The organism is Streptomyces odontomachicola (genome assembly GCF_039605595.1).
Lineage (GTDB): Bacteria > Actinomycetota > Actinomycetes > Streptomycetales > Streptomycetaceae > Streptomyces.
The window spans coordinates 113608-338658 of sequence record NZ_JBCFOK010000006.1 but is presented as its reverse complement, the minus strand read 5'-3'; the positions used below and the strand labels follow the sequence as shown (position 1 = coordinate 338658).

At 73.4% G+C, this 225051-nt stretch carries 201 protein-coding genes (2 of these 201 cut by a window edge); 116 read left to right on the top strand and 85 right to left on the bottom strand.

All coding sequences use genetic code 11. The annotated features are described in order from the left end of the window. A protein-coding gene (locus ABEE00_RS13910; protein ID WP_345745731.1) for an 8-amino-7-oxononanoate synthase crosses the window boundary here: on the bottom strand, nt 1-48 show its beginning. It extends 1134 nt beyond the left edge of the window; only the first 48 of its 1182 coding nucleotides appear in the window; it begins with the start codon at nt 46-48; its stop codon lies beyond the left edge, outside the window. Nucleotides 49-199: 151 nt separating this feature from the next. Here ABEE00_RS13910 and bioB point away from each other — a divergent pair, with 151 nt between their 5' ends. The 5 genes from bioB (at nt 200) to ABEE00_RS13885 (ending at nt 5165) form a co-directional block, all read left to right on the top strand. Further along, the gene (gene bioB, locus ABEE00_RS13905) at nt 200-1264 is read left to right on the top strand and encodes a biotin synthase BioB (protein ID WP_345745730.1); all 1065 of its coding nucleotides are present in this window, start codon (nt 200-202) and stop codon (nt 1262-1264) included. Beyond that, nucleotides 1257-2696 (top strand): adenosylmethionine--8-amino-7-oxononanoate transaminase, encoded by a 1440-nt coding sequence (locus ABEE00_RS13900; RefSeq protein ID WP_345745729.1) that lies wholly within the window; start codon nt 1257-1259, stop codon nt 2694-2696. The genes bioB and ABEE00_RS13900 overlap by 8 nt, the downstream gene beginning before the upstream one ends. 80 nt (nt 2697-2776) lie before the next feature. Then, complete coding sequence (gene bioD / locus ABEE00_RS13895; protein WP_345745728.1) at nt 2777-3505, top strand: dethiobiotin synthase; 729 nt, start codon at nt 2777-2779, stop codon at nt 3503-3505. A gap of 84 nt (nt 3506-3589) precedes the next feature. After that, nucleotides 3590-4276, top strand: a complete 687-nt coding sequence (locus ABEE00_RS13890; RefSeq protein WP_345745727.1) for a hypothetical protein — start codon at nt 3590-3592, stop codon at nt 4274-4276. Between the two features lie 211 nt (nt 4277-4487). After that, entirely contained in the window at nt 4488-5165 is a 678-nt protein-coding gene (locus tag ABEE00_RS13885) for a class I SAM-dependent methyltransferase (RefSeq protein WP_345745726.1), read from the top strand. A gap of 82 nt (nt 5166-5247) precedes the next feature. On the opposite strand, the gene ABEE00_RS13880 is transcribed toward ABEE00_RS13885, so the two are convergent. Both ABEE00_RS13880 and ABEE00_RS13875 read right to left on the bottom strand, forming a co-directional pair. Continuing rightward, nucleotides 5248-5619: a fic family toxin-antitoxin system, toxin component gene (locus ABEE00_RS13880; protein ID WP_345745725.1), complete on the bottom strand. Its 372-nt coding sequence runs from the start codon at nt 5617-5619 to the stop codon at nt 5248-5250. Then, nucleotides 5616-5870: a toxin-antitoxin system HicB family antitoxin gene (locus tag ABEE00_RS13875; RefSeq protein ID WP_345745724.1), complete on the bottom strand. Its 255-nt coding sequence runs from the start codon at nt 5868-5870 to the stop codon at nt 5616-5618. The genes ABEE00_RS13880 and ABEE00_RS13875 overlap by 4 nt, the downstream gene beginning before the upstream one ends. A gap of 167 nt (nt 5871-6037) precedes the next feature. Here ABEE00_RS13875 and ABEE00_RS13870 point away from each other — a divergent pair, with 167 nt between their 5' ends. Beyond that, complete coding sequence (locus ABEE00_RS13870) at nt 6038-6820, top strand: ABC transporter ATP-binding protein (protein ID WP_451918569.1); 783 nt, start codon at nt 6038-6040, stop codon at nt 6818-6820. Nucleotides 6821-6841: 21 nt separating this feature from the next. After that, complete coding sequence (locus ABEE00_RS13865; RefSeq protein WP_345745723.1) at nt 6842-9415, top strand: ABC transporter permease; 2574 nt, start codon at nt 6842-6844, stop codon at nt 9413-9415. Nucleotides 9416-9491: 76 nt separating this feature from the next. Here ABEE00_RS13865 and ABEE00_RS13860 read toward each other — a convergent pair whose 3' ends face one another. After that, complete coding sequence (locus tag ABEE00_RS13860; RefSeq protein WP_345745722.1) at nt 9492-10784, bottom strand: MFS transporter; 1293 nt, start codon at nt 10782-10784, stop codon at nt 9492-9494. A gap of 370 nt (nt 10785-11154) precedes the next feature. On the opposite strand from ABEE00_RS13860, the gene ABEE00_RS13855 reads away from it, so the two are divergent. The 10 genes from ABEE00_RS13855 to ABEE00_RS13810 all read left to right on the top strand — a co-directional run bounded on the left by ABEE00_RS13855 (nt 11155) and on the right by ABEE00_RS13810 (nt 18403). Further along, entirely contained in the window at nt 11155-12057 is a 903-nt protein-coding gene (locus ABEE00_RS13855; RefSeq protein WP_345745721.1) for a TIGR03621 family F420-dependent LLM class oxidoreductase, read from the top strand. A 179-nt stretch (nt 12058-12236) separates the two neighbouring features. Beyond that, nucleotides 12237-12428 carry a hypothetical protein gene (locus ABEE00_RS13850; RefSeq protein WP_345745720.1) on the top strand — a complete coding sequence of 64 codons (192 nt, stop codon included), beginning with the start codon at nt 12237-12239 and terminating at the stop codon, nt 12426-12428. After that, nucleotides 12412-12933, top strand: coding sequence for a DUF6879 family protein (locus ABEE00_RS13845; protein ID WP_345745719.1), 522 nt, complete (start codon nt 12412-12414; stop codon nt 12931-12933). The genes ABEE00_RS13850 and ABEE00_RS13845 overlap by 17 nt, the downstream gene beginning before the upstream one ends. Continuing rightward, nucleotides 12933-13784 (top strand): helix-turn-helix domain-containing protein, encoded by an 852-nt coding sequence (locus ABEE00_RS13840; RefSeq protein ID WP_451918575.1) that lies wholly within the window; start codon nt 12933-12935, stop codon nt 13782-13784. Before ABEE00_RS13845 ends, ABEE00_RS13840 begins: the two co-directional genes overlap by 1 nt. Nucleotides 13785-13796: 12 nt before the next feature. After that, complete coding sequence (locus tag ABEE00_RS13835) at nt 13797-13958, top strand: hypothetical protein (protein ID WP_345745717.1); 162 nt, start codon at nt 13797-13799, stop codon at nt 13956-13958. Continuing rightward, the gene (locus tag ABEE00_RS13830; RefSeq protein WP_345745716.1) at nt 13955-14233 is read left to right on the top strand and encodes a hypothetical protein; all 279 of its coding nucleotides are present in this window, start codon (nt 13955-13957) and stop codon (nt 14231-14233) included. Before ABEE00_RS13835 ends, ABEE00_RS13830 begins: the two co-directional genes overlap by 4 nt. A 73-nt stretch (nt 14234-14306) precedes the next feature. Next, nucleotides 14307-14741 (top strand): GNAT family N-acetyltransferase, encoded by a 435-nt coding sequence (locus ABEE00_RS13825; protein WP_345745715.1) that lies wholly within the window; start codon nt 14307-14309, stop codon nt 14739-14741. Nucleotides 14742-15026: 285 nt separating this feature from the next. Continuing rightward, the gene (locus tag ABEE00_RS13820) at nt 15027-16373 is read left to right on the top strand and encodes a hemolysin family protein (protein WP_345745714.1); all 1347 of its coding nucleotides are present in this window, start codon (nt 15027-15029) and stop codon (nt 16371-16373) included. Next, nucleotides 16370-17383: a hemolysin family protein gene (locus tag ABEE00_RS13815; RefSeq protein WP_345745713.1), complete on the top strand. Its 1014-nt coding sequence runs from the start codon at nt 16370-16372 to the stop codon at nt 17381-17383. The genes ABEE00_RS13820 and ABEE00_RS13815 overlap by 4 nt, the downstream gene beginning before the upstream one ends. Nucleotides 17384-17497: 114 nt before the next feature. Continuing rightward, nucleotides 17498-18403 (top strand): SGNH/GDSL hydrolase family protein, encoded by a 906-nt coding sequence (locus ABEE00_RS13810; RefSeq protein ID WP_345745712.1) that lies wholly within the window; start codon nt 17498-17500, stop codon nt 18401-18403. 4 nt (nt 18404-18407) lie between these two features. Here ABEE00_RS13810 and ABEE00_RS13805 read toward each other — a convergent pair whose 3' ends face one another. Both ABEE00_RS13805 and ABEE00_RS13800 read right to left on the bottom strand, forming a co-directional pair. Continuing rightward, a complete protein-coding gene (locus tag ABEE00_RS13805) occupies nt 18408-19622 on the bottom strand; it encodes a hypothetical protein (protein ID WP_345745711.1) in 1215 nt (404 codons plus the stop codon). Nucleotides 19623-19680: 58 nt separating this feature from the next. Further along, nucleotides 19681-20346, bottom strand: a complete 666-nt coding sequence (locus ABEE00_RS13800) for a peroxiredoxin-like family protein (protein ID WP_451918568.1) — start codon at nt 20344-20346, stop codon at nt 19681-19683. A 184-nt stretch (nt 20347-20530) separates the two neighbouring features. Between ABEE00_RS13800 and ABEE00_RS13795 the strand changes: the two genes are divergently transcribed. The 4 genes from ABEE00_RS13795 to mug all read left to right on the top strand — a co-directional run bounded on the left by ABEE00_RS13795 (nt 20531) and on the right by mug (nt 23580). Further along, nucleotides 20531-21118, top strand: coding sequence for a TetR/AcrR family transcriptional regulator (locus tag ABEE00_RS13795; protein ID WP_345745710.1), 588 nt, complete (start codon nt 20531-20533; stop codon nt 21116-21118). 137 nt (nt 21119-21255) lie between these two features. Continuing rightward, on the top strand, nt 21256-21420 hold the full coding sequence (locus ABEE00_RS13790; protein ID WP_345745709.1) for a hypothetical protein: 165 nt from the start codon (nt 21256-21258) through the stop codon (nt 21418-21420). A 157-nt stretch (nt 21421-21577) separates the two neighbouring features. Further along, the gene (gene purB, locus ABEE00_RS13785; protein WP_345745708.1) at nt 21578-23008 is read left to right on the top strand and encodes an adenylosuccinate lyase; all 1431 of its coding nucleotides are present in this window, start codon (nt 21578-21580) and stop codon (nt 23006-23008) included. 80 nt (nt 23009-23088) lie between these two features. Beyond that, complete coding sequence (mug, locus tag ABEE00_RS13780) at nt 23089-23580, top strand: G/U mismatch-specific DNA glycosylase (protein ID WP_345745707.1); 492 nt, start codon at nt 23089-23091, stop codon at nt 23578-23580. Between the two features lie 80 nt (nt 23581-23660). Here the strand turns inward: mug and ABEE00_RS13775 are convergent, their stop codons facing one another. Further along, nucleotides 23661-24485 carry an ABC-2 transporter permease gene (locus tag ABEE00_RS13775; protein WP_345745706.1) on the bottom strand — a complete coding sequence of 275 codons (825 nt, stop codon included), beginning with the start codon at nt 24483-24485 and terminating at the stop codon, nt 23661-23663. Further along, nucleotides 24482-25624 (bottom strand): ABC transporter ATP-binding protein, encoded by a 1143-nt coding sequence (locus ABEE00_RS13770; protein ID WP_345745705.1) that lies wholly within the window; start codon nt 25622-25624, stop codon nt 24482-24484. Before ABEE00_RS13770 ends, ABEE00_RS13775 begins: the two co-directional genes overlap by 4 nt. Nucleotides 25625-25724: 100 nt before the next feature. Here ABEE00_RS13770 and ABEE00_RS13765 point away from each other — a divergent pair, with 100 nt between their 5' ends. The 3 genes from ABEE00_RS13765 to ABEE00_RS13755 all read left to right on the top strand — a co-directional run bounded on the left by ABEE00_RS13765 (nt 25725) and on the right by ABEE00_RS13755 (nt 29135). Beyond that, entirely contained in the window at nt 25725-27215 is a 1491-nt protein-coding gene (locus ABEE00_RS13765; protein ID WP_451918567.1) for a sensor histidine kinase, read from the top strand. A gap of 9 nt (nt 27216-27224) precedes the next feature. After that, a complete protein-coding gene (locus ABEE00_RS13760) occupies nt 27225-27875 on the top strand; it encodes a response regulator transcription factor (protein WP_345745703.1) in 651 nt (216 codons plus the stop codon). An 81-nt stretch (nt 27876-27956) separates the two neighbouring features. Next, nucleotides 27957-29135 carry an ROK family protein gene (locus ABEE00_RS13755; RefSeq protein WP_345745702.1) on the top strand — a complete coding sequence of 393 codons (1179 nt, stop codon included), beginning with the start codon at nt 27957-27959 and terminating at the stop codon, nt 29133-29135. Between the two features lie 120 nt (nt 29136-29255). Here ABEE00_RS13755 and ABEE00_RS13750 read toward each other — a convergent pair whose 3' ends face one another. After that, nucleotides 29256-30026 carry a GntR family transcriptional regulator gene (locus ABEE00_RS13750; RefSeq protein ID WP_345745701.1) on the bottom strand — a complete coding sequence of 257 codons (771 nt, stop codon included), beginning with the start codon at nt 30024-30026 and terminating at the stop codon, nt 29256-29258. 303 nt (nt 30027-30329) lie between these two features. On the opposite strand from ABEE00_RS13750, the gene ABEE00_RS13745 reads away from it, so the two are divergent. Continuing rightward, on the top strand, nt 30330-31085 hold the full coding sequence (locus tag ABEE00_RS13745) for an SDR family NAD(P)-dependent oxidoreductase (protein ID WP_345745700.1): 756 nt from the start codon (nt 30330-30332) through the stop codon (nt 31083-31085). A 48-nt stretch (nt 31086-31133) separates the two neighbouring features. Here ABEE00_RS13745 and ABEE00_RS13740 read toward each other — a convergent pair whose 3' ends face one another. The 4 genes from ABEE00_RS13740 to sigJ all read right to left on the bottom strand — a co-directional run bounded on the left by ABEE00_RS13740 (nt 31134) and on the right by sigJ (nt 36137). Then, complete coding sequence (locus tag ABEE00_RS13740) at nt 31134-31598, bottom strand: phospholipase A2 (protein ID WP_345745699.1); 465 nt, start codon at nt 31596-31598, stop codon at nt 31134-31136. Between the two features lie 64 nt (nt 31599-31662). Then, nucleotides 31663-33324 (bottom strand): ABC-F family ATP-binding cassette domain-containing protein, encoded by a 1662-nt coding sequence (locus ABEE00_RS13735; RefSeq protein WP_345745698.1) that lies wholly within the window; start codon nt 33322-33324, stop codon nt 31663-31665. A 599-nt stretch (nt 33325-33923) separates the two neighbouring features. After that, entirely contained in the window at nt 33924-35006 is a 1083-nt protein-coding gene (locus tag ABEE00_RS13730) for a saccharopine dehydrogenase NADP-binding domain-containing protein (RefSeq protein WP_345745697.1), read from the bottom strand. A gap of 222 nt (nt 35007-35228) precedes the next feature. Further along, the gene (gene sigJ, locus ABEE00_RS13725) at nt 35229-36137 is read right to left on the bottom strand and encodes an RNA polymerase sigma factor SigJ (protein ID WP_345745696.1); all 909 of its coding nucleotides are present in this window, start codon (nt 36135-36137) and stop codon (nt 35229-35231) included. 194 nt (nt 36138-36331) lie between these two features. Between sigJ and ABEE00_RS13720 the strand changes: the two genes are divergently transcribed. From ABEE00_RS13720 to ABEE00_RS13700, 5 genes are all read left to right on the top strand, one after another. Further along, on the top strand, nt 36332-37213 hold the full coding sequence (locus ABEE00_RS13720) for an alpha/beta fold hydrolase (RefSeq protein WP_345745695.1): 882 nt from the start codon (nt 36332-36334) through the stop codon (nt 37211-37213). Nucleotides 37214-37359: 146 nt separating this feature from the next. Continuing rightward, entirely contained in the window at nt 37360-38973 is a 1614-nt protein-coding gene (locus ABEE00_RS13715; protein ID WP_345745694.1) for an alkaline phosphatase D family protein, read from the top strand. 91 nt (nt 38974-39064) lie between these two features. Continuing rightward, complete coding sequence (locus ABEE00_RS13710) at nt 39065-39622, top strand: DUF1990 family protein (protein WP_345745693.1); 558 nt, start codon at nt 39065-39067, stop codon at nt 39620-39622. 172 nt (nt 39623-39794) lie between these two features. Further along, nucleotides 39795-41132, top strand: a complete 1338-nt coding sequence (locus tag ABEE00_RS13705) for a GNAT family N-acetyltransferase (RefSeq protein WP_451918574.1) — start codon at nt 39795-39797, stop codon at nt 41130-41132. Nucleotides 41133-41392: 260 nt separating this feature from the next. Continuing rightward, on the top strand, nt 41393-41518 hold the full coding sequence (locus ABEE00_RS13700; protein ID WP_345745691.1) for a hypothetical protein: 126 nt from the start codon (nt 41393-41395) through the stop codon (nt 41516-41518). Nucleotides 41519-41900: 382 nt separating this feature from the next. Here ABEE00_RS13700 and ABEE00_RS13695 read toward each other — a convergent pair whose 3' ends face one another. Further along, nucleotides 41901-43259 (bottom strand): MFS transporter, encoded by a 1359-nt coding sequence (locus tag ABEE00_RS13695; RefSeq protein WP_345745690.1) that lies wholly within the window; start codon nt 43257-43259, stop codon nt 41901-41903. A gap of 521 nt (nt 43260-43780) precedes the next feature. Here ABEE00_RS13695 and ABEE00_RS13690 point away from each other — a divergent pair. Continuing rightward, nucleotides 43781-45505, top strand: a complete 1725-nt coding sequence (locus tag ABEE00_RS13690; protein ID WP_345745689.1) for a DUF885 domain-containing protein — start codon at nt 43781-43783, stop codon at nt 45503-45505. A 115-nt stretch (nt 45506-45620) separates the two neighbouring features. Here ABEE00_RS13690 and ABEE00_RS13685 read toward each other — a convergent pair whose 3' ends face one another. From ABEE00_RS13685 to ABEE00_RS13640, 10 genes are all read right to left on the bottom strand, one after another. After that, nucleotides 45621-46481, bottom strand: coding sequence for an SDR family oxidoreductase (locus ABEE00_RS13685; protein ID WP_345745688.1), 861 nt, complete (start codon nt 46479-46481; stop codon nt 45621-45623). A gap of 227 nt (nt 46482-46708) precedes the next feature. Next, nucleotides 46709-48427, bottom strand: a complete 1719-nt coding sequence (locus tag ABEE00_RS13680) for a GMC oxidoreductase (protein WP_345745687.1) — start codon at nt 48425-48427, stop codon at nt 46709-46711. Nucleotides 48428-48532: 105 nt separating this feature from the next. Continuing rightward, nucleotides 48533-49525, bottom strand: coding sequence for an NAD-dependent epimerase/dehydratase family protein (locus ABEE00_RS13675; protein ID WP_345745686.1), 993 nt, complete (start codon nt 49523-49525; stop codon nt 48533-48535). A gap of 111 nt (nt 49526-49636) precedes the next feature. Continuing rightward, complete coding sequence (locus tag ABEE00_RS13670; protein WP_345745685.1) at nt 49637-50623, bottom strand: patatin-like phospholipase family protein; 987 nt, start codon at nt 50621-50623, stop codon at nt 49637-49639. Next, a complete protein-coding gene (locus tag ABEE00_RS13665; RefSeq protein WP_345745684.1) occupies nt 50620-51357 on the bottom strand; it encodes a hypothetical protein in 738 nt (245 codons plus the stop codon). The genes ABEE00_RS13670 and ABEE00_RS13665 overlap by 4 nt, the downstream gene beginning before the upstream one ends. Before the next feature lie 34 nt (nt 51358-51391). Beyond that, entirely contained in the window at nt 51392-52867 is a 1476-nt protein-coding gene (locus ABEE00_RS13660; protein WP_345745861.1) for an FAD-binding oxidoreductase, read from the bottom strand. 7 nt (nt 52868-52874) lie between these two features. Next, a complete protein-coding gene (locus tag ABEE00_RS13655; RefSeq protein ID WP_345745683.1) occupies nt 52875-53981 on the bottom strand; it encodes an alpha/beta hydrolase in 1107 nt (368 codons plus the stop codon). Between the two features lie 280 nt (nt 53982-54261). After that, nucleotides 54262-57516 (bottom strand): SMC family ATPase, encoded by a 3255-nt coding sequence (locus tag ABEE00_RS13650; RefSeq protein ID WP_345745682.1) that lies wholly within the window; start codon nt 57514-57516, stop codon nt 54262-54264. Continuing rightward, on the bottom strand, nt 57513-58694 hold the full coding sequence (locus ABEE00_RS13645) for an exonuclease SbcCD subunit D (protein ID WP_345745681.1): 1182 nt from the start codon (nt 58692-58694) through the stop codon (nt 57513-57515). Before ABEE00_RS13645 ends, ABEE00_RS13650 begins: the two co-directional genes overlap by 4 nt. Nucleotides 58695-58822: 128 nt before the next feature. Next, complete coding sequence (locus ABEE00_RS13640; RefSeq protein ID WP_345745680.1) at nt 58823-59452, bottom strand: YigZ family protein; 630 nt, start codon at nt 59450-59452, stop codon at nt 58823-58825. 92 nt (nt 59453-59544) lie between these two features. Here ABEE00_RS13640 and ABEE00_RS13635 point away from each other — a divergent pair, with 92 nt between their 5' ends. Further along, a complete protein-coding gene (locus tag ABEE00_RS13635; RefSeq protein WP_345745679.1) occupies nt 59545-59952 on the top strand; it encodes a CoA-binding protein in 408 nt (135 codons plus the stop codon). Between the two features lie 144 nt (nt 59953-60096). Here the strand turns inward: ABEE00_RS13635 and ABEE00_RS13630 are convergent, their stop codons facing one another. From ABEE00_RS13630 to ABEE00_RS13615, 4 genes are all read right to left on the bottom strand, one after another. Further along, entirely contained in the window at nt 60097-60375 is a 279-nt protein-coding gene (locus ABEE00_RS13630; RefSeq protein WP_345745678.1) for a hypothetical protein, read from the bottom strand. 10 nt (nt 60376-60385) lie between these two features. Further along, nucleotides 60386-60886, bottom strand: a complete 501-nt coding sequence (locus ABEE00_RS13625) for a DUF5949 family protein (RefSeq protein ID WP_345745677.1) — start codon at nt 60884-60886, stop codon at nt 60386-60388. A gap of 106 nt (nt 60887-60992) precedes the next feature. Beyond that, nucleotides 60993-61559 carry a YbaK/EbsC family protein gene (locus ABEE00_RS13620; RefSeq protein ID WP_345745676.1) on the bottom strand — a complete coding sequence of 189 codons (567 nt, stop codon included), beginning with the start codon at nt 61557-61559 and terminating at the stop codon, nt 60993-60995. A 74-nt stretch (nt 61560-61633) separates the two neighbouring features. After that, nucleotides 61634-62206 carry a helix-turn-helix domain-containing protein gene (locus tag ABEE00_RS13615; protein WP_345745675.1) on the bottom strand — a complete coding sequence of 191 codons (573 nt, stop codon included), beginning with the start codon at nt 62204-62206 and terminating at the stop codon, nt 61634-61636. 153 nt (nt 62207-62359) lie between these two features. On the opposite strand from ABEE00_RS13615, the gene ABEE00_RS13610 reads away from it, so the two are divergent. Beyond that, nucleotides 62360-63226: an EamA family transporter gene (locus ABEE00_RS13610; RefSeq protein WP_345745674.1), complete on the top strand. Its 867-nt coding sequence runs from the start codon at nt 62360-62362 to the stop codon at nt 63224-63226. Between the two features lie 193 nt (nt 63227-63419). On the opposite strand, the gene ABEE00_RS13605 is transcribed toward ABEE00_RS13610, so the two are convergent. Further along, nucleotides 63420-64205 carry an acyltransferase gene (locus ABEE00_RS13605; RefSeq protein WP_345745673.1) on the bottom strand — a complete coding sequence of 262 codons (786 nt, stop codon included), beginning with the start codon at nt 64203-64205 and terminating at the stop codon, nt 63420-63422. An 81-nt stretch (nt 64206-64286) separates the two neighbouring features. On the opposite strand from ABEE00_RS13605, the gene ABEE00_RS13600 reads away from it, so the two are divergent. Next, nucleotides 64287-64919 (top strand): gamma carbonic anhydrase family protein, encoded by a 633-nt coding sequence (locus ABEE00_RS13600; protein ID WP_345745672.1) that lies wholly within the window; start codon nt 64287-64289, stop codon nt 64917-64919. Nucleotides 64920-64985: 66 nt separating this feature from the next. Here ABEE00_RS13600 and ABEE00_RS13595 read toward each other — a convergent pair whose 3' ends face one another. From ABEE00_RS13595 to ABEE00_RS13585, 3 genes are all read right to left on the bottom strand, one after another. Continuing rightward, nucleotides 64986-65690 (bottom strand): DedA family protein, encoded by a 705-nt coding sequence (locus ABEE00_RS13595; protein WP_345745671.1) that lies wholly within the window; start codon nt 65688-65690, stop codon nt 64986-64988. A 119-nt stretch (nt 65691-65809) separates the two neighbouring features. Next, a complete protein-coding gene (locus tag ABEE00_RS13590; RefSeq protein ID WP_345745670.1) occupies nt 65810-67474 on the bottom strand; it encodes a carboxylesterase/lipase family protein in 1665 nt (554 codons plus the stop codon). After that, entirely contained in the window at nt 67471-70023 is a 2553-nt protein-coding gene (locus ABEE00_RS13585) for a glycoside hydrolase family 3 protein (protein ID WP_345745669.1), read from the bottom strand. The genes ABEE00_RS13590 and ABEE00_RS13585 overlap by 4 nt, the downstream gene beginning before the upstream one ends. A gap of 251 nt (nt 70024-70274) precedes the next feature. On the opposite strand from ABEE00_RS13585, the gene ABEE00_RS13580 reads away from it, so the two are divergent. Further along, nucleotides 70275-70682: an NUDIX hydrolase gene (locus tag ABEE00_RS13580; protein WP_345745668.1), complete on the top strand. Its 408-nt coding sequence runs from the start codon at nt 70275-70277 to the stop codon at nt 70680-70682. A gap of 19 nt (nt 70683-70701) precedes the next feature. Here the strand turns inward: ABEE00_RS13580 and ABEE00_RS13575 are convergent, their stop codons facing one another. Further along, nucleotides 70702-70998, bottom strand: coding sequence for a hypothetical protein (locus ABEE00_RS13575; protein WP_345745667.1), 297 nt, complete (start codon nt 70996-70998; stop codon nt 70702-70704). An 86-nt stretch (nt 70999-71084) separates the two neighbouring features. Here ABEE00_RS13575 and ABEE00_RS13570 point away from each other — a divergent pair, with 86 nt between their 5' ends. After that, nucleotides 71085-71483: an NUDIX hydrolase gene (locus ABEE00_RS13570; protein ID WP_345745666.1), complete on the top strand. Its 399-nt coding sequence runs from the start codon at nt 71085-71087 to the stop codon at nt 71481-71483. A 6-nt stretch (nt 71484-71489) separates the two neighbouring features. Here the strand turns inward: ABEE00_RS13570 and ABEE00_RS13565 are convergent, their stop codons facing one another. After that, on the bottom strand, nt 71490-71945 hold the full coding sequence (locus ABEE00_RS13565) for a DUF4442 domain-containing protein (protein ID WP_345745665.1): 456 nt from the start codon (nt 71943-71945) through the stop codon (nt 71490-71492). Nucleotides 71946-72094: 149 nt separating this feature from the next. Between ABEE00_RS13565 and ABEE00_RS13560 the strand changes: the two genes are divergently transcribed. Together ABEE00_RS13560 and ABEE00_RS13555 are read left to right on the top strand one after the other, a co-directional pair. After that, nucleotides 72095-73156, top strand: coding sequence for a DUF8017 domain-containing protein (locus ABEE00_RS13560; protein ID WP_345745664.1), 1062 nt, complete (start codon nt 72095-72097; stop codon nt 73154-73156). 60 nt (nt 73157-73216) lie between these two features. Further along, nucleotides 73217-74638, top strand: coding sequence for an MFS transporter (locus ABEE00_RS13555; protein ID WP_345745663.1), 1422 nt, complete (start codon nt 73217-73219; stop codon nt 74636-74638). Nucleotides 74639-74662: 24 nt separating this feature from the next. Here the strand turns inward: ABEE00_RS13555 and ABEE00_RS13550 are convergent, their stop codons facing one another. After that, complete coding sequence (locus ABEE00_RS13550; RefSeq protein WP_345745662.1) at nt 74663-75547, bottom strand: spermidine synthase; 885 nt, start codon at nt 75545-75547, stop codon at nt 74663-74665. A 297-nt stretch (nt 75548-75844) separates the two neighbouring features. Between ABEE00_RS13550 and ABEE00_RS13545 the strand changes: the two genes are divergently transcribed. The 3 genes from ABEE00_RS13545 to ABEE00_RS13535 all read left to right on the top strand — a co-directional run bounded on the left by ABEE00_RS13545 (nt 75845) and on the right by ABEE00_RS13535 (nt 78623). Further along, the gene (locus ABEE00_RS13545; protein WP_345745661.1) at nt 75845-76555 is read left to right on the top strand and encodes a TVP38/TMEM64 family protein; all 711 of its coding nucleotides are present in this window, start codon (nt 75845-75847) and stop codon (nt 76553-76555) included. 270 nt (nt 76556-76825) lie between these two features. Further along, the gene (locus tag ABEE00_RS13540; protein WP_345745660.1) at nt 76826-77704 is read left to right on the top strand and encodes an undecaprenyl-diphosphate phosphatase; all 879 of its coding nucleotides are present in this window, start codon (nt 76826-76828) and stop codon (nt 77702-77704) included. Nucleotides 77705-78002: 298 nt separating this feature from the next. Beyond that, nucleotides 78003-78623, top strand: coding sequence for a dihydrofolate reductase family protein (locus tag ABEE00_RS13535; protein WP_345745659.1), 621 nt, complete (start codon nt 78003-78005; stop codon nt 78621-78623). Nucleotides 78624-78771: 148 nt separating this feature from the next. On the opposite strand, the gene ABEE00_RS13530 is transcribed toward ABEE00_RS13535, so the two are convergent. Continuing rightward, nucleotides 78772-78981: a hypothetical protein gene (locus ABEE00_RS13530; protein WP_345745658.1), complete on the bottom strand. Its 210-nt coding sequence runs from the start codon at nt 78979-78981 to the stop codon at nt 78772-78774. Between the two features lie 1163 nt (nt 78982-80144). Between ABEE00_RS13530 and ABEE00_RS13525 the strand changes: the two genes are divergently transcribed. From ABEE00_RS13525 to ABEE00_RS13490, 8 genes are all read left to right on the top strand, one after another. Then, nucleotides 80145-81464, top strand: a complete 1320-nt coding sequence (locus tag ABEE00_RS13525; protein ID WP_345745657.1) for an SGNH/GDSL hydrolase family protein — start codon at nt 80145-80147, stop codon at nt 81462-81464. Between the two features lie 515 nt (nt 81465-81979). Further along, the gene (locus ABEE00_RS13520) at nt 81980-82795 is read left to right on the top strand and encodes a TylF/MycF/NovP-related O-methyltransferase (RefSeq protein ID WP_345745656.1); all 816 of its coding nucleotides are present in this window, start codon (nt 81980-81982) and stop codon (nt 82793-82795) included. Nucleotides 82796-82872: 77 nt separating this feature from the next. After that, nucleotides 82873-83583: a methyltransferase domain-containing protein gene (locus tag ABEE00_RS13515; protein WP_345745655.1), complete on the top strand. Its 711-nt coding sequence runs from the start codon at nt 82873-82875 to the stop codon at nt 83581-83583. Between the two features lie 65 nt (nt 83584-83648). Next, nucleotides 83649-87296 carry a bifunctional glycosyltransferase/CDP-glycerol:glycerophosphate glycerophosphotransferase gene (locus tag ABEE00_RS13510; protein WP_345745654.1) on the top strand — a complete coding sequence of 1216 codons (3648 nt, stop codon included), beginning with the start codon at nt 83649-83651 and terminating at the stop codon, nt 87294-87296. Continuing rightward, nucleotides 87293-89593, top strand: a complete 2301-nt coding sequence (locus ABEE00_RS13505) for a CDP-glycerol glycerophosphotransferase family protein (protein ID WP_345745653.1) — start codon at nt 87293-87295, stop codon at nt 89591-89593. Before ABEE00_RS13510 ends, ABEE00_RS13505 begins: the two co-directional genes overlap by 4 nt. Then, nucleotides 89590-90741 carry a glycosyltransferase gene (locus tag ABEE00_RS13500; RefSeq protein WP_345745652.1) on the top strand — a complete coding sequence of 384 codons (1152 nt, stop codon included), beginning with the start codon at nt 89590-89592 and terminating at the stop codon, nt 90739-90741. Before ABEE00_RS13505 ends, ABEE00_RS13500 begins: the two co-directional genes overlap by 4 nt. Before the next feature lie 94 nt (nt 90742-90835). Next, nucleotides 90836-91027 (top strand): hypothetical protein, encoded by a 192-nt coding sequence (locus ABEE00_RS13495; RefSeq protein WP_345745651.1) that lies wholly within the window; start codon nt 90836-90838, stop codon nt 91025-91027. A gap of 76 nt (nt 91028-91103) precedes the next feature. Next, the gene (locus tag ABEE00_RS13490; RefSeq protein WP_345745650.1) at nt 91104-91745 is read left to right on the top strand and encodes a maleylpyruvate isomerase family mycothiol-dependent enzyme; all 642 of its coding nucleotides are present in this window, start codon (nt 91104-91106) and stop codon (nt 91743-91745) included. 6 nt (nt 91746-91751) lie between these two features. On the opposite strand, the gene ABEE00_RS13485 is transcribed toward ABEE00_RS13490, so the two are convergent. Beyond that, nucleotides 91752-92417 carry a TetR/AcrR family transcriptional regulator gene (locus tag ABEE00_RS13485; RefSeq protein WP_345745649.1) on the bottom strand — a complete coding sequence of 222 codons (666 nt, stop codon included), beginning with the start codon at nt 92415-92417 and terminating at the stop codon, nt 91752-91754. Nucleotides 92418-92533: 116 nt separating this feature from the next. Between ABEE00_RS13485 and ABEE00_RS13480 the strand changes: the two genes are divergently transcribed. The 3 genes from ABEE00_RS13480 (at nt 92534) to ABEE00_RS13470 (ending at nt 96855) form a co-directional block, all read left to right on the top strand. Further along, nucleotides 92534-94009, top strand: coding sequence for a purine-cytosine permease family protein (locus tag ABEE00_RS13480; protein ID WP_345745648.1), 1476 nt, complete (start codon nt 92534-92536; stop codon nt 94007-94009). Between the two features lie 78 nt (nt 94010-94087). After that, nucleotides 94088-95737 (top strand): amidohydrolase, encoded by a 1650-nt coding sequence (locus ABEE00_RS13475; RefSeq protein ID WP_345745647.1) that lies wholly within the window; start codon nt 94088-94090, stop codon nt 95735-95737. Further along, nucleotides 95734-96855, top strand: a complete 1122-nt coding sequence (locus ABEE00_RS13470; protein ID WP_345745646.1) for a C45 family peptidase — start codon at nt 95734-95736, stop codon at nt 96853-96855. The genes ABEE00_RS13475 and ABEE00_RS13470 overlap by 4 nt, the downstream gene beginning before the upstream one ends. A 134-nt stretch (nt 96856-96989) precedes the next feature. Here the strand turns inward: ABEE00_RS13470 and ABEE00_RS13465 are convergent, their stop codons facing one another. From ABEE00_RS13465 to ABEE00_RS13450, 4 genes are all read right to left on the bottom strand, one after another. Continuing rightward, nucleotides 96990-97784, bottom strand: a complete 795-nt coding sequence (locus ABEE00_RS13465) for a VOC family protein (RefSeq protein WP_345745645.1) — start codon at nt 97782-97784, stop codon at nt 96990-96992. A gap of 179 nt (nt 97785-97963) precedes the next feature. Continuing rightward, on the bottom strand, nt 97964-98674 hold the full coding sequence (locus ABEE00_RS13460) for a GAF and ANTAR domain-containing protein (RefSeq protein WP_345745644.1): 711 nt from the start codon (nt 98672-98674) through the stop codon (nt 97964-97966). Between the two features lie 292 nt (nt 98675-98966). Continuing rightward, complete coding sequence (locus tag ABEE00_RS13455; protein ID WP_345745643.1) at nt 98967-99701, bottom strand: ANTAR domain-containing protein; 735 nt, start codon at nt 99699-99701, stop codon at nt 98967-98969. Between the two features lie 189 nt (nt 99702-99890). Continuing rightward, nucleotides 99891-100811, bottom strand: coding sequence for an alpha/beta fold hydrolase (locus tag ABEE00_RS13450; RefSeq protein WP_345745642.1), 921 nt, complete (start codon nt 100809-100811; stop codon nt 99891-99893). 183 nt (nt 100812-100994) lie between these two features. Here ABEE00_RS13450 and ABEE00_RS13445 point away from each other — a divergent pair, with 183 nt between their 5' ends. After that, on the top strand, nt 100995-101918 hold the full coding sequence (locus ABEE00_RS13445) for an aminoglycoside phosphotransferase family protein (RefSeq protein WP_345745641.1): 924 nt from the start codon (nt 100995-100997) through the stop codon (nt 101916-101918). 508 nt (nt 101919-102426) lie between these two features. Further along, nucleotides 102427-103323 carry a glycoside hydrolase family 16 protein gene (locus tag ABEE00_RS13440; RefSeq protein ID WP_345745640.1) on the top strand — a complete coding sequence of 299 codons (897 nt, stop codon included), beginning with the start codon at nt 102427-102429 and terminating at the stop codon, nt 103321-103323. A 424-nt stretch (nt 103324-103747) separates the two neighbouring features. Here ABEE00_RS13440 and ABEE00_RS13435 read toward each other — a convergent pair whose 3' ends face one another. Continuing rightward, the gene (locus ABEE00_RS13435; protein WP_345745639.1) at nt 103748-105064 is read right to left on the bottom strand and encodes an MFS transporter; all 1317 of its coding nucleotides are present in this window, start codon (nt 105062-105064) and stop codon (nt 103748-103750) included. Between the two features lie 320 nt (nt 105065-105384). On the opposite strand from ABEE00_RS13435, the gene ABEE00_RS13430 reads away from it, so the two are divergent. Beyond that, nucleotides 105385-105843 carry a hypothetical protein gene (locus ABEE00_RS13430; protein ID WP_345745638.1) on the top strand — a complete coding sequence of 153 codons (459 nt, stop codon included), beginning with the start codon at nt 105385-105387 and terminating at the stop codon, nt 105841-105843. A 240-nt stretch (nt 105844-106083) separates the two neighbouring features. On the opposite strand, the gene ABEE00_RS13425 is transcribed toward ABEE00_RS13430, so the two are convergent. Continuing rightward, the gene (locus ABEE00_RS13425) at nt 106084-107397 is read right to left on the bottom strand and encodes an NAD(P)/FAD-dependent oxidoreductase (RefSeq protein WP_345745637.1); all 1314 of its coding nucleotides are present in this window, start codon (nt 107395-107397) and stop codon (nt 106084-106086) included. A gap of 222 nt (nt 107398-107619) precedes the next feature. Here ABEE00_RS13425 and ABEE00_RS13420 point away from each other — a divergent pair, with 222 nt between their 5' ends. Beyond that, nucleotides 107620-108444, top strand: a complete 825-nt coding sequence (locus ABEE00_RS13420; protein ID WP_451918566.1) for an SDR family oxidoreductase — start codon at nt 107620-107622, stop codon at nt 108442-108444. Nucleotides 108445-108537: 93 nt separating this feature from the next. Here ABEE00_RS13420 and ABEE00_RS13415 read toward each other — a convergent pair whose 3' ends face one another. From ABEE00_RS13415 to ABEE00_RS13405, 3 genes are all read right to left on the bottom strand, one after another. Continuing rightward, nucleotides 108538-109833: a cytochrome P450 family protein gene (locus ABEE00_RS13415; RefSeq protein WP_345745636.1), complete on the bottom strand. Its 1296-nt coding sequence runs from the start codon at nt 109831-109833 to the stop codon at nt 108538-108540. 180 nt (nt 109834-110013) lie between these two features. Continuing rightward, a complete protein-coding gene (locus tag ABEE00_RS13410) occupies nt 110014-110724 on the bottom strand; it encodes a TetR/AcrR family transcriptional regulator (protein ID WP_345745635.1) in 711 nt (236 codons plus the stop codon). A gap of 300 nt (nt 110725-111024) precedes the next feature. Further along, entirely contained in the window at nt 111025-112308 is a 1284-nt protein-coding gene (locus ABEE00_RS13405; protein ID WP_345745859.1) for an MFS transporter, read from the bottom strand. Nucleotides 112309-112552: 244 nt separating this feature from the next. Between ABEE00_RS13405 and ABEE00_RS13400 the strand changes: the two genes are divergently transcribed. Then, entirely contained in the window at nt 112553-113209 is a 657-nt protein-coding gene (locus tag ABEE00_RS13400; protein ID WP_345745634.1) for an HD domain-containing protein, read from the top strand. Between the two features lie 94 nt (nt 113210-113303). Here ABEE00_RS13400 and ABEE00_RS13395 read toward each other — a convergent pair whose 3' ends face one another. Continuing rightward, nucleotides 113304-114683: a cytochrome P450 gene (locus ABEE00_RS13395; RefSeq protein WP_345745633.1), complete on the bottom strand. Its 1380-nt coding sequence runs from the start codon at nt 114681-114683 to the stop codon at nt 113304-113306. Between the two features lie 111 nt (nt 114684-114794). Then, a complete protein-coding gene (locus ABEE00_RS13390; RefSeq protein ID WP_345745632.1) occupies nt 114795-115463 on the bottom strand; it encodes a response regulator transcription factor in 669 nt (222 codons plus the stop codon). A 476-nt stretch (nt 115464-115939) separates the two neighbouring features. Here ABEE00_RS13390 and ABEE00_RS13385 point away from each other — a divergent pair, with 476 nt between their 5' ends. The 3 genes from ABEE00_RS13385 to ABEE00_RS13375 are packed head-to-tail and all read left to right on the top strand — an operon-like array spanning nt 115940 to nt 120047. After that, nucleotides 115940-116476, top strand: coding sequence for a hypothetical protein (locus ABEE00_RS13385; protein ID WP_345745631.1), 537 nt, complete (start codon nt 115940-115942; stop codon nt 116474-116476). After that, nucleotides 116473-118581, top strand: coding sequence for a bifunctional polysaccharide deacetylase/glycosyltransferase family 2 protein (locus ABEE00_RS13380; protein ID WP_345745630.1), 2109 nt, complete (start codon nt 116473-116475; stop codon nt 118579-118581). The genes ABEE00_RS13385 and ABEE00_RS13380 overlap by 4 nt, the downstream gene beginning before the upstream one ends. 47 nt (nt 118582-118628) lie before the next feature. Beyond that, entirely contained in the window at nt 118629-120047 is a 1419-nt protein-coding gene (locus ABEE00_RS13375) for an LCP family protein (protein WP_345745629.1), read from the top strand. A 94-nt stretch (nt 120048-120141) separates the two neighbouring features. Here ABEE00_RS13375 and ABEE00_RS13370 read toward each other — a convergent pair whose 3' ends face one another. Both ABEE00_RS13370 and ABEE00_RS13365 read right to left on the bottom strand, forming a co-directional pair. Further along, entirely contained in the window at nt 120142-121437 is a 1296-nt protein-coding gene (locus ABEE00_RS13370) for a sensor histidine kinase (RefSeq protein WP_345745628.1), read from the bottom strand. Then, nucleotides 121437-122402, bottom strand: a complete 966-nt coding sequence (locus tag ABEE00_RS13365; protein WP_345745627.1) for a response regulator transcription factor — start codon at nt 122400-122402, stop codon at nt 121437-121439. Before ABEE00_RS13365 ends, ABEE00_RS13370 begins: the two co-directional genes overlap by 1 nt. 279 nt (nt 122403-122681) lie before the next feature. Here ABEE00_RS13365 and ABEE00_RS13360 point away from each other — a divergent pair, with 279 nt between their 5' ends. From ABEE00_RS13360 to rocD, 5 genes are all read left to right on the top strand, one after another. Continuing rightward, nucleotides 122682-123188, top strand: coding sequence for a methylated-DNA--[protein]-cysteine S-methyltransferase (locus ABEE00_RS13360; RefSeq protein WP_345745626.1), 507 nt, complete (start codon nt 122682-122684; stop codon nt 123186-123188). Between the two features lie 103 nt (nt 123189-123291). Then, nucleotides 123292-123969, top strand: a complete 678-nt coding sequence (locus tag ABEE00_RS13355; RefSeq protein ID WP_451918565.1) for an alpha-ketoglutarate-dependent dioxygenase AlkB family protein — start codon at nt 123292-123294, stop codon at nt 123967-123969. A gap of 146 nt (nt 123970-124115) precedes the next feature. Further along, on the top strand, nt 124116-124664 hold the full coding sequence (locus tag ABEE00_RS13350; RefSeq protein WP_345745625.1) for an Lrp/AsnC family transcriptional regulator: 549 nt from the start codon (nt 124116-124118) through the stop codon (nt 124662-124664). Nucleotides 124665-124785: 121 nt separating this feature from the next. Beyond that, the gene (ddaH, locus tag ABEE00_RS13345; protein ID WP_345745624.1) at nt 124786-125598 is read left to right on the top strand and encodes a dimethylargininase; all 813 of its coding nucleotides are present in this window, start codon (nt 124786-124788) and stop codon (nt 125596-125598) included. Beyond that, on the top strand, nt 125595-126857 hold the full coding sequence (rocD, locus tag ABEE00_RS13340; RefSeq protein WP_345745623.1) for an ornithine--oxo-acid transaminase: 1263 nt from the start codon (nt 125595-125597) through the stop codon (nt 126855-126857). The genes ddaH and rocD overlap by 4 nt, the downstream gene beginning before the upstream one ends. Before the next feature lie 145 nt (nt 126858-127002). On the opposite strand, the gene ABEE00_RS13335 is transcribed toward rocD, so the two are convergent. Further along, nucleotides 127003-128277, bottom strand: coding sequence for a hypothetical protein (locus tag ABEE00_RS13335; protein ID WP_345745622.1), 1275 nt, complete (start codon nt 128275-128277; stop codon nt 127003-127005). A gap of 248 nt (nt 128278-128525) precedes the next feature. Continuing rightward, complete coding sequence (locus ABEE00_RS13330) at nt 128526-129122, bottom strand: HAD family acid phosphatase (protein WP_345745621.1); 597 nt, start codon at nt 129120-129122, stop codon at nt 128526-128528. Between the two features lie 220 nt (nt 129123-129342). On the opposite strand from ABEE00_RS13330, the gene ABEE00_RS13325 reads away from it, so the two are divergent. The 3 genes from ABEE00_RS13325 (at nt 129343) to ABEE00_RS13315 (ending at nt 131464) form a co-directional block, all read left to right on the top strand. Next, nucleotides 129343-129702 carry an ArsR/SmtB family transcription factor gene (locus ABEE00_RS13325; protein ID WP_345745620.1) on the top strand — a complete coding sequence of 120 codons (360 nt, stop codon included), beginning with the start codon at nt 129343-129345 and terminating at the stop codon, nt 129700-129702. Between the two features lie 174 nt (nt 129703-129876). Beyond that, nucleotides 129877-130107 (top strand): hypothetical protein, encoded by a 231-nt coding sequence (locus ABEE00_RS13320; protein ID WP_345745619.1) that lies wholly within the window; start codon nt 129877-129879, stop codon nt 130105-130107. 286 nt (nt 130108-130393) lie between these two features. Further along, the gene (locus tag ABEE00_RS13315; RefSeq protein ID WP_345745618.1) at nt 130394-131464 is read left to right on the top strand and encodes a hypothetical protein; all 1071 of its coding nucleotides are present in this window, start codon (nt 130394-130396) and stop codon (nt 131462-131464) included. 82 nt (nt 131465-131546) lie between these two features. On the opposite strand, the gene ABEE00_RS13310 is transcribed toward ABEE00_RS13315, so the two are convergent. Beyond that, nucleotides 131547-132341 carry a carbon-nitrogen hydrolase family protein gene (locus ABEE00_RS13310; RefSeq protein ID WP_345745857.1) on the bottom strand — a complete coding sequence of 265 codons (795 nt, stop codon included), beginning with the start codon at nt 132339-132341 and terminating at the stop codon, nt 131547-131549. Between the two features lie 134 nt (nt 132342-132475). Further along, complete coding sequence (locus ABEE00_RS13305; RefSeq protein WP_345745617.1) at nt 132476-133129, bottom strand: phosphoribosyltransferase; 654 nt, start codon at nt 133127-133129, stop codon at nt 132476-132478. Nucleotides 133130-133399: 270 nt separating this feature from the next. Between ABEE00_RS13305 and ABEE00_RS13300 the strand changes: the two genes are divergently transcribed. The 5 genes from ABEE00_RS13300 (at nt 133400) to ABEE00_RS13280 (ending at nt 137407) form a co-directional block, all read left to right on the top strand. Continuing rightward, nucleotides 133400-134041, top strand: a complete 642-nt coding sequence (locus ABEE00_RS13300; protein WP_345745616.1) for a TetR/AcrR family transcriptional regulator — start codon at nt 133400-133402, stop codon at nt 134039-134041. 122 nt (nt 134042-134163) lie between these two features. Next, nucleotides 134164-134649, top strand: coding sequence for an antibiotic biosynthesis monooxygenase family protein (locus ABEE00_RS13295; RefSeq protein WP_345745615.1), 486 nt, complete (start codon nt 134164-134166; stop codon nt 134647-134649). Nucleotides 134650-134726: 77 nt separating this feature from the next. Beyond that, on the top strand, nt 134727-134939 hold the full coding sequence (locus ABEE00_RS13290; RefSeq protein ID WP_345745614.1) for a hypothetical protein: 213 nt from the start codon (nt 134727-134729) through the stop codon (nt 134937-134939). A gap of 297 nt (nt 134940-135236) precedes the next feature. Continuing rightward, nucleotides 135237-136124 (top strand): alpha/beta fold hydrolase, encoded by an 888-nt coding sequence (locus tag ABEE00_RS13285; protein ID WP_345745613.1) that lies wholly within the window; start codon nt 135237-135239, stop codon nt 136122-136124. Beyond that, nucleotides 136121-137407, top strand: coding sequence for a cytochrome P450 (locus tag ABEE00_RS13280; protein WP_345745612.1), 1287 nt, complete (start codon nt 136121-136123; stop codon nt 137405-137407). Before ABEE00_RS13285 ends, ABEE00_RS13280 begins: the two co-directional genes overlap by 4 nt. Before the next feature lie 123 nt (nt 137408-137530). Here ABEE00_RS13280 and ABEE00_RS13275 read toward each other — a convergent pair whose 3' ends face one another. After that, nucleotides 137531-138793 carry a DUF4185 domain-containing protein gene (locus ABEE00_RS13275; RefSeq protein WP_345745611.1) on the bottom strand — a complete coding sequence of 421 codons (1263 nt, stop codon included), beginning with the start codon at nt 138791-138793 and terminating at the stop codon, nt 137531-137533. Nucleotides 138794-139027: 234 nt separating this feature from the next. On the opposite strand from ABEE00_RS13275, the gene ABEE00_RS13270 reads away from it, so the two are divergent. Further along, the gene (locus ABEE00_RS13270) at nt 139028-139483 is read left to right on the top strand and encodes a tellurite resistance TerB family protein (protein WP_345745856.1); all 456 of its coding nucleotides are present in this window, start codon (nt 139028-139030) and stop codon (nt 139481-139483) included. 170 nt (nt 139484-139653) lie between these two features. Here ABEE00_RS13270 and ABEE00_RS13265 read toward each other — a convergent pair whose 3' ends face one another. Both ABEE00_RS13265 and ABEE00_RS13260 read right to left on the bottom strand, forming a co-directional pair. Further along, nucleotides 139654-141303: an amidohydrolase gene (locus ABEE00_RS13265; protein WP_345745610.1), complete on the bottom strand. Its 1650-nt coding sequence runs from the start codon at nt 141301-141303 to the stop codon at nt 139654-139656. A 100-nt stretch (nt 141304-141403) separates the two neighbouring features. Beyond that, nucleotides 141404-142906, bottom strand: coding sequence for an APC family permease (locus tag ABEE00_RS13260; RefSeq protein ID WP_345745609.1), 1503 nt, complete (start codon nt 142904-142906; stop codon nt 141404-141406). 278 nt (nt 142907-143184) lie between these two features. Here ABEE00_RS13260 and ABEE00_RS13255 point away from each other — a divergent pair, with 278 nt between their 5' ends. Beyond that, the gene (locus ABEE00_RS13255; protein WP_345745608.1) at nt 143185-143907 is read left to right on the top strand and encodes a TetR/AcrR family transcriptional regulator; all 723 of its coding nucleotides are present in this window, start codon (nt 143185-143187) and stop codon (nt 143905-143907) included. Between the two features lie 419 nt (nt 143908-144326). Here the strand turns inward: ABEE00_RS13255 and ABEE00_RS13250 are convergent, their stop codons facing one another. Then, on the bottom strand, nt 144327-144914 hold the full coding sequence (locus ABEE00_RS13250) for a GNAT family N-acetyltransferase (RefSeq protein WP_345745607.1): 588 nt from the start codon (nt 144912-144914) through the stop codon (nt 144327-144329). Between the two features lie 189 nt (nt 144915-145103). On the opposite strand from ABEE00_RS13250, the gene ABEE00_RS13245 reads away from it, so the two are divergent. Beyond that, nucleotides 145104-145958 (top strand): NmrA/HSCARG family protein, encoded by an 855-nt coding sequence (locus ABEE00_RS13245; protein WP_345745606.1) that lies wholly within the window; start codon nt 145104-145106, stop codon nt 145956-145958. A gap of 28 nt (nt 145959-145986) precedes the next feature. Here ABEE00_RS13245 and ABEE00_RS13240 read toward each other — a convergent pair whose 3' ends face one another. The 4 genes from ABEE00_RS13240 to ABEE00_RS13225 form a co-directional block, all read right to left on the bottom strand. Then, the gene (locus ABEE00_RS13240) at nt 145987-146991 is read right to left on the bottom strand and encodes a hypothetical protein (protein ID WP_345745605.1); all 1005 of its coding nucleotides are present in this window, start codon (nt 146989-146991) and stop codon (nt 145987-145989) included. 117 nt (nt 146992-147108) lie between these two features. Beyond that, nucleotides 147109-148650, bottom strand: a complete 1542-nt coding sequence (locus tag ABEE00_RS13235) for a DHA2 family efflux MFS transporter permease subunit (protein ID WP_345745604.1) — start codon at nt 148648-148650, stop codon at nt 147109-147111. Between the two features lie 123 nt (nt 148651-148773). After that, a complete protein-coding gene (locus tag ABEE00_RS13230; RefSeq protein ID WP_345745603.1) occupies nt 148774-149943 on the bottom strand; it encodes a Gfo/Idh/MocA family protein in 1170 nt (389 codons plus the stop codon). Nucleotides 149944-150133: 190 nt separating this feature from the next. Next, nucleotides 150134-151453: an ROK family transcriptional regulator gene (locus tag ABEE00_RS13225; protein WP_345745602.1), complete on the bottom strand. Its 1320-nt coding sequence runs from the start codon at nt 151451-151453 to the stop codon at nt 150134-150136. Nucleotides 151454-151630: 177 nt separating this feature from the next. On the opposite strand from ABEE00_RS13225, the gene ABEE00_RS13220 reads away from it, so the two are divergent. The 6 genes from ABEE00_RS13220 to ABEE00_RS13195 all read left to right on the top strand — a co-directional run bounded on the left by ABEE00_RS13220 (nt 151631) and on the right by ABEE00_RS13195 (nt 157695). Further along, nucleotides 151631-152803 carry a Gfo/Idh/MocA family protein gene (locus ABEE00_RS13220; RefSeq protein WP_345745601.1) on the top strand — a complete coding sequence of 391 codons (1173 nt, stop codon included), beginning with the start codon at nt 151631-151633 and terminating at the stop codon, nt 152801-152803. Next, on the top strand, nt 152803-153726 hold the full coding sequence (locus tag ABEE00_RS13215) for a sugar phosphate isomerase/epimerase family protein (RefSeq protein WP_345745600.1): 924 nt from the start codon (nt 152803-152805) through the stop codon (nt 153724-153726). The genes ABEE00_RS13220 and ABEE00_RS13215 overlap by 1 nt, the downstream gene beginning before the upstream one ends. A gap of 80 nt (nt 153727-153806) precedes the next feature. After that, complete coding sequence (locus tag ABEE00_RS13210) at nt 153807-154616, top strand: sugar phosphate isomerase/epimerase family protein (RefSeq protein ID WP_345745599.1); 810 nt, start codon at nt 153807-153809, stop codon at nt 154614-154616. A gap of 86 nt (nt 154617-154702) precedes the next feature. After that, nucleotides 154703-155980 carry an MFS transporter gene (locus tag ABEE00_RS13205; RefSeq protein ID WP_345745598.1) on the top strand — a complete coding sequence of 426 codons (1278 nt, stop codon included), beginning with the start codon at nt 154703-154705 and terminating at the stop codon, nt 155978-155980. A gap of 267 nt (nt 155981-156247) precedes the next feature. Next, a complete protein-coding gene (locus ABEE00_RS13200; protein ID WP_345745597.1) occupies nt 156248-157249 on the top strand; it encodes an adenosine kinase in 1002 nt (333 codons plus the stop codon). Nucleotides 157250-157485: 236 nt separating this feature from the next. Then, a complete protein-coding gene (locus tag ABEE00_RS13195) occupies nt 157486-157695 on the top strand; it encodes an SH3 domain-containing protein (RefSeq protein ID WP_345745596.1) in 210 nt (69 codons plus the stop codon). Nucleotides 157696-157778: 83 nt separating this feature from the next. Here the strand turns inward: ABEE00_RS13195 and ABEE00_RS13190 are convergent, their stop codons facing one another. Together ABEE00_RS13190 and ABEE00_RS13185 are read right to left on the bottom strand one after the other, a co-directional pair. Further along, nucleotides 157779-158243 carry an SRPBCC family protein gene (locus ABEE00_RS13190; RefSeq protein WP_345745595.1) on the bottom strand — a complete coding sequence of 155 codons (465 nt, stop codon included), beginning with the start codon at nt 158241-158243 and terminating at the stop codon, nt 157779-157781. Continuing rightward, nucleotides 158236-158622: an ArsR/SmtB family transcription factor gene (locus ABEE00_RS13185; protein WP_345745594.1), complete on the bottom strand. Its 387-nt coding sequence runs from the start codon at nt 158620-158622 to the stop codon at nt 158236-158238. The genes ABEE00_RS13190 and ABEE00_RS13185 overlap by 8 nt, the downstream gene beginning before the upstream one ends. Before the next feature lie 154 nt (nt 158623-158776). Between ABEE00_RS13185 and ABEE00_RS13180 the strand changes: the two genes are divergently transcribed. Next, nucleotides 158777-159148: a hypothetical protein gene (locus ABEE00_RS13180; RefSeq protein ID WP_345745593.1), complete on the top strand. Its 372-nt coding sequence runs from the start codon at nt 158777-158779 to the stop codon at nt 159146-159148. Nucleotides 159149-159178: 30 nt separating this feature from the next. Here the strand turns inward: ABEE00_RS13180 and ABEE00_RS13175 are convergent, their stop codons facing one another. Then, a complete protein-coding gene (locus ABEE00_RS13175; RefSeq protein WP_345745592.1) occupies nt 159179-159934 on the bottom strand; it encodes a PIG-L family deacetylase in 756 nt (251 codons plus the stop codon). A gap of 241 nt (nt 159935-160175) precedes the next feature. On the opposite strand from ABEE00_RS13175, the gene ABEE00_RS13170 reads away from it, so the two are divergent. The 5 genes from ABEE00_RS13170 (at nt 160176) to ABEE00_RS13150 (ending at nt 167485) form a co-directional block, all read left to right on the top strand. Next, entirely contained in the window at nt 160176-160814 is a 639-nt protein-coding gene (locus ABEE00_RS13170) for a TetR/AcrR family transcriptional regulator (RefSeq protein WP_345745591.1), read from the top strand. 169 nt (nt 160815-160983) lie between these two features. Further along, complete coding sequence (locus ABEE00_RS13165; protein ID WP_345745590.1) at nt 160984-163368, top strand: DHA2 family efflux MFS transporter permease subunit; 2385 nt, start codon at nt 160984-160986, stop codon at nt 163366-163368. 261 nt (nt 163369-163629) lie between these two features. Beyond that, a complete protein-coding gene (locus ABEE00_RS13160) occupies nt 163630-164601 on the top strand; it encodes an FAD binding domain-containing protein (protein ID WP_345745589.1) in 972 nt (323 codons plus the stop codon). Beyond that, complete coding sequence (locus ABEE00_RS13155; RefSeq protein ID WP_345745588.1) at nt 164598-165119, top strand: (2Fe-2S)-binding protein; 522 nt, start codon at nt 164598-164600, stop codon at nt 165117-165119. The genes ABEE00_RS13160 and ABEE00_RS13155 overlap by 4 nt, the downstream gene beginning before the upstream one ends. Then, on the top strand, nt 165116-167485 hold the full coding sequence (locus tag ABEE00_RS13150; protein ID WP_345745587.1) for a xanthine dehydrogenase family protein molybdopterin-binding subunit: 2370 nt from the start codon (nt 165116-165118) through the stop codon (nt 167483-167485). Before ABEE00_RS13155 ends, ABEE00_RS13150 begins: the two co-directional genes overlap by 4 nt. A 148-nt stretch (nt 167486-167633) precedes the next feature. On the opposite strand, the gene ABEE00_RS13145 is transcribed toward ABEE00_RS13150, so the two are convergent. Both ABEE00_RS13145 and ABEE00_RS13140 read right to left on the bottom strand, forming a co-directional pair. Beyond that, nucleotides 167634-168299: a DUF305 domain-containing protein gene (locus ABEE00_RS13145; protein ID WP_345745586.1), complete on the bottom strand. Its 666-nt coding sequence runs from the start codon at nt 168297-168299 to the stop codon at nt 167634-167636. A 73-nt stretch (nt 168300-168372) separates the two neighbouring features. Continuing rightward, a complete protein-coding gene (locus ABEE00_RS13140) occupies nt 168373-168888 on the bottom strand; it encodes a hypothetical protein (RefSeq protein ID WP_345745585.1) in 516 nt (171 codons plus the stop codon). A gap of 189 nt (nt 168889-169077) precedes the next feature. Here ABEE00_RS13140 and ABEE00_RS13135 point away from each other — a divergent pair, with 189 nt between their 5' ends. Beyond that, on the top strand, nt 169078-169788 hold the full coding sequence (locus ABEE00_RS13135; RefSeq protein WP_345745584.1) for an SH3 domain-containing protein: 711 nt from the start codon (nt 169078-169080) through the stop codon (nt 169786-169788). A 197-nt stretch (nt 169789-169985) separates the two neighbouring features. Beyond that, entirely contained in the window at nt 169986-170972 is a 987-nt protein-coding gene (locus tag ABEE00_RS13130) for an ornithine cyclodeaminase family protein (protein ID WP_345745583.1), read from the top strand. Here ABEE00_RS13130 and ABEE00_RS13125 read toward each other — a convergent pair. Beyond that, nucleotides 170950-171771 carry a pentapeptide repeat-containing protein gene (locus ABEE00_RS13125; RefSeq protein WP_345745582.1) on the bottom strand — a complete coding sequence of 274 codons (822 nt, stop codon included), beginning with the start codon at nt 171769-171771 and terminating at the stop codon, nt 170950-170952. The genes ABEE00_RS13130 and ABEE00_RS13125 overlap by 23 nt on opposite strands. A 105-nt stretch (nt 171772-171876) precedes the next feature. Between ABEE00_RS13125 and ABEE00_RS13120 the strand changes: the two genes are divergently transcribed. The 3 genes from ABEE00_RS13120 to ABEE00_RS13110 all read left to right on the top strand — a co-directional run bounded on the left by ABEE00_RS13120 (nt 171877) and on the right by ABEE00_RS13110 (nt 175128). Then, complete coding sequence (locus ABEE00_RS13120) at nt 171877-172404, top strand: DUF6314 family protein (protein WP_345745581.1); 528 nt, start codon at nt 171877-171879, stop codon at nt 172402-172404. A 430-nt stretch (nt 172405-172834) separates the two neighbouring features. Next, nucleotides 172835-173410: a TerD family protein gene (locus ABEE00_RS13115; protein WP_345745580.1), complete on the top strand. Its 576-nt coding sequence runs from the start codon at nt 172835-172837 to the stop codon at nt 173408-173410. A 332-nt stretch (nt 173411-173742) separates the two neighbouring features. Beyond that, nucleotides 173743-175128 carry an FAD-binding oxidoreductase gene (locus ABEE00_RS13110; protein ID WP_345745855.1) on the top strand — a complete coding sequence of 462 codons (1386 nt, stop codon included), beginning with the start codon at nt 173743-173745 and terminating at the stop codon, nt 175126-175128. Nucleotides 175129-175152: 24 nt separating this feature from the next. Here ABEE00_RS13110 and ABEE00_RS13105 read toward each other — a convergent pair whose 3' ends face one another. Next, nucleotides 175153-175611 (bottom strand): nuclear transport factor 2 family protein, encoded by a 459-nt coding sequence (locus ABEE00_RS13105; RefSeq protein ID WP_345745579.1) that lies wholly within the window; start codon nt 175609-175611, stop codon nt 175153-175155. Nucleotides 175612-175717: 106 nt separating this feature from the next. Here ABEE00_RS13105 and ABEE00_RS13100 point away from each other — a divergent pair, with 106 nt between their 5' ends. Further along, on the top strand, nt 175718-176383 hold the full coding sequence (locus ABEE00_RS13100) for a TetR/AcrR family transcriptional regulator (protein WP_345745578.1): 666 nt from the start codon (nt 175718-175720) through the stop codon (nt 176381-176383). A gap of 119 nt (nt 176384-176502) precedes the next feature. Here the strand turns inward: ABEE00_RS13100 and ABEE00_RS13095 are convergent, their stop codons facing one another. Then, nucleotides 176503-177852 carry an MFS transporter gene (locus tag ABEE00_RS13095; RefSeq protein ID WP_345745577.1) on the bottom strand — a complete coding sequence of 450 codons (1350 nt, stop codon included), beginning with the start codon at nt 177850-177852 and terminating at the stop codon, nt 176503-176505. A gap of 176 nt (nt 177853-178028) precedes the next feature. Between ABEE00_RS13095 and ABEE00_RS13090 the strand changes: the two genes are divergently transcribed. The 5 genes from ABEE00_RS13090 (at nt 178029) to ABEE00_RS13070 (ending at nt 182134) form a co-directional block, all read left to right on the top strand. Beyond that, nucleotides 178029-179114, top strand: coding sequence for an S-(hydroxymethyl)mycothiol dehydrogenase (locus ABEE00_RS13090; protein ID WP_345745576.1), 1086 nt, complete (start codon nt 178029-178031; stop codon nt 179112-179114). Continuing rightward, nucleotides 179114-179746 (top strand): MBL fold metallo-hydrolase, encoded by a 633-nt coding sequence (locus ABEE00_RS13085; RefSeq protein WP_345745575.1) that lies wholly within the window; start codon nt 179114-179116, stop codon nt 179744-179746. Before ABEE00_RS13090 ends, ABEE00_RS13085 begins: the two co-directional genes overlap by 1 nt. A gap of 316 nt (nt 179747-180062) precedes the next feature. After that, nucleotides 180063-181103 (top strand): questin oxidase family protein, encoded by a 1041-nt coding sequence (locus ABEE00_RS13080; protein ID WP_345745574.1) that lies wholly within the window; start codon nt 180063-180065, stop codon nt 181101-181103. A gap of 114 nt (nt 181104-181217) precedes the next feature. Then, a complete protein-coding gene (locus tag ABEE00_RS13075) occupies nt 181218-181679 on the top strand; it encodes a hypothetical protein (RefSeq protein ID WP_345745573.1) in 462 nt (153 codons plus the stop codon). After that, entirely contained in the window at nt 181676-182134 is a 459-nt protein-coding gene (locus tag ABEE00_RS13070) for a MerR family transcriptional regulator (protein ID WP_345745572.1), read from the top strand. The genes ABEE00_RS13075 and ABEE00_RS13070 overlap by 4 nt, the downstream gene beginning before the upstream one ends. Before the next feature lie 62 nt (nt 182135-182196). On the opposite strand, the gene ABEE00_RS13065 is transcribed toward ABEE00_RS13070, so the two are convergent. Together ABEE00_RS13065 and ABEE00_RS13060 are read right to left on the bottom strand one after the other, a co-directional pair. After that, the gene (locus ABEE00_RS13065) at nt 182197-184728 is read right to left on the bottom strand and encodes an ABC transporter permease (protein ID WP_345745571.1); all 2532 of its coding nucleotides are present in this window, start codon (nt 184726-184728) and stop codon (nt 182197-182199) included. After that, complete coding sequence (locus tag ABEE00_RS13060) at nt 184728-185597, bottom strand: ABC transporter ATP-binding protein (RefSeq protein WP_345745570.1); 870 nt, start codon at nt 185595-185597, stop codon at nt 184728-184730. The genes ABEE00_RS13065 and ABEE00_RS13060 overlap by 1 nt, the downstream gene beginning before the upstream one ends. 153 nt (nt 185598-185750) lie before the next feature. Between ABEE00_RS13060 and ABEE00_RS13055 the strand changes: the two genes are divergently transcribed. Then, nucleotides 185751-186944 carry a sensor histidine kinase gene (locus ABEE00_RS13055; RefSeq protein WP_345745854.1) on the top strand — a complete coding sequence of 398 codons (1194 nt, stop codon included), beginning with the start codon at nt 185751-185753 and terminating at the stop codon, nt 186942-186944. Next, on the top strand, nt 186929-187576 hold the full coding sequence (locus tag ABEE00_RS13050) for a response regulator transcription factor (protein ID WP_345745569.1): 648 nt from the start codon (nt 186929-186931) through the stop codon (nt 187574-187576). The genes ABEE00_RS13055 and ABEE00_RS13050 overlap by 16 nt, the downstream gene beginning before the upstream one ends. 30 nt (nt 187577-187606) lie before the next feature. Here ABEE00_RS13050 and ABEE00_RS13045 read toward each other — a convergent pair whose 3' ends face one another. Further along, on the bottom strand, nt 187607-188137 hold the full coding sequence (locus ABEE00_RS13045; protein WP_345745568.1) for an O-acetyl-ADP-ribose deacetylase: 531 nt from the start codon (nt 188135-188137) through the stop codon (nt 187607-187609). Nucleotides 188138-188278: 141 nt separating this feature from the next. Here ABEE00_RS13045 and ABEE00_RS13040 point away from each other — a divergent pair, with 141 nt between their 5' ends. Then, nucleotides 188279-189613: an exo-beta-N-acetylmuramidase NamZ family protein gene (locus ABEE00_RS13040; RefSeq protein ID WP_345745567.1), complete on the top strand. Its 1335-nt coding sequence runs from the start codon at nt 188279-188281 to the stop codon at nt 189611-189613. Between the two features lie 19 nt (nt 189614-189632). Here ABEE00_RS13040 and ABEE00_RS13035 read toward each other — a convergent pair whose 3' ends face one another. The 3 genes from ABEE00_RS13035 to ABEE00_RS13025 form a co-directional block, all read right to left on the bottom strand. Beyond that, nucleotides 189633-190475: a nuclease-related domain-containing protein gene (locus tag ABEE00_RS13035; RefSeq protein ID WP_345745566.1), complete on the bottom strand. Its 843-nt coding sequence runs from the start codon at nt 190473-190475 to the stop codon at nt 189633-189635. A 185-nt stretch (nt 190476-190660) separates the two neighbouring features. After that, nucleotides 190661-192001: an MFS transporter gene (locus ABEE00_RS13030; protein ID WP_345745565.1), complete on the bottom strand. Its 1341-nt coding sequence runs from the start codon at nt 191999-192001 to the stop codon at nt 190661-190663. 168 nt (nt 192002-192169) lie between these two features. Beyond that, entirely contained in the window at nt 192170-194047 is a 1878-nt protein-coding gene (locus ABEE00_RS13025) for an ABC transporter ATP-binding protein (RefSeq protein WP_345745853.1), read from the bottom strand. A 204-nt stretch (nt 194048-194251) separates the two neighbouring features. Between ABEE00_RS13025 and ABEE00_RS13020 the strand changes: the two genes are divergently transcribed. Further along, entirely contained in the window at nt 194252-194716 is a 465-nt protein-coding gene (locus ABEE00_RS13020) for a MarR family winged helix-turn-helix transcriptional regulator (RefSeq protein WP_345745564.1), read from the top strand. Nucleotides 194717-194903: 187 nt separating this feature from the next. After that, entirely contained in the window at nt 194904-197903 is a 3000-nt protein-coding gene (locus ABEE00_RS13015) for an FAD-binding and (Fe-S)-binding domain-containing protein (protein ID WP_345745563.1), read from the top strand. Between the two features lie 50 nt (nt 197904-197953). Here the strand turns inward: ABEE00_RS13015 and ABEE00_RS13010 are convergent, their stop codons facing one another. Further along, nucleotides 197954-199366 (bottom strand): alpha-amylase, encoded by a 1413-nt coding sequence (locus tag ABEE00_RS13010; protein WP_345745562.1) that lies wholly within the window; start codon nt 199364-199366, stop codon nt 197954-197956. A gap of 281 nt (nt 199367-199647) precedes the next feature. On the opposite strand from ABEE00_RS13010, the gene ABEE00_RS13005 reads away from it, so the two are divergent. Beyond that, a complete protein-coding gene (locus ABEE00_RS13005; RefSeq protein WP_345745561.1) occupies nt 199648-201090 on the top strand; it encodes a Gfo/Idh/MocA family protein in 1443 nt (480 codons plus the stop codon). 263 nt (nt 201091-201353) lie between these two features. On the opposite strand, the gene ABEE00_RS13000 is transcribed toward ABEE00_RS13005, so the two are convergent. Next, a complete protein-coding gene (locus ABEE00_RS13000; RefSeq protein ID WP_451918564.1) occupies nt 201354-202757 on the bottom strand; it encodes a cation:dicarboxylate symporter family transporter in 1404 nt (467 codons plus the stop codon). A 202-nt stretch (nt 202758-202959) separates the two neighbouring features. Further along, nucleotides 202960-203730, bottom strand: coding sequence for a L,D-transpeptidase family protein (locus tag ABEE00_RS12995; protein ID WP_345745560.1), 771 nt, complete (start codon nt 203728-203730; stop codon nt 202960-202962). Nucleotides 203731-203869: 139 nt separating this feature from the next. On the opposite strand from ABEE00_RS12995, the gene ABEE00_RS12990 reads away from it, so the two are divergent. Then, nucleotides 203870-205804 carry an ABC transporter ATP-binding protein gene (locus ABEE00_RS12990; protein WP_345745559.1) on the top strand — a complete coding sequence of 645 codons (1935 nt, stop codon included), beginning with the start codon at nt 203870-203872 and terminating at the stop codon, nt 205802-205804. Then, complete coding sequence (locus ABEE00_RS12985) at nt 205801-207594, top strand: ABC transporter ATP-binding protein (protein ID WP_345745558.1); 1794 nt, start codon at nt 205801-205803, stop codon at nt 207592-207594. Before ABEE00_RS12990 ends, ABEE00_RS12985 begins: the two co-directional genes overlap by 4 nt. A 111-nt stretch (nt 207595-207705) precedes the next feature. Here the strand turns inward: ABEE00_RS12985 and ABEE00_RS12980 are convergent, their stop codons facing one another. Then, on the bottom strand, nt 207706-208509 hold the full coding sequence (locus tag ABEE00_RS12980; RefSeq protein WP_345745557.1) for a metal-dependent hydrolase: 804 nt from the start codon (nt 208507-208509) through the stop codon (nt 207706-207708). 154 nt (nt 208510-208663) lie between these two features. Between ABEE00_RS12980 and ABEE00_RS12975 the strand changes: the two genes are divergently transcribed. Both ABEE00_RS12975 and ABEE00_RS12970 read left to right on the top strand, forming a co-directional pair. Further along, on the top strand, nt 208664-211192 hold the full coding sequence (locus ABEE00_RS12975; RefSeq protein WP_345745556.1) for a DEAD/DEAH box helicase: 2529 nt from the start codon (nt 208664-208666) through the stop codon (nt 211190-211192). A gap of 55 nt (nt 211193-211247) precedes the next feature. Continuing rightward, on the top strand, nt 211248-212138 hold the full coding sequence (locus ABEE00_RS12970) for an acyl-CoA thioesterase (RefSeq protein WP_345745555.1): 891 nt from the start codon (nt 211248-211250) through the stop codon (nt 212136-212138). A 60-nt stretch (nt 212139-212198) separates the two neighbouring features. Here the strand turns inward: ABEE00_RS12970 and ABEE00_RS12965 are convergent, their stop codons facing one another. After that, nucleotides 212199-212588: a roadblock/LC7 domain-containing protein gene (locus ABEE00_RS12965; RefSeq protein ID WP_345745554.1), complete on the bottom strand. Its 390-nt coding sequence runs from the start codon at nt 212586-212588 to the stop codon at nt 212199-212201. A gap of 131 nt (nt 212589-212719) precedes the next feature. On the opposite strand from ABEE00_RS12965, the gene ABEE00_RS12960 reads away from it, so the two are divergent. Beyond that, complete coding sequence (locus ABEE00_RS12960) at nt 212720-213148, top strand: PPOX class F420-dependent oxidoreductase (protein WP_345745553.1); 429 nt, start codon at nt 212720-212722, stop codon at nt 213146-213148. Nucleotides 213149-213229: 81 nt separating this feature from the next. On the opposite strand, the gene ABEE00_RS12955 is transcribed toward ABEE00_RS12960, so the two are convergent. Further along, nucleotides 213230-213631 carry a roadblock/LC7 domain-containing protein gene (locus ABEE00_RS12955; RefSeq protein ID WP_345745552.1) on the bottom strand — a complete coding sequence of 134 codons (402 nt, stop codon included), beginning with the start codon at nt 213629-213631 and terminating at the stop codon, nt 213230-213232. A 152-nt stretch (nt 213632-213783) separates the two neighbouring features. Between ABEE00_RS12955 and ABEE00_RS12950 the strand changes: the two genes are divergently transcribed. Beyond that, entirely contained in the window at nt 213784-214392 is a 609-nt protein-coding gene (locus ABEE00_RS12950) for a class I SAM-dependent methyltransferase (protein WP_345745551.1), read from the top strand. 19 nt (nt 214393-214411) lie between these two features. Here the strand turns inward: ABEE00_RS12950 and ABEE00_RS12945 are convergent, their stop codons facing one another. Next, on the bottom strand, nt 214412-215308 hold the full coding sequence (locus ABEE00_RS12945; RefSeq protein ID WP_345745550.1) for an oxygenase MpaB family protein: 897 nt from the start codon (nt 215306-215308) through the stop codon (nt 214412-214414). A 101-nt stretch (nt 215309-215409) separates the two neighbouring features. Here ABEE00_RS12945 and ABEE00_RS12940 point away from each other — a divergent pair, with 101 nt between their 5' ends. Further along, nucleotides 215410-216315, top strand: coding sequence for a hypothetical protein (locus ABEE00_RS12940; RefSeq protein WP_345745549.1), 906 nt, complete (start codon nt 215410-215412; stop codon nt 216313-216315). A gap of 129 nt (nt 216316-216444) precedes the next feature. Here ABEE00_RS12940 and ABEE00_RS12935 read toward each other — a convergent pair whose 3' ends face one another. Continuing rightward, on the bottom strand, nt 216445-216627 hold the full coding sequence (locus tag ABEE00_RS12935; RefSeq protein WP_345745548.1) for a hypothetical protein: 183 nt from the start codon (nt 216625-216627) through the stop codon (nt 216445-216447). Nucleotides 216628-216876: 249 nt separating this feature from the next. Between ABEE00_RS12935 and ABEE00_RS12930 the strand changes: the two genes are divergently transcribed. Then, nucleotides 216877-219828: a DEAD/DEAH box helicase gene (locus tag ABEE00_RS12930; protein ID WP_345745547.1), complete on the top strand. Its 2952-nt coding sequence runs from the start codon at nt 216877-216879 to the stop codon at nt 219826-219828. Then, entirely contained in the window at nt 219825-220751 is a 927-nt protein-coding gene (locus tag ABEE00_RS12925; protein WP_451918563.1) for an SWIM zinc finger family protein, read from the top strand. Before ABEE00_RS12930 ends, ABEE00_RS12925 begins: the two co-directional genes overlap by 4 nt. 139 nt (nt 220752-220890) lie before the next feature. Here the strand turns inward: ABEE00_RS12925 and ABEE00_RS12920 are convergent, their stop codons facing one another. Beyond that, nucleotides 220891-221703: an SGNH/GDSL hydrolase family protein gene (locus ABEE00_RS12920; protein WP_345745546.1), complete on the bottom strand. Its 813-nt coding sequence runs from the start codon at nt 221701-221703 to the stop codon at nt 220891-220893. A gap of 268 nt (nt 221704-221971) precedes the next feature. Here ABEE00_RS12920 and ABEE00_RS12915 point away from each other — a divergent pair, with 268 nt between their 5' ends. Together ABEE00_RS12915 and ABEE00_RS12910 are read left to right on the top strand one after the other, a co-directional pair. Then, on the top strand, nt 221972-223204 hold the full coding sequence (locus ABEE00_RS12915) for an ROK family protein (RefSeq protein WP_345745545.1): 1233 nt from the start codon (nt 221972-221974) through the stop codon (nt 223202-223204). A 16-nt stretch (nt 223205-223220) separates the two neighbouring features. Then, nucleotides 223221-225051, top strand: partial view of a glycoside hydrolase family 2 TIM barrel-domain containing protein gene (locus tag ABEE00_RS12910; protein WP_345745544.1) — the 5' portion only. It continues 1148 nt past the right edge of the window; 1831 of the gene's 2979 nt are visible here — the first part of the coding sequence; it begins with the start codon at nt 223221-223223; its stop codon lies off the right edge, out of view.

Sequence of the window (225051 nt, the reverse complement as noted above, 5' to 3'; positions counted from 1 at the left end):
CGGGGCGTTCCGCGGGGGCGCCGCGGGGCGGCGAGGGGATTCGGGCATGGGTGGGCGGCTCCCGTTGATCTGTAGGGTTTGCATGAACGTTAGCGGCTGATAACCGAGCTCAGGGTGTGGCAATACCCACAGCTGTCTCCGGACGTGTTGTGGGGATCCTCCTTTTGCAAGACCACTGTCATGGGCAAGGATCGGCGCCATGGAGCTGATGGACACCCTGGTGGACAAGGGACTGCGCGCTGAGCCTCCGACCCGCGCCGAGGCGCTCGCGGTGCTGGAGACGTCCGACGAAGAACTGCTCGATGTGGTGGCCGCTGCCGGGAAGGTGCGCAGGCACTGGTTCGGCCGCCGGGTCAAGCTCAACTATCTGGTGAACCTCAAGTCCGGGCTGTGCCCCGAGGACTGCTCGTACTGCTCGCAGGCGCTCGGCGCCGACGCGGGGGTGCTCAAGTACACGTGGCTGAAGAAGGACGAGGCCGTCGCGGCCGCCGAGGCCGGGCTCAAGGGCGGCGCCAAGCGCGTGTGCCTGGTGGCCAGCGGGCGCGGGCCCACGGACCGCGACGTGCAGCGGGTCTCGGAGACGATCGAGGCGATCAAGGAGCAGGAGCAGGGCGTCGAAATCTGCGCCTGCCTGGGGCTGTTGTCCGAGGGCCAGGCGGAGAAGCTGCGCGCAGCCGGCGCCGACGCGTACAACCACAACCTGAACACCTCGGAGTCCACGTACGCCGAGATCTGCTCGACGCACACCTACCAGGACCGCAAGGACACGGTGGAACACGCCAAGGGCGCGGGTCTCTCGCCCTGTTCCGGGCTGATCGCGGGCATGGGCGAGAGCCACGAGGACCTGGTGGACGTGGTGTTCGGGCTGCGGGAGCTGAACCCGGACTCGGTGCCGGTCAACTTCCTCATCCCGATCGACGGCACGCCCTTCGAGGACAAGTGGCTGCTCACGCCGCGGCACGCGCTGCGGATCCTGGCGATGGTGCGGTTCGTGTGCCCGGACGCGGAGGTGCGTCTCGCGGGCGGGCGCGAGGTGCAGCTTCGCTCGCTCCAGCCGCTCGCGCTGCAGATCGCCAACTCCATCTTCCTGGGCGACTACCTGACCACCGAGGGTCAGGCCGGGCAGGCCGACCTCGACATGATCGCGGACGCGGGCTTCGAGGTGGAGGGCACCGACACCACCACGCTGCCCGAGCACAGGGTCGAGGACCTGGTCGCGGTGCGCCGCCGCGGAGCGGGCACGGAGCTGCCGCCCAATGCCTGAGCAGGGCATGACCGGGCACGACACGGGGATCGGCGCCGGTCACAGGGGGACCGGCGCCGCCCTCGGCACGGAGCGATTTGGCACGGAACGACTCGGCACGGAACGACTCCTCGCGCTGGACCGGCAGCACGTCTGGCATCCGTACGCGCCGATGCCGGGCCGCACCGACCCGCTGGTGGTCGAGTCGGCCTCCGGCGTACGGCTGCGGCTGGCCGAACCCGCGTACGGGCAGCGCGAGGTGGTGGACGGCATGGCCTCGTGGTGGTCGGCGGTGCACGGCTACCGGCACCCGGTGCTGGACGAGGCGGCGCACGCGCAGCTGGACCGGATGAGCCATGTGATGTTCGGCGGGCTCACGCACGAGCCCGCGGTGCGGCTGGCGACGCGGCTGGCGGACATGGCGCCCGAGGGTCTGGAACACGTCTTCCTCGCGGACTCCGGCTCGGTGTCGGTGGAGGTCGCGGTCAAGATGTGCCTCCAGCACTGGAGTTCGCTGGGCAGGCCGGAGAAGCGGCGGCTGATGACCTGGCGCGGCGGCTACCACGGTGACACCTGGCACCCCATGTCGGTGTGCGACCCGGAGGGCGGCATGCACCGGCTGTGGTCGGGGGCACTGCCCGTGCAGGTCTTCGCCGACGCGCCGCCGGCCGGTCACGGCTCCGGCTCTGGCTCCGGCTCCGGTTCCGTTTCCGCCGCCGGCTTCGACGCGGAGCCGGATCCGGCGTACGTGGCGCACCTGCGGGACACCGTGGCCCGGCACGCGCACGAGCTGGCCGCTGTCGTGGTCGAGCCCGTGGTGCAGGGCGCGGGCGGCATGCGCTTCCACTCCCCCGCGTATCTGCGGGTGCTGCGGGAGGCGTGCGACGCGTACGACGTGCTGCTCGTGTTCGACGAGATCGCCACCGGATTCGGGCGCACCGGGGCCCTGTTCGCCGCCGACCACGCGGGGGTCTCCCCCGATGTGATGTGCGTGGGCAAGGCGCTGACCGGCGGTTACATGACCATGGCCGCGACGTTGTGCACCCCGCGGGTGGCCGAGGGGATTTCCCACGGCGAGCTGCCTGTACTGGCACACGGGCCCACGTTCATGGGCAACCCGCTGGCCGCCGCCGTCGCCGACGCCTCGCTCGGGCTCCTCCTGGACCAGGACTGGCAGGCCGAGGTCAAGCGCATCGGGGCGGGGCTGCGCGAAGGGCTCGCGGGCGCGGCGGAGGTGCCGGGCGTGCGCGAGGCGCGGGTGCTCGGCGCTATCGGCGTCTTGGAGCTGGACCGCGAGGTGGACATGGCCGCGGCCACCCGCGCCGCGGTGCGCCGCGGAGTGTGGCTGCGGCCCTTCCGGAACCTGGTGTACGCGATGCCTCCGTATGTGACGGGGGACGCGGACGTGGCGCTGATCTGCGAGGCGATGCGCGGCGTCGCGGAGGAGGGATGAACGTGAAAGGGCAAGCGGAACACGGGGGTTGGGGCCCGCGTGACGAAGGGCCGGGCATGTGCGTGGAGTCCGGCGCGCCCGTGGAACCCCACACTCCCGTACGGCCCGGCGTGCTCGTGGTGACCGGCACCGGTACCGAGGTCGGCAAGACCGTGGCGACCGCCGCGCTCGCCGCCGCCGCGCTGCGCGGCGGCCGTTCCGTCGCGGTGCTGAAACCCGCGCAGACCGGGGTCGCCGAGGGCGAGCCAGGCGATGTGGCGGAGGTGCGGCGGCTGGCGGGCGAGGAGGTCACGGGCGCCGAACTGGCGCGTTTCCCCGAGCCGTTGGCGCCCGCCACGGCAGCGCGGCGGGCCGGTATGGAGCCGGTGCGCCCCGCCGAGGTGGCCGAGGCGGCGGAGAAGCTGGCGGCCTCGCACGATCTGGTGCTGGTCGAGGGCGCGGGCGGGCTGCTGGTGCGGTACGACGCCGAGGGCGGGACCCTCGCGGACGCGGCCCGGCTGCTCGCGGCGCCGGTGCTGACGGTGGCCGCGGCGGGGCTCGGCACCCTCAACTCCACGGCGCTGACGGCCGAGGCGCTGGCCTCGCGGGGCCTGGAGCACGCGGGTGTGCTGGTCGGAAGCCTGCCGCCGGAGCCCGACCTGGCGTCCCGGTGCAACCTCGCCGAGCTGCACGAGGCCGCGGGCGCGCCCCTGCTGGGCGTGCTGCCGGAGGGCGCGGGGGCGATGGAGCCCGCCGCGTTCCGTGCCGCGGCACCGGAATGGCTGGCGCCGGAACTGGGCGGCACCCGGGGACGTCCGGCCCCGGGCTGACCCGCAGAACGCGCGCTAGCCTGGCGGTTCGGTGCCCGCTCCGCGCGCACGGCCCGGGGCGGGAAGCGCGGGAGGGGGCGGGCGATGAGGACCGTGGGGCGCTGGATCGCCGGAGTGCTCGGGGTGCTGCTGCTGGTGTGCGGCGCGGGGGCCGCCTGGGCCACCGCGGAACAGCGGGGCTCGGGCGGCTGGTTCACCAGCGAGGCGCACGGCTTCCGCACCACCACCCGTGCGCTGGTCGCCGACGAGGTCGACGTGACCGGCGGGCGCCCGGGCGACCCCGTGCTGGACGTGGGCGAGCTGGGCAACGTACGGGTGCACGCCACGCGGACCGACCGGCGCGATGTGCCGCTGTTCCTCGGCATCGGCCGGCGCGACGCCGTGGACCGCTATCTGCGCGGGGTGGCGAACGAGCGGCTGGACCGGGTGCGCCTGGATCCCTTCCGCACCGAGTCCACCCGCGTCGCCGGGACACGGACGCCGGCGCCGCCCGCGCGGGCCGGCGTCTGGGTCGCCACCGGGTCCGACACCCGCGACCTGACCTGGAACAAGACCTCGGGCGCCTGGTCCCTGGTCGCCATGAACGCGGACGGCTCGCGCGCCGTCGCCGTACGCGCCGACGTGGGCCTCCGCTTCGCCTTCCTGCCCTGGCTGGCGCTGGGCCTGCTCGTGGTGGGTGTGCTGGTGCTGCTCCTCCTCGCCCTGACCGGCGGCCGCGCGCGGGCCGAGCGCCGCGCACGCCGCGAGCCGCCTGCCGCTTACGGGCCCTGAGCCGCGTACGGATTCCGAACCACGTACGGATCCTGGGCCCCGTACGGCCCCTGAGTCTCGTACGGCCCCGGCGGCGCGGCCCCCGAAGGCGCGGGACTTCTCCGGGGCTCATCGGGGGAGAATCCGGAGGACCCGGGCGTACATATCAGGCCGTGCGTACGTATCAGGTAGGTACCAGCAGGACGCCGCAGTCCACGGGAGGAGCCGCCCCATGACCGCAACCGGCAGCAGGACGCGCCGCGACGCCGTGCGCCATCCGCTCTTCGCCCGCTTCTACGCGCGCTTCAGCGTGGCCGCCGACGAACGCGCCGGAGTGGCGGCGCACCGCGCCGAGCTCACCGCCGGGCTGTCCGGGCGGGTGATCGAGATCGGGTCCGGCAACGGGCTCAACTTCGCGCGCTACCCGGACTCCGTCTCCGAGGTCGTGGCCATCGAACCGGAGCGCCACATGCGCCGGTTGGCCGCGAAGGCGGCGCTGCGCGCCGAGGTCCCGGTGGACGTGGTGCCGGGCACGGCGCAGGCCCTGCCGGTCAAGAGCGAGTCCTTCGACGCGGCGGTGTTCTGCCTGGTCCTGTGCTCGCTGACCGGCGAACAGGCGGTGCGCCGCGCGCTGGCCGAGGCGTTCCGGGTGCTGCGCCCCGGCGGCGAGCTGCGCTTCTACGAGCACGGCAAGGCGCCGGGGCGGCGCGGCATGTACCTGGTGCAGCGCGCGCTGGACCGCACGGTCTGGCCGCTCGCCTTCGGTGGCTGCCACACGGCGCGGGAGCCGCTGGGCCCGGTGCGCGAGGCCGGCTTCGAGGGGCTGGACTTCCGCCGGGTGCTGGTCCCGGAGAAGGGTCCCGCGCTGCCGCACTCCTTCCATGTGCTGGGCAGCGCACGGCGCCCGTGACGGTCACTGAGGGGGCTCGGCCCGGGAGCCTCAGCCGGCCGCCCGCGTACGAGCGCTCAGCCCGTCGTCCACGTACGGAGCACTAGCCGGTCGTCCACGTACGGAGCTCGTCCGCTATGGCGCGCACGTCGGAGCCGTCCTTCACCATGCGCGCGAGATCGCGTACCCGCTCGGGCGAGGTGACCACCTTCAGGCCGCTGGCGACGAGATAGGCGTAGGCGACGGCTGAGGCGAACAGCGCGTTGGAGCGCTCCAGCGCGGGCACGTGCAGCAGGAGCTGGAGCAGTGCGGCCGCGCGGTCGCAGGGCTCGGCGTACACGGGGCGGTCGAAGACCTCGGCCTGGTGCCTGCTGACGGCGGCGACCAGCGCGCCGTAGTCGGTGACCCGCGGGTCTCCCGGGGTGTTCTCCTCGGCGACGATGAGCAGCCAGGCGAGGTCGATGCGCAGGCTCAACGGGGCTGCCGGCTCCCGCTCTCGCGGACGGGCCGCCCGGAGGGGTCGGCGGACTCCTCGGCGAACAGCGCCTCGTAGTTCTTCATGAAGTCGGCCGCCGCCTCGACGAAGGTGTGCCCCACCTCGCCCGCGTCGCGCTGGACGAGCTCCTCGATATAGCGGTTCACACTCACACCCCGCTCCATGGCCCGTTCCCGGGCCGTCTCCGCCGTCTCCTCGTCCACCCGGACGTTCAACTGGGTCTTCGCCACACCCTCACGCTAGCACCGGACCGCTAGCACCGGCACCCCGTCCGCCGCCCCGTACTCCCCGAGGACGAGGCCGCCCCGCGCGGAAGAGCCCTCGCGGGGGATGTCACGGCGGCGCGCTGCCCCTACTCTCGGGCGCTCCAAGGGGAGTTGAGGCCCGGGGAGGCGCGGTGTCCACACCAGCGGCGGCAATGCGGCACGGGGCGGCGGGCGGCGAGCAGGCGGCGGCCCGCGCGGCGGCGCTCAGCAAGGCGTACGGCTCGGGCGAGACGGCCGTGCTGGCGCTGGACCAGATCGACGTGGAGATCGTCCGCGGCCGGTTCACCGCGGTGATGGGGCCCTCGGGGTCCGGCAAGTCGACGCTGATGCACTGCCTGGCGGGGCTGGACTCGGTCACCTCGGGGCGGGTGTGGCTGGGCGACACGGAGATCACCGGGCTGAACGAGCGGCAGCTCACGCGGCTGCGCCGGGACCGGGTCGGGTTCGTCTTCCAGGCGTTCAACCTGCTGCCCACCCTGACGGCGGCGGAGAACATCACGCTGCCCATGGACATCGCGGGCCGCAAACCCGACCGCGAGTGGGTGGACCGGGTCATCGACACGCTCGGGCTGCGGGACCGGCTCGGGCACCGCCCGGGGCAGCTCTCCGGCGGACAGCTCCAGCGGGTCGCGTGCGCGCGTGCCCTGGCGTCCCGGCCCGAGCTGGTCTTCACGGACGAGCCGACGGGCAACCTGGATTCGCGGTCGGGGGCCGAGGTGCTGGGCTTCCTGCGGGAGGCCGTGGACGCGCTGGGCCAGACCGTCGTGATGGTCACCCACGACCCGGGCGCCGCCGCCTACTCCGACCTGGTGCTCTTCCTCGGCGACGGGCAGATCGTGGACCGCCTGGAGAAGCCCACGGCGGAGGGCGTGCTGGAGCGGATGAAGCAGTTCGACGTGATACGGCACGGCTGAGGCACGGGACAGGTCGCCGCCATGCTGCGGGCCACGTTACGGAGCTTCCTCGCGCACAAGGGCCGCCTGCTGCTGTCAGCGCTCGCCGTGCTGCTGTCGGTGGCGTTCGTGGCCGGGAGCCTGATCTTCTCGGACACCGTCAACCGCACCTTCGACCAGCTCTTCAAGTCCACGGCCGCCGACGTACAGGTGACGCCGAGGTCGTCGGGCGGCAACGACCAGTTCCCCAGCGGGCGCACCCCCACGCTGCCCGCGCGGCTGAGCGACCGGCTCGCGCGCGTGCCCGGGGTCGCCCAGGCGCACATCGAGGCCGCCCTGCAGAACGTGACCGTGGTCGGGCCGGACGACAAGGTCATCGGCAGCGAGAGCGGCGCGCCGACCATCGCCACCGACTGGTATCCGACCAAGCGCAGCCCCGTCGAGCTGACCAGCGGTCACGCGCCGCGCGGCGCCGGGCAGGCGCTGCTGGACGCGGACACGGCCAAGCGCAAGAAGCTGGGCGTCGGCGACAGCCTGCGGGTCCTCGCGCCGCCCGGCGGCTTCTCCGTACGGATCACCGGCATCGCCACCTTCACGACGACCAACCCCGGCGCCGCGCTGGTGTTCCTGGAGCCCCGCACCGCCCAGCGCGAACTGCTCGGCTCCCCGCGGCTGGCCACCGCCGTGTCGCTGGACGCCGCGCCGGGGGTGAGCGACGCGCAGCTCAAGGAGAGGGTCAGCGCAGCACTGGGGCCCCATCGCTACGACGTGCGCACCGCAGGTCAGCAGGCCAAGTCAGCCGCGGCCGACCTGGGCGGATTCCTGGACGTGCTGCGCTACGTGATGCTCGGCTTCGCCGGGGTCGCGGTGCTGGTCGGCATCTTCCTGATCGTGAACACCTTCTCCATGCTGATCGCCCAACGCACCCGCGAGCTGGGCCTGATGCGCGCGCTGGGCGCCGACCGGCGGCAGGTGCGGCGCTCGGTGCTGGCCGAGGCCGCGCTGCTGGGCGTCGTGGGCGCCACCCTCGGCCTCGGCGCCGGAATCGGGCTCGCGCTGGGGCTGATGAGCCTGATGCGCGCCTTCGGCATGAACCTGGACGCCGCCGAGACCGTGGTCCGCTGGCCGACCCCGGTCGCCGCGTACGTCGTCGGGGTCGGGGTGACCCTGGTGGCCGCCTATCTGCCGGCGCGCCGCGCCTCGCGGATCACGCCCATGGCCGCGCTCTCCGACCTCGAACTGGCCGGTACGGGGCGGCCGTTGAAGGTACGCGCCGTGGCCGGTCTGCTCGTCGCGCTGGCCGGCGCCGGGGCGCTCGTCGGCTGCGCTGCGGCCGAGGACGGGGGCACGGCCGGCAGCCTGCTGGGCCTGGGCGTGGCGCTCACCCTGATCGCCACGGTGGTGGCGGGGCCGCTCCTGGTGCGCCCCGTGATCCGGGTGCTGGGCGGCGCCTTCCCGCGGGTGTTCAAGGCGGCGGGGCTGCTGAGCCAGCGCAACGCGCTGCGCAACCCGCGCCGTACGGGGGCCACGGCATCGGCGCTCATGGTGGGCATCGCGCTGGTGGTGGGCATGTCGGTGGCCGCGGCATCGATCACCGCCTCCTTCGACGAGCAGATCGACAAGCAGCTCGGCGCCGACTTCGTGGTGGGCGGCAGCCCGCCGCTGCCGTTCCCCGCCGAGGTGACCGCGAAGATCCGCGGAACGGAGGGCGTGGGCACGCTGGTGCGGCAGCGCTTCGCGCCGCTGGAGGACATGCGGCTGCCGGACGGCACGAAGCAGAACACCACGGGCGCCGCCTTCGACCCGGGCCTGGAGAAGGTCACCGACATCGCGTACGCCTACGGGAGCACGGCGGCGGCGCTGAGGCCCGGCAGGATCGCCGTGCAGCAGAAGTGGGCCGACAAGCACGGGATCTCACCCGGTACCCGCATTCCGGCCCGCTTCAAGGGCGGCGCCCCCGTGGTGCTGACCGTGGCCGCGCTGAGCAAGGAGGGCTCGGGCGGCGCGCTCGGCCCGCAGGGCGGGGTGGTGATGGGCATGTCCACCCTGGCCAGGGGCCTGCCGGGCGGCCAGGACTCGGCGGTGTACCTGACCGCGGCCAAGGGCACCGACACCGCGAAGCTGCGTACGGCACTGGAGCACAGCCTCAAGCCGTACCCGCAGGTCAAGGTGCGGGACCGGGCCGACTACAAGAAGCTCGTCCGCGACCAGATCTCGGTGCTGCTCTACCTGCTCTTCGGGCTCGTGGGCCTGGCGATCGTCATCGCGGTGCTGGGCGTGGTCAACACCCTCGCGCTCGCGGTCGTCGAACGCACCCGGGAGATCGGCCTGTTGCGCGCCATCGGGCTCTCGCGGCGGCAGCTGCGCCGCATGATCCGGCTGGAGTCGGTGGTGATCGCCGTGTTCGGCGCGGTGCTGGGCCTCGGCCTGGGGCTGGTGTGGGGCCTGGCGATGCGCGAGGTCCTGGCGCTCCAGGGCCTGCGCGCGCTCTCGGTCCCGTGGTGGACGGTGGCGGCCGTGGTGCTCGGCTCGGTGCTGGTGGGCCTGGTCGCCGCCCTGCTGCCCGCGCTGCGCGCGTCCCGGATGAACGTGCTGGCGGCCATCGCGCACGAGTGAGGGGGCGCCTGCCGTACGGGGGTGGCACGAGGGCGGCGCGGGGCACCGGAGGGTCGACGGGTGCCCCGTACGTGGCTCAACGCGTGCCCCGTACCCGGTAGATGACGATCGCGCCCATCAGGCCGAAGCACGCGCCCACCAGGAACAGCAGCGGGTAGTTGCCCCCTCCCCCGATGGCGAGGATCAGGGGCGCGAAGAGGGGCGCCAGGGACTGCGGGAGGGTGTTGGCGATGTTGAAGACGCCCATGTCCTTGGCGTTGTCGTCCGGGTTCGGCAGCACGTCGCTGACCAGCGCCAGGTCGACGGAGAGGAACAGCCCCTGGCCCAGTCCCACCAGCGTGGCCATGGCCCAGAACTCGGGGAAGGACCCGGCCATTCCGATGCCGACGAGGCCCACGGCCATCACGGAAGCCGAGACGAACACGAAGGGCTTGCGGCGCCCCGCGAGGTCCGACAGCTTCCCGCCCGCGACCGCGCTGAGGATGCTGGCGACGGTCATGGTGAGGGTGACCAGGAAGACCAGGTGGGTCACCTCGTTCTGCGGCACCTTCAAGTGGTCGGTGAGGAAGTACACCTGATAGGCCATCAGCACCGCGTACCCGAGGTAGACCAGGAAGCGGCTGGCGAAGGCCCAGGCGAAGTCGGGATGGCGGCGCGGGTCCACCCAGAAGCTGCGCGCGAACTCCCGCGGCCCGTACTTCGGCAGGTCCTCGCGCGGCGGCTCGGTGTCCCGTACGAAGACCACGTACACGGCGCCCAGCAGCACCCCCAGCAGCCCTGGCCCCGCGAAGATCATGACGCTGGAGGGGTCGAAGAGCTGCACCACGTAGACGCCGAAGAGGGTGCCGACCGGCAGCATCATCCCGATCACGCCGGAGACCGTGCCGCGCTGCGCGCTGGGCACCTTGTCGGGGATGGTCGCGGTCAGCGCCGCGTACGCCGCCGCCCCCGAGAGCTGGCACAGGCACCACGCGCCGAGCAGCATCGGCACCGAGTCCGAGGTGGCGATGACCAGCGAGAACACGCAGATCGACAGCAGCCCGCCCAGGATCCACGGCCTGCGCCGCCCCAGCGGGGTCGCGGTGCGGTCCGAGAGCCGGCCGAAGAGCGGGCTCCCCACCAGCGAGAAGAGCACCCCGACCCCGAGGATCATGCCGAGCGTCTCCTCCTTGGAGCCGGGCGCCACCTGGCCGACCCGCACGGCCACGGTGGTCTGCGCCGGCGTCAGGATCGCCACCCAGATCCCGAGCTGGCACAGCGCCAGGAGCGTGATGAAGCCGCGCCCCGCTCTCCGCTCCGTCGCCTCGGCGACGGGACGCATGTCCTCCGTCAGGTTCACGTCTACCTCGCTCGCTCGGCGGTCCACCATTCCCTCCCCTCCCTCTCCTCTTCTCTCTTCCTCCGAGAGCCCCCGCGGGGACGCGGTGACCGGCCCCGTTCCCCCGGTCGCGTCGCGGGTTTGTGCCACACGGACCACTGCCGTGGCGGGTGAGCCGTCGCGGGTGACGGGACACCGCGCGAGAGGCTTCGGTCAACCCTCCGGTACGGGGTTTCCCCGCCGTTCCCTCCCGTTCGCCCCCGGTTCTCAGCGGGGTCCGGCTGCTGCTAGTCCGGCTGCCGCTCCGTTACGCCGCCCGCGTACGAGGGGTGGCGGAGGTACGCAACGGGCTTACCGTTTGCAGGAGTTGGGCCGCAGCGGGGCCATGGGGCGGGATGGGAACAGTTTTCAGGAGGGGCTCATGCGGGAAGCACACGGCACTCGTCCATTCCGTTTCAGCGTGATCATGCTCGGGCTCAGCACGGGAGAGGCGTGGCGGCGGAGCTGCCGCAGGGCCGAGGAACTGGGCTACGACACCCTGCACATCGCCGACCACCTGGGCATGCCGGCCCCCTTCTCGGCGCTCGCCACGGCGGCCGAGGTCACCGAGCGGATGCGGCTGGGCACGCTGGTGCTGAACGCCGCGTTCTGGAACCCGGCGCTGCTGGCCCGCGAGGTGGCCACCTGCGACCAGCTCACCGGAGGCCGGCTGGAACTGGGCCTGGGCACCGGTTACATCGCCGCCGAGCACGAGGCGGCCGGGCTGCCCTTCGGGTCGCCCGGGGCCCGGGTGGACCATCTCGCACACACCGTGCGGGAGTTGCGGCGCCACCTCGCCGACCCGGAGCACGCGCCGCGGCCCGTGCAGGAGCCCGTTCCCCTGCTGCTCGGCGGCAACGGCGACCGGGTGCTGCGGCTGGCGGCCGAGTACGCGGAGGTGGCGGCGTTCACGGGGGCGCGGCAGGTGCGGGGGGCTCCTTACGGTGCGCTGGAGCTGATCAGCCCCGACGCGCTGGAGGAACGGGTGTCCCACTTCCGCGCCTGCGCCTCCTCGCGCTCGGCGCCGGCCGAGCTGAACATGCTGGTCCAGCGCGTGGCCATCACCGAGGACCGCGCCTCCGCAGCCGCCTCCTGGCGCGCCCACGCCCCGGCCCTCACCGAGCCCGAGCTCTTGTCCCACCCCGCACTCCTGGCAGGCACCGCGTCGGAGATCGCCGCCCAACTGCACGAGCACCGGGAGAGGTTCGGATTCACCTATTACTCCGTGCTGGAGGGGGAGATGGAGGGGATGGGGGCGGTGATGCGGGAGCTGAGGGGGGCGTGAGGGGCGGAGTGATCCCCGCGTACGCCGACGCCGTGCTGCCCCGATGGTTCCGGGCGGCCCCGTCCGAGCCGGTTTCCCGTTCCGGCAAGCCGTGAGCCTTGACCCTGCGCACACGGGCTCGACAGCATCGGACACCCAGCGGGGAGCACCGGGGACAAGGGCGAGAGGAACCTATGGCCATGAAGGTGACCAAGTTGGTCAGCACCTGCGACCTCAAGGACTGCCCGACGCTGTACGCGACAGACCGGGGGACGCTGCTCGTACAGGGAGAGACGCCGACCGACCACGGGCTGGAGATTCCCGCCCACGAAACCCTCGTGGAAATCCCGCTGGAGCTCATCCGGAAGGCAATCCGTGACCGGCTCGTCTAAGAACCTCGGGGACCTCTTCGACTCCTTTCAGCGCGAAGCATTCCGACTGGAGACGCTGGACGACTACAGCAATTCCGGAAACGTGGAGGCGTACCAGCGCTTCCTGGCCGGAGAGCCTCAGCCAGAGGATTACAACGACTCGTGGGTCGCTGAACTCCGCTCCCTCACCGCGAAGGGGCAGCGCATCTACCGCGTGCACATCCTGTCGCGCCCGCTCACCCCGTACCTCCGCTTCGAGCTCGGATGGGGCTACCACAAGAATCAGACCGGAGGCGAGGAGTTCTTCATCCTCGACACCACGGACCGCGCCAACCCCTTGGCAGGGGTTCCCGACTTCTGGCTGTTCGACTCCGAGACGGTGGGCGCCCTGGAATACGACGCTTCCGGCGCTTTCCTCGGCCCTGAGGTGCTGGGCCCCGAAAGGACTCAGGAGTTCGTCGAGTACAGAGATCGCGCTCTGGCTCATGCCGAACCCTTCGACACGTGGTGGGCGAAGCACGGCTAGTGGACAGGGCACAGCTCGGTGAGGCGCTGCGGGAGCTGCGGAAGGCGTCCGGCAAGGAGGCCAAGGCAGTGGCCCGCGGCGCCCTGATGTCCGCCTCCAAGCTGTCCAGGATCGAGAACGCCAGGCTCATGGCCGGCGCCGGGGATGTGGAACGCATCCTGACTGCCATCGGCGTGTCCGACGAGGTCAAGGCCGAATACGCCGAGGCGGCAAGGGAAGCGGCCACCGAGGCGACCGCGTGGCGGCTTCTCAAGCGGGCCGGCGTGCACAAAGGCCAGCAGGCGGCCAAGGCTCTCGAGGCCCAGATGTCCGTGCTGCGGCTCTTCCAGCCCGCTCTGGTGCCGGGGCTGCTCCAGACCCCCGAATACATCCGCGCCGTTCTCCGTCGCCACGACCTCACGGAAACGTCGCTGGAGCGGACCATCGCGGGGCGACTGGAGCGGCAAGCGGTCCTCTACGAATCCAGCAAGGAGCTGCGATTCGTGATCACGGAACCGGTGCTGCGGTGGCGCATTGTTCCCCCGGCGATGCTTGCCGCCCAACTCGACCGCATCGTTTCCATGTCACGCCTGACGAACGTCCACGTAAGCGTCGTACCACTTCTCGCCGAGCAAAGAGACATAGCGAACCACGCATTCGTCATTCGGGACGACCGCATGGTGACGGTGGAGACGGTCCACGCCGAGATGGTCGTCACCGACCCTCGGGATGTGGCCCTCTATTCCGACAAATTCCGGAGGTTCGAGCACACAGCTCTAGCGGGTGACGAGATGCGCTGCTTCCTCGAAGGCATCCGGGATGAGTTCTTGCGGGAACAGGACTCACGCTGGATTCCACCGAGTATCGGCTGAAGCATGCTTCCCATGACGACAAGACCCGAACAGTGCTCTGTGTGCGACGAGCATCAGCATGAGGCGGAAAAGGCCCGCTCCCAAGGCGACTACAGCGCCGAGACCGATTCCCGCGTGCGGCTCAGGAAGCACGCCGAGCAGGCGCACCCGGCGCCGGAGACCGAGGCGTCGTGAGTACCGAAGCGGAGCGGGCCGCCGCTCATCTCGCCGGGCGGCGCAAGGCGCAGGTGGCCGTCGATCTGCTGGTCAGCGTGCTCAAGGAGGCGGGGCTTGAGGCCGGCGGGGAGCAGTGGCCCGGCTTGCAGGCCCGCGCCTCCCTCGCGGGCGAGCCGGCCGTCTACCTCGGGACGGTCCCGTTGGCCACAGCGGAACGTCTCGCGGACGTGCTGATCGCCGGCGGGCTGGCAGAGCGGCGCAGGGCCCAACGAGCCCTGGAGGGCGCCGAGTAGGCTCAAACCAACCCCCATGCCCCGCGCAGAACCCAGTGGCGCACCCCCACTCCCCCATGCTTGGCTCCCCACCATGATCCACATACGCACCGCCGAACCCGCCGACGCCGCGGCCGTCCTGAAGTTCTGGGAAGAGGCCGCGGAAGGCACCAGCATCAGCGACGACCCGGACGGCGTGCGGCGGCTCATCGCGCGCGACCCCGGCGCGCTGCTCCTGGCCGAGGAGGCCGACGGGGATGAGGCCGACGGGGATCTCGTCGGAACGGTGATCGCCGGGTTCGACGGCTGGCGGTGTCATCTCTACCGCCTCGCCGTACGCCCCGACCGTCGCCGCCGCGGCGTGGCCACCGCCCTGCTCTCCGCCGCCGAGGAACGCTTCACGGCGCTCGGCGGACGTCGCGCCGACGCCATGGTGCTGGACGACAACGAGCGCGGGCGCCAGGCGTGGGCCGCGGCCCGTTACGCTCCGGAGGCGCAGTGGACGCGCTGGGTGAAACCCCTGGTGTGAGGGCCGCGCTCCGGGTGTGCCGGGCCCCGGCGGGGGAACTCATGACGAATCCTTTGCGTTTACGATGAGCAGCCCCCGAAATCGCCTCCGGCCACCCCCGGAGCGCCCCGTCGAAAGGTGTGAGCGTCCGCCCATGGGCGAGCCTCCCAGTTGTCGCACATCTAGCTTCTGCCACACCTCCGGCCGATGCGCCGGACCAGCCGGAGTCACCGGCCCGGCCCCCCGAGGTCACCACCGGGCGCGGATACGCCCGCTGCCCGACCATGGCACCGAGGTGACCCCCCGATGACCGAAGTGCTGCTGCTGATCGTCGCGCTGCTGCTGGCGCTGGCCTGCGGCGCGTTCGTGGCCGCCGAGTTCTCGCTCACCACCGTGGAGCGGGCCGATCTGGAGCGCGCCGAGCAGCGCGGCGAGCGGGGCGCGGCGAGCGCCCTCAAGGCCGTGCGCTCGCTGACCTTCCAGCTCTCCGGCGCGCAGCTGGGCATCACCGTCACCAACCTTGTGGTCGGCATGCTCGCCGAGCCCTCCATCGCGAAGCTCATCGCGGGCCCGCTGCGCTCCCTCGGCGTGCCGGCCTCCACCTCGTCCTCGCTGGCGCTGGTGCTGGGCACGGCGCTGTCCACGGTGGTGCTGATGGTCATCGGCGAGCTGGTCCCGAAGAACTGGGCCATCTCCAAGCCGATGCCCATCGCGAAGAAGGTGGCCACGCCGCAGCGCGCGTTCTCGGCCGTCTTCCGCCCGCTGATCCGGCACCTCAACAACACCGCGAACCGCTTCGTGCGCCGCATGGGCCTGGAGCCCACCGAGGAGCTGGCCTCGGCCCGTTCCCCGCGCGAGCTGATCGCGCTGGCGCGGCACTCGGCGAAGGAGGGCGCGCTGGAGGCGGACACCGCCGACCTGTTCGTGCGCACCCTGCACCTCGCCGAGCTCTCCGCACAGAACGTCATGACCCCCCGCGTCCAGGTCACCGCGCTCGACGTGCAGGCCACCGCCGAGGACGTCGCCAACGCCACCCGCGCGACCGGACTGTCCCGCTTCCCCGTCTACCGGGGCAGCCTGGACACCGTCGTGGGCATCGTGCGGCTCAAGGACGTGCTCGCCGTTCCCGCAGCTCAGCGCCCCCGTACACCGGTCACGGAGCTGACCCGCGAGGCCCTGCTGGTGCCCGAGTCGCTGACCGTGGACCGGCTGCTGGACCGCATGCCGGGCGGCGACCGCAGCATCGCGGTGGTGATCGACGAGTACGGCGGCACCGCGGGCGTGGTGACGCTGGAGGACATCATCGAGGAGGTCGTCGGCGAGGTCAGGGACGAGCACGACCCGCTGGAGACCCCCGACCTGGCGCACGCGGGCGAGGACCCGGAGGGCCGCCGCATATACGACGCGGACGGCGCAGCGCGCATCGACCAGCTCGCCGCGATCGGCATGCACGCGCCCGAGGGGCCGTACGAGACGCTGGCCGGACTGGTCGCCACCGAGCTCGGCCGCATCCCGGCCGAGGGCGACGCGGTGGAGGTCGCCGGCTGGCGGGTCGAGGTCGTGGACGCGGCCGGACGGCGCGCGGCCCAGGTTCGGCTGCTCTCGCCGGTGCCCGACGCGCACGCGGCGACGGAAGAGGAGGACGCGCGATGACCGCGGTCCAGTTGATCATCGGTCTGCTCACCCTGGTCGTGAACGCGTTCTTCGTGGGCGCCGAGTTCGCGCTGATCTCGGTCAGGCGCAGCCAGATCGAGCCGCGCGCCGAGGCCGGCGACCGCAAGGCGCGCCGGGTCCTGTGGGGCATGGAGCACGTCTCCGCGCTGATGGCCGCGGCGCAGATGGGCATCACGCTGTGCACGCTGGTGCTCGGCGTGGTCGCCGAGCCGGCCATCGCGCACCTGCTGGAGCCGGTGTTCCACGCGGTGGGCATGCCCGACGGCCTGACCCACCCGGTGTCCTTCGTGATCGCCCTGTCCGTGGCGACCTATCTGCACATGCTCCTGGGCGAGATGGTGCCGAAGAACGTGGCGCTGGCCGAGCCGGTGAAGTCCGCGCTGTGGCTGGGCCCGCCGCTGGTGGCGCTGGCCCGCGCGCTGCGCCCGGTGATCTTCGCGGTGAACGCCTTCGCCAACAGCATCCTCAAGCTCATGCGCGTCGAGCCCAAGGACGAGGTCGAATCGGCCTTCTCCGACGACGAGCTGGCCCAGATGGTCGCCGACTCCAAGGAGGCAGGGCTGCTGGACGACCGCTCGACCGAGCGGCTGCGGGACGCGCTGGAGCTGGGCCGCCGCCCGGTGGGCGATGTGGCGCAGCCGACCGAGAAGGTCGTGACCGCGCGGCTCGGCGTGACGCCCGAGGAGCTGGAGGAGCTGTCGGCCAGCTCCGGGTTCTCGCGCTTCCCCGTGGTGGACGGTTCCGGGCGCGCGCTGGGCTATCTCCATGTGAAGGACGCGCTGGACGCCTCGCCGCGCAACGCGTCCTTCCCGGTCACCGCGATGCGCCCGATCGCCCTGGTACGGGCTTCGATGCCGCTGGACGACGTGCTCGGCGCGATGCGCTCCAGCGGCACCCACCTGGGCGCCGTGATCGGCGAGGACGGCCGGGCGGCCGGCGTGGTCACGATGGAGGACGTGCTGCGGGAGCTGGTGGGCCAGCCCGCGTAAGCGCGTGTACGGGGTTGCCGCGGGCCGGTCGTTCCGGCCCGCGGCGCTCGCGTTCCAGGGCCCCGCTCCCCCGCGCAGATCATTGACCCGGGCAACCGATTACCATGGCGAACCGTGCCGAACACTCCCGCCGCCGCGCCCCGCGAGCCCGCCGCCCCTTCCCCCATCAGCAGCTTCGTGGCCGTCGGTGACTCCTTCACCGAGGGCATGTCGGACCTGCTCCCGGACGGGAACTACCGCGGCTGGGCCGACGTGCTGGCCGCGCGCCTGGCCGCCCGGGCCGCTGCCGATCGCGATGCCGATGCCGATGCCGATGGCGGGGATTTCCGGTACGCGAATCTCGCCGTACGCGGCAAGCTCATCGGCCAGATCGCCGACGGTCAGGCCGACGCGGCGGCCGGCATGGGCGCCGACCTGGTGACCCTGGTCGGCGGCCTCAACGACACGCTGCGCCCCAAGTGCGACATGGGGCGGGTGCGCGGGCTGCTGGAGGAGGCGGTGGAGAAGATCGCGCCCTCCTGCGGGCAGCTCGTGCTGATGCGCAGCCCCGGCAGGCAGGGCCCGGTGCTGGAGCGTTACCGGCCGCGCATGGAGGCGCTGTTCGGCTTCGTCGACGAGCTCGCGGAGCGGCACGGCGCGCTGGTGGTGGACCTGTACGGGTCCCGTTCGCTCGCCGACCAGCGGCTGTGGGACGACGACCGGCTGCACCTGACGGCCGAGGGTCACCGCAGGGTGGCCGAGGCGGTGTGGCAGCGCCTCGGCCTGCCCGCCGAGGACGACTGGGACGCGCCGCTGCCCGCGCCGGTGCCGCCGTCCTGGGCTGCCCGCCGCGCCGCGGACGCCCGCTTCGCCCGCGTACACCTGCTGCCGTGGATCGGCCGCCGCCTGACCGGCCGCTCCTCGGGCGACGGCCGGTACGGGGCCCAGGTGGACCCCGCGACCGGCACACCGTTCTGGATCACCCCGGCCGATCCGTACGAGCCGGGCCCGGTGACGGGCTGGAAGCGGTACGAGGGCTGAGCGCTCAGCCGGTGGCCGCGGGCATCTCGAGCTCGACGTCCCCGCAGCCGGCCTTCTCCGCCTCGGCGGCGACGTAGCGGGGAAACATCCGGCGGACCGCCTCGCGGCCGTCCTCGCCCTTTCGCCTGATGTCTTCGCGTGGCTTCGCGGCGAAGACCACGTCCCGGCCCTGGCACTGCGTCCGGAAGGCGGTCAGCGTGGTGCCCAGCGCGCCGTAGCCCTTCTCCGAACCGACCTGCCGGATCTTCGGTCCGCCGTACAGCACGACGCGGTGGTAGATCTGGGCGAGGCGCGGGTCGGTGACAGTGGTGAAGCTGGTCGCGCCGTGCACCTCGTCGATGCCGATGCCGGAAGCGTCGTCGAGCAGGTCGCAGGTCCGCGCGGGCCCTCGGGAGTCACCGGCGCTGCTGAGCTCGGCGAACGGCGGGGCGCTGAGCCCACGCGGCCAGCCGAGCCCTTCGACACCGCAGAGGTCTCGTGTGTCCGTCGTCTTCGGCGGCGCGGCGATCTTGTCCGGCACGGTGAGCGCGGCCTTGCAGCCGAACTTCCGCAGCACGGCATTGGCCGCCCGGGTGACCCCCCGCGCCATGTCCCGCTGCGCCGGTCCGTCGTCCTGCCCCAGGTGGGTGCCGTTGGCCCGGGTCAGCGTCACCACGTACGGAGTCCGGCCGCCCTCGGCGTCGTCCCGCAGGCAGCTCCCCGGGATCTCGCGCCAGGCACGGTTGGGTGAGGTCATCCCCAGGCCGGCGTCTTCTCCGTGGCCGGAGGCGAACGAGGTCATCAGGGAGGACAGGTTCGCCTCGGCCCAAGACGGTCCGTCCTCACCGGACCCGCCGATCTCCCCGAGCTCCTCGATCTGAAGCGTGACGGACCCGGACGTCCTCTTGCCCGCGCCGATGTGGCACTCCCCGAGCGGCGTGTCCGCCGTCAGCTTCTCCTTCTCCCCCTCCCCGGGCGCCTGCTCCGACCACGGTTCCCCGTCCAAGTCCGGCATCAGCGCCGCCTGCTCCTTCTTCGAGAAGGCTCCCCAGCACGCGCCCTCGTCCTCCCCGAAGGGCAGCGTGTCCGTGTGCCAGGCCACCGCGCCCGCGCCGATCAGCGCGCCGACGACGAGGCCCGTCACGGCGGTCACCGCGATCCCCCGGTACGGGCGCCGCCGCTTCCCCGGTCCCTGCGGCTCGACGACCGCCTCGCCCAACTCCGTACCCTCGTCCGCCACTTCACGCTCCCCCTCGCTCCGTACAAGATCGGCTCGGGGGAGCGTACCGGCGGGGGTGCTACGCGAGCGCGTCGAGGGCGTCGAGCACGTCCGAGGGCTCGGCGCGCCTGCTGTAGTCGGTGTCGACGAAGGCCCAGCGCACGGTGCCGTCGCCGTCGATGACGTACGTGGCGGGCAGGGGCAGCGTGCGGGCGTGGCCCCCGTTCACGCGGTGCAGGTCGAAGCCGAACTCCTCGTAGATCTCGGCGAGATAGCCGGGCAGGTCGAAGGCGAGGCCGTACGCACGCGCCGTCTCCGAGCCCACGTCGCTGAGCACGTCGAAGTCCAGGCCCTCCTTCTCCACCAGGCTCAAGGACTCGTCCGGCACCTGCGGCGAGACCGCCACCAGCCGGGCGCCGCGCTCGGCGATCTCCGCACGGCGCTCCTGGAGCGCGCGCAGCGCGAGGTTGCAGAAGGGGCACCAGGCGCCGCGGTAGAAGGTGAGCACGACGGGGCCCTCGGCGAGCAGCGCGGCCAGCTCGGTGCGACCGCCGGTCGCGGAGGGCAGCGCGAAGCCGGGCGCCGTGTCGCCGACGGTCACCGCGCACTCGGCCAGCCCGGAGGCGGCGAGCTCGCGGCCCGCCTGCTCCATGAGCGCCCACTTCTCGGGCGGGGCCATCTGCGTGGCCTGACCGAGTACGGCGCGGAGCTGCGGGGCGAGCGGCTGGATCTCGGTCTCGGACATGGGGGTCACGCTCCTCGTGGCATGGCGAAGGCAGGTCGTTCGTCGTCGCAACTTGAAACGCCCGTTCCAAGTTGACTGCACACTACCCCGTGTCCGAGCTATCTTGGAACCGTCGTTTCAAGAAACCGCCGAGGCCGCCGCCGACGCGACCGCCGGAGCCACCGAGGAGAGGAGGCGCGCGAGCGTGCCGGACATCAAGCACTTCGACCCGCAGGACGCGCTGGAGCGGGCCGGACGCGCCTTCTGGCAGCACGGGGGCGGCGCCTCCGTGCAGACGCTGACCGCCGCCACCGGGCTCAACCGCTCCAGCCTCTACGCCACCTTCGGCAGCAAGCAGCAGCTCTACCTCGCCGCCCTGCGCCACTACATCCGCACCAACTCCCACCCGGCGTTCACGGCGCTGAGCGAGGACGGCCGCGGGCTGCCCGCGCTGCGCGACTTCTTCGAGGGGCTGATCGCCGTGCGCTGCACGGGACCCCGCGCCGGCTGGGGCTGCATGGTCGTGAACGCCCAGGCGGGCGCCGAGAACGAGGACCCCGAGGTACGCGGCGTGCTCGACGAGCACCACGAGGAGATGTGCGCCGCGCTGCGCACCGCACTCCAAGCCGCCCGCGAGAAGGGCCAGTTGAGCAGCGGGACGGACGTGCGGGACACGGCCGAGTCGCTGGCGCTGCTGGCGTACGGGGTCAACGTGCGCTCCCGCTCCGGCGCCTCGCGCGACCGGCTCCGGCGCACGGTCGCCCACGCGCTGGACGCGCTCGCCGCCGCGTGATCCGGTAGGCGCACACACGGCCCCGTGTGGACCACTCCAGCGCGCCGCCGCGGGCACGAGCCCTGCTCAATGGACTTTCCCGATCACTGAAGCACTGATCGCTGAAGCACTGATCACTACAGCGCAGGAGGAAGTCCATGCGTACGCGAAAACTGCTGACCACCCTGTCGATCGCCTGGGCCGGCGTGCTGACCAGCGCGGGCATGGCGGCAGCGGCCGAGGGCGGAGCGGCCGGAGGCGGTGGCAGCGGCCTCGAGAAGGTGCTGCAGCCTCTCGTCGACCTCCTCAAGCCGCTGCTCTGAGCAAGGGAAGCGCGCACAGCGCCCCGCACCGTCCCGTACGGCGCGGGGCGCCGCCGTGTCCAGGCGTGGCCATGTCAGGGGGCGGCCGCACCGTACGGCTTCACCTGCGCCGACGCCCCGGCCGTGCGCCCCGGGCCACCCCGTAGAATCCGGTGGCGTGACTGAGAAGCCGCGCATCCCGAACGTCCTGGCCGCCCGCTACGCCTCCCCCGAGCTGGCCCGGCTGTGGTCCCCCGAGCACAAGGTCGTCCTGGAGCGGCAGCTCTGGCTCGCCGTCCTCAAGGCGCAGCGCGACCTGGGCATCGAGGTGCCCGAGCAGGCCCTCGCCGACTACGAGCGGGTGCTGGAGCAGGTGGACCTGGCGTCCATCGCGGAGCGCGAGAAGGTCACCCGGCACGATGTGAAGGCCCGCATCGAGGAGTTCAACGCGCTGGCCGGTCACGAGCAGGTCCACAAGGGCATGACCTCGCGCGACCTCACGGAGAACGTCGAGCAGCTCCAGATCCGCCGCTCCCTGGAACTGATGCGGGACCGCACCGTCGCCCTGCTCGCGCGGCTGGGGCAGCTCGCGGGCGAGCACGCCGAGCTGGTCATGGCCGGGCGCTCGCACAACGTGGCGGCGCAGGCGACCACCCTGGGCAAGCGCTTCGCGACAGGCGCCGACGAACTCCTCGTCGCGTACGGACGGCTTGAGGAGCTGCTCGGCCGCTACCCGCTGCGCGGCATCAAGGGCCCGGTCGGCACCGCGCAGGACATGCTCGACCTGCTGGGCGGCGACGAGCGCAAGCTCGCCGAGCTGGAGCAGCGCATCGCGCACCACCTGGGCTTCTCGCAGGTGTTCAGCTCGGTGGGCCAGGTCTACCCGCGCTCCCTGGACTACGAGGCGGTCAGCGCCCTGGTCCAGCTCGCGGGCGCGCCGTCCTCGCTGGCCAAGACGATCCGGCTGATGGCGGGCCAGGAGCTGGTGACCGAGGGCTTCAAGGAGGGCCAGGTCGGCTCCTCCGCGATGCCGCACAAGATGAACACCCGCTCCTGCGAGCGCGTCAACGGCCTCATGGTGATCCTGCGCGGGTACGCCTCGATGGCGGGCGAACTCGCCGGCGACCAGTGGAACGAGGGCGACGTGTCCTGCTCGGTGGTGCGCCGCGTCGCGCTCCCCGACGCGTTCTTCGCCTTCGACGGGCTGCTGGAGACCTTCCTGACCGTGCTCGACGAGTTCGGCGCCTTCCCCGCGGTGGTCGCGCGCGAGCTCGACCGCTACCTCCCCTTCCTCGCCACCACCAAGGTCCTGATGGCCGCGGTGCGCGGCGGCGTCGGGCGGGAGACCGCGCACGAGACGATCAAGGAGCACGCGGTGGCCTCGGCGCTGGCACTGCGCGAGGGCGCGGAGAAGAACGAGCTGCTGGACCGCCTCGCGGCCGACGAGCGCATCCCGCTGGGCCGCGCGGAGCTCGACGCCCTCATGGCCGACCGCCTCTCCTTCACCGGCGCGGCCGCCGACCAGGTCAAGGAGCTGATCGGCCGCGTGGAGGCGGTCACCACCAAGTACCCGGAGGCCGCCGCCTACCGGCCGGGGGCGATCCTCTGACACCCGCGGCGAGCGATGCCAGGGGGCGCCGCTTCACCCAGGAGGAGCTGGAGTCCTACCGCGACCACACCGTTCCGGACGTGGTCGCGGAGGGCCTCGATGTGCTCTTCTGCGGGATCAATCCGGGCCTGATGTCGGCCGCCACCGGTCACCATTTCGCCCGGCCCGGCAACCGCTTCTGGCCGGTTCTGCACCGCTCCGGTTTCACCCCGCGGCAGTTGCGCCCCGACGAGGAGCGGGAGTTGCTCTCGTACGGGCTCGGCATCACCAACGTGGTGCGCCGGGCCACGGCGCGCGGCGACGAGCTGGCGGACGAGGAGTTCCGCGAGGGCGGGCGCGAACTGACCGCGAAGGTCGAGCGCCTGGGCCCGCGCTGGCTCGCGGTCGTCGGCGTCACCGCGTACCGCACGGCCTTCGGCGACCGCCACGCCCGCATCGGCCCGCAGGAGGACACCCTCGGCGGCGCCCGCGTGTGGGTGCTCCCCAACCCCAGCGGCCTGAACGCGCACTGGTCGCCCGCGCGGATGGCGGAGGAGTTCGGGCGGCTGCGGGAGGCGGCGCGAGGGGAGTGAGGGGCCGGTCGAGGGGCCGGCGTGAGTGAGGCGGCGGCCGGTCGCCGCCGCCCCTCAAGTGCAGTGCTCAATCCCCTCGTTCAGGCGTCCCGCCTGCGCAGCGCCGCCCATCCCGCGCCCGTCGCCAGCGCGGTCCAGCCCGCGAGGACGGCCGTTCCGCTCCACGGGCCGAGGGTTCCCGCGGGGTGCTGGAGCAGGATCTGCCGCCCGGCGTGGTCCGGCAGGAACTCCACCACTCCGCCCCCGCCCTCCGCCACGTTCCCCAGCACGAACGACATCAGCAGCACGAACGGGACGAGCAGCCCCATCGCGGCGGCCCCGCTGCGCAGGACGGTGGTCAGCCCGGCGGCACACAGGCCGATCAGCGCCAGATAGAGCGCGCATCCCACCACGGCCCGCACCGCGACCGGTTCGGAGGCCGCGCCGCCCGCGCCGTGGCCCACGCCGTACGCACCGAGCAGCGCCTGCCCTCCCCCGTACGAGACGAGCGCGGTGATCAGGCCGACGGCCAGGCACAGTGCGCCCACGACCACGAGCTTGGCCGCGTACAGGCGGCCGCGGTGCGGCACTGCCGTCAGGGACAGGCGGATGCCTCCGTCGCGGTATTCGGCCGCCACCGCCATGGCGCCGAAGGAGATCGCCGCCGCCTGGCCGAAGTTGAGCCCGAAGAAGGACTGGAACACCGGGTCGAAGCCGGGGCCCCGCGCCTCCGAGTCCGCGAGCGTCGCGCAGGACAGCAGCGAGAAACCGACCGTGACCAGCGCGATGACCGCCAGCGCCGCGAGCAGGGCCCGCACGGAACGCACCTTCAGCCACTCGGAGCGGAGCAGCGCGGTGAACGGGGCCGCGCTGAGCGGTGCTTGGGCGGGCACCGCTTCGGGCCGGGTCGCGGAAACGGTGCTCATCGCTCGGACCTCCTCTTGTCGGTGCTCTCGCCCTCGGCGGCACGCAGTGCGGCGACGTACTCCGCCTCGCCCGCGGTCAGCGCCAGGTAGGCGTCCTCCAACGTGGCCTGCTCGTCGGCGAGTTCGTACAGCACGACGCCCTCGCGCGCGGCGAGCGCGCCGATCTCCTCGGCCCGCGCGCCCTCCGCCGCCCACCGGTCGCCGCCGGGCTCCTCCCGTACGAGCTCGATGCCCTGTCCGGCGAGCGCGGCGCGCAGCCCCTCGCCGTCCGCCGTGCGCAGCCGGACGCGGCGGCCCGCGTGTGCGTCGAGGAAGCCGCGCAGCGGGGTGTCGGCCAGCAGCCGTCCCCTGCCCAGCACGACGAGGTGATCGGCGAAGGAGGCGGTCTCGTTCATGAGGTGGCTGGAGACGAGCACGGTGCGGCCCTCCCGGGCCAGCTCGGTGACCAGTTCGCGGATCCAGACGATCCCCTCGGGGTCCAGGCCGTTGGACGGTTCGTCCAGCATCAGCACGGGCGGGTCGCCCAGCAGCGCCGCCGCGATGCCCAGCCGCTGCCGCATGCCCAGCGACAGCGCCCGCACCCTGCGGCCAGCGGCGCCGGCCAGCCCGGTGCGCTCCAGCACCCGGCTGACCCGCGCCTCCGGCAGTCCGTTGCTGCGGGCGAGGATGCGCAGGTGGTCACGGGCCGTGCGGGCCGGGTGCGCCTGCCCCGCGTCCAGCAGCGCGCCCACGTGCCGCAGGGGCGCGCCGAGTTCGCGGTAGCGGCGGCCCCCGATGAGGGCGCTGCCCGAGGTGGGCCGGTCCAGGCCCAGGAGCAGGCGCATGGTGGTGCTCTTGCCCGCGCCGTTCGGCCCGAGGAAGCCGGTCACGCGGCCGGGCAGCACCGAGAAGGTGAGCCCGTCGACAGCGCGGACGCGGCCGTACTCCTTGGTGAGTCGGTGTACGTCGAGGGTGACGCCGGGGTTGGCGGTGGCGCCGGGTTCGGTGCCGGCGCCGGGTTCGGTGCCGGCGCCGGGCTTGGTACCGGCGCCGGATTCGGTGTTCGCGCCGGAGTCGGCGGAGTCGTCGTACGGGGTCGCGGCCGGGGCTCCGGTTCCTGGCGGCCGGGCCGGGTTCGGTGAGGTTCCGGTGGTCGTCATGCCGGAAGCGTCCCGCGGCGCCGCCCCCGCGCACCTCCCCCGCCTGCGGGTTTCCGCTCCCTCTCGCGGGGGAGGCCGGTTGTCGGTGGCGGCTGGCAGCATGAATCACGTGAACCGAATCCACGCGCTGCTGGACCCGTTACGTCGCACGGTGACGTATACGCGGTGGCTGCACATGATGATCGGCTCGGTGGTGGCACTCGTCTTCGCCATGGTCTGGCCGGGCCTCGCGCCGAGCAGTCCCGTGCTGTTCCTGTGGCTGCTGGTGATGCCCGTCCCGCTGCTGGTGGCGCTGGCGATGCTGCCGGGGATGCGGCTGGCCGAAGGGCTCCAGGCACGCCTGATGCTGCTGCCGGGCAAGCACGCGCGCAGACCGGGACCGAGCGCGCGCGGGCTCCCCGCCGACGGGCTCCGCGACGGGCGGGAGGGAGAGCAGGGCCCCGGACGCCCCGCGGGAGGGCTCCCCGAGCGGGAGATAGCCGCCGCGCCCTCCGCCTCCTGGGCCGACCGCCGGCGCACCGCGGTGTGGATGGTGCTCCGCCTCCAAGTGGGCTGCCTGGTCACGGCGGTGAGCATCCAGCCGCCCACCCTCACCTTCGCCCTCGTCTCCGCCGGCCTCACGGGCAGATCGCGGGTGGACAGCCTGATCCCCGTGCCCGGCGGCGGCTGGTGGTATCTGCTGCTCGCGCCGCTGCCCACGGCGGCGATGCTGGCGGTCGCCGTCCTCGCGGGCAACGGCATGACCGCGGCGGCGCACCGGCTGCTGGGCCCCTCGCCCGCCGAGCGGCTGGCCGCGCTGGAGGAGCACACCGAGCGGATGGCGGAGCGCAGCAGGCTGGCCGGCGAGATGCACGACTCCATCGGGCACGCGCTCACGCTCTCCGTGGTGCAGGCGGGCGCGGCGCGGGCCGCAGGATCGCCGGAGTTCACCGAGCGCGCCCTCGCGGCCATCGAGGAGTCGGGGCGCCATGCACTGGAGGACCTGGAGCGGGTGCTGCGGCTGCTGCGCGACGACGCGCCCCGACCCTCCCGCAGGCCCGGACTCGACGAGGTGGAGCGGCTGTTGGAGTCGGCCCGTGCGGCGGGAGCACCGGTCACCGCCGAGCTGGAGGGGCTGAGCGCGCACCGCGAGCGGATACCCCCGCCGGTCTCCCGCGAGGGATACCGCATCGTGCAGGAGGCGTTGACCAACGTGCTGCGGCACGCGGGTCCCGTACGGGTCACGGTGCGCATCGCCTGCGAGGAGAGGGACCTCGCCCTGGAGATACGCAACGCGCTGCCGTGGGAGCGGCAGGACGGCACGCCCACGCCGCACACCACGAGCGCCGGCCCCGGACCCAGCCCTGGCCCCGACCCCGACCTCAACTCCGACCTCAACTCCGGCCCCGGCCCCCGCGGCACCGGAAGCGGCAGCGGCAGCGGCACCGGCAGCGGCCTGCGCGGCATACGGGAGCGGGCCGCGCTGCTCGGCGGGCACGCCGAAGCGGGGCCGTGCGACGGCGAGTGGCGGGTCAGCGCCCGGCTGCCGTGCGGCGCCCGCCCTCGGGCTCCACGGCGTCCGCGCCGCCCGCGGCTCACCGGCGCCGCGTAAGGTGTGCCCGTGCCGGTCTCCGTAGTGCTAGCCGACGACGAACCGCTCGTGCGCACCGGGCTGCGCGCGATCCTCGAGGCCCAGTCCGACATCGAGGTCACGGGCGAGGCGGGAGACGGCGCCGCCGTGCTGCCGCTGGTGCGCCAACTGCGCCCCGACGTGGTCGCCATGGACGTCCGCATGCCGCTGATGGACGGCATCGAGGCCACCCGCACGGTGCTGCGCGCGCTGGCCGAGCCGCCCAGGATCCTGGTGGTGACGACCTTCGAGCAGGACGAGTACGTGTATCAGGCGCTGCGCGCCGGGGCCGACGGCTTCCTGCTCAAGCGGGCCGCACCGGCGGAGATCGTGCACGCGGTGCGGCTGGTTGCGGAGGGCGGCTCGCTGCTGTTCCCCTCCGCGATGCGGGAGTTGGCGGCCGCGCACGGCAACCCCGCGGCGCGCGAGGCCCTGAAGCGCGCGCGGCTCACCGAGCGGGAGAGCGAAGTGCTGCGCCTGGTCGCGCGCGGGCTCAGCAACGCCGAGATCGCGGAGGAGCTCGTGCTCGGCACGGAGACGGTCAAGACCCATGTGAGTTCGCTGCTCGGCAAATTGGGGGCGAGGGACCGCATCCAGGCCGTGATCGTGGCGTACGAGTCCGGCTTCGTCTCCCCCGGCTGACCCGGGCTGCTCCCTCGTCCCCGCCGTACGCAGCGGATACGATCCGCCCCGTACGCACCGGCTGGAGGGAGGCGGTGGGCTTTGGCGAGTCTCACCGGCAGGGATCCGGCGCTGCTCCGGCGCATCAACTCGGCCGTCGTGCTGCGCGAGTTGCGCTCCCGCGTGGGCGGGGCCGCGGTGACGCTGACCGATCTGGCACAGGCCACGGGGCTGTCCAGGCCCACCCTGGAGGGCGTCGTCGAGGGCCTGGGCGAAGCGGGCCTGGTGGCCGTGGCCGAGGAGGAGGCGGAGGCGTCGGGCGCCGCGCGGCGCGGGCGGCCCGCGCGGCGGTTCAGGTTCAGGGCCGAGGCCGGGCATCTGCTGGGCGTGGAGATCGGCACCCGGCGCATCGCCGCCGTGCTGTCCGACCTCACGGGGCGTTCGCTGGGCACCGTCACCCGCGCGGTGGGCGAACAGGACGCGGCCGAGGACCGGTTGGAGCACGCCCTCGCCACCGTCGACGACCTGCTGGACCGCACCGGCGTGGAGCGCGGGGCGCTGCGCGCCGTGGGCGTGTGCACCCCGGGCATCGTGGAGGCGGACGGCACGGTACGGCTCGGCACCGCGCTGCCCGGCTGGACCGGGTTGCCGCTGGGCGAGCGCCTGGGCCGGTCCTTCCCCTGCCCCGTACTGGTGGAGAACGACGCCAACGCTGCCGTCCTGGCCGAGCACTGGCAGGGCGCGGCCCGCGGCGTCGAGGACGTGGTGATGGTGCTGGCCGGGCTGAGTCCCGGCGCGGGCTCGCTCATCGGCGGGCGGCTGCACCGGGGCTCGGGGGGCGCCGCAGGGGAGATAGGGGCGCTGCATCTGCTGGGCACCGAGGCGTACCCCGAGCATCTGCTGTCGGTGACGGGGGAACCGCTGCATCCGCTCGACGAGGCCGCCGTGGCGCGGGTGTTCGCGCACGCCAGGGAGGGCGACGAGCGCGCGATGCTGGCCGTCGACCGCTTCGTACGACGCCTCGTGCACGATGTCGCGGCGCTGGTGCTGGCGCTCGACCCGGAGCTCGTGGTGATCGGCGGCTGGGCCTCCGGCCTGGACGGCGTGCTGGAGCCGCTGCGCGGCGAGCTGTCCCGCTACTGCCTGCGCCCGCCGCGGGTCGCGCTGTCCGCGCTCGGCGACGCCGCGGTGACGCGGGGCGCGCTGCGGCTGGCCCTGGACCACGTGGAGGCCGAACTCTTCGCGCTGGAGGGCCCACCGGGCCCGGCCGCCACACGGTGAACCCGGACCCGGACGGGAAGCCCCGGCCGCGCGGCCGACTTCAACCGCACGGCCGACTGCAACCCCGCGACCGGGCCCAACCGCCGGACAGGCCTCAACCGCCGGACAGGCCGCGCGTCCTCAGCCCGCCAGCGCCGGTGCGCCGCTCTCCGCGAAGGTGAGGCGGCAGGTGTCGGCGCGGTACGTGGCGACGGCCACCGCCGCGGTGCGCCCGCGGGACACATAGCGGGTCGTGACCACCAGCACGGGCGCACCGGGAAGCCGGTCGAGCTGGCGCGCGTCGTCGGCGCGGGCAGAGCCGAGCTCCACCGTGCGCTCCTGGCCGTCGAGTTCGAGCCGCTGGAGCTCGCGCAGCACGGCCCGCGCGGCGGAACCGGCGGGAGCCCCGGGCTCCGTCTCGGAGTCGGGCAGCGCGGGCACCGAGGCGGCCGGTACATAGAGCAGTTCGGCGGCGACGGGCTGACCGTGCGTCACACGGGTGCGGCGCACGATGTGCACGGGGGTGCCGTCGCCCTCGTACCGCTCGCCGAGCATTCCGGCCACCGCCGCGGGCGGCGCGGTCTGCTCGTACGCCTCGGCGTGCCAGTCCTCGCCGGGCTGTCCCGGCCAGCCGTGCCCCTCGGGTCCTGACTCGGCGCCGACCTCGACGCCGAAGCGGGGCGGCGCGACGGTGGTGCCGACGCCGCGGCGGCGCTGCAGCCGCCCCTCCAGTTCGAGCTGCTCCAGCGCCTGCCTGAGGGTGGCGCGCGCGACGCCGAAACGGGCCGCCAGCTCCCGCTCGTTGGGCAGGATCTCGCCCACGGAGAACTCCGAGTCGAGCGCGTCGGAGAGGACGGTCTTCAGGTGCCAGTACTTCGGCTCCGGCACCGTCTCGAGCTGCGTGGTCCCCACCCTTGCCTCCGCACCTGTGGACTTCTGGTGTGTTCTGCGGCTGCGTGGCGCTGCCGCGTCCGCTGCAGTGCGCTGATATCGCGCGCTGCTTCTGTGTAGTTCTTTATTAAAGGTTGTTGCTTATGGCAGCGACCATAAGGCTCCCTTAACCCTTGGTCAATACCAATCCACCCCGTCCCGGCGGCCGTTCGCGACCCCGCATTGAGCCCCCTTCCGCTCCGCCCCTTCCGCTCCCCCGGGGCCGGTGCTTGAATGCGGATGATCGATCATTCGGGATCGGCGCAGGTCGTGGAGGCGAAGAGCATGGCAGAGCGGCGGAGGGTCACCCTCGTCACCGGCGGCGGGCGCGGCATCGGGGCGGCCACGGCGCTGCGCCTCGCACGCGACGGCCACCACCTCGGCGTCGGCTACACGCGCTCGCCCGGGCCGGCCGAGGAGGTCGCGGGGGCGGCGCGCGCACTGGGCGTGCGGGCCGTCCCCGTACGGCTCGACGTGAGCGTGCAGGAGGAGGTCGACGCGGCCTTCGACCTCGTACGCGACGAGCTGGGACCCGTCACCGGGCTGGTCAACAGCGCGGGGGTGACCGGCCCGTTGGGCGGCTTCACCGACACCTCGCCGGAGGTGATCCGGCGCGTGGTCGACGTGAACGTGACGGGCGCCCTGCTGTGCGCGCGGCGGGCGCTTCGGGAGATGTCCACGGCGCACGGGGGTGCGGGCGGGAGCATCGTAGCGATCGGCTCCAACGCGGCGACGACGGGCTCCCCCGGCGAGTACGTGCACTACGCCGCGAGCAAGGCCGCCGTCGACACGATGGTGATGGGGCTGGCCAAGGAGTTCGGGGCCGAGGGCGTGCGGGTCAACTGCGTGGCGCCCGGTGCCGTACTGACCGATATCCACGCGGAGATGGGCGATCCGGACCGCGCCTGGAAGAAGGCCGAGAGCATCCCGGTGCGCAGGCCCGGGGAGCCGGAGGAGATCGCCGACGCGGTGGGGTGGCTGATGTCGGACGAGGCGTCGTTCACGACGGGGGCAGTGCTGCGGGTGGCGGGCGGGGTGTGACCCCCGCCCACTCCGCCCGCGGGCCGGGGAGGCGGTGAGGGCCGCCGCTCAGTAGAACGCCTTGCCGCCGCCCGCCCGCACCGCGAGGTGGTACGCGTCGGCCGCCGCCAGACAGCCGTGCAGGCGCAGCGGCGTGGTGTAGGTGTCCTCGCAGATGTGCCGCATCTCGGTGCGGAAGCGCCCGTCGATCCAGCGCCGGGTCTCGCGGGTGGGGCTCAGCCTGAGCTCGTGGAGCGCGCCGTAGTTGCGGTACCCGAAGTCGTGCTGCACGCAGGCCGGCTCGAACACCTTGCGGTACGGCGTGTAGCCGGTGGGCACGGAGCAGCCGTCGTTGGTCCAGTTGAACGGGGCGACGTGCGGGGTGCGGGCGAACTCCGCATAACCGAGATTCATGATCCGGTCCGCCTGTTCCCGCACGGAGGGCGCGGCCGGGGCCGCGGGGGCGAGCGCCCCCAGGGCCCCGGTGGCGGCCAGGGTCAGTGAGGCAAGGGTGACGGGCAGTCGTGTGCGCATCGTCTCTCCAGGTCATCGGCTCGGGTGCATACCGGACCTGAGAACGAGGCGCGCCCACGGACGGTCACCACTCCTCACTCTCCGTCTCACCCACCTCCTCCCGCGTGGTCTCGCGCAGCACGCCGCCGTCCAGCAGCAGCCAGCGCGTGATGCCGAGCGCGTCCAGGAACGGCAGGTCGTGCGCCGCCACCAGCAGCGCGCCGCGGTAGGACTCCAGCGCGGTGCCGAGCCGGTGCACTCCGGCCAGGTCGAGGCCGTTGGTCGGCTCGTCCAGCATCAGGAGCTGGGGCGCGGGCTCGGCCAGCATCAGCGCGGCCAGCGTCGCGCGGAACCGTTCGCCGCCGGACAGCGTGCCGACGGGGCGGTCGGCCCCCTCCCCCTTGAACAGGAAGCGTGCCAGCCGCGCCCTGACCCGGTTGACCGGCACGCCGGGGGCGAAGCGCGCCACGTTGGCGGCGACGCTCTCCTCCTCGTCCAGCAGGTCGAGGCGCTGCGGCAGCAGGCGCAACGGCACCTCGGGGGTCACCTCGCCCGCTGCCGGGGCGAGTTCGCCCGCGATGGTGCGCAGCAGCGTCGTCTTGCCCGAGCCGTTGCGCCCGAGCAGCGCGACCCGCTCGGGCCCGCGCAGGGTGAACTCGCCCGGTACGCGCGCGCCGTGGGCGAGCGTGAGCCCGCGCAGCGTGAGGACGGTGCGGCCCGCCGGCACGGCCGTGTGCGGGAGGTCCACGCGGATCGCCTCGTCCTCGCGCAGCGCCCCGGCCGCCTCCTCCAGCCGCTCCCTGGCCTCCGACAGCCGCTCCTCGTGCAGGATGCGGTGCTTGCCGGCGGCGACCTGGGCCTCGCGTCTGCGCTGGGCCATGATGACCTTCGGCTCGCGCTTGGTGTCCCACTTCTTCTGGCCGAACCGCCTGCGGCGGGCCAGCCTCACGTGCGCCTCGGTGAGTTCGCGCCGCTGCCTGCGCAGATCGGACTCGGCGACCCGCACCCTGCGCGCGGCCGCCTCCTGCTCGACGGCCAGCGCCTCCTCGTACGCCGTGAAGCCGCCGCCGTGGAAGGTGAGGGCGCCGCCGCGCAGTTCGGCGATGCGGTCGGCGCGGTCCAGCAGGCGCCGGTCGTGTCCCGCCATGATCAGTACGCCCTGCCAGCCGTCGACCGCCGCGTACAGGCGCTCGCGTGCGTGCAGATCGAGGTTGTCGGTGGGCTCGTCCAGCAGCAGGACGCGGGGGTGCCGCAGCAGCAGGGCGGCCAGCCTGAGCAGCACGGTCTCCCCTCCCGACAGCTCGCCGAGCGTGCGGTCCAGGCCGATGTGGCCGAGGCCGAGCCCGGCGAGCGCGGCGCGGGCGCGCTCCTCCACGTCCCAGTCGTCGCCGACCGCGGCGAAGTGCTCGGCGCTCGCGTCGCCCGCCTCGATGGCGTGCAGCGCGGCGCGCGCCCCGGCGATGCCCAGCGCCCGGTCGACGCGGAGCGCGGTGTCGAGCGTGACGTTCTGCGGCAGGTGTTCGACCTCGCCGGAGACCCGTACGCCGCCCGCCGTGGGGCGCAGCAGGCCCGCGACGATCCGGAGCAGGGTGGACTTGCCCGAGCCGTTCGCGCCGATCAGCCCGGTGCGTCCAGGGCCGAAGACGGCGTCCAGGCCCTCGAACACGACCGTGCCGTCCGGCCATCGGCAGGTGAGGCCGTCGCAGACGACCGAGGCGGCGGGGATCGGGGACCGGGTGGAAGACATGGGCGCCTCGCGGATGCTCGGTGGGATGAGGGGATCGCGTACGGAACCTCGCGTGCGAGACCCGCGTACGGGACACCGAGCGGCACACCGGCGTGGCGGCATACGGCGGGGCGGGGTGGACGGCGAGCACGCCGCGCCCTCAACTGCCCGCAGGCACGGGCCTGTTGGAGCGAAGGCGAAGGGGCGGCTCAGGAGGCCGAGGCCGTGCACGCCCGGCTGCCGGAGAGGCGCGCGGCCTCCCGGCGGGGTGCGGTGTCCCGTGACCTCAGTGGAGCAACGTCCCTCTCCGATCGGCGGCGGCAGAAGCGTTCCCCAGCGTAGGCACCGCCGCGCACCCCGTCGAAGCCTTTTCCGCCGCGCACCCCGCGCCCCTTCCGCCGCCCGCCCCGCGCCCTTTCTCAGACTTCCCTCATGTACGTGTCAGGCGCACCTCATCCGCGCGGCGTGTACTGCCAATGCTCCCTCAGCGACGGGGGAACGGAGGGACACGTGGGCGCCGGTGCCGTGGGGGGCCGGCGCCCGCGGGGGTCACGCGCCGGGAGGGCGGGCGGCGGCACGGTGGTCGGCGGCCCGAGCGCACCCCGCGGCCGCCCATCCGCTCAGCGCCCCAGCACCGCGTCCCGCTCCGGGGTCACCTGCCATTCGGTGAGGCCGCGGGGCGCGAGGGTCTCCGGTACGTCGGCCAGGGTGGAGAGCTGCTCGATGTGGTGCACCCCGGGCGGCACGGCGCCCTCGTACATCCGGGCCGCCACCTGCGCGGCGACCAGGCCCGTGATGCGCGCCTGGGAGCGCGCGGTCAGGATGCGCACCGCCCTCCTGCCCTGGCGGTGCGCGTCGGCCCGTACCGCGAAGTCCTCGCCGCCCGCCGCCATCCGCGCGAGCGCCGCGCTCAGCACGCCGTCCAGGCGGGCCAGCCGCGCGGCGCGGAACACCCCCGCCCTGCGCAGCCCGAAGAGCAGGGCGGTCAGCGGTCCCGAGCCGATGCTGAGCCGCGTGGTCACGGCCGGGGTCCCCAGCGTGCGGCGCAGCGTGAACTGGTCGGAGAGCGGAAACGGGTGGTGGGTCCGCGTGCCGTGCGGCGGCGGCACGGTGACCCGCAACGGGCGCGCCCCGGCGGCACGTTCGGCCGCGGGCTCGGTGACGGTGCGGCACACCGCCTCCCTGCCGTGCTTCTCCCCCGCGCCGAGCAGCACCGAGAGGTCGATGCGCTCGGCGCCGCCGACCTCCTCGTGCACCCGCCGGGCCAGCAGGTTGGTGAGCCCGGGCGCGACGCCGACGCTGAGCACGGCCGAGGCCCCGTACGCGCGGGCGACGCCGTCGTACTGCTCGACCGCCCCGATCACGCGGCGGTCGGCCGTGACGTCGACCAGGCCGGTGCCGCGCTCGAAGAGCAGCGGCGCCGGGTGCTCCCGCGCGCTGCGCGGGGTGACGGCGAGGACCACCAAGCGGACGCCGCGCAGGGCGCGTTCGAGCGCGGCGCGGTCGGCGAGGTCGGCACGCGCGGCCAGCAGCCTGCCGTCGGAACCCGCGGCGAAGGCCGCAGCCTGCTCACCGTCGCGGCCCGCCACCACCACCCGGCCCGGCAGCAGTTCGCCCAGCGCGCGGGCGGCGGGCCTGCCCACCGCGCCATAGCCGCCGAGGACGAGCACACGGTCCCCGCGCGGTTCCGACAACTCCGTCATGGCGGCATCGCAGCAGTGCGGAAAAGCGCGGGCCACGCGGAGACGTGAATTCCCGATGGCCGGTGGAACAACGCCGCATTCCGGGGCACATCAGCATATCCGCGCGGCACGTGGACGCGCCGGAGCGCCCGCCTCCGCGCGTACGGCGCGCTGCCTCAGCACAGACCGAGCGCAGGCCGTACGCCGTGTCGGCGCACACACCCGGCGCTCCCCCGCCCCGCCCTACACGCTCAAGTGCGCCAGCTTGTCCGGGTTGGTGATCACGTACACGCACTGCACCCGGCCCTCCGCCACGTCCAGGACGAACGCGGCGACGGCGCGGCCCTGCCCGTGGGCGACGACCGCGGGGGCGCCGTTGAGCTCGGCGAAGCCGAAGCCCTCGGCGTACCGCTCGCCCTGCGTGCCGATCGCGGCGAGGAAGCGGCCCACCTTGTCGGCCGAGGTGATGACCCGCGGCGGCGCCTTGGCCTTGCCGCCGCTGTCGCCGATGAGGCGCGCGTCGGGCGCGAGCACCGAGAGCAGCCCCTCCAGATCGCCGCCGGTCGCCGCGGTCAGGAAGCGCTCGGTCAGGTCCCGTTGCTGCTCCGCGTCCACCTCGAAGCGGGGGCGGCGCTCGGCGACGTGCTTGCGCGCCCGCCCGGCGAGCTGCCGCACAGCGGGCTCCTCACGGTCCAGGGCCTCGGCGATCTCCGCGTACGGGAAGCCGAAGGCCTCGCGCAGCACGAACACCGCGCGCTCCAGCGGCGAGAGCGACTCAAGGACCACCAGCACGGCCAGCGAGACGGACTCGGTCAGCACGACGCGGTCGGCGCCCTCCGGCGGCGCCGTCCCGGCCATGTCGGTGGGCAGCGGCTCGGGCAGCCACTGGCCGACGTAGGTCTCACGGCGCGTCTGCGCCTGGCGCAGCCGGTCGATCGCCAGCCGCGTGGTGACCCGTACGAGGAAGGCGCGGGGATCGCGCACCGCCTCGCGCTCGGCGCCCGCCCAGCGCAGCCAGGCCTCCTGCACGGTGTCCTCGGCGTCGGCGACCCGGCCGAGCATCCGGTAGGCCACGCCCTCCAGTACGGGGCGGTGCTCCTCGAAGACGTCCGTTGCGGTCCCGCCGGGGGCCGCGCCCTCCTCGTCCGTCACGCGCTCATCCTCGTCACCCGCTCATCATGGCATCGGCACGCTGCGCCGACGGCAACCGCCTTCCCCGCAGGGGTCGTTGCTGACATCGTGTCCAAGAGAGGTGCCGCCGCCGGTCACCGCCGTACCGGCCCTGCGCCACCGCCCGCCCTACGGCCTCCGCCGTACGGTCCGATCCGCCCGAGGAGTGGTGTCCCATGCCCGCGATCGCCTCACCGCATCCGCCCGTCCGCGTCTCCGACTCCGTGGTCCGCGTCTCGGCCCCGGGCCTGCCGCCGTTCGAGGTGGTCTACGAACGGCGCGGCGACGGCGAGCCCGTGGTGCTGCTGCACGGCATCGGCCACCACTGGCAGGCCTGGGAGCCGGTCCTGAACGTCCTCTCCGCCTCGCACGACGTCATCGCGCCCGACCTCCCGGGCTTCGGCGTCTCGCCGCCGCTGCCCGACGGACTCTCGTACGAGATCGACAGCGTGGTCCCCGCGCTGGCCGCCGCCTTCGAGGCCCTGGGCGTGCGGCGCCCGCACGTGGTGGGCAACTCGCTGGGCGGGCTGCTGGCCCTGGAGCTCGGGCTGCACGGCCACGCGCGCTCGGTGACGGCCCTCTCCCCCGCGGGCTTCTGGGTGGACTGGGAACGGCGCTGGGCGTACGGGGTGCTGCTCGGCATGCGGGCCGGCGCCAAGTCGCTGCCCGAGCCCGCTGTGCGGCTGCTCGCCCGCAGCGCCGCCGGGCGCGCGGCGCTGACCAGCTCCATCTACGCGCGGCCCGGGCGGCGTTCGCCCGAGGCCGTGGTCGCGGAGACCCGCGCGCTGCGGGAGGCCACCGGCTTCGCGCCGACGCTGGCCGCGGGCCGCAGGCCCGACGCGCTCTTCGACGGCGACCTCGCGCACATCCCGGTCACGGTGGCCTGGGGCGACCGCGACATGCTGCTGCTCAAGCGCCAGGGCATCCGCGCCAAGAAGCTGCTCCCGCACGCCCGGCTGGTCCGGCTGCGCGGCTGCGGCCACGTCCCGATGAACGACGACCCGGCGACGGTGGCCAGGGTCATCGGCGACACGGTGCGGAGCGCCGCGGCGCGGTGACCTGCGGGCCGGGGTGCGGTGAGTGAGCGCTCTCGGCGTGGGGCTTATGCCGGATGCGGCGAGAGTGTTCACTGGGGCTTCTGTTCTGCGGCACGCGGAGCGGCTATATGTCGGCTTCGCGTACGACACAGAGGAGGCCCCCACCCATGACGCACCCGAAACACGAGGTCCACGACGACCGCGCGGCACGCCTGAATTCCTCGGCGCCCGCGCGGCGTTCCGTGCTGCGCGGCTCGCTCGCCGCCTCGGCGGCGCTGGCTGCCCCGGCGATCACCGGGGCAGCCCCGGCGCAGGCGCTCGGCGGGCGCCCGGCCGCCAAGTGGGGCGTGCAGGTGGGGGACGTGACCTCGTCCTCGGGGCTGGTGTGGGCGCGCGCCGACAGGCCCGCGCGAATGGTGGTGGAGACGGCGGCGACCGAGAGCTTCCGCGGCGCGCGGCGCTGGCACGGGCCGCTCATCGGGCCCGGCACGGACTTCACCGGGCGCACCCCGCTGCACGGCCTGCCCGCGGGTGAACAGGTCCACTACCGCGTGCTGCTGGCCGACCCCGATGACCCGCGGCGCACCGGCGAACCGGTCACCGGCACCTTCCGCACCGCGCCGGAGGGACGGCGCGCGGGGGTGCGCTTCGTGTGGTCGGGCGACCTGGCGGGCCAGGGCTGGGGCATCAACCCGGACCGCGGCGGCTACCGGATCTTCTCGGAGATGCGCGGCCTGGACCCGGACTTCTACCTCAACAGCGGCGACACCATCTACGCCGACAACCCCATCGAGGCGAAGGTGAAGCTCCCCGACGGCCGGGTCTGGCGGAACATCACCACCGAGGAGAAGTCCAAGGTCGCCGAGACGCTCAAGGAGTTCCGCGGGAACTTCCGCTACAACCTGCTGGACCACAATCTCCGCGACTTCAACGCGCAGGTGCCCACCCTGGTCCAGTGGGACGACCACGAGGTCACCAACAACTGGTATCCGGGCGAGATCCTGGACGACCCCAAGTACAAGGTGAAGGACGTGGACACGCTCGCCGCACGCGCGCGCCGCGCCTTCAGCGAGTACCACCCGGTGAGCACGCTGCCGCCGGAGGACGAGGACGGCCGCGTGTACCGCGTGGTGCACCGGGGGCCGCTGCTCGATGTGTTCCTGCTCGACATGCGCACGTACCGGAACGCCAACTCGCCCGGCAAGCAGGCACACGACCGGCAGGGCATCCTCGGCGAGCGGCAGCTTCGCTGGCTCAAGCGGGAGCTGTCCCGGTCCCGCGCGGTGTGGAAGGTGATCGCCTCCGACATGCCGCTGGGCCTGGTGATTCCGGACGGCGAGAGCGACTTCGAAGCGGTGGCGCAGGGCGACCCCGGCGCGCCGCTGGGCCGCGAGCTCCAGATCGCCGAGCTGCTGCGGCACATCAAGCACCGGCGGATCACCGGCACGGTGTGGCTGACCGCCGACGTGCACTACACCAGCGCGCAGCACTACCAGCCCTCGCGCGCGGGCTTCCAGGACTTCGCGCCGTTCTGGGAGTTCGTCTCGGGCCCCGTGCACGCGGGCGCCTTCCCCTCGGTGAAGCTGGACGGCACCTTCGGGCCCGAGCAGAAGTTCCTCAGCGCCCCGAAGCGCGCGAACGTCTCCCCCGCCGAGGGCGGCCAGCACTACGGCGGCGTCGAGATCGACGGCGGCAGCGGGGAGCTGACCGTCCGGCTGTACGAGGAGGGCCGGCGCGAGCTCTTCGTGAAGACCTTGCAGCCGGGGCTCGTGGGGCAGTGAGCCCCGTGGGCGAGTGAGCCCCGCTGGTGGGTGAGCGGGCCGGTGACCGCGCTGGGCGTCCTGTCAGTGGGCTGCGCGATACTCGGGCGGTGTGACGTACCAGCACCTCTCCGAACCGGCCGGCTTCACCTACCGCGACATAGGCGCGACCCGGGAGGGGCGCACCCCGGCGGGCTTCGGCGCGCTGGCGGTGCGCACCCGACTGGGCACGGGGGACGCGGTGTTCGCCGCGGCCGAGCGCGCGCTCATGGAGTGGCGGATGCACCGCGCCATGGGCGTGCGGATCGACGCGAGCGCGGAGCGCGCCGCACCGGGCGTGCGGGTCACGGTCGGGCTCGGCGTCGGGCCGCTGCGGGTGCACGGACCCTGCGAGGTGGTCTGGACGGTCTCCGGAGAGGACCGCGCGGGCTGGGCGTACGGCACGCTGCCCGGGCATCCGGAGTGCGGCGAGGAGGCGTTCCTGCTCACCCGCGAACGGCGGCGCGGCGCGCGCGGGCCCGGTACGGTGTGGCTCACGGTGTCCGCGTTCTCCCGGCCCGCGGTGTGGTGGGCGAGGGCGGCGGGTCCGCTGGTCCCGGTCTTCCAGCGGGCCTACGCGCACCGCTGCGGCACGGTCCTGCGGAGGCTCGCGACCGAGGCGGCCGCATAAAAAGGGCGTCAAGGCACATATGCATCCTTAACTCATCGGTCACAGAGCATTCTTGATCACGCAATACCTCTGCGTGAGGCTTGATGCCATGACAGAGAACCCGAGCTCCAGGAAATCCCCGCGCCCCCGCACGCCCCGCCAAGGGGGCCTGCTCGCCGCCCTGTTCGGCGCCATGGGCCGGACGCGGCACGCACACGGGCACACCGATTCGCCACCCGGGAACGACGGCCCCGGGCTCGATACCGGCGCCGCAGCGACCGGAGAGTCCTCCCCCGTACCGGGCGGAGAGACGTCGCTGTGGCGGATGCGCACGACCGTACGGGACGAGCCGGGCTCCCTCGCCGCGCTGTGCACCGCGCTGGCCCGGCACGCCACCGACATCCTCTCCCTCCAGACGCACCCGCTGGGCCTGCGCCCCGAGGAGCCGCGGGCCGGCGAGGAGCCGCCGACGGCCGCCGGAGAGCCGCTGACGGCCGGGTCGGCCGGGCGGTCGCGGGGCGCCGGTGAGCGCACCGTGGACGAGTTCCTGCTGCGCGCGCCGCGTGCGCTGGACGGCGACGCGCTGCGGCGGCTCGTGGCGGAGGCGGGCGGCGAGGACACCTGGCTGGAGCGCGCCGACGCGCACGACCTGGTGGACGCGCCCGCGCGGATGCTGTCCCTGGCCACCCGCACCGCGCTGGACGCCGCCGAACTGCCGCTGGCGCTGCGCGAGTTGCTGGGCCGCTGCACGCTCAAGTCGATCCCCGCGGTCTCCCCTTCGGGGCAGCCGCTTTCCGGGGAGATCCCGCCCGAGGGCGTGTGGGAGGACCACGTGCTGCGGCTGCCCGACCCCTCCGGCGGGCAGATCGTGATCGAGCGGCCGCACCTGCCGTTCACGCCCACGGAGTTCGCCCGCGCCCGCGCGCTGGTCGAGCTGGACGCGCGGCTGGGCCAGCGGCTGCCGCGCCGGAGGGACGCGCTGACCCTGCCGGAGGGCCAGGAGATCACCGTGCGCCGGGCCGACACCCGGGACCTGGAGGCGGCCCGCGCGATGCACGAGCGCTGCTCGCGGCGCACCCTCTCGCTGCGCTACCACGGCCCGGTCGGGGACGCCGACCGCTACCTCAACCACCTGCTCTCGCCCCGCTTCGGGCGCACCCTGGCCGTGGAGACCGCCTCGGGACGGCTGGTCGCGCTGGGGCATCTGCTGTGGGACGGCGAGGAGTCGGAGGCGGCGCTGCTGGTCGAGGATGACTGGCAGCAGCGCGGCATCGGCGCCGAACTCCTGCGCCGGCTGGTCGCGCTGGCCGCCGAGGCCCGCTCGGAGTGCGTGTACGCGGTGACCCAGGCGTCCAACACCGGCATGGTCGCGGCCATGCGGGGGCTGGGACTTCCGCTGGACTACCAGGTGGAGGAGGGCACCCTGGTGATCACCGCGCGGCTGGCGAGGAGCGGCGCGGTCGAGGGCGGCCCGGCGGGGAGCGTCGGCGGCGGAGCGGAGGAGAACGCGGCGCCGGCCGAACGCGGCTGACGCGGCATCAGGCGGCTCGTGGGCCCGCGGTCCGTGGATCGCGGGCCCCCTCTGCTACCCGGCCCACACCCCACAAACCTGATTTCTTTCGAATGTGACGCGCTACACACCCGTTCGATGCTGCGTTACCAGAGGTTTCGGTGCACTCTGGTGGTGTGCCGGAAGAAAGGCACCCGCGCCGCGCGCGCGGGGTGGCCTTCATGACCCGGCCGCATTCCGGGTAACAACCGTCTCCAGTCTCTTATCCCTTGGAGTCCGCTATGACCTCGATGTGGGCTGCTCTCTCCCTCGAAGCGCTCGTGCTGTTCGGCGCGACCAGTGCCGTCGTCAGCGTGCTGCGCAACCGTCTCCGCGGTGCCGCCGCCGCGCAAACGCCGCAGGGATAAGACCAGGGGCCCGGCGGTCAACTCGCCGGTGGCGCACCGCAGTCGGGGTGCTTTCACCCTCCACGCACTCGGTGCCGCACACCCCACCGGTCCGCCGGGCCGGCTCCCCGTGCTCCCGTACGAGCCTTTTCCACCGCGATCCGTATCCGCGTCGATTCGCCGTCGCACCGATCCGTAACCGCTTCGACAAACGCTTCGACAACTGCGGTGTGCGGCAACGGCGTTCCGTCATGACGTCGTCGCGCCGTTCCGCGATCCCCCGCGCAGCAGAAGTCGCCTCCGCGCAGCAGAATGGGCGTGGCGGCCGCCGATACCGGCCGTCACGCCCATTCCACGCGGGCTTCTCCCCTGTCGGGCTCCGCCCGCCGTGAGGCTGTGCGGATCAGGCCGCGCTCGCCGCCGCCATCTCCCGTGCCTCCTCGCGGGTCGACGCGGCCGGGGGCGACCCGGGCAGCGGCTTGCGCGCGGACTCGGCGGCGAACCAGCAGGCGATGGCGCCGATGATCCCCGCGCCCATCAGGTAGTAGCCGGGCACGTTGATGTCCCCGGTGCTCTCCACCAGCAGGGCGTTCACGACCGCCGTCGTACCGCCGAACAGCGAGACCGACAGGTTGAAGGCGATCGACAGACCGCCGTAGCGGATCTCCGTCGGGAAGAGCGCGGGCAGCGTGGACGGCATGGTGCTGTTGAAGCAGAGCAGCATCAGCGACATCAGCGCGAGGCCCGCACCGACCGTGACCATGGTGTTCTGCTGGATCAGCAGCACCGAGGGCAGGCCGAGCACGACCAGCATGGCGCAGCCGAAGTAGATGACCGGCTTCCGTCCGATGCGGTCGGACAGCCGGCCCACGAAGGTGATGAGCACCATGCCCAGCGCCAGCACGCCGATCTCCAGGATCTGTGCCCAGGTGGTGCTGATCGAGGGCGCGTACTTGCCGATGTACTCCAGCATGTACGTGGTGAGCATGTAGTTGGTGACGTTGAAGACGAGCACCAGGCCCATGCACACCAGCATCGGCCGCCAGTACTTGGCGAAGATCTTCTTGATCTCCTTGAGGGTCTGGTTGCCCTCGCGGCCCTCCGACTCGGCGGCCACGGCCTGGAACGCCGGGGTGTCCTCCAGCTTCAGCCGGAGGTAGAGGCCGATGATGCCGATCGGGCCCGAGATCAGGAACGGAATGCGCCAGCCCCAGCTCAGCAGCGCCTCGTGCGACATGACGCCGGGGAGCTGGATGACCAGCGCGACGACGCCGCCGAAGAGGTAGCCGGTCAGCGTGCCGAACTCCAGCCAGCTCCCGAGGAAGCCGCGCTTCTTGTCGGGCGCGTACTCCGAGATGAAGGTCATCGCGCCGCCGTACTCGCCGCCGGTGGAGAAGCCCTGCACGAGGCGGGCCAGCAGCATGAGCATCGGGGCGACGGGGCCCCAGGTCGAATAGCCGGGGATGAAGGCGATGGCGAAGGTTCCGATCGCCATCAGGATGACGGTGATGGACAGCACCTTGGTGCGCCCGATCCGGTCACCGAGCGGGCCGAAGAACATGCCGCCGAGCGGGCGCACCAGGAAGGCGACGGCAAAGAGTCCGAGCGTCCCGATCATGCCGACCGTTTCGCTTGCCCCCGTGAAGAACACCGCGGTGATAACCGGCGTCAGATTGGCGAAGACCCCGAAGTCGAACCACTCGGTAATGTTGCCGATGGCGGCAGCACCGATGGCCCGTTTGATGATTCCCGGGTCGGTCACCGTTATCTCTTCGTCCCGCAGCGGCTTCCCGCCCGTAGGCTCTGATAGTTCAGCCACCACAAGAAACTCCTGTCCTACATCACCCCCGGCACTGCCTGCCGGAGGCGCACTTCGGCACGGCCCGGGCCGATACCACCGGGCCGTCGAGCCGTGCTCCGTACGGACCCCAACCCTAGGGGGTTGGATTTCGCCACTGGCCAAACTCCCGGGCGGAATAAGAACGATGTCCGAATACGCACGATGTATCGAGCAACTGGTTTTGGGTTCGCCTTGGCTCTGGCTGACTCCCCGTTGACCTTTTTTGACTTTCCCTTTACGCACCATGGGCCGACGACCGGCTCTCGGTAATTTCCCGGTGCTGACTTCCCCGTGACTCATTGCACAGGCGATGTACGCCCGTTGGCCGCCGTTTGCTCCCAACTCCGCTTCCCCGTAAGGCCGTTGACGTCCCGGGCACCTCTGCCGACCCATGGAGTGAAGGGCGGGTGACGCGGCGTCGCGCGTGGGCGAGGATGGGCCGCATGTCCGATGCATCGAAGGCCCCCACAGCCGCGGCCCCGCTGCCGCGCCAAGTCGCCGACGCGTACGTGGACGCGCTGGTCGAACTCGACCCCATCACCGGCACCTTTCTCGGGATCTCCGAGAGCCACGGGAAGCTGCCCGACTTCTCGCCCGAGGGGCAGGAGGCGATGGCCGAGCTGAGCCGCGAGACGCTGCGCAGCCTTGCCGACGCCGAGCGCAGGCCCGGCGGCGACTCCGACGCCGAGCGCCGCTGCGCCCGCCTGCTCCGCGAGCGGCTGCACGCGGAGCTCGCCGTGCACGAGGCCGAGGAGGGGCTGCGCGCGGTCAGCAACCTCAATTCGCCCGCGCACTCCATCCGCAGCGTCCTCACCATCACGCCCTCCGAGACCGAGGACGACTGGGCGGCGGTGGCCCGGCGGCTGCGGGCGGTCCCGGCCGCGCTGGAGGGGTACCGCGCCTCCCTCGGCCTGGGCCTGGAGCGCAAGCTGCCCGCGGGTCCGCGCCAGGTGTCCACCGTGATCGGCCAGCTCAGCGAGTGGATCGGCGAGTCCGAGCAGGGCGAGCCGCAGGAGGACGGGAGCTGGTTCGTCTCGTTCGCCGCGCAGGGCCCCGAGGCGCTGCGCGCCGAGCTGGCGGAGGCCGCGACCGAGGCCACCGGCGCGTTCCGCGCGCTGCGCGACTGGATGCGCGATGTGTACGCGCCGGGCGTCGAGGGCGCCCCCGAGACCGTCGGCCGCGAGCGGTACGCGCGCTGGGCCCGCTACTGGAACGGCGCCGACCTGGACCTGGACGAGGCCTACGCGTACGGCTGGTCCGAGTACCACCGGCTGCTCGCGGAGATGCGCACCGAGGCGGAGAAGATCCTGCCCGGCGCGAAGACCCCGTGGGAGGCGCTGCGCCACCTGGACACGCACGGCGAGGCCGTGGAGGGCGTGGACGAGGTGCAGCGCTGGCTCCAGTCGCTGATGGACGAGGCGATCGAGGAGCTGGACGGCACCCACTTCGAGCTGGCCGACCGGGTCAAGCGGGTGGAGTCCTGCATCGCGCCGCCCGGCAGCGCGGCCGCGCCGTACTACACGCAGCCCTCGCTGGACTTCTCACGGCCCGGCCGCACCTGGCTGCCGACCATGGGCGAGACCCGCTTCCCGGTCTACGACCTGGTGTCCACCTGGTATCACGAGGGAGTTCCCGGCCACCATCTGCAGCTCGCGCAGTGGCTGCACGTCGCCGACCAGCTCTCCAACTACCAGACCTCGGTGGGCATGGTCAGCGCCAACGCCGAGGGCTGGGCGCTGTACGCGGAGCGGCTGATGGACGAGCTGGGCTTCCTGCGCACCGCCGAGCGCCGGCTCGGGTATCTGGACGCCCAGATGATGCGGGCCGCGCGCGTGATCGTGGACATCGGCATGCACCTGGAGCTGGAGATCCCCGGCGACTCCCCGTACCACCCCGGTGAGCGGTGGACGCCGGAGCTGGCGCAGGAGTTCTTCGGCATGCACAGCGGGCGTCCCGCCGACTTCGTGGAGAGCGAGCTGGTGCGCTATCTGGGCATGCCGGGCCAGGCCATCGGCTACAAGCTCGGCGAGCGCGCGTGGCTGACCGGGCGTGCCGCGGCGCAGAAGGCGCACGGCGACGCGTTCGACGCGAAGAAGTGGCACATGGCGGCGCTGTCCCAGGGGTCGCTCGGACTCGACGACCTGGTGGCGGAGCTCTCCGCGCTGTAGCAGTGCGCACGGCGTGTGGGGCGCCGTGCGTCGGGCGTACGAGGGCCGGGTGCCCCTCCCTCGGCGGAGGGGCGCCCGGCCCTCACGCATGCTGCGGGGCGCGGGCGCGCCGGGGTCAACGGGCGAAGCCGCCCTCGGAGTTGATCACCTCGCCGGTGATCCAGGACGCCTCGTCGGTGGCCAGCCAGCACAGCAGCCGCGCCGGGGTGTCAGGATCGGCCCAGCGCCCGCCGGGGAACATCGCCGCGACCGCCGCGTGCTGCGCGCCCTCCAGGTAGCCGGTGTCCACCGGGCCCGGATTGACCGCGTTCACGGTGATCCGCAGCGGCCCGAGCGCGGTGGCGAGGGTGCGTACGGAGGAGGCGAGCGCGCCCTTGGCCAGCCCGTACGCGATCTCCTCCGGCATGCCGCCGCGCACGTCCTGGCCCGAGGTCATGAACAGCAGGCTCCCGTGCGGGGCCCCGGCCGGCCGCGGCTGACGCGCGAGGGCCTGCGCGAGCAGCACGGCGGAGCGGGCGTCGGTCGCCCAGTGCGCGTCGAGCATCCCCGCGTCCACGGCGCCCTCGCCGACCAGCGGCCCGTCGCCGCCGCTCAGCGCGTGATTGGCGACGAGCACGTCCAGCCGCTCGGCACCGAGCGCCTCGGTGGCCTCGGTCACGAGCCGCGCCGGGGTGTCGGGGTGGGAGAGGTCGCCGGGTCCGTGCGCGATCACGGCGCCCTCGGCCGCGAGCGCGCGCACGTCGCGGGCCAGCGCCTCGGGCCCGTCCGGGTCGGCGCCCCAGGGCCGCGCGCTGTCGTGCGGCGTGTGGTGGTGCAGATAGACGTGCGCCCCGTACGCGGCGAGCCGGCGGGCGACGGCGTACCCGATCCCCGCCCGCCGGCTGGCCCCCGTGACCAGCGCGGCCCGCCCCCGCAACGGCAGCGGGTCACGGTACGGGGGCTCGGGCGCGGCCCCGGGTGTGGAAGTCCCATGCATGGGGCCGACTTTGCGTGGTGCGGTGCGGGGTGTCACGCGAATTTCCCGGTGTCGCGTGCTTCCCGGCCTCGCGTGTCGGCGCAAGGTCCGCTCCGACCGCCGGCCGCCACCGCTGTGGTCGTACGCCGCTGCGGCGGATGCCTCTTTTGCGGGGTCCAAGTCGTTGCTCCGCCGCAGCGGAAAGCAGTCCCTCGCGGACCGGTCGGCGGTGACGGCGGGGCGTCGGCTCAGGTGTCGGACTCCAGGATCCGGTCGCTCATGCGGTCCGACCACGCCGCGATCGTCAGTGACGGGTTGGTGCCCACGGAGCCCGGCATCGCCGCGCCGTCGGACACGTACAGGCCGGGGTGGCCGTACACCTCTCCGTACGGGTCGCAGACGCCCTCCGCGATGTGGCGGCCCATCGGGGCGCCGCCCAAGGGGTGCACCGTCACGATGCGGCGCAGGAACCACAGCGGGTTGTCCATGTAGTGCGCGTCCAACTGCTGTGCCAGGTCCCGCATGGTGGCGCGCACCCGCTCGAAGTACGCGGTGCTGGTGCGGGTGGTCCACAGCACGTCCAGGTAGCCGTCCTTCAACCGGCCCTTGCCGTCCGGCACATCGCGCCCCATGCCCAGCAGCGGCAGCGCGCCGGCGGACAGCGCGCCGTTGCCGATCAGCCGGGAGATCTCGTCGCCGATGCGCCGGTCGGAGCGCCCCTGCCACAGGCCCAGCAGCCAGCGGGTGGCGAACTCGGCGGTGCGGAACAGGTTCCCGTACACATCGGCCGAGCCCGCGAGCCAGTCGGTGAAGCCGGGGTAGCCGCCGTCCTCGACGTAGTAGCCGCGCCCGCCCGCGCCGTCGCCGTCGGCCTCGTCGCCGATCCGCACCGCGCTGGTGATCACGGGCCCGCGGGTGGCGTCGTACCCGGTGCCCGGAATGCTCCCCGCCTCGGGGTCGCGGGGCAGCAGGAAGGTCAGCAGGTCGCCGTTGCCGGACATGCGGGTGCCCAGCGCCGGGCTCAGCCCGGGCAGCCGCACCCGGTTCTTGAGCAGCAGATACGTGGTGCCGTACGTACCAGCACCCAGGATCAGCCGGTCGCAGGTGACGGTGCGCTCGGGCAGCGCGCGGGTGTCGGTGCGGCTCCCCTCGGACTCCGGCGCGTGCTCCACGTACCGCACCTGGTAGCCGCGTCCCGCGTCCCGCACGCCGAAGGTGCGCACCTCGCAGCGGGTGCGGATCTGCGCGGGGCAGGGGCGCGCCGCGGCGGCAGCGGAGAGATAGGTGTGGTCGAGGGTGTTCTTGGACCCGTCGTTGCAGCCGATGTCGCACTCCCCGCACAGCCGGCAGGTGCGCCGCGGCACGCCGTGCAGATTGGCGTAGCCGGGGTCGGCGAGCGGCACGCCGATGGCGGGCTCGTCGCCCGGGCGGGCCGCGAAGCTGACGGCCAGCGGCGGGAGCTGCCAGTCGAGCCCCAGCTTCTCCGCCGCCTCGCGCATCGCGTGGGTCTTCGCGGTGCTCGCGTACGCGGGCCGGCGCAGCGGGTACGGGGTGGCGCCGAGCATCCGCTCCACCCGCTCGTAGTGCGGGTCGAGGTCGGCGCGGGTGACGGGCCAGTTCTCATACCCTCCGCCGGGCAGCGGCTGCTGCCGCACGAACCACTTCTCGTCCTTGCGCAGCAGCACGTTGGCGTAGAGCAGGGAGCCGCCGCCCAGGCCGCTGGAGACGACCGAGCCGAAGCCGCGGAAGGACCACACGTCGAACATGCCGTGCAGTCCCTCGCTCGGATCCCAGAAGGCCCGGCTCATCGCCCGCGGCGTGCGCGGGAAGCTGCCCGGCGGGTACGGGCGCCCGCGCTCCAGCACCAGCACCCGCTTCCCGGCCTCGGCGAGCCGGTACGCGGCGACCGAGGCGCCGAAGCCCGAGCCGACGACGACGGCGTCCATGTGCTCGGGGGTGGACGTCATGGGCGGTTCCCCCATTCGCTTTCGCTATGACGTTGTGTGGTCTGAGCGGTGCGGGCGCCGTTGTGATGCGCGCGCAGGGTTGCCGGCCGTGCCAGTCGGCGGGTGCTAGTCGGCGGGCTCCGCACCGGTCTCCGCCGCGAGGCGGCGCAGGCCCTCGTCGCGGCTGATGACGGGGCGGTAGCCCAGCTCGCGCCGGGCCGCGCCGTCGTCGACGGTCATCTCCTGGCCCGAGAGCACCAGGAAGGTGCGGGTCACGGGCGGTTCGCCGCGCAGCGGCAGCAGCCGCCAGGCGGTCTCGCCCGCGCGTGCCACCGCCGCCAGCACCCAGCGCGGGAGCGAGCGGTCGGGCAGCCGCGTACCGGCGGTGGCGGCGAGCGCGGTCAAAAAGGCGCGGAACTCGACGGGTTCGCCGTCGGTGAGGAAGTACGCGCGCCCGCCCGACCCCCGTTCCAGCGCGGCGAGGATGCCCGCGCAGGCGTTGTCCACGTGGCAGGTGGAGGTGCGGTAGCGGCCGCCGTCCACCCACGCGTACCGGCCCCTGCGCACCGCCTCCAGCAGCGCGGGCAGCACCGTGGCGTCGCCCGGGCCCCACACTAGGCGGGGCCGCACCGCCAGGGTGGTCAGGCCCGCCGTGCCGTCGGCGCCCAGCACCATGTCCTCGGCGATGCCCTTGGTCCGCGCGTACTCCCCCACCGGGCGCGACGGGCGCGTCCTGCTCTCGTCCGCGTCGCGCAGCGGGCGGCCGTCGGCGAGCACCGCCTCGGTGCTCACCTGCACCAGGCGGCGCACCCCGGACTCCCGCGCCGCCTCCAGCACGGCGCGGGTGCCGTTGATGTTCACCTCCGCGAACTCCTGTGCCGGGCCCCACTGTCCGGTGAGCGCCGCGGCGTGCACCACCGCGTCGCAGCCCGCCATGCCCTGGCGCAGCGCGGCGCGGTCGCCGAGCGCGCCGCGCACCGGCTCGGCGCCGCGCGCCGCGACCGCGCGCTCCGCGGTGCCGGAGCGCGCGAGCGCCGTCGCGGTGTGCCCGGCCTCCGCGAGCGCGGCCAGCAGATGGCCGCCGAGGAAGCCGGAGCCCCCGGTCACGAACACCTTCACCGTTCTCTCCTCAACTCGCTGCTCGACTCGCTGTGCGGCTCGCTGCTCGCCTCGCGCCCGACGCGCTGCTCGACGGCTCGGCGCCGGGCGGCTCCCCGCCCGGCGCCGCCCTCAACTCCCCGTGCCGCGGGCGCCGGCCAGCGGCGCCCAGGAGGCCAGCGCCTTCGCCGCGACCTCCTGCCCGTGCTCCATGACGCGGCGCGCCACATCGGGCCGGAACCGCAGGAACCCGGACGCCGTGAAGGGCATCCCGGACGGCTCGATCAGCAGCATGTCCACCTGTTTCCTGTCGGTGGTGCCCGGCGCCTCCACGGCCAGCCTGTTCACCGTCTCCGCGTGCCGGTAGTCCGCCATCAGCGCCGCGTACGCGACGTTCTCGGCGAGCAGACCGACCGCCTCCGACAGGGTCTTCGGCGTGGGTGCCGGGCGCTGCGCCCCTCCGGCCGACACCACGATCACCGCGTCCGGCTCGTACGCCAGCGCGGGCTTCAGCGGCGTGTTGGCCACCAGGCCCGCGTCCACGTACTCCGAGGTGCCCACCCGGCCGTTGGCGAACAGCAGCGGTGCTGCCGTCGTCGCCATCAGATGCTCGACGCCCAGGTCGGCGCGCACGAACTCGGGGCCGCGCCGGTGCGCCGGCGGCAGCGCGCTCACGAAGCGGGTCACCCCGGCGCCCGCCTGGTCGACCGCCGAGACGATCACCGTCCGCCCCTCCTCCACCGGCAGCGGCCCCGAGCCGAAGTGCCGGGTGAAGGTACGCCGCGAGCGCGCGGTGTCCAGCAGCCACATCCAGCGCGTGGCGTCCATGACGTACTCCACGAGCCCGTTGCGCGGCCAGCGGAGCAGCTTCCGCACATCGATCAGGTTCCACACATCGAGGCGCGGCCTGAACAGGTCGTCGCAGACGGTGGTCGTCCACAGCTCGGCGAGTTCCTCGGCCTCGGTGCCGGTGCCCAGCGCGTACGCGGTGAGCGCGCCGGCCGACACCCCGGACAGCACCTCGGGGCGCACCCGGGCCTCGGCCAGGGCGCGGGCCACCCCCGCGCTGAAGTACGCGGCGGGGGCGCCCCCTCCGGAGAAGACGACGGCGAGTTTCACGGGGCGCCGCCCTCACCGGGGCCGCGTGCGGGTCCGGTGTCCCCGCCCGGTTCGGCGGCCCGGCCGAGATAGGTGCGGGCCAGCCCCTGCGCGAACAGCAGCGCGTAGGAGCCGAGGGCCTGCCCGGTGTCCAGCAGCCCGCCCGACCAGGGCGTGCGCACCGAGGCGAGCAGCCGCGCGACCTGCGCGGGGGTGAGCCGCAGCACGCCGGCGCCGACCACTTCGCCGTCAGGGCCCGTGCCCCGGTGCAGGCGCACCGCCAGCGTGGTGGTGTCCTCCCACACCCACAGCGGCGCGATCGCGGCCGGGCGGGTGGAGGCGGTCTTGCGCCCGGTGAGGTGGTACGGCGACCCCCGGTGGTGGAAGGTCAGCTCGTACACCATCAGCGGACTGCCGCCGTCCCCGTCTGCCGCGTCCAGACCGCCGTTCCCCGCCACCCGCTGTCCGGGGAAGAGCTGGAACACCCCGTCGGTGAACGGGACGCGGTGTCGCACCCCGGGCAGTTCGACCTCGCCGCTGAGCCGCGCGGGGCGGCGCGGCGGCGTGGTGAAGGCGTGCGTGTCGTCCACCGTGACCAGGGCGTGCAGCACCAGCTCCCAGCCGGTCGACCGCCCTTCGCTCGCGCCCTCCTCCGGTGTGGTCGCGCCCATCGCGAACGGGCCCGCCATCCGCTCGCGGAAGGTCAGCGCCGTGTGGCCGCCCGAGCGGGCGGCGTCCTGTGTCGCCGTTGCCATCGAAGTGCCCCTCCCCGTGCCCAGCCGTCGGTGCCTAGCCCTCGGTGGATTCGCCGGAGCCGCTCCCCGGCTCCCCTGCCCCCTGCTGCTGCGGCTCCGCGCCCTCGCCGTTCTTCCTGGCGGCGGTGGCGGCGTAGTCGGGGTCCCAGCGCGCGTTGGGGTCCACCTTGGCGCGGATGTCCGGGTCGCTGCCGGTCAGCGAGTGCATGTAGCGGAACGCCTGGTTGCGCACGGCGAGTTCGTCGATCCGCGCCACGAACTGCTGGAGCACGCTTCCGGTCAGCTTCTCCGGGTCGACGCCGAGGTAGAGCATCAGCTCGCAGTACCGCTTGGAGCCGCCCTCGGGCCCGGCGAGGTAGTCGGAGCGGATCGCCTTGACGTAGACCGACACGAAGGTCACGCCGCCGCTGGACTGCCGCTCGCGCAGGGCCAGTTGGGTCAGTTCGCGCAGCAGCGTCTCGAAGTGCTCGACGGGTGCGAGGACGATGAACATCCGGGTCGGGTCACCGACCGTGGAGTCCAGCACCTGGTCGGTGAACCGCTCGATGTTCTTGGCGGTGCCGAAGCCCGGCGGCAGCAGGACGGTGCCGAAGCCGAGGTACTTCACCAAGTCGTCGACGGCGGTGGGCAGCCGCCCGGCCCAGTAGCCGAGGAACTGCTGATAGCCGTAGGCGACCCGGTCGTAGAGCGTCTTGAACGGGTTCTGCGGCGTCTCGTGGTACGAGGAGAACTGGCCGAGCCGTACGCTGCCGCCCACCGGCAGCGGCATGTCAGCCCACGCGCCGCGCTCCATCAGCGCGTCGCCCGGGTCCCTGACCAGCCGCGCCGAGTGCTCGATGAACTTCTCGAAGTCGGTGGTCACGAAGCGGTCGTTGGACAGGATCGTGCGCCACTTGTCGATCCGCACGATCCGCACGGTCAGGCTGGTGATCACCCCGTGCCTGCCGGTGCCGGCGAGCACCTGGAAGAAGCGCTCGCGCTGCTGCTCCCGGCTGCACCGGTGCACATCGCCGTCCCAGTCGACGTACTCCAGCTCGCTCACGGTGTCCAGGAACAGCCCGTACCTGTGCGAGGCCGGGCTGATCCCTCCGACCGAGGCGAAGCCGGCCGCGGTGATGTGGTTGTGGTCGCCGACCACGGACAGGCCCAGGCCGCGCTCGCCGAGCGCCACGTCGACGTCGAAGAGCAGCGCCCCGGCCTGCATGGTGCAGGTCAGGTTGTCCTCGTCCACCTCCACGACCCGGTTCATCAGGGTGGTCAGCAGCAGGGTGCCGCCCTCGGCGGTGACCAGGTGGTTGCTGGAGTGCCCGCTGCCGCGCACCACCAGGTGCTCGCCGAGCGTGCGGGCCTCGCGCACCGCGCGCACCACGTCGGCGGTGCCGCGGGGCAGCAGCACCTTGCCCGGCCAGTGCGCCGCGATGTGGGGGTCGCCCACCCGCTCCCAGTCGTACGCCAGGCTCGACAGGGAGTCGTGGGTGAACGTTTCATGACTGCTGGGCTGGTACGCCATCGCCACGTCAGGCTCCGTGTTGTTTGAGGAAGTCGAGCATCCGCGGGAACACGTCGCGATCGGCGCGCTCTCCCATGAAGACGTCCTGGTGGCCGTAGCCGGGGAAGACCGCCAGCTCGTGCCGTCCGGGCGCGACAGCCTCCAGCCGCCTGTGGCACACCACGTTGGCGTCGGTGAAGACCCGGTTGCTGTCGCCGGTGGTCAGCAGCACGGGGGTCTCGTTCTCTGCGGCCCCCGCCAGGTAGTCGTCGGGCAGCGTGTCGTACCGCGGGTCGTTCCTGTCGTACTTGACGGCCCGCCCCGCGACGACCATGGCGCGCACGTGCCGGTAGTAGTGCACACCGGTCGCGCCGTAGAGGTCGCCGCTGCGGCGGTGGGTGATCTCGTGCAGCTTGTTGTGGCTGTAGAGCGCCGGCCATCCCGTGCCCCACATCATGCTGAGCATGTGGCAGGAGCTCTCCTCGCACTCCGGGTGCGCGAGGTCCACGAGCTTCGCGAACGCCCAGGCGGGCGTGAAGCGCGGCTCGTAGGCCCAGCGCGGGTCGAGGTACGGGAAGCCCAGCACGTACTCGGTCAGGCCCGGCGCGACGAACAGCTTGATCCGGGACCAGTCGGGCACGCGCGGGGTGAGCGCCGCGCTGTTGAGGATGACGCTGGTGATGCCGTCCACCGCGCCGCCGAAGAGGCTCATGGCGAAGGACACCGAGCCCAGGCAGTGCGCGATGACATGGATGCGCCGGTCGTGCCCGACCGCCTCGCGCAGCTTCGCGAGCGCCGCCGGATAGTCGTAGAGCGCGATGTCGTCCATGGAGAAGCGGTGCCGCCCGCGGTTGTACGGGTGGCGGTTGCTCATCCGGTAGTCCAGCGTCCACACGTCGCCATAGCCGTTGTCCAGCAGGAAGCGGACCAGGTTCTGGTGCTCGGGCATGATGAACATGTCGCTCGACGTGGTCAGTCCGTGGATCACCAGCACCACGTCGTCGCCCCCGCCGCGCTGGAAGCGCAGCATGCTCAGGCCGAGGCCGTCGTCCGTGGTGAACGGGTGCGTGCTGATGTCGGCGTCCGGGACGCCCTCGAGCGTGTAGAGCGGTATGCGCGGGATGGTGCGAGACACGTCAGCCCCCCTGACGTACGGCCCCTGACGGGCCCTCCACCGATCGTTTACATGCGTTCGTTTACATGCGTGCACGCGCTGTGGGATCCAGGACGGTACGGAGGGCCCCAAGCGGCGTCAAGCGCCGTATCCCGCCCGGGAATTGGCCGGAAATCCGACTGTTTTCCCGGCCTTCCCGGCTGAGCGGGGTGCGCTACCGCGAACGCCGTACACACTCCGGACGCGCGTCATGGAGTGGTTGCGCACCAACGTCCCCGCACCCAACGGGGACCGGAGCCCCCTACCCGCTCACCACCGCGTGGTGCCTCAGCCGCGACCCCCGCCGGGACTTGAGCACCTCCAACTGCGCCCCCACCCGCTGCCGCAGATCAGCGACGTGGCTGACGATCCCCACGCAACGGTCCCTCTCCCGCAGCGAGTCCAACACGTCCAGCACCTCATCCAACGTCTCCGCGTCCAGGCTCCCGAAGCCCTCGTCGATGAAGAGCGTGTCGAGCCGCGTCCCCCCGGACTCCTCGGTGACCACGTCGGCGAGCCCGAGCGCGAGCGCGAGCGAGGCCGAGAAGGTCTCGCCGCCGGAGAGCGTCGCGGTGTCCCGCTCGACACCGGTCCACGCGTCGATGACGTGCAGCCCCAGCCCGGACCGCCCGCGCCCTGACATCTCGTCGCTGTGCACCAGCGTGTAGCGCCCGCCCGACATCCGCGCCAGCCGCACGCTCGCCGCGGCCGCGACCTGCTCCAGGCGCGCGGCCAGCACATAGGTCTCCAGCCGCATCTTGAGCGCGTTCTCCGCCGCGGTGCCGGCGGCCAACTGCGCGAGCCGCGCGGTGCGTTCGTACCGCGTGCGCAGCGGCGCCAGCCGTCGTACGTCCTCCGCCGCGCGCCCCGACAGCCGGTCGAGCTCGGCGCAGCGCTTGCCCGCCGCGGTCTCGCCGCTCGCCGCGTCCTGCAACCGCGCCGCCGCCGCGGCGAGCGAGCGCTCGGCGCCCTCGACGTCCGCCGCCGGACGCGAAGCAGCCGCGGCCAGCACCACATCGTCCAACTCGGCGGCCACGGCGGCCCGTTCGGCCTGCCACTGCTCCAGCCCGCGCCGCAGCGCCTGCTGCTCCGCCTCGCCGAGCACGGCCTCGGCGGCGGCCTGCGGCGTACCGAATCCCGCGCGGTACGCCGCGTCCGCGAGCCTGTCGTCGGCGTCCTTGAGCCGCTGCGCCGTGGACCGCGCGGACCGCGCCGCCTCCGCCGCCTCGGCCAGCGCCGCCGCACGCGACTCCAGCGCCGCGGCGCGCTCGGCGACGCTGGACGCCGCGCCCCGCACCTGCCGCACCTCCTCGACCAGGGACTCCCGCTCGCGCAGCAGGGCCTCGCGCTGCGACGTACGGGAGGCGACGCGCTGCCCGGCCTCCTGCTGCTGGGCGAGGCGGCGCGCGTGCTCGCGCTCGGCGGCGTCCAGCGCCTCGCGGGCCGCGTGCGCGTCGGCGGCCGCCGCGTGCGCCGACGCGTGCTCGCGCTCCAGCCGCGCCGCCTCCTGGGCCAGCAGCTCCGCGCTCTCCTCGCCCGACTCGGCGCGGGCGGCCGCCAGGTGCTCGCGCACGGCCGAGGCCCGCTGCTCGGCGCGCTCGCGCTCCGCCTCGGCCTCCCGGTGCGCGGCGAGCGCGGCGTCCTCCGCCGCGCGGTCCACATGCCCCTCCCCGGGCCGCGCCGGATCGGGGTGCTCGGGCGAACCGCACACCTTGCACGGCTCCCCGTCCCGCAGCCCCTCGGCGAGCTCGGCGGCGAAACCGCGCAGCCGCCGGTCCTTGAGGTCCAGCCAGTGCTCGTACGCCGCGGCCGCGCGCTCCCTCGCGCTCAGCAGCCCCTCGTCGGCCCGGCGCCGCTCCTCCTCGTGCCGGTCCCTGCGCCCGGCGGCCTCGGCGCGGCGCCGCGCGGAGTCGAGCTGCGCGCCGAGCTGTTCGGCGCGGGTGGCGGCCTCGTGGGCCGCGTCGATGCGGCGGGTGTGCGCCTCGCGCGCGGACTCCCAGCCCGAGAGCCACTCCTCGGCCTCGCGCAGCGCCTCGTCGTCGGCGCGGGAATCGCGCTCCAGCACGGCGAGTTCGTCCCCGATGCGGGAGGCGCGCTGCTCGGAGCGGCGCGCGGAGTCCAGCGCCCCCAGCTCCTGGCGTGCGGCCCGCTCCAGCTCGGTCAGCCGCTCGGGCGGCGCCTCGGCCACCGACTCCACCGTGTCCGCCGGGGCCATCGGGTCCGCCGGATCGCCGCCTTTACGGGACTCCGGCTGCTCCAACAACCGCGCCCGGCACCGGCGTTCGGCCTCGGCGGCCTGCGCGTGCTCGGCCTGCGCCGACTCGCGCAGCCCGAGCGCCGGTGCCACGGCATCCGCGGAACGGGCGCGCTCCAGCCGCTCCCGCACGCGCTCCTGCTCCGGCGCCCGCTCCTCCAGCTCGGCGGCGCGGCGCTGCGCCTCGGCATAACGCCGCTGGTCACGCGCGATCTCCCGTACGTCGTCCAGGCGCGCGGCCGCCGCTGCGTGCTCCTCCTCCGCGGCGCGCGCGGCGAGCGCGGCGATGTCCCGCTGCTCCCTCGCACGGGCGCGGGCCAGCGCCGCCCACTCCAGCACGGCTCCGGCCAGCCCCGGGTCCCCGGGCGTGAGCGCGCCGGGGCTGAGCGCGCCGGCGCCCGCGTCCTCGGAGCGGGCGTCGGTGCGGGCATCGGCACGGGTATCGCTGCGGGCATCGGCACGGTTCGCGGTACGGGCCGACGCGCGGCGCCCGCGCTGCCCCGGAACCGGCCGCCCCGCCTCGCCCTCGGATTCCCCGGACTCCCCCGGTGTCCCCGAGCGCACCAGCACATCGGCGGATGACGCGGGCCCCGCCTCCTGCTGCATGCGCTGGGCGAGGGCGAGCAACTCCTCGTCGCCCGCCCGCACTTCGTCCTCCGCCGCGCGGCGCATCGCGGCGAGCTCGTCCTCGACGGCGCGGAATCTGCCGGTGTCGAAGAGCGTGGACAGCAGCTTCCTGCGGTCGTCCACGCTCGCCCGCAGGAAGCGCGCGAAGTCGCCCTGCGGCAGCAGCACCACCTGGCAGAACTGGTCCCTGCTCATCCCGAGCAGCCGGGTGATCTCCTCGCCGATCTCCTGGTGCGAACGGCTGAGCGCGCGCCAGTCGCCGGTCGCCGCCTCGTGCTCGCGCAGCCAGGACTGGGCCTTCTCCACCGTGAAGCCGCTGCCCCGCCGCTTCGGCCGCCGCTGCTCGGGGCGCCGGGTGACCTCCAGGCGCCGCCCGGCGACGGTGAGTTCGAGGGTCACCTCGGTGAGGGTGCCGGGCGCCGCGTGGTCGCTGCGCAGGGTGCCGCCGGGCTGCTGGCGGGCGCCGGGAACCCCTCCGTACAACGCATAGCAGACCGCGTCCAGCACGGATGTCTTGCCCGCTCCGGTGGCTCCGTGCAGCAGGAAGAGACCCGCGGCCGAGAGCTCGTCGAAGTCGGCCTCGTGGGTGCCGCCGAACGGTCCGAAGGCCGTCATGCTCAGCCGGTGCAGCCTCATCGGCCCACCTCGCTGCGGCTCGTCCCGCTGCGCGCCTCCTCGGCGCGCGCCGCGTCCAGCGCCGCGCCGAGCATGGCCCGCTCCTCGTCGTCGGCCCCGCGTCCGGCGCGCACATGGCCGACGAAGTCCTCCGCGACCTCCTGGTCGCTGCGGCCCTTCAGCCGCCGTGCGTACGAGATCTCCGGCGCCCCGTCCTCGCGCTCGGGCTCGAAGGACAGGGCGAGGATGTGCGGGAAGCGCTCGGCGAGCCGTGCCATGGGCTCGCTCGGTCTGGCCCGGTCCGTCAACGTGGCCTCGACCCACGCCCCTTCGTGCCGCTCCAGCGCGGGATCGGCGAGCAGGTCGTCCAGGGCGCCGCGGATCCTGGCCAGCGGGCGCGGCACGGGGCAGTCCAGGCGCTCGGCCTCCACACCGCCGTCCGGGCCGAGGTCGATCAGCCACATGGACTTGCGGTGGCCGGACTCGGAGAAGGAATAGGCCAGCGGCGAACCGGAATAGCGCACCCGCTCGGTGATCGTCTGGCAGCCGTGCAGATGGCCCAGCGCCGCGTAGTCCACGCCCTCGAAGACGGAGGCGGGGACCGAGGCCACCCCGCCGACGGTGATGTCCCGCTCGCTGTCGGAGGACTCGCCGCCGGTGACGAAGGCGTGCGCCAGCACCACGGAGCGGGTGCCCTCCTCCCGCGCGGCCAGGTCCTCGCGCACCCGGGCCATGGCGGCCTCCAGCACCGCCGTGTGCCCGCCGCGCTCGGCGCCCAACTGGGCCCTGACCAGCGCCGGTTCGAGATAGGGCAGGCCATAGAACGCGACCTCGCCGTGCGCGTCGGCGAGCACCACGGGGGTGCCGATCCCCGCAGGGTCGGTGCGCAGGTGTATCCCGGCCTTCTCCATGAGCCCCGAGCCGACGCCCAGTCTGCGGGCCGAGTCGTGATTGCCGGAGATCATGATGGTGGGGACGCCGATCCTGGCGAGCCGGTGCAGCGCGTGGTCGAACAGCTCCACGGCCGGCAGCGGGGGCACGGCGCGGTCGTAGAGGTCACCGGCCACCAGGACGGCGTCGACCTCCCGCTCCTCGGCCGTGGCGACGAGGTGGTCGAGGAAATCCCGCTGGGCATCGAGCAGGCTCACGCGGTGGAAGCCGCGGCCCAGATGCCAGTCCGACGTGTGCAGCAGACGCATGGTCACCGACCTTAAGCCCCGCCACTGACAACGCGTCCCGTCCCCCGTACACCGGCACCTCGCCCGGGCCACACCGGGGCATCACCCAAGCTCCACCGGCACCGGCACGCCGCGGCGCCGCGGAACGGCTACAGCGTCCCGTACGCCTCTCCGCCCAGCTCCAGCCGCGCGGTGCCCGCGGTCGCGTCGGCGAGCCAGGCGCGGAAGTCCTCGACGTCGGCCTCGGGGAGCCCGAGTTCGATGCTGACCTCGGCGCCGTAGCGGACCTCGCGCACGGAGCGTCCCGTCGCGCGCAGGTCGTTCTCCAGCTTGCCCGCGCGCTGGTGGTCCGCGGTGACCGTGACTAGCCGGAAGCGCTGGCGCACCACGGTGCCGATCGCGTCCAGCGCCTCGCCGACCACCCCGCCGTACGCGCGGATCAGGCCGCCCGCGCCCAGCTTGACGCCGCCGAAGTAGCGGGTGACCACGGCGACCGTGTAGCGCACCTCGCGGCGGGTGAGCATCTGCAGCATCGGCACCCCGGCCGTGCCGCCGGGCTCGCCGTCGTCGCTGGCCTTCTGCACGGAGCCGTCGGCGCCGATGACGTACGCCCAGCAGTTGTGGTTCGCGGTGGGGTGCTCCCTCTTGATCCGCGCGACGAACCGCTGCGCCTCCTCCTCGGTGGCGGCCGGCGCCAGGGCGCACAGAAAGCGCGAGCGGCTGATCTCCGACTCGTGCACGCCCTCGCCGGCGACGGTCACGTACTGCTCCTGCTGCATCGGACCAGCCTAAGGCCCCGCCGGAAATCCCAGGTCACCGGGAACGCGGGCCGGCCGGGAATGCTTGGAGGGCGGCGCGGGTTGGCGCCGTCATGTACGGAGACCAGGAGACGGTGCGCAGGATTCTCAACGAGGCCGGCGACACGTGGGCGGTGGTCGGCCTCTCCACCAACCGCTCGCGCGCGGCGTACGGCGTGGCCGAGGTGCTGCAGCGCTTCGGCAAGCGCGTGGTGCCGGTGCACCCGAAGGCGGAGACGGTGCACGGGGAGCAGGGGTACGCGAGCATCGCCCACATCCCCTTCGACGTCGACGTGGTGGACGTCTTCGTGAACTCGGACCAGGCAGGCGAGGTCGCCGACGAGGCGGTGCGGAAGGGCGCGGGCGCGGTCTGGTTCCAGCTCGGAGTGATCGACGAGGCGGCGTACGGGCGCACCCGCGCGGCGGGCCTCGACATGGTGATGGACCGCTGCCCGGCGATCGAGATCCCGAAGCTGGGCTGAGGCAGGCGAGGCGTACGCGGAAGGCGCCGGCACCCCGCAGGCGCGCCCACAAGCACGCCCCATAAGCACGCCACCAGGCATGACGAGGGGCCCCGCTCCCCTTCGAGCGGGGCCCCTCGTCGTGCGGCCGGCGAACCGTTCCGCTCAGCCCTCCCCGTCCGGCGGGAGGATGAAGCCGCGCACGGACCGGCTGCCCGGAGGCATCGCGGGCCGGTCCCGGGCCACCTGCGCGGGAGCGTCGCGGAAGGCGGCGACGGCCGAGGTCAGCGCCGCGGCCGTGGTGTCGGTGCGCGCTGCGGGGTCGGCGCTGTCGTACACCCGCCACTCCCCCTCGGGGTCGCGGGGGTCGACGGGCGCGACGACCCCCGGCACACCGGCGGCCCGCAGCACCGCCTCGGCGCTCCGGGCCTGCCCTGCGTCCACGCCGTACCCCTCAGGACTGGATGGTGCGGACGGGCAGCATCAAGTGGGCCGCGCCTGCCAGCACTTCCTCGTCGCCGACGAAGGCGCGCAGCGCCTCCTCGGTGACCTCGCTGCCCGTGGCGGCCGCCGTCCAGGGGCGGGTGGCGAAGAGGAAGTACACCTGGCCCCGCGCACGCGCCGCGTCCAGCCACTCCTGGCGCGCCTGGTACTTCACGCTCAGCCGCGGCATGGTGAGCGCGAGCTGGTCGCCCTCGATGATCAGGCTGACGATGTTGCGCACGGCGGCGGTCTCCGGCTCCGCGCCACCGAGCGGCAGTCCGATCTCCTCCAGCAGCGCTCGCGCGGCGGCCTCGCCGGCCTCGGGTCCCTCCGCGCCGTCGCCGGTGGAGAACGCCAGCAGGAAGGCCAGGTCCTTCCCGTCCTCGGGATTTTCGCCGGACCAGCCGAGCACCCTGAGGGTGCCCACTGCTCCGGGCTGGAAGGTGCCCTTGTCGGGCTGCGTGGTGGTCATGCGGGGGACCCTAGTGGCGGCATGGGCCGACAGGGCGGAGATATCACCCGGCCAGGGGGCATGGGCGGCGCCGAATGACCCGAACGTGGCCGCCTCGTACAGGAGTTCACGCGGGGTGCGGGCGCACTCCGAGGTCCTCCACGACCTGTGCTCCGGGCAGTTGGGCCACGTACTTGCCCGGCACGATCAGCTTCCCGCGGCGGCGTCCGCTGCCCAGCAGCACCCACGGCATCCCGGCGACTGCGGCGTCGACCAGTACGGGCCAGCCCTCGGGCAGTCCCACGGGGGTGATGCCGCCGTACTCCATGCCGCTCTCCTCGACGGCCGTGTCCGTCGGCGCGAACGAGGCCTTGCGGGCGCCGAGTTGGCGGCGCACCGCGCCGTTCACGTCCACCTTCGCGCCGGAGGGCACCACGCACGCCGCGAGGGTGCGCTCGCCCGCGCGCTTGGCGGCGACGACCACGCAGTTCGCCGAGGTCTCCAGCAGGTCGGCGCCGTAGTGCTCGACGAAGACGGCCGTGTCGGCGCGCTCCGGGTCGGTGTCCACGTAGAGCACGTCCTCGGGGGCCGTCCCGCCGGTGCCGCGCCGCACCGCCTCGGCCGCGGGGCCGGTGAACTCCTGCGCCTCGGCCGCCGTTTGCGCGTTGTCGAAGTGTCCGATGGGTGCACGCATGCGCCGCACGCTAGCAGCGGAGCCCGGGGTACGAGCCCGGGGCTCAGCACTGAGGGGCCCAGCGCAGCGGGACCTCAGCGCGGCGGGGGCACCGAGATGGCCATGGTCATCCGGACCGTCGCCGAGCCGTCGTTGCGGTAGCCGTGCGGCACGTTGGCCTCGAAGGTGGCCGAAGTGCCCGCGGGGACCGGGTGGTCCGTGCCGTCCACGGTCAGCACGAGCTCGCCCTCCTCCACGTGCACCAGCTCCGTCGTGCCCGCCGGGTGCGGGTCGGAGGTGCTGCCCTCACCCGGCATCAGCCGCCAGGCCCACAGCTCCAGCGGCCCCGGCGACTCGGCTCCGGCCAGCAGCACGCTGCGGCTGCCCGCCTCGGTGGACCACAGGGTCACGGCCTGCTCCTCGGGTACGAGGCGCACCCGCGGCTCCTGGTCGAAGTCGAGCAGCGTCGTGATGCTGACGCCGAGCGCGTCGCCGACCTTCACCACGGTGCCCACGCTCGGGTTCGTACGGGCCTGCTCGATCTGGATCAGCATGCCGCGGCTGACCCCGGCGCGTGCGGCGAGCGCGTCCAGGGTGAAGCCGCGCTCCTGGCGCCAGCGCTTGAGATTGCGGGCCAGGGACTGGCTGAGGCGGTCGAGATCCGTCACGTGTTCCGTAACCCTCCGGTGTTCCGCGGGGCCCACATTCTGCATGCTGCAATATTTTGAATGACATGGTTCAGCATCCTGCACTACGGTGTGCTGCACCCCGGCGTACAGGAAACTGTACTGCGCCCCGAGCGAGCACTTCGAGGAGCACCCATGACCGCGGCCTTCGCCCTGGCCACCAGCCTGATGTGGGGACTTGCCGACTTCGGCGGAGGCCTGCTGACCCGACGCATGTCCGCGCTCACGGTCGTCGTGGTCTCGCAGGCGCTGGCCGCCGTCGTGCTGGGCGCGATCGTCGTGGCCACCGGCGGCTGGAGCGAGTGGGGACCGCAGCTCTGGTACGCGGTGGCGGCCGGAGTCGTGGGCCCCGTCGGGATGTTCGCGTTCTACCGCGCGCTGTCCCAGGGCACGATGGGCGTGGTCTCGCCGCTCGCGTCACTGGCCGTCGTCGTCCCCGTGGCCGCGGGCCTGGCGCTCGGCGAACGCCCCGGCTGGATGCAGGGCCTGGGCATCGTGGTCGCCGTCGCCGGAGTGGTGCTGGCGGGAGGGCCCGAGCTGCGCGGCGCCCCCGTACAGCGGCAGACCATCGCGCTCACGCTGCTCTCCGCGCTCGGCTTCGGCGCGGTGATGGCGCTGATCGAGCACGCCTCCTCGACCCTCACGGGGCTGTTCCTCGCGCTGTTCGTGCAGCGGGTCACCAATGTCGTGGCGGGCGGCGCGGTGCTGCTCGCGCAGGTCGGACGGGGTACGGCGAGGATGCTGCCGGAGGGCGGCGCGCCCGTGCTGACCAGGGCGCTGCCCGCGCTCGCCTTCGTGGGCCTGGCCGATGTGGCCGCCAACGGCACCTACATGCTGGCGGCGCAGGGCGGCCCGGTGACCATGGCCGCCGTGCTGGCCTCGCTGTATCCGGTGGTCACCGCGCTCGCCGCGCGCGCCGTGCTCAAGGAGCGGCTGCGTCTTGTGCAGGCGGCGGGCGCGGGGCTCGCGCTGGCGGGGACGGTGCTGCTCGCGACGTCCTGAGCGCGGGCGTGCCCCCGGGTCACAGGAGCTTGACCATGTACGCCAGCATCGCGATCCCCATCACCGAGACGGCGATCACCAGCAGGATGCGGAGCATGCGGTCATTCACGGCGGCCTCCCCGCGGTGCGTGTCAGGGGACGCCTGCCCCCGTGCCCCGCACCGTAACGCGCGGTCCGGCCGCTGCCGCGGCTCTCACTCGTCCCGCTCGGCCAACTCCGCGAGCGCGCTGAGCTGCTGAGGCGTCACGTCCTCGGGCACGGGCACCGGCGGCGGCGTGCGCAGCGGCGGGTCCCAGCCGCGCTCCGCGTCCCAGCGGCGCACGACGCGGGCCGGCGCCCCGGCCACCACCGCGTGATCGGGCACCTCGCCCCGTACGACCGAGCCGGCGGCGACCACCACGTTGCGGCCGAGCCGCGCGCCGGGCAGCACCACGGCGCCCGCGCCGATCCACGCGCCGTCGCCGATCTCCACGGGAGCGGCGCGCGGCCACTGCTTGCCGACGGGCTGCGCGGGGTCGTCGTACGAGTGGTTCGTGGAGGTCACATACGTATAGGGGCCGAAGAACACGTCGTTCCCTATCGTCACCGTCGTGTCGGCGACGACGTGGCTGCCGCGGCCCAGCACCACGCCGTCGCCCAGCCGCAGCACGGTGTCGGGGCCCAGGTCCAGGTCGGGCAGCATGCCGGCGGTCAGCGTGACGTCCTGCCCGACGATGCAGTGCGCACCCAGTTCGATCCACGGCTCGCCGAACACCGTTCCCTGCGGGAAGGCGAGCCGGGTTCCGTCGCCGATGCTGCGGAAGCGGTACGGGCCCGGGCGGTCGGCCGTCACCGCGCCCGCGCGCTGCGCCCCGCGCCAGACGCCGTGCACCGCGCGGGAGACGAGCGGCGCGAGGGCCTTGCTGATGGATGGCACGCGGTCACCGTAGCCGCCGCGCGGCACGCGGCACCGGGGCCCGTCCTGTGATCTTCGACCCATCGCTGGTTTACGGTGCTGAGTGGTTCCGGTGCGGGGCGTGGGAACCGGCCAGTACGACGACGAGAGCGAGCGGGCGGGACGATGACATCGGAGACGGGGACAGCGCAGACGGGCGGCGGGCAGGCGGCAACCGGGCCGCAGCAGGCGGTCGTTGCGGCCATCGGCGGCAAGCAGCCCAAGGCCGACCAGGACGCCTTCGTGGCGCCCACCTCCGTGGTGGTGGGCGACGTGACGCTGGGCGCGGGCGCGAGCGTCTGGTACGGGGCGGTGCTGCGCGGCGACTGCGACAGCATCGCGCTGGGCGCGCGCTCCAACATCCAGGACAACTGCACCGTGCACGCCGACCCGGGCTTCCCCGCGCACGTGGGCGAGGGCGTCTCGGTGGGCCACAACGCGGTGCTGCACGGCTGCACGGTGGAGGACGAGGTGCTGGTCGGCATGAGCGCCACGGTCCTCAACGGCGCGCGGATCGGCGCGGGTTCGCTGGTCGCCGCGCACGCTCTGGTGCCGCAGGGCATGCAGGTGCCGCCCGGCTCGCTGGTCGCGGGGGTCCCCGCGAAGGTCAAGCGGGAGCTGACCGAGGAGGAGCGCGAGGGCATCAAGGCCAACGCCGCGATGTACGCGGAACTGGCGCGCACGCACCGCGAGTCCCTGGCCGGTTCCGGTTCCGGCTCGGAGGCCGGCTCCGGTTCCGGCTCCGATTCCGGGGAGTGAGCCGGACGACCGCCGCCCCGCGCCCGTGGAGTACGGGGCGGGGCGGCGGCTTCGTACGCTCGGGGCTCAGTCGCGCGCGGTGACCTGCTCGCCGGAGGACTGCTCGGGCACCTCAGCCGCGGCCTCCTCGGCGCCGTGCTCCGCCTCGTACTCCGCCTCGCGGCGCGCCTCGGCGGCCTTCGCGCGCCTGCGGATCACCAGCATCGAGGTCAGGCCCACCAGGACGGCGGCCACCAGGCCCAGCCAGGAGAAGCGCTTGAGCCACGCCTCGGCCACGATGCCCACGTAGTAGATGACGGCCGTGGTGCCGCCGGCCCAGACGACGCCGCCGAGGACGTTGGCGATCAGGAACTTCCAGTACGGCATGCGCAGCACGCCCGCCAGGGGGCCGGCGAAGATCCGCAACAGCGCGATGAAGCGGCCGAAGAAGACCGCCCACATGCCCCACTTCTCGAACGAGCGCTCAGCCGTGGCCACTTGGGCCGCGCCGAAGTGCTTGGGGAACTTGCCGCCGAGCCAGCCCAGCAGCGGTCTGCCGCCCTTGCGGCCGATCGCGTAGCCGATGGAGTCGCCGATGATCGCTCCGGCCGTGGCGCTGGCGCCCAGCACGACCGGGTCGATGTGGCCGTGCTGCGAGGCCAGCAGCGCCGAACTGACCAGGACGATCTCGCCGGGCAGCGGAATGCCCAGGCTCTCCACGCCGATGACCAGCCCGACGAGCAGATAGACGCTCACCGCCGGGACGGTCTCCAGCCACTCCTGGACGTGCAAAATCCGGCTCCTCCCGCACTGGTCCCCTGCTCCGGCTCCGCGCCGCACCCTGCAGGGGCGGCCCGCGAACGGCCCGGAAGGCGCCGCCGACCTGCGGCGCGTCCGGGCAGCCTACTGGATCAGACGCCGTTGCCCTCGGGGATGGTTGCGCCCGGACTGTCCCAAAGGTCACACCGGTGATCCGCGCCGAGGGACCGCACCGTCGCGGGACCGCCGTACGCCGCGGTCCGCAGCGAGAGCGCCGTGCCGGGCCTCGCATGCTGCTCGGGCATCACCGGCACGCCCGCGGCGCGGGGCACGCCGTCCCGCACGAAGGACGCCCAGTACTGGCGCATCCGCCGCGCCAGCAGGCGCTGCTCCGCGTTCAGCGGCGCCGGGTGCCCGAAGTGGTCGAAGAGGTACGGGACCTCGTTGACGTGCGTGGCGCCGAAGTCGAAGTCGGTGCCGAGCCTGCGCAGCGACTCGAAGGGCGGCGAGGTCCGGTCGGCGAACTCGTACGCGTAGACAGGCGCGCCCGCCCGGACCGTCCCGGAACTCCCCTGCACCAGGCTCCGGTTCAGCCGCAGCGCCGGACAGGACATCATCTGGTCGCCCAGTGCCGCGGCGAAGGCGTGGGTGGGCGTGGAGTAGGCGCGCAGCGGATACCGGCGCAGCGCCTCGCGCCCGGCGCGCTCGCCGAAGGCCGAGGTCAGCGCCGCGGGGTAGTCCGCGGCCCGCAGCGGTTTGCCCGCACCGTCGTACTGCTGGAAGGCGAACAGCGTGCCCTCGTCCTTGTTCGACCCGTTCATCACCGGCACCCGCGCCGAGCGGCCCGCCGCGATCGCCCGCGCGGGCTGTTCGGGCAGGAAACGGGTGCCCGCGGCCGGGCCCCAGTCCATGCCGCGCTGCGCCGCGATGATCCGCGCGGGGCTCTGCCGCCGCAGGCAGTCGGCGACGTTCTCCCGGGCGCCCCGCTCCGGCTCCGCGCAGCCGAGCCGCCGCGCGAAGGCCGCGCCCTGCTCGTCGGCCTGCTCACGGGTGTGGGCCGCGCAGTCCCCGTACGCGCCGCTCTGCACGATCGCGGAGCGGAACAGGCCGCGGGAACCGGGCGCGGCGAGCTGGGTGCACACCGAGCGGCCCCCGGCCGACTCCCCCGCGACGGTGACCCGCGCCGGATCGCCGCCGAAACGCGCGATGTTCGCGCGCACCCAGCGCAGCGCGGACTGCTGGTCCTGCATGCCGAAGTCGCCCGACTGCCCGCCCAGCGCGCGGGAGCCGAGGAAACCGAGCGCGCCCAGGCGGTAGTTGACGGTCACGGTCACGATGCCGTTCTCGGCGGCGAACCTGTCGGGCACCACGTCCTCGCCCGCGCCCGCCGTGAGCCCGCCGCCGTGCAGCCACACCAGCACGGGGCGCGGCCGCTCCGCCGGCGTGCGGGCGGGTGTGTGCACATTGAGGTTCAGGCAGTCCTCGGTGTGGGTCGGCTGCTCATAGCCGGGGTCCCAGCTCTTGTCCTGTACGCAGCGATGACCGAACCGGGTCGCATCGCGCACCCCCGTCCAGCGCGCGTGCGCGCGCGGCGGCGCCCAGCGCAGATCGCCGACGGGCGGGGCGGCGTACGGGATGCCGCGGAACTGACGCCCGTTCGCGTCGGCCGTGCCCCGCACGACCCCCTGGCCGGTGCGCACGAGGGGGTCCTCGTGCGTGGCGCCGCTGGCCGGCGCCGCGCCGGGAGTCACCGCGCCGCACAACAGGCCCAGCGCGGCGACCGCGATCCCCAGTCCGCGCGAGCGCATCCCCCTCATCGCCCGCCCACCTCCCCCTTCGCGCTCAGCCTGAGGTCGCGGGAGGAGGAGCCGATGTGGAAGGTGCGGACTCCCGTGCCCAGCACCCGGCGGTGCGCCGCCGGGTCCCAGGAGGAGAGGGCGGCGGGGCCGATGCGGAGGACCACCTGCCGCTCCTCGCCGGGCGCGAGCTCGACCCGCCGGTATCCGGCCAGCACGCGTACGGGCTGGTCGAGCGCCAGATCGGGCGAAGGGCCCGCGTACACCTGCGCCACCTCGGCACCCGCCCGGCGCCCGGTGTTGCGGAGGGCGAAACGCACCTCGACGCCGCCCTCGGGGAGTGACCGCACCCGGGGCCGCGCGTAGCCGAAGGAGGTGTACGAGAGCCCGTGCCCGAACGGGAACAGCGGCTCCACTCCCCCGCTCTGCTCGCTGTCGTACCACCGGTACCCCAGGTGGATGCCCTCACTGTAGGTCTGCTTGCCGTGCACGCCCGGGTAGCGGCGCGGGTCCCCTGCCACCGGGTGCGCGTCGTCGGACGCCGGGAAGGACTGGGTGAGCTTTCCGCCCGGGTTGGCGTCGCCGAACAGCAGCGCCGCCGTGGCCTCGGCGCCCTCCTGGCCCGGGTAGTACATCTGGAGCACCGCGCCGGTGCGCTCCAGCCACGGCATCGAGGTGGCGGAGGAGGTGTTGAGCACCACGGCCGTACGGGGGTTGGCGCCGGTGACGGCCTCGATCAGCCGCTCCTGGCCGCCGGGCAGCGCGAGGGTGGCGCGGTCCTCGCCCTCGGTGGCGTCCTCGTACGCGAAGAGCACCACGCTCTCCGCAGCGCGCGCGGCGCGCACCGCTTCCTCGACGTCCGCCTTGCGGGTCGCGCCGGTCGTCCTGCGCAGCCGGAAGGACTGCCCGTCCTCGCCGCCCGCCGCGGTGATCGTCACCGTGTGCCGCCCAGCCCGCAGTTGGCGGGTGCCGCGGCGTACGGACTTCCCGTCGGGCGCCTGGGAGACCAGGCCGCCGGTGAAGAGCTCGCCGAGCCCGGGCTTGGGCGGGAACAGCTCCTGACCGTCGAGCAGCACCTTGGGCCGCCCGGCGGCCGAGGGCGCCGAATAGTGCAGCACGAAGGTCCACTCGTCGTCCTCCCCGACGGTGAGCGTCCCGGTGTACGTCCATGTGCGCCCGGCGGGCACGTGCTGCTCCTCCAGGTCGGCGCGCGGGCTCAACGCGCCCTCGGGCAGCGGCTTCCCGTACAGGTCCTCGCCCACCGCGTAGCGCACCCGCGCGCCGCGCCCGGCCCGTTCGGTGATCGCCTTCAGCGGGCTCTCCGCGTGCTCGGGGGTCACATGGGCGCTGCCGCCGCCGCTCACGAACGGCACCTCGCCGGTCGGGCCGATCACCGCGATGTCGCGCGCCGCGCGGCCGGTCAGCGGGAGAGTGCCGCGCTCGTTGCGGAGCAGCGTGCCGCCCGCCGTGGCGACCCGCAGCGCGGTACGGGCGCCGGCCGCCGGATCGCGTTCCGGCCTCGGCGGCGCGCTGCCGTCCAGCAGCCCGAACCGGTCCATCACCGTCAGGATCCTGGTCACCGCGCGGTCCAGAAGGCGCCCGTCCACCGCGCCGCTCAGCACCGCGGCCTTCAGCGGGGCGCCGTAGAAGATCCCGCCGGGCATCTCCATGTCGAGTCCCGCCTTCAGGGACTTCACCGTGCTGTGCGCGGCGAGCCAGTCCGTCATCACCCAGCCGCTGAAGCCCCACCGCCCGCGCAGCACGCCGGTGAGCAGCTCCTCGTTCTCGCAGGCGAAGTCCCCGTTGACGCTGTTGTACGCGCCCATCACGGAGCCCACACCCGCGCGTACGGCGGGCTCGAAGGCGCGCAGCTCCAGCTCCTGCATGGTGCGCTCGTCAGCGGTGACGTCGACCGTGTTGCGGTCCTTCTCCTGGTTGTTGAGCGCGAAGTGCTTGACCGTGGCGATCAGTCCCTCGCCCTGGATGCCGCGGATCTCCTCGGCGACCAGGTCGCCGGAGAGCAGCGGGTCCTCGCCGAAGGTCTCGAAGTTCCGGCCCGCGTACGGCACCCGGATCAGGTTCACCATCGGCGAGAGCAGCACGTCCTGTCCGAGCGCCCGCCCCTCGCGCCCGATGACCTTCCCGTACGCGCGGGCCAGCTCCGGGTCGAACGCGGAGGCCAGCAGCACGGGTGCGGGCAGCGCCGTGGCGTGCGCGGTCACCCGCACCCCCGCGGGGCCGTCGGCGAGCCGCAGTGGCGGGATGCCGAGGCGCGGAACTCCCGGCGTGTAGCCCGCCTGCCCGAGCTTCTCGGGGTCGGTGGCGCCGTGCACGAGGCTCAGCTTCTCGTCCAGGGTCATCCGCGCGACCAGCCGCCGGGCGCGCGAACTCCCCTTCTGCGCCCCCGAGTTCCCGTACGGGGCCGAGTTCCCGTACGGGGCGGCCCAGGCGGCCGGTGCCGCGGCCACTCCTCCGCCGGTCGCCGCTGCGGCCACCGCCACCGCGCCGCCGAGGAGGCGCAGCGCGCCGCGTCTGTCCAGTGCGCCGGAAGGTCTGCCGGAAGATCTCACGTCTGCCACCGCTCCCTCTGCGCGCGGGCACGTCCGTGTGCACCGCAGCGCGGCTTCGGGTCAACACTTGAACGCGGAGGGGCACTCCTGGCCACCTCTGTGCCGCTTAGCTGGCAAGCGGGTACGACCAATTGCCCCGGCAAGCTAGGTCTGCCCGATTGAAGAGTCAATGACTTGAACGTAGATCATGTTTGGCCCCAAACGCTGGAGCCGCGCAGCGCCCCGCGGCCGCCGCCTGAAAGACTCTCCGCATGTCTCTGTTGGTCTCAGCCGCCGCCGTCGTCGAGGGCGGCCGCCTCCTGCTGGTGAGCAAGCAGGCCGCGCCCGAGGTCTTCTACCTGCCCGGCGGCAAGCCGGATCCGGGCGAGGGCCCCCTGGACGCGCTCACCCGCGAGCTGCGCGAGGAACTCGGCGCCGAGCCCGTCGGCCCCCGCCTGCTCGCCGAGGTCGAGGCCCCGGCAGCACTGGAGGGCGTGCCGATGCGCATGACGGTGTACGAGGCGGGGCTGAGCCGCGCGCCGCGGCCGGCGGCGGAACTGGCCGAGCTGCGCTGGTACTCCGGCGCGGAGGAGGACGCCGCGGAGGGCGGGCTGCGCCTGGCGCCCGCCGTGCGCGATCACGTACTGCCGCTGCTGCGCGACACGGGCAGGCTCGCGTAAGCGCTTTGCGGCCTCAGCCTCAGCCCTCCGTCGGCTCGCCGGCCGAGGTCAGCTCCTGCTCGATCTCCTCGGCGCGGGCGCGCAGCCGGGCGAGCTCGGAGCGGAGTGCCGCGGGGTTGTGCGGCACGACTCTCGTACGCGGCCAGCCGGTGCGGCGGCACAGCTCGGTGAGGGTGATCAGCCCGCCCTCCCACGCGCAGGCGTCCCCGTAGTGCCGCGCGACCTCTTCCACGGATTCCGCCACGCCCGCCCGCCGGAGCTCGTCCACGATGACGCGGGCCCTCTTCTGCTGGCCGCGGCTGAGTTCCTCCCACATCGGAGCCCCCTAGTCCGTCGTGCAGGCACCCTGAGGGGGCAACGAACACGACACGGCGGCCGGTTCCACCGCGGGAGGGCTCTCCGATGCACCCGGTGAGCGCGGCCGTCGTCACGCAGGGAGGCCGCGTCCTGCTGGTGCGGCGCGCGACCCCGGAGGCCGGGCTGACCTGGCAGTTCCCGGCGGGCAAGCAGGAGCAGGGCGAGAGCCCCGAACAGGCCGCCGCCCGCGAGGCCCTCGAGGAGACGGGCGTGCCGGTCACCCCCGTACGCCGCCTCGGCCACCGCGTACACCCGCGCACAGCACGCCTCGTGCATTACGTGGCCTGCGCGCCGGTACGCGGTGCGGCCGAAGCGCGCCCGGCGTCCCCGCGCGAGATCGCGGAGGTGGCATGGGTACGCCCCGAAGACCTGACCGCGTACATCCCGGACGGCGTCTTCTCGCCGGTCCAGGCGTACTTGGCGGCCCGGTCCGGGCGTGCCTGACGGACCTCAGCCGTTGGGCCGGAGTGTCCAGATGATGCTCATCTCGCCCGTCACCGCGCCGTCCTCGCGTGTGATGGAGATGTTGACCGGGAACTCGGGGCGTTCGCCCGCGTCCAGGTCGGCCACCACGTCGGCGATGGGGCGGCCCAGTTCGGCGGTGGCGGTGACCGGGCCCATGGCGAGCTTCTTGTAGCCGATCTCCGCGCGCACGGCGAGCGGCACCGCGCGCGAGAGCTGGTCGCCGAAGGCGGCCATCACGATCGCGCCGCTCGCCGACTCGGCGAGGGTGAACATCGCGCCGGCGTGCGGGCCGCCGACGTGGTTGTGGAACTCGCCCTGGTCGGGCAGCCGGACGACGGCGCGCTCCGCCGTGGTCTCGGTGAACTCCAGGTTGAGGGTGCGGGCCATCGGGACCGAGGCCGCCATCATCTCGCCGATCGACGGCAGGGGCTCTGCAGACATGCGCGCACATTACCACTCAGTAACAAGGCCCGGAACCCTCGCCGGAAGGCGTCCGCGCGGTGACCGGTTCGTGGTGCCGTGTAGCGGATCGGTATCCATGCGGAACCTGCCGTGGTACGCGCGCGGGGTGTTGCATAGTGTTGCCCGCCATGTGGCCAGGACAGCAGCCCAACGGGGACCAGAACGCGCCGAACCCCTACCAGCAGGGGCAGGGGCAGAACGCGCAGCAGCAGCCCAACCCGTACCAGCAGCCGGGGCCGGGTTATCCGCAGCAGGGGCAGCAGGGCTACCCGCAGCCCAACCCCTACCAGCAGGGCCAGCCCCCGCAGGGCCGGCCCCCGCAGCCGAATCCGTACGCCCAGCAGCCCGGGCAGCAGATGCCCGGGCAGCCGTGGCCCCCGCAGGGCGCGCCCGGCGGTCCGCAGGGTCCCGGCGGCGGTGGCGGGGGCGGCATGTCCAAGGCCGCTGTCATCGCCGTCAGCGCGGCCGCCGCGGTGATCGCGATCGCCGTCGGCGGCTTCTTCCTGTTCCAGAGCGGCGACGACTCCGAGGACACCGCGGCGGACAAGAAGCCGGCCCAGTCGTCGAAGAAGCAGACGGCCGGCCAGGAGAAGTCGAAGGACGGCTCGGACCCGGTGCACCCGGGCTGGCAGGCCGTGCTCAGCGACAAGTACTACACCGCCTTCGACGTGCCCAAGAGCGCGGGCTGGAAGGTCAATCCGCAGGCCGTGCAGTACGTCATCGAGAACGACAAGACCAAGAAGCCGGTGCTGGTCATGTCCGGCACCGCCGGCTTCAAGGACAAGTTCTGCGAGGACTCCCCGCTCGCGGTCGTCGGCACCAAGGGCGCGAAGGGCTCCAAGAGCGACAAGGAGGCCGCCGAGGTCGCGGCGGCCAACTTCGCGATCGGCGGCTTCGACCAGAAGCAGAAGGGCAAGCTCACCAAGTCCGGCGGCAAGCCCTTCACCAACGAGCACGGGGTGCACGGGTACGCCGCCTCGGCCGTGGTGACCGGCGCCCCCAAGAAGCACGGCTGCTCGCCGACCGCGGGCAAGGTCGTCACCGCCGCCTTCGCCAACGAGCACGGCGAGCGCGTCGTGTGGGTGCACTCGACCGCGGCGGGCGTCGACGGCGAGGTCCCGGACGCCACGATCAAGCAGATGATCGCGAGCCTGCGCCCGTACGAAGAGCCCTCGGGCACCCGCGGCTGAGGCACGCGCCCGCCCCGACACCCCTGACCACACCCCCGCGCGAAGGACGACAGGCCCCCGGTGAACCGCAACTTCTCCCTGCTCACGGCAGCCGCCGTGGTCACAGGGCTGGGCAACTCCGGTGCGCTGGTCGCCGCTTCCTTCGCCGTGCTGGAGTCCGGCGGCAGCGGTACGGACGTCGGCATGGTCGCCACGGCGCGCACGGTGCCGCTGGTGGTGTTCCTGCTCATCGGCGGCGCCGTCGCCGACCGGCTGCCGCGGCACCGGGTGATGGTGGCGGCCAACCTCCTCAACTGCGCCTCGCAGGCCGTCTTCGGGCTGCTGGTGGTGACGGGGCAGGCGCAGTTGTGGCAGATGGTGCTGCTGTCGGCGCTGGGCGGCATGGGGCAGGCGTTCTTCGCGCCGGCCTCCGAGGGCATGGTCCTGGCCAGCGCCGAAGGGCCGGGCGCGAGCAAGGCGTTCGCGTTCTTCCGCGTGGGCGTGAACGGCGCCAACATCGGCGGCGCCGCGCTGGGCGGCGCCCTGGTGGCGGCCTCGGGACCCGGCTGGGTGCTGCTGGTGGACGCCCTCGCGTTCGGCGCCGCCGCGGTGCTGCGCGGCTTCCTCGACCTGAGCGGGGTGCCCGAACGGGCTGCGGGCGGGGGCGTGTTGGCCGACCTCAGGGACGGCTGGCGGGAGGTGACGGGGCGGCCGTGGCTGTGGGCCGTGGTGCTCCAGTTCGCTGTGGTGAACGCCGTGGTCGCGGCCGCCGAGTCGGTGTACGGGCCGCAGGTCGCGCAGGACCAGCTCGGCGGCGCGCGCCCGTGGGGCATGGCGCTCGCCGCCTTCGGCGTCGGCACCGTGGGCGGCGCGCTGCTCATGGCCCGCTGGAAGCCGCGCCGGATCCTGCGGGTCGGCGCGCTGAGCATCTTCCCGCTGGCACTGCCCTCGGCCGCGCTGGCCGTACCGGTCCCGGTGCCCGCGCTCATCGGGGTGATGCTGCTCGCCGGGCTGCTGGTGGAGATGTTCGCGGTGCTGTGGATGACGGCGCTGCACCAGGAGATACCCGAGGAGAAGTTCTCCCGCGTCTCCTCGTACGACTGGCTGGGCTCGCTGGCGATGGTCCCGGTGGCCACCGCGCTGGCCGGCCCCGTGGAGGAGGCCGTGGGGCGCTCCGCCTCGCTGTGGGGGTGCGCCGCGCTGGTGGTGCTGCTGACGGGGGCGGTGCTGTGCGTCCCCGACGTACGTAACCTCACCCGGCGTACGCAGGAGCCGGGGCACGGCGCGGCCGCTCAGGGGTCCGGCGCTCCGGGGCCCGGCGCACCGGCTTCCGGGGCGGCGACGGAGGCGGCGGCCGCCGCGGAGATCACGACCACGGACTTCGCCGTGGCGAAGGCGGCGTCGGCCGAGGCGGCGGCGGAGACGTCCGCGGCTGCGGCTTCCGACGAGGAGACCCCGGGCCGGGGCGAGCCCGGCGGCCCCGGCGCCCAGGTCCGCGACTGACGCCCGCGCCGGGAGAGCAGCCCCTCACCCCACGCTGAACGCGCCCTCCGGCGGCTCGGGCGAGGAGGCCGCGCCCTCGTCCCGTACCGGGGCCGCGTCCCCCGTGATCCTCCGCAGCTCCGCCGGGTCCGAGACCACCCGGGCCGGGAAGGCGTCGGCGGCGCAGCGCCGCGCCAGCCCGTCGAGCGGCAGCGGGGCGCGGGAGGCCAGCAGCACGGCGTTGCCGAAGCGGCGGCCGCGCAGCACGGCGGGCTCGGCGATCAGGCACACCTCGGGGAAGACCGCGCCGACGGTGGCGAGCTGCGGGCCGAGGAAGGAGAAGGGCGCCGCGTCGGCGAGGTTGGCCGCGTACACCCCGCCGGGCCGCAGCGCGCGGGCCGCGGCGTGCACGCAGGTCAGCGTGGTCAGATGCGCGGGCACCCGCGACCCGGCGAACACATCGGCGACGATCACGTCGGCCGACCCCGCGTCGGCCGACTCCAGCACGGCCCGCGCGTCCCTGGCCTCCAGCGCGACCTCGGCGCCGTGCGGCAGCGGCAGGTGCTCGGCGACCATGTCCAGCAGCTCGCCGTCGTACTCCGCTACCCGCTGCCGCGATCCCGGCCGGGTGGCCGCCACGTAGCGCGGCAGGGTCAGCGCGCCGCCGCCCAGGTGCAGCGCGTCGACCGGCTCGCCCTCCCCCGCCACGGTGTCCAGCGCGTGCGCGATGCGCCGCACGTACTCGAACTCCAGATACGTGGGCTCGTCCAGGTCCACGTACGACTGCGGCGCCCCGTCGACGGTCAGCAGCCAGGCGCGGGCCCTGTCGGTGTCGGGCAGCAGCTTCGCCGTGCCGGCCCGTACGGGGCGGGTGACGGGCAGCGGCTCCGGCGGGAGCGCGGACGCGGCGGCGGAAGAGGTCTCGGTCACGCCCCCATTGTGCCGAGGACTGTACTGCCTCGTACCTGTCGCGCACCTGCCGCGCGGGGAGGGGCTCCGGCAGCCGCTGTTCGACAGTTCTGTCACAGCTCCCGGGGGCCGGCGAACGGACCGCGCCAACTTCCGCGCCGCGTACGGCATTCCCCGCCGGCCCTCCGCGAGCCCAGCTCAACGGGTTTCCCCGCGGGGGCACTCCGGTGACGGGCGGGCGTACAAGGGGCGAAAGCACGACAGATCATCCCGCTCGGGCCGGGCCACCCGGCGCCGCCGTCGGTTACGCTCCCCCACGTGCCCGTCCCCGCAACGCAGTCCGACGGACGCCCCACTCGTCTCGCTCAGGTGCTGCTCTCCCCGAGGTCCCGGCTCGCGCTGCTGCTGACTCTGCTCTGCGCCGCGGCCACGTCGATGCTGCTCTACGAGCCGCAGCGGTTCCTGGCGCACGGCTGGCCCGAGCAGCTCTCGGGCGGCGTCGCCGTGGTGCTGTTCGCCGTCGCGTACGGCCTGTGCACCGCCGCCTTCGTACCCCGGCCGGTGCTCAACCTGGCGGCCGGCGCCCTCTTCGGCGCCCAGCTCGGCACGGTCTCCGCGGTCGCCGGCACGGTCATCGGCTCCGGCATCTCCTTCGGGCTCGGCCGCATCCTGGGCCAGGACGCGCTGCGGCCGCTGCTGCGCGCCAAGGTCCTCAAGGCCACCGACCGGCAGCTCAGCGAGCACGGCTTCCGCTCGATGCTGGTGATCAGACTGCTGCCGGGGCTGCCCTTCGCGGGCTGCAACTACGCGGCCGCCGTCTCCCGCATGGGCTGGACGGCCTTCCTCGCAGCGACCGCGATCGGCACCATCCCGAACACCGCCGCCTACGCCCTCGCCGGAAGCCGCGCCGAGGCGCCGACCTCGCCCGCCTTCCTCGCCGCCTTCGGCTTCATCGCGGTCTCGGGCCTCGGCGGCGCGCTCTACGCCTGGCGCAAGCGGAACCAGCTCCGGCTCTCCGCCGGCCGGTGAGCCTGCGCCGCGCGGCGCTCGTGGCGACGTCCGTAGCGGCGTCCGTAGCGGCATCCGTAGCGGGGCCCGCCGTGGTGTCCGCAGCGGCACCCGCGCCGGCGCCCGTGCACGGGGGACGGCCTGGCCTGTGACGGTCCGTGCACCCGGGACCGTTACGCTGCCTACCGGCCGGCACCGCCCGGCGCACCCGGCACGTCCAGCACAGGGGCCACCGGCACCACCTCCCGTCACCGGCCAGTTCACGTTCACCTTTGGGATGGCGCAGCACGCATGTCTTGGTTCGAATCATTCATCCTCGGGCTCGTCCAGGGGCTGACCGAGTTCCTTCCGATCTCCTCCAGCGCGCATCTGCGGCTCACCGCCGCGTTCGCCGGGTGGGAGGACCCGGGCGCCGCCTTCACCGCGGTCACCCAGATCGGCACCGAAGCCGCCGTCATCATCTTCTTCCGCAAGGACATCGGCCGGATCCTGTCCGCGTGGTTCCGCTCGCTGGCGAACAAGGAGATGCGGCGTGACCACGACGCCCAGATGGGCTGGCTGGTGATCGTCGGCTCGATCCCGATCGGCGTGCTGGGGCTCGCCTTCAAGGACCAGATCGAGGGCCCGTTCCGCGACCTGCGTCTGATCGCCACCACCCTGATCGTGCTGGGCATCATCCTGGGCATCGCCGACCGCCTCGCCGCGCGCGACGCGAAGGGCGGCAGGCACCGGGCCGTGAAGCACCGCAAGAGCCTGGAGGAACTGACCGTCAAGGACGGCCTGTTGTACGGATGCGCCCAGGCCATGGCCCTGATCCCCGGCGTCTCCCGGTCCGGCGCCACCATCAGCGGCGGCCTCTTCATGGGCTACACCCGCGAGGCCGCGGCCCGCTACTCCTTCCTCCTCGCCATCCCCGCCGTGGTCGCCTCCGGCCTCTTCGAGCTGACCGACATCGGCGAGGGCCACGTGTCCTGGGGCCCCACGATCTTCGCGACGGTCCTGGCGTTCGTGGTCGCGTACGCGGTGATCGCGTGGTTCATGAAGTTCATCTCCACCCGCTCCTTCATGCCGTTCGTGATCTACCGGGTGCTGCTCGGGATCGCGCTGTTCATCCTGGTGGGGATGGGCGTGCTGTCGCCGCACGCGGGGGAGGCTGTGGGCGGGAGCTGATCCGAAGCAGGGGACGAACGGGGACATACATCACCCCTTCCTCTGCGCAGGAACGCGCAGGTGAGAGCGGTGCGGCGCAGCAACCCGCCGAGATCGTCTCCCAGTTGTCTCCCACTTGGTCTTGCTGGAGGAGACGTGGACGCCCCCGGCACACGATCCTCTCCGCCCATGTGGCGCGGGACGAGCGAGCCGTTGGGGGATCGTCCCGGACGGGCTGTGGGAGATCGCTCAGCCGTTGCTGCCGCCACTCTTCGGTGCGCAGGGCGGCGGAGGGCCGGCGACGAGGGAGGGCGGCACAGTGACCGAACATGTGGGCAAGGTGACCTGCGACCTCTCGATCTCCGTCGACGGGTACGCGGCCGGCCTCAACCAGACCGAGCAGCGCCCGTTCGGCGACGACGGCGGCGATGGCTGGGGCGACAGGCTGCACGCCTGGATGTTCGAGAGCCCGCAGCAGCGGCAGGCCCAGCTCGACCGGCTGGCGGCGGTCGGCGCCTTCATCATGGGGCGCAACATGTTCGGCCCCGTACGCGGCGCCTGGGACCGGCAGTGGAAGGGCTGGTGGGGCGAGAAGCCCCCGTACCACGCGCCGGTCTTCGTCCTCACCCACCATCCACGCGAACCGCAGCCGATGGACGGCGGCACCACGTTCTCCTTCGTCACCGACGGCATCGAGTCCGCGCTGCGACAGGCTCGCGATGCAGCCGCGGGCGGCGAGGTGTCGGTGCACGGGGGCGCGACCACCGTCAATCAGTACCTGGCCGCAGGCCTGATGGACGAACTGCGCCTCCACATCGTCCCGTTCACGCTCGGCGCGGGTACGCGGCTGTTCGACGGCGTGCCGTCGCTGAACCTCCAGCAGATGGAATCGCGAGCGGCAACCTCGGTCACCCACGTGACCTACCGCGTACTGCCCTGAAAGAAGTCCACCACCCCACCGCGGACTTCAGCACGGATCGAGGACTATGCGGCCGTCCTGCCGGCCCGGAGTGCAAGGCGCCCGAAGGGCCAGACCTTCCGCAAGCCCTCCGCTCTGGAGCTGGAGGGTGAGTACACGGACAGCGGAACTACGCGGTGGCGCTGCCGTGCGGATCGACCGCAGCAGGCAGAGCACGCACCCGCTCACGAAGCTCGACGCCACCTGTTGAGGAGAACGAGGCGAGTTCGGTATCGAGGTTGGCGAGTCGCTGCCGGGAGGTGGAACGCACCCGGGCGGGCGGGATGCGGTCAAGGACGTCCAGGGCGCGGGCGGCCGGGTTCTCCATGGGCTGAGGCACCGAAAATTCTCGACCACCAATGCGTGCCGCTCAGCAGACAGGCGGTGGAGTTCAAGACAAAGAGGGCGGGAAGATCCTACTCGGACCTCACGCTCATAGAATAGCGTCAAGAAATCGAGGAAGCAGGAATATAACCCCCAGCAGCACCCACCCCACACCCATAGCTTGCAGTGACCTGTGAGTCGCCTTAGGGAATGTGGGGTTCCCCTTGGAGAGGACCTTGAAAGTCGACTCAGCAAAACCGTTGAAATTGAACGCGAGCAGAATTCCCACGACGAGAAATGCCCCACCCATTAGCATATCCATTGCAAAACCTCGCCGTCACTACAGGGAAGAGTCCGTGCAGGGCACACACCTGCCCTACTTTTACTCATAGAGGAGACCGGAAGTATAAGGACCATTGACCCCACTGAAGCCAGTCGAAGGCTGTCCCGCGGCGGCCTTCGCCTGCTCCCACTCACCCCACGTCACACCCGTACCCCCTCGCCAACTACACCTGTGTAATAGGCAAGACTGCAAGCCACGCACATCTGCTCGAGGGCCACTAACGTGAGCAGTACGAATCGCTAACAGGATGCTGGCGGGCCAGGACGCGCCGCCGCGTATGGGCGTGCCAGTAACGTCCGAGTCCAGCCGGATGGGGACGCAGCATTCAACGGGCGAACATCGTGTACAGCGGCAGGACCAAGCGAGGCCAGGCCCGTGACAACCGTCAGCCAAGGGAGAGGCCAGCGGGCGTGCTCCCGCGGACGAAGACGGCCCTCGTGGTCCTCCGGATCGGCCTGCTGGTCGCCGATCGGGGAACGCGTCAACCCCGCATCTGCGGGGTTGGTCGCACGATCATCGACGCCACCAACCTCGAGCGCGCGTGTTCCCCGCGCCACCCACGACGAAGTCGAGGCCGTCAGCGCCACCTGAACGCCGGGAAGCGGCCGTTGATGAGGAGTGCGCGCAGCTTGGGACACCTGTCGGGTCCTAGCGGGCGCCGGCTGCAATCGAGTCAGCCGGCGATAAGGGGGCCGGAATTCGTCAGCCTGCTACGGCAAAGGGCGGAAGGGCCTTGGGTAGGGCCACCCCGAAGTACGATTCGGGGGACTGCCCCGGTGTTCTGAGAGCCGCCCGGCGGTGAGATCTCCCTACCACTTTCCTCAAGGAGATCTCCGATGCGGCCACAACAGCCATACCCGTCGAAGACAGCCGCCCGACGCGGCGTGCTCGCCACTACGGCGGTGGTACTCATTGCGCTCGTCCTCTCGGCACTCGCCATCCGCCAAGGGGACACGCCACAGCAACCGCGCACCGCCAAAGCGCCGGTGTGGACCGGGGCCTGGGGCACCGCCGTGCAGCGGCCCGTCAAGGGCAGCGAGGACTGGGGGCCCAACTGGTCTCGACGGGGATTCGCCAACCAGTCCGTGCGCCAGGTGGTTCGCGTCTCGACCGGCGGCTCTTCGTTACGGATCCGGTTGTCCAACAGATACGGCACAGCGCCGTTACGTATCACCGCCGCGACCGTGGGGCGGTCTGCCGGCGGCGCCCAGGTGTGGCCGGACACCACACAACAGTTGACGTTCCATGGGGCGCAAGGCACCACCATCGCCCCGGGGCGGAACGTCGTGAGCGATGCCGAGCCCTTGAGCATCTCGGCGTTGGAGAAGCTGACGGTCACTCTGTATTTCGCCGAACGCACCGGCCCGGCTACCTTCCACCGGTTCACTACCGCCACCTCCTACCGCGCCTCCGGACGCCATCTATGGGGCACCGGAAGCGGCGTCTTCACGTCGTCCACGCACGCCTGGTACTTCCTGAGCGGAATCGAGGTGTCCGGCCCCGCCTCTCCCAAGCGAGGCACCGTAGCCGTCTTCGGTGACTCGCTCGTGGACGGAACAGGGGCCACTCCCGGGGCGGACAACCGGTTCACGGACAAACTCACCGAACGCCTTGTCGCCGCCCGCCGACCATCGGCCCTCCACAACGCAGGTATCGGCGGTAACCGTCTCCTCAACTCCTCGCCCTGCTACGGGGACAAGGCCACCGACCGCTTCCGGCGCGACGTGCTCACCCGCCCCGGAGTACGTACCGTCATCATCCACCTGGGTGCCAACGACATCGGCGCCCCCGCGATGGGCGACCCCTGCATGGGCTCCGCGCCCCGCGTCACCGCACGTCAGCTCGTCGAGGGCTACAAGAAGCTGATCCGCGCCGCCCACGCCCGGGGCATCAAGGTCATGGGAGCGACCATCCTGCCGCTCAAGGGCGCCCTCTTCCCCGTGTACAGCGAACGGGGTGAGCGCGTCCGGGCCGCCGTCAACCAGTGGATCCGCACCAGCGGCGCCTATGACTCCGTCCTCGACGTCGACCACGCCTTGGCAGACCCCAACGATCCCGCCCGGCCACGCCTCGCCTACGTTTCCCAGGACGGCCTTCACCCCAACGAAGCCGGGGCCCACGCCCTCGCATCTGCCGTGGACCTCAACGCCCTGTGAGACTCCCACCGGTCCGCCGGGCGATTCAGCGCCCGTTGTCGTACCGACCGTTGGGGGCCGGCGGTTCGCACGGGGATCCGAGCTGGGTGGTCCTCAGGTAGCCGGGCATGACGAAGGGCTCTCGGTAGCTCGGGGGTCCACGAGGTCCTGCTGCCGCAGGGGCAACAAGCCAAGGGACCCACGAGTCGGGACGGCAAACGCACACTCAGCGCCTGATCACCAGCGTCCCTCAGAAAGAGCTGCACCCACCTCTGGCCCCCGCGCCTGCGGGGTTATGTCGTTCTTCTGCCGCACTCAGGCAGGCCGAGGTCGTGGAGGGTGAGGAGGTGGCCGAGGCGGCGGGAGAGGGCGACCGTGTCGGCATCACGTGGCCCCGTCCCCCCGGGCTGCTCTCGGCGGCCGGGCCGTTCCGGGGAGAGATTCCGGGGCGGCCCGCTGGGGTTTCCGGGGGCGGGCCGTGACCCCGTTGCGTCGCTCTGTGCGACACGCCGTGGCCCGGTGCCTAGCGTGCCCGCATGAACTGGCGTAACGCAGTGAACGGGGCGATGCGCGGCCTCACCGGCTATGAGCTGCGCAGACCCCCTCCCGACCGGCCCCGGGCCCCCGCGCCCGCCGCCCCTCCTCCGGCGGCTGCGGTGACCGCCCCGCCTCCTCCCGCCTTCCCCGAGGACTACGACGAGGAGGCCAGGAGGATCATCACCGAGGTCAAGCCGTACACCATGACCTCGCCTGAGCGTCTGAACGCCCTGATCCTGGCGGTCCGCCACGTACACCGGCACGGCATCGCCGGCGGCATCGTGGAGTGCGGGGTGTGGCGCGGCGGCAGCATGCAGGCCGCGGCCAAGACGCTGCTGTCGCTGGGCGAGCGCGACCGCGACCTGCACCTCTTCGACACCTTCGAGGGGATGCCCCCGCCCACGGACGAGGACCTGCGGCGGGACGGCAAGAGCGCGGCCGAGCTCCTCGCCGCGCAGGGCAGGGAGCGGCCGATCTGGGCGGTGGCCGGGCTGGAGGACGTACAGGCCGGGTTCCGCACGCTGGCGTATCCCGGCCACCGCATCCACTACGTGACCGGCATGGTCGAGGACACCGTGCCCGCGCGGGCGCCCGACCGCATCGCCGTGCTGCGCCTGGACACCGACTGGTACGCCTCCACCAAGCACGAACTGGAGCACCTGTACCCGCGGTTGGCGCACGGCGGGGTGCTGCTGCTGGACGACTACGGCTACTGGCAGGGGTCGCGCCAGGCCGTCGACGAGTACCTGGAGAAGACCGGCGAGCGGCTGCTGTTGCTGCGCATGGACGAGGGACGGATCGCGGTCAAGCCGTAGCCGGGTGCCGCCGGCACCCATTCGGAAGCGCCCGGAAGAAGCCGGGAGGACCCGGAAGAAGCCGGAAGAAGGAAGCCATGCACAAGTCCGCCTCCGACCACATGCAGCTCTGCGTGCGCCACTACATGCCCCTCGGCGTCCGCCACCGCGTCGTCGACCTGGGCTCACGCATCTCGGAGAACCAGAAGCGCACCCACCGCGACCTGCTGACCGGCCACGACGTGGAGTACGTCGGGGTGGACGTGCGGGACGGGGAGAACGTGGACGCGGTGATGCCCCGGCCCTACACGGTGCCGGTGAAGAGCCGCAGCGCCGACGTCGTGCTCTCCGGGCAGGCCTTCGAGCACATCCCGTTCTTCTGGGCGTCGATGCTGGAGATCGCCCGCGTCCTCAGGCCGGGCGGGTACGCCTTCATCACGGCGCCCTCGCGAGGCCACGTACACGACGCGCAGGACTGCTGGCGCTACTACCCGGACGGGTTCCGCGCGATGGCCGCGTACACGGCTCTCGAACTGTGCGAGACCTACACGGACTTCCCTCCCCTGAAGGGCATCCGGCACGACTACGCGTCCATCGATGCCCGGCACGCCTACTGGGGCGACTCCGTCGGCGTCTTCCGCAAGCCGGCCGGGAGGGAGCCGCTGACGCTGCGCCTGGTGCGCGCCGTCACGGTCCGCTGGGCGAACCGCGTGGGCGGAGTGCAGGACGTTCCGCTGCCCGAGCCGCACCGGGACCGCGGGGGCTGCGGACGCCCTCGGGCCGGCCTCCCCTCGCCCGACACCGCGTGACCCACTGACCCCCTGCCCGCAGAGCGGACGTGTGATCCCCGGAACGGAAAGGATGAGGCCCCGTCATGGAGCCCCGTCTCAGCATCGTCGTGCCCATCTTCAACGTGGAGTGCTACCTGGAGGAGTGCCTGGACTCGCTGGCCGGGCAGAGCGTCTCCGACATCGACGTGGTGATGGTCGACGACGGCTCCACGGACGGGAGCCCCGCCATCGCCCGCAGGTTCGCCGCGGCCGACGGCAGGTTCCGGCTGGTCTCCCAGGCCAACGCGGGGCTGGGGGCCGCACGCAACGCGGGCGTGTGGGCGGCCGACCCGCGCAGCGGCCACCTCGCCTTCGTGGACAGCGACGACGTCGTGCCGCCCGGGGCGTACGAGCGGATGCTGGACGCGCTGGAGGAGACCGGTTCCGACATCGCCACCGGCAATGTGCTGCGGCTGCGGGAGAACGGGCGGCTGGAGCAGTCGCCGATGTTCCGCAGACCCATGGCCGCCACGCGGCTCGCCACCCATGTCACGGCCGACCGCGAGCTGCTGGGCGACCGCATCGCCTGCAACAAGGTCTTCCGCCGCTCCTTCTGGGACGCGCACGGCTTCGCCTTCCCCGAGGGCGTGCTCTACGAGGACATCCCCGTGGTGCTGCCCGCGCACCACCTCGCCTGCGCGGTGGACGTACTCCACGACCCCGTCTACCACTGGCGGGACCGGGACGGCTCCATCACCACCCGCCGCGCGGTCCCCCGGGGCGTGCGCGACCGCACCGCGAACGTCCGCGCCGTCGGCGAGTTCCTCGAGCGGCATTACGGGGCCCGGGCGCCGGAGCACAAGCGGGCCTTCGACCGGGCGGTGCTCACCGGCGACCTGTGGCTGTTCATGGAGGCGCTGCCGGACGGCGACGCGGAGTACCGGCAGGCGTTCCTGGAGTGCGCCAACGCCTATGCCGACACCGTGGATTCGGCGGTGCTGCGCGACCTTCCCCTCCTGCTGCGCGTGAAGTGGTACCTCATCCGCCGCCACCGCCTGGCCGACCTGCTGGCCCTGCTCGCCTACGAGTCGGGCGAGGGCTCCGCGTTCCTCGTGCGGGGTACGCGCCGGCGGTACGCCCGCCTTCCCGCGCTGCCCGAGGGCGCCGTGCCCAAGCCGCTGCTGGAGCTGCGACGCGAGGAACTGCCCCTGGTCACCCGGCTCCAGGAGGCCGTGTGGCGGGACGGCAAGCTGCACGTCAAGGGGTTCGCCTACATCCGCAACCTGCCGGCCGACACCGCGCGCCGGGCGGTGAAGACGGCCTGGCTGCGGGTGGGGAGGCGGCGCGTGGTGCCGCTGCGGCTCGACCCGTGCGAGGCCCCCGAGGCCACCTACCAGTCGGGCCAGGACCTGCACCGTTACGACAGGGCCGGGTTCCGCCTGGTGATCGATCCGCGCAGGCTCGCCGCCCAAGGGGCCTCCGCGACCTGGCAGTTGGAGGTCGCCGTCCTGCACGGCGGGGTCGTCCGCCGCGGCACCCTCAAGGCGGCGGAGGGCGTGACCGCTCCTGCCGTGCACCACATGGACGCCCACACCCGCGTCGTCCCCACGCTCCACGGCAAGCGGCTGCGGCTTCGGACCGAGCGCGTACGGTGCCGGCTGGAGCAACACGACGAGGGCGGCGACGGGACCGTACGGCTGAGCGTGGCGGCGCATCCCTCGCTCGCGGGGCGGGGGCAAGCAGAAGCGCAGGAGCAGCCGCAGGAGCCGGAGCACGCACAGCCGCACCAACCCCGACTCCGCCTCACCCACTGGCACACCGGCGCCGAAGTGGACGTCCCCCTGGAGCGGGAGCAGCCGCCGCAGGAGGGCGCGGACCACCGCTTCACCACCCAACTCCCCCTGCACGACCTGGCGTCGCACCGCGTACAGAACCCCTCGGAGACGGACACCCCCGACACGCCGCACCGCCCCGACCACTGGGGCGTGCGGCTGCTGCTCCCGGACGGCACCGGGCACGCGGTGGCCGCCCGCACCGAGACCCGTCCGGGCCGCTACCCGATGGACCGCGGCGAGGACGGGACCGCCCGCGAACTGCTCGTCGGCGTCAACGCGCACGGCAACCTGGTCCTCTGCGACCAGGGGGTGCACCCGCTGGCCGACCGGGTGCGCTGGGAGGAGGGCGGCGAGCTCGTACTCGAGGGCGGCTATCCAGCGCACCGTGCCGGCTGTCCGCCCGGCGAGGTGGAGCTGGTGCTCCAGCACAGCGGGAACAGGTCGGAGCGCCTGGTGCCGGTGGAGATGCTGGAGGGGAGGTTCCGCGTGGCGCTGCGCCCCGAGGCCGTGGCCGGCGGGGGCGGCGGGCCGCTGCCCCTGGGCGAGGGCAACTGGTATCTCTCCTTCCGCCGCCGCGGCTGCGCCGACGCTCGACAGGACGCGCCCGTACGGATCCTGGCGTCCCAGCACCACCGGCTGCCGCTGTCGCGCACCGTGGGCGGCAGGCGGGTCGGGCTGGAGCGGCGCTTCCACGACCGCCTGCTGATCGCCTCCGGTTCCGCGCTGCCGGTGTCCGAGCGCGGCGGCCACCGGCAGCGCAGGCTGCGGGAGCACTACGCGGCGCAGCGCGAGGAGCCGCTGCGGGACGCGGTCCTCTACAGCAGCTTCGACGGCCGCCAGTTCTCCGACTCGCCCCGCGCCGTCCACGCCGAACTGGCCTCGCGCCCCACCGGACTCGCGCACCTGTGGTGCGCGGCCGACCAGCAGGCCGGGATCCCCGACGGCGTGCCCAGCGTGGCCAAGGGCGGCGCCGCCTGGTACGAGGCCCTGGCGCGGTGCCGTTACGTCGTCACCAACACCCAGCTTCCTGAGTGGTTCGTGCGCCGCGAGGGGCAGTTCGTCGTGCAGACCTGGCACGGCACCCCGCTCAAGCGCATCGGGGCCGACCTGGAGGGCACCGCCTACGGCAACTCCGGTTACATCGCCTCGCTCGCGCAGCGCGCCGGCCAGTGGAGCCTGCTGGTCTCCCCCAACCGCTTCAGCACCCCGATCCTCACCCGCGCGCTGGGCTACGAGGGCGAGGTGCTGGAGTGCGGCTACCCCCGCAACGACCTGCTGCACGCCGCCGGGCGCGAGCAGGCGGCGGCCGAGGTGCGCCGGGACCTGGGGCTGCCGGACGGCAAGCGGATCGTGCTGTACGCGCCGACCTGGCGCGAGGACCGGCCGCTGGGCGGCGGGCGGTACGCGCTGGACCTGCCGCTGGACCTGGAGGAGGCGGAGCGGCGGCTCGGCGGGGAGTGCGTGCTGCTGGTGCGCAAGCACTACCTGGTCGGCGACCGGGTCCCCGGCACCGGCACGGGGCTGGTGCGCGACGTCTCCGGCTATCCGGACGTCTCCGCGCTGCTCCTCGTCTCCGACGTGCTGGTCACCGACTACTCCTCGCTGATGTTCGACTTCGCGCAGACCGGCAGGCCGATGCTCTTCTACACCTACGACCTGGACCGCTACCGCGACATGCTGCGCGGCTTCTACTTCGACTTCGAGGACCAGGCGCCGGGGCCGCTCCTGCGCACCGGCGAGGAGCTGATCGAGGCCCTGCGCGATCCCGTCGGCGCCACCGCGCAGCACCACGCGGCGTACGAGGACTTCCGCCGCCGCTTCTGCGATCTGGACGACGGGCGGGCCGCCGCCCGCGTGGCCGACCGGATGCTGGCGGCCCGCACCCCCACCGTCACGAGGGAGGCAGCCCAGGTATGACGGACACCGAGCACCCGCGCGACCCCGCGCTCACCGTCGTGGTCCTGTGCGGCGAGGGCGAAGACCCCGAGTCCGAGCCCGTCGCGGCGTCGGTCGCCTCCGTGCGCGAGCAGTCGCTGCGCGCGGTACAGGTCCTGTGCGTACACGGCTCGTTGGCGGATCTCGGCGACGTACGAGGCCGCTACGTGGTGCCCCTGCGCCCCGGCGAGACGCTGGAGCGCGACGCCTGCCGCAACTTCTGGGAGGCGGCGGAGCGCACCGGCGCGCAGCTCGCCGTCGGCCGGTGGGCGCGGCCCGCGCAGCCGGGCGGCAAGCCCGCCGTGCCCGAGGGCCTGGCCCGCCTGCTGTCCCGCGGCCGTGTGCTGGAGTCGGCGGACGAGGAGGGGGAGTTGAGCGCGGCCGAGGCCCCCGAGGCGGGCTACTGCGTACGCCGCGATCTGCTCGCGCGCCTGCCGCGCGAGCACGCGCACCGCCCGGGCCCGACGGCGGCCCGGCGCGCCGAGCGGATCGCGCTGCTCCCCCAGCTCACGGTGCACCGCCCCTTCGAGGACGGGGCCGACGCGCCGAGGAGCGTGCTCACCCGCGTCCAGGCCGACCCCGAGGGCAGCGGCCTGCTGCTGCTCGCGGGGCGGCTGTACCCGCCGCGGTCGGCGCCACGGTACGCGCCGCGGGAGTGCGGTACGCCGGAGAGCAGCGCGCATCTCGAAGTGGAGCTGCGGGCCCGCGGGTTGGGCCGCACCGTGACCGTGCCGGTGCACGCGCTGCGCCGGGAGGGCGGCGACGCGGTGTGGCAGACGGAGGTGCGGCTGCCCGCGGTGCTGCGCCCGCTGGGCACCCAGGACACCGTGTGGGATGTGCGGGTGGCCGTGCACACTCCGTACGGGCGCGTCGTCACCGAGCCCACGGCCGCGCCGCACCGCCGCCCCGGACCGCGGCTGCCCGCCAGAACCCGGCTCGGGCCCCTGGGCGGGGACACCTGGAACCCGTACATCACCGCGCGCCAGGGGCTCGCGCTGCGTCTGGAGGCGCGCTCGCCGGGAGCCAGGGTGGCCGGCCGGCTGCTGCGCCGTTCCCTGCGCAGCCGGCCGGTGCGCGTCCTGCGCCGGGTGCGGAAGGCGGCTGAGGCACGCCGGAAGCGGCTGACCTCGGAAGCGGTCAAGGCCCGCGTCTACCACCAGGTGCTGTGCAGGCTTCCGGTGCGCCGCCGCACGGCCGTCTTCGAGAGCCACATGGGCAAGCAGTTCAGCGACAGCCCGCGCGCCCTGTACGAGGAGGTGCGCGCCCGCGGCCTCAACTGGCGCTGCCACTGGTCCTACGCTTCGGACCCGGACGGTTTCCCGCGCGAGGCGCGACTGGTGCGCCGCTGGTCCTGGCGGTACCTGTACGCGCTGGCCCGCGCCGAACTGTGGGTGGACAACCAGGGGTTCCCGCAGCGGCTCGCGAAGCCCCGGCACACCACGTACCTGCAGACCTGGCACGGGTCCGCGTACAAGCTCATGGGCTGGGACGAGGGCGCGGTCAAGATGCGCAACGCCGCGGCGCGCCGGACGCTCCGGCGTGCGGTGGACCGCTTCGACTACTTCCTGGTCCGCTCCGAGCACGACGTGCGCACCCTGGCCCGCGCCTACGGGCTCTCCGAGCACAAGCTGCTGCGCACCGGCTATCCGCGCAACGACAGGCTGCTGGCCCGCGACGACGGCGGCCGGCGGGACGCGCTGGCCCGACGCCTGGGCGTCCCCGAGGGGCGCCAAGTGGTGCTCTACGCGCCGACGTTCCGCCAGCACGCCCGGGACGGTACGGGGCGGCGCGGGCCCACCGAGCCGCTGCTCGACCCGGCGCGGTTCGCCGAACGGCACGGGCACGACAAGGTGTTGCTGGTGCGCGGCCACTATCTGGACCGGGTGCGCCTGCCCGAGCGTGCCGGGGACTGCGTCCTCGACGTGTCGGGGCATCACGACGTGACGGATCTGCTGTTGCTGGCGGATGTGCTGGTGACCGACTACTCGTCGGTGATGTTCGACTATGCGCTGCTGGACCGGCCGATGCTGCTGTTCGCCCCGGATCTGGAGGAGTACCAGCGGCAGCGCGGCAGCTACTTCGACCTGCGCGAACACGCCCCAGGGCCGCTCGTACGCAGCGAAGCGGAACTGCTCGACCGGCTCTCCGGCGTCGAGCAGGACCGGGAGCGGTACGCGGCGGCGCGGCGGGAGTTCGCCGCGGCCTTCGGCAGTTACGACAGGGGCGGTGCCGCCGCCTCGCTCGTGGAGCGGTTCTTCGCCGCGGGGAGCGGCCGATGAGCACCGGACGCGATCTCTTCCTCGTCGCCAACAGCATCGAGGAGCTGGGCGGGGTGACCGCATGGACGCACCAGATGGCCCGGGTCTTCACCGAGCACGGCCACCGGGTGCACGCCATCGGCGTCAAGCAGGCCGACATCCGGCACGGCCTCGACCTGACGGCCTCCTACCCGATGACCAGCCTCTACCGGGCCCATCCGCCCCGCCCCTGGCGGCCGCGCGGGCTGCTGCGGCGCTGCAACGCGGCGGCCGCGCTGCGGGAACGCGCGCGGGCCGCTGCCGAGCGGGAGCGGGTGGAGCTGCTCTCCTCGCTCTTCTCCGGGGCGCGGCCGGGCGGCATGGTGATCGTCTCCCAGGTGTGGGCGATGGAGTGGATCAGCAAGGCCGACACGGCCGGCATGCCGGTGATCGGCATGAGCCACGAGTCGTACGACTACACGCGGCAGAGCGGACGGTATGCGCGGGTCAAGAAGTTCTATCCGGCGGTGGACCGCTGGCTCGCGCTCACGCAGGAGGACGCCGACCGCTGGACCGTGCAGGAGGGCATGAACAACGTCGGTTTCATGCCCAACGCGCTCGCCGGTCTTCCCCCTTCTCCCTCGCCGAGGACGGAGAAGGTGGTCGCCAGCGTCGGACGGCTCAGCGATCAGAAGGGCATCGACCTGCTGCTGGAGACCTGGGCGCTGGTGGCCCCGCACCGGCCGGAGTGGCGGCTGCACCTCCACGGCGCCGGGGAGGACGAGGAGGAGCTGCGCCGGCAGTGCACCGCGCTCGGCCTGGACGGGTCGGTGGAGTGGAAGGGCCGCACCGACGACGTGCCCGGAGTCCTGCGCGAGAGTTCGGTGTTCGTGCAGTCCTCACGGGGCGAAGGCTTCCCGCTGGCGCTGATGGAGGCCATGGCCAGTGCGGTGCCGTGTGCGGCGTTCGACTGCGCGCCGGGGGTGCGCACCATCGTGCGGGACGGCGAGGACGGGCTGCTCGCGCCGCCGGGCGACACCGCGGCGCTGGCCGACCGCCTGCTGCGGCTCACCGGCGACGCGGGGATGCGGGACGCCATGGGCGATCGCGCGCGGCAGAACGTGCAGCGCTTCTCCGAGGCGGAGGTGCTCCGCGAGTGGGAGAGGCTCTTCGCGCTGCTGGAGCTGTAACTCCCCACGGTTCATTGCCTTGTCGAGCTGCCGCTCGACACTCGTCTGAAGTTCCCGGCAGGACGCTCCCCGCACGGTGGCCAACCCTGGGGGCATGGACGACATGGACGACACCGGCCCGACGTCCGAGAACGAAGCCTGCACCTGCTGCGCCCCACCGCCCGTCCACGCGAGCGGCCCCCTGTGGAGCGTCGACCACGGCGAACGCACGGAAGAAGACTGCGCATGCGACTGCCACGACCGCACGCACGCCGATGACACAGGCTGCGGCGACGCGCCACGGTGACGGCCGCACCCCGCGTGCTGCCGCCCTGCGCGACACTGGTCGCAGCACCCAAGGGACGCGAGGGCGGTGGTCGGGCGTGGGGACTGTCCGGGAGATGGCCGGGGACGAGCGGCGGGAGCTGGCCGCGTTCCTCGGGGAGTTGGCGCCCGGGGAGTGGGAGGCGCCGACGCTCTGCGCGGAGTGGTCCGTGCGGGAGGTGGTGGCGCACGTCGTGAGCTACGACGAACTGAGCGCGCGCGACCTCGTACGACGTCTCGCGCAGGCCCGCTTCAGCACGGACCGGAGCAACGCGCTGGGCGTGGCCGCGTACGCCGGCCGCGAGCCCGACGAGCTGCTCGCCCTGCTGCGCGCGCATCCCGAGCCGCGCGGGCTGCCCGCGGCGTTCGGCGGGATGATCGCGCTGGTGGACGGGTTCGTCCACCACCAGGACATCCGGCGCGCGTTGGGGCGCCCCCGCGACGTACCCGGCGCACGGCTCCAGCGCGTGCTCACCCTCGCCCTGCGGGCCCCCGTCCTCCCGGCCCGCCGCAACGCGAAGGGGCTGCGGCTGACGGCCACGGACGTCGACTGGCAGCGCGGCGCGGGCCCTGAGGTCCGCGGACCGGGCGAGGCGCTGCTCATGGCGCTGGCGGGCCGGAGCGCCACGCTGGACGAGCTTTCCGGGAGCGGCGCGAGCACCCTCGCCGGGCGGGTGACGACAGGGACGGGAGCCCGATGAGCCGGGTCACCCCTCCCTCACCAACACCCCCGGCCCCGCCCCCAGTTCACGCTCGGCCGTCGTGAAGAGGAGGTCGTCGAGGGCGGGGTGGGTGTAGCCGGAATCGTCGTTGGCGTAGGCGCCGAGGCCGTCGATCACCACCAGGATGACCAGGCACGCTCCCTCGGGGTCCGGCGTGTCGAACTCGCCCGCGCGCACGCCCTCCTCGATCACGCGGGTGAGCACGCCCCGCATGACCGCCTCCTGTTCGGCGAGGACCTCGCGCAGAGTGGGGCGGTACCGCGAGAGGTGGCGGGCGTTCAGCCACAGCCTGCCGAGGTCGGCGAAGTCCTTGCGCCCGATGCGCCGCAGGAACGCGCTCAACTGCCGCGCCGGTGACGCCTCCTGGCCCTCCTGACCCTCCGGGCTCTCCTGGCCGGCGCCGGGCAGCAGCGCCTCGCGTTCGCGGGTCACGGCGCGGGTGAACGCCTCGCACAGCAGCGCGTCGATGGTGGCGAAGTAATGGCTGATCAGCCCCGGCCGCACGCCGAGCTCCTGCGCGACGAGCTGCATCGTCACGCGCTCCAGACCGCGCTCCAGCGCGAGCCGCGCGGCCGTCTCCAGGATCTCGGCGCGGCGCTCCGCCGGGTCCTTGCGGGTCCGCGAGCGGGCGTTCCGGGGGGTTGACGTCATGGGAGCCAGGTTATTGGATACCGCACCAACAGTCTATTGGTGCCGCAACCAATAGCGCTGCCGCACCGTCTCGGGCATTTCGTCTCAGGGCAGTTCGTCTCAGGGAAGGGACCCCCATGACCCAGACCCCCGCGGCCGGGGAATCGGCCGGGGACGCAGCCGCGGACGCGGCCGGTGACACGGCCCGCGCGGCAGGCGGGCTCGACCGTCCTGGACAGGTGGAGTCCCGCGGCATCGACTGCGTGCCCGAGAGCGAGCGGCACGGGAGGCCGCGCGAGCTGTTCGCCATCTGGGCCGCGCCGAACGTGAGTTACCTCAGCTTCGTCGTCGGCGCCACCCTCGTCCTCACCGGTCTCCCGCTGTACGAGGCGCTGCTGGTGATCGTCGCGGGCAACCTGTTCTGGCTGCTCACCGGCTTCATCGCGGTCAGCGGCCCGGCCTCGGGCACCACGGGCTCGGTCGTCTCCCGGGCGATGTACGGGGTGGTCGGCAACAAGGTGGTCGTCGCGATCACGGGGTGGCTGATCTCCGCGCTCTACCTCGCGCTGAACTGGTCGGCCGCCTCGGTCGCCGGGATCGGCCTGGCGCGCCGACTCGGACTGCCGGGCTCGGCGGTGGTGGACGCCGTGGTGATCTGCCTGATCGCCGCGGCCACCGTGCTCATCGCGATCTACGGGCACGCGACGATCGTCCGCCTCTACTCCGCGCTCACGGTCCTGCTCACCCTGATCTTCGTGGTGGTCGCCGCGCTCGTGCTCGCCCACGCCGACTGGTCGTACGCGCCCGCCAAGCCGTTGAACGGGTTCCCGCACCTGGTGGTGCTCGCGTCCGGCTTCACGATCGTGGCGTCCACGCCGTTCTCGTACGCCAACAGCCCCGATCTCGCGCGGTACCTGCCGCGGCGTTCCAGCGGCGCGGCCGTCGCGCTGGCCACAGCGGCCGGGGCCTTCCTGCCGAGCGTCGTGTTCACCTCGGTCGGTGCCGTCGCGGCGACGGCGCTGGACATGAGCGATCCGCAGCGGGCGCTGGAGAGCGTGATGCCGGGCTGGTTCGCGCCGCTGTTCGTGCTGGGCGTGGTCGTGAACACCATGGCGAACAACGGCATGACCGCGTACAGCGCCGGCCTCTCCCTGCAGTCGATCGGCGTGCGCGTGCCGCGGGTCGCCGCCGTCCTCGTGGTCGGCGTCATCGGCACCGCCATGACGCTCTTCGCGATCCTGGTCTTCGACTTCCTGACCGCGGTCAACACCATGATGGAGCTGGTCGTGGTGATCACAGGCCCGTGCATGGCGGTGTACGCGACCGACATCGTCCTGCGCGGGAACCGGTACGACGGCGAGGCCCTGCACGACCAGAGCCGGGGCGGCCCCAACTGGTTCACCGGGGGCGTCAACTGGGCCGGCGTGCTGGCCTCGCTGCTCGGCGCGGCGGCCTCCGCGCTGTGCGCGAGCTCCAGCTTCTGGGCGGGACCGGTGTCCGCCGCAATGGGCGGCCTCAACCTCGCGATACCCGTCGGCGTCCTCGGCGCCGCCGCCCTCCACTGGGCGCTGTCCCGCGCCTTCGGCACCCTCACGGCGCCGCCCGCGAACTGACCCGGCTCGTCCGTACGTTGGCCCCGGCCCCCCAACCACCCCGCACCACCACCCCCACGGAAGGACCCCGAGAACCCCATGCCCGCCGACCTCCTCGTCCGAGCCCGACGCATCCAGAACTTCGACGCGGAAGCGGAGTCGGCCCCCGCCCATGTGCTCGCGGTCGAGAACGGGATGGTCACCGCCGTCGGCGGCGACGAGCTCCTGGCCCTGCACCGGGGCCCCGCCACCGAGGTCCGCGAGTTCCCCGGCGCGACCCTGACCCCGGGCCTGACCGACGCGCACGCGCACCCCGTGTGGGGGTCGATCGAGACCGGGTCCGGGCTGGACCTCGGCGGGCTGACCAGCCTCGACGCGGTGTGTGACCGCATCGGGCAGCGCATCGCCGAACTCCCGCGCGGCTCCTGGGTCACCGGCTACGACCTCGACCTCGCGGTCTTCGAGGGCGAGCCGTGCGGAGCCGAGTTCGGGCGCCGCTTCCCCGGCGTGCCGGTGTCGATGATGAGCCGCGACGCGCACGCCCTGGTGGTCAGCCCGGCCGCGCTGGAGCGCGCCGGGGTGACGGGGCGCGAGGTGTTCGAGGACGCCTCGCGGATCGCGGTGGGCCCGGACGGCGCGCCCACCGGGTACGTCGTGGAACTCCAGGCCATGGACCTGGTCTTCGCGCACTACCCGGAGGTCCCGGTGCCGGACGCTGCCGCATATGTGGCCGTCGCGCTGCGCCGTCTCGCCTCCGCCGGGCTCACGGGGCTGCACGCCATGGACTTCACCGACCCCTCCGAGGCGGTCTTCCGGGAGATCGAGCGCGCCGGGGACCTCCCGCTGCGGGTGCGCTGCTCGCCCCTCGTACCGGCCGATTCGGGGCGCGAGGCGTGGCAGGCCGTCGCCGGTCAGCAGGGGCTCGGCGGGCGGCGGTGGCATGTGGCGGGCGCCAAGTTCATGCTCGACGGGACGGCGGACAACGGCTCGGCGTGGTTCGCGCGGCCGGACGTGTTCGGGCAGAACCGCAGCCCGCTGTGGCGGGACGTGGAGGCGTACCGCGCGGCCGTCCGCTTCTTCACCGCGCGCGGCGTCCCCACCGCCACCCACGCCATCGGCGACCAGGCGGTGCGCTTCGCGCTCGACGTGATCGAGGAGGCCGGGAGCGCGGGCACGGCGCCGCACCGGATCGAGCACGTCGAATCCGTACCCGACGACCTGGTACGCCGCTTCGCCCGACTCGGCGTGGTCGCCAGCCTCCAGCCCGTCCACGCCACCCGCATGACCTGCCCGGACCAGAGCGACGCCTGGTCGCGCCGCATCGGTCCCGAGCGAGCCGCGCACGGCTGGCGCACCCGCGACCTCCTGGACGCGGGAGCCACGGTCGCCCTCGGCTCGGACTGGCCCATCGGGGTCGGCGACCCGCGCACCGCGCTCGCCGACGCCCAACTGCGGCGCCCCGTCGAGGAGTCGGGCGCCGCACCCGTGCAGCCGGACCAGCGGATCACCGCGCGCGAGGCGTACGCGGGGATGACCCGGGCCACGGCGGTGGCGGCGGGCGCCGCCGGCCGGCTGGGCAGGATCGCCCCCGGTCACGCGGCGGACCTCGCCGTGTTCGCCGCCGACCCCCTGGGGCTGAGCCCCGAAGATCAGGCCGCCAACCCCGTGCTCGCCACGGTCGTCGGCGGCCGCGTACTGCAGCACACCGCCCAGCCGCACCACACCACCCGGGAGACCCGCGCCAAGTGACCTCTGGACCCCTTTCCTCCGCGCCCTTTCCCCGCCCCGAACAGCGCCTGCACGTACGCGCATCGGGCGCCGACCCGCGCGAGCGCGGCAGGGACCGCGGCCGTCAGCTCGCGGACGAACTGGCCGGCGCCATCGCGGCGTACGACCGGCTGTTCGCGCACGCGGGCATCGAGCCCGGCACCGTACGCGACGACGGCCACCGGACGCTGGACATCCTCGGCGACTTCGGCCCGGCCCTGCTGGAGCAGATCGAGGGCGTGGCCGAGGGCGCCGGCGCCGAGCCGTGGCAGGTCGCGGCGCTCAACGCCCGCACCGAGATCCTGGCCGGGAGCCGCGAGGTGCCGCCCGGGGAGTGCTCGACCATCGTGCGCCGGGTGCCCTCGCCCGGGGGAACCGGCGAGCGCACCCACCTCGGCGTCCAGACCTGGGACTGGCACGCGGAGCTCAGCCCCTACTGGCACACCCTGGAATCGCGCGGCGGCACCCACGGCTACGCGTCCCTCACCGAGCACGGCATCCTCGCCAAGATCGGCGTCAACAGCGCGGGATTCGCGCTGCACTTCAACATCCTCGGGCACCGGGACGACAAGGTGGGCGGGGTCCCGGTGCACGTGCTCGCCGCGTATCTGCTGGAGGAGGCCGAGGACGCCGCGCACGCGCGCGAGCTGCTGCGCGGCGTGCCGATCAGCTCCTCGGGCTCGTTCCTGCTCTTCGACACGCGGCGCGCGGTGCTGCTCGATCTGAGCCCTGAGGGCGTGTTCGAGGTGCCGGCCGTGGCCGAGGGCACGCACCTGCGGACCAACCACTTCCTCACCCAGGTCCCGGCCGCACGCGAGAAGTCCTGGCTCTACCAGCCCGATTCGGGCGAGCGGTACGCCTTCCTCCGCGACCGCCTGGAGCGCGGCAGCCCGGAGAACGCCGAGGCACTGCTCCGACAGCTCGTCACCGGGCCCGGCGAACCGCCCGTGACCTGCCTCCCCGACATGGACGGACCGCTGGGACAGCGCTGGGCGAGCCTCGCCACCGTGCTCCTCGACCCGGCGTCCCGTACGGCCCGCGTACTGGACGGGACCCCGGCGGAACACGCCGGCCGGCCCTGGTACGAGCTGCGCGCGTGAGGCGTGCGCGGCGGCGGGAGTGAGCCGGGGCCAGCGCCGATACCGGCACCGCGGGACCCCGGCTCACTCCTCATGCCTCACGCAACCGACCGCCCCTTACGCGACCGGCCGCCCCTCACGCGACCGGCCGCCCCTCACGCATCCGACCACTCCGGCATCTCGCCCTTGGCCGCGGCCGGGTTGACCAGGGAGCACGCGGCGCCCTGCGGGTCGATGAGCGCGGCGACGCGGCCGAACGGCGTGTCGGCGGGCTGCATGGTGATCTTCGCGCCGTGCTTCACGGCCCTGGCCACGGCGTCGTCGCAGTCCTCGACGGCGAAGTAGACGTTGATGAACGGGGCGACCTCGTCCGGCACTTGGCCGCGCATGTCCATCCGTCCGAGCAGGGGTTCCTCGCCCAGGGCGAAGGTCGCGTAGTCCATCTCGCCGCCCGCCATGCGCCGGACGCGGTAGGAGAAGAGGGAGCCGAAGAAGCGGTCGCTGGCCTCGGGGTCGCGGGTGCAGACCTCGGCCCAGGCGAAGGCGCCCGGGGCCCCACTCGCCGAGAAGCCCTCGTGGGTGCCCGCCTGCCACACGCCGAAGAGGACGCCGCCGGGGTCGCGGGCCAGCAGCATGGTGCCGAAGTCGCCGACCCGCATGGGTCCCATCACGATCTCGCCGCCGTTCCCGGTGACCGCGGCCGCCGTGGCCTCGGCGTCCGGCGAGGCGAAGTAGAGGCACCAGGCGGACTGGCTCTCCTGCCCCGGCATGGGCGGGACCACGGCGGCCACGGCCTGGCCGTCCCGGTACGCCTCGGTGTAGTTCCCGTACTCGCTCGCGCTCTCCCCGAAGGTCCAGCCCAGTACGTCGCCGTAGAAGGACTTGGCGCCCTCCAGGTCGGTGAACATGGCGTCCATCCAACACGGCGTGCCCGCGGCGAAACCGGCCATGATGCGTGCTCCTTCTCTGCCAGAGGTGTCGTGCCCTGCCTGAGGTGTCGTGTCCCGGGGCGCCGTGCTCTGCCCGGGCATCGTGTGTCCGAGGTGTCACGCTAGCGAGTTACCGGGTGGTTCATACCGTACGCGCGCAATGATCCGGGTTGGCTGCCGCGGGCTTCCCGTTCCCCCTCTCACGGCGGGTCCAGGCGGAGGCGGCCGGTGACGATCTCGTGCGCGACCTCGCGCAGCGGCCGGTCGTGGGTGAAGGCGTACACCCGCAGATACAGCAGCGCCCGGTCGAGCGAGAGCCCGAGCTGCACGGTGAGCATGCCGGTGGCCTGGTGGACCTCGGCGCGGTGCAGGTCCAGGGACGAGTCGGGCAGCGAGGGCCCGGCGGCGGTGAGGGTGGCGACTGGGGTGTGCAGGAGCAGGTCCAGCGCGATGTGGGCGAGGGCGTGCATCCCGTACAGGTGGTCGGGCGCGAAGGGCGCGGGGATGGTGCGGTATCCGGTGAGCACGCCCACGGTGACCGCCCCCAGGCGCAGCGGCACGGCCACCGCGGCGCGCGCCGGGGTGGCCTGCGCGGCGGGCCCGAGTACGGGCCAGCGCACGGGCGTCGAGGTCAGGTCGGGTGCGGTGACGGTGCGGCCGGTGCGCGCCGCCTCGACGGTCGGCCCTTCGCCGAGGGTGTACTGCAGGTCCTCCAGCGCGGGCCCGAGGGCGTCCTCCGGGTCGGTCCACACCAGTTCGGGCTCGCCGCGCGCGGTGAGCATGCTCAGGGTGAGCGAGTCCAGGCCCAGCAGCGGAGCGAGGGCGGCGGCCGAGGCGGCGGTGAGGTCCCGCCCCTGGTGGGCCGCGCGGCGCAGGCGGATGAGCGCGGTGGTCAGTTCCTCTCCGGGCATGGGAGACCGCCTTCCTGGCGGGGCGGAGGCCCGCTCGGCGGTCGGGCGGCCGGCGGTCGGGCGGCCGGCGGTCGGGCGGCCGGCGGTCGGGCGGCCGGCGGTCGGGCGGCCGGCGGTCGGGCGGCCGGCGGTCGGGCGGCCGGCCAGGTGGGCGGCGGACGGGGCGGCGGTCGCCTCGCGGGGGGCGGCTCGGTCGGGGTCGGGCCGGTCGGAGGTGGCCGGCTCGTGGGCGGCCTCGCCGGCGGCGGCCAGACGGGCGGCGGCCGGTTCTGCGTGTTCAGCGGCGTGTTCATCAGCGCTCTCCTCCGAGCGCGGCGGGGATGTCGCCCCGCGCGATACGGGTGGCGAGGTCGGTCAGCCGCTGCCCGCGGAGGCGCGCGTGGCCGCGCAGCAGCGTGAACGCCTCGTCCATGCCGACGCCGAGGAGCGCGGCGAGCACGCCCTTGGCCTGTTCGACGACGAGCCGCGCGTCCAGCGCCGCCTGCAGCTGCCCGGCCACGCCGTCCCTCCCGTTCCGCTCCTGCCGGTGCGCGAACGCCAGCGCCGTGGCCCTGGTCAGGGTGCGCGCCAGACGCAGATCACGGTCGTCCACGTAAGGGGGCCCGGACATCAGGAGGTTGGCCGCGCCCAGGCTGAGGGGCGGGGTCTCCAGCATCACGGCGGCCACGGCCGTGATGCCGGCGGCGCGGGCGCGGGGCACGAAGCGGGGCCAGCGCGCCGCCGCGCCCGAACCGTCCGTCAGGTCGGTGAGCGGCAGCGGTTCACGGTTGCGCGCGCTGTCCAGACAGGGGCCCTCGTCGAGGTCGATCTGGTCCTGTTCGAGCCGCCGGCAGGGCTCGTCGGACGCGGTCAGATAGGCGACCTCGCCGCTCCCTGCGGCGGTCGTGACGCCGGCGGAGCGCACCGGGAGCAGGGCCGAGAGGTGCGCGGTCAGGTCGTGCAGCAGTTCCAGCGGGTCGAAGCCGGGCGGCCGGTGGCCGAGGTCGACGACGGCTTCGGCGACGCGCAGTTCGCGTTCGGATGTCATCGTCCGGGTCCTGCCGTGGCGGAACGGCTCCCTTCACCGCGGCGGTGCGCGGGGTCCGGGCGCAGAGGCGGGCAGGGCACCGCGGGTACGCCCCCACGCTACGCCGCTTCGCCGCGCCCGGACAGGGCGGACGCGGGGTGAAAGCACACCCGCGGAACGGGGGTCGACGGGCCGCGTGTGACGGCCCGTTCAGGGCGTCGCCGCGCCGGCCGCCTCCGTCCCGCCGAGGAACTTCCGCAGCTCGCGCACCGTCTCCTCGGGCGCCTCCTCCGGTACGTAGTGATCGCTGGGCAGCGCGGCCGCTCCCCGTACGTCCTCCGCGTACCGGCTCCAGACGCCCGGCACGTCGTAGTGGCGGCCGACGAAGCCGTGCTCGCCCCAGAGCGCGAGCAGCGGCGCGGTGATCCGGCGGCCGGCCGCGGCGTCGGCCTCGTCGTGCACGAGGTCGACGGAGGCGGCGGCGCGGTAGTCCTCGCACGAGGCGTGGATCGCGGCCGGGTCGGAGAAGCAGCGGACGTAGGCGTCCATCGCCTCCGGGTCGAAGGGCGAACCGCCGTGGTGCCGCGCGTTCATCCGGGTGCGCACCCAGAACTCCGGGTCCTTGCCGATCAGATGCTCGGGGATCCCGTCGCCCGCGGCCAGGAAGTACCAGTGGTAGTAGCCGAGGCCGAAGCCGGCGTCCGCGTTCTGGAAGGTGTGCAGGGTGGGCACGATGTCCAGCACGGCCAGCGCGGACACCGCCCCGGGGTGGTCGAGTGCGAGCCGGTGCGCGACGCGGCCGCCCCGGTCGTGCCCGGCGACGGCGAAGCGCTCGAAGCCCAGCTCCCGCATCACCAGCACCTGGTCGTGCGCCATGGCGCGCTTGCTGTACGGGGTGTGCTCGTCGTCGGAGGGCGGCTTGTCGCTGTCTCCGTATCCGCGCAGGTCGGCGAGGACGACGGTGTGGGAGTCCGTCAGCTCGGGCGCGACGCGGTGCCAGATCAGATGGGTCTGCGGATAGCCGTGCAGCAGCAGGAGGGGCGGCCCCTCCCCCGCCGTGCGGACGTTGATCCGTACGCCGTCGGCGTCCACGGTGCGCCGGTCGAACCCGGCCAGCAGGCGATCGCTCATCCTCCGATCACAGCAAGCGCGTGCGCTCGCGTCCATGGTGCGGGGGGGGTGGCCGGTGGTGCGGCGCCCTTTGGCCGGTGGTGCGGCGGGAAAACCCGGAGGCGCGGGGAGGGGGCGTTTGCGAGGATCCGCCCGCGTCCGCCGCGCCAACTCCCGAACACCGACCTCCGAGAGGAACCCTCCGTGCACCCCGCCCCGCCCACGTCCCGCACCGTTCACCGCCTCCTGCTGCCCGTACTGCCCGGTCTCCAGGAGGCGGAGGTGCGTCCCGTCGCCGAGGGAGGCGAGCACTCGACGTGGCTGGCCGGTGCGCGGCATGTGGCCCGGCTGGCGCTCGACGCCGGCACCTCGCGGCGGCAGCGGACGGAGGTGGGGCTGCGCAACGCCCTCGCCCCACGGGTGAGTTCGGTGGCCTCGAGCGCCGCCGCGGGTGAGTGGCACCCGGGCCTCGCCTACACCCTCGACACCCGGCTGACCGGCGCGTCCGCAGAGCGGCGCACGACCTCCCCCACCGGCGAGGCCCAACTGGCCTCGCTGCTCCTCGCGCTGCGCGCCTTCCCCGCACGGGAGGCCGAGGCGCTGGGCGTGCCCGTCGCGGAGCCCCGCGATCCGGCGGCGGAGTGGGAGAGGGCAGCGAAGGCGGCTCAACGCCTGGGCGCAGATGGCGAGTTGGGCCCCGTGGCCGAGTCCGCTCACCCGCTGCCCGCGCGGCCTTTCCCGCACGAGGCCGTGTACGCCACCACGGAGCGCGCACCCGGCGTGCTCCTCCACAACGACCTCAAGGGCGAGCACCTGCTCCTCGACGAGGACGGCGAGCTCACCGGCGTACTCGACTGGACCGACGCCGCGCTCGGCGATCCCGCCGAGGACCTCGCGGGACTGGCGATCTCGGTGGGCGCGCGGGCGGCCTGCCGGGTGGCCGCGCCGACCGGTTACGGTCCCGGGACCCGCGCCCGCGGCATCGCGCTGAGCCGCGCCGACACCCTCGTACGCCTCGCGGACCGCCTCTACCACGGCGACGACAGCCCCCTGCCACTGCTGCGCGCCCAGCTCCGACGCGCCTGGGAGCGCGCCGAGTTCGACGCTCGGCCGGGCGCGCACCCGTAGCCACGCACAGCGGCGCCCCGCCCCCGGTGCTCCACCACCCGGGACGGGGCGTCGTACGCGGGCTCCGGCGGGTCAGGCCGGAGGCGGGCTCACAGCCCGAGCAGTCCGGTGACGGTGCCCAGCAGGTCGCCGACCGTGCCCAGAAGACCGTGGACGAGCTCCATGTCAGTTCTCCGATTCTCAAAGGGGGGTGTGTTCACCGCCGGAGGGCCGGAGTCCGCGGCGTCCGGCCCTGCGACATGTGCCATCCCATCCCCGCCGCGTTGCCGCAGGGCAACAGCCATGTACACCGTAGATCACGGCGCGACCGTGAGCGGATTTCCCAGGAGAGAGCGCTCAATGTCCGTACTCGGGTCGCCGTATCTGATTCCGGCGTCCCGCCTTCAAGGCTCAACGACAAGCCCCCGAAAATCTGGTCCGGACCAATCCCTTGACAGTGTTTCGCTTCAGTTCTTGAATCTCGGCGAACGCGAACTCCCCTGCCTCACAAGGAACTCAAGGGAGCGTCATGAACCCCCCACGCTTGAACCGCCCAGCCAAACGCGCGCTCGTCTGCGCCCTGTCCGCGCTGGTCGCGGCGCCCGCGCTCGCCCTCGTACCGGCGCAGGGCGCGCCCTCGCCCGCGCCTCGCACCGACGCGGGCGCCGGCGCGGAGAAGCCCGCGGCCGGCGAGTCGTTCACCGACAACTTCGACGGGCCCGAGGGCTCGGCGCCCGACGGCGCGAAGTGGCAGAACGAGACCGGCGACAACGTCAACAACCATGAACGGCAGTACTACACGCCCGGCAACAAGAACGCGGCGCTCGACGGCAAGGGCCACCTCGTCATCACGGCGCGCAAGGAGAATCCGGACAACAAGAACTGCTGGTACGGCCGTTGCGAGTACACCTCGGCGCGGCTGAACACCTCGGGCAAGTACGCGGCGAAGTACGGGCACGTCGAGGCCCGCATGAAGATCCCGCAGGGGCAGGGCATGTGGCCCGCCTTCTGGATGCTCGGCGACGACTTCGGGCAGGTGGGATGGCCCGCCTCCGGGGAGATCGACGTCATGGAGAACGTCGGCAAGGAGCCCTCCAGCGTGCACGGCACCCTGCACGGCCCCGGCTACTCCGGCGAGGGCGGCATCGGCGCCGAGCACAAGCTGCCGAACGGCGAGAAGTACGCCGACGCCTTCCACACCTTCGCCGTCGACTGGTCGCCCGACGCGGTGAGTTGGTCGGTCGACGACAAGGAGTACCAGCGCCGCACGCCGGCCGACGTCAACGGCAAGCAGTGGGTGTTCAACAAGCCCTTCTACCTGATCCTCAACCTCGCGGTCGGCGGCGACTGGCCCGGCGACCCCGACGGCAACACCCGTTTCCCCGCGCAGCTCGTGGTCGACCACGTACGCGTCACCACCAAATGAGCCATGCTGCGCGCCATGCGGCCGGATCACGCCCGACCAGCGCGGAGTCGGCCACGGCCGCCGGCTTGAATGATCCGGCCGCACCGGCGCGCGTGCCTGCCGGGACGGGGGTGGTACGGGAGAGGCGCTCCTAAACCCGGACAAGCGGGGTCGGGTGATCAGGATGACCGGAAGTGACCGGTCCGGGACCATGGAGTGCTTGAAATGTGAATGTGCCGTGTAGACGGCGGGACCACGGGTAGAGACTGCCCCGGTTCCGGCTTGAGACGGTGTTCGTGCTCCGGCCCTGTTCGCACTCCATCCCGCGGTGCACAGGGCGGAGAGCACCACCGGGAGGGGGGCCGGAACCAAGGGGCCTCCCGTTCCCCGGGGGGGGGCACAGGCGGACCGAGTCCGTCCAGAACGGGAGGCCCCGCGCACCGCTTCACCCCGGTGTCATGTCCCGCGCGCCGACTCCGGCCGCGTCAGCGCCCGTTCGGCCCGTCAGGTCCCTGCGCCCCGCCCGTGCCGCGGCGGAGAGCGCCGCCACGGCGGCCAGCGCCGCGGCCGACGGCGGCAGCAGATAGACGGCCGGCCCCGCGTCCGCCCACTCGGCGACCCGGCCACCCACGGCGGAACCCGTCGCGACCCCGCAGAGCAGCGCGGTGACGGCGAGGGTCATGCCCTCGTTGAGCCGCGCGGCCGGAACGGTCTCCTGCACCAGGGTCATCGCGGTCACCATGGTCGGCGCCGTACCCAGCCCGGCGACGAGCAGCGCGAACGCGAGCAGCGGCAGCCCGCCGCCGGACGCCGCGGCCAGCAGCGGGAGCAGGAACAGCCCGGTCATCGCCGCGGTGCACAGGACGAATCTGCGGTGCGGCGCCCCGCGCAGCCGCAGCGCGCCGAAGCACAGCCCGGCGATCCCGGAGCCCAGCGCCTGGCAGGCGAGCACCGCACCCGAGGCGCCCCGGTGGCCCTGCCCGTCGGCGAACGCGAGGGTCACCACCTCGTTCGAGCCGAAGACGGCGCCGGTGGCGAGGCAGACCAGCAGCAGCGGAGGCATCCCGGGCAGCCGCAGGGGCGTGCCGCGCGCGCCGGCCTCCCCCGTGCCCGCGCGCTGCACGGGTGGTTCGGTACGCCGCTGCGCCGTGAACAGCAGCATGCCGGTGATCAGCAGCAACGCGCCGGTGAGGGTGCCCAGTTCGGGGAAAACGGCGGTGCTGAGGTACGCCGCGAGCACCGGGCCGGTCATGAAGCACAGCTCGTCGGCCGCCTGCTCGAAGGAGTTCGCCGTGTGCCGGGCCGCGGGGTCGCCGCGGTGCAGGTAGGTCCAGCGCGCGCGGGACATGCCGCCGGTGTTGGGGGTGGTGGCGGTCGCCGCGTACGACGCGAAGAGCGTCCAGTCGGGCGCGCCGTACCGCACGCACGCCACCAGCGACAGCGAGCCGCACACCGCCACGGCCGCGGCGGGCAGCGCCACCCTGGACTGCCCGTACCGGTCGACGAGCCGCGCCACCATCGGCGCGACCAGCGCGGTCGCCACCAGTCCCGTCGCGGTGACGGCGCCGGCCAGCGCGTACGAGCCGCGGGCCGCCGAGATCATCAGCACCGCCGAGACGGTGAACATGCCCATCGGCAGCCGGGCCAGCAGATTGCCGAGCGTGAAGGCGACCGCCCCCTTGGGCGCGAACAGCCGCCCGTACGGGGCCAGTACGCGGCGCACGGCAGCGGGAACGGGAACGGAGGCGGAGGCAAGCGGCATCGCGCAACCCTGCCGGGGCGGGTTTCACAGGGTCCACTGGTTTTCCGCGCGGCGCGCGGGCGCCTCCCGGCGAGTGGAGCGCGGGCGCCTCCCGGCAAGTGGGGCGCAGGGCCCTCAGCGGGCGGAGCACAGACTCCTCAGCAGGCGGGGCGCGGCACTCGGGTGGTGGTCGGGGCTGCCGTTGGGGCGGTGGTCGCGGGGCAGTTGGGTGCATGCGCCGCACCGCACTTGTGTCGCCTTGAAGGGGCACGGGGGCGGCCCAATACTGCTGCCGCTTCACACCGTTCATTCCTCTCATGCAGGAAGGCCAGGAAGGTCACATGAACAGGTCCACCACCGCACGCGCCCTCGCCGCCGGGCTGCTCTCGCTGAGCCTCGTCGGCGCCGCCGCTGCCCCGGCCCTCGCCGACGACCGGCCGCCCCGCCAGAACACGGGCCACGACCACCACCCCGCCGACCACCGCCCAGGACCGCGCCCGTCGGCAGCCGGCCAGCAGGGCGCCCACGAGAAGACCAACACGGCGCGGGTGCACCGCACCGACGTCAGGGCTTGGCAGGATTTCCGCATCAGCGGCGCGACGCACAACGTCAAGCCCGACAGCCGCGTGGTCGTGCAGCACAAGCACCACGGGAAGTGGGAGACCCTGCCCATCAGTGCCCGGCTGCCGCACAGCGGCAAGTACGGCGTACGCGTCCGGCTCGGCGCCAAGGGCAAGCACGAGCTGCGCACGGTCGTCGGCGGCGTGCCCTCCAAGCCGTTCTTCGTCAAGGTGAGGTGAGCGGCCGTCACCTGAGCTGAGCGGCCGCCCGACGTCCTGCGGACGGCCGCCGCGAGACGGACACCCGACGCGCGAGCGCCGGTTCGCGGGCCCGGACCCCGAGGGGTTCGGGCCCGCGGTGCGTCTTGCGTCCGCGGGTCTTCGCCGGGGGCGTTCGTGAGCGTCCCTGGCCCGTTCGTGGTCGCCCCCGGCTCGTTTCTGGTCCGTCCCCAGCCGGTTCCTGGTCCGTCCCTGGCCGGTTCACATGTCGTGTGCCGCCGGGTGTTCGTTGCTGCGGGAGGGGGCCGCCGGCGTGGAGGCGCGCAGCGGGTCGTACGGGGTGAGGTCCATGCCCGGGTCGCGGCCGAGCGCGAGCCGCGCCGCGAGGGTGCCCGCGTACGGACCGATGGTCAGGCCCGACGCACCCAGGCCGTTGGCCACGATCAGGCCCTCGTACTGCGGCACCCTCCCCAGCAGCGGCAGCGCGTCGGGACCCACGGGCCGGAAGCCGACGCGCGTCTCGACGTGGGTCGCCCCGGCCAGCCCCGGCGCCACGGCGAGCGCCTCGTGCAGGACCTCGGCCACTCCCGCCGCCGTCACCCGGTGATCGAACCCACTGCCGTCCTCGCGGGTGGCGCCGACCACGACCCGCGAGTCGTCGAAGGTGAGGAGATAGTGCCGGGAACGGGGGAAGACCACCGGCCAGTCCGAGGTGTCCGTGCCCGGCAGCCGCAGATGCACGATCTGGCCGCGCTGCGGCGCCACCGGCACCGGAACGCCCAGCGGCCCCAGCAACTGCGGCGACCAGGCGCCCGCCGCGGCCACCACCGCGTCGGCCGGGATGAGTTCGCCGTTGACCCGCACTCCCGTCGCCCGGTCGCCGCGGGTCGCGATGGTGGCGTCGCCGGTGACCGTACGGGCGCCGTGCCCGGCCGCGCCCCGGCGCAGCGCCGCGTCGAGCAGCCGCCCGTCCACCCGCGCGGCGCCGGTCAGATGCAGCACCGGGCCCTCGTGGCGGAGCGGCGGGAACAGGGCACGCGCGCGGGCGCCGTCACACAGCGAGACCGAACCCGCCTGGGGCGAGCGCGCCGCGCGCTCCGCCGTCTGCGCGAACACGGCGTCCGCCTCGTGCTCCTCCAGCAGCCGCAGCGCGCCGACGCGGCGATACCCGGTGCCGGCCACCCCCTCGGGCCCGGCGGAACGCGGTCCCACCCCCGCCACCGCCCCGATCCCCGGGCCGTGCCCCGGCCCATGACCGGCGCTCTGACCATGTGCGAGCCCGGGAACGGTGAAGCCTCCTGGCCCCGACCCCGGAGCCGGCCCCGGACCCGCGGCCTCGGCGTCCTCCTCCAGCGCCGCGAGCAGCGCCGGATAGAACTCGGCTCCCGCTGTCGCGATCCTGTGCCAGTCGGGATCCGTCTCCCTGCTGCTCCATGGACAGATGATGCCCGCGCCCGCCGCCGTCGCCCGCCCCGCGAAGTCCGCGTCCACGAGTACGGTCTGCGCCCCCGAGCGGGCCAGTTCGTACGCGGCCGCTGCCCCTGTGACACCCGATCCGATCACGACGACACGCATGCGCCATGGACCTCCATTCCGTCGGTTCCCCCGCACCCCCGTGCCCCCAACTCCTCGGTCGTCCCCGGCATACCCAGGCAATGCGCCCGTCTCACCCGCGACGCGGCCCGTACGGTGCGACGCGCCGTACATCCGTACGCCGGGACGGCTGCGCGGAGATCACGTACGGCCGACACTGGGCGTCGGCAGCACACGCGATCACCGAGGGACGGAGGACCGAAGGTGACGGCACAGGACGCGGAACGGAACACGGAGCAGAACCCCGCGCGCACCCCCGGAACGGCAGGCCGCGAGGGCCCCTTGGCGGGCTGCGCCGTGCTGGTGACCGGCGCCTCCAGCGGAATCGGCGCCGCCACCGCGCTCGACCTCGCCCGCGGCGGCGCCTCCCTCGCGCTGGTCGCGCGGAGCGCGGAGAAGCTGGAGGAAGTCACCGCCGGGGTACGCGCATCCGGCGGCGAAGCCCTCGCCCTCCCCGCCGACCTGAGCGACACGGAACGGGCGCGGCAGGTGGTCGCCGAGGCGGTGGACCACTTCGGCCGCCTGGACGTGCTGGTGAACAACGCCGGCTACGGCGCCCGCAACCCCGTGGAGCAGAGCGACCCGGCGGACTGGGACCGCATGGTCGACCTGAACCTCAAGGCCGTCCTGCACACTTCGCACGCCGCGCTGCCCCACCTGCTCCGCTCCGCCGAGCACGGCGGCCGCGGCGTCGCCGACCTGGTCAACATCAGCTCCGTCGCCGGGCGCGTGGCCCGCAAGGACAACAGCGTGTACTCGGCGACCAAACACGCCGTCGGCGCCTTCAGCGAGGCCCTCCGCCAGGAGGTCACCGGCCGCAACGTGCGCGTCGGGCTGGTCGAACCCGGCATCACCGTCACCGGGATGACCGCCGACAACGGCTTCGGCACCGGCGTGGCCCAGGGCATGCCCCAGGAGTCCTGGCTGCACGCGGAGGACATCGCCCGCGCCGTCACCTTCATGATCACCCAGCCCGCCCACGCGGCGGTCAACGAGATCACCGTCCGGCCGACGGCCCAGGAGAGGTGAGGGGGGCGGGGTTGGGGGGTCCGGTCCGGGTTCCGCTTCCGGGGGCCCTCCCCCCTCCCCCTCGCCCTCCCTCCCCGCTCCCGCCTCAGTCGCTCATTTCAGCCTCACCGGCAGGGTGTTGAGGCGCCAGCTTCCCGGTATCTCGGCGCGGTCCAGGTGGTGCGGTGCGACCGCCAGGGACAGGTCCGGGTAGTGGGTGAAGAGCTTGCCGAAGGCCACCTCGCCCTCCTGCCGTGCCAGGGCCGCGCCCAGGCAGTAGTGCATTCCGTGGCCGAAGCCCACGTGGTTCTCCGCGCGGTGGTCCGGGTGGCGTGTCAGGTCCAGGCGCTCGGGGTCGTCGTAGTGCCGGGGGTCGAAGTTGGCGGAGACCAGGACCGCCTGGAGCACATCGCCCCGCCGCACCTGCGTGCCTCCTATCTCGGTGTCCTCCTTCGCGTACCGCAGCTGCGTCATGTGCACCGGGCCGCTCCAGCGCAGCAGCTCGTGCACGGCGCGCGGCAGCACGGCCGGGTCCTCCTGGAGCAGGCGGAGCTGGTCGGGGTGGGTGAGCAGCGCGGCGGTGCCGTTGGCGATGAGGTGGGCCGTGGTCTCGTGCCCCGCGAGGATCAGGGTGAGCACCATGGTGACCATCTCGGTGTCGCTCAGCCGTCCGTCGTCCTCGTCGCGTGTGCGGATGAGGTCGCTGAGGAGGTCGTCGGTGAGGGACGCGCGGCGCTCGCGTATCAGCTCGTGGATGTGCTCGATCATCGCGGTCGCCGCTGAGCTGGTGCGGTCGGGCTGCATCGAGATGAGGTCGCTGCTCCAGCGGCGCCACTGGGGGCGGTCGGCCTCGGCGATGCCGACGAGCTCGCAGATGACCGTGATCGGCAGCGGGTACGCGAAGTGCTCGATCAGGTCGACGGACCCGTCGTCCGAGGCCTCCGCGACCGCGGGCAGCCGGGAGAGCATGTCGTCGGCTATCTCCTCGACCCGCGGGCGCAGGTCGCGGATGCGGCGCGCGGTGAAGGCGCGGGAGACGAGCCGCCGCAGCCGGGTGTGGTCGGGCGGGTCCATGTCGAGGATGGAGCCCAGGAGGTAGGGGCGCAGGTCCGGAGGGAAGCCGAGGGCGTCCATGAGGCGGGCGCGCGGGTTCTCCCCCGTGTAACCGGGGACGGAGGTCGGGGTGTTGACGAAGCGCTGGTCGCGCAGCACCTCGCGGACCTCGTCCAGGCGGGTCACCAGCCAGACCGGGGTGTCGTCCATGAAGCGGCCGCGCACCAGGGGCGCCTGCTCGCGCAGCCTTCCGTAGCCGCCGAAGGGGTCGGCGATCAGCTCGGGCTCCATGACGTTGGGCTCGCCGGGGTGCTTGCCGACGTGCTGGTTCAGGGCGGTGGGGGGTTGCTGGGACACGGTCGGTCCCTCCTTCCGCGGTGTGCGCGGTCAGTCGTCGGTGTTCGGCGGTGATCGTCAGAGGTGGTCAGAGGTCATCAGCGGTCGTCGGTCCCCGGAGCCGTCAGCCCGGAGCCGCTGGTCCCGAGCCGTCAGCCCGGAGTCGCCGGTCCCGAGCCGTCAGCCCCGCGGCCGTCGGCGTCAGTCCCGCAGTTGCCGTTGCATCTCGCCCACGCACAGCTCCGTCACGTGCTCGTACAGGGCGATGATCTCGGCTGCCACGGACGGGGCCGCGTCCATGACCCGTGCTGCGTCCGGGGTTTCGAGCGCGGCGTGCAGCGTGTGCTCGAGGACGGCGGCGCGCTGCTCGGCCCCCGCCGGCTCGCGGTCGAGGCGCAGTGCCTCGGTCATCAGGAAGCCGCTGAGGGTGGCCATGCATATGTGCTGCTGGTCGGCGACGTCGATGTCCGTGCGCACGGCCCCGTGTGCGCGCAGCAGCTCCAGGTGTTTCCGGAGCATCCTGTGGCCCTCCGTCATGAGCTCGGCGAACTCCGCCTCTGCGAGGTCGTTCAGCCGGCCGAGGATGTCGGAGTCGTCCAGGTAGAGGGCGCGGAGCACCGGGTCGGCGCTGAAGTCGAGGTACGCGACGCGCAGCATGCGGCTGAGCAGCACCTCGCGGGGGCCCGTGCGCATGCGCTCCAACTGGGCGCGCTGGCTGCGCACCTTGGCGCGCAGCACGACGGCGAGGAGCAGGGTGTCCTTGGTCTTCCAGTGGAGGTAGACCGTGCCCTTGCCGACCTTGGCGCGGCGCGCGATCTCGTCGATGGTGACGCGCCGGTGTCCCCAGGCGAGCAGCAGCTCGCCCGCGGCGTCCAGGATGCGTTCCCCTCGCTCCGTGGTCACTGCCGCCATGTCCCCGCCCCCTCCGTGCCGCGCCCCTATCGCGCGCATCGCGCCGGCCGCGTTCTCCGACCGCGCCCTCTGACCGCGCTCTCTGACTGTGTGACCGGATGTGAAATCTGGTCACGCGGTCAAAGCTACGCGCCCGAACCCCGCCGCGACAGAGGCTTTTTCGGCAACCCGGGCGCCGGAACAGCACGCCCCTCAGCGCACCCTGAGAACACACCCTGAGGCACCTCCCCACACACAGCGCTGCGCCCGCCCCCGCCATGAGCGGGAACGGGCGCTGCGTACCGTCGGAAGAGCCCGGGGCTACCGGCCGACAGGCGTGGCCGAGGCACGCGCCTCCCGGGCCTCCTCCTCGCGCCCCACGGTCGTCAGGTCGGCGTCGCGCGTCTCCCGCATCAGCCCGTACACGAGCAGCGAGACCGCCGCGCATCCGGCGACGTACCAGGCGAAGCCCGTCTCCGCGCCGATCCGCTTGAAGCCGAGGGCGACCCACTCGGCCGAGCCGCCGAAGACCGCGTTGCCGATCGCGTACGGGAGGGCCACACCCAGCGCGCGGATGCCGGTCGGGAACAGCTCGGCCTTCACACAGGCGTTGACCGAGGTGTAGCCGGTGACGATGACGAGCGCGAGCATGGTCAGCCCGAACGCGCCCCAGAAGCCCTGCACATGGCGGAGCAGCAGCAGGATGGGCACAGTCAGGAAGGTCGAGCCGATCGCGAAGGTGATCAGCAGGGGGCGGCGGCCGATCCGGTCGGAGAGCGCCCCGGCCAGCGGCTGGAGGCACGCGAAGACGATGAGGGCGCAGAAACTGACCAGCGTGGCCGTGGACTTGGGCAGCCCGGCGCTGTTGGACAGGTACTTGGTGAGGTACGTCGTGTAGGTGTAGTACGCGATCGTGCCGCCCATGGTGAGGGCGATGACGAGCCCGGCCTGCTTTTTGTGCTGCCACAGCGCGGCGAGGGTGCCGCGGTCGCCGGGGTCCCCGGAGGTGTCGTCGGTGTCCTCCGCGTACACCTCGGTCTCCAGCATGTTGCGGCGCAGGTAGAAGATGACGGCCGCGCCGAGCGCGCCGATCACGAAGGGGAGGCGCCAGCCCCAGCTGTGCAGCGCCTCGTCCGACATCGTGCGCTGGAGCACGATCTGCAGGCCGAGGCCGAGGATCTGGCCCGCGGTCATCGACACGTACTGGAAGCTGGAGGCGAAGCCGCGCCTGCCCGGTGCCGACGCCTCGGTGAGATAGGTGGCGCTGGCCGCGTACTCGCCGCCCACGGACAGGCCCTGGAGCAGCCGCGCGAGGAGCAGCACGGCCGCGCCTCCGTACCCTGCCACCCCGTAGGTGGGCGCGATGGCGATCAGGATCGCGGAGGCGGACATCAGGGTCACGGTCAGGGTGAGCGCCGCCTTGCGGCCGCGCCGGTCGCCGACCCTGCCGAGGAGCCAGCCGCCGACCGGGCGCATGAAGAAGCCGACGGCGAAGATCCCCGCGGTGTTCATGAGCTGGGCCGTGGCGTCGCCGGCGGGGAAGAAGGAGGCGGCGAAGTACGTGGAGAAGCTGCTGTAGACGAACCAGTCGAACCACTCGACCATGTTTCCCGCGGAGCCGACCCAGATCTTCCGCCACTGCGCTCCGCCGCCGGGGTCGCCGCGTTCCGCGACCTCGTCCGTCGACTGGCTGTCTGCCACGCCGGCCTCCTCGCCGTGCTGGGGGTTTTTGAACGTCGTTCACCTTCACCGTTCGTCCTCGCCCGGTACAAGATGTACTTGGCAACGATCCGGTGTACTTCTGTTCTTTGTGTGCACGATGGTGTACGGGCGCGGCTAGCCTGGCCGGATGCCGGAACGGGAGGAACAGGAGAAACGGGAGCCGCGGGACGCACGGGAGGCGCGCGGGGGCGGCGAGGGGCTGCGGTCGGATCTGTTCGCCTTCGTCCGCTTCACGGCGCGGCTGCGCGAGGTCGAGCGGCACAACGACGCGGTGCCGGGGCGCAGGGAGAGCGTGGCCGAGCACTCCTGGCACCTGGCGATGGTGAGCTGGATCCTGCACGGCGAGTTCGAGCGGGAGGCCGGGCGGTCGCTGGACCTCACGCGGATGCTCAAGATGTGCCTGATGCACGACCTGGTGGAGATCGACACGGGCGATCCCTCGGCCTGGGGAGAGCAGTCGGGAGCCGACAAGGCGCACGTGGAGGACGCGGCGGCGCGCAGCAGATTCGCCGCGCTCCCCAACGGCCTCGGGCCCGAACTCATGGCGCTGTGGCGGGAGTACGAGGAGGGCTCGACCCTGGAGGCGTGCCTCGTACGCGGCGTCGACCGGCTCAATCCGGCGCTGCTGCGGCGGCTGACCGGGCAGGGCTGGGACGACGTCGGCGCCGACGCGCAGGCGCTGGACCGGCTCCAGCTCCCGCGCGTCGAGGTGAGCGAGACCCTCACCGCGCTCTACCGCGAGATCCGCGACGAGGCCGTGGCGGAGGGGTTGCTCGCGCCGTAGACGTACGACCGCGAGCGAACCTTCGCGGGCCTTCGCAGGCGTACGACCGCGCAGCCGTACGCCTCAGACGCCCCAGCTCAAGCCCGCCCCTGACTCAAGCCCTGCGCCGCAGCTTCACCCGTGCCGGTCCCGTCGCCTGGAGGGTGATGCCCGCGGCGAGGGGCACCTCGTGGTCCACGGGGTCCAGGTCCCACTCGCGCAGCAGCACGGCCAGCGCGAGCACCGACTCCAGCATGGAGAAGTGCTGGCCGATGCAGGCGCGCGGGCCGCCGCCGAAGGGGAACCAGGCGTACCGGTGGCGCGCCTCCTCCTTCTCCGGCGTGAAGCGGTCGGGGTCGAACTCCTCCGGTTTCTCCCACAGGTCGGGGTGGCGGTGGGTGACCCAGGGGGCCACGACGACATTGGCGCCGGCGGGGATGTAGAACCCGTCGATCTCGCTGTCCGCGACCGAGAGGCGTCCGATGACGGGCGCCGCCGGGTAGAGCCGCATGGCTTCCTTGAGGCAACGGGTGAGGTGGGGCAGGCGTTCCATGTCGTCGGCGGTCGGGGCGCGTTCGCCGAGTACGGAGGCGATCTCCTCCTGGGCGGCGCGCAACTGCTCCGGGTTGTGCGCGAGCAGGTGGAGGGTGAAGGCCATGGAGGTGGCGGTGGTCTCGTGCCCGGCGAGCAGGAAGATGAGGACCTGGTCGCGCAGCTCGCGGTCGTCCAGCGCGCGGTCGCCCTCTTCCCCGCGGGCGCGCGCGAGGAGGGAGAGCAGGTCCTCGCCCTGGTCGCCGGCCTCTTCGCCGCGTTCCCTGCGCTCCGCGATGATGCGGTCGCACACCGCGTACACCTCGCGGGTCGCCGCGGCGGCGCGCAGGTTGGAGGGCAGGGGCAGGCTGCGGGGCGCGTTGAGCGGGGAGTATCCGCGGCGCAGCACATAGTCGTTGATCACCGGGAAGCAGCGCTGGATCACCTCGACCGCCGCCTCCACGTCGGTGCCGAAGAGGATGCGCGCGACGGTGCGCAGGGCGAGGCGGCTCATGTCGGGCACCAGGTCGGTGACGCCTCCGGGCGCGCGCTGCCAGCCCCGCGCCGTCGCCGCGGCCTCGGCGGCGATCGCCCCGGCGTAGCCGTCCACCCTGCGCTTGGTGAACAGCGGCTGTACGAGGCGGCGTTGGCGCAGGTAGTCGCCGTCCTGCGCGGTCAGCAGGCCGTTGCCGAAGGATTCGCGGATCTCCCCGTAGAACGGGTTGTCCTTGCGGAAGTTGGCGGACTCGGTGGCCAGCACGTGCTGCGCGCCCTGCGGCGAGAACGCCCCGTGCAGCACGATCCGCAGTCCCGGCGGGCCGCCCCACAGGCGCACCACGTCCCCGTGCTCGCGGCGTGCGCGCTCGAACGCGCCGAGCGAGTCGCGTTGCAGTTCGCGCATGGAGCCCACTACGGGCAGGCCCTGGGGCCCGGGAATGCTTGTCACTGCCGTGGAGGTGGTCATGCCTGCGATTGTCTCCCGGGGGCGCAAGAGACGGCACGTGTACGGGAGTTGGGCCATGCCCTGCGGGAAACCGGTCGTCGGACCCCGCGGCGCCGCGCATCGGGCCGCGGTTCAGCCACGGCGGCCCCCGGTCACGTCCGGCACCAGGCCCGCGCGGTCGGCGAGGATGCCCGCCTGGACGCGGTTGAGCCCGCCCAGCTTGCCGAGCAGCGCCTCGACATGGCCCTTGACCGTACTCGCGCGCACCCCGAGACGCATCGCGATCTGCGGATTGGCCAGGCCCTGTCCGAGGAGGCCCAGCACCTCGCGCTCGCGCGGCGTCAGCCCCCTCACCACCTCGGCCGCCTCGCTGCCGCCGCTCTCCTTCTCCAGATAGCCGCCGATGACGGTGCGCGTCATGCGCGGGTCCAGCACGCTGCCGCCCGCGGCGAGAGAACGTACGGCCTGGAGGAACTGTTCCGGCTCGGTGTCCTTCAGCAGGAAACCTGCCGCGCCGGCGCGCAGCGCCCCCGCCAGATATTCGTCGATGCCGAAGGTGGTGAGCATGGCGACGACCGGCGGCGTGTCCCTGGCCCGTAGCTGGCGGAGCACGGTGAGGCCGTCCACGTCGGGCATCCGGATGTCCAGCAGCACCACGTCGGGCGCGGCCGACTGCACGGTGCGGACGGCGGCTTCCCCTCCGCAGTCCGCCACCAGCTGCATGTCCCGCGCCGTGCCCAGGACGCTCCGCAGGCTGGTGCGCACGAGTTCCTCGTCATCCACCACTGCCACACGTATCATTCCGGCCCCTCGCCTGCTTCGTCGTGGTCATCGACACCCCCGTTCCCCGTGGTCGCGAGGCTGGGACGGCCGGTGGTCAACCGCCGTTCCCCTCGCCCCGTCTCCACCTGTCGTCCTACCGCAGAACATCCGCCACGGATATGCCCCGCGTCACGGGGCACCCCTGAAGAGGCGACGCACACGCGCGGGACATCGCGCCGTTACCTGCGTTACGGAAAAGAAACGGAGCGGGAAGCGGGTGTGAGGAAAAAAGGGAGACCCGCAGGGAGGGTGAACTCGCGCTTATCCCCCGTAAGATGGCGGGCACCGCCCAGCACGCTCCCGCCGCTTCGTTTCGGAATTGACGTGGCCACTTTGCGGCCGGGAAGGCAGCGAAGCGCTCAGCCCGCGGAGGGAGACGCCCCCGCCGATCGGCGGGGGCGATCTCGGCCCCAGGAAGGATCCGCCGGATCGCGGCCAGGAGCGAAGGTCACTCCATGAGGCAACGCGGTCGGCGGCGGGAACAGCACAATCGCCCGGTTTTCATCGACAGTTCAGGACGGCGCAGACGTCGGCTGTCCTATGTGGCGGTGCTGGTCGGGTGTGCCTGCCTGGGCTATCTGATGCTGTTCGCCGTGGTGCTGGGCGGGCTCCAGCAGCCGGTCGGCAACCATCCGCCGCGCACCGACGAGCCGCTGCCCGGCCGCACCGTCGACCCCGGCTCCGAGGTCCCCGCCGGCCACCACATCCCCACGAGCAGCGCCTCCCCCGGCTCGGACGCCTCGAAGGGCCCGGGCGCCTCACCCGGCACCGGTACGCACGACGGTTCCGGACGGCGCGGCGGTTCCGACGACTCGGGTACGCAGTCCGGCTCCGGTACGCAGAACGGCTCGGGCACACAGAACGGCTCGGGCACACAGAACAGTTCCGGTACGCAGAACGGCACCGGCTCCCCCGCCAATTCGGTCACCCGGGAACCCGGCGCCCCCGCCCCCTCAGGTCACCACGCGCCGGGTGGGGTCACGGACCGGTGAGCCCCCGGCACGCGCTGCGCCGCACCCCGCGCGGGCACTGGCTGCTGCTCTGCCTCGTCCTCCCCGTGGTGACCGCCGTGCTGCTCTTCGAGGGGTGGACCACGCACGAGGTCGACTCGGCGCGGCGGAAGGCCGCGTGCACCAGCCCCATCCCGAAGGAGGCCGACGACGGCAATCCCGTGCTGCGTCTGGCGGGCGACAGGATCGAGACCGCGGGCATGCCTCCCCGCACCGCCGCGCTGACCTTCGACGGGGGCCCCGACCCCGAGTGGACCCCGAAGATCCTCCAACTCCTGCGCAAGAACAAGGCGCACGCCACCTTCTTCCTGTACGGGTCGCAGGCCGCGCGCCACCCGGGGCTGGTGAAGCGGATACGCGCCGAGGGCCATGAGATCGGCTCGTACACCTACACCGGCGGCGATCTGGGCGCCGCCTCCCCGATCCGCTCGCGCCTCGAACTCTCGCTCACCCAGACCGCGTTCGCCGGGTCCGCCGGGATCAACACCCGGCTGCTGCGCCTCCCGCACACCACCGCGGCCGACACCCTCTGCGGAGCCGAATGGGACGCGGCCCAGCGCACCGCGGGGCAGGGCTATCTGATCGTCGCGGCGAACCACAAGTACGCCAGGTCGCGGGACGGCGTGGTGCGCCAGTACAGCCACACCGACCTGGGCTACCGGGAGGCGGCGGCGCAGCTCCGCAACCCGGACGTGGACAGGTTCACCACCGTCACCGGCGGGCTGCGCCGGCCGCCGCTCACCGACAAGGTGTCCCTCGCAGCGAAGGCGCAGGGCGAGGGGCTGATCTGGACGCAGGCCGTGGGCCGGGCCTTCGCGCGCGCCATGGCGTGGGCGCTGGGCATCGCGGGAGCGCTCGGCGTGCTGCGCCTGGTGCTGATCACGCTGCTGGCCAAGGCGCATGTGCGGAGGCTGCACAGATTCCGTCCGGGCGCGCCCTGGCTGCGGGAGGTCAACCAGCCGGTGACGGTGCTGGTGCCCGCGTACAACGAGGAGGCGGGGATCACCGCCACTGTCTGTTCGCTACTCGCGTCGACCCATCCCCACCTGCAGATCATCGTGATCGACGACGGGTCCTCCGACCGCACGGCCGAGTTCGCCGAGCAGATCCACGATCCGCGGGTGACGGTGATCAGGCAGCCCAACTCGGGGAAGCCGGGTGCGCTCAACACCGGTCTCGCGCACGCCCGTCACGACATCATCGTCATGGTCGACGCGGACACCGTCTTCGAACCCGACGCGCTGCACCGGCTGATCCAGCCGCTCGCGCACCCCGCGGTCGGCGCGGTCAGCGGCAACACCAAGGTCGGCAACCGGCGGCGGCTGCTGGGCCTGTGGCAGCACCTGGAGTACGTGCTCGGCTTCAACCTCGACCGGCGGATGTTCGAGGTGCTGGAGTGCATGCCGACCGTGCCGGGCGCGATCGGCGCGTTCCGCCGCGACGCGCTGATGGGCATCGGCGGCGTGAGCGACGAGACGCTGGCCGAGGACACCGACCTGACCATGGCGCTGTGGCGGGCCGGCTGGCGCGTGGTGTACGAGGAGTCGGCCGTCGCCTGGACCGAAGTGCCGGGCAGCCTGCGCGAGTTGTGGCAGCAGCGCTACCGGTGGTGCTACGGCACCCTGCAGTCCATGTGGAAGCACCGGCACGCGGTGCTGGAGCTGGGCCCCGCGGGCCGCTTCGGCCGCCGCGGGCTGAGCTACCTCGCGCTGTTCCAGATCGCGCTGCCGGTGTTCGCGCCGGTCGTGGACGTGTTCGCGCTGTACGGGGTGCTGTTCCGCGACCCGGCGCAGGCCGTCGGCGTGTGGCTGGGCTTCCTCGCCGTGCAGATGGTGACCGCGGGGTACGCGCTGCGGCTCGACCACGAGCGGCTGCGGTCCCTGTGGGCACTGCCGCTCCAGGTGTTCGTATACCGGCAGCTCCTGTACCTCGTGGTGATCCAGTCGGTGGTCACCGCGCTGCTCGGCACCCGCCTCAAGTGGCAGCGCATCCGCCGCTCGGGCAGCGCCGTGCAGTACCGGCTCGGCGAACAGCAGCAGGAGCAGCAGCACTTCACCGGGCCGCGCCGGAGCCTTTCGTCGAAATGAGCGGGCGCCCGTACGCGGGCGCCCCCGCACCTGAGGGGAGTTGGACCATGAGGGACCCGCAGGACGGGTGGGCGGGAGAGGACGGGTTCGAGGCGTTCCACCGGCAGCAGCACCCGTACCCACAGCACCCGTATCAGCAGCACCCGTATCCGAGCCACCAGCAGCAACGGCACGGGTACTACCCGAACGGCAACGGCAACGGCGCCCCGCGCGCCGGCCACGCGATCGGGGACCCGGTGCAGGTGGTGGGCCCTCTGTGGCGACCGGAGAACGACCGTTCTCCCGGCCCGCCCCCTGTGCAGCCGCCCGCGCAGCCGCCGGAGAACGGTCGTTCTCCGGTCTACGGCCAGGAGCTCCTCTTCTCCGGCGAGGACGACGCGTACCCCGTCCGCACCCAGTACGGCGGCCGGGGCTACGGCAGTCACGGCACCTCCGTACCGCGCCAGTCGCCCCACCGGCGCCGCAAGAAGCAGCGGAGGCCGGTGCGGCGCGGGGCGGTGGCCCTGCTCGCCGTGGCGCTGACGGTGTCGGGCGGCACCTACGCGTGGGCGGACACGCAGCTCGACCGGAACGTTGACCTGGACAAGTTCGGGCACAGGCCGCCCGAGGGCCAGGGCACCACGTACCTGATCGTGGGCTCGGACAGCCGTGAGGGCCTGTCCGAGCGCGACCAGAAGGACCTGCACGCGGGCGGTGGCGGCGGGCGCCGCACCGACTCGATGATCCTGCTGCACACGGGTGCCAACGGCACCACCATGGTCAGCCTGCCGCGCGACTCGTGGGTGACGGTGCCCGGCTATCTGCGCCCCAGCACCGGCAAGCGCACGGGCAACACGAAGAACAAGCTCAACGCGGCGTTCGCGTACGGCGGGCCCGAACTGCTCGTGCGTACCGTGGAGTTCAACACCGGCGTGCACATCGACCACTACGCGGAGATCGGCTTCGCGGGCTTCGTGAACATCGTGGACGCGGTCGGCGGCGTACGGATGTGCCTGGACCACCCCGTGAAGGACGAGAAGTCCGGGGCCGACCTGCGCAAGGGCTGCCAGACGCTGAACGGCAAGCAGGCGCTGGCCTTCGTGCGGCAGCGGCACCAGGAGTCGGACGGCGACCTGGGGCGTTCGCGCAACCAGCAGAAGTTCCTCTCCGCGCTCGCACACCAGGCAGCCGCGCCCGGCACCGTGCTCAACCCCTCGGAGCTCTACCCGGTGCTCGACGCGGGCCTCGGCACCCTGGTCGTGGACCGGAACACCGGGCTGCGGGACCTCACTTCGCTGTTCCGCGCGGTGCGCAGCGTCACCTCGGGGCGCGGCAAGCAGCTCAACGTCCCGGTCGCGGGCATCGGCATCCCCACGCCCAAGGGCAGCGCCGCGGTGTGGGACAAGGCCAAGGCGCGGCAGCTCTTCTCCGAGATGCAGCAGGACCGCCCGGTCACGCTCACGGGGAAGGACACCGAGCGGCGCTGAGCCGCCGAACGGCCCCGAGCCGCCCCGGGAAACCGCAGGCCCAGCCGCTCCGGGAAACCGCAGGGCCGCTCCGGGAAACCGCAGGCCGCGGTGCCTACAGCGCCCGCGGGCAGATCGGCAGCGACGCGCTCACCCGGTAGCCGTGGTCGGCCGTGGGCCCCGACTCGAAGGTGCCGCCCAGCAGTTGGACCCGCTCGCGCAGCCCGATGAGCCCGTGTCCGCCGCTGGGGAGCCCGAGCGGCACGGCCGTGCGGTCCGCGCGCGAGTTGCTGACCTCCACCCGCAGCGCCGGCGCGCTGTCTGTGCTCCGCGGCCGCACCCTGACCAGTACGCGGGCGCCCGGCGCGTGCTTGCGCACGTTGGTGAGCGCCTCCTGCACGATCCGGTACGCGGCACGCTCGACGGCCTCGGGGTAGGGCGGGCCGCCCGGGTCCTCGCGCCCCTCCTGCCCGTCCTTGCGCGCCCCGGGGTCCTCCGGCGGGTCCGGCAGGTCGAGTTCGGCGTCCAGCGCGCTGTCCTCGATCAGTCGCGGCAGGTCGGAGAGCCTCGGCTGCGGGGTGAGTTCCTCCAGGTCGCCGCCTGCCGCGCGCAGCACCCCGACCATGTGCCGCAGCTCGTCCAGGGTGCGCACGGCGAGCGAGCGGATCGTGCCGCCGGCCTCGCGCGCGTTCTCGTCGGCGCCGCTCACCCGGAGTGCCCCCGCCTGGAGGCTGATCAGGCTCACCTGGTGCGCGACCACGTCGTGCATCTCCCGCGCCAGCCGCGCGCGTTCGGTGGCCAGCACCTGGCCCGCCAGCAGCCGGTCCTCGCGCGTGCGGCTGCGGGTCAGCTCCTCCAGGCGGGCCGTCAGCTCCCGCCTGGCCCGCACCAGCAGGCCCAGGGCGAGCGGCGCCGCCGTGGTCAGCGCCGAGTCGACGGCGTCCAGCAGGGTGTCGCGCGCGGGCTGGGTGCCGTACTGCGCGTACAGGTCCTCGATCGGATACGGCAGGAAGTGCATGGCGGCGACCAGCAGTGCGCACCAGACGAGGATTTGGCGTGAGGGGCGGCGGCAGGTCACCGTGTAGAGGGCGATCATCGGCGCGAACCAGATGTAGCCGATGTACATCCCCGGCAGCGTCACCAGCAGCACGCCGAGCGGGTAGCGGCGGCGAAGGAACAGCGCCCCGGCGGCGATCAGCGAGACGGCCAGCTCGGGCCCCGGCACCGTGCCGTTGACCAGCAGCGCGTCCGCGACCGCGAGCGCCACGGGGCCGAGGATCGGCGCCAGCCGCGCGGACAGGTCGCGCGCCGAGCCCGCCAGTCCGCCCCCGGCTTCGGGTTCATGCTCCTCGTCGTCCTCCTCCACCGGGTACGCGGCGAGGGCGCGCTCCCGCGTGAGCCCGCCCGCCATCAGCGCAGCCCCCGGCGGGAGTTCGCGGGGCGGGGCGCTGCGCGCGGGGTTTCGCCCGGTGGGTGCGGTCCGTTCTGCGGGTGCGGCCCGTTCGGCGGGTGCGGTCCGCCTGGTGTGTGCGGCCCGCCTGGTGTCTGTGGCCCGCCGGGCGCGTTCGGTCCGCCGGGCGCGTTCGGTCCGCCCTGCGCGTTCGGCCCCTCCGGCGGGTGCGCGTCGTGCTCCCTCGCCGCGTGGCCCTCCGCGCCTCCGCCGTCCGCGCCGTGCGGGCACTGGTCGTGGCCGTCGGCGGTCGCGGGGGCACCGGCACCGCCGCCCGGCGCGAGGAGCCCGGCGCGCTCGGCGAGCACGGCCGCCTGCACCCTGTTCAGCCCGCCCAACTTGGCGAGGAGCGTGCTGACGTGGTCCTTCACCGTTCCGTGCGCGAGCCAGAGCCGTTCCGCTATGCCCGAGTTGGAGAGCCCGGCGCCGAGCAGGGCCAGCACCTCGCGCTCGCGCACGGTGAGCGCGCGCACGGCCCGTACCGCGTCCTGGGAGCCCGCCGAGGAGGCGACGTAACCGTCGAACACCGAGGGCGCCACCGCCGGGTCGAGGGTGCTGCCGCCGGCCGCCAGCACCCGCACCGCGCTCACCAGCCGGTCCGGGTCGGCGTCCTTGAGCAGGAAGCCCGCGGCGCCGAGGCGCAGCGCCTCGGTCACGTACTCGTCGGTGTCGAAGGTGGTCAGCATGGCCACGGCGGGCAGCCGGGCACCCAGTCCGCGGCGCAGTCCGCGCAGCACGGTCAGGCCGTCCACGTCCGGCATCCGGATGTCCAGCAGCACCACGTCGGGACGGTGCGCGAGCACGGTCTCCACCGCGCCGGCTCCCCCGCTCTCCGCGACCACCTCGACATCCGGCGCCGAGCCGAGGATCAGCCGCAGCCCGGAGCGCACGAGCTGCTCATCGTCGACGACGACCACTCGGTGCACCGCCGCTCCTCTCCGTGGACGATCTCTCCGAACGCTGTCCGAACGGGCCCACCATATGGCCGGTTCCCGCCCGAACGGCTCCCTCCGCAGCCCGACCCGCCCCCGCCGATCGGCGGGGGAGCCCGGCGACGGCGGCGGGGAACGGGAAGGAGAACGCTGGTTCTCCTCCCCCACGCCCATGTCCGATTCCCGCCGGACTCGGACCTCCGCAGGCCGCAGAGTGGGAGGTGAAAGGCGCCGTACGCAGACACGGCGCCCTCCCCGAAGGAGGCCCAGGCCATGACGCTCTACACGAGGATGGACAGCCCGCTGGGCGAACTGCTGCTGGTCGGCGAGGAGTCCGCGACCGCACCCGGCGGCACCGCGCTCGCCTCGGTGTCCGTGCCCGGGCAGAAGGGCGGGGCGGTGGTACGGCCGGAGTGGGTGGCCGACGAGGAGGCGTTCCGCGTGATCGCGGACCAGCTCCGCGCGTACTTCGCCGGCGACCTCACCCGCTTCACGCTCGAATTCGTGGCCACGGGCTCGGAGTTCCAGCGGCGCGTGTGGGAGGTGCTGGACGCCGTCCCGTACGGCGGCACCGTCACCTACGGCGAGATCGCCGCCAAAATCGGCGCCCCGCGCGGCGCGGCCCGAGCCGTGGGCACGGCCGTCGGCTCCAACCCGCTGTCCGTGATCCGGCCCTGCCACCGCGTGCTGGGCGCCGACGGCTCGCTGACCGGGTACGCGGGCGGCCTCGACCGCAAGCAGCAGCTACTCGCGCACGAGGGGGTGATGCCGCCCGCATGACACCGGGGCCGGGAGCCGCGTACGAGGCCACGCCCCGCACACTGGAATGCGCAGGACAGGACCGGACAGGACCAGCGAACGACCGACCCACCGGAGGTGACGCGTGAACGCGCTGATGCCCCTCCCCCGGCGGGAGATCGCCCCCGGCGCCGTGCACGTGCCCGGCTGGCTCGGCGCCGAGGAGCAGCGCGAGCTCGTCACCGCCTGCCGGGCCTGGGCCATGGGTCCGGTGCCGATCCGGCACACCCGCCTGCCGCGCGGCGGCGTCATGTCGGTGCAGACGGTGTGCCTCGGCTGGCATTGGGCCCCGTACCGCTACACCCGCACCGCCGAGGACGTGAACGGCGCCCGCGTCGCCGAGCTGCCGCCCTGGCTCGCCGAGTGGGGCCGCGCCGCGGTGGCCGAGGCGTACGGGGAGGAGGGCGCGTACGGAGACGGGGTGCGGGTGGCGGAGTACGCGCCCGACACCGCGCTCGTGAACTTCTACGACGCCGCCGCGAAGATGGGCATGCACCAGGACAAGGACGAGCGCTCCAGCGCCCCCGTCGTCTCGCTCACCGTCGGCGACTCCTGCGTCTTCCGCTTCGGCAACACCGAGAACAGGGGCCGCCCCTACACCGACGTGGAGCTCGCCTCGGGCGACCTGTTCGTGTTCGGCGGCCCCTCCCGCTACGCGTACCACGGGGTTCCCCGGATCCTGCCCGGCACCGGCGACCCGGCGACCGGGCTCGGCGCGGGACGGCTCAACATCACGCTGCGGGTGACCGGGATGAGCGGCTGACACGGCGGCGTACGGCACGCGACGCGCTGGATACAGTGCGAACCCCCGGCCGGAGCAGCGGAGCGACCCTCCGTCAGAACCGCCGGAACCGCACACCGCACACCGCACACCGCACACCCAGCCGAGCAGCAGCAGGAGCCGTCACCATGGCCAGCCACCCCGGATCGTTCGACGCGCTGGACCGCAAGATCGTCGCGGCGCTCACCGCGAACGCCAGGCGGAGCTTCGCGGACATCGGCGGCGAGATCGGGCTCTCGGCGACGGCCGTGAAGCGCCGGGTGGACAGGATGCGCGAGACCGGCGTGATCACCGGGTTCACCGCCACGGTGCGGCCCGCGGCGCTCGGCTGGCGCACCGAGGCGTACATCGAGGTGTACTGCGACAGCGCCGCGCCTCCCCGGCGGCTGGCCGAAGTGGTGCGGCACTACCCGGAGATCACCGCGGCGATGACCGTGTCCGGCGGCGCCGACGCGCTGCTGCACGTGCGCACCACCGACGTGGAGCACTTCGAGGAGGTGCTGGAGCGCATCAGGGCCGAGCCCTTCGTGCGCAAGACGATCAGCTACATGGTGCTCTCCCACCTCCTCCCCGACAGCCCCGAGGCGGGCGCGGGCACGTCCGCCGTACGCGAGGCGACGTACCCGGCGGGGACATCCGGCGCAGCGGAGCCGGAGGACGCAACAGAACTGCGCTGACCGGGGATTGCGCGCAGCATCCCGGCGCGGACACGCAGCATTATGATCTTGTGCCGCGTTTCCGCCGCTTTCTACCGTTGACGGCATCCCCGCCACCGCAGGAACCCGGAGGTGCCCCGACGTGCCCACCCCGCGTGCGCAGCGCCCCAGACGCTTTCTCGTCTGCGAGCCGCGGCACTTCGCCGTGCAGTACGCCATCAACCCCTGGATGAACACCGAGGAGCCGGTCGACGCCGCGCTGGCCCTGCGCCAGTGGGAGGCGCTGGTCAGCGCCTACCGCGAGCACGGGCACACGGTGGAGACCGTGCAGCCGGTGCCGGGCCTGCCGGACATGGTCTTCGCCGCGAACGCGGCCCTGACGCTGGAGGGCCGCGTCTTCGGCTCCCGCTTCCACGCCCCCGAACGGCGCCCGGAGTCGGCCGCGTACGAGACCTGGTTCAAGTCGGCCGGGTACGAGGTGCACGTGCCGGAGTCGGTGTGCGAGGGCGAGGGCGATCTCGTGCCGGCCGGCGGCTTCGTGCTGGCGGGCTCGGGATTCCGTACGAGTCCGCGGGCACACCGCGAGGCGCAGGAGTTCTTCGGGGTGCCGGTGATCGGACTGCGCCTGGTGGACCCGTACTTCTACCACCTGGACACGGCGCTGTTCGCTCTCGACGAGGAGAACATCGCCTACTACCCGGAGGCCTTCTCCCCGGGCAGCCGCGAGGTGCTGGAGCGGCTGTTCCCCGACGCGGTGACCGCCACCGGCCAGGACGCCGCGGCCTTCGGGCTCAACTCCGTCTCCGACGGGCGGCACGTCTTCGTCCCGCCCGCCGCCGGCGACCTGATCCGGCGGCTCGAAGCCCTCGGCTATGTCCCCGTGCCCGTCGACCTGTCCGAGCTGCGCAAGGCAGGCGGCGGCATCAAGTGCTGCACTCAGGAGATCCGCTCATGACCGCGACAGTCCGCCCCGACGGCGCCGGAACCCCCACACCCGCAGGCCCCTCCTCCCAGGAGCTGATCGGCGCCGAGGCCCCGGTGCTCGCGCACAACTACCACCCGCTGCCCGTGGTCGTCTCGCGCGCCGAGGGCGTGTGGATCGAGGACGTGGAGGGGCGCCGCTACCTGGACATGCTCGCCGGGTACTCGGCGCTCAACTTCGGGCACAGGCACCCCACGCTGCTGGAGGCCGCCCGCCGCCAGCTGGAGCGGGTCACCCTCACCTCGCGGGCCTTCCACAACGACCAACTGGCCGGTTTCGCCGCCGGCTTGGCCGAGCTGACAGGGCTGGACATGGTCCTGCCGATGAACACCGGCGCCGAGGCCGTGGAGAGCGGCATCAAGGTCGCGCGCAAGTGGGCGTACGACGTGAAGGGCGTGCCCGAGGACCAGGCCACGATCGTGGTCGCGGCCGACAACTTCCACGGCCGCACCACCACGCTGGTCGGCTTCTCCAGCGACCCGGAGGCGCGTACCGGCTTCGGGCCCTTCGCACCCGGCTTCCGCGTCGTCCCGTACAACGACCTCGCCGCGCTGGAGGAGGCCGTGGACGCGACCACGGCCGCCGTGCTGATCGAGCCCGTCCAGGGCGAGGCGGGCGTGATCATTCCGGACGAGGGCTACCTCGCCGGGGTGCGCGAGCTGACGCGCCGGCAGGGCTGCCTGTTCATCGCCGACGAGATCCAGTCGGGCCTGGGCCGCACCGGTACGACCCTGGCCGTGGACCACGAGCAGGTGCTGCCCGACGTCCTGCTGCTCGGCAAGGCGCTGGGCGGCGGCATCGTCCCGGTCTCCGCAGTGGTCGCCCGCCGCGAGGTCATGGAGGTGCTGCACCCCGGGGAGCACGGCTCGACCTTCGGCGGCAACCCGCTCGCGGCGGCGGTCGGTTCGGCCGTGGTGGAGCTGCTGCGCACCGGCGAGTACCAGCGCCGGGCAGCGGAGCTGGAGAGCGTGCTGCGCTCCGGCCTCGACGCGCTGATCGGCAAGGGCGTCACGGGACACCGGGTGCGCGGGCTGTGGGCCGGCGTCGACATCGACCCCGCGCTGGGCACGGGCCGGGCGATCAGCGAGCTCCTCATGGCGGAGGGCGTCCTGGTCAAGGACACCCACGGCTCCACGATCCGGCTCGCCCCGCCGCTGACCATCACCCGCGAGGAGCTGGAGTCCGCACTCGAAACGCTGGGCCGCGTACTGGCCTCGGCAACGGGCCGCTGACGAGCGGGAGTTAACCCCCGCAGGCCGGCGCTTCTCACGACAGCGCAGCGCCCGGGCCGCCGCCGGAGGAGACGGTGACGGCCCGGGCGCCTTCGCGCTGCCGTACGGCTGCCTACGTGCTGCCGTACGTGGTGTGCGCGCCGTGTCAGTGCGCCGCGCGCATCCTGCTCCGCAGGGACCACGCCAGTGCCCCGAGGGAGACCAGCGCCGCGAGTCCGGCGGCCGGCGCCGCGAGTGACGGCGGTGCGAGCGAGCCCGCCCACACGCGGCTCAGCGCGAGGCCGCCGAACAGCCAGCCCAGCGCGTGGCTCGCCGCCAGCACCCCGGGAACCAGTACACCGGCCGCGAGCGCGGGCAGCCAGCTCCGTACGGATACCAGCACCGACAGCACCAGGCACAGCACGGACGCCGCGGCCGACAGGCCGTAGGCGTACGGCGAGGCGCCGCCCCCGCCCAGCGGGAAGTGCGCCGCTCCGCACACCAGCAGCGCGGCGCCCGCCGCCCACTGGAACCAGTCACCCGGCGCGATGCGGGAGAAGCGCGAGCGCTTCGTGTCGGAGTCATCGGCGGCGGTCGCCCTGGTGGCCGGTCCCGCCGCGGCCGACGCCCCGGCGCCGTCCAGCAGCGCGCTGTCCTCGGGGTCCGGCAGCCCGCCGTCCAGTATGCCGCTCCCCGATTCGGCGGCGAACGGCGAGCGTTCACCGGCCGCTCCGGCGCTGCGGTCCTCCAGCCGGCCGATGAGCTGCACCAGCTCCTCGACGGACCGGGTGGAGGCGGCGGCCTTGACGGCCTCTTCGCCGGGGTGCGCCGCGCTGTCCCGCCACTCGTCGTACGCGGGGGTGTGCAGCAGCGCCATCAGGTGGCCGACCTCGGCGATGGGGCGGTGCTCGGCCGCGGCGCGGATCGCCTCATCGGCGCGGCCCGGCGTGTGCGGCGGTGCCGAGAGCAGCGCCACGAGCTGGGTGAACTCGTCCACTGGACGGTCCACCGCGGCCACCCGCAGCGCCTCGCGCGAGGCGCGGGCACCGTCCGGGGAGTCCTCCAGCAGCGCGATGAGCCGCGACACGTCGTCGAGCCGCTGCGCGACGACGGCGGTACGCACGAGCCCGCGCACCGGATCGGGCCCGTCGGGCTGATCGAAGGGATCGAGGGGTTCGGGGTGATCGGGAGGCCGGTCGGTGGGGGCGTGGCCGTTCGCGTACCCCTCCGCGAACGGGGAGCGGCCATGGGCCGCCTCCCCCTCTTCGCCGGCCGCCTCCGTGGCGGGCGGCGGGACCGGCGGGCCGAAGGCGGCCGTGCCCCACTGGAGCGAGGTCGCCGCGTCGGAGAGCTCGGCCGTCGTACGCGGAACGGGGTGCGGGGGAAGGGAGTTGGCCACGGTCGGGGACTGGGGTCTGACGTGAGCAGAATCGCTGGTCATGTTCCTTCTTCTTGTCCAGACCGAATGCACCGGGCCACGGATCGGCCGTCTGACGGTCGTGCATCCGGACGGACAACTTTCTAACCCCGCACCGGCCACCTCGCACCCGCCCCGCTCCCCCGGCCGCGCGACCTCCCGGCGCCCCGCGGGCGACCCCTCCCGCGCGCTGCCGGGCCGCACGGGCACACGGCACCGGCCCGCACCGCATGCCGCCGAAGGAGTGGCCCGGCGGCAGCCGGGACCGGCCGCTAGGAGAGTTCGCCGTCGTAGTCGGGCAGCTTGAAGGTGCGCTCCGCGTGGCCGCCCGCGAGGTCGGTGTCGCGGTTGCCGACGTTGGCCACGATGGTGGCGCCGCGCTCCTCGATGCCCTCGCGGCAGGCGGTCTTCATCTTCTCCTTGGACGAGTCGTCGCCCTTCTGCCGCATGCACAGCCCGTCCACCGGGAAGCCCGCGGCGCGCAGGTCCCGCCGCGTCTCCTCGCGCCCCCGCTCCTTGCGGTTGGTCACGAACTGCACGCTCGCGCCGTGCTCCTTCGCGTACCGCGCGAGCTCCAGCGTCGGCTTCACCGGCTTGCCCTCGTCGTACTCGCTGGCCAGCGACGTGTTGTCGATGTCCAGCACGAGCGCGGGCTTGTCGCCTTCGGCGGGCAGCCGCTCCTTGAGGTACTGCTGCGCCGGAGCCACCGCCTTCTTCACGTCGGCCTCCCACTGCGCCTTGCTCGGCAGCGCGTACGCCGTGCCCGCTGCGGCCAGTACGCCCGCGCAGGTGAGGACGGCCAGCGCGAGGCCGGGAGCGGTCCGTGCGGAACGTGCGGAACGTGCGGGAGTGCTCGTGATGCCGGCCATGGTGTGCGCCTCCTGTGGGGTGAGGGTGGGCCCGGTGGGTCCCCTGTGGCGCGTGCAGTACAGCCCGGCCAGTTGGCCACGGGGTGAACACGCCCGTACGCACGCCACGTTCCGGCCACGGCGCGCCGCACCCGCACCAACCTCCGCGCGGGCGGCCCGCGTTGGGCCGGCCGCCCCTCCCGCGTGGACGCGGAGCCCCGCACCTGCACACCATGTGCGCATGAACGCACGCACGCACCGGACGTCCGGCGCCGACGCGCACCCGCGCACACCGGGCGAGGAGCAGTACGCGCTCGCCGCCGAGCTCCTCGCGCTGCTCGGCGACCGCACGAGGCTCGCGCTGCTGCACCGCCTCGCGGACGGCGAGGCCGACGTCGGCACCCTCACCGACTCCTGCGGCGCCGCCCGCACGGCCGTGAGCCAGCACCTCGCGCGGCTCAGGCTGGCCGGGCTCGTGGACACCCGCAAGGACGGGCGCCGCGTCATCTACTCGCTGCGCGACGGGCATCTGCGCCGCGTCGTCGACGAGGCGCTGAACCTCGCCGACCACCGCCTGAGCAACCGGCCCCCGCACGACTGACCAGGGGCCGCGCCGCAGGGCTCGTCATCGCGGCTCGTCATCGCGCCGGGAACAAGGGCCGGGGTGGGCCACGCCAATCAGGTGAAAGTTCAACACCGCACAGCGGCAGGCGAGTTAGGCACGGTGCCCCCACATCAGGTTTTCCGCACACGAGAGATGAGCGAAGGACACCAAGTGATCAAGAAGATTCTGTCGGGCGCGGGAGTAGCCGCCTCCCTCGTCGGTGTTGTCGCGATGACCGCTCCGCAGGCCATGGCCGCGCCGCAGGACGACGCCAACCACTCGCAGAGCGTGAAGGGCGACGGCGAGGACAAGGGCGGCAAGACCAAGGGCCTCGACGACACCGAGCTGGGCAAGACCCTCAAGGAGGTCCCGGTGCTGAAGGGCAACGGCGTCTCGCACTGACGCGCCCTCCCCCCCCAGGACAGGGGCCGGGCCCGGCGGAGCGCAGCAGCCGGGCCCTCGCGCCGCCAGTCGGACAGGGGCTCCTCCCCCTGTAGCGCGCCAGGCCGCCGGCCACCGCTTGTTCGCCGCTCCCCGCCCGGCCCCTCCACGTCCTCCCCTCCCCGTCCCTCTCCCCCGCCCGGTACGCCTGAGGCCCCTGTGACATGAGGGCCGGATGTGCCGGTAATCTGTCGCGGCCCGGCCGCACGGCCGGAACCAGCGACACATCTGAAAAAACGGGGACAACGTGCGCGTATACAGGGGATTGGCCGGTCTGGCGAGCGCGGGGGCGCTCATGCTGCTCGCCGCGGGATGCGGTGGCGGCGGGCAGTCGGCGGACAAGGACACGTCCGGCGCCCAGGGCGGCAAGGCGCAGCCGGTGAAGGTGCAGTCGACCGAGCAGAGCGCGTACTGGACGGACAGCGACGACAAGGCGCACCCGCTGACCGTCGCGCCCAAGAGCCTGGCTCGCGGCTCCGCCTCCGACCTCGAGAAGGTCCGGCTGGACGACGGCTTGAAGGGGATGGTGCCGTACTACCTCACCGTCTCCGTCACCAACGAGGACTCGAGCACGCTCGAGAGCCCCTCGCCCGAGCGGAACCTCTCGCTCAGCACCGCCGACGGCACCGCGGGCAAGCCGGTCCAGGTGTTCTCCGGCGGCGGGCTCTCCACCGAGTCGCCGCTGCCCGCCGGCTGCCGCAAGGGCGCGCCGGACAAGCTGGCCGCGAAGGGGAAGGCCGAGCTGTGCCAGATCTTCATGCTGCCCAAGGGCCAGGAGCCGGGCAGCGTGGCGTACGCGGACGGTGACGCCGACCCGGTCGTGTGGAAGGCCGGCGACGGCAAGGGTTCGGCCGGTGTGCTGCCCGCGGGGAAGCCGGCGGACTCGGCGTGGAAGAACAGCAGCGGCAAGTCGGTGCCCGTGAAGGTCACGCCGAAGAACGTGCGCGAGGGCGAGGTGTCCGACCTCGGCAAGTTCGACCTGGACGCGGACGACAAGAAGAAGGTCCCGTACTACGTGACCTTCGCCTACCGCAACGGCGGCAAGGACAAGCTCTACCCGGACATGCAGGACGGCGTGACCCTGCGGACGGTGTCGGGTCAGGAGACGCGGCCGCTCACCCTGCTCGACTTCAGCGGCAGCGCCCTGCCGCAGTGCCCGAAGAGCAAGCCCGACGGGATGGTGGCGCCGAAGGGCACCGTGACGCAGTGCTCGGTGTACCTGCTGCCCAAGAGCGACCGCCCGCTGGCCGTGGCCTTCGCCGGCACCGGCACGGGCGCCCAGCCGCTGGCCTGGAAGGCGGCGCCGGAGAAGAAGTGACCGGCACGGCAGGCTGATCAGGGGCGGGGGCCGCGAGCCCCCGCCCCTTTCGCTTTACAAACGGCGCTTCACAGAGGTCAGTTCACAGGCGCCGGTTGTCCAGCACCGCGACCGACTTGCGTACGCGGTCCGTCTCCTCGGTGTCCACGTCGGCGATCAGCACCTCGGGGGCGGTGCCCGCGCGTTCGCGGATCGTGCCGTCGGGGCCGATCAGCAGGGAGTGCCCGATCCCGGTCGGCGCCTTGGTGCGCTCCTCGATGTCGGCCGACGGGTCCGGAGGTGCCTGGTCCGCGGCGGCCAGCCACACCGTGGCGTCCAACGCGCGGGCGCGGGTGAGCAGTTCCCACTGGGAGAGCTTGCCGGGGCCCGCGCCCCAGGACGTCGGCAGCACGCTCAGCACGGCCCCCGCGTCGGCGTGGGCGCGGAACAGCTCGGGGAACCGTACGTCGTAGCAGGTGGCGAGCCCGACGCGTACGCCGTCCACGTCGATGGTGACGACCTGCGAACCGGGCGCCACGGTGTCCGACTCGCGGAAGCCGAAGGCGTCGTAGAGGTGGATCTTGTCGTAGGACGCCTCGGCGTCGGGGCCCGTGGCCAGCAGGGTGTTGACCACCCGGCCGTCGTCGGCGGGCGTGAACATGCCCGCCACCACGGTCAGTCCGTACCGCCGCGCGATGTCCCGTACGCCGTCCGCCCACGGTCCGTCCAGCGGCTGGGCCAGCGGCGCCAGCGGGACGCCGAAGCGGGCCATCGCCGCCTCGGGGAAGACCGCGAGCCTGGCGCCCTCTCCGGACGCCTGCTTGGCCAGCGCGTCGAGAGAACGCAGGTTCTCCTCCGGGTCGGCGCCCGAGGTGAACTGGCACAGTGCGGTGCGCAGCGTGGTCACGGCCTCTCCTCTCGTACGGATGTCTCGTACGGATCGTCGGTGCTCGTACGGTACGCGGCGGGCGGCGCCGTGTCCCCACCCGGCCCGCCCGACGGTCCCGGCGCGCGGGTCGTGCCCGTACGTGCTCAGGCGTGGGCGTGGAAGGAGCGCAGGGTGTCCATGACCTCCTCGTCGGAGACCTGGTCGAAGTGCTCGTACCACTGGCCCACCGCGTGGAAGCGCTCCGGGCTGTGCAGGCACACCACGTCGTCGGCCTCCCCGCGCAGCGCCCGCGCGGTGTCCGGGCTGCCGACCGGCACGGCGAGGATCAGCCGGCCCGGGTCCTGGCCCCGCAGGTGCCGCAGCGCGGCCAGCGCGGTGATGCCGGTGGCCAGCCCGTCGTCGGTCAACAGCACGGCGCGGCCGCGCACTTCGGGGGCCGGGCGTCCCTCGCGGTAGAGGCGTTCGCGGCGGTGCAGCTCGGTGCGCTCGCGGGCCACGTCGTCGGCGAGCTGCTCCTCCGAGAGGTCCAGGTAGGAGAGCGCGACGCGGTCGAAGACCGGCGGGTCCTCGCCCGCGACGGCGCCGATCCCGGCCTCCGGGCGCCCCGGCGCGCCGATCTTGCGGGCCACCTGCACGTCCAGCGGCGCCCGCAGCGCGCGTGCCACGGCGGCGCCGACGGGTACGCCGCCGCGCGGCAGGGCCAGCACCAGCGGTTCCGCCAGCTCGGCGGTGTCGGCCCAGGCGAGGAACCACGCGGCGAGGTCGCGCCCCGCCTGCTCGCGGTCACGGAATTGCATGGTGCAGCTCCTCTCCGCTCCTCCGTCCTCCGTTCCTCCGCCGGCGGGAGGTTCCCCTTCCACCGTGCCTCGGAAGCGGGGTGCGCGCATAACGCCGCTACTGAGCGGGGGCGGCCCGCGCTACGACCTCCGTACCGCTCCGTTCGGTCCCCGTACGCCTGCGCGCGGGCGCACCGTAGGCTTCCCGCGGGGACGCGGACCGGCCGCGTCCGCGCCGGAGACCGGACCGGAGAGCGGGCCGGGGACCGGGCCGGAGACAGGGGGTGTGCCGTGGCGGAGGGGCGCCTCGACGGGCGGGTGGAGCGCGGCAACAGGACGCGGCGGCTGATACTGGAGCGCGCCGCGCGGATCGCCTCCGTCGAAGGGCTGGAGAGCCTGTCGCTGGGGCGGCTGGCGACGGAGCTGGAGCTGAGCAAGAGCGGGGTCTTCACCCTGTTCGGGTCGAAGCGGGAGCTGCAGCTCGCGACCGTGCGCGCGGCCGCGGCCGTCTACCGCGAGCACGTGGTGCGCCCCGCGCTGGAGGAGCCGCCGGGGCTCGGCCGCGTGTGGCGGCTGTGCGCGGGGTGGCTGGAGTATTCGGAGCGGCGGGTGTTCCCCGGCGGCTGCTTCTTCGGTTCCGTCACGCCGGAGTTCGACGCCCGCGAGGGCGAGGTGCACGACGCGCTCGCCGCGGCGCGGCGCGACTGGGTCGGCTTCGTCGAGGACACCCTCGGGGAGGCGGCCGGCGCGGGCGCGCTGCGCGCGGAGACCGACACCGGGCAGCTCGCCTTCGAGATCGTCGCGCTGCTGGAGGCGGCCAACGCCGAGTCGGTGCTGCACGGGACGACCGGGTGCTACGGGAGGGCGGCGACGGGCATCCGCAACCGGCTCGCCCAAGTGGCCGCGCCCGGCGCCGAGTTGCCCGGCGACTGATCACAACGGGCCCTGGCGGCGGACATTTCCCCGAGTCCGTTTTCGGAAACTAACCGCACGACCGTTCGTGCTTTCTTAGGCTGGCCGGGCCCGTGTTCCCGCCACGCCTCAGGAGGCAGCCCATGAACGCCCCGCGCACCGCGAAACCCGCGTCCATACGCCGTACGCCCTGGCAGCCCGGCCCTCTCGCCGTCTCCGCGTGCGAGGGGCCGCCGCTGGTGAGCGTGACCGAGTTCGCCGCGCACCGGCTGCCGGCCGCGCTCAGCGCGCTGGTGGGCGGGCTGCGGCTCCGGCGTACCTGGCCGGGGACGCCGGGCGCGCTCGGCATGTGGCTGTGGATCGACACCGATCCGCGCAGCCTGCGATCGGGTTCGGTCACCGTGTGGCGGGACGAGCGCGCGCTGCGGGCCTTCGTCGCGCGGGCCGATCACCGCAGGGTCGCGGCCCGTCACCGCGGACGCGGGGTGCTCAGGTCGGGGTCGTGGCGTCCTGAGGGCACGTTCAGCCGGAGCGCCGCGTGGGCCGCAGCCGAGGCGGTGCTCACCGGGGCGGCCGGGTGGCCGGACGGCGCGGCGCCCGTGCCGTTCGAACCGGCGCCATCGGAGTGAAAACGGAAAACCGGCCGCCCGCCGCCGAGTTGGGCAGGGCGTTGCCCCGTACCCGGTCCGTAGCTGGAGGATCAGCAGTGACGCATCTCAAGACCCGGCGCATCCTGTCGACCGCGGGGATCGCCGCCTCGCTCGTCGGTTTCTGCGCGATGACCGCGACGCAGGCGAACGCCGCGGGGCCCGGCGGCAGCAGCCCCGGCAAGAACAGCACGCAGCTCGCCGGGATCCCGGTCGGCCAGGTCATCGACCAGGTCCCGGTGCTCAAGGGCAACGGCGTCAACAACCGCTGAGCCCCGGCGGTCACGGCGGGCCCCGTGGCCCCGCGGCCCGCAGGCCCGCGCGGCGGCCGCGCGCCGCGCCGCACGACCCCCGTTCTCCGGTCGGTTCCTCCTCCGGAGAACGGGGGTTCTCGCATGTCCTGGGCCTGGTGAGCGGAGGCGGCCGATGCGGTGAGGGCTGTTTTCGCGAACGTACGAGGATGCTCCCGCCCATCCGCGGGGCGCTCTTGCGCGCGTACCGGCGCGGCGGCACCGTGGTCAGCCGCGGGGCAGGGCGGTCCCGCGCACGGGCCCGAGGTGGAGGACGCCATGGACGGATCTGCTGCAGGGACCGGGGACGGGACCCGTACGGGAGCCGGGGACCGCGCACCGGCCGCCCCCGTGGCGCTGCCGCACACGCTGGCAGGCGACGGGCCGCACCGGGTGATCGCGCTGCACGGCTGGTTCGCCGACCGCTCCGCGTACGACGCGGTGCTGCCCTCGCTGGACCGCGCCTCCTTCCGCTACGCGCTCCCCGACCTGCGCGGCTACGGGGAGGCCAAGGGGCTGCCCGGCGCGTTCACCACGGCCGAGGCGGCAGGCGATGTGCTGGCGCTCGCCGATCACCTGGGCTGGGAACGGTTCTCGCTGGTCGGGCACTCGATGGGCGCCGCGGTGGCCCAGCGCGTCCTGGCGGCGGCGCCCGGCCGGGTACGGCGGCTGGTCGGCATCGCGCCGGTGCCAGCGAGCGGGGTCCCGCTGGAGGGCGAGCAGTGGGAGCTGTTCGCAGGGGCGGCCGGCAACCCCGGGAACCGGCGCGCGATCATCGACTTCACCACCGGAGGGCGCCGCCCGGACGCGTGGCTGGACCTGATGGTGCGCACCTCGGTCGAACGCAGCGATCCGAAGGCGTTCCGCGCGTGGCTGGACTCCTGGGCGCTGGAGGACTTCCACGGGGAGGTGGAGGGCGCGGCGCTCCCGGTGCGGGTGCTGGCCGGCGCCCTCGACCCGGCGCTCTCCGCCGAGCGGCTGCGCGCCACCTGGCTGCGCTGGTATCCGCATGCCGAGCTGGTCGAACTCGGCGGCGCCGGACACTATCCGGCCGATGAGACCCCGCTCGAACTCGTCCGCGCCGTCGAGGACTTCCTGCGCGCGGACGACGCGACGGGCTCCGGCGACGCCGCGGGCGGTGGGGCCGCACAGGCGGGTGCCCTGTGACCGCCGTGGGGCCGCCGGTGCGGGACGCAGGGGCCGGTGTCCCCGACGTCTTCGACCCGCGCATCTACGCCTCCGGCATCCCGCACGCCTCCTTCGCGCGGCTGCGCGAGGAGCACCCGGTCGCCTGGCAGCCCGAGCACCCGGTGCTGGACTGGCCCGCGGGCCCGGGCTTCTGGGCGGTGACGCGGCACGCGGACGCGGTGCGGGTGCTCCGCTCCTCCGGCGACTTCTCCTCGTACCTCGGCGCCACCCAGATCCGCGACCCCGACCCCGCCGACCTGCCGTTCATCCGGCGCATGATGCTCAACCAGGACCCGCCGCGGCACGGCAGGCTGCGCACGCTGGTCAGCCGCGCTTTCACGCCGCGCAGGGTGGAGCGCTTCGAGGCGGCGGTACGGGAGCGTGCCAGGCAGCTACTCGGCGCGGCCCGCGCCGAGGGCTCCGAGGTGGACCTCGTACGGGCGGTGACCGACGAGTACGCGCTGCTCAACCTGGCCGATCTGCTGGGCGTTCCGCCGGGTGATCGGGGGCTGCTGCTGGAGTGGACGGAGCGGATCATCGGCTACCAGGACCCCGAGCAGGCGGTCGTGGTGCGCGGCCCGGACGGCCGCCCCGCCGACCCGCGCTCGCCGGCGATGCTGGAGGAGATGTTCGCGTACGCGCGGGAGTTGGCGGCGCACAAGCGCGAGCATCCGGCGGACGACGTGATGACCGCGCTGGCACGGGAGCTGGCGGGGCCCGGGCTCGAACCCGAGCTGGAGATGTTCTTCTTCCTGCTGACCGTGGCGGGCAACGACACCGTGCGCAGCGCGGCACCGGGCGGCTTCCTGGCGCTGGCCGGACACCCGGACGCACAGCGTGAGCTGCGCGAACGCGCGCCGCGCGAGCCGCGGTTCCTGGCGCGCGCCGTGGAGGAGCTGCTGCGCTGGCACCCGCCCGTGCTGAGCTTCCGGCGCACCGCGGCGCGGGACACCGAGGTGGCCGGCCGGCGCATCGCGGAGGGCGACAAGGTGGTCGTCTTCCACGCCTCGGCCAACTTCGACGAGCGGGTCTTCGCCGCGCCGCAGCGCCTGGACCTGGCGCGGGACCCCAACCCGCACATCGCGTTCGGCGAGGGCCCGCACGTGTGCCTCGGCGCGCACTTCGCGCGCCTGCAACTGCGCGTACTGCACGAGGAGGCGCTGCGGATCCTGCCGCCGTACGAACAGGCGGGCCCGGAGCGGCGGTTGGTGTCCAACTTCATCAACGGGCTGCACGCGGTGCCGGTGCGCTTCCGCACCTGAGGCTCGGGCCCGGGCGCTTACGTGCGAGGGCCCCGCACCCGGGTGGAACGGATGCGGGGCCCTGCCCCCGTGGCGGGGCGCCCCGGCGGTGGGGGCCGCCCGCGCCTCGCCGGCCGCCTCCGCCTAGAAGGCGCCGGTGACCTTGTGGTGCATCACGTGGTACGGCCAGCCGCCCGGGTTGCGCCACTGGCTCACCGAGAGGTGCAGCTCCTGGAGGGTGGAGCCGGGGATCACATAGCCGCCGTAGAGCTGCGCCACGTGCGCGTCGTCCTCGTGGCCCCACTCGCCGCCGGAGATCAGCGTCTTGGCCGGCGCGTCCTTGATGTTGGAGTCCGGTGTGTCCACGAGCCGGCCCTCGATCGCGCCGGCGCCCGCGTTGAAGCAGGTGAACAGCCACTTGCCGCCCATCGGCCGCAGGCACATCTCGCCGAACTGGCCGTCCAGGATGGGCGAGGCCTCGTGCCGCCCCCACTTCCACTGGTTGTCGTGGAAGCCCCACGCCTCGTACGAACCCGGGTCGAGAATCTTGCTGGAGTGGACCCGGGAGAGGATGACCGGATTCTTGCGGTCGAATTTGGTCGAGTAGATGTAGACCCAGCCGTTGCTGCCCAGCCCCCAGGTCCAGAGCTGGAAGAGCCCGCGCTGCAGATTCGGGTCGAACTTCACCCCGGTGTTCTTCCAGGTGCCGCCGCTGTCCTCGGAGGTCCAGATCTCCATGCGGATGACGTTCATCAGCGGCTCGTTGACCATGACCTGGAGGTACATGGTCTTGCCGACGGTCAGGACGTCCGAGGGCAGCACCGTGTACTTGCCGCCGACGTGCTCGTACGGCAGGAACTGCTCGGCCCTGCGGCCCGGGCCCACCGCGTCGGTCCACTTGATGCCCGCGTTGAGCGCGGGCAGGTCCTTGGCGTCGGTGTAGAGGCCGGTCGGCGCCCGCCAGTCGTTCCGCGGATCGACGTTGGGCTTGCCCTCGCCGCCCTCCTTGTACGTGTCGCCGAACACGAACAGGGTGCGGCCGTCCGGCGTCACGGCGGGGATGCCGAGGTCGGTGGCCTCCATCTCGAAGTCGGTGGTGATCCCGGGCCCTGTCAGGTCGCCCATCTTCTTGACCTGGATGCCGCCGGGAGGCGGCGGACCGCCCGCGGCCTCGGCCTGCGACTTCACCCCGGCCTTGCCCGAGGCGCCCTTGCCCGCCGCGTCCTTGGCCGCGCCGGACGCCTTGCCCTTGTCATCCGGGCCGCAGGCCGCGAGGGCGCCGCCGGCCAGGACGGCGCCCGCGGCGCGCAGCAGCGTCGACCGGCGCACCAGCCGCTGCCCGCCCTCCTGTTCCCTGGGAACGGACCGGTCCGCCCGCTCGTTGTTTCCGTCGTCATGTGTGCGCATAACTCGAACCCCGTTGGTGGAAATCGATTTCGCGCCCACGCTGGCAATTTTGACGCAGACCCGTCAGCGATTTCCCAGGGATGTCGCACGGCCTCCACACCGGTTTCACCGGGCCGCGCGGGGACTTCGCCGGGCACGCGGAGGAACCCCGGCGAACTACTCGCGCACGGACACTTCTCCGGCCTGTTATCTTCTACATGACTGTAGAAATTCTTGCGCGTGAACGGAGTTCGCATGGCCCTGTGGGACCGCATCAAGGAGTCCGCCCAGTCGATGCAGAGCCAACTGGAGGCGAAGAAGAACGACTTGAAGAGCGGGGCGTTCCGCGACTCCAGCATGGCGATGTGCGCGCTGGTCGCCGCCGCCGACGGCACCATCGACCCGACGGAGCGGCAGCGGGTCGCGCAGCTCATCACCAGTAACGAGGTGCTGCAGAACTTCCCCGCCGACGACCTGCGCCAGCGCTTCGAGGAGTACCTGGGCAAGCTGATCGCCGACTACGACTTCGGCAAGGTCAGCGTGCTGCAGGAGGTCGCCAAGGTGAAGAAGAAGGAGACCGAGGCGCGCGCCGTGGTGCAGATCGGCATCGTGATCGGCGGCGCCGACGGCGACTTCGACAAGACCGAGCAGGGCGTGGTCCGCGAGGCCTGCCACGCACTGGGCCTGTCCCCCGCGGAGTTCGACCTCTGAGGGGCGCCGCGCACGGGAGCGGGAGCGCTCCCCCGTCGGGCCCGGCCTCCTCGTGGGGCCGGGCCCGACGCCGTGCGTGACGTCATGATTCCGATGCCCCGCATGCCGTCTTACATGGCGGTTTGCACGACGTCTTGCGCGGAGTCGGCAGAAACCGATTTCGGCGCCGTTCACGCGTCCTCTGCCGCGTGGACGCGCTCGCCGCCGACGAAGGTCTGGAGCACGCGCGCCGAAGCGATCTCCTCGGGCGGCCCGGCGAAGGGGTCGCGGTCCAGTACGGCGAGGTCGGCGAGGTTGCCGGGGCGCAGGGTACCGGTGTCGTCCAGGTGGTTCACATGGGCGCTGCCCGCCGTGTACGCGGCGAGGGCCGCGCCGAGACCGATCCGCTGCTCCGGCAGGAACACCGGCGAACTCGCCCCCGGCAGGCGCCGGTTCACCGCGACGTGCAGCGCGGCCAGCGGATCGGGGCTGGAGACGGGCCAGTCACTGCCCGCGGCGAGGGTGGCCCCGCTGCGCAGCAGATCGCCGAACGGGTACTGCCGCGCGGCGCGTTCCGGCCCCAGGAACGGAATGGTCAGCTCGTCCATCTGAGGCTCGTGCGCCGCCCACAGCGCCTGGATGTTGGCCGTCGCGCCGAGTTCGCGGAAACGGGGCACGTCATCGGGGTGCACGACCTGGAGGTGCGCGAGGTGGGGGCGGGTCCCGGTCGGGCCGTTCGCCGTGCGCGCCGCCCCGACCGCGTCCAGCGCCTCGCGTACGGCGCGGTCCCCGAGCGCGTGGAAGTGCGCCTGGAGGCCCTCGGCGTCCAGCAGCACGACGGCCTCGGCCAGCTCCTCCGGGGTGAAGAAGGACAGGCCGCGGTGCGGGGTGCAGCCGCATCCTGTCCGGTACGGCGCGAGCAGGGCCGCGGTGTGGTTCTCCGCGATGCCGTCCAGCATGATCTTCACGGTGCGGGCGCGGAGCCTGCCGCCGGCGAGGCCGTTCAACTCCGCGCTGCGCGCGAGGAGTTCGGGCAGTTGCCCTGTCCCGCGGCCGCGTTCCCACCACAGCGCGCCGCTGACCCGCGCGGTGAGCAGGCCGCGGCGGGCCGCCTCACGGTAGGCGGGCGCGGGGTCGGCCATCCCGCCGTGTGTGCCGAGCAACGCGTCCTGCCAGGCGGTCACCCCGTACGAGTGCAGCAGCCGCTGGGCGCGCAGCAGTCCCTCGGTGAGCTCGTCCTGTGTGGGCGCCGGGACGTGGGCCGCCACCAGGGACATCGCGCCCTCCTGAAGCGTTCCGGAGGGCGTGCCGTCGTCCTCGCGCTCGATGCGGCCGTCGGCGGGGTCGGCCGACGCGGCGGTGAGGCCGACCCGTTCGAGGGCGCGGGTGTTGGCCCAGCCGCCGTGGTGGTCGCGGTTGACCAGGTAGACGGGCCGGTCAGGCACGAGCGCGTCCAGGAACTGGCGGGTCGGCGTGCCCCCGGGGAACGCCTCCAGCGACCAGCCGCCCCCGGTGATCCACGGCAGCTCCGGGTGGGCTTCGGCGTACGTACGGATGCGGCACCGGTACGCGTCGGGGGTGACCGCACCGGTGAGATCACACTGCCCGAGCTCCACGCCGCCGCTCACGGGGTGGATGTGCGCGTCCTGGAATCCGGGGACGAGCAATGTGCCCTTCAGGTCCACGACTTCGGTACGGGGGCCGATGTGCTCGGCGGCCTCGCCGGGGCCGCCGAGCGCGAGGATGCGGCCGTCGCGCACGGCGAGCGTCCCCGGGCGGACGGCGTCGCCGGTGAACACGGGGCCGCCCGTGAAGACGAGGTCGGCGCGGCTGTGGGTCAAGGGGCCTCCTTCGGTACGGGGTGGCGTCCGCCTTGTGCGGCGGGGCGGAGAACGGTCGTTCTCCCTGGTGGCGGGCGGTGCTGCGGGGTGTCGCGCCGGCTCACGCTGCTCCGTGTTCGGGTCCGCGTTCACGAGCCCTGCGTGTCCTGCGTGTCCGCGTGAAGTACGGGCTCCCCCGCCGCTTGGCGAGCGCGGCGGCCGCCAGGCCCGTGGCCAGCAGCACCGCGGGGACCAGCAGCAGGAACCAGCCGTTGTCGGGGCGCGGGGCGAAGTGGTCGCTCATCGTGGCGTACCGGTACGCGAGGAAGCCGCCGAGCCCGAAGAGCGCGAGGGCGCTCAGCCCGGGGATCACGACCGAGCGCAGGGCCTCCACGGGGCCCGCGCGCAGCGCGCCGCGGAAGCGGACCGCGCAGGCCAGCCCGGTGAGCCCGTAGTAGAGGGCGACCAGCAGGCCGATGGAGTCGACCGCGGCGAGGATCATGCGGCTGAGCTGCGGGATGCCGACGGCCAGCACGGCGAGGGCCGCCACCAGCGCCATGATGAGCAGCGTGCCGGTCGCGGGGGTGCCCCAACGGGGGTGGATGCGCGTCCACGTGGCGCCCAGGGTGCGGTCGCGGCCCATGGCGAGCGCGCCACGGGCCGAGGGGATCACGGCGGACTGGAGGGAGGCGAAGGCCGAGCACATCAGGGCCGCCAGCGGGAGCGAGGCCCAGGGTTCGGGGGCCAGGTGCGCGCCGAGGAAGGTGAGGGCTCGCGGGCCGTTGGCGACGAGTTCGCCGTTGCTCATCACCCGCTGGAAGGCGAGCGCGCCGCAGACGAAGAGGCCGAGCATGGCGAGCAGCGCGATGCCCCCGCCGCGCGCCGCGTCCCCCGGCTCGCGGGTCTCCTCGGTGACGGTGAACGCCGCGTCCCAGCCCCAGTAGACGAAGACCGCCAGCACCATGCCCTGCGCGAGGGACTGGACCGAGCCGATGGCGAAGGGGTTCAGCCAGTCCCAGGAGAACGGTCGTTCTCCGGTGGCCAGCGCCCATCCGCAGAAGCCCAGCAGCACCGCGTACTCGAAGACCAGCAGCCAGAGTTGGAGCCGGGTGGCCGACCGCACCCCGGTCACGGCGGTGAGCGTGACCACCACCAGCGCGACCAGCCCGACGACCGTGCTCACCCCCGTCGAGCCGGGGTCGAGGGCGATGCCGAACAGGGCGTGCAGGCCCAGCTTGTTCGCGAACTCCAGGACCACGGAGCCGGTCACCGCGCCGGTGTAGGCCATGAACACCACGTTCCCCGCGAGCACCACCCAGCCGGTGAGGAAGCCGGGCCAGGGCCCGAGCGAACGGCCCACCCACGCATAGCCGTTGCCGCAGTTCGGCTCGGTGCGGTTGAGCCGCGCGTAGGCGAGCGCGATCCCGGCGATCGGCAGGAACGCCAGAATCAGCAGCCCCGGTGTGCGCCGCCCCGCGTACACGGCGAGCGAGCCCATCCCGATGCCGATGCTCGTGGTGGCCGCGGTGCTGGAGGCGGCGATGGCCACCCCGTCCCGCACGCCCAGCGAGCGGCGCAGCGCGGTCCGGGGCGCGGTTCCAGGGCGCGCGGCTCCCGGTTGCACGGGTACGGGTTCCGCCCGGTCGGGCTGCTGCTTCGCTGGCTCGGGTTGCCGCTGTCCGTGTACGGGAGGGGGCACGGCGCACGCTCCTCTGCCGGGGCCTGACGGCCGGGGGCCGGTGACGGGTGGGTCGATGAAACCCCCGGCCCGCCACTACGTCAATGCCGTTGTCGTAAGGATCCGCGAGGCGTCGTAAGGTGCTGTCGGAGGGCGGCGGGACGGCCGATGACGGACCGGATCTCCGGGCCGCCCCCGGAACAGGCCGCAGAGCAGGAGGAGTTGTGACGCCGACGCCGCAGAGCCGCGTGCCCGAGGAACGCAAGCGCCGCCGCCCGACCCGTTCCGGCGTCGTCCTCTCGGCCGAGACGATCGTCGGGAAGGCGCTGGAACTCATCGACGCGCAGGGCGATGAGGCGCTGACGGTGCGCAGACTCGGGGCCGCGCTCGGCGCCGACCCCAGCGCGGTCTACCGCTACTTCCGCAACACCGACGACCTGCTCCTGGCGGTCGCCGACCGGCTGATCGCCGAGTCGCTCGACGGCTTCGAGCCGGGTGCGCTGGAGGGCGGATGGGCCGCTGACCTGCGGGAGTTCGGGCTGCGCGCGTACGGGTGCGCCCAGCGCCACCCACGGGTCGCGGCGCTCACCACCACCCGGGTCACGCGCCGTCCGCACGAGTACCGCGCGGTGGACACCGGCGTCGGCCTGCTGCTGCGCGCCGGGTTCGGACCCGAGGAGGCGGTGCGGCACTACCACGCGTTCATCGACACCGTGCTCGGCCACGCGGCGCTCGACGCGGCCGTGCTGCGGCTCCCCGCCGAGCAGCGGGCCGGCGACGAGCGCGCCTGGGAGGACGCCTACACGCGGCTGCCCGCCGACACGTATCCCCATCTGCACGCGGCACGCGCCCACTTGCCGGTCATGGCGGGCTCCGCCTTCGAACCCGCGCTGGACCTGCTGATCGAGGCGCTGGTGGCACGGGCGCCGCGGGCCCCGGAGGGGTGACCGGGGACCGAAGCCGCCGAGCGCCGTGGGGCAGTGGGACTGCGGTGCTGCGGTGCTGCGGTGCTGCCGTGCCGTAACGCCGGAGCGGCGTCCTAGAGGTCTACCTGCACCGTGCCCACGTGGCGTCCCTCCACGCGTTCGCGCATCGCGGGCGGCGCCGGTGACGAACACGGTGGCCCCTTCGCGCACTTCGCTGCCGTGCACCACTCTCGCGTAGGCCGCCGCCCCCTGGGACAGGTGCGCCGCGGGGTCGGGCAGCGCGCCGGGGTCGAGGCGGGACACCGTGGCGGCGTCGGCCACGCCGTACTCGCTCCACCCCGTGTGCGTCATGACCAGGTCGCCGGGGCGAGGCCGGTGCCGGACGCCGCGACCACCTCTCCGACGGCGGGGCCCCACAGGGGCCCACGACGGGCCCGTCCTTACACCTCCGGTGAAATCCACACCGCGTACGGCGCGTTCGGAGGAGGCGCCTCGTCATCGGCCGGGAACGCGAACTCCCGTTGCCAGAAGCCCACGTCGTGCCAGGCGCCGCGTTTGTGGCCCGCCGCGCGGAGGGTTCCAGAGGGGACGAAGCCGAAGGCCTCGTGGAGGCCGACGCTCGCGGGGTTGGGCAGGGCGATCACGGCGAGGGCGCTGCGGAAGCCCTGTGCCTCCAGGAGCTTGAGCAGCCTCTCGTACAGGGCCGTGCCCAGGCTGTGGCCGCGGTGCAGGTGGGAGACGTACACCGTGGTCTCGGCGCACCAGGCGTACGCGGCGCGCTCCTTCCACGGCCCGGCGTAGGCGAGCCCTGCGACCTCGCCGTCCAGCTCGGCGACCAGCCACGGGTAGCGCTCGCGGTGCCGCAGCAGGTCCTCGCGCCACTCCCGCGGACTCTGGGGTGCGGTGCGGAAGTTGATGCTGGTGGTCTCGATGTAGTGGTTCACGATGCGGCATACCGCCGCCATGTCGTCCTCGGTGGCAAAGCGGACGGCCACCTCTCCGTGGGTCACCGCTCTTCCAGGGGTCACTGCTGCTCCCTGCCCTTCCCTCGTACCGGTCCGTACCGGCTGCGCGCCGGACGCGGCCACTCTCGCAGCCCGCTGTTTTCGGCGCGTTTCCGCACGGGTACGCGGCGCGCGCGCACGCGGGAGGAGGCGCACCATGGCAGGGGCGGCCCGCGCGGCCGTCCCGGACCGGACCGGACGAGGAGGGCGCAGATGACGATCGCGGTACTGGGCGCCACCGGCGGCCAGGGCGGAGCCGTTCTCGCCGCCCTCGCTGAGGCGGGGCGCAAGGTGCGCGCCGTGGTGCGGGACCCCAAGCAGGAGCGGGCGAGGGCGCTGTCCGACGCCGGCTTCGAGGTGGTCGCCGCCGAGCTGACCGACCGCGCCTCGCTGGCCGCGGCCTTCACCCGGGCCGAGGCGGCGTTCGCCGTGACCACGCCGTTCGGCGACGGCCTGGAGGCGGAGCGCCGACAGGGCATGGCGATCGTCGACGCGGCGGCCGAGGCGGCCCTGCCCTACCTCGTGATGGCGTCGGTCGCGAGCGCGGACCGTGAGACCGGCATCCCGCACTTCGAGACCAAGGCGCACACCGAGCGGATCCTCGCCGCCTCGGGACTGCCCTCGGCGGTGGTGGCCCCCACGTACTTCTACGACAACGTCCTCGGCCAACGCGACGAGATCGGCACCGGCGTACTGTCCCTCCCCCTGCCCTCCGACGTGCCGCTCCAGCAGGTCGCCCGGCAGGACCTGGGCCGGGTCGTGGCGGCCGTGCTCGCCGATCCGGGCCGGTGGCGCGGGCAGCGGATCGAGGTGGCGGGCGACGACCCGACGCCGCAGGAGATGGCCGACGCGATCGGGCGGGCGACGGGCACGCCCGTGACCTTCGAGAGCGTGCCGCTGCACCGGGCGCGGGAGGCGAACCCTGACATCGGCGCGATGTTCGCCTACCTCGCCGAGACCGGCTACCAGGCCGACATCCCGGCCCTGCGCACCGACTTCCCCGACATCCCGTGGACCGGCTTCGCCGCGTGGGCGGCCCGGCAGAAGTGGCCCGTGCCGGAGCGCTGAGCGGCCGGTCCGCAGACGCGGCGACCGGTCAGCCCGCACGCAGCGCGGAGGCGAAATACACGCCGACCAGCGCCAGGAAGCCGCCCAGGGCCAATACCGTCTCGGTATCGCTCGCCGATGCACCCAGCAGAACCGGGCGCCAGCCCACGACCACCGCCGTCATCAGTACCGCGCGCACGGTCTGCGCCACCGGAGACCAAGCCGCCGCCTGAAGGCCGTCCTCCTCGGCGGCCAGGGCGGTGGGCACCCCCACGCTGCTCAGAACGACGCCGACCAGGATGACGACCAGCAGCGCGTTGCGCCCTTGTTCGCCGTCCGGCACCGGGTCCCAGCGGCCCTCCGCGTACAGGCGCAGGTCTCTGGCCTCGTGTACGAAGCCGCCCGCCGACGGCGCGGAGGGCGACCACATCACCTCGACCCGGTCGCCGCGCCGCGGCAGGTCTCCGGTGTACGCCTTCCGCACCGGGAGCCGCCGGAGCCCGCCGTCCGGCACGGAGACCACCAAGTCCGAGTAGTGGCCGATCACTTCGCCCTCGCTGGTCTCCTCCCCCACGGGACGGGGCCGCTCCACGACGGTGCCCTCGCGCACCACGGCACCGCTCGCGCGCAGCTCCCGGACCTTCTCCGGGTACCCGGAACCCGACATGAGCGCCGACATCATGGCCCCCGCGGAGAAGGCGGCCAGCGCCCACACCAGTGCGGCGCGGCTCTTGATCCATAACGGGGAGCCGAAGGAGACGCCGAGAGCAGCGTCACCCGCCGCCGCGAACTCCGTGTCCGCATACGGAGCCCTCTTGCGCAGCGACGTACGCCGACGACCGCGAGCAGCCCGGGACCGCCCGCGCAGCGCCCACAGCGCCCCCGCCCGCACCACCGCGCAGCCCGCCGCGAGGGAACCCCACACCAGCGGGCCCACGTTCGGCGCGGGCATCGCCGTCGTGCCGAACAGCCATACGCAGGCCACCAGCGCCGACACCCATCCCGCGACGGCGGATGCGCGCACCGTCCACACCAGTACCGACCGCACGGCCACCCCCTGCTCCGTACCACCGGACGGGGCGTCAACCGTACGTCCGTGACCCGGAGATGAGCGTAAGCAGCCATGCCGGAAATACAGCACAAATTACGGTCACAGCATCACAACAAGTGCTCACTCCTCCTCGGAGCCGCCGGGCTCCAACGCCGGTGAGGAGAAGCCGAGTTGCCTGGTGCACTCGGGGTGTGCCACCTCGTGTTCGGGTGTGGGCTCCAGGCAGCGGGAGCCCACCAGCGAGAACGCCAGCGCCGCACCCGCCACGCACAGCCCCGCGCAGATCAGCATCGCCGTGCCGAAGCCGCGGTCCACGGCGGAGGGCGAGGTGTACGCGCGCCCCGAGAGGCCGACGGCGAGCGGCAGCAGCGCCACGATCAGCAACTGCGCCGTACGCGCCGCCGCGTTGTTGACGCCGCTGGCGATGCCGGAGCGCGACACCTCGACCGAGGCCAGCACGGTCGCCGTGAGCGGCGCCACGAACAGGCTCATGCCGAGGCCCTGCACCACCACGGCGGGCAGCACGTCGACCGCGTAGGAGGAGGAGCCCGGACCGATGCGGCGCATCAGCAGCAGTCCGGTGGCGGTGATGAGCGGGCCCAGCGTGAGCGGCAGCCGGGGCCCGATGCGCTGGGCCAGCGCTCCCGAGCGCGCGGAGAGCAGCAGCATCAGCAGGGTGACCGGCAGCGTGGCCAGCCCCGCCTCCAGCGCGCTGTATCCCGCGGCGATCTGGAGCTGCACGGGGAGGATGAAGAACACGCCGCCGATGGCCGCGTACAGGCACAGCGTCACCACGTTCACCGACGTGAAGAGCCGGGAGGAGAACAGCTCCGGCTGCACCATCGCGTTCGGCCGGCGCAGCTCCACCCGTACGAAGGCGAAGCCGGCCAGCACCCCGAGCACGGCCGGGACCAGCACCGTCGCGGGCGTGAACCCTCCGGCCGCCTGGATCAGCGCATAGGTGACGCCCGCGAGGGAGAGCGCGGCGAGCCCGGCGCCCAGCGTGTCGAAGCGGCCCGTGGCCCCGGTGTCCCGGCTCTCCGGCACATGGCGCAGGGCGATCAGGACGACCACGGCCGCCAACGGCAGGTTGATCAGGAAGATCCAGCGCCATCCCGGGCCGTCCACCAGCCAGCCGCCCAGGAACGGGCCGACCGCACCGGCGACGCCGCCGAGCCCCGACCACGCGCCCACCGCCTTCGCCCGGTCCTCCGCGCGGAACGTGGACTGCACGAGCGCCAGCGAACCGGGCGTGAGCAGCGCGCCGCCCACGCCTTGCAGCGCCCGCGCCGCGATCAGCACGCCGCTGTCCGGCGCCGCCCCGCACAGCGCGGAGGCGGCCGCGAACCAGACGACCCCGGTCAGGAAGACCCGCCGCCGCCCGAACCGGTCGCCGAGCCCGCCGCCGAGCAGGATCAGCCCGGCGAGGGTGAGCATGTACGCGCTGACGGTCCACTGGAGGACGGCGAGCGAGGCGTCCAGGTCGCGGCCGATGGTGGGCAGCGCGACGTTGACGATCGTGCCGTCCAGCAGGGCCATTCCGGAGGCCAGCACCGACGCGCTCAGCGCCCACCGCCCGGGCGCCGAGGCCAGCCGCACCGAACCCGCGCGGCCACCCGCGCCCTGGCTCGGTCCCTCGCCCCGCTCACCGCTTCCGGTCATGAGGGAACCATGGCACGAGGCACTGACAACGGCCCCGTCCCGTGTCCGGCCGAGTGGCCCGCGGGCAGCCCTGACGCCGGATACGCGCACGCCGCGGACACGCACGCCGGACGCACGCCGCGCTCATTCCCGTACGGGAGCCGGAGCCTCGCCCCGTACGGGATCCGGTACATCGGCTCGTACGGAAGCGGATACGCCGCCCCGTACCGGCGCCGGCCGCTCCGTCGTGCTGGTCACGGCCGCGGTGCCGGACTCCGGGGTGGCCGCCTCGATGCGCTCCAGCACCTCCAGGACGTGGAAGGCGAAGTCCGCCGAGGCGCGGTGCGGGCCGCCGTCGAGGTGCCGGGCGAGGTCGGCGACGCCCAGCGCGCGGAACGGGGTGCCGGGCGGCGGCGCGGTCGGCGGGATCACCGGGTCGAGGTCGCGCCAGGCGTCCTCGCCCCGTCGGCGGATCCGTACCGGGAGGTCGAACTGGTTGGGGTCGGGGAGCTGGAGCGTGCCCTCGGTGCCGTACACCTCGATGTGCGGGACGCCGGTGTCCCACACGTCGAAGCTGTACATGGTCGTGGCCAGCGCACCCGAGGCGAAGCGCAGCACGGAGGTGACATGCGTGGGCACCTCCACGTCCACGTGCTCGACGCGGCGGTCAGGGGCGGTCACCGCGATCCGGTCCTCGGCGCGGGTGCCGGCGCCCATGACCTCGGTGACCGGGCCGAGCAGGTTGACCAGCGCGGCGAGGTGGTACGGGCCCCAGTCCAGCACCGGACCGCCGCCCGGCTGGAAGAGGAAGGAGGGCTCGGGGTGCCAGCTCTGCGCCTTGGAGGAGCGCACGAAGCTGGTCGCGGCGAACGGCCGCCCGATCAGGCCCTCGTCGACGGCGGCACGCGCGGTCTGCCCCGCGGCGCCGAGGAAGGTGTCGGGGGCACCGCCCAGCACCCGGCCCGTCTCGGCGGCCGTCGCGATGTTGCGGCGGGCCAGTTCGACCGTGGCGGCCAGCGGCTTCTCGGTGTAGACGTGCTTGCCCGCGCGCAGCGCCGCGTCGGTGAGCGGGGCGTGGGCGCCGGGCGGGGTGATGTTGACGACGATGTCGAGCGAGTCGTCGGCGAGCAGTTCCTCGGTGGTGCCCCACGCGGGGATGGACCACTGCTCGGCGGCGGCGCGCGCCCGGTCCTGGTCGAGGTCGGCGACCCGTACGACGGGCAGCTCGGGAATGCCGGAGAGCCCTCTCGCGTACGCCGTGAAGATGGTGCCGGTGCCGAGGATGCCGACGGTGAACTTCCTGCTCTCGCCCATGAGGTGACTCCTGGCCACTAGGGGCCACGGCCTCCCGGCGCGAACGGTGTGCGGGGCACGCACGCAATCGTGTGCGGGGCACGCATCGGTGCGCGGAGGGCCGTGGCGACGGTTGTGTCCCGGGACGAGAGCACCGCCGCGAAGCTGCGTAAGAAGGAACCACCGCCGGAGCGCGGGAGTCAAGAGGTCGTCATGGGGCGGATGGTGGGGGCCCGTCGCCGGCGCCGGCCGCGACGCGGTCCGCCGCGCCCCGGTCCCCCGCCCTCCGCATCAGCGCCGTGATGCCGTCGGGGGACAGCGCGTGCTCCACCGCGAGGACGCCGCCGCCCAGGCAGCCGGCGTCGGCCGCCAGCCTGCCGGGGCCCAGCGTCAGATGGCGGGTGGCCAGCGGGAGGGCGCGGCGGTAGACCACCGACCGTATGCCCGCGACGAGTTCGTCGCCCGCGCTCGCGAGGGCGCCGCCGATCACGATGCGCGCCGGGTTGTAGACGTGCACGAGCAGCGCCACCACCTCGCCGATCGGCGCGGCCGCGTCCCGCAGCACCCGGAGCGCCGCCGGATCGCCCTGCCGGGCCAGCGCCGCGAGGTCCGGAGCGCCGCCGCCGGAACCCGCGCCCCCGCGTACCGCCGCCAGCCGCGCCCGCATCGCGGCGCCCGAGGCCGCGGCCTCCACGCAGCCGGTGTTGCCGCAGTGGCACACGGCGCCCTCGGTGCCGGGCGCCGGGAGGTGGCCGATGTCGCCGGCCGCGCCGTCGGCGCCGCGGTGCAGCGCGCCGTCGGCGGAGACCAGGCCGCCGCCTATGCCGGTGCCCACCTTCACGTACAGCAGCGGAAGCTGGTCGGCCGGCAGGGTCCTGGCCTCGCCGAGCGCCATCAGGTTCACGTCGTTGTCGACCAGTACGGGGCAGCCCAGCCGCTCCTCCAGCTCGGCCCCGACCGGGTGGCCGTCCCAGCCGGGCATGATCGGCGGGCGTACGGGGGCGCCGGCCGCGTGGTCCACGGGCCCCGGCAGGCCCACGGTCGCGGCACACAGCGCGCCAGGCCCGCTCCCGGCGCGCGCGAGCAGCCCCCGCACCTCCTCGGCGACCCGCTCCAGCACGGGCGAAGGCCCCTCGGCGATGTCCATGGCGAACTCGGTGCGCGCCAGCGGCCGTTGGGACAGGTCGGCCAGCCGCACCCGGGCGCTGTGCGCGCCGATGTCGGCGACTGCGACGAGCCCGGCGCGCGGGTTGAGGGACAGGCGCAGCGGCGGGCGGCCGCGCCCCGCGCGCAGCACGGCCCCGCCCTCGGTGACCACGCCGGACGCGATCAGCGCGTCCAGGTGCCGGGTGACGGTGGAGCGGGCGAGGCCCGAGGCGGACACGAGCTGGGCGCGGTGCACGGCGCCGCCCGAGGCGATGAGCCGGGCCAGGGTGGAGTAGAGCAGTCCGCCGCCGTCGCGGAAGCGCAGTTCGGGGACGGTGAGCCGGGGCGCGGGGCCGGTGTCTGCGGTGGGGGCCGGTCTGTCCATGCCGGGCAACGTACGCCCCGTACCGGTCGGTTGAGTACCCCAATTCGCCTCTCAAGATGCAGTTTTCTTTCTCTTGCCAGCCATATTCCGTCGCTCTACCGTCCATGACCGGGACGAGGGACACCGTTCGGCGAAGTGCGCACCCCCACCGCACGAGTCGAAGGGAGGGCGGCCTGCATGGCTCCGCCCACCGCACCACAGCAGGAAGCACGGCCCCGCGCCGCGATCGTCGGCACGGGCATGATCGGCGAGGTGCACCGCAGGGCCGTGCGCGCCGCGGGCGGCGAGCTCGCCGGAGTGCTCGGATCAACTCCCGCGCGGTCGCGCGCCGTTGGCCGGGCATGGGGCACGCACGCGTACGCCGACCTGGACGAACTGCTCGCCGACGGCGCGGTGGACGTGGTCCATCTGTGCACGCCCAACCACACGCACGCCGGCTTCGCGGGCCGCGCCCTCGCGGCGGGCAGGCACGTCGTGTGCGAGAAGCCGCTCGGCGTGTCCGGCGCCGAGGCGGAGGCGCTCACCAGGGCCGCACGGGACAGCGGGCTGGTGGCGACGGTTCCGTTCGTGTACCGCTACCACCCGCTCGTACGGGAGCTCCGGCGCAGGCGCCAGGCGGGCGAGTTCGGCGACTGGAACCTGCTGCACGGCAGCTACCTCCAGGACTGGATGCTCTCCCCCGAGGCGTCGGGCTGGCGCGTGGACCCTCAACGCGGCGGTCCCTCGCGGGCGTTCGCCGACATCGGCTCGCACTGGTGCGACCTGGTGGAATGGGTCTCCGGCGAGCGTTTCACCGAACTGACGGCCGCCTCCTCGGTGGTGACGCCCGAACGCCCCGCCGGCGACGGCCCGAAGACCCCCGTGCGGACCGAGGACTGCGCCGCGCTCCTGCTCCGCACGGCCCGCGGCGTCCTCGGCTCGCTGACCGTCTCCCAGGTCTCGGCGGGCCGCAAGAACCGGCTGTGGTTCGAGCTGGACGGCGCGGCGGGCAGCGCCGTCTTCGACCAGGAGCGCCCCGAGACCGTCTGGCTCGGCGGCGGCACGGCGGCGGACGGCGACCGGGTGCTGCACCGCGGCGAGGCCGCGCCGGGCACCGAGCACGCCCGCCTCTCAGCCCTGCCTCCCGGACATCCGCAGGGGTACGCGGACTGCTTCGCGGCCTTCGTGGCGGACACGTACGCGGCGATCGCGGGCGTCGCAGGCGCCGCGGGCACCCCTGGCGCCACCGGCCTCGCAGGTGAACTGCCCGAGGGGCTGCCGACCTTCGCGGACGGGCTGCGCGCCGCGCGGCTGGCCGACGCGTTCCTCTCCTCATCCCGTACCGGCAACTGGACGAAGGTGACCGCCTGATGAAGCTCGGATTCCTCACCGCCTGCCTCCCGCAGTGGGAGCTCCCGCAGATCGCCGAGTGGGCCGCGGCCCACGACTACCGCGCCCTGGAGGTGGCCGTCTGGCCCGGCACCGGGGGCCGCGACTTCGAGGCCGCGCACCTGCCGGTGGCCTCCTTCACCGGGCGCGAGGCGGAGGCGGCGCGCGCCCTGTTCGACAAGCACGGCCTGGAGCTGTCGGCCCTCGCGTACTACGAGAACAACCTGCACCCCGACCCGGCACGCCGCGAGGAGATCCGCACCCACCTCAAGTACGCGATCGACGCCGCCCAGTCGCTCGGCGTCCCCTACGTCGGCACCTTCGTGGGCCGCGACTGGAACCGCCCGGTCGCCGACAACCTCCGCGAGGCCGAGCGGATCTTCCCCGGGCTGGTGGAGTACGCGGGCGAGCGCGGCGTGAAGCTGCTGATCGAGAACTGCGTCATGGAGGGCTGGCACCCGGACGGCTACCCCGGCAACCTCGCCTATTCGCCGGAGCTGTGGGAGTGGATGTTCTTCCTGGGCCTCTACCTCAACTGGGATCCCTCGCACCTGACATGGATCGGCGTCGACCCGGTGGAGACCATCGCGCCGTACATCGACCGCATCGTGCACACCCAGGCCAAGGACGTCGAGCTGCGGCCCGGCGACCGCCAGCGCTACGGCCACTTCGGACCCGCGCTGGACCGGAGCGGCAACCCCTTCGACATGGGCTGGTGGCGCTACCGGGTGCCGGGGCTCGGGCAGGTCGACTGGCCCTCCGTGATCGACCGGCTCTACGAGCACGGCTACACCGGCACCGTCTCCGTCGAGCACGAGGACCCGGTCTGGAGCGGCACCCCCGAGAAGGTCACCAAGGGCCTGGAGATCGCCCACCGGACACTGAGCCCGCTCCTCGTGGACTGATCACCGCCCACCTCGCGTACGTACGGGCCCCGGCACATGCGCCGGGGCTCCGACCCCGCCTGCCTGCAAAGGAGTTCGCCATGCCGCAGACTGCCCCGTCCGCCGCCCTCTCCGTCCAGCTCTACAGCGTCCGCGACGCGCTCGCCGCCGACCGGGACGGCACGCTCAAACGGCTCGCCGCGCTCGGTTACCGCTACGTCGAGCCCTTCGGCCTGGGCGACTGGCGTACGCCGCCCGCCGAACGGGCCGCGCAGGCCCGCGCCCTGCGGGACGCGCTGGACGCCGCCGGGCTCGGGGTGTCCTCGCTGCACGCCGCGCTCGCCGAGGGGGACCCGGCGCCGCTCGCCGAGGAGTGCCGCATCCTGGGCGCGGACACCGTGTTCGTACCGGTACCCGAACTGGTCCAGGGCTTCGAGCGCGAGGTCTTCGAGGACCCCGCGCGCCTGGCGGCCTTCGCCGGGCGGCTGAACGCGGCGGCCCGCGGGCTCGCTGACCACGGCGTACGCCTCGGCTACCACAACCACGAATTCGAGTGGGTCACACTGCCCGGCGGCCGCACCGGATACGAGGCCTTCTGGGAGCACGCCGACGACCTGCTGCTGGCCGAACTCGACGTGTACTGGGCCACCGTGGCGGGCCAGGACCCCGCAGCTCTCCTCCGGGGGCTGGGCGCACGAGCGGTCGCCGTCCACGTCAAGGACGGCCCGGCCCGCCGCGGAGCGCCGCAGACACCGCTCGGCACAGGCGATGTGGACGTGCCCGCTGCCCTGGCGGCCGCGCCCCAACTGACCTGGCACATCGCGGAGATCGACACTACCGACGAGGACGTCTTCACGCTGCTGGAACGCAACCGCGCCGCGCTCCTGGCCCAGGGCCGCACCACGGCCTGAGCCTCCACGAGCCCAGTCCAGCACTCCCCAGCCCTTCCCCGTACGTACGCAGGCTTTCAGGTTCCAGGTACGCAAGGAGGCGTTCCATGGCCGTCAGCACACCCCCTGCCGGGCCGCGGTCCGGCAGGGCCGAGACGTCCGCCGCGCCCCGCAGAGGTCTGATCACCGCGATGGCCGCGGCCCAGGCCGGGCTCTACATCGCCCTGCTCACCCCGGTGTTCTCCGCACTCGCGCTGAAGATCCAGACGATCGTCCCGCCGCAGGAGCAGGTCGCCGCGCTGGCCACGGTCAGCAGCGCGGGCGCGGTGGCCGCCTTCCTCGCCAACCCCGTCTTCGGGCGGCTCAGCGACCGCACGACAGGACGTCTGGGGCGCCGCCGCCCCTGGATGGCGGGCGGCGTGCTGGGCCTCTTCGCCTGCCTGGCGGTGATCGCGCTGGCGCCGAACGTGCTGGTCATGACGGTGGGTTGGTTCTGCGCGCAGGCGTGTGCCAACGCCGCGCTCGCCGCGTACCTCTCCTCGATGGCGGACCAGGTGCCGCCCGCGCGGCGCGGCAAGGTGTCCGGGCTGATCGGCCTGATGCAGAACGCGGGCATGCTGGCCGCCGCCTACGCGGGCCACTGGCTGGGCGGCAGCATGCTGCTGCTGTTCCTGGTGCCGGGAGTGATCGGACTGGCGGCCGTGTGCGTGTACGCGGTGGTGCTCCCGGACAAGCCGCTGAGCCGGCGGCCCGCGCGGGAGGGCGGGGTGCGCACCGTGCTGCGGACGTTCTGGGTGAGCCCCAGGCAACACCCGGACTTCGCGTGGGCGTTCGCGTCGCGGTTCCTGATCATCCTGGCCTCGTACATGTTCACCACGTACCGGCTGCTCTATCTCCAGCAGGAGTTGCGCCTCCCGGCCGCCGAGGCCACCGGGGTGATGGCCACCGGCGTGCTGATCTACACCCTCGTCCTCATGGCCGGTTCGCAGGCGGCGGGCTGGGCCTCGGACCGGCTGGGCGGACGCCGCAAGATCTTCGTGGGCACGGCGACGCTGGTCTTCGGCATCGGCACCGCACTGCTGGTGCACGTCGATTCGGTGTCCGGCTTCTACGTGGCCGAGGCGGTCCTCGGTCTCGGGTACGGGGTCTACATCGGCGTGGACCTGGCCCTCGTGGTCGACCTGCTGCCCGACCCCGACAACGCGGCCAAGGACCTCGGCGTCTTCAACATCGCCAACGCGGGTCCCCAGGCCCTCGCCCCGGCGGTGGCAGGACTGCTGGTCGGCGTGGGAGGCGGCCAGCACTACGGCCTGATGCTGACCGTGGCGGCGCTGGTGTGCGTGGCGGGGGCGTTGGCGGTGGTGCCGATCCGGTCGGTGCGCTGAATCCGGTGCGCCGAACTCGGTGCGCCGAACTCGGTGCGCCGAACCCGGCGCACTGACCCCGATGCGCCGAACGCCGTCACCACCTGGGCGCCTGCGGGGTGTCCGGCGCAAAACACCCCGCACACCCCGCAGTTCCTGCACCATCACGCCGCCCTTCATGCCTCCGTACGCTGTGCGATCCCTCACTGTCAGGGCCGTTCCCCGCACCTAGGGTCGGTGCGCTGGTCACGAGGTCGCGGGAGGGTCCCGGGGCCGGGAGGGAGCACCGTGCGCGCAGCGGCAGGCGAGTTGGACATCCTGGGCATCGGCAACGCCATCGTGGACGTGCTCGCACACGCCGAGGACGAGGTCATCCAGGGGCACGGGCTGCCCAAGGGGTCGATGACGCTGATCGACGCGGAGCGCGCCGACGCGCTGGACGCGGCGCTCAGGAGCCCGACCACCTCACCGGGAGGCTCCTGCGCCAACACCGTCGCGGCCGCGGCGTCGTTCGGGTCCGAGGTCGCGTACATCGGCAAGGTGTGCGCCGACCCGCTGGGCGAGTCGTTCACCCGGGACATCCGCGCTGCCGGGGTGCGCTTCGGCACGGCGCCGCTGGACGGCCGGCCCGCCACCGCGCGCAGCGTCATCATGGTGTCGCCCGACGGGCAGCGCACCATGAGCACCTACCTGGGCGCCTGCGCCGAGCTCGGCCCCTCCGACATCGACCCCGAACTCGTCGGCAGCGCCCGGGTGACCTGCCTGGAGGGCTACCTCTGGGACCAGCCGCGCTCGGCAGAGGCGTGCAACGCGGCCATCGAGGCGGCGCGCGCGAACGGGCGGCGCGTGGCGCTGACGCTCTCCGACACCTTCTGCGTCGAGCGGCACAGGGAGGAGTTCCTCGCCCTGGTCGAGGGCGGCGCCGACGTGCTGCTCGCCAACGAGGGCGAGCTGTGCGCCCTGTTCGGCACCGAGAACGCCGAGGAAGCGCTCGAACGCGCCGCGGCGCACTGCCCCTCCACCGCCGTGACCCGCGGCCCCAAGGGTTCGGTGGTCTCCTACGGCGACGGCTTCCACGAGGTGCCGGCCGAGCCGGTGGCCGAGGTCGTGGACACCACGGGCGCGGGCGACGCGTACGCGGCGGGCTTCCTGCACGGGCTGGCCCGCGGCCTGGAGCCCCCGGTGTGCGCCCGGCTCGGCTCGATCGCGGCGGCCGAGGTCATCTCGCACGTGGGCGCGCGCCCGCAGGTGAGCCTGGCCGAGCTCGCCGCACCCGCGCTGGAGGGCTGAGAACGACCGTTCTCCCAGGCGGAATCAGCGTCCTCCCGGCCCAAGGCGAGAGGCGGACGGAGGCGTCTCCCCCGGTCAGAAACCGGATGCCACGGTTTCTCACTCTCGGCTACGGTGACACCACCGTCCGTCAACCGCCGCACCCGGCAGGCGCCTTCACACCCGTACGCCCCGACCGGGCACCGGTGTGTGCGCCCGCCACGGCGTGACCCGCCCACCACAGGGAGGAGACGCACATGCCCGGACAGCGGCGCAGGGTCTACGAGATCGTCGAGCCGGACAGGCCGAGCTGGTGGCGTGCCAACCGCCACAAGGTCATGTTCTTCCTCGGCTGCCTCGTGACCTACCTGGTCCTCCACTCCTGCAACGGCGACCTGACCCTCACCCGGCCCGCACACGACCCGAAGCCCGCGCCCCACTCGGCCCCGGCGGCCGTGAGCGAGTGACACACCGCCGGTGACACCGGGCCCGGGCAGCACGAGGGGCGCCGTCCAGCCGGGCGGCGCCCCTCGCTCACGTCCCCGCCCGCTCACATCTCCGCGAGCGCCTTCTCCAGTCCGCGCATGACCCCCGTACGCCAGCCGCCGCCCATGATCCCGCGGGCGCGCTGCTGGAGCGGGTCGCCGGGGTCGAAGCCCTCGTGCGCGAGGAAGAGCCGGGTGCCGGCCCCCTCCGGCTCCAGGGTCCAGGTGATCGTCCAGTCCACCTCGACGCCGTTGGCCGGGTCGGCGTCCCGCCAGCCGATCCGCAGCATCGACCCCGGCGCGAAGTCCAGCACCTCGGCCCGTACGGACCCGGAGAAGCCGGTCGCGGGGACCGCCCCGGCCTCCATGGTGTAGACGTGCCCGCGCTCCAGGCGGAAGTCGCCCGGCATGAACCACCGCGCGATCAGCTCGGGTTCGGTCAGCGCGCGCCACACCTTCTCCGGCGGATGCGCCAGGAACTGATCGACCCGCACGGCCGTCGGGTCCTCGCCCGCGTGCTCTTCACCCATCACGTTCCGCCTTTCCTCCGCGCCCACCCTCGGCGCTCCCACTGCCGGCGCTCTCGCCCTCGTCCATCTCGTCCAGCACGTCCCGCAGCGCGGTCAGGTTCTCGCGCCAGTAGCGCTCGAACGGGCCGAGCCAGTCGCGCACCCCGGCCAGCGGCTCCGCCTCAAGGCGGTACAGCCGCATCCGCCCCGACCTGCGCTCGCTGACGAGTCCCGCATCCCGAAGCACCCGCAGGTGCTCCGAGAGGCTGGGCCGCGCCATGTCGAAGCGGCTCGCCAGCTCGGCCACCGGCTGCGGGCCCTCCTCGCGCAGCCGCCGCAGCACCTCGCGGCGTACGGGGCTGGCGAGGGCCGTGAAGACCTGGTCCGGCGCACTGTTCATGGAGGCGAATATAGGTAGGAGATTCCCTACCTGTCACATGGATCATGGTCGGGCGCGGGGCGCGGCCCCGCACCGTTCGCGGGTGCGCGGGGGCGGCGACTACGTTGGAGACAGGAGCAGCCCCGTACCCGAAGGACCCGGGAAGGTGAGCGGCATGGCACTCGGACACGAGCCGACCGAAGAGGTGTCGGTGCAGGTCAGCGGCTGCCACAAGGAGGACGCGCAGACCCTCTTCGCGGTGCTCGGCGGCGCGTACGCCTGCGACCGCGAGCAGGGCAGGGAGCCCGAGGAGACGCCGGGGCCGCACCACACGGTCTGGTCCTCGGCCTACGAGGTCGGCGAGCCGAAGCGGCACCCCGAACCGACCGTGCTCCAGGGCACGGTGACCGCCGACGTGCAGGGCGCGCCGCGCGCGGTGAGCAGGGTCAAGGACACCCTGGGCGAGGCGTTCGCGGTGCGGGTCGAGGGCCTGACGGCGGGCGACCAGGAACAGGAGCTGCGCCTCAGGCTGGAGACCAGCAGCTAGCCGCAGGCCCCTGAGACCGCCTCACACGTTTCACAGGCCGTCGGCGGCGAAGGCCGGGGCCAGCTCCCTGCGCAGGTACCACTCGGTGTTCAGCAGCCGGGCCTGGTCCGCCTCGGGCAGCCCGGCGAGCTGCGCGAAGCCCGCGCCGCGCTCGACCTCCGATGCGTGCGCCAGCGCGGCGTCCCGCTTGCGCCCCGCCCAGGCGGTCACGTCCAGCGCGGCGCCGATCAGCTCGTCGGGGGTGCCGGGCACCGTGCCCTCCTCGACGGGCCCGAACACGGCGCTCCACAGGGGGAGTACGACCGAGCGCGGCAGCGTGACCAGGGCGAGGGAGCGCGGCTGCCAGGGCTCGCCCGCCTCCGGGCGGAACTGCGCGCAGCCCGCGGCCTCGGCGGCCATGAGGGTGGCCCGGTGCGCGTGCACATGGTCCTCGTGCCCGTAACCGCCGTAGGCGTCATAGGTGACGAGCACGTCGGGCCTGAACTCCCTGATGTGCGCGACCAGTTGCCCCACCGTCTCGTCCAGCGGGGCGTCCACGAAGCGGGGCGCGCCGGGCGCCGAGGCGGGCACCCGCGCGTCGGCGCACCCCAGCATCCGGGGCGGACCCGCGCCGAGGATGTCCAGCGAGCGCGCCAACTCCCCCGCGCGTACGGTCCCTTCGGTCCACGTACAGGTGACGACGGCGGTGCGGGCGCCGGCGTCCGCCCAGCGCGCCAGGGTGCCGCCGGTCCACAGCGCCTCGTCGTCGGGGTGCGCGTGCACGCACATCAGGCTCGGCTCGCCCATCGTTCCTCCCCATCGGACCCGCCGGCCGCCCCGGCGCCGGCCCCCTCGGTTCTGCGGCCCGGCCGACCCTAGCCGGGCGACGCAGCTCACACCGGGAAGCCCAGCGAAACTTTTGCGTTTCGCTGGCGGGGTGCCCTACTCTCGATGGAGTACGAAACCGTTTCGGTTCCCTCGCCCCGACCGCCGGGCCCTCGCCGGCCGCTCCGGTCGCCTCGGCGCGGGGGACGTCCGCAAGGAAGCCATGACCTCCACGTCCGCACCGGTGCCCGCCCCTGCCTCGGCGCGCGAGGGCGCGCGCAGAACGAGGCTGACCCCCGAGCGGGAGCGCGAGCTGTACGGCGCGGTGCTGGACCTCGTACGCGAGGTCGGCTACGAGGCCATGACGATGGACGCCGTGGCCTCCCGCTCCAAGTGCAGCAAGGCCACCCTGTACCGCCAGTGGCAGGGCAAGCCCCGGCTGGTGTCGGCGGCGATGCGGCACTGCAAGCCGTTCTCGCTGGACGGCCTCGACACCGGGTCGCTGCGCGGCGACCTGTACGAGCTGGCGCGCCGCATCGGCGGCGCGAAGAAGGACATCGACCTGATGCGCGGCGTCGTGCTGGCCATCCGCAAGGACGCGGATCTCGCGGCCGCGATGCACGAGGCGATCATCCAGCCGGAGACCGAGGCGATGCGGGGCATGGTGGAGCGCGCCGTGGAGCGCGGTGAGGTGGCCGACGACCACCCCTCCATCCCGTTCTTCCCGCACATGATCAACGGTGCCTGCTTCTCCCGCCCGATGCTGGAGCAGCGCGAGGCGGACACCGAGTACCTCAAGCGCTACGTGGACACCGTGGTCCTCCCGCTCTTCATGCCGGAGCAACGCGGCATGCCGGAGTGACGCGGCACCCCGGAATGACGCGGCATGCCCGAGTGATGCCGCGGCCGTCCATGCCGGAGTGAGACCCCGGCGCGGCCGGCGCACCCACCGACCACCCGGAACGGCACAAGTCCGCACCCTCGCGGCAGCCCGGCCGGGCACCGCACCACAGACCCTCGAAGGACCCCGTATGCCGACGACTTCTCCCGACACGCGCGTCGACGGCGCTCCACCGTCCACGCCGACGACCGCACCGCGGCACGCGGGCACCGCAGAGCCCGCTCCCGCGCCGCACCGCTGGTGGGCGCTGGTCGTGATCGGCCTCGCCCAGCTCATGGTGGTGCTGGACGCGACGATCATGAACATCGCGCTGCCCTCGGCCCAGTCCGACCTGGGCTTCGACAACGACGGCAGGCAGTGGGTCGTGACGGCCTACTCGCTCGCCTTCGGCAGCCTCCTGCTGCTCGGCGGGCGCCTCGCCGACCTGCTCGGGCGCAAGACCACGCTGCTGATCGGCCTCATAGGCTTCGCCGGTTCCTCGGCTCTCGCCGGGGCGGCGAACGACTTCTCGCTGCTGGTCACCGGGCGCGCCCTGCAGGGTGTGTTCGGCGCCGTGCTCGCGCCCTCCGCGCTGTCCCTGCTGACCACGACGTTCACCGACCCCAAGGAGCGCTCCAAGGCGTTCGGCGTGTTCGGTGCGATCGCGGGCAGCGGCGGCGCCATCGGGCTGCTGCTCGGCGGCTTCCTCACCGAGCACCTGAACTGGCGCTGGACCCTCTACGTCAACCTCGTGATCGCGGCGGTCGCGGTCGTCGGCGCGCTGGTGTTCATCCGCCGCCCCGCCGCCACCCACCGCCCCCGGCTCGACCTGCTGGGCACGGTGCTGATCTCGGCCGGCGTGTTCTCCATCGTGTTCGGCTTCTCCAACGCGGAGACGCATAGCTGGGGCAACTGGATGTGCTGGGCGTTCCTGGCCGCCGGCGGGGTGCTGGTGGTGCTCTTCGCGCTCTGGCAGATGAAGGCGAAGAACCCGCTGCTGCCGCTGCGGATCCTCGGCGACCGCAACCGCGCCGCCTCGATCCTGTCGGTGTTCATCTCCGGCGCGGGGATGTTCGGCGTCTTCCTCTTCCTGACCTACTACCTCCAGCAGGTGCAGGACTACACGCCGGTGCGCACCGGTGTGGCCTTCCTGCCGATGGTCGGCTGCCTGATGCTGATGGCCCAGGTGTCCACCAACCTGCTGATCCCGAAGATCGGCCCGAAGCCGGTCGTGCCGCTCGGCATGGGCCTGGCGGCCGCGGGTCTCATCTGGCTGACCCAGCTCGACGCGGGCAGCAACTACGCGGCGCACGTGCTGCCTTCGCTGCTGGCGCTCGGCCTGGGCCTCGGCATGATCATGCCGGTCGCGATGAGCCTGGCCACCCTCGGCGTCGCGCCGCGGGACCAGGGCGTGGCCTCCGCCTCGATCAACACGATGCAGCAGGTGGGCGGTTCGATCGGCACGGCGCTGTTCAGCACCATGGCCTCGCACGCCGCGACCAACTACATCAAGGACCACGGCCCCTCCAAGGCGAACGCGGTCGAGGCGAGCCTGCACAGCTACTCCACCGCGTACGCGTGGGCAGCCGGCTTCTTCGTCGTGGGCCTCGTGGTCACGCTGCTGCTGTACCGCGCGGGCCGTCCGCTCGCGCAGCACGCCGCCGCGCAGAAGGAGCAGGCCGCCGAGGAGGCCGCGGAGCAGGCGGCGGAGGCCGGTACGGCCCCGCAGCCGCGCGCCCCGATCACCGAGTCGCCCGTGCCGGACACCCCCGCGGGTCTCGTGGGTCCCGGCGTACGCGGCCGGGTGCTGGACGAGTCCGGCGCGCCGGTCCCCGAGGCCGCCGTCACCCTCATCGACCCCTCGGGCCGCCAGCTCGGGCGCGCCGCGACCGCGCACGACGGCTCGTTCTCGGTGCAGGCGCCGGGCGAGGGCAGCTACATCCTGGTGGGCTCGGCGAACGGCCGTCAGCCCAAGGTCGCCACGCTGAGCGTGGACGCGGGCCCGCTGGACCACGATGTGGTGCTGGCCGGCACGGCGGGTCTGACCGGCACCGTGTGGGCCGGCGCCGAGCCGGTGTCCGGCGCGCTGGTCGTGGCCACCGACGTGCGCGGCGAGGTCGCGCAGGCCGTCACCTCGGGCGAGGACGGCGGCTACCGGCTCGCCGAACTGGTGCCGGGCGCCTACACGTTGACCGCGAGCGCCACGGGCTTCCAGCCCTTCACGTGCTCCGTCGAGGTCGCGGGCGGCGGGCCCACCCAGCAGGACGCGCAGCTCAAGGCCGCGGCCATGATCCGCGGCACGGTGCGCGGCTCGGGCGGCGCGCCGCTGGAGGACGCGCGGGTGTCCCTGCTGGACGCGGCGGGCAACGTGCTCGCGGTCCGCACCACGGGCGCCGACGGGGTGTACGCGTTCACCGACCTCGCGGAGGCGCAGTACACCGTGGTCGCCAGCGGCTACCCGCCGGCCGCCACCCCGCTGCGGGTCGGCGACCAGGGCGTGGAGGACTTCAACCTCTCGCTGGAGCACGCCGACTGACGACGACGGGCCACCGGACGACGGGCGACCGGACGACGGTCGGCTGACGACGGAGCGCGTACGGGGCGTTCGGCCAGTCCGGCGTGCCGGAGCACGGAGCACGCCGGAGAGCAGGGGTGCGGGACAGGTTCCCGCACCCCTGCGGTGTTTCCGCACGCCGGGCCGCGAAGGCGGGGCCTCCGCACCCTTGCCGCCGTGCGCGGCAGCGCCCAGTCTGGGCGGGGCGCTGCGCTTCCCTGGCCGGACGACCGGAAGAGGCCCATGAAACCTCCTGTGTTCGCGTACCTGGCGCCCCAGCACCTCGACGAGGCCCTGGAGCTGGCCGCACGCGGCGGCGACCGCACGGCGCCGCTGGCCGGCGGCCAGAGCCTGGTGCCGCTGCTCAACCACCGCCGCTTACGCCCCGCCGCCGTACTCGACCTCAACCGCCTGCGGGGCCTGGACACGGTCACGTACGAGACAGAGGAGCCGCCGCCCGTACGGAACGGGGCTACGCGCAACGGGGCCACGGGGAACGGGGAGACCGGCCGTGACCTCGTACGCATCGGCGCGCTGGCCCGGCTGCGGACCCTGGAGCGTGACGCGCGGCTCGCGGCGGCGCTCCCGGTGCTGCGGGAGACGGTGCGGCTGGTGGCGCATCCGCAGATCCGCAGCCGCAGCACCCTCGGCGGCTCGCTCTGCCACGCCGACCCGGCAGCCGAACTGCCCGCGCTGGCCCTCGCGTTGGGCGCCCGGCTGCGGCTGAGTTCGCTGGGCGGCGAACGCGTCGAGGAGGCGGCGGACTTCTACCGCCCCGGCGGCGCCACCTCGCGGCGCCCCGACGAACTGCTCACCGCCGTCGACCTGCCCCTCGACCCGGGCTTCCGATTCCGTTTCGAGGAGGTCACCAGGGCGGGCCAGGACGGCTTTCCGCTGGTCGGCGTGTGCCTGGGCGTCCGCTGCGCCGAGGACGGCACGGTGACGGCGGCACGCCTCGCCGCCGCCGGAGTCGCCGACAGGCCCCTCCGACTGGCGGACGCCGAGCGGGAGTTGAGGGGGCAGCGCCTGGCCGCGCTCGCCGCGGGAGAGCTGCCCGCCGTGCTGGAGGCGGCGGCCGACGGATCGGCGCCGCGCTCGGACCACCACGGCAGCGCCGACTACCGCAGGGCGCTGCTGCGCACGGTCGTCCGCCGCGCGGCGGCCCACCTCGCCGAGACCGCGGGACACTCCGTACGAGGGGGCGAGGCGGAATGAGCGAGGCGCAGGCGTACGAGGTGAAGCTGACCGTCAACGGCGCCGAGCGCGCGGCGCGGGCCGAGGCGCGCACGCTGCTCAGCGACTTCCTGCGGCACGGGCTCGGGCTCACGGGCACGCACGTGGGCTGCGAGGAGGGCGTGTGCGGCGCGTGCACGGTGCTGCTCGACGGCGAACCGGTGCGCTCCTGCCTCCTGTTCGCCGTCCAGGCCGAGGGGCGGCGGCTGGAGACGGTCGAGGGCCTGGCCCATGGCGGCGAAGGCCAACTGAGCGCGCTCCAGTGCGCGTTCCGCGACGAGCACGGGCTGCAGTGCGGCTTCTGCACCCCGGGCATCCTGATGAGCCTGACCGCAGCCGAGCGCGAGGGCCTGGCAGCCGACGAGGTGTGCGCCGAGGTGCTGCCCGGACACCGCTGCCGGTGCACCGGATACGCGGGCATCCGCGCCGCCGTGGAGCGGCACTGGAAGGAGACCGGGCGGAGGCCCGGGCGCGCGGACGCCGGGGAGGGTTCCGCATGAACGCGCAGCAGACACCGTACGAGCCGGAGCGGAAGCTGATCGGGCGGGCGCTGCCGCGCACCCAGGACGCGCGGCTGCTGCGCGGCGAGGGCCGGTTCGCCGACGACATCGAGGACTCCTCCGTGCTGCACGCCGCCGTGCTGCGCAGCCCGGTGGCGCACGGCCGCCTCACCCGCTTCGACGCGGCGGCCGCGCTGGACTCCCCCGGCGTGGCCCTGGTGCTGGGGCCCGAGGAACTGGAGCGGCACCTCGCCCCGATGCCGACGCTGTGGAACATCCCGGGTCAGCGGCAGGTGGGCATCTCCCCGGCCACCCGCACCGTGCGGTACGCGGGCGAGCCGATCGGCCTGGTGGTGGCCGGGAGCAGGGCGGCGGCCGAGGACGCGGCCGAGCGCGTGGAGCTCGCCGTCGACCCGCTGCCCGCCGTCTCCTCGACCCGCGCCGCGCTCGCCGAGGGCGCCCCGCTGCTGTATCCGGAGTACGGCAGCAACCTCGCAGGGGAGATCCGCTTCGGCGACCCGGAGGACGAGGTGGCCGCCGCCATGGACGCCGCGGCCCACGTCGTGGAGCGCGAACTCTCCGTGCAGCGCGTCGCGTACGCCTCCCTCGAACCGCGCGGACTGCTCGCCGAGTGGGTGCCGCAGCTCGGCGAACTGGCGGTGTGGAGCAGCACGCAGGTCCCGCACGGCACCCGCCAGGGACTGGCCGCGGCGCTGCGCATGCGCATCGACCGCATCAGGGTGCGCGTGCCGGACATCGGCGGCGCCTTCGGCGGCAAGACCGTGCTGTACGTGGACGAGCTGCTGGTGTGCCTGGCCGCCAAGCTGCTGGGCCGCAAGGTGAAGTGGACCGAGGACAGGGCGGAGGCGCTGACCTGCGGCTACCACGGGAGGGGTCAGAGCGCGCTGGCGCGGCTGGCGTTGGACGGCGAGGGCCGGTTCCTCGCCCTGGACGCGCGGGTCACCGGCGACCTGGGCGCCTTCGCCTCGCAGGGAGGTCCTGGACCCTTCCAGGTGACGGGGCAGATGATCGAGGGGCCCTACCGGTTCGGCGCCGCGGGCGCCACGGTGCGCGCCGTCTACACCAACGCCGCGCCCACCGGCGCCTTCCGCGGCTACGGCATGCAGGAGGCCACCTGGATCAGGGAGCGCCTGATCGCCGAGGCGGCGCGCGAACTGGGCCTGGACGCCGGTGAGTTGCGCCGCGCCAACCTCGTGCGCGCCGGCGACATGCCGTACACGACCCGCACCTTCCTCACGTACGACACCGGCGACTATCCGGCGACGCTGGACCGCGCGACGGAACTGGCGGCGGAGGTCCCCGAGCCCAGCGATCCGCCCGGCCGCCGCATCCGCCGCGGCACGGCGGTGACGCCCAGCGTGGAGATGACCGGGTTCGCGCCGTCCGCGCTGCTGGAGAGCGTCGGGACCGGGCTGAGCGGCTGGGAGGGCGGCCGGATCCGGGTGAACGAGGACGGCACGGTCACGGTGTTCGCCGGTGCCGTCTCCATGGGCCAGGGCATCGAGACGACCCTCGCGCAGATCGTCGCCGAGCAGCTCGGCGTGGAACTCGACGCCGTCTCCGTGCAGTTGGGCGACACCGACACCAGCCCGCACTCGGACGTTTCCTCGCAGGCCAGCCGCTCGGTGGTGCTCTCCGGCGGCGCGCTGCTCCAGGCGGGAGCGCGGATGCGGGAGCGGATGCTCGGCCTTGCGGCCCGGCACCTGGGCACGGCGACGGAGGACGTACGGCTGGCCGAGGGCGTGTTCACGGCGGGCAAGACCGGCGCGAAGGCGACCTGGGAGGAGGTCGCGTGGCGCGGCTGGATGGGCTGGGGCCGCGCCGAGCCGGACCGCATCCAGTTGGAGGAGACCGTCGACTACGACCCGCCGGACTTCACCTTCTCCTACGCGGCGCACGCGGCGGCCGTCGCGGTGGACCTGGACACCGGTGAGGTCACGGTCGAGGGCTACTGGACGGTCAACGACAGCGGCGTGCTGGTCAACCCCATGATCGCGTCCGGCCAGGTGCGCGGCGCCGTCGCGCAGGGCATCGGCCTCGCGCTCATGGAGGAGTCCGCCTACGACCCGCACACGGCGCGTCCGCTCGCCGGTTCGCTGGCCGACTACGCGCTGCCGGGGCCCTCCGACGTACCGGACGTGCACGTCGAACACTCCGAGACGCCCAGCGGGTTCACGCCAGGCGGCTTCAAGGGGCTCGGCGAGGGCGGCACCCTGCCGCCCTCGGCGACGATCGTGAACGCCGTGGCGGCGGCCGTCCCGGAGATCGCCGGACACCTCACGGCGACGCCGCTCACGCCGCCGCGGGTGTGGGAGATGCTGCGCGCCGCGGGGCTCACGGGCTGACGCCGCCGGGCGGCTGACGTCGGCGCGGGACTGATCGCCGCGCTGCTGACGTCGCCGCGGAGCTGATCGCCGCGCACGCGGGCGGGCCCGGCCTCGAGAGGCCGGGCCCGCCGTTCGCGGTGTGTGCCGCCGGGCGGAGCCGGCCGGGTTACAGCCTGTCGTGGATCTTCTGGAGGTGCTCGATCTCGGCGGACTGCGAGTCGATCACGTCCTTCGCGAGCTTCTTGGCCGTGGCGTTGCGCCCCTTGGCGCGCTCCTCCTCGGCCATCTCGACCGCGCCCTTGTGGTGGTCGATCATCATGCTCGTGTACTTCTTGTCGAAGTCCTCGCCCTTCGCGGCCTTGAGCTCCTTCATGTCGGAGTCCGACATCATCCCGGACATCCCGTGATCCATGCCGTGCCCCGCCGACTCCGGCTTGCCCCAGGAACGGAGCCAGGACTTCATGGTCCTGATCTCCGGCCCCTGGGCCTTCTCGATCTGCGCGGCGAGCTTCTGGACCTCCTTGTCGGAGGACTTGCCGGGCGCCGCCTGCGACATCTCCAGCGCCTGCTCGTGGTGCGGGATCATCATCTGCGCGAACATCACGTCCGCGTCGTTGAACGGCCCCGGCGCGGGCGACTCCCCGCCCTGCGACGGCTTCGCCGACTGCTCCTGCGCGCTGCCCGAGCCGTGCCCCTCGTGGCCGCCGTCCTTCTCCGTACCGTCCCCGCCGCCGCACGCGGCGAGCAGCAGGGATCCGGCCGCGACGGCACCGGCGACGGCGATCCGGCGACGGGCCGTGCGGGCAGGCTTGCGGAAGGTGATGGCGTTCATGTGTCTCAACCCTCGTTCTGTGGCTGTCGATTGACGGATGCGTGATCCGGCCCTGCGGCCGGGGCCGGACGGCCTATATCCGCAGGATCGACAGCTCGGCGAGGGCCGGCGGCCTCGGCGGCGGGTTGGGGCGGTGGGTGAGGACCGCGTACGAGAGGAGGTTGAGCGGCCGTCCGCGCAGCCGCCGCAGCACGCCGCAGAGCAGCCCGGCCAGCGCCCACACGCTCAGCACCGCCAGGCAGAGGCCGGTCATATCCATGCCGTCGCCGGGATTGTCCGGCGCGGTCAGCCCGTACGGACCGGTCACGACGGAGGCGGCGCGCTCCGGTACGGAGGCGGGGTGGCTCGGTACGGAGGCGGCGTGCTCCGGCATCGCGTGGTGCTCGCCCGATGTCGTGCCCGCTGCCTCGTACGGGGCGGAGGCGTGGCTGCCCGTGTCGTGGCCACCGCCATGGCCGCCGTGTCCGCCCGAGGAGCCCCCGGGGTGCCCGAGGGTGTGCATGACGAAGATCCCGAACACCACGGCGGCGATCAGCACGAGGCGCGCCGCGACGCCTGCCGCGCGCGTCCTGCCGCCGATGCCGTTCATGCCGGAACCTCCTTCGCCCCGAGCGTACCTACGGGGGAGGGGTATGCCGAATCCGGCCCCTCCGCCTCCTTTCCTGCCCCTCTCCCCCGCCGCCGCACCCGCCCACCAAAGGGTTAATCACCCCAGTGAGCACGCCTCCGGAAAGAAGCTAGGGCTCGTTTCCGAACGAGCGCATTCCTGGAGGAACTTGTGCGATCTTCCCGTCCGTCCCGACTTTCCGCCCTCTTCGGCGCCTCGGCCGCCGCGCTGCTGCTGGCCGGCTCCGGAGTCGCCCAGGCAGCGCAGGCGCCGGGGCCCGTCGGCGCACCGCAGCCCCCGCGCCCCGGCCACTCCTCGCAGCAGGGCCAGGGGCAGGGGCAGCAGGGTCAGGGGCAGCAGCAGGCCGGACAGCAGGACCAGCAGGGCAAGCAGGAGAGCGCGAAGCCGGCCGAGCCGTACGGCACGGTGTCCGTCGAGCGCGGCGTCAACACCCGCCAGCAGCGCAGCACCGAGTCCGCCGCGCGCGGCGTGCTGCGGCACGGCCAGAAGGTCGGGCTCGAGTGCAAGATCAGCGGCCAGCGGGTCGCCGGGAACCCCGTCTGGTACAAGCTGCGCGGCAGCGAACGCTGGGTGTCCGCCCGCTTCGTGAAGAACACCGGCGCCGTACCGCGCTGCAACTCCAAGCAGGCGGCGGTCGGCCAGCAGCAGCCGCAGAAGCAGGAGGCCCAGAAGCCCCAGGCGCACAAGCCCCAGGCGCAGAAGCCGCAGGCGCAGAAGCCGCAGGCGCAGAAGCCGGCCAAGCAGCAGGGTCAACAGCACCAGGCGCAGAAGCCCCAGAAGCAGGAGCACTCGCAGGGGCACGCGCAGCACCAGAAGCCCCAGAACCACAAGCAGCACAACCAGCCGCAGCACAAGCAGTAACCGCAGTAGCCGCAGAAGCAGCCTCAGGGCTCGTGCAACTGAGGCCCGTCCCGCGGGGATTGTGAGGTCCGGCGCCCGTCGCCACGCCGCGCCGGTCCCCTCGCGGGACACCTCCGGCACCGCACCGAGCGTGCGGTGCCGGACGCGTTGCGGCGCCCGATTGTGGAGGTCGCGGGCCTTCCGTTCTACTGGGCCGGATGACCGCGACGACCCGCACCCCGAGAACGATCGACGGCCCCGCCCTCACCCGGGCCCTCCCGCCAGGCGACGCGGTCGAGGCGCTGCGCCACGCGCTCGCCTCGGGACTGGACGTGTCCGCCACGCCGCCGCGCTCCAAAGTCCCGCTCGACGCGGGCGAGTTGCTGCTGATGCCGGCCGAGCACGGCGGGTACGCGGGGGTGAAGATCACGGGGGTGGCGCCGGACAACCCCGCGCGCGGCCTGCCCCGCATCACCGGCAGCTATCTGCTCCTGGAGGGCGCGACGCTGCGACCGCTCGCGCTCCTGGACGGCGAGACGCTGACGCTCCTGCGCACCTCGGCCGTCTCGGCGCTGGCCGTCGACTGCCTGGCCACACCGGACTCCGCGCGCCTGGCCGTCTTCGGTACGGGGCCGCAGGCACTGGCCCACGCGGTGGCCGTACACCAGGTGCGGCCCCTGACCTCCGTACACATCGTGGGCCGCACCCCGGAGAACGCCCGTTCTCTGGCCGAACGGTGCAGAGAGACGGGCATTCCCGCCGCGGTGGCCGACGCCGGAACGGCGCTGGCCGAGGCCGACATCGTGGCCTGCTGCACCTCGGCGAGCAGCCCGCTCTTCGACGGCTCGGCGCTGCAACCGCACGCCACGGTCGTCGCGATGGGGTCGCACTCGCCCCATGACCGCGAGGTGGACACGGCCACCGTGCGCCGCAGCACGGTCGTCGTCGAGGACGTGGACACCGCGCGCCGCGAGGCCGGCGACGTGGTCGTCCCGCTCGCCGAGGGCGCGCTCGCGGAGGACCGGCTGATCACACTCCAGGACCTCGTACGGGATCCGGGGCAGGTGGCAGGGGACCGTCCGCGGCTGTTCAAATCCGTCGGGATGGCCTGGCAGGACGTGGTCCTCGCGGCGGCCGCCCACCGGGGCGCCAGGGGCGAGGACGGAAACGGAAACGGCCAGGTCACCAGTGCCGGGGCCGGGTGAGCCCTTCGGGGATCCGCGTCGCGGAGTCGCCGCGCGCGGCCTCCAGTTGGGGCTGGGTCACGAACAGCGCCCCGGTCAGATCGGCGCCGCGCACATCCGCGTCCCGCAGGTCTGCGCCGGTCAGGTCGGCCCGGCGCAGATCGGCCCCGTCGAGCCGGGCGGCGACCAGCACCGCGCCGCGCAGGCAGGCGCCGCGCAGCCTGGCGCCGGTCAGCTTCGCGCCGAAGAGGTCGGCGCCGCGGCGGTCCTTCGTGCGGCCGGGGACCTCGGCGCGCGCGAGTTCGCTCGCGCGCAGGAGCAGGGGGTTGAACCGCGCGCGCAGCCCGGGCACGTCGGCGCCGGCCACCGCATCGGCGTTGTCCCTGGTCAGGTCCTCCAACTCCTGCCGCGCGGCGTCGAGTTCGCCGTGTACGGGGCGGGCCGCGGGGAGGTGCAGCGCCTCGGTCACGTACCGCAGCAGTTCGTGGATCTGCCGCATCACCGGGAACACCTCGAACATCCGGCGCGCGGTGTCCGGCGCGCTGCGCCAGTCGACGCCGCCGAAGGTGACCTGGGACACCTGCTGACCCGCGCCGAAGCAGTCGTACACGGTGCACCCCGCGTACCCGCTCTCGCGCAGCCTGTCGTGGATGCCGCAGCGGAAGTCCGCGAGGAGATTCCCGCACGGCCTGCCCGCCTCCTTGTCGGCGGCGAAGTCCGCCGAGGCGGAGAACGGCAGCGCGACACAGCACAGCCCGAAGCAGGCGGAGCAGTCGCCGCTCAACTCCGGGCGCGGGTCGGTGGTGTGGGGGCTGGACATCGGGGGTGTTCTCCTCCGTGATGCCGAGTGGGCAGCTTTTGTGGACCGTTGTCGTCCATTGTCCCGCGCCCGTGGTGGGGCTGAGCACCCTGGGAGACTGGCGGCATGACCTCCGACAGCGTTCCCGGGCCGCCGACGGGCGGAGAACGGCCGTTCTCCGCCGCGTTCGCGGGCCCGCGCCCGCAGCCGCTTCCCGAGCCGCTCCCCGTGCCCGACGCGGTCGCGTACCTGGCGGGCCGCTGGCGGGTGGCGCGCGAGATGCGCGACGCCGGGTCGGGGCACGCGGGGCGCTTCACCGGGTACGCGGAGTTCCGCGCGGCCGACGACGGCACCGGGGAGTGGCTGCACTCCGAGGAGGGCGTCATGGAGTGGGCGGGCGCGGCGCGTGAGGCGCGGCGGGTGCTGCGGCTGGCACCGCTGGGGGACGGCACGGCGTCGGTGTCCTTCGAGGACGGCCGCCCCTTCCACGAGCTGGACCTGCGGCAAGGCCGGTGGTCGGCGACGCATCCGTGCGCGGCCGACCGGTACGAGGGCGAGTTCACGGTCGTCTCGCCCGACGAGTGGCACCTGCGCTGGGAGGTACGGGGCCCAGCGAAGGACTACGTGCTGTCGTCGGTCTACGTCCGGATGTGACCGCCGGTCGGAATCACTGCGGGGCACTTCCCGCCGCGGCGGGATTCGGGTTCGTGGTTGCGCCCGGCTTGTGAGTGACGGCCCGCCCTACGACGCTCCGCGCCTCCGGCCGGGCCTCGCTCCGGCCTGCGGCGTTCCCGGGTGACGTACGAACAAGCCGTCGCGATTCGCTGCGGGGTTCCGGTCCGCCGGTTCCGCACTCGCCTCCCTGCCGGCTGCGCCCGCGCGGCCCCGTCCCGCTCTCCCGGCCGGGCCCGGGGCGAAGCCCCGGAAGCGGGGGCACCCAAGGTGCGCCCCGTCGCGGGATGGGACCGCACAGGGTCGGGGCCGCCGTTGAACTTCTACATTGCTGTAGATTTGAGCGCGGAAAACCGACGGATCGCGTGCGCGCCGGACCGCCCGGTGAACGGGCGGCCGGACAGGAGGAATCGTGGGAGTCACACTCGCCAAGGGCGGCAACGTCTCGCTGAGCAAGGAAGCACCGGGCCTGCGCGCGGTCCTGGTCGGCCTGGGCTGGGACGTGCGCACCACCACAGGAGCCGACCACGACCTGGACGCCAGCGCCCTGCTGTGCGGCGACTCCGGCAAGGTGCTCTCGGATGCCCACTTCGTCTTCTACAACAACCTGACCAGCCCGGACGGTTCGGTCCAGCACACCGGTGACAACCTCACCGGCGAGGGCGAGGGCGACGACGAGGCGATCAAGGTGGACCTCTCGGCGGTGCCGGCCGAGGTCGACCGGATCGTCTTCCCGGTCTCCATCCACGAGGCGGAGGCCCGGGGGCAGAGCTTCGGCCAGGTGCGGAACGCCTTCATCCGCGTCGTCAACCAGGAGGGCGGCGCCGAGCTCGCCCGCTACGACCTCTCGGAGGACGCCGCGTCGGAGACCGCGATGGTCTTCGGCGAGCTCTACCGGCGTGGCGACGAGTGGAAGTTCCGCGCCGTGGGCCAGGGGTACGCCTCGGGACTGGCCGGAATCGCCCAGGACTTCGGCGTCAACGTCTGAGATCTTGGGCAGCCCGGAGCGGAGAGCGGCGGCCTCCGTCCGGGAATCGGGCCGTCGCCGCGGCCGCGGCCCGTGAGGAGAGACCGGCGGCCGACTGCATCCGGCTGCCGTGCCCCGCGGGGGCGGGGCGGTCAGTCGCCGGGCGGGGTTGTGCGAGCCCCCGCCCGGCGGCCTCCTCGGGCCTCGGGCGCCCGGACCCCGCGCCCGAGAACGCTCGTTCTCGCCCGCACGGCCCGCCTCCAGCACCCCTCCCGCCCACCGCCGGTGTGCCGATGATGTGATGGCGCCCGGTACGAGAGAGGCGGAGGCGTACAGGCGTGGCACACGAAGCAATGGAGCACGGAGCCGCGGGCGAGGCGCTGACGGAGGTGCTGCCCGCAGGGCGGGTGACCACGGATCCCGACGCGATGGACCGCTACCGGCACGACGAGGCCGAGTGGGCCCCGCACGGGCGGCCGCTCGCCGTGGTGCGGCCGCAGAGCGAGGCCGAGGTGCGTGACCTGGTGCGGCACTGCGTGGCGCACCGGATTCCGCTGGTGCCGCGCGGCGCAGGCACGGGCCTGTCCGGCGGCGCGAACGCGGTCGACGGCGCGGTGATCGTCTCCTTCGAGGACATGAACCGCATCCTGGAGATCAACCCGGCGGAGCGCCTCGCCGTGGTCCAGCCAGGGGTGGTCAACGACGACCTGCGCGCCGCCTGCGCCGAGCAGGGGCTCTGGTATCCGCCGGACCCGGCCAGTTCGCCGTGGTCCACGATCGGCGGCAACACCGCGACCAACGCGGGCGGCATGTGCTGCGCCAAGTACGGCGTGACCCGCGACTACGTCCTGGGCCTGCGCATGGTCGGCGGCACGGGCGAGCCGGTCGCGCTGGGGCGGCGCACCGCGAAGGGCGTCGCCGGGTACGACCTGTGCGGGCTGCTCGTGGGCTCGGAGGGCACCCTCGGCGTGATCACCGAGATCACCGTGCGGCTCCTGCCCCAACGGCCGCCAGAGCGCACCGTCGTGGGCTACTTCGACTCCGTGGTCGCGGCCGGCGAGGCGGTCAGCGCGGTCGTCGCCGAGGGCGTGATCCCCTCGGCGCTGGAACTCGTCGACCGGCACTGCCTGGCCGCCGTCGACGAGTGGAAGAACATGGGCCTCTCCGCCGAGGCCGAGGTCGTGCTCCTGGGCCGCAGCGACACCCTGGGCCCGGCCGGCGACGCCGAGGCGGACCGGATGCTCGCGTGCTTCGAGGGCGCGGGGGCGAGCTGGGCCGCGCGCTCCACGGACCAGCACGAGGCCGACGCCCTGTTCGAGGCGCGCCGCCTGGCCTACCCCGCGCTGGAGCGGCTCGGCCCCGTACTCACCGAGGACGTGTGCGTACCGCGGGCGCTGATCCCGCGCATGCTGGCCCGCGTCGAGGAGATCGCGGCGGCGCACGACGTGCTGATCGCCAACATCGCGCACGCGGCGGACGGCAACCTGCACCCGCTGCTGATCACCCCGCCCGGCGACGAGGCGGCGCGCGCCAGGGCCCAGCTCGCCTTCGAGGAGATCCTGGACGCCGCGATCGCGCTGGGCGGCACCGTGACCGGCGAGCACGGCGTCGGCATGCTCAAGCGGCGCGGCATGGACGCCGAGCTGGGCCCGCAGGCGCTGGCCCTGCAACAGGCGGTCAAGCAGGCGCTCGACCCGTACGGGATCCTCAACCCCGGCAAGGTCGTCGGCCCCGCCTGACCCGCCCCCTTCCGGCAACTCCCGTCATCGCAGCGGCAGTCCCGCGCCCCGTTCCGACTCGGGGCGCGGGCCCGTGATGCGGCGCTCCGACTCCTCGATCCGTACGTCGTCGATGCTGGCCTCCCTGCGCGCCATGAGTCCCTCGGCGGTGAACTCCCACAGCTCGTTCCCGTAGCTGCGCCACCACTGGCCCGCCGCGTCCCGGCACTCGTACTGGAAGCGCACCGCGATCCGGTCGCCGCCGAAGCTCCACAACTCCTTGCGCAGCGCGTAGTCCAGCTCCCGCTCCCACTTCTCGCGCAGGAACTCCGTGATCTCCGCGCGCCCCGTGAGGAACCTGTCCCGGTTACGCCACACCGAGTCCTCGGTGTAGGCGAGCGCGACGCGTTCGGGGTCGCGGGTGTTCCAGGCGTCCTCGGCGGCCTGCACCTTCTGGCGGGCTGAGTCCTCGTCGAACGGCGGGAAGGGCGGACGTGCGGTCATCGCGATCGGCTCCTGTGAGGTGCGGAGATTGCAGGGAGAACGACCGTTCTCCCCGACCATGGCCTAGCCTAGAGAACGCACGTTCTCCACGGGAGGGGGAGGGTCCATGGACCTTGACGAGGCCTACGCGCGGCTGCTCGACGCCGCGGAGGAGCTGTTCTACGCACGGGGCGTCCAGGCCGTCGGCATGGACGAACTCCGGTCGGTTTCCGGGGTGTCGCTCAAGCGCGCCTACCAGTGCTTCGCCTCCAAGGAGGCGCTCGTGGAAGCCTGCCTGCGGCGCCGCGACGAGCGCTGGCGCGGTGAACTGCGGTCCTATGTGAGCGAGAACGCCCGTTCTCCCGCCAAGGCGCCGCTCGCCGTCTTCGACTGGCTGCACGACTGGTTCTCCGAACCGGGCTTCCGCGGCTGCGCGTTCCTCAACTCGCTGGGAGAGCTGGGGCCTTCCTCGGCCCCGGTCGCCGAGGCCGTGCGCGACCACAAGCGGGAGCTGCGCCGCTATCTGCGCGGCCTCACCCGGGAATTGCCGGTCCACCCCGCGGCGGCGAACACCCTCGCCGAGCAGCTCCTGCTCCTGATGGACGGCGCGACCGCGACCGCCGCGTCGGGCGGCGGTCCGGCGGCGGCACGGGACGCGCGCGCCGCCGCCGGGACCCTGCTCGACGCGGCGCTCACGGCCCCGGGCACGAGGGCGCCGGTGATGGGCAACTCCCGCACAGAGAACGCCCGTTCTCGCTCGGAGGCACGCCGCGCGGCCCGCTCCCGTACGTAGGACGCGTACGGGAACCAGGCGTACGCGGTACCCCCGCCGCACACGGAGCTCCGTACACCGCGCGCCGGCCGCACATGGCGTCCGCACGCGGCGCTCCCCTGCACGGCCGGCGCGGCCCCTCAGATGCGGTAGCGGCGCAGGGCCGGTACCGCGGCGGCCAGGGCGAGCATCGCGACGACCACGAGCAGGCCGCCCACGGCGGTGGCCGTGCCGGGGCCGAGGGCCGAACCCGCCGTGCCGTGCAGCAGGTCGGCGAGGCGCGGGCCGCCCGCGACGACCACGGTGAACATCCCCTGCATGCGCCCGCGCATCTCGTCGGTCGCGGCGGACTGCAGGATCGCCCCGCGGAACACCATGGAGACCATGTCGGCCACGCCGCCCGCGGCGAGGAAGGCGGCGGCCACCCACAGGCTGCCGCTCAGCCCGGCCCCCGCGACGGCGAGGCCCCAGACCACCACGGCGCCGATCACCATCCATCCGTGCGCACGTGCCCGCGAGAAGGTTCCGGACAACAGGCCGCCGCTGACCGCCCCGATGGGGATCGCGGCGAACAGCAGGCCCAGCGCGAAGCCCTCGCCCCAGGGCGCGTAGGTCGTCGCGGCGAGCTGCGGGAAGAGGGCGCGCGGCATGCCGAAGACCATGGCGATCACATCGGCGACGAAAGAGAGCAGAAGGACGCGGCTGGTCGCCATGTAGCGGAAGCCGGCGGCCACTTCGCGCCAGCCGGCGGTACGCCGCCTGCTCCCCGTACCGCTGCCCGGCGCGTCGTCCCCGTCGCCGAGCGGTGGCAGCGCGGGCAGGCGCCATACCGCCCAGACGGCGGCGCAGAGCGCGAGGCTGTCGATCAGGTACAGCTCGGGCAGTCCCAGTACCGGGATCAGGGCGCCCGCGAGCAGCGGCCCGACCACCATGCCGGTCTGCGCGACGGTGGAGCCGAGCGCGTTGGCGGCGGGCAGTTCGGCCGCGCTGACCAGGCGCGGGATGGACGCCTGGCGGGCGGGCGAATTCATGCCGAAGAACGCCTGTTGGCAGGCGAGCAGCACCATGAGCAGCCACACCGAGCGCATTCCGGCCAGCGCCTGTATCCAGAACAGCAGCGAGGTGACGGCGATCCCCGCGTTGGTGACCAGCAGCAGCTTGCGCCGGTCGACGGAATCGGCGACGGCGCCGCCCCACAGAGCGAACACCACCAGCGGCAGCAGCCCGGCGAAGCTGGCGTAGCCCACCCAGGCCGATGACCCGGTGATGTCGTATATCTGCTTGGGCACGGCGACGGCGGTGAGCTGGCTGCCGATCGCGGTCACGGTGGTGGAGGTCCACAGGCGGCGGAACGGCGGATGCCGCAGCGGCCGGGTGTCCATGGCCCAGCGGCGCCAGCCGCGCTGCTTCTCCTGCGGAACGGCCTGTGCGTCTCCCCCGCGTTCCGCTGTTCCTCCGCGTTCGTCTGCGGCTGTTTCCGTATGGTCCACGGCGTCTACGGCTCCCTCTGGCTTCCCCGTACATCTATTCGCTCGGAGCCATTGTCGTCATCCGGCCCGACGGCCCCGGCACCGGGACGCGGCGCCCCCGGCCGTGATCTCATGGACCAGCACGTCGGCGAGGGGCGGCCCCGGCGGCCTCCCCCGTTCCAGAGGAGGGCGCGAGGATGGCGCAGGAAGTACGCGGGGTCATCGCTCCGGGCAAGGACGAACCCGTACGGGTCGAGACGATCGTGATCCCGGACCCGGGTCCCGGCGAGGCCGTGGTGCAGGTGCAGGCGTGCGGCGTCTGCCACACCGACCTGCACTACAAGCAGGGCGGTATCAACGACGAGTTCCCCTTCCTCCTCGGCCACGAGGCCGCCGGCGTGGTGGAGTCCGTCGGCGACGGCGTCACCGAGGTCGTACCGGGCGACTTCGTGGTCCTCAACTGGCGCGCGGTGTGCGGCCAGTGCCGCGCCTGTCTGCGCGGGCGCCCCTGGTACTGCTTCGACACGCACAACGCCGGGCAGAAGATGACGCTGACCGACGGCACGGAGCTCTCGCCCGCGCTGGGCATCGGCGCGTTCGCCGAGAAGACCCTCGTCGCCGCGGGCCAGTGCACGAAGGTGGACGCGGAGGCACCGGCCACCGTCGCGGGGCTGCTGGGCTGCGGCGTGATGGCGGGCATCGGCGCGGCCATCAACACCGGCAACGTCGGCCGGGGCGACAGCGTCGCGGTCATCGGCTGCGGCGGCGTCGGCGACGCGGCGGTCGCGGGCGCGCGCCTCGCGGGCGCCGCGAAGATCATCGCGATCGACGTCGAGGACCGGAAGCTGGAGACGGCGAAGGGCATGGGCGCCACCCACACCCTCAACTCCCGCACGACGGATCCCGTCGAGGGCGTACGGGCGCTGACCGACGGCAACGGCGCCGATGTCGTGATCGAGGCCGTCGGCCGCCCCGAGACCTATGAGCAGGCCTTCTACGCGCGGGACTTGGCGGGAACGGTCGTTCTCGTCGGCGTTCCCACCCCGGACATGCGCCTGGAGCTGCCGCTGCTGGACGTCTTCGGGCGCGGAGGCGCGCTGAAGTCCTCCTGGTACGGGGACTGCCTGCCGTCACGCGACTTCCCGATGCTCATCGACCTCTACCTCCAGGGGCGGCTGGACCTGGACGCGTTCGTCACCGAGACGATCCGGCTCGACCAGGTCGAGGACGCGTTCGCGCGGATGCACCAGGGCGACGTGCTGCGTTCGGTGGTGACGCTCTGATGACGGCCGCGCGCATCGACCACCTGGTCACCTCGGGCACGTTCCGCCTCGACGGCGGCGAGTGGGACGTGGACAACAACGTCTGGATCGTGGGCGACGACCACGAGGCCGTGGTCATCGACGCCGCGCACGACGCGGACGCGATCGCCGACGCGCTCGGCGGCCGTACGCTGCGGGCGATCGTGTGCACGCACGGGCACAACGACCACGTCGACGCGGCGCCCGCGCTGTCCGCGCGTACCGGGGCGCCGATCCTCCTGCACCCGGACGACCTGCCGCTGTGGCGGCAGACCCACCCGGACCGCGATCCCGACGGCGAACTGACGGACGGCCAGGCCATCGCGGTCGCCGGTACGGTGCTGAACGTGCTGCACACGCCAGGGCACGCGCCGGGTGCGGTGTGCCTGTACGCCGCCGACCTGGGCGTCGTGTTCAGCGGGGACACCCTGTTCCAGGGCGGTCCCGGGGCGACGGGACGGTCCTTCTCGCACTTCCCGACCATCATCGAGTCGATCCGCACGCGCCTCTTCACGCTGCCGGGGACGACGGAGGTACGCACGGGCCACGGCCCGTCGACCCGCATCGGGGACGAGTCGCCGAAGCTGGAGGAGTGGGTGGCACGGGGGCACTGAGCGCGCGTTCGGGGCACTGAGCGCGCGTTCGGGGCTTGGCGCTGTGACCGCCGGTCGGGCCTGCTTGTGGTCGCCTCCCGCTGCGGCGGGATTCGGGTGAGTGGTTGCGCCCGACTTGTGAGTTACGGCCCGCCCTACGACGCTCCGCGCCTCCGGCCGGGCCTCCGCCCGGTCTGCGGCGTCCCCGGGTGACGTACGAACGAGCCGTCACGACTCGCTTGCGACCCGAGCCCCGCGGTCCTACGGCTGATTGCGGACGCGGGGCTCGGTCCCGCGTCCGTTCCGCCGCACCGCCCCGCGTCCCTACCGTCCCCGCATGACCTCCGACGGCACGCTCGACAACGGCACGCTCGACGAAGCCCTGGACCGCCTCCACTTCACAGGGCCCGAACGCGAGGGCTGGCTCAGCAACCACGCCCCCATGGCGGTGGAAGCCCTGGCCCGGCACGGACAGGCGCACACCGTGCACCGGTGGATCGACGGTTACCGCGACAAGCTGGAGGACATGCCCTCCCCCGTCGCCCCCGTGCACGACGACAACTGGCAGGAGGCGCTGGGCGATCACCGCCGCCTCGCCGACTGGATCGTGTACTTCGGCCGCCAACTCGGCGCGCGCCCCTGGCAGGACGTGCTGGTCCAGTGGTGGCCGCGCCTGCTGCCCGGCATCGTCGCCGCCGCCACCCACCCGGTGATCCGCGTCGGCCACTGCGTACGGGGCCTGCTGGAGGGCGAGGTCACCGGGCCGCGGATCGCCGAACTGGCGCACGCGCTCGGCTACTGGGCGGCCCGGCACCAGTTCCTCACCGGGATCGGGAAGCTGCCGTACGAGGGCGCGCCGCGCACCGCAGGAGAGGCGCTGGACGCGGTGCCGCTGGTGGCCCCGTACGGGAGTGACCTGGGCATCAGGCAGCGGCTCCCGCTCATCACCGCGCTGCCGCCCAGGCCGGGCGGCGACGGCCTCGGCCCCGAGGAGGCGCGGGCCGGGCTGGAAGCGCTGGTGCGGGCGGCGACCCTGCGGTACGCCACGCACGGGCACGGCAGCCCCGTCATGCTGGTGCACGCGGCCACCGGGCCGAACGCGGTGCTGCGCGTACTCCCCGCGCTGCCGCGGGAGTTGTGGCTGCCCGGCTTCGCCGCCGCCTGGTCGGCGAGCGCGGCGATCACGGCCGCGTACGCGCCCCGCGAGGCGCGACCGCTGCCGGAGGCCGAGGACCCGGCGCCGGAGGAGATGTTCGAGCGCGCCGCGGCGCACGGCGACGAACACGTCGTCAAACTCGCCGACACGGCACTGGACATCGCCGATCCGGTCATCGCCCACGCGGCGATTCACCGGGCCACGCAGCTCATCGAGCGGTAGCCGGGCCCACCGCGGCGGACGGCGCTCGCGCCCGAGCTCGGCCGGCGGTCACCACGCGCCCCGGGGAAGGTCCACTTGACCCCGCACCGCGGTGCAGGGTGCACCGTTCCGGCCATGACAACGCACCCGACACACACCGGCTCCCGCCTCCGTACCGATCCCGTCCGTGCGGGCGCCTGGTACGACCTCGCCGTCGCGCCCCTGTTCGCGACGCCCTGGACCGCCCGGCTCGTCATCGACGGGGTACGTGCCGTGCACGCGGCTTTCGGTCTGCCGGGGCGCGCCCCGGGGCAGTTCGCGCCGGAGCACCTGCTGTTCGTCACCTTCTTCGGCGTGCTGGTGACGATGTGGGCGGTGGTGCGGCTGGTACGCGGCGACGTCGTGACCGCCGTCGCCGACACCGCCGGCCGGGCGGCCTTCGCCTCGCTGATGACGTACGCCCTGGCCTGCGGCGCGACCCCCGTGCTCGGGGTCTTCCTCGTGCTCGAGGCCGGCTTCCTGCTCGCGCAGGGGCGGCACCTGTTCCGGCAGCGAGCGGGCGCCGCCCTCCGCACGCGGGAGATCCTTGCCCCATGACACCGACCGAGGCCGCACGCGCCGCCGGAGTGCCGCCGAGCACGCTGCGCTATTACGAACGCCGCGGGTTCCTCTCCCCCGAACGCGACCCGCACTCCGGCTACCGCCGCTACTCGCGCGAGGACGTACGCCGCGTCCGCTTCGTGCAGCGGGCGCAGCAGTTGGGGTTCGGCATGGGCGACGTCGCGGCGTTCCTGGCGCTCTCGCAAGGGGGCACGGTCGCGTCCGCACAGTTGCGCAGCGTCGTCGACGCCAAGCTGGCGGACCTCGACGAGCGCATCGCCGACCTGACGCGCATGCGTACGGCACTGGCCACGCTGGCCGACACCACGACGGCCACCGGCACCGAATCCGGCACCGGCACCGGCACCGGCACCGACTGCGCGTGCCCCGTGGAGGCGGCGCTGACCGGGGATGAGGCCGGCGCGGGGACCGGACCGGGCGCCGAAACGTAGGCCGGGGGCCACGTCGGTCGTGCGGCGTGACCCCCGTTCGCGGCAAGGGCGTTCGGCCCCCGCTACGCCCCCTGCCTCCGCAGCGTCCTCCCCGTCACCGCGACCCCGGCCGTCACCGCCGCCAGCAGCGTGCAGGCGACGGCCGGCGCGATGGCGCCCATGTCCAGGCGCAAAGGGACCTCGGACGAGGTGGCCTCGGAGAGTCCGGAGGCCATGGCGGCCAGCGGGAGCAGGGGGACCAGTACGCCGAGGGCAGCGCCGATCGCGATGACCAGGCCGATCTCGCCCGCCGAGACCAGCAGCAACTGGCGTACGGTGCCGCCGGCCGACCTCAGCACCCCGAAGTCCCGGCGCCTGCCGTGCGCGGCCATGGCCATGCTGTTCACGACCGCGATGACGCTGTAGCCCACGGCGATCACGGTCAGCATGGCCGCGAGGCTGTCCGTGAGCCTGGCGTCGGTCTCGTAGTCGGCCACGGCGTACGCGGCGGCGTCGTGCAGAGCCGTGCCGGGGACCGCGGCGCTCGCCTTCGCGTCGCCGGGGACGAAGATGTCGTCGGTGAGCGCGGCCGGGTCGTGGGCGCGGACCAGATCGCGCGCGACCACGAAGTCGCCGCGTGCCGGGTCGTCGGGCAGCACCGCTGCGACGCGCAGGGCCACGCGCTGCCCGTCGGCGAACCGTACGGAGGCGATCCGCCCCTCGCGCAGCCCCAGTTCCCGCGCGGTGCGCGCGCCGAGCACGGCCTCGCCCGGCTTGTTCCAGCGCGGGTCCCTGCTGCCCAGGACGTCGAGGACGGTGGCGCCGGCCTCGGAACCCGGGTGCTCCCTGGCGCGTTCCCCGGCGTCCTTCCCCGTACCCCCGGCCCCCAGTACGAAGGCGCGGGTCGGGAGGGCGGCCTTGCCGACCGGGTTGGCCGCGACCGTCTCGTCGGTGTTGCCGGGTGTGCCGTCCGGCGTGACGATCGTCTGGCCCGAGACCTCGAGCGCCTCGCCCGCCGGGTAGGCCACCCGCATCGTCTCGACCGCGCCGCTGATCAGCACCGCGAAGCCGACGGCGGCGATCACCGGGGCCGCCAGCGAGGCCGCGCGGCGGGGGTTGGCGACGAGTTCGGCCCGGACCAGGACCGGGCCCGCCGAACCGCCGCGTACGCCGCGTACGAACGGGGCCGTGAGGAAGCGCCCGGCCGGGCCGACGAGCACGGGTGCCAGCAGCGCCGCGGCGACGATCAGCGCCATCGTGGCGCAGAGCGCCATGGTGACGCGGTCGTCCGCGCCGGTGGTGGCGGTGCCGAGCGCGAGCAGCGCGCCGGCGGCCAGTGCGGCCAGGGCGGCGATCCAACGCCCGCGCGCCATGCCCGCGTTGGCGGACCGGCTGTCCAGCAGGGCCTCGATCGGGGCGACCCTGGCGGCCTTGCGGCCGGCGCTCCAGGCACCGGTCACGCTGACGCCGACGCCGATCGCGGCTGCCGTGAGCAGCGGCCACGCGTTGACGGTCACCCGCACGTCCGGCGGGACCACGCCCAGACCGTCGAGGGCGCCGCACAGCAGCGGGGCCGCGGCCGCGCCGGCCGCGCACCCTGCGATCGCGCCGAGCAGTCCGACCACGGCCGCCTCGCCCAGGATCATGCGGCGGATCTGCGCGGGCGCGGCGCCGAGGGTACGCAGCAGGCCGATCTCGCGGCGGCGCATCCCGGTCGCGAGCACCAGCATGGAAGCCACCACGAACACCGTGGTGAACAGGGTGAGTAGGGCCATGGCGCCGATGAGCTGCACGCCCAGGAAGCGCTGGTGCTCGGCGTACCGGGGCTGGAGTTCGGCGCGCCCGGCACCGGAGAGGACGTCGCCGGAGGCGGCCTTGCCTGAGGCCACGTCGCCCGGGGCCGCGTCGTCCGAAGCCACTTCGCCTGAGGCCGCGTCGCGGGCGAGCGCGCTGCCCCCGGCGTCGAGCACCTTCCTGGCGCCGGACACGACCGAACCACTCGAAGCCCCCTCATCCGCGATCAACCCGATCGTGCGGACTCCCGGCTGCTGCCGCGCGGCGAACGCCTCGCTGAAGTAGTAGCCGGGCCCGTCCACGGTGCCGACGACGGTGAAATGCGCGCGCCCCGCGGCGATGTTGACGGTCAGCCCGCGGCCCACGGCCGCGCCCAGCGCCCGGTCCACCACGACCTCGTGGTCCCCCTTCGGTGCCCGTCCGGAGACCAGCCGGTACGGCGCCATCCGGGTACTCGCCCAACCATGGCCGGCCTCCGAAGCGCCCTCGTCGGCGACGGGTTCGCCGCCGCGGATGGCCTGCGCGTAGAAGGACCGGTCGACGACCACCTCGGACACGCCCTCCACCTTGCCCAGACCGGCCAGCAGGGGCCGGGCCTCGGCCCCGCTCCACGGCATGCGGTCCTCCGGGCTGTCGTCCACGTCGAGCACGCGCGGGGGCACTACCAGGGCGGCTGCCCCTGCGTACCGCGGCTGGACTCCGGGGCGTACGGAGTCGTGCACGACCAGCGTGGCGGTGATCAGTGACACGCCGGCCAGGACGGCGACGAAGGCGCCGAGCAGCGCCGACCAGCGTTCGCGTACGTTCGCGAGGATCAGCATCACGCCTCCAGCCGGGCCATGCGGCCCGCGATCACGGCCGCGTGGTCCCCGCCGCGCTCGCCGTCTCCGCTGCCGCCCTGTTCGCCGCCGAGCAGGAAGCGGTCGGCGATCCGGCCGTCCTTGAGGAAGACCACGACGTCGGCCACGGCAGCCGCCACCGGATCGTGGGTGACCATCAGGGTGGTCTGGCCCTCCTCGTCCACCAGCCTCCGCATCATGCGCAGCACTTCACGCGAGGTGACCGTGTCCAGTGCGCCGGTCGGCTCGTCGGCGAAGAGCACGTCGGGGCGGGTGACCAGGGCGCGGGCCAGCGCGACGCGCTGCTGCTGGCCGCCGGACAGCTCGCTGGGCCGGTGGCCGGCGCGCTCCGCGAGCCCGACGGCGTCGAGCGCGTACGCGACCCGCTCACGGCCGGCCCTGCGACCGGCGAACCGGCCGGGGAGCTCCACGTTCTGCGCCGCCGTCAGGGACTCGACCAGATTGAACGCCTGGAAGACGAAGCCGGCGCGGTCGCGGCGCAGCGCGGTGCGCTCCTTCTCGCTCTGCCGGCCGATGTCCACCCCGGCGAGGACGATCCGCCCCTCGGTCGGCTGCTCCAGGCCCGCCGCGCACTGCAGCAGTGTCGACTTCCCCGAACCGGAGGGGCCCATGATCGCGGTGAAGGTGCCGCGCGGAAAGCCGAGGGTGACGCCGTCCAGCGCGGTCACCCGCCGCCCGCCGGTGCCGTGGACCTTGCGTACGCCGTGCAGTTCGACGGCGTCGTGCGGGGAGATCGGGCTCGTCGTCTCCACGCTCGGAGCCGCCGCCACGCTCCGGTCGGCCGCCACGCTCCGGCTTGTCGCCGTCTTCGTCTTGCGGGTTCTCGTCATGCCCCGATCCCACTGCCCCGGACAGGGGCCCGGCACTGATCTCCCCTCTACTTCCGAGGTAGAGGCAGCTCTACTCCCGTACGCGGACGGCGCGGCTACCGTTGCCCCATGCCTCCCACACCCGCCTGGCGGGCCACCACGGCCTGGCAGGCCATGGCTCAGCGACCGCTGAGCTTCCTGACCTCCGGCTGGCCCTGGCGTGCGCTGGCCTACCTGGCCGGAGGCGTCGCGGTCGGCGCCGCGGCCGTGACCGTCCTCGCCCTCGGCCTGGCCGCCGGGCTCGCGCTGCTGGTCGTGCTGATCGGCATCGCGCCCCTGGTCGGCATCGTGCTGGCCTCCACCGCCGTGGCCGCGGTGGAGCGCCGCCGGCTGCGCCTGGTGGACCTCGACCGCCTGCCCGACCCGCACCGGGCTCCGGACGGCCCGGGCCTGCGTACGTGGGCGGCCACCCGGCTCAAGGAGCGCACCACGTGGCGTGAGTTGGCGTTCACGCTGCTGTCGGCCGCGGCGCTGTGGTGGCTTGACCTGCTGGTGCTCGGCTTCGCTTTCGGGTTCCCCGCGGCGACCTTCGTCGCGACCGACGGACAGACCTGGCCCTGGACCGTGTTCGGAGCGATCGTCCTGCTGGCCTCCCCGTACACGGTCACCTCGTGGGCAGGCGCGCGGGCCGCCATGGCGCGCACCTTCCTCGCCCCGCGCGACCGTGAGCTGGGCGAGGAACTGCGCGAGGTGCGCGCCTCCCAGTCCCGGCTGCTGGACTCCTTCGACGCCGAGCGGGTACGCATCGAACGCGATCTCCACGACGGTGCCCAGCAGCGGCTCGTCTCGCTGGGGATGACGCTGGGGCTGATGCGGCTCGACGTACGGGAGGGTTCACCGCAGGCCGAGCTGCTGACGCAGGCGGAGAGCCAACTCGCCACCGCCAACCAGGAGTTACGTGCGCTCATCCGCGGGCTCAATCCGCCGGTGCTCGCCGACCACGGGCTGGTCGCGGCGATCGAGGACTACGCGGGCCGCTTCCCCCTCCCCCTCGCGGTGGACCTGAAGCTGCCCGAGCGGCTGCCGCGGAAGCTCGAGACCACGATGTACTACCTGATCACCGAGGCGATGACGAACATCGCCAAGCACAGCGGCGCCGCCACCGCGCGCATACACGGCCGCTGCCACGCCGACCTGCTGACCCTCGACATCACGGACGACGGCCGCGGCGGGGTCGACCCCGGGGCGGGCACCGGCGTCACCGGGCTCGCGGACCGGGTCACGGCGCTCGACGGCCGGATGCGGGTGTCGAGTCCCGCCGGCGGTCCGACCCTGCTGCACGTGGAGGTGCCGTGCCGCTCCGTCTGATCGTGGCCGAGGACGCCGTGCTGCTGCGCGAGGGCCTGGTCGGCCTGCTCGAACGGGTCGGCCACGAGGTGACCGCGGCGGTCGGCGACGCCGGAGCGCTGGTCGAGGCGGCCCGGGCCGACCGCCCCGACCTGCTCGTCACCGATGTGCGGATGCCGCCCTCGGACAGCGACGACGGGCTGCGGGCCGCCGTGCGGCTGCGCGAGGAGTTCCCCGGGCTGCCGGTGCTCGTCCTCAGCCAGTACGTGGAACGCTCCTACGCGCTCCGCCTGTTGGACTCCGGCGGCGGCGCCGGTGTGGGCTACCTGCTCAAGGAGCGGGTGAGCGCGGTGGCCGACTTCACCGCCGCGATCGAACGCGTCGCCGCCGGGGGCACGGTGGTGGACCCCGAGGTGATCCACCAGTTGGTACGGCTGCGCCAGGACCCGCTGGAGCGGCTGAGCCCCCGGGAGCGCGAGGTGCTGGCGCTCATCGCGGAGGGCCGGTCCAACGCGGGGCTGGCGGCGCACCTGTTCCTCAGCGAGGCGGCCGTGAACAAGCACATCGGCAACATCTTCACCAAGCTGGACCTGCCGGCGGACACCGAGGGCCACCGGCGGGTGCTGGCGGTCCTCGCCTTCTTGCGAGCGTGAGGCCCTCTCACCCGCGGATGTGAGTGCCCCTCACCCAACCTCCCGGGCGAAAGCCTCGTACGCCTCCGCGTCGAAGAGCACGAAGCGGACCTCCTCGGCCGAGGACCGTGTGGTGCGTACCGTCTCCACCGCGATGCGGGCCGCGTCGTCCATCGGCCAGCCGTAGACGCCGGCGGACACGGCGGGGAACGCGACCGTTCCCGCGCCCAGTTCGCCGGCGACGCGCAGGGACTCCCGGTAGCAGGAGGCCAGCAGGTCCGAGCGGTCCTCCTGGCGGGAGTACCGCGGGCCCACCGTGTGGATCACCCAGCGCGCCGGCAGCCTGCCGGCCGTCGTGGCCACCGCCTCGCCGGTCGGGAGGCCGCCGGCGTACCGGGACGCCCGCAGCTCGCGGCATTCCGCGAGGATCTCGGGGCCGCCCTTGCGGTGGATCGCGCCGTCCACTCCGCCGCCGCCCAGCAGCGAGGAGTTGGCGGCGTTGACCACCGCGTCGACCTCCTGCTCGGTGATGTCTCCCTGCACGATCGTGATGTTCCGCGCGTGTGCGTTCTCTCGGGGCATACGGGTCATCCTCGCAGCCGGGTGCCGTCACGGCGCGCAGCGAGGGTACGCAGTACGCACCCTGGCCACCGGTGTGGAGCTCGGCTACCTTGCGACGCACCGCATGATCGGCTTTCCGTTCCCGTACAGGAAGGGCGCCCCATGTCCCGTACGCCGTCCCGCCGTTCGCTCCTGGGCGGTGCCGCGGCCGCGCTCGCCGCGCAGCCGCTCGTCGCCGCCGACAGCGTGGCCGCCGAGAGCGGCGACAGCACCGGCGGCGCGGCAGCCGCCGGGCGCGGCCCCTCCCCCGGCGCCTCCCGCCGCCCCGACCGCGTCGTGACCGGCGCCGAGTCCGCCGCCGCCCGCGGCTGGCGGATGCTGCGCGGCCGCAAGGTGGGCGTGGTCAGCAACCCCACGGGCGTGCTGCCCGACGCCCGGCACGTGGTCGACGACCTCGCGCGGCGGCCCGAGTTGGAGATCGTCGGCGTGTTCGGTCCGGAGCACGGCTTCCGGGGCAGCGCGCAGGCGGGCGAGTCCGAGCCGGTGTCCCGCGACCCGCGCACCGGGCTGACGGTGTACGACGCGTACGGGGCCGACGCGAAGAAGATGGCGGGGCTGTTCCGCAAGGCCGGGGCCGACACGATCGTGTTCGACGTCCAGGACGTGGGCGTCCGCTACTACACGTACATCTGGACCATGTACTACGCGATGGCCGCCGCGAAGGAGGTCGGCGCGCGCTTCCTCGTGCTGGACCGGCCCAATCCGCTCGGCCGCAGAGCCGACGGGCCGCTCCTGAAGCCGGAGTTCGCCTCGGGCGTGGGGCTCAAGCCGATAGTGCAGCAGCACGGGATGAGCGTCGGCGAGCTGGCGCGGTACTTCAACGGCGAGCTGCTGCCGGACGACGGCGGCGCGGTGGAGCTGCGGGTCGTGCCGTTCGCCGGGCGGGAGCCGGAGGAGGTGGGCGCGCCCGAGGGTCTGCCGTGGGTGCCGCCCTCGCCGAACATGCCGACCGCCGACTCGGCCCTGGCCTACGCGGGCACCGGCTACTTCGAGGGCACCAACCTCTCCGAGGGGCGCGGCACCACCCGCCCCTTCGAGTTCATCGGCGCCCCGTACCTGGACTACCGCTACAGCGACCGGCTCAACGCGCTGCGGCTCCCCGGAGTGCGCTTCCGCGAGGGCTACTTCGTGCCCACCTTCAGCAAGCACACGGGCAAGACCTGCGCCGGGGTGCAGATCCACATCACGGACCCGGACGCCTACGAGCCGGTGACCACCGCGGTCGCCATGCTGTGCGTGGCCGGCCGCTACAAGGGCTTCGAGTGGCGCAAGGACGCCAACACCCCGGTCCCGTACTGGATCGACAAGCTCTCGGGCTCCTCCCGCCTCCGCGAAATGATCACCGCGGGCGACGACGTCCGCACGGTCACGGCGGCATGGCGCGAGGAGGTACGCGACTTCGAGAACAGGCGCAGGAAGTACCTGCTGTACCGGTGACTTGAGGCACCGGCCGCCCTCACAGCCCCGCCCACCTCCGCCGGTCGCGGGCCTCCGCGTAGAGGCGGGCTATCGTGTCGGGCTTCAGGACTGCCCGGTGGGCGCCCAGGTCGGGGGCCTCGCGCGGGGTGATGATCTGGACGTCGTCCGGGGGCTCGCGCACTGTCAGGGGGTCGGGGCCGACCACCGCCAGTACGGGGGCGACCGGGGTGGTGTGGCCCGTGGCGCGGGTGAGGGCGAGTTCGGCCGTGGTGGCCGCGCGGCGGGCGTGGCGCAGGGGGATCTCCAGGCGGATGCGGCCGAGGCGCGCCCGGTCCGCGCCCTCCGGGGACTGCGCCGTGGTGTGCCGCCGCATCCACCCCCGCGTCACCGTGTGCACGGCGAACACCCCGCCGGGGCCGAGCAGCAGGTGGTGCAGCACGGCGACGCCCGGCAGCGGCAGGGAGTGCAGGACGCGCCAGCCGAAGCCGGTGAGGGACTCCAGCTCCTCCCCCACGGCCTGCCGCGCGGCCAGTTCCTCACGGCACTCGGCGACCGGGTCGGGGCGCCCGGCGAGCCGTCCCGCCCTGCGCGCGGCGGAGGCCAGCCGGGTGCGCGGGCCGCCGACCGGCCCGAACGCGGCCAGCATCGCGTGCAGTTCCTCGCCGGGACGGTTCGGTGCGAGGTCGTCGTCGGGGTGCAGGAAGAGCGGCCCGCTCTCCCCGTACGGGGCACCGTAGGAGACGCCGTACGCAACCTCGTACGCCTCCACCCCGTACGCGCCTTCCCCGTACGCGCCTTCCTCGTACGGACCCTCCCCGCCCCGGCCTCCGTCGGGCCAGCGCTCCCCGTACCGGCCGGGCCCTCCCTCGTGCTTCTCCACGGCTCCCCACCTCCCGCACCATCACACCACCGGGGCCGGGTGCGGGAGCAGGGGTCGCGGGGCCATCACCGCTCCAGCGGCCGGTGCGCACCCTCCGGGAGCCGTAGGAAGACCAGCCCCGGGAGGGAGCAGGGGAGGCACGGGACCGCCTCGTACCAGGGGCAGCCGCCCCGCGCCCTCCCCCGTCACCGGTCCAGCGGACGGTGCGCCGTCTCCGGCAGCCGCAGGAAGACCGCGGAGGAGACCAGGCACAGCACGGCCACGTACACGGGGAAGAGGCCGGGGTGGCCGATCTCCTTGAAGAGTGTGCCGAGGTAGGGGGCCGTGCCGCCGAAGAGCGCGACGGTGAGGGAGTAGGGGAATCCGATGCCCGCGGCGCGCACCCGCGCGGGGAAGATCTCCGCGTTGACGGCCGCCGAGATGGCCGTGAAGCCGCTCAGCAGGATCATGCCGGCGCACTGTACGAGGAGCAGCGTGACGAACCCGTCGTTGAGCGAGCGCAGCAGCGGCACGCTCAGCGCGGCGAACCCGATCCCGAACATCAGCAGCAGCGGCTTGCGCCCGAAGCGGTCGGAGGCGAGGCCGGCGACGGGCTGCAGCACGGCGAAGAACGCCAGCGAGATCGTGCCGGCCAGCAGCGCGTCCGCCTTCTCCACACCGGCGTTGAGCTCGGCGTACGTCGGCAGGTACGAGGTCCACGTGTAGTAGGCGAGCGTGCCGCCCGCGGTGATCCCGCCGATCAGCAGCGACTCGCGCGGGTGGCGGCGCAGCGCCTCGAACAGCCCGGGGCGGGGCGCCTTCGCCTGCTCCTCGCTGCGCGTCTCGCTCGCGCCGCGGCGTACCCAGAAGCCCACGAGGCTCAGCAGCGCGCCCAGCACGAACGGGACGCGCCAGCCCCAGCTGTCCATGGTGCCGGAGGCGAGGTTCGCGACGAGCACAGCGGCGACGCCGGAGGCGACGAGCTGCCCGATGGTGGTGGACACGTACTGGAAGCTGGAGAAGAGCCCCCGCCGCCCGGGCCCCGCCGACTCCACGAGGAAGGTGGTCGAGGCGGCGAACTCGCCTCCCACGGACAGCCCTTGCAGCAGGCGCGCCAGTACGAGGATGACCGGTGCCAGGAGCCCGGCGCTCGCGTACGTCGGCGTCAGTCCCACCAGCAGGCTGCTGCCGCCCATCAGGAGGATGGTCACCGTCAGCGCCGTACGCCGCCCGCGCCGGTCGGCGACCGCGCCCATCACCAGACCGCCGATGGGCCGCATGAAGAAGCCCACGGCGAAGACCGCGAACGTCGAGAGCAGCGGCACCAGCGAGTGCTCGGCGCTCTTGGGGAAGACCTGCGCGGCGATGTACGTGGCCAGGAACGTGTACGTGTACCAGTCGAACCACTCGACGGCGTTGCCGACCGAGGCTGCCAGCAACTGCCGCACGGGGTGCGCCGAAGGGGGCGCAGCGGCCCCGGCCGTGCTGCCGCTGCCGCCGGTGTCGTCAGCGCCGTCGGTGCCGTCGGTGCCGGAGAGCTGTGTCATGGGTGAGCCCCTGTCCACGGGTGGGATTCCGGATGCGCGCGATGCACACGATGGGTGTGCGGTGCATGCTGCGTGTGCTGTGCATGCTGCGCGTGCTACCGGATCATGAACACCCGTTCCTCCGCACGTGTTCCTCCGCGACGGCACCCGGCGGCGCTCATTCGCCGCTCATTCGCCGTGGAGCAGGGGCTCGCGCTCGGCCGCCGGCCGGGGAGCCGAGGTCTGCGCGCCGGCGAGGCCCGCGTAGCGGCCGCCCAGCGCCAACAGCTCGGCGTGCGTGCCGCGTTCGACGATGCGGCCCTTGTCCAGGACCACGATCTGGTCGGCCTCGCGGATGGTGGAGAGGCGGTGCGCGATGGTGAACGTGGTGCGCCCCTGGGACAGCGCGTCGATGGCGCGCTGCACCTGGCGTTCGGTGCGGGTGTCCAGCGCGCTGGTCGCCTCGTCGAGCACGAGCACCGGAGGGTCGCGCAGGATGGTGCGGGCGAGCGCGAGGCGCTGCTTCTCGCCGCCGGAGAAGCGGTAGCCGCGCTCGCCGACGAGCGTGTCGTAGCCGTCGGGCAGCGAGGCGATGTGCTCGTGGATCTGCGCGGTGCGCGCGGCCTCGCGGATCTCCTCGTCGGTGGCGTCCGGCTTGGCGAAGCGCAGGTTCTCGGCGACGGAGGCGTGGAAGAGGTACGTCTCCTGGGAGACCACGCCGACGGCGCGCGCGAGGGTGTCGAAGTCGAGATCGCGTACGTCGGTGCCGTCCAGCGTGACCCGCCCGCCGGTCACGTCGTACAGCCGCGGCACCAGATAGCTGAGCGTCGTCTTGCCCGAGCCCGTCGCGCCGACGACCGCGACGCTGCTCCCGGCGGGCACGTCCAGGTCGATCGCGTGGAGCCCGCCGCCCTCGCCGTCCTGGCTCCCGGGCGCCTGGTCCCGGAGTCCCTGGCCCCGGGGCGCCTCGCCGTCCGGCTGCTCCCCGTACGCGTTCCCGTTCCCCTGCGCGTAGCTGAAGTCGGCCTTCTCGAAGCGGACTTCGCCGCGCACCCGCTCCAGGCGTACGGGATTCTCCGGCTCGGTGATGCCGGGCCGCAGGTCCAGGTACTCGAAGATGCGCTGGAAGAGCGCTACCGAGGTCTGCATCTCCACGCCGGTCGTCAGCAGCGAGACGGTGGGCCTGAGCAGGCCCTGCTGGAGCCCGACGAAGGCCACCAGGGTGCCGATCGAGAAGCCGGGGCCGCCGAAGTGCACCAGGAGCCCCGCGGTCAGATACAGCAGCGCGGGGATCGCGCCCATCACTATGCCGAAGGTGGCCAGCCGCCAGCGGCCCGCCATGCTGGTGCGGATCTCCAGCCCGGCGAGGCGCTCGGACTCCCCGGCGAACTCGCGGGTCAGGGAGGCCGAGCGGCCCATGGTGCGGCCGAGCAGTATGCCGCTGACCGACAGCGACTCGGTGACGATCGCGGACATGGCCGCCATCTGCTTCTGCCGCCTGGTGGCGATCTTCTGCCGCTCCCGCCCGACCCGGCGGCTCACCCACACGAAGCACGGCAGCAGCAGGAGCGAGGCGAGCGTCAGCCGCCAGTCGAGGGCCAGCATGGCGACGACGGTGGCCACCACTCCGGTGAGGTTGGAGACCAGCGAGGTGGCCGTCGAGGTGACGGTGGCCTGCATGCCGCCGATGTCGTTGGCGATGCGGGACTGCACCTCGCCGGTCCGCGTACGCGTGAAGAAGGCGAGGGGCATGCGCTGGAGCTGCGCGTACACCGCGGTGCGCAGGTCGTGCATCACGCGCTGCCCGACGGTCGTCGAGATCAGCGTCTGGAGCACGCCGAAGACGCTGGTGAGCACCGTCGCGCCGATCATCCCGAGGGTCAGCAGCGCGAGCAGCCCGGTGCGCTGCCGCGGGATCGCGACGTCCAGCACCTCGCGGAGCAGGAACGGGGACGCGACCGAGACCAGCGAGGAGGCGCCGACCAGCAGGCCGACCAGCGCGAGGCGGGCTCGGTACGGGCGGAACAGGCGCAGGATGCGGCGCACTTGGACGGGCTCGTCCCGCAGGGAGTCCGTGGACGGGGCCGCTGCGGGGGTGTCGTGGTGGTGCAATGCGCTCCTCGGTACGACGGCGTACGGGCAACGGGGCGTCGGGGCTTCGCGGGGCGGACATCGCGTGGTGGATATCGCGGGGCGGACGACGCTCCGCGCCGGAGCATAGTTCATTGTTACCTATACTCACAATGAACATGGTCCTGATAACCTGTGGCCATGCATCCGCAGCCCGCGCAGCACCCGCACTCCTCCGACGAGAGCGCCGGCGACCTCGCCGACCAGCTCCTGCGGCTCACCCGGCGGCTCAACCACGCGCACCGGGAGAACTTCGCGCCGGTGGGGGTCACCCCCGCCCAGGGCAGGCTGCTGCGCATGGTGTCGCACAGCGCGGCCGCGCCCCGGATGGCCGACCTCGCCGAGCGCCTCGGCGTGGTGCCGCGCCAGGTGACCTCGCTGGTGGACGCGCTGGAGGAGCGGGAGCTCGTACGCCGGGTGCCGGACGCGGACAACCGGCGGGTCACCCGCATCGAGCTCACCGAGGACGGCGGCGCGGCGCTCAAGAGGCTGCGCAGGGCGCGGCGTTCGGCGGCCGAGGAGATCCTGGCGCCGCTGTCGGAGCGCCAGCGCGGGGAGCTGAGCGAGCTGCTGGGACTGCTGGACGCGGGCCGCACGGAGTCCTGAGCGACCCACGCACGGAGCCCTGACCCGGAGCACACGGATTCCCGAAGCAGCGCGCACACGGGGCGCCACCCCACACCGCGTGGTCCATGATGCGAAGTTGACGGCGATTTAGCATGGCCGTCCCGTACGCCGTTCCGCGCCCGGCCCCGCATACCGCCCCGTACGCCGCCCCGCCCCGGAGGCCCCCATGCCGCTGCTCGATCCCCCTCCCGGCGCACTGCGTCCGCACCCCGGCGCGGGAGGCGGGAGCGCACCGGCGGCCGACGCGGTGCCGCAGGACCGCGCGCACGGCACCCCGCAGCCGCTGCGCGGGGACCTGGAGCGGCTGCTCGGCGCGGAGAAGGTCCTCTCGAAGGTCTCCGACCTGGTCAAATACGCCTCGGACGCGAGCCCGTACCGGTTCCTGCCGCAGGTGGTGGTGCTCGCCGAGGACATCGACGACGTGTCGGCCGTCCTCTCGTACGCGCGGGGCAAGGGCCGCCAGGTCGTCTTCCGCGCCGCGGGCACCTCGCTGAACGGGCAGGCGCAGGGCGAGGACATCCTCGTGGACGTGCGCCGCCACTGGGCCGGTGTCGAGGTGCTGGACCGCGAGGGCACGCGCGCCCGCATCGGCCCCGGCACCACGGTGGCCCGGAGCAACGCGGCACTCGCCCCGTACGGGCGGCTGCTCGGGCCCGATCCGGCGAGCGCCGTCGCGTGCACGCTCGGCGGCGTGGTGGCCAACAACGCCTCGGGCATGACGGCGGGCACCACCCGCAACTCGTACCGCACCCTCTCCTCGCTCACCTTCGTCCTGCCGTCGGGCACGGTCGTGGACACGGCCGAGGAGAACGCGGACGAGCTGCTGGAACACGCCGAACCGGCGCTGTGCGAGGGCCTGTTGGCGCTCAAGCGGGAGATCGAGGCGGATGAGGGACTGAGTGCGCGCATCCGTGCCAAGTACGAGCTGAAGAACACCAACGGCTACCGGCTCGACGCCTTCCTGGACGGGGAGACGCCCGTGCAGATCCTGCGCGGGCTCATGGTCGGCTCCGAAGGCACCCTCGGCTTCCTCTCCGAGCTGGTCTTCGACACGCTGCCGCTGGACCGCCGCACCTCCACGGGCCTGCTGTTCTTCCCGAGCCTGTCGGCCGCCGCCTCCGCCGTGCCGCGCTTCAACGAGGCGGGCGCGCGGGCCGTGGAACTGATGGACCGCAACACGCTGCGCGCCTCGGTCAGCGTGCAGGGCGTGCCGGCCGACTGGGCCCAGTTGCCGCCCGGTACGACGGCGCTGCTGGTGGAGTTCCGGGCGCCGGACGAGGAGGCGCAGGAGGCGTACGAGGCAGCCGCACAGGGCGTGTTGGAGAACCTGGCGCTGGTCGCGCCCGTGCCGTCGGTGACCAATGCGTTCACCCGTGACGCGAAGACCATCGGCGGCTACTGGAAGGCGCGCAAGGCGTTCGTCACGGCGGTGGGCGGCTCGCGGCCCTCGGGCACCACGCTGATCACCGAGGACTTCGCCGTACCTCCGGCGCGGCTGGCCGAGGCGTGCGAGGAGCTGCTGCGGCTCCAGGAGGAGCACGGCTTCGACGCGGCGGTCGCGGGGCACGCGGCGCACGGCAACCTGCACTTCCTGCTCGCCTTCGACGCGGGGAAGCCGGAGGACGTGGACCGGTATGCGGCGTTCATGGACGCGTTCTGCCGGATGACGGTGGAGCGCTTCGACGGCTCGCTGAAGGCGGAGCACGCGACGGGCCGCAACATCGCGCCGTTCCTGGAAATGGAGTGGGGCGAGAAGGCAACGCAACTGATGTGGCGGATCAAGGAGTTGACCGACCCGCACGGCGTCCTGGCTCCGCGTGTCCTGCTGGACCGCGATCCGCGCGCCCACCTGCGCGGACTCAAGTCGATCCCGTCGGTCGAGGCGGTCGCCGACCCCTGCATCGAGTGCGGCTTCTGCGAACCGACCTGCCCCAGCCGCGACCTGACCACCACGCCCCGGCAACGCATCGTGCTGCGCCGGGAGATGAACCGGCAGGACCCGGAGTCGGCGGTGACCGGCGAGCTGCTGGCCTCGTACGGATATGACGCGGTGGACACCTGCGCGGGCGACTCGACCTGCAAGCTGGAGTGCCCCGTCGGGATCGACACCGGGGCGATGATGAAGGAGTTCCGGCACCGGCGGCACTCGCGCCGCGAGGAGCGGATCGCGGAGCGCACGGCGCGGCACTTCGGCGCGCTGGAGCGCGCTGCCCGGCTCGCCGTGAGTGCGGCGTCGAGGGTGGGCGCCTCCACGGCGGGCGACCGGGTGCTGGAGCGCGCGACGGGCCTCGTGCGCCGGGCGGTCCGGCCCGACCTCGTACCGGAGTGGCTGCCGGAGATCCCCGGCGCCGCGCCCAAGCGGCTCCCGGCGACCGACCGGAGGGGCGCGGCCGCCGTCTACTACCCGGCGTGCATCAACCGCATCTTCGGCGGGCCGGAAGGCCGGGTCGGGGGCCAGGAGGGGCCCTCGCTGCCGGAGGCCATGGTGATCGTGTCCGCGCGGGCCGGGCGTCCGGTGTGGATTCCCGAGCGGGTCACCGGCACCTGCTGCGCGACGATCTGGCATTCCAAGGGGTACGAGGCGGGCAACCGGCTCATGGCCAACAGGATGGTCGCGGCGGCCTGGTACTGGACCGACGGCGGCAAGCTGCCCCTGGTCGTGGACGCCTCCTCCTGCACCCTCGGCATCGCGCACGAGGTGGTGCCCTATCTGACGCCGGAGAACCACGAGCGGCACGAGCGGCTGACCGTCCTGGACTCGCTGGTGTGGGCGGCGGACGAGCTGCTGCCGCGGCTCACGGTGGAGCGGCGCGCGGGTTCGGCCGTCGTCCATCCGACCTGCTCCATGCGGCACTTGGGTGACACGGAGGAGCTGCGCCGGGTCGCCGAGGCGTGCGCCGAGGAGGTGGTGGTGCCGCTGGACGCCGGCTGCTGCGGCTTCGCGGGCGACCGGGGCATGCTGCACCCGGAACTGGCCGAAGCGGCCACCGCGCCGGAGGCGGCCGAGGTGACGGGCCGCGGCGGGGCGACGGGCCGCCGCTTCGACGCGTACCTCTCGGCGAACCGCATGTGCGAGGTCGGCATGGACCACGCGACGGGCAACCCGGGCTACCGCTCCGTACTGCTGGAGCTGGAACGCGCGACGCGCCCCGTCCGGCGGCCGTGAATCCGGAGAAATCCGGTGCCGAACGGGGCGCTCTCACACAGGCGTTGGGCTCAGCCCTTCGCCTTCACGTGCAGGGCCAGCGCGCCGCCCGCCGGGACGGTGGCCTGCGCCTTGCCGTCCTCGCCGACCTTCACGGTGTTGCCCTCGCACTTGCCGGGGGACGCCTTGGCGACGTTGCAGTAGGTGCCGCCCGGCAGCGTGGTGGCGAAGGTCCGCTTCATCTCGCCGTCGCCGGCGTTGAGGGCCAGGAAGCCCTTGCCCTCGCGCGCGAAGGAGAGGGTCCCGCCCTCGGCCTGCCAGCCGGTCAGCTTCGCGCCGCCGACCGCGTTGCGGAAGCCGACCATGCCGGTGATCAGCGGGTCCTTGTGCATGTTGGTCCAGCCGCTGTCGCCCTTGGGCGGGCCCGCGTCCTTGTCAGACCACTCGTAGCCGGAGAAGACGTTGGGCGAGCCGTACGGGTGCGCCAGCATGAACGCGTTGGCGAGCTTGTACGAGGCGCCGTCCTTGTACGTGAGGGTCGTGCCGTTCCGCTCGGTGTCCCAGTTGTCCACGAACGAACGGGCCTTGCCGCTCTCCACCTTGTCGTCGCCGATGGTGCCGAGCTTGCCCAGGTCACGGTCCTGGAAGGCGCTCTTGACGTGGGTGCCGAAGCGGAACTCGTCGACGTCGCCGAGGCCCGTGTACTCCTCCGGCTTCACCGCCTCTCCCCCGCCGTAGATCACCTCGGAGACCCAGAAGCCCGGGTCGGACATCTTGCTCTGGATGCCCTTCATGTCGTCGGCCGCGATGTGCTTGGCGGCGTCCACGCGGAAGCCGTCGACACCCATCCCGCGCAGGCTGTCGAGGTACTTGGCGACCGTGGACTGCACGTGGTCGCTGCCGGTGTCCAGATCCGAGAGGCCGACCAGCTCGCAGGTCTGCACGTTCTGGCGGTCGTTGTAGTTCGAGATGTCCTTGCGGCAGCCGTGGAAGTCCCCGTCCTTGTACGTGCCGGGGTACGCGTACTTGCTGTACTTCGTGCCGCCGGTGCCCGTCCCCGAGCCCGAGGACATGTGGTTGATGACGGCGTCCGCGATGACCTTCACGCCCGCGCCGTGGCAGGCGCTCACCATCTTGCGGAAGTCGTCCTCGCCGCCGAGACGCCCGGCGATCTTGTAGCTGACCGGCTGGTACGAGGTCCACCACTGGTTCCCCGCGATGTGCTCGGTGGCCGGTGAGACCTCGACATAGCCGTAACCGGCCGGCCCGAGCGCGCTCTTGCACTGCTCGGCGACGTCCGCGTACGGCCGCTCGAAGAGGGTCGCGGTGACGGTCTTCTGGCCGGGCGGCTGCGCCTGGGACTCCCAGGGGCCGACGGCGTACAGGCCGCCGGCGGCCAGCACTCCGGCCAGTGACCCGACGGCCAGCCTCCGGCGGGCCGGGCTTCTCCTGCGCTGGTTCCGCCGGTCTCTTGTGCGCTGCATGTTGCGGCTCCTTCGTCGTACGGGCACAGGGGTGCCCCCGAAGGCAGCCACGCGCCGGGCCGCCGTGGGGAGTTCGGGGCGCGAGCCTGCCCGGAGGCCGTGCACACGTCAAGGGAGTCCGCAAGGATTTCCAGGCGCTTGCAGAAAGCTTGCGGGTGACGGAAGTCCAAGAACACCCGGCGGAGAGTCCAAGCGGCGCTCTTGCACACCCTCAGCCCCAACGGCGAGCGTGCTCAACGGAGTTCACGCATCCGCGCACGTGTGTTCCTGCTGGAGGGTCGATGCACGACAGAGAGCCGCACGACAGAGAGCCGCTCAACGAGCAGGGTGTCAGCCGCCGTTCCGCGCTGTGGGCGGCGGGCGCCGCCGGGGCCGGGCTGGGGCTGGGGCCGCTCGCGGCGGGGCAGGCTTCGGCGGCACCGGCGTCCGGGGCGCCGGAGGCAGCGGGCACGGCGGAGGCCGCCACCCCGCCGCGCCGCGGGAAGACCATGATCGGCGTGCCGTTCGCCGAGCGGAGCACCGTGCGGGTCGGCATCGTCGGGCTCGGGCAGCGCGGCGGCAGCATGATCGACCTGTTCCTCGCGCTGAAGGGCGTACGGGTCACCGCGCTCTGCGACACGGTGCGGGACAAGGCCGAGAAGGCGGCGAAGAAGGTGACGGCCGCCGGGCAGCCCGCGCCCGCGCTCTACACCAGGAACGAGCACGACTTCGAGAAGCTCTGCGAGCGCGGCGACGTCGACTTCGTGTACGTGGCGACGCCCTGGGACTGGCACTTCGAGATGGCCAAGGCCGCCATGAAGGGCGGCAAGCACGTCGGGGTCGAGTGCCCGATCGCGATGGAGCTCCGGCAGTTGTGGGAGCTGGTCGATCTGTCGGAGCGTACGCGCCGGCACTGCATGCAGTTGGAGAACTGCGCGTACGGGCAGAACGAGATGCGTGTGCTGCGCATGGCCCACGAGGGGCTGTTCGGCGATCTGCTGCATGCGGCGGGGGCGTATCTGCACGACCTGCGGGAGATGATGTTCGACCCGGACTACTACGAGGGTCCGTGGCGCCGCTTGTGGCACACCAGGATGCGCGGGGATCTGTACCCGAACCACGGGTTCGGGCCCGCGGCCAACTACCTGGACGTGAACCGGGGCGACCGCGCCGTGCGCATCACCACCTTCGGCTCGCCCTCGCTCGGGCTCGCGGACTACCGCGCCCAGCACATGCCCAAGGGGCACCCGAGCTGGAAGGAGAGCTACGTCAAGAGCGACATGGCGATCAGCCTGGTGCAGACGGCGAAGGGGCGGGTGATCCGGCTTGAGCACGATGTGTCCAACCCGCATCCGTACAGCCGCCTGAACATCCTCGGCGGGACGCGCGGCGTCTTCGAGGACTATCCGCCGCGGATCTACCTCGAACCCGATATGCGCGGGGACGAGTGGGGCGATTTCGACGACTACAAGCAGTGGGACCACTGGCTCTGGAAGGAGCACGCGAATCCGCCCGGTGGGCATGGGGGGATGGACTACATCATGCTGTTCCGCTTGATGCAGTGCATGCGGCTCGGTCTTGTGCCGGATTTCGATGTGTACGACGCGGCTACGTGGACGTCGCCCGTGCCGCTGAGCCACGCGTCGATCAGGGCGAACGGCCTCCCCCAGGAGATCCCCGACTTCACCCGGGGCTTGTGGCGCAAGGAGCGCGCCGGTGTGGATTCCGCCAAACCCACCGCTTAGCGGCGCGGGCAGTCGTTCCACTAACCCCCACCAGCAGTGTGGGCAGTCGTTCCGCTAGGGGCGGAACGGGTGGGCACACTGCGGAACCGCACACGCGAGCGCCCCGCACCCCGCACCCACCTGCGGCGCACCCCCACGCGGGGTGATGCGCGCCAGCAGGTGCCGGGTGCCGGGGAGCTGGCGGGTGCGGTCCTGTGGCCCGCCCGTTCCGCCCCCTGGGCGGACCAGCCGCCCCACAGGGGTGGGGGGGGAAGGCGAAGGAGCTAGCGCTCCGACACCGGCTCCGGCTCGGACGCGGGATCGGGGTCAAGGGGCGAAGCCCCCTCCTCGGGGCTGGACTTGTCCGGCGTGCCCTCCAACACGCGCCGTGCCGCCTCGCGGTCCAGCGCTCCCTCCCACCGCGACACCGCGAACACCGCCACGCAATTGCCCAGCAGGTTGGTGACGACCCTCATCGAGTCCATGATGCGGTCCACCCCCAGCAGCAGGGCCACAGCCCCGGCGGGAATCACCCCCACCGCCGCGGCCGTCGCAGAGAGGGCGAGGAAGGCGGAGCCCGGCACCCCCGCCATCCCCTTGCTCGTGAGCATCAGCACCACGACCACCGTGAACTGCTGGCTCAGCGAGAGGTCCACGCCCACCGCCTGGGCGATGAACAGCGTGCCGATGGACAGGTAGATGGACGCGCCGTCCAGGTTGAAGGAGTAGCCGGTGGGCAGCACGAGCCCCACCGAGTCCTCGCGGCACCCGGACCTGCGCAGCTTCTCCATCATCCGCGGCATGACCGCCTCGCTGGAGGCCGTACCGAGCGCGAGCAGCAGCTCCTCGCGGGTGTAGCGCACGAAGCGCCACAGGCTGACCCCGGTGAACGCCTTGAGCGCGAGCGCCAGCAGCACCAGAAACAGCAGCGCGACCCCGTAGCAGAGCCCGATGAGCTTGCCGTACGTCGCCATCACGCCGACCCCGTACTCGCCGACGAGGTGGGCCGTCGCACCGAAGACCGCGAGCGGGGCGAGCTTCATGATGTAGCCGACGACGGTGAAGACGACGTCCTGGACCTGCTGGATCGCCGGGAGGACGGCCGGGACCCTGGTGTGCCCGAGGTGCAGCAGCGCGGCGCCCACGAGGCAGGCGAGGACGAGGACTTGGAGCAGCTCGTTCTCGGCGAAGGCGCCGACCGCGCTCTCCGGGAGCGAGTGCAGGATGAACTGCGCGGTGGAGGGCAGCTTCTCGCCGCCGGTCTCGGCGTCCACGGCCGAGGCGTCGAGCTTGGACGGATCGACGTTCATGCCGTGCCCGGGACCCGCGAGGTTGCCGGCGAGCAGGCCGAGGAGCAGCGCGACGGTGGTGGCCACCTCGAACCAGACCAGCGCCTTCAGGCCGATCCGCCCGAAGGACCTGAGGTCGCCGGCCTTGGTGATGCCGGTGACCACGACGCAGAACACGAGCGGGGCGATCAGCGTCTTGATGAGCCGGATGAAGCCGTCGCCGAGTATCTGCACGGCGCTGCCGAACTCCGGCCACAGGGTCCCGGCGACGAGACCCAGCAGCAGTGCTCCGAGTACCTGGAGGAACAGCGAGGTGCGCAGCACGCGGGCCGCGCGGCGCACCGCGGACGGCGGCGCGGAGGATGGTGCGGGGGGCGGTGCGGGTGCGGCGTTCGGCACAGGGGTGTCCTTCCCGTAGCGCCTCGGGGACGGGAAGCTCCCGGCATCAGGAAGCTTCTGGCATGCGGAAGTTGGCTTCCACGCCGCCACACCTTTATGGAAGATCAGCCTCCGGGGAAGACCCCTGCGGTGCATCCGGGGAAAATCCCGCGCACTGGACGGGACTGACGGGACGCTGTTCACTTATCGCCGCTCGGTGCCCTTACCTGGACAGAGACGCCTTGTCGCCCATCACCACCACGGGGTGCTGCTTCGGGTCGAGCGTGCCGAGCAGCTTGCGCATGCCGGACTTGGAGATGCTCACGCACCCCGAGGTGCCGCTCCCGTGGTCCATGTGCAGCCAGATGCTGCCGCCCTTGTCGTCGCCCTGCGGGCGCGTCATGTCCAGCGGGCTCCGGCCCTTGACGCGGTTGTAGTCCACGGCGACGACGTGGTCGAAGTCGTGCCGGGTCGCCTTGGGCCAGTTCGGCGACGGCGTGAAGCCGGTGCTGTGCTCGTACGGGAGCTTCGTGCCCTTCGGCTCGGGCAGCATCCCGCCCGCGTCGCTGAGCGTGAAGACGCCCACGGGGCTGCGCTTGTCGTCCTGCCGGTGGTCGGGGGTCCAGCCCTTGCGGCCGTTGTGCCCGGACCAGGACGCCTCCCTGGTCCACTTGCCCTTGCTCTCCCGCCGCGTGAAGAGCTGGACGGTGTTGTCCGGGGAGTCCGCGCCCTTGCCGTAGACGGCGACCACCTGGCGCGCACTGTCGGGGATCTTGGACTGCATGCGGTCGCCGACGTCGGGGATGCGGGTGGGGTCGGCGGCTCTTGCCGCCGGTTCCGCGCTCCGCTCCCCCGAGCCGCCGCCCTTCGCTCCGCCGCTCCCGCAGCCCGCGAGGCCGAGGCCCAGGGCGAGTGCCGTCGCCGATGCCGCCGCCGCTGTGCCGTACCGGGCGGGCGCCGTACGCCGAGCCCGCCGTGTCCCGGATATACGCATGCCTCCCATCGTCGCACTTGACGAACACCCCGCACTCGTCACGCGGAGTCATCGCGGGAAAACCCTTTGCGTTTCCCCCGGAATCCGGCAAGCCTGAGCCATCCCTTCCCACTCGACCCGCACCCGGGGTGGCTCCGTCATGCAGATCCGCGACCTGCCCTTCGCCGACCCCGGCACGCCCGATGTGCGCTCGGGACAGCGCCTGTTGCTCTGGCTGGGGCGCACCCAGCTCGGCGGCCAGGCCAAGGCGCTGTGCTGGGGGCTGCTGCACCTCGGTTCGATCGCCGCCACGCCCGCGCTGACCGGCTTCGCCGTGCAGGCGGTGGTCGAGCGCGACGGCCAACGGCTCGCCGTGGCGGGGGTGTTGCTCGCGCTGCTGGCCGTGACCGTCTCCGTCGGCGACACCATGGAGCACCGCACCGCCATCACCAACTGGATCACCGCCGCGGCCCGCGTGCAGCAGCTCCTCTCCCGCAAGACCGCGGAACTGGGCTCCACGCTCACCCGGCAGGTCGCGGCCGGCGAGGTGGTGGCCGTCTCCACCGGCGACATCGAGAAGATCGGCTGGTGCGTGGAGGCGACCTCGCGGTTCGGCTCGGCGCTGCTGACCGTGTTCGGCGTCTGCGCCGGACTGGTGGTGTACGAGCCGCGGTTGGGCCTCCTGGTCAGCGCCGGCGTGCTGCTGCTCGCCGCCGTGGTCCTGCCGCTCCTGCCGCGCGCCACCCGGCGCGCCGACGACCAGCGGGACAAGGCGGGCCGCGCCACGGAGCTGGCCGCCGACACGGTGGCCGGGCTGCGGGTGCTGCGCGGCATCGGCGGCGAGGAGCTGTTCCTCGGCAGGTACCGCCGGGCCTCCCAGGAGGTGCGCCGCGCCGCGGTGCGCACGGCCCGCATGTGGGCCCTGATCGCGGCGGTCCAAGTGGCCCTGCCCGGACTGCTGTTGCTGGGCGTCGTCTGGTACGGCGCGCGGCTCACGCTGGACGGCCGCACCGGCGTCGGCGAACTCGTCACGGTGTACGGCGCGGTGACCTTCCTGCTGCTCCCGCTCAAGCTGTTCTCGGAGTTCGCCATGGCGTACTCCTTCTCCCGCCCCTCGGCGCGGAGGGCGGCGCGCGTGCTCTCGCTGAGCCGCGGCGGGCACTCTGCGAGCGGGTCTCCGCGCGTGCCTCTGTCGTACGAGGCCGTGCCCGCGCTCTCCGGCGAGCTGTACGACCCGGTGACCGGAGTGCGCGCACACACGGGGCAGCTGACCGCCGTGGTGTGCGGCGACCCGGACGCGGCGGGCCTGCTCGCCGACCGGCTCGGCGGACATCCGCCCGGCGGACATCCGGAGGGCAGCCACTCGGAGGACGGCCACCCCGAGGGCGCGGAGACATCCGTCCGGCTGGGCGGAGTGCCCCTGGACGGCGTCCCGTTGGAGGCCGCGCGCACCGCCGTGCTGGTCCACGACAAGGACCCGGTGCTGCTGTCCGGCACGCTGCGCGAGCTCCTCGACGTACCGTCGGGCGGCACGGTCGGCGCCGTGCGGGCCCTGGAGGCCGCGCAGTGCGCCGACGTCCTGGAGGCGCTGACCCGCGGCGATCCCGGCGCCGATGGCGACCCGATGGCCGCCCGCATCACCGAGCGCGGCCGGTCGCTCTCCGGCGGCCAGCGGCAACGCCTGGCGCTGGCGCGGTCGCTGGCCGCCGACCCCGAGGTGCTGGTGCTGGACGAGCCGACCGCCGCCGTGGACACGCACACCGAGGCCCGCATCGCCCACGCGCTGCGCGGACTCCGCACCGACCGCACCACGGTCGTGCTCACCTCCAGCCCGCTGCTGCTGGACCGCGCCGACCGGGTGCTGTTCGTACGGGACGGGCGGGTGCGCGGCGAGGGGCGGCACCGCGAGCTGCTGCACGACGACCCGGGCTACCGCGCGGTGGTCACCCGCGAGCCCGAGCCGAGGGAAGCGGACGCATGGGAGCCGGACGCGCGGGAGCGCCGCGTGCAGCCGGACCTCCAAGAAGACGATCCCCGCGCACAGCACCCCTTCGCTGCGCGCGGCGCGGACGGCAGAGGAGCTGAGAGCGCATGAGACGGGTGGGAGTGGCACCGCCCGCGTACGACCCGGCGGCGCCGGAGGACGTGACGACCCTGCCGGTGGCCTCGGCGCGGACCCTCCGCGCCTACCTCGGCGAGATGCTGCGCCGCCACCGCCGCGCGCTGCTGACCCTGGTCACGGTGAACTCGGCGGCCGTGCTCGCCTCCATGGCCGGCCCGTATCTGCTGGGCGACCTGGTGGAGAAGCTCTCGCACGGAGCGTCGGGCCCCGAGCTCCATCTGGGCCGCACCATCGCCCTGTTCGCGGTGGCACTCGTGATCCAGACGTACTTCACCCAGCGGGTGCGCATGCGCGGCGCGGTGCTGGGCGAGCGCATGCTGGCCGACCTGCGCGAGGACTTCCTGGTGCGCTCGGTCGCGCTGCCGCCCGGCGTGCTGGAGCGCGCGGGGACCGGCGACCTGCTGTCCCGCATCACCACGGACATCGACCGGCTGGCCGAGGCCATGCGCAAGGCGGTGCCCGAGCTGGCCGTCGGCTTCGTCTGGGTCGCGCTGCTGCTGGGCGCGCTCGCCGTGCTGGCCCCGCCGCTGGCGCTCGCGACGCTGATCGCCGCGCCGGTGCTGGTGCTCGGCTGCCGCTGGTACTACCGCAGGGCGCCCGCCGCCTACCGTTCGGAGGCCGCCGGGTACGCCGCCGTGGCCGCCGCCCTCGCCGAGACCGTGGACGCGGGCCGCACCGTGGAGGCGCACCGCCTGGGCGACCGGCGGGTGCGGCTGTCGGAGCGGCGCATCAAGGAGTGGACCTCATGGGAGCGGTACACGCTGTGGCTGCGCACCATCCTCTTCCCCGCCTTCAACCTCACCAACGTGCTGATCCTGTCCGGCGTGCTGCTGCTGGGCGGCGTCTTCGTCCTGCACGGCTGGATCGGCGTGGGGCAGCTGACCACCGGCGCGCTGCTCGCGCAGATGCTGAGCGACCCGGTCGGGATCATCCTGCGCTGGTACGACGAACTCCAGGTGGCCACGGTGTCGGTGGCCCGTCTGGTGGGGGTGCGGGAGATCGAGCCGGACTCGGGCGACGGCGCCCTGGCCCCGGAGGGGCGCGAGGTGCACGCCGACGCGGTCCGCTTCGGCTACCACGCGGACGCCGACGTGCTGCACGGCGTGACCCTGCGCGTGCCCTCCGGGTCACGGGTCGCGCTGGTCGGCCCCTCGGGCGCGGGCAAGTCCACCCTGGGCAGGCTGCTGGCCGGCATCTACGGCCCGCGCACCGGCGAACTCACCCTGGGCGGCGCCGAGTTGGCCCGGATGCCCGCCGAGCGGGTGCGGCGGCACGTCGCGCTGGTCAATCAGGAGCACCACGTGTTCGTCGGCTCGCTCCGCGACAACCTGCGCCTGGCCCGTACGGAGGCCGAGGACGCCGAACTGTGGGCGGCGCTGGGCGCGGTGGACGCGGACGACTGGGCATGCTCGCTGAGCGACGGGCTCGACACCGAGGTGGGCTCGGGCGGCGTGCCGGTCACCCCGGCGCAGGCCCAGCAGATCGCGCTGGCCCGCCTGGTGCTGGCCGACCCGCACACGTTGGTGCTCGACGAGGCGACGTCGCTGCTGGACCCGCGCGCCGCGCGGCACCTGGAGCGCTCGCTCGGCCGCGTACTGGAGGGCCGGACGGTGGTGGCGATCGCGCACCGGCTGCACACGGCGCACGACGCGGACGTGATCGCGGTGGTCGAGGACGGCCGCATCAGCGAACTGGGCAGCCACGACGCGCTGGTGGCGGCCGACGGACCGTACGCGGCGCTGTGGCGCTCCTGGCACGGGTGAACGGAAGATCGCAAACGGAAGCTCGAACGGAAAGGGCCCGCCGCACACGGTGTGCGGCGGGCCTTCTCACAAGGGGCTCGGGCTCAAGCTCGGCCGGACCCGGCCAGAGGCTCAGGTCCAGGAGGGCAGGAGCCCCAGCGCCACCAGCGCCCCCGCGCCGCCCAGCACCATGAAGAGCGGCATCAGCACCTTGTTCTCCACCCAGGCGCCGGCGCGGAAGCGCATGAAGCGCGGCGTGCCCAGCGCGTACCAGCGCTTGCCCGCTATCGGCAGCGGCCACAGGATCGGGCACCCCGAAATGGTCAGCGCGTCCCCGATGTTGTGCACCAGCGCGCCCAGCATGATCGGCAGCCCGAGCCACAGGTACGGCATGTCCTGCCCGGCGAACAGCCACTCCGAGCCCATGCCCGGCTGGTCCAGCAGCTCGGCGAGTATCCACGCGCCGGCCGCGCCCAGCAGCCACACCAGCACGTCGCTGGAGACCCTGGCCTGCCGCCACAGCAGGCCCTCCACGGCCAGCACCATGTGGATGAAGAGGATCACCAGCACCGACCAGCGGCCGCCGAACACCGCGGCGGCCGAGAAGCCCGCGCCGATCAGCACGGCCCACAGCCAGGTGTGGGTCAGGGTGCGGTGGCCTCCCGAGCGGTGCCGCTCGCCGGTGCCCCTGGTGGCGTTGTAGACGCCCTCGGAGAGCTTGTCGATGATCCCGCACAGCCCCCGGGAGAACGGCCCGAAGGCCCGCGAGATGGTGGCCGACTTCTGGTCCAGGTCCGGTGCGAGCGCGGCGCCCGAGCAGATCAGCGCCCCGGCGACCAGGACGGGCCAGGGCATGGGGTGGTCCAGCCCGGCCGCCAACGCTCCCGCTCCGAGCCACGCCGCTGCACCCGAGAGCGAGTGCGCCGGTCCCATCATGTGTGTTCCCCACCCTTACGAGCTGCGCTGTCGTGCGTTCCAGGAGCCGGGCGGTCCTCGTTTCCCGATCTGACGCCCGGTCGGCGACACAGCGTAGCGGTCGGTGATCACGGCATCCGAACCGGTTCCCTGATCGGGAGGCAGGGAAGGCAGTATGGAGGGCGTGACAGCCACCCTGATCGATCAGATCCCCGCCGACGCCGACCCGGATGCCCTCTTCGAGACCTTCTCCGCGTGGTCCGAGGAGCGCGGCATCTCCCTCTATCCGGCCCAGGAGGAGGCGCTGATCGAGGTGGTGTCGGGGGCCAACGTCATCCTCTCCACCCCGACGGGATCGGGGAAGAGCCTGGTCGCCGCGGGCGCGCACTTCGCCGCGCTGGCCCGCGACGAGGTCACCTTCTACACCGCGCCGATCAAGGCGCTGGTCTCCGAGAAGTTCTTCGACCTGTGCAAGCTGTTCGGCACCGAGAACGTCGGCATGCTGACCGGCGACGCCTCGGTGAACGCGGACGCGCCGGTCATCTGCTGCACCGCCGAGGTGCTGGCGTCCATCGCGCTGCGGGACGGCGCGAACGCGGACATCGGTCAGGTCGTGATGGACGAGTTCCACTTCTACGCCGAGCCGGACCGCGGCTGGGCCTGGCAGATCCCGCTGCTGGAGCTGCCGCAGGCGCAGTTCGTCCTCATGTCGGCGACGCTCGGCGACGTGTCCCGCTTCGAGGAAGACCTGAAGCGGCGCACGGGGCGGGACACCGCGGTGGTGCGCTCGGCGACGCGCCCCGTGCCGCTGCACTACGACTACCGCACCACCCCGATCACCGAGACCCTGACCGAGCTGCTGGAGACCCGTCAGGCGCCGGTCTACATCGTCCACTTCACCCAGGCGCAGGCCGCGGAGCGCGCTCAGGCGCTGATGAGCATCAACATGTGCTCGCGCGCCGAGAAGGACGAGATCGCGCGGATCATCGGCAACTTCCGCTTCACCACCAAGTTCGGCCGCAACCTCTCGCGCTTCGTGCGGCACGGCATCGGGGTGCACCACGCGGGCATGCTGCCCAAGTACCGGCGGCTGGTGGAGCGGCTGGCCCAGGCCGGGCTGCTGAAGGTCATCTGCGGCACCGACACCCTCGGCGTGGGCGTCAACGTGCCCATCCGCACGGTGCTGTTCACCGCGCTGTCCAAGTACGACGGCAACCGCGTGCGGACGCTGCGGGCGCGCGAGTTCCACCAGATCGCGGGCCGTGCGGGGCGCGCCGGCTTCGACACCTCGGGGTACGTGGTGGCGCAGGCCCCCGAGCACGTCATCGAGAACGAGAAGGCGCTCGCGAAGGCCGGCGACGACCCGAAGAAGCGCCGCAAGGTGGTGCGCAAGAAGGCGCCCGAGGGCTTCGTCAACTGGACCCAGCAGACCTTCGAGAAGCTCATCGCCTCCGACCCCGAGCCGCTCAGCTCCCGCTTCCGTGTCACCCACGCGATGCTGCTGTCCGTCATCGCGCGTCCGGGCGACGCCTTCCAGCAGATGCGCAAGCTGCTGGAGGACAACCACGAGGACCGCCGCTCGCAGCTCCGCCACATCCGCCGCGCCATCGCCATCTACCGGTCCCTCCTGGACGGCGGCGTGGTCGAGCAGCTCGACGAGCCCGACGAGCAGGGCCGCTCGATCCGGCTCACCGTGGACCTCCAGCAGAACTTCGCGCTCAACCAGCCGCTGTCCACCTTCGCGCTGGCCGCCTTCGAGCTGCTGGACCCCGAATCGCCCTCGTACGCGCTGGACATGGTCTCCGTCGTGGAGTCCACGCTGGACGACCCGCGGCAGATCCTCGCGGCGCAGACGAACAAGGCCAAGGGCGAGGCGGTCGCCGAGATGAAGGCCGAGGGCGTCGAGTACGAGGACCGCATGGAACGGCTGATGGACATCACGTATCCGCAGCCGCTGGAGGAGCTGCTCTTCCACGCGTACGGGCTCTACCGCAAGTCCCATCCGTGGGTCGGCGACCACCCGCTCTCGCCGAAGTCCGTGATCCGCGACATGTACGAACGGGCCATGACCTTCACGGAGTTCGTCGCCTTCTACGAGCTGGCGCGCACCGAGGGCATCGTGCTGCGCTATCTGGCGAGCGCGTACAAGGCGCTGGAGCACACCGTCCCCGACGAGCGGAAGTCCGAGGACTTCGAGGACATCGTCGAGTGGCTCGGCGAGATGGTGCGCCAGGTCGACTCCAGCCTGCTGGACGAGTGGGAGCAGCTCGCCAACCCCGAGGACGAGAGCGCCGAGGAGGCCCAGGACCGCGCCGACCAGGTCAAGCCGGTCACCGCCAACGCGCGCGCCTTCCGCGTGCTGGTGCGCAACGCGATGTTCCGGCGGGTGGAGCTGGCGGCCCTGGACAAGTTCACGGAGCTGGGCGAGCTCGACGGCGAGGACGGCTGGGACGCGGACGCCTGGCGGCAGGCCATGGACGCGTACTGGGAGGAGTACGAGGAGCTGGGCACGGGCCCGGACGCGCGCGGCCCGAAGCTGCTGTCCATCGAGGAGGTCCCGGAGGACGGGCTGTGGCGCGTCCGGCAGACCTTCGCCGACCCGGAGGGCGACCACGACTGGGGCATCTCGGCCGAGGTGGACCTGACCGCCTCGGACGAGGAGGGCCGCGCGGTGCTCAAGGTCACCGGCGTGGGACCCATGTAACCTGCCGCGACCCGCACCCGCCTGAGGCCCGCAACCCACCAGAGGAGCGCCCCGGATGACGAGCCCCGAGCCCACCCCTGAGCCCACCCCGGCCGAGCGGCTGGTCGACCTGCTGGACCTGGAGCAGATCGACCTGAACATCTACCGGGGCCGCAGCCCGCAGGAATCCCTCCAGCGGGTCTTCGGCGGCCAGGTCGCGGGCCAGGCACTGGTCGCGGCGGGCCGCACCGTCGAGAGCGACAGGCCGGTGCACTCGCTGCACTCCTACTTCCTGCGCCCGGGGCGGCCAGGGGTGCCGATCGTCTACCAGGTCGAACGGGTCAGGGACGGACGGTCCTTCACCACGCGCCGGGTGGTGGCGGTGCAGCAGGGCCGCACGATCTTCAATCTGACCGCCTCCTTCCACCGCCCCGAGCCCGGCTTCGAGCACCAGATGCCGGTGCCGGAGGTGCCCGCGCCGGAGGACCTGCCCCGGCTGCCCGACGAACTCCGCGCGCACATGGGCGAGTTCCCCGATCAGCTCGAGCGCATGGAGCGGCGGATGGCCTTCGACATCCGCTATGTGGAGCGGCTGCGCTGGACGCCGGCCGAGCTGGAGGGCGCCGAGCCGCGCAGCGGTGTGTGGATGCGCGCCATCGGTTCGCTCGGCGACGATCCGCTGGTGCACACCTGCGCGCTGACCTACGCCAGCGACATGACGCTGCTCGACGCGGTGCGGATCCCCCTGGAGCCGTTGTGGGGCCCGCGGGGCTTCGACATGGCCTCGCTGGACCACGCGATGTGGTTCCACCGGCCGTTCCGCGCCGACGAGTGGTTCCTGTACCAGCAGGAGTCGCCGGTCGCGACGGGTGCCCGCGGCCTGGCGCGGGGTCAGATCTACGACCGCGAGGGCCGGCTGTTGGTGTCCGTGATGCAGGAAGGGCTGTTCAGGAAGGTGGACGGCTGAGGGAGGGCTGAGCACGGTGGAGGACCCCGCCGCGGAACGGCGCGGCGGCCGCCCCGGGGCTCAGCCGTTCCGCACCGGCAGCCCCAGGTGCTCCCCGACTCTGTTGACCAGCAGCGTCATCTCGTACGCGACCTGCCCGACGTCGGCCTCGGCGCCCGCGAACACGCACAGGCAGCTACCGTCCCCCGCCGCCGTCACGAAGAGCACGCCCTCCTCGAACTCGATCATCGTCTGGCGCACCCGGCCCGCGCCGAAGTGCAGCCCCGAGCCTCTGGCCAGGCTGTGCAGCCCGGAGGAGACCGCGGCGAGGTGCTCCGCGTCCTGGCGCTCCAGATCCTGGCTGCTGCCCGTCACCAGCCCGTCGTTGGAGAGCACCAGCGCGTGCCGCACGGTGGAGACCCGCTGCGTCAGGTCGTCCAGCAACCAGTCGAGTCCCGTGTTGAGTGCCATCCCCCTCGTCCCCCTTCTCCTCGGCAACTGCCGTGCCAGCCTTACCCACGACAGTGCGCTGAGCAACCATCACCCGGATTCCGCACGCCATTACCGGCCGGTGCGGCAGCTCCTGACGCACCATGGGGCGCATGGCACACACGATGAGTGACGAGGAGTGGCGGGCGTTCGTCTCCGCCGGCACCCGCACGGGCAAGCTCGCGACCACACGCGCCGACGGCAGCCCGCATGTCGCGCCGGTCTGGTTCCTGCTGGACAACGACGAGATCGTCTTCAACACGGGCGCCGACACGGTGAAGGGGCGCAATCTCGCCCGGGACGGCAGGGCCGTGCTGTGCGTGGACGACGACGATCCGCCGTACGCCTTCGCCACGCTCCAGGGCGAGGTGAGCCTCCACGACGACCTGGCGGAGATGCTCCCCTGGGCGACCCGCATCGCCGCGCGGTACGTGGGCGAGGCGCGGGCCGAGGAGTTCGGCCGGCGGAACGCCGTCGCCGGTGAACTCCTCGTCCGCATGCGCGTGAAGAAGGTCGTCGCGCTCGCCGACATGACGGGCTGAGCCCGCGGCACCGCACACCGCGTGGACCGGGGTCAGCCCGTAGCCGGCCCGGGGCCGACCCGGGTTCGGCCCGGATGCCGGTCAGCCGCCCTGGGCCGCCGAGGTGTGCAGCCGACCGGACGCGCGCCGCGCGAGCCTGCTCAACTCGTAGGCGATGAGCTCCCGTTCGGTCTGCGTATCGGTGAGCACCGCCAGCACCGTAGCCGCGCCGGAGGCCACGTACAGACAGCCCTCCTCCATCTCGGTCACCGTGTAGTGCACCCCTCCCGTGCGGAAGCGGCGCCCCGCTCCCTCGGCGAGGATGTGCATGCCGTAGGCGATGGCGGCTAGGTGTTCGGCCTCCTCGCGCACGAGACCTCCGGAGGCGCCGGCCACCAGCCCCTCGTCGGTCAGCGCCACGGCGTGCCGCACCGCGGACACCCGCGCCACGAGATCGTCGAGCAGCCAGCCGAGCTCCTGGAATCCATGGGCCGCGTCGGTCAACGGGGGCCTCCTCGGGCCGGATCGGGAACGATGAAAAGGCGTGACAAAAGGGGGGACCGCCGCACAGCCGACGGTAACGGCGTTCGCACGCTCCGGACACCCCTGCCGCAGCCCCCGGCCGCGCCCCGTCACGGCTGCGCGATGATGGGCCGATGGGACACGAGACGACGGAGGGCCCCGCGGGGGTGCGCGCGTTCTTCGCCGCGCGGGCGGCGGGCTGGGACGCCAAGTTCGCGGGCGACGGCCCCCGGTACGCGGCGGCCGTGGCCGCGATGAGGCTGCCGGAGGGCGCCGCCGTGCTCGACGCGGGCTGCGGCACGGGGCGCGCGCTTCCCGCGCTGCGCGAGGCGGTCGGCCCCGGAGGGCTGGTGCTGGGCGCCGACCTCACCCCCGAGATGCTGGAGGTCGCCGCGCACGAGGGCCGGGACGCGTACGGGACCCTGCTCCTGGCCGACGCGGCGCGGCTGCCGCTGCGGGACGGCGGCCTGGACGCGGTGTTCGCCGCGGGCCTCGTCTCCCACATGCGGGGCCAGGAGGAGGGCCTGCGCGAACTCGCCCGCGTGGTGCGCCCGCGCGGCACCCTCGCCCTCTTCCACCCCATCGGCCGCGCGGCCCTCGCGGCCCGCAAGGGCCACACCCTCGGCCCCGACGACGCCCGTGCCGAGCCCAACCTCCGCCCGCTCCTGGCGGCGGCGGGCTGGCGGCTGACGTCGTACGAGGACGAGCCGGAGCGCTATCTGGCGCTGGCGGAGCGGGCCTGAGGCTCCACCGGTCCGGTGCTCACTTCCGCGTGACGGGGCACGCGGGGGTGCGCGCCTTGTCGCCCGAGGGGAACGTCCCGAGGTCGCCGATCCGGTAGCCCACCGGGTAGCCGGGGTAGCCCTTGATCTCCGGGTTCTGCCGCGCGAAGTGCGGCTTCCGGCGCGGCGGGAGGAGCCGCACGCACTTCGCCCGCGCGCGCAGCGCCCCGCGCGCGGCCGACCTCAGCGCCGGGGAGGGCGGCGCGTAGCGGAAGGCGCGCACCAGGGAGTCGTCCAGCAGCGCCTTGCTGGCGGCGCGCACCGCGGGGGCCAGCGGCGCCGGGTACCAGGAGGCCATCAGGTCGAGGGTCGCGTCGGACACCCTGCGCGCTCCCTCGTCCCAGCCGAAGTGCGCGTCCTCGTAGTCGTCGAGGCAGCGCTCGAAGTCCTCGTAGCTCTGCGGGAGTCCCCTGATGCCCATGCGGCGGCCCAGCTCCCGGTAGTACGCGGCCACCGCGCGCAGCTCGTGCGCGGTGAGGGCCCTCCAGCCGAAGTCGTCCAGCCAGCGCTTGGGCACCACCACGAAGGTGCACAGCACATAGCGCATGTCGTCGTTGGAGATGTCGTAGCTGCGGTGCATGGCGTTGATGCGGCGCACCGCCGTACGGCCCTCGTCGGAGTCGAAGCCGTGCTCCACCACGGCGTCGAGCAGCAGCGAGGTGTCGTCGTAGCGCTTCTGCGTGCGGTCGGTGAGCTCGGCGGTCTCGGCGAGCAGCCGCCCGATGCTGGGCACGGCGTACGTGCGGTAGAGCGCCAGCTCCAGCGCCCTGGTCATGTCCCAGGGGAACTCGTACGCGGCGATCAGCCGGTAGATCTCCAGGAAGTCCCGCTCGGGGTCGAGCCGGAGGATGGTCTTGAGCCGGTCGTAACGCTGCACGCGCTTCGCCCCTTCTGTCCCGTCGGTTGCGCGACCTGCCTCTGGAGGCGGGCCGTCTCTAGGGCTATCGTTCCCCGAAACTGATCGGAAAGGGGCAGCAGGTGGCGGCCGAGGAAGAAGACGACGCACTGTATGTGCTCACGGCAGTCCTGCTGACGCCGGCTCAGTTCCCGAGCGTGCTCGGCGACGACTACCCGGAGGCCTGCGCGGCCCTGGGGCTCGCCCCGTACGAGGAGGGCTACGGGCTGGTGCTCGGGCAGGACGGCTCCGGCGCCCGCTGGACCGTGGCCACCGACGACGTGACGCTGGTGGCCTGCGCGATCGCCGCCTGGGACTGCGGGATGGAATACGACCTCTCGCCCGACGACCGGAGCATCGCCGCCGCCATGCCGGGCTGGCCGCTGCCGCTCGCGGTGTGCGCGCCCGGCGTGCCCGAGCCGCACGACCCCGACCCGGACCCCGAAATGGACGGCGGCCGGGCCCCGTTGACGCCTCCGGACACCGAGAACTGGGGTCCGGCGCAACGCCGCATGGGCGCGGACGAGATAGCGCTCCAGTGGGCGGCGTGGCGGCAACAGGTGGACGAGGACGTGGAGTTCGTCGGCCAGGACGCGGAGCGTGACGCGGAGACGCAGCGGGACGAGGACGGCCGGGCGGCCGGGGACGCGCAGCCGGACGGGGAGACGCAGCCGGCCGCGCAGGACGCGGGCGCGCAGCCCGACGAGGACGCCAAGCTCAGCCCCTCCGTGCTCCGCGTGCTGGAGGAGGTGCGCGGCTATCTGACCGCGCCGCCGCCCCCGGGCCGGGTGCGCTCCTCCTTCGCCTCCGGCGAGGCCCGCACCCTGCGCGCCGACGGCCCCGGCTGGAGCCTGGTGGCCCGCACCGACGACATCGCCTTCCTGCTCCTGGACGAGGAGCCCGGCGAGGTGCTGCCGGTCGGCCGCGGGCGCGAACTGCCGCGGCTGCTCAGCGAGCTGGACGGCATCGCCGTACGGCCCGCGGCCTGAATCCGGCCTGGATCACCGCCGCCCGACCTCCCGGGGTCGGCCCGCACCGCCCTGCCGCGGTGCGGGCGGCAGGGGTCGGCCGCCCGCCGTCGGCGGCCGTGCGGCACCGGGCCGGCGCCGGCCCCGGCGTCAGCGGCCGAGCTCCTTGCGGCCCACCCGGCGCAGCCTGCGGCGCTGCGAGGGGTCGAGGGTGAGATAGGCGACGGCCGGCACCCCGACCACCACCAGCACGGCGATCCAGAACGTCGTCAGCCACCACAGCAGCAGGCCGACGCCCACACCGCCGACGACGATCTTTCCTCGGTTGGTCATGTCACGGCCCTCCTCCGGAGCAGCGGCGGCTCACTGCCGCTGTCTCCATTGAACGCCCGATCCGGGCGAAGGGTTCCTTCCGGAACGCCTCACCACGGAACGGCCCACGCTCCACCCCGCACACACCCGGGCACAGCGGGGCACGAGCGCCGCCCCGCGCCCCCCCGTACGCGCTTCCGATTCGCTCCGCGCGTGCTGTACCCTCGGCCGCCTTCCACACTAGTCAAATTTGAGGAACGTGTCGGACCCGTGGCACAGACCGCCGTTTCGCCCGCCCGCATCGCCGAACTCGCACAGTGCGCCGCCGTCCTCCTGCCCGCCGACCCGCCGCGCTCCTCCGTCATCGCCTTCTGGGACCCGGAGCTCGGGCCCGACGGCGGCACCCCGGTGTCGGAACCGGCCGAGGGCGAGACCGAGGACCTGGAGGTGGCGCTCCCCGACGGGGCCGGGGGCATCGCCTTGCACACCGTTCCCGCGCTGACCCTGCCCGTACGGGACGCGCTGCCCGTGCTCACCCGTGCGCGCGCCAAGGGGTCGGGCAGCGCCGCGGCCTTCTGGGGCGCCGCCGCGGTGCTGGCGCTCCAACTCGCCGCGCGCGGGCGCCTGTTGCCGGGGCTCAGCCACGCCGAGTACGACGCCTGGCGCCTCGGCCCGCTCGACGAGGAGGACATCGGGCGGCTGCAGGAGCTGGCCGCCGCGATGCCCCCGTACGCGCACGCGGCCCCGCTGCCGGGCGCCGGGGACGACGGGATGCCGCTGCTGCCAGCGCCGGACCGGCAGCTCCGCGCGTTCCTGGACGCCGTGGCCGACGGGCTGCCGCGCTCCCCCGCCGCCGCGCCGGCAGCGGGCGGTCCCGCGTTCGCCGCGCCCGAGCCGCGCCGCATCCCGGAGCAGCGCGACTGGGCCGCCGACGTGGCCGCTGGGCACGACGCGGGCGTGCGGCTCTCCCTGCGCATCGAGGTGTCGGGGCTGACCGGTGCCGGGAACGACGACGGGGACGGCGGCCCCGCGGCGCCCCGCTTCCGCGCCGTACCGCAGCTGCACAGCCGCACCGACCCCACGCTCCTCGCGGACGCCGCCGAGGTGTGGTCGGGCGGCGGGCGCGCCGCCGCCTTCGGCCCGCGCGCCCGCACCGAGGCCCTGGTGTCCCTGCGCCGCGCGGCCGCCGCGTGGGAGCCCCTCGCGCCGCTGCTGTCGGCGGCCGCGCCCGAGGCGGTGGAGCTCGCGGACGAGGAGGTGGGCGAGCTGCTGGGCGCGCCCGCCTCCCGCGCGCTGGAGGCCGCCGGCGTACGCGTGCACTGGCCGAAGGAGCTGGTGCGGAGCCTGACGGCGCGCGTCGTGGTCGGCGAGGAGGAGGAAGCACGGGGCGAGGACGGCATGGAGTCGGCCCTGCCCTCCCTGCTCTCCGCCGACGCGCTGCTCAGCGTGGACTGGCGGCACAGCCTCGGCGGCAAGGAGCTGAGCCGCGCCGAGCTGGACCGGCTCGCCGAGCACGGCCGCCCCCTGGTGCGGCTGCGCGATCAGTGGGTGCTGGTCGACCCCGAGGAGATCCGCAGGGCGCGGGATCGCAGCGACGCCAAGCTCACGCCGCTGGACGCGCTGCGCACGGCGCTGACCGGCACGTTCGAGAGCACCGCCGGGAAGTCCGCCGACTCCCCCGCCGAACGCTTCGAGGCGCGGGCGGCGGGCGCGCTGGAGGAGCTGCGGCAGAGGCTCGCCGACCCCGAGCAGCAGAGCCGCGCCCCCGTACCGCAGCCCGCCGCACTCGCCGCCACCCTGCGCGACTACCAACTGCGCGGGCTCGACTGGCTGCACCGCATGACCGGGATCGGGCTCGGCGCCTGTCTGGCCGACGACATGGGGCTGGGCAAGACGATCACGCTGATCGCCCTCCACCTGCACCGGCAGGGGCAGCCGGGCGGCGCGGGTCCGACGCTGGTGGTGTGCCCGACCTCGCTGATGAGCAACTGGCAGCGGGAGATCGAACGGTTCGCGCCCGGCACCCCGGTACGCCGCTTCCACGGCCCGGGGCGCGATCTGGAGGGCCTGGCCGACGGGGAGTTCGTGCTGACCACGTACGGCACGATGCGGCTGGACGCGGAGCGGCTGGCCGGGCTCGGCGCGCCGTGGGGTCTTGTGGTCGCGGACGAGGCGCAGCACGCGAAGAACCCGTTCTCCGCGACCGCCAAGCAGCTCCGCACCCTCCCCGCGCGCGCCCGCGTCGCACTCACCGGCACCCCCGTGGAGAACAACCTCTCCGAGCTGTGGTCGGTCCTGGACTGGGCGACGCCGGGGCTGCTCGGCTCGCTCTCCTCCTTCCGCCGCCGGTACGCGGACGCCGTGGAGGGCGGCGCCGGCCCCGAGGCCGCGGGGCAACTGGCCCGCCTGGTACGGCCCTTCCTGCTGCGCCGCCACAAGACGGACCCGGGCATCGCGCCCGAACTGCCGCCCAAGACGGAGACCGACAGGGCCGTGGCGCTCACGCCCGAGCAGACCGGGCTGTACGAGGCGGTCGTGCGGGAGGGGCTGGCGGAGCTGTCGGGGGCCGACGGGTTCGCGCGACGCGGGCTGGTGGTCAAGCTGCTCACCTCGCTCAAGCAGATCTGCAACCACCCGGCCCAGTACCTCGGCGAGGCGCCGGACGAGGGCACCGCGCTGACCGGCCGTTCGGGAAAGCTGGAGCTCCTCGACGAGCTGCTGGACACGCTGCTCGCGGAGGACGCCGGGGTGCTGGTCTTCACGCAGTACGTGGCGATGGGCAGGCTCCTGGAGCGGCACCTGGCGGACCGCGGGGTGCCCTCCCAATTCCTGCACGGCGGCACCTCCGTTCCCGAGCGCGAACGGATGGTGCGGCGCTTCCAGGACGGCGAAGTCCCGGTCTTCCTCCTCTCGCTGAAGGCGGCGGGCACGGGGCTCAACCTCACGGCGGCGAGCCATGTCGTGCACTTCGACCGCTGGTGGAACCCGGCCGTCGAGGCGCAGGCCACCGACCGCGCGTACCGCATCGGCCAGCACCGCTCCGTACAGGTGCACCGGCTGGTCGCCGAGGGCACCGTCGAGGACCGCATCGCCGCGCTGCTGGAGCGCAAGCGCGCGCTGGCCGACTCGGTGCTGGGCGGCGACTCCGCCGAGGCGGCGTTCACCGAACTGTCGGACGCCGAGCTGGCGGGCCTCATCGAGCTGCGGAGGAACGGACGATGAACGGGTCGTACGAGGCACGGGCGGCGAACGCGGAGCGCGTCGTCGAGGCGCCGCCGCCCGCGCGCGGGCGCGGGTTCGCTGAGACGTGGTGGGGCCGCGCCTGGATCCAGGCGCTGGAGGACACCGCGCTGGACGGCCAACAGCTCCGCAAGGGGCGGGCGCTGGCCCGTCAGGGCGGGGTCGGCGCGGTGTCGGTGCGGCCCGGCGGGGCGACGGCGGTGGTACGCGGGAGGGACGGCACCGGGTACCGCGCGGACGTCCTGCTGCGGGAGCTGGAGACGGGCGCGTGGGACCGGCTGGTGGAGGCGGTCGTCGCGGAGGCGGGGCACCTCGCGGCGCTCCTGGACCGCGAACTGCCGCCGCACCTGGCGGAGGACGCGGCGGGGGTGGGCGTCGAACTCCTGCCGGGAATCGGCGAGTTGGAGCCCCGGTGCACGTGCGAGGCGTGGGACCACTGCGTGCACACCGCGGCCCTCAGCTATCAGCTCGCGCGGCTGCTGGACCGGGATCCGCTGCTGCTCCTGCTGCTGCGGGGGCGTGGGGTGGAGTGGCTGGTGGACGAGGTGCAGGGGCGGGGTACGGGGACTTCCCCCGCGGCCCCTGAGGGGGTGCCGGCGGATGAGGCGTACGCGCTCGGGGCCGTGTTGCCGCCGCTCCCGGCTCCGCCGGCCCCTCCGGCGGAGCCGGGGCGCGCGCCCCTCCTCTCCGGCGGCTCCCCTCCGGCGGCCGGGCTCGACGTCGCGGCGCTGGAGTTCCTCGCGGGGGCCGCGGCGGTGAGGGCGCGGCGCATGCTGCTCGAGGCGCTGGGGCCGGGCCACGGCGAGAGCGCGCCCTCGCCCGCACTGAGCGTGGACGAGGACGCGGCGTCCCTCCTGTCGTTGGACCCGCCCTTGCCGGTGCGGGACCGCCTGTCACTTCGGTAGCGACCACTGCCGAAGCTGAGCAAGGCTCGTCCGGTGGCGCGGAGCGTCGCCGGGCGAGCCGTCACTCACAAGGCAGTCGGAACCACCCACCCACATCCCGCCGCAGCGGAAAGCTGCCACACGAAGAAGCCGTCGGCGGTCACAGCGAATCGCTCATGACCGGCAGATATCCACCCGACTGCCCGGAGGCAGTCGGGTGGTACGACTCGTCAACGGGATAGCTCACGCTGTGCAGCCACGGCGCCGCGGAGCAGATCTCGTGGCCCGTGAAATCCGGACGCACGTCGCCGTAGCCGTAGCCGTGGTCCGCCGCCCGCTTCGCGGTGACCCCGCTCAGGTCGTCCGACGCCGCATTGATCGCGGCCCGCGACTTCTCGCTGATGCCCGCCTTGCACTCGCCCTTGAGCTGGTACATGCGCGGATACCCGAGCACCAGGACCCGCGCCGACGGCGCCTTCGCGCGGATCGCGCCGTACACCGCGTCGAGCCGTCCCGGCAGCGTGCCGGAGATGTACGCGCGTGCCTGCGCGACCCGCTCCAGGCAGCGGCTCTCGCCCTGGGTGACGCAGGTGGTCATGGTGTCCCCGAACCCCGCGTCGTTGCCGCCGATGCTGATCGTGACGAGATCCGTCGCGGTGTTGAGGGGACCGAGCTGACCGGCCGTCACATCCGTCGTCCGCGCGCCGGAGCACGCCGTGAAGGCGAAGGAGGAGGGGGAGTTGGCGGCGCGCCACAGCTCCGGGTACGCCTTCGTGCTGCGCTTGCAGTTGCCGCTGCCGGGATCGTACGCACCGGCGCCGACGCCGGAGGAGTAGGAGTCGCCGAGCGCCACGTAATCGACGGCGGCGCCCGACGCATGCATCTGACCGGCGGCAGCCGGCGCGGAGAACGCGGAAAGACCTGCGATCGCGGCCGCGGCGGTGGCCGCGGACGCCCATCTGTGCAGCTTCATAGGACCTCGAGACCTCTCATGGGGGACATGAGGCATATCTGTCCCGCGGGGTGAAGGGGACAGAAAGAAGGGATTGAGGGGAGAGGGAGAGTCGTGAGCGAAAGGGACGCCGTGAGCGGAAGAGGCGAGAGACGCTGAACTGTTCGTTCCGCAGCCGTGAGATCGCTACACCCCCGCGGCGCGCCCGAAGTCCCCTTTTTCCAGGGGTTGTTCAAAGGGGTGGCGCAGAGGCTTGTCCGGCCCGTGAGGCGCGCCTAGCGTGACGCGGGTGAGGCGTACCTCCCGGGACATAAGGACCGCCAACCGCTATCGGCTGCTCCGCCAGGTGATAGCCGAAGCCCCCGTCGCGCGGCCGCGATTGGCGGCCGCCACCGGGCTGAGCCAGGCCACCGTCGCCACGCTGGCCTCCGAGCTGTGCGCGCTCGGACTGCTCACCGAGTCGGGCAGCGAGGAGTCGGCGGGCGGCCGGCCGCGCGCCCTCCTCTCCCCCGACCGGCGCGGCGGCGTGCTGGTGGGCGTGGACGTGGCCGAGACCTACGTGCACGCCCAGGTGTACGACCTGACCTTCGCGGTGCTGGCCGAGGCAGCGGAGACCCTGCACCCCGGCGAGCCCGGCAGCCGCGACCCGGAGGCGGTGACCGAGCTGCTGGCCGCCACGGTGCACGCGGCGGTCGACAAGGCGGGCGCACCCCAGGACCGCGTGCTCGGCACCGGCGTCAGCATGCCCGGCGTCCTGGACCGCGCGCGGGGCGTGTCCCTGCACGCGGCCAACTGGGGCTGGCACGACGTACCCCTGCTCGACCTCCTCTCCCGCAGGCTGTCCCACCCGCTGTGGCTGGACGGCCCGTTGGGCGCGGCAGCGCTGGCCGAGCTGTGGTTCGGCGCGGCGCGCGACCGGGAGCACGCGGTCGTGGTCAACCTCGGCACGGGGGTCGGCGCGGGGCTGGTCGTCGGGGGCGAGGTGCACCGCGGCAGGGACGGCTCGGCGGGCGAGTGGGGCCACACCCCGCTGGTGCCGGGCGGCCGCCCCTGCTCCTGCGGCAACCACGGCTGCCTGGAGGCGTACGCGGGCGCCCCCGGCATCCTGCGCACCCTCCGCGAAGTGGCCCCGGACAGCCCGCTCGCGCACCCCGGCGACCAGTCCGCCACGATCGCCGCGCTGGGCTCCGCGCTCGCGGCGGAGACCCCCGTTCCCGAGGCGGCCGAGGTGCTGCGGCGCACCGCGCACGCCCTCGGCACCGCACTGTCCGGCCTGGTCAACCTCCTCAACCCCGAGGTGGTGGTGCTCGGTAGCTGGGTCGCGGCGGAGCTGGGCCGTCCGCTGCTCGACTCCGTGCGCGCGGTGGTGGAGGAGCACGCGCTGCGCCATCCGCTGAGCGGGACGGAGTTCGCGCTGTGCGGGCTCAGCGCCTCGCCGGTCGCGCTCGGCGCCGCCGCGCTGGCCCTGGAGGGGCACCTCGCCTCACCGCGCACCCTGCACGCCACACCCCGTACGCCCTGACACACCAAGGAGAGCGATGAGTTCGAGGCCCCACGAGGAGTACTGCGAGGACGTCTCGCCCGGCAGCGGTGTCCTGCCGCCGCGCGCCTGGTACGCCGCCTCCGACACCGCGCGCCTGAGCCTCGACGGCCGCTGGCGCTTCCGCCTCTCCCCCACGGCCGGGGCGCGGGGCACGGAGTTCGCCACCGGCGAGAGCGCGACGGGCGGTGACTGGAGCGAGGTCACCGTGCCGGGGCACTGGCCCCTCCAGGGGCACGGCTCCCCCGCGTACACGAACGTCAACTACCCCTTCCCTGTGGACCCTCCGTACGTACCCGACGAGAATCCGACCGGCGATCACCTGCGGTTCTTCGATCTCCCCGAGGGCTGGCCCGAGGAGCCCGGCGCGGGCGGCGAGAGCGTGCTGCGCTTCGAGGGCGTGGAGTCCTGCGCGCGGGTCTGGCTCAACGGGCGGGAGCTGGGCCGCTTCCAGGGGTCGCGGCTGCCGCACGAGTTCGCCGTGGGCGGGGTGCTGCGGCGGCACGGCAACGTGCTCGCGGTCCGCGTGCACCAGTGGTCGGCCGGCAGCTACCTGGAGGACCAGGACATGTGGTGGCTGCCCGGCATCTTCCGCGAGGTCACGCTGCTGCACCGCCCGGCGGGCTCGGTCGCCGACTTCACGGTGCACGCCGACTACGACCATGTGACGGGTGAGGGCGCGCTGCGGGTGGAGAGCAAGCCGGGCGGCAGGATCAGCGTTCCGGAACTGGGAATTGAAGCCGCCACCGGCGAGACCGTACGGCTGCCGGTGGAGCCCTGGTCTGCGGAGGTGCCGCGGCTGTACGAGGCGACGCTGGCCACCGAGGGCGAGACGGTCCCCTTCCGGATCGGCTTCCGGCGGGTGGGGATCGAGGACGGCCTGTTCAAGGCGAACGGGAGGCGGGTGCTCTTCCGCGGCGTGAACCGGCACGAGTTCCACCCGGACACCGGCCGCACCGTGGACGAGGCCACCATGCGCCGCGACCTGGAGCTGATGAAGCAGCACAACATCAACGCGGTCCGCACCAGCCACTATCCGCCGCACCCGGCCTTCCTCGACCTGTGCGACGAGTACGGGCTGTGGGTGATCGACGAATGCGACCTGGAGACCCACGGCTTCAACCAGACGGGCTGGGAGGGCAACCCGGTCGACGACGAGCGCTGGACCCCGGCCCTGCTGGACCGCGCCGCGCGCATGGTCGAGCGGGACAAGAACCACCCCTCCGTCGTCGTCTGGTCGCTGGGCAACGAATGCGGCAAGGGCGCGGGCATGTCCGCCATGGCCGCCTGGATCCGCGAACGCGACCCCTCACGCCCGCTGCACTACGAGAACGACTACGACTACCCGGACAGCGACTTCTACTCCCGCATGTACGCGCGGCACGAGGAGGTCGAGCGGATCGGGCGGTACGAGGAGGAGCCGCTGGAGGACCCGGAGCTCGACGCCCGCCGCCGCTCGCTGCCCTTCCTGCTGTGCGAGTACGCGCACGCGATGGGCAACGGCCCGGGCGGACTGGCCGACTACCAGCGGCTCTTCGAGACGTACGCGCGCTGCCAGGGCGGCTTCGTCTGGGAGTGGATCGACCACGGGCTGCGGCAGCGCACAGCGGACGGCCGGGAGTTCTTCGCGTACGGCGGCGACTTCGGCGAGGAGCTGCACGACGGCAACTTCGTCTGCGACGGCCTGGTCTTCCCCGACCGCACGCCCTCGCCGGGGCTGACCGAGTACAAGAAGGTGATCGAGCCCGTACGGATCGCGGGCGAGCCCGGCGGCGACGCCGTCCGCATCACCAACGGCCACGACTTCGCCGACCTTTCGCACCTCTCCT

What these genes read in the sequence shown, in the direction of transcription:
- bioB (WP_345745730.1), top strand. Translation starts at nt 200, where the DNA reads ATGGAGCTGATGGACACCCTGGTGGACAAGGGACTGCGCGCTGAGCCT.
- ABEE00_RS13900 (WP_345745729.1), top strand. Translation starts at nt 1,257, where the DNA reads ATGCCTGAGCAGGGCATGACCGGGCACGACACGGGGATCGGCGCCGGT.
- ABEE00_RS13890 (WP_345745727.1), top strand. Translation starts at nt 3,590, where the DNA reads ATGAGGACCGTGGGGCGCTGGATCGCCGGAGTGCTCGGGGTGCTGCTG.
- ABEE00_RS13885 (WP_345745726.1), top strand. Translation starts at nt 4,488, where the DNA reads ATGACCGCAACCGGCAGCAGGACGCGCCGCGACGCCGTGCGCCATCCG.
- ABEE00_RS13865 (WP_345745723.1), top strand. Translation starts at nt 6,842, where the DNA reads ATGCTGCGGGCCACGTTACGGAGCTTCCTCGCGCACAAGGGCCGCCTG.
- ABEE00_RS13860 (WP_345745722.1), bottom strand. Translation starts at nt 10,784, where the DNA reads ATGGTGGACCGCCGAGCGAGCGAGGTAGACGTGAACCTGACGGAGGAC.
- ABEE00_RS13855 (WP_345745721.1), top strand. Translation starts at nt 11,155, where the DNA reads ATGCGGGAAGCACACGGCACTCGTCCATTCCGTTTCAGCGTGATCATG.
- ABEE00_RS13850 (WP_345745720.1), top strand. Translation starts at nt 12,237, where the DNA reads ATGAAGGTGACCAAGTTGGTCAGCACCTGCGACCTCAAGGACTGCCCG.
- ABEE00_RS13835 (WP_345745717.1), top strand. Translation starts at nt 13,797, where the DNA reads ATGACGACAAGACCCGAACAGTGCTCTGTGTGCGACGAGCATCAGCAT.
- ABEE00_RS13825 (WP_345745715.1), top strand. Translation starts at nt 14,307, where the DNA reads ATGATCCACATACGCACCGCCGAACCCGCCGACGCCGCGGCCGTCCTG.
- ABEE00_RS13820 (WP_345745714.1), top strand. Translation starts at nt 15,027, where the DNA reads ATGACCGAAGTGCTGCTGCTGATCGTCGCGCTGCTGCTGGCGCTGGCC.
- ABEE00_RS13815 (WP_345745713.1), top strand. Translation starts at nt 16,370, where the DNA reads ATGACCGCGGTCCAGTTGATCATCGGTCTGCTCACCCTGGTCGTGAAC.
- ABEE00_RS13800 (WP_451918568.1), bottom strand. Translation starts at nt 20,346, where the DNA reads ATGTCCGAGACCGAGATCCAGCCGCTCGCCCCGCAGCTCCGCGCCGTA.
- ABEE00_RS13790 (WP_345745709.1), top strand. Translation starts at nt 21,256, where the DNA reads ATGCGTACGCGAAAACTGCTGACCACCCTGTCGATCGCCTGGGCCGGC.
- ABEE00_RS13775 (WP_345745706.1), bottom strand. Translation starts at nt 24,485, where the DNA reads ATGAGCACCGTTTCCGCGACCCGGCCCGAAGCGGTGCCCGCCCAAGCA.
- ABEE00_RS13770 (WP_345745705.1), bottom strand. Translation starts at nt 25,624, where the DNA reads ATGACGACCACCGGAACCTCACCGAACCCGGCCCGGCCGCCAGGAACC.
- ABEE00_RS13765 (WP_451918567.1), top strand. Translation starts at nt 25,725, where the DNA reads ATGAATCACGTGAACCGAATCCACGCGCTGCTGGACCCGTTACGTCGC.
- ABEE00_RS13745 (WP_345745700.1), top strand. Translation starts at nt 30,330, where the DNA reads ATGGCAGAGCGGCGGAGGGTCACCCTCGTCACCGGCGGCGGGCGCGGC.
- ABEE00_RS13740 (WP_345745699.1), bottom strand. Translation starts at nt 31,598, where the DNA reads ATGCGCACACGACTGCCCGTCACCCTTGCCTCACTGACCCTGGCCGCC.
- ABEE00_RS13735 (WP_345745698.1), bottom strand. Translation starts at nt 33,324, where the DNA reads ATGTCTTCCACCCGGTCCCCGATCCCCGCCGCCTCGGTCGTCTGCGAC.
- ABEE00_RS13730 (WP_345745697.1), bottom strand. Translation starts at nt 35,006, where the DNA reads ATGACGGAGTTGTCGGAACCGCGCGGGGACCGTGTGCTCGTCCTCGGC.
- ABEE00_RS13720 (WP_345745695.1), top strand. Translation starts at nt 36,332, where the DNA reads ATGCCCGCGATCGCCTCACCGCATCCGCCCGTCCGCGTCTCCGACTCC.
- ABEE00_RS13715 (WP_345745694.1), top strand. Translation starts at nt 37,360, where the DNA reads ATGACGCACCCGAAACACGAGGTCCACGACGACCGCGCGGCACGCCTG.
- ABEE00_RS13705 (WP_451918574.1), top strand. Translation starts at nt 39,795, where the DNA reads ATGGGCCGGACGCGGCACGCACACGGGCACACCGATTCGCCACCCGGG.
- ABEE00_RS13700 (WP_345745691.1), top strand. Translation starts at nt 41,393, where the DNA reads ATGACCTCGATGTGGGCTGCTCTCTCCCTCGAAGCGCTCGTGCTGTTC.
- ABEE00_RS13690 (WP_345745689.1), top strand. Translation starts at nt 43,781, where the DNA reads ATGTCCGATGCATCGAAGGCCCCCACAGCCGCGGCCCCGCTGCCGCGC.
- ABEE00_RS13685 (WP_345745688.1), bottom strand. Translation starts at nt 46,481, where the DNA reads ATGCATGGGACTTCCACACCCGGGGCCGCGCCCGAGCCCCCGTACCGT.
- ABEE00_RS13680 (WP_345745687.1), bottom strand. Translation starts at nt 48,427, where the DNA reads ATGACGTCCACCCCCGAGCACATGGACGCCGTCGTCGTCGGCTCGGGC.
- ABEE00_RS13665 (WP_345745684.1), bottom strand. Translation starts at nt 51,357, where the DNA reads ATGGCAACGGCGACACAGGACGCCGCCCGCTCGGGCGGCCACACGGCG.
- ABEE00_RS13660 (WP_345745861.1), bottom strand. Translation starts at nt 52,867, where the DNA reads ATGGCGTACCAGCCCAGCAGTCATGAAACGTTCACCCACGACTCCCTG.
- ABEE00_RS13650 (WP_345745682.1), bottom strand. Translation starts at nt 57,516, where the DNA reads ATGAGGCTGCACCGGCTGAGCATGACGGCCTTCGGACCGTTCGGCGGC.
- ABEE00_RS13645 (WP_345745681.1), bottom strand. Translation starts at nt 58,694, where the DNA reads ATGCGTCTGCTGCACACGTCGGACTGGCATCTGGGCCGCGGCTTCCAC.
- ABEE00_RS13640 (WP_345745680.1), bottom strand. Translation starts at nt 59,452, where the DNA reads ATGCAGCAGGAGCAGTACGTGACCGTCGCCGGCGAGGGCGTGCACGAG.
- ABEE00_RS13635 (WP_345745679.1), top strand. Translation starts at nt 59,545, where the DNA reads ATGTACGGAGACCAGGAGACGGTGCGCAGGATTCTCAACGAGGCCGGC.
- ABEE00_RS13625 (WP_345745677.1), bottom strand. Translation starts at nt 60,886, where the DNA reads ATGACCACCACGCAGCCCGACAAGGGCACCTTCCAGCCCGGAGCAGTG.
- ABEE00_RS13620 (WP_345745676.1), bottom strand. Translation starts at nt 61,559, where the DNA reads ATGCGTGCACCCATCGGACACTTCGACAACGCGCAAACGGCGGCCGAG.
- ABEE00_RS13610 (WP_345745674.1), top strand. Translation starts at nt 62,360, where the DNA reads ATGACCGCGGCCTTCGCCCTGGCCACCAGCCTGATGTGGGGACTTGCC.
- ABEE00_RS13605 (WP_345745673.1), bottom strand. Translation starts at nt 64,205, where the DNA reads ATGGGTCGAAGATCACAGGACGGGCCCCGGTGCCGCGTGCCGCGCGGC.
- ABEE00_RS13600 (WP_345745672.1), top strand. Translation starts at nt 64,287, where the DNA reads ATGACATCGGAGACGGGGACAGCGCAGACGGGCGGCGGGCAGGCGGCA.
- ABEE00_RS13590 (WP_345745670.1), bottom strand. Translation starts at nt 67,474, where the DNA reads ATGAGGGGGATGCGCTCGCGCGGACTGGGGATCGCGGTCGCCGCGCTG.
- ABEE00_RS13580 (WP_345745668.1), top strand. Translation starts at nt 70,275, where the DNA reads ATGTCTCTGTTGGTCTCAGCCGCCGCCGTCGTCGAGGGCGGCCGCCTC.
- ABEE00_RS13575 (WP_345745667.1), bottom strand. Translation starts at nt 70,998, where the DNA reads ATGTGGGAGGAACTCAGCCGCGGCCAGCAGAAGAGGGCCCGCGTCATC.
- ABEE00_RS13570 (WP_345745666.1), top strand. Translation starts at nt 71,085, where the DNA reads ATGCACCCGGTGAGCGCGGCCGTCGTCACGCAGGGAGGCCGCGTCCTG.
- ABEE00_RS13565 (WP_345745665.1), bottom strand. Translation starts at nt 71,945, where the DNA reads ATGTCTGCAGAGCCCCTGCCGTCGATCGGCGAGATGATGGCGGCCTCG.
- ABEE00_RS13560 (WP_345745664.1), top strand. Translation starts at nt 72,095, where the DNA reads ATGTGGCCAGGACAGCAGCCCAACGGGGACCAGAACGCGCCGAACCCC.
- ABEE00_RS13540 (WP_345745660.1), top strand. Translation starts at nt 76,826, where the DNA reads ATGTCTTGGTTCGAATCATTCATCCTCGGGCTCGTCCAGGGGCTGACC.
- ABEE00_RS13525 (WP_345745657.1), top strand. Translation starts at nt 80,145, where the DNA reads ATGCGGCCACAACAGCCATACCCGTCGAAGACAGCCGCCCGACGCGGC.
- ABEE00_RS13520 (WP_345745656.1), top strand. Translation starts at nt 81,980, where the DNA reads ATGAACTGGCGTAACGCAGTGAACGGGGCGATGCGCGGCCTCACCGGC.
- ABEE00_RS13515 (WP_345745655.1), top strand. Translation starts at nt 82,873, where the DNA reads ATGCACAAGTCCGCCTCCGACCACATGCAGCTCTGCGTGCGCCACTAC.
- ABEE00_RS13510 (WP_345745654.1), top strand. Translation starts at nt 83,649, where the DNA reads ATGGAGCCCCGTCTCAGCATCGTCGTGCCCATCTTCAACGTGGAGTGC.
- ABEE00_RS13505 (WP_345745653.1), top strand. Translation starts at nt 87,293, where the DNA reads ATGACGGACACCGAGCACCCGCGCGACCCCGCGCTCACCGTCGTGGTC.
- ABEE00_RS13500 (WP_345745652.1), top strand. Translation starts at nt 89,590, where the DNA reads ATGAGCACCGGACGCGATCTCTTCCTCGTCGCCAACAGCATCGAGGAG.
- ABEE00_RS13495 (WP_345745651.1), top strand. Translation starts at nt 90,836, where the DNA reads ATGGACGACATGGACGACACCGGCCCGACGTCCGAGAACGAAGCCTGC.
- ABEE00_RS13485 (WP_345745649.1), bottom strand. Translation starts at nt 92,417, where the DNA reads ATGACGTCAACCCCCCGGAACGCCCGCTCGCGGACCCGCAAGGACCCG.
- ABEE00_RS13480 (WP_345745648.1), top strand. Translation starts at nt 92,534, where the DNA reads ATGACCCAGACCCCCGCGGCCGGGGAATCGGCCGGGGACGCAGCCGCG.
- ABEE00_RS13475 (WP_345745647.1), top strand. Translation starts at nt 94,088, where the DNA reads ATGCCCGCCGACCTCCTCGTCCGAGCCCGACGCATCCAGAACTTCGAC.
- ABEE00_RS13465 (WP_345745645.1), bottom strand. Translation starts at nt 97,784, where the DNA reads ATGGCCGGTTTCGCCGCGGGCACGCCGTGTTGGATGGACGCCATGTTC.
- ABEE00_RS13460 (WP_345745644.1), bottom strand. Translation starts at nt 98,674, where the DNA reads ATGCCCGGAGAGGAACTGACCACCGCGCTCATCCGCCTGCGCCGCGCG.
- ABEE00_RS13455 (WP_345745643.1), bottom strand. Translation starts at nt 99,701, where the DNA reads ATGACATCCGAACGCGAACTGCGCGTCGCCGAAGCCGTCGTCGACCTC.
- ABEE00_RS13450 (WP_345745642.1), bottom strand. Translation starts at nt 100,811, where the DNA reads ATGAGCGATCGCCTGCTGGCCGGGTTCGACCGGCGCACCGTGGACGCC.
- ABEE00_RS13440 (WP_345745640.1), top strand. Translation starts at nt 102,427, where the DNA reads ATGAACCCCCCACGCTTGAACCGCCCAGCCAAACGCGCGCTCGTCTGC.
- ABEE00_RS13435 (WP_345745639.1), bottom strand. Translation starts at nt 105,064, where the DNA reads ATGCCGCTTGCCTCCGCCTCCGTTCCCGTTCCCGCTGCCGTGCGCCGC.
- ABEE00_RS13430 (WP_345745638.1), top strand. Translation starts at nt 105,385, where the DNA reads ATGAACAGGTCCACCACCGCACGCGCCCTCGCCGCCGGGCTGCTCTCG.
- ABEE00_RS13425 (WP_345745637.1), bottom strand. Translation starts at nt 107,397, where the DNA reads ATGCGTGTCGTCGTGATCGGATCGGGTGTCACAGGGGCAGCGGCCGCG.
- ABEE00_RS13410 (WP_345745635.1), bottom strand. Translation starts at nt 110,724, where the DNA reads ATGGCGGCAGTGACCACGGAGCGAGGGGAACGCATCCTGGACGCCGCG.
- ABEE00_RS13405 (WP_345745859.1), bottom strand. Translation starts at nt 112,308, where the DNA reads ATGGTCGAGTGGTTCGACTGGTTCGTCTACAGCAGCTTCTCCACGTAC.
- ABEE00_RS13400 (WP_345745634.1), top strand. Translation starts at nt 112,553, where the DNA reads ATGCCGGAACGGGAGGAACAGGAGAAACGGGAGCCGCGGGACGCACGG.
- ABEE00_RS13395 (WP_345745633.1), bottom strand. Translation starts at nt 114,683, where the DNA reads ATGACCACCTCCACGGCAGTGACAAGCATTCCCGGGCCCCAGGGCCTG.
- ABEE00_RS13390 (WP_345745632.1), bottom strand. Translation starts at nt 115,463, where the DNA reads ATGATACGTGTGGCAGTGGTGGATGACGAGGAACTCGTGCGCACCAGC.
- ABEE00_RS13385 (WP_345745631.1), top strand. Translation starts at nt 115,940, where the DNA reads ATGAGGCAACGCGGTCGGCGGCGGGAACAGCACAATCGCCCGGTTTTC.
- ABEE00_RS13375 (WP_345745629.1), top strand. Translation starts at nt 118,629, where the DNA reads ATGAGGGACCCGCAGGACGGGTGGGCGGGAGAGGACGGGTTCGAGGCG.
- ABEE00_RS13370 (WP_345745628.1), bottom strand. Translation starts at nt 121,437, where the DNA reads ATGGCGGGCGGGCTCACGCGGGAGCGCGCCCTCGCCGCGTACCCGGTG.
- ABEE00_RS13360 (WP_345745626.1), top strand. Translation starts at nt 122,682, where the DNA reads ATGACGCTCTACACGAGGATGGACAGCCCGCTGGGCGAACTGCTGCTG.
- ABEE00_RS13350 (WP_345745625.1), top strand. Translation starts at nt 124,116, where the DNA reads ATGGCCAGCCACCCCGGATCGTTCGACGCGCTGGACCGCAAGATCGTC.
- rocD (WP_345745623.1), top strand. Translation starts at nt 125,595, where the DNA reads ATGACCGCGACAGTCCGCCCCGACGGCGCCGGAACCCCCACACCCGCA.
- ABEE00_RS13335 (WP_345745622.1), bottom strand. Translation starts at nt 128,277, where the DNA reads ATGACCAGCGATTCTGCTCACGTCAGACCCCAGTCCCCGACCGTGGCC.
- ABEE00_RS13330 (WP_345745621.1), bottom strand. Translation starts at nt 129,122, where the DNA reads ATGGCCGGCATCACGAGCACTCCCGCACGTTCCGCACGTTCCGCACGG.
- ABEE00_RS13325 (WP_345745620.1), top strand. Translation starts at nt 129,343, where the DNA reads ATGAACGCACGCACGCACCGGACGTCCGGCGCCGACGCGCACCCGCGC.
- ABEE00_RS13305 (WP_345745617.1), bottom strand. Translation starts at nt 133,129, where the DNA reads ATGCAATTCCGTGACCGCGAGCAGGCGGGGCGCGACCTCGCCGCGTGG.
- ABEE00_RS13295 (WP_345745615.1), top strand. Translation starts at nt 134,164, where the DNA reads ATGAACGCCCCGCGCACCGCGAAACCCGCGTCCATACGCCGTACGCCC.
- ABEE00_RS13285 (WP_345745613.1), top strand. Translation starts at nt 135,237, where the DNA reads ATGGACGGATCTGCTGCAGGGACCGGGGACGGGACCCGTACGGGAGCC.
- ABEE00_RS13275 (WP_345745611.1), bottom strand. Translation starts at nt 138,793, where the DNA reads ATGCGCACACATGACGACGGAAACAACGAGCGGGCGGACCGGTCCGTT.
- ABEE00_RS13270 (WP_345745856.1), top strand. Translation starts at nt 139,028, where the DNA reads ATGGCCCTGTGGGACCGCATCAAGGAGTCCGCCCAGTCGATGCAGAGC.
- ABEE00_RS13245 (WP_345745606.1), top strand. Translation starts at nt 145,104, where the DNA reads ATGACGATCGCGGTACTGGGCGCCACCGGCGGCCAGGGCGGAGCCGTT.
- ABEE00_RS13235 (WP_345745604.1), bottom strand. Translation starts at nt 148,650, where the DNA reads ATGACCGGAAGCGGTGAGCGGGGCGAGGGACCGAGCCAGGGCGCGGGT.
- ABEE00_RS13230 (WP_345745603.1), bottom strand. Translation starts at nt 149,943, where the DNA reads ATGGGCGAGAGCAGGAAGTTCACCGTCGGCATCCTCGGCACCGGCACC.
- ABEE00_RS13225 (WP_345745602.1), bottom strand. Translation starts at nt 151,453, where the DNA reads ATGGACAGACCGGCCCCCACCGCAGACACCGGCCCCGCGCCCCGGCTC.
- ABEE00_RS13220 (WP_345745601.1), top strand. Translation starts at nt 151,631, where the DNA reads ATGGCTCCGCCCACCGCACCACAGCAGGAAGCACGGCCCCGCGCCGCG.
- ABEE00_RS13215 (WP_345745600.1), top strand. Translation starts at nt 152,803, where the DNA reads ATGAAGCTCGGATTCCTCACCGCCTGCCTCCCGCAGTGGGAGCTCCCG.
- ABEE00_RS13210 (WP_345745599.1), top strand. Translation starts at nt 153,807, where the DNA reads ATGCCGCAGACTGCCCCGTCCGCCGCCCTCTCCGTCCAGCTCTACAGC.
- ABEE00_RS13205 (WP_345745598.1), top strand. Translation starts at nt 154,703, where the DNA reads ATGGCCGTCAGCACACCCCCTGCCGGGCCGCGGTCCGGCAGGGCCGAG.
- ABEE00_RS13195 (WP_345745596.1), top strand. Translation starts at nt 157,486, where the DNA reads ATGCCCGGACAGCGGCGCAGGGTCTACGAGATCGTCGAGCCGGACAGG.
- ABEE00_RS13190 (WP_345745595.1), bottom strand. Translation starts at nt 158,243, where the DNA reads ATGGGTGAAGAGCACGCGGGCGAGGACCCGACGGCCGTGCGGGTCGAT.
- ABEE00_RS13185 (WP_345745594.1), bottom strand. Translation starts at nt 158,622, where the DNA reads ATGAACAGTGCGCCGGACCAGGTCTTCACGGCCCTCGCCAGCCCCGTA.
- ABEE00_RS13180 (WP_345745593.1), top strand. Translation starts at nt 158,777, where the DNA reads ATGGCACTCGGACACGAGCCGACCGAAGAGGTGTCGGTGCAGGTCAGC.
- ABEE00_RS13175 (WP_345745592.1), bottom strand. Translation starts at nt 159,934, where the DNA reads ATGGGCGAGCCGAGCCTGATGTGCGTGCACGCGCACCCCGACGACGAG.
- ABEE00_RS13170 (WP_345745591.1), top strand. Translation starts at nt 160,176, where the DNA reads ATGACCTCCACGTCCGCACCGGTGCCCGCCCCTGCCTCGGCGCGCGAG.
- ABEE00_RS13165 (WP_345745590.1), top strand. Translation starts at nt 160,984, where the DNA reads ATGCCGACGACTTCTCCCGACACGCGCGTCGACGGCGCTCCACCGTCC.
- ABEE00_RS13160 (WP_345745589.1), top strand. Translation starts at nt 163,630, where the DNA reads ATGAAACCTCCTGTGTTCGCGTACCTGGCGCCCCAGCACCTCGACGAG.
- ABEE00_RS13155 (WP_345745588.1), top strand. Translation starts at nt 164,598, where the DNA reads ATGAGCGAGGCGCAGGCGTACGAGGTGAAGCTGACCGTCAACGGCGCC.
- ABEE00_RS13150 (WP_345745587.1), top strand. Translation starts at nt 165,116, where the DNA reads ATGAACGCGCAGCAGACACCGTACGAGCCGGAGCGGAAGCTGATCGGG.
- ABEE00_RS13145 (WP_345745586.1), bottom strand. Translation starts at nt 168,299, where the DNA reads ATGAACGCCATCACCTTCCGCAAGCCTGCCCGCACGGCCCGTCGCCGG.
- ABEE00_RS13140 (WP_345745585.1), bottom strand. Translation starts at nt 168,888, where the DNA reads ATGAACGGCATCGGCGGCAGGACGCGCGCGGCAGGCGTCGCGGCGCGC.
- ABEE00_RS13130 (WP_345745583.1), top strand. Translation starts at nt 169,986, where the DNA reads ATGACCGCGACGACCCGCACCCCGAGAACGATCGACGGCCCCGCCCTC.
- ABEE00_RS13125 (WP_345745582.1), bottom strand. Translation starts at nt 171,771, where the DNA reads ATGTCCAGCCCCCACACCACCGACCCGCGCCCGGAGTTGAGCGGCGAC.
- ABEE00_RS13120 (WP_345745581.1), top strand. Translation starts at nt 171,877, where the DNA reads ATGACCTCCGACAGCGTTCCCGGGCCGCCGACGGGCGGAGAACGGCCG.
- ABEE00_RS13110 (WP_345745855.1), top strand. Translation starts at nt 173,743, where the DNA reads ATGGAGCACGGAGCCGCGGGCGAGGCGCTGACGGAGGTGCTGCCCGCA.
- ABEE00_RS13105 (WP_345745579.1), bottom strand. Translation starts at nt 175,611, where the DNA reads ATGACCGCACGTCCGCCCTTCCCGCCGTTCGACGAGGACTCAGCCCGC.
- ABEE00_RS13100 (WP_345745578.1), top strand. Translation starts at nt 175,718, where the DNA reads ATGGACCTTGACGAGGCCTACGCGCGGCTGCTCGACGCCGCGGAGGAG.
- ABEE00_RS13090 (WP_345745576.1), top strand. Translation starts at nt 178,029, where the DNA reads ATGGCGCAGGAAGTACGCGGGGTCATCGCTCCGGGCAAGGACGAACCC.
- ABEE00_RS13085 (WP_345745575.1), top strand. Translation starts at nt 179,114, where the DNA reads ATGACGGCCGCGCGCATCGACCACCTGGTCACCTCGGGCACGTTCCGC.
- ABEE00_RS13080 (WP_345745574.1), top strand. Translation starts at nt 180,063, where the DNA reads ATGACCTCCGACGGCACGCTCGACAACGGCACGCTCGACGAAGCCCTG.
- ABEE00_RS13075 (WP_345745573.1), top strand. Translation starts at nt 181,218, where the DNA reads ATGACAACGCACCCGACACACACCGGCTCCCGCCTCCGTACCGATCCC.
- ABEE00_RS13070 (WP_345745572.1), top strand. Translation starts at nt 181,676, where the DNA reads ATGACACCGACCGAGGCCGCACGCGCCGCCGGAGTGCCGCCGAGCACG.
- ABEE00_RS13065 (WP_345745571.1), bottom strand. Translation starts at nt 184,728, where the DNA reads ATGCTGATCCTCGCGAACGTACGCGAACGCTGGTCGGCGCTGCTCGGC.
- ABEE00_RS13060 (WP_345745570.1), bottom strand. Translation starts at nt 185,597, where the DNA reads ATGACGAGAACCCGCAAGACGAAGACGGCGACAAGCCGGAGCGTGGCG.
- ABEE00_RS13055 (WP_345745854.1), top strand. Translation starts at nt 185,751, where the DNA reads ATGGCTCAGCGACCGCTGAGCTTCCTGACCTCCGGCTGGCCCTGGCGT.
- ABEE00_RS13045 (WP_345745568.1), bottom strand. Translation starts at nt 188,137, where the DNA reads ATGCCCCGAGAGAACGCACACGCGCGGAACATCACGATCGTGCAGGGA.
- ABEE00_RS13040 (WP_345745567.1), top strand. Translation starts at nt 188,279, where the DNA reads ATGTCCCGTACGCCGTCCCGCCGTTCGCTCCTGGGCGGTGCCGCGGCC.
- ABEE00_RS13030 (WP_345745565.1), bottom strand. Translation starts at nt 192,001, where the DNA reads ATGACACAGCTCTCCGGCACCGACGGCACCGACGGCGCTGACGACACC.
- ABEE00_RS13020 (WP_345745564.1), top strand. Translation starts at nt 194,252, where the DNA reads ATGCATCCGCAGCCCGCGCAGCACCCGCACTCCTCCGACGAGAGCGCC.
- ABEE00_RS13015 (WP_345745563.1), top strand. Translation starts at nt 194,904, where the DNA reads ATGCCGCTGCTCGATCCCCCTCCCGGCGCACTGCGTCCGCACCCCGGC.
- ABEE00_RS13010 (WP_345745562.1), bottom strand. Translation starts at nt 199,366, where the DNA reads ATGCAGCGCACAAGAGACCGGCGGAACCAGCGCAGGAGAAGCCCGGCC.
- ABEE00_RS13005 (WP_345745561.1), top strand. Translation starts at nt 199,648, where the DNA reads ATGCACGACAGAGAGCCGCACGACAGAGAGCCGCTCAACGAGCAGGGT.
- ABEE00_RS12995 (WP_345745560.1), bottom strand. Translation starts at nt 203,730, where the DNA reads ATGCGTATATCCGGGACACGGCGGGCTCGGCGTACGGCGCCCGCCCGG.
- ABEE00_RS12990 (WP_345745559.1), top strand. Translation starts at nt 203,870, where the DNA reads ATGCAGATCCGCGACCTGCCCTTCGCCGACCCCGGCACGCCCGATGTG.
- ABEE00_RS12985 (WP_345745558.1), top strand. Translation starts at nt 205,801, where the DNA reads ATGAGACGGGTGGGAGTGGCACCGCCCGCGTACGACCCGGCGGCGCCG.
- ABEE00_RS12980 (WP_345745557.1), bottom strand. Translation starts at nt 208,509, where the DNA reads ATGATGGGACCGGCGCACTCGCTCTCGGGTGCAGCGGCGTGGCTCGGA.
- ABEE00_RS12975 (WP_345745556.1), top strand. Translation starts at nt 208,664, where the DNA reads ATGGAGGGCGTGACAGCCACCCTGATCGATCAGATCCCCGCCGACGCC.
- ABEE00_RS12970 (WP_345745555.1), top strand. Translation starts at nt 211,248, where the DNA reads ATGACGAGCCCCGAGCCCACCCCTGAGCCCACCCCGGCCGAGCGGCTG.
- ABEE00_RS12965 (WP_345745554.1), bottom strand. Translation starts at nt 212,588, where the DNA reads ATGGCACTCAACACGGGACTCGACTGGTTGCTGGACGACCTGACGCAG.
- ABEE00_RS12960 (WP_345745553.1), top strand. Translation starts at nt 212,720, where the DNA reads ATGGCACACACGATGAGTGACGAGGAGTGGCGGGCGTTCGTCTCCGCC.
- ABEE00_RS12950 (WP_345745551.1), top strand. Translation starts at nt 213,784, where the DNA reads ATGGGACACGAGACGACGGAGGGCCCCGCGGGGGTGCGCGCGTTCTTC.
- ABEE00_RS12935 (WP_345745548.1), bottom strand. Translation starts at nt 216,627, where the DNA reads ATGACCAACCGAGGAAAGATCGTCGTCGGCGGTGTGGGCGTCGGCCTG.
- ABEE00_RS12925 (WP_451918563.1), top strand. Translation starts at nt 219,825, where the DNA reads ATGAACGGGTCGTACGAGGCACGGGCGGCGAACGCGGAGCGCGTCGTC.
- ABEE00_RS12920 (WP_345745546.1), bottom strand. Translation starts at nt 221,703, where the DNA reads ATGAAGCTGCACAGATGGGCGTCCGCGGCCACCGCCGCGGCCGCGATC.